At 71.6% G+C, this 225,534-nt stretch carries 212 protein-coding genes (2 of these 212 only partly in view); 134 read left to right on the top strand and 78 right to left on the bottom strand.

Annotated features, from left to right (window positions below):
- The 3 genes in view from ACWEN0_RS16280 to ACWEN0_RS16270 are tightly spaced (at most 2 nt apart) and all read left to right on the top strand, a layout consistent with a single transcriptional unit that may run on beyond the window.
- Positions 1-670 carry the 3' portion of an acetoin utilization protein AcuC gene (locus ACWEN0_RS16280; protein ID WP_451973803.1) on the top strand. Its footprint begins 500 nt before the window's first position, so 670 of the gene's 1,170 nt are visible here — the last part of the coding sequence; the start codon falls outside the window, past its left edge; the stop codon is at positions 668-670.
- Positions 671-672: 2 nt separating this feature from the next.
- Positions 673-3,351, top strand: a complete 2,679-nt coding sequence (locus tag ACWEN0_RS16275) for a bifunctional acetate--CoA ligase family protein/GNAT family N-acetyltransferase (RefSeq protein ID WP_451973801.1) — start codon at positions 673-675, stop codon at positions 3,349-3,351.
- Between the two features lie 2 nt (positions 3,352-3,353).
- Positions 3,354-4,487 carry a serine hydrolase domain-containing protein gene (locus ACWEN0_RS16270; RefSeq protein ID WP_451973799.1) on the top strand — a complete coding sequence of 378 codons (1,134 nt, stop codon included), beginning with the start codon at positions 3,354-3,356 and terminating at the stop codon, positions 4,485-4,487.
- Here ACWEN0_RS16270 and ACWEN0_RS16265 read toward each other — a convergent pair whose 3' ends face one another.
- Positions 4,488-5,507 (bottom strand): acyl-CoA dehydrogenase family protein, encoded by a 1,020-nt coding sequence (locus ACWEN0_RS16265; RefSeq protein WP_451973797.1) that lies wholly within the window; start codon positions 5,505-5,507, stop codon positions 4,488-4,490.
- A gap of 9 nt (positions 5,508-5,516) precedes the next feature.
- A complete protein-coding gene (locus ACWEN0_RS16260; RefSeq protein WP_451973795.1) occupies positions 5,517-6,680 on the bottom strand; it encodes an acyl-CoA dehydrogenase family protein in 1,164 nt (387 codons plus the stop codon).
- A gap of 70 nt (positions 6,681-6,750) precedes the next feature.
- Here ACWEN0_RS16260 and ACWEN0_RS16255 point away from each other — a divergent pair, with 70 nt between their 5' ends.
- From ACWEN0_RS16255 to ACWEN0_RS16190, 14 genes are all read left to right on the top strand, one after another.
- Entirely contained in the window at positions 6,751-6,942 is a 192-nt protein-coding gene (locus ACWEN0_RS16255) for a ferredoxin (RefSeq protein WP_451973793.1), read from the top strand.
- Between the two features lie 82 nt (positions 6,943-7,024).
- Positions 7,025-7,882, top strand: a complete 858-nt coding sequence (locus ACWEN0_RS16250) for a 3-oxoacyl-ACP reductase (RefSeq protein ID WP_451973791.1) — start codon at positions 7,025-7,027, stop codon at positions 7,880-7,882.
- Positions 7,879-8,643 (top strand): glucose 1-dehydrogenase, encoded by a 765-nt coding sequence (locus ACWEN0_RS16245; protein WP_451973789.1) that lies wholly within the window; start codon positions 7,879-7,881, stop codon positions 8,641-8,643. Before ACWEN0_RS16250 ends, ACWEN0_RS16245 begins: the two co-directional genes overlap by 4 nt.
- Positions 8,644-8,730: 87 nt before the next feature.
- A complete protein-coding gene (locus ACWEN0_RS16240) occupies positions 8,731-9,519 on the top strand; it encodes an MlaE family ABC transporter permease (RefSeq protein ID WP_451973787.1) in 789 nt (262 codons plus the stop codon).
- The gene (locus ACWEN0_RS16235) at positions 9,519-10,370 is read left to right on the top strand and encodes an MlaE family ABC transporter permease (protein ID WP_451973785.1); all 852 of its coding nucleotides are present in this window, start codon (positions 9,519-9,521) and stop codon (positions 10,368-10,370) included. The genes ACWEN0_RS16240 and ACWEN0_RS16235 overlap by 1 nt, the downstream gene beginning before the upstream one ends.
- A complete protein-coding gene (locus tag ACWEN0_RS16230; protein WP_451973783.1) occupies positions 10,367-11,692 on the top strand; it encodes an MCE family protein in 1,326 nt (441 codons plus the stop codon). Before ACWEN0_RS16235 ends, ACWEN0_RS16230 begins: the two co-directional genes overlap by 4 nt.
- Positions 11,689-12,726, top strand: coding sequence for an MCE family protein (locus ACWEN0_RS16225; RefSeq protein WP_451973781.1), 1,038 nt, complete (start codon positions 11,689-11,691; stop codon positions 12,724-12,726). Before ACWEN0_RS16230 ends, ACWEN0_RS16225 begins: the two co-directional genes overlap by 4 nt.
- Positions 12,723-13,754, top strand: a complete 1,032-nt coding sequence (locus tag ACWEN0_RS16220) for an MlaD family protein (protein WP_451973779.1) — start codon at positions 12,723-12,725, stop codon at positions 13,752-13,754. The genes ACWEN0_RS16225 and ACWEN0_RS16220 overlap by 4 nt, the downstream gene beginning before the upstream one ends.
- A complete protein-coding gene (locus ACWEN0_RS16215) occupies positions 13,751-14,944 on the top strand; it encodes an MCE family protein (protein WP_451973777.1) in 1,194 nt (397 codons plus the stop codon). Before ACWEN0_RS16220 ends, ACWEN0_RS16215 begins: the two co-directional genes overlap by 4 nt.
- Complete coding sequence (locus ACWEN0_RS16210) at positions 14,941-16,095, top strand: MCE family protein (protein WP_451973775.1); 1,155 nt, start codon at positions 14,941-14,943, stop codon at positions 16,093-16,095. The genes ACWEN0_RS16215 and ACWEN0_RS16210 overlap by 4 nt, the downstream gene beginning before the upstream one ends.
- Complete coding sequence (locus ACWEN0_RS16205; protein ID WP_451973773.1) at positions 16,092-17,330, top strand: MCE family protein; 1,239 nt, start codon at positions 16,092-16,094, stop codon at positions 17,328-17,330. The genes ACWEN0_RS16210 and ACWEN0_RS16205 overlap by 4 nt, the downstream gene beginning before the upstream one ends.
- A complete protein-coding gene (locus ACWEN0_RS16200; protein WP_451973771.1) occupies positions 17,327-17,803 on the top strand; it encodes a hypothetical protein in 477 nt (158 codons plus the stop codon). Before ACWEN0_RS16205 ends, ACWEN0_RS16200 begins: the two co-directional genes overlap by 4 nt.
- Entirely contained in the window at positions 17,800-18,282 is a 483-nt protein-coding gene (locus ACWEN0_RS16195; RefSeq protein WP_451973769.1) for a hypothetical protein, read from the top strand. The genes ACWEN0_RS16200 and ACWEN0_RS16195 overlap by 4 nt, the downstream gene beginning before the upstream one ends.
- A 126-nt stretch (positions 18,283-18,408) precedes the next feature.
- The gene (locus tag ACWEN0_RS16190) at positions 18,409-18,723 is read left to right on the top strand and encodes a hypothetical protein (protein WP_451973767.1); all 315 of its coding nucleotides are present in this window, start codon (positions 18,409-18,411) and stop codon (positions 18,721-18,723) included.
- 7 nt (positions 18,724-18,730) lie between these two features.
- Here the strand turns inward: ACWEN0_RS16190 and ACWEN0_RS16185 are convergent, their stop codons facing one another.
- Positions 18,731-19,210: a hypothetical protein gene (locus ACWEN0_RS16185; protein ID WP_451973765.1), complete on the bottom strand. Its 480-nt coding sequence runs from the start codon at positions 19,208-19,210 to the stop codon at positions 18,731-18,733.
- 63 nt (positions 19,211-19,273) lie between these two features.
- On the opposite strand from ACWEN0_RS16185, the gene ACWEN0_RS16180 reads away from it, so the two are divergent.
- The 4 genes from ACWEN0_RS16180 (at position 19,274) to ACWEN0_RS16165 (ending at position 23,646) form a co-directional block, all read left to right on the top strand.
- Entirely contained in the window at positions 19,274-20,515 is a 1,242-nt protein-coding gene (locus tag ACWEN0_RS16180; RefSeq protein WP_451973763.1) for an aminotransferase class I/II-fold pyridoxal phosphate-dependent enzyme, read from the top strand.
- A 116-nt stretch (positions 20,516-20,631) separates the two neighbouring features.
- Positions 20,632-21,603 (top strand): ferritin-like domain-containing protein, encoded by a 972-nt coding sequence (locus tag ACWEN0_RS16175; RefSeq protein ID WP_451973761.1) that lies wholly within the window; start codon positions 20,632-20,634, stop codon positions 21,601-21,603.
- A gap of 67 nt (positions 21,604-21,670) precedes the next feature.
- Positions 21,671-22,777 (top strand): FAD-dependent oxidoreductase, encoded by a 1,107-nt coding sequence (locus tag ACWEN0_RS16170; protein ID WP_451973759.1) that lies wholly within the window; start codon positions 21,671-21,673, stop codon positions 22,775-22,777.
- Complete coding sequence (locus tag ACWEN0_RS16165) at positions 22,774-23,646, top strand: aminoglycoside phosphotransferase family protein (protein WP_451973757.1); 873 nt, start codon at positions 22,774-22,776, stop codon at positions 23,644-23,646. The genes ACWEN0_RS16170 and ACWEN0_RS16165 overlap by 4 nt, the downstream gene beginning before the upstream one ends.
- Here ACWEN0_RS16165 and ACWEN0_RS16160 read toward each other — a convergent pair.
- Positions 23,643-24,692: a LacI family DNA-binding transcriptional regulator gene (locus ACWEN0_RS16160; protein WP_451973755.1), complete on the bottom strand. Its 1,050-nt coding sequence runs from the start codon at positions 24,690-24,692 to the stop codon at positions 23,643-23,645. The genes ACWEN0_RS16165 and ACWEN0_RS16160 overlap by 4 nt on opposite strands.
- Positions 24,693-24,915: 223 nt before the next feature.
- Here ACWEN0_RS16160 and ACWEN0_RS16155 point away from each other — a divergent pair, with 223 nt between their 5' ends.
- From ACWEN0_RS16155 to ACWEN0_RS16140, 4 genes are read left to right on the top strand one after another with little or no spacing between them, the layout of a single operon-like run.
- On the top strand, positions 24,916-26,184 hold the full coding sequence (locus ACWEN0_RS16155; RefSeq protein WP_451973753.1) for an ABC transporter substrate-binding protein: 1,269 nt from the start codon (positions 24,916-24,918) through the stop codon (positions 26,182-26,184).
- On the top strand, positions 26,184-27,104 hold the full coding sequence (locus ACWEN0_RS16150) for a carbohydrate ABC transporter permease (RefSeq protein WP_451973751.1): 921 nt from the start codon (positions 26,184-26,186) through the stop codon (positions 27,102-27,104). The genes ACWEN0_RS16155 and ACWEN0_RS16150 overlap by 1 nt, the downstream gene beginning before the upstream one ends.
- Before the next feature lie 8 nt (positions 27,105-27,112).
- Positions 27,113-27,997 (top strand): carbohydrate ABC transporter permease, encoded by an 885-nt coding sequence (locus ACWEN0_RS16145; RefSeq protein ID WP_451973749.1) that lies wholly within the window; start codon positions 27,113-27,115, stop codon positions 27,995-27,997.
- A gap of 17 nt (positions 27,998-28,014) precedes the next feature.
- The gene (locus tag ACWEN0_RS16140; RefSeq protein WP_451973747.1) at positions 28,015-29,370 is read left to right on the top strand and encodes a GH1 family beta-glucosidase; all 1,356 of its coding nucleotides are present in this window, start codon (positions 28,015-28,017) and stop codon (positions 29,368-29,370) included.
- A gap of 4 nt (positions 29,371-29,374) precedes the next feature.
- On the opposite strand, the gene ACWEN0_RS16135 is transcribed toward ACWEN0_RS16140, so the two are convergent.
- On the bottom strand, positions 29,375-31,171 hold the full coding sequence (locus tag ACWEN0_RS16135; RefSeq protein ID WP_451973745.1) for an AMP-dependent synthetase/ligase: 1,797 nt from the start codon (positions 31,169-31,171) through the stop codon (positions 29,375-29,377).
- Positions 31,172-31,298: 127 nt separating this feature from the next.
- Between ACWEN0_RS16135 and ACWEN0_RS16130 the strand changes: the two genes are divergently transcribed.
- The 7 genes from ACWEN0_RS16130 (at position 31,299) to ACWEN0_RS16100 (ending at position 36,451) form a co-directional block, all read left to right on the top strand.
- Positions 31,299-31,709: a polyketide cyclase / dehydrase and lipid transport gene (locus ACWEN0_RS16130; protein WP_451973744.1), complete on the top strand. Its 411-nt coding sequence runs from the start codon at positions 31,299-31,301 to the stop codon at positions 31,707-31,709.
- 10 nt (positions 31,710-31,719) lie between these two features.
- Positions 31,720-32,514: a metallophosphoesterase family protein gene (locus ACWEN0_RS16125; protein ID WP_451973742.1), complete on the top strand. Its 795-nt coding sequence runs from the start codon at positions 31,720-31,722 to the stop codon at positions 32,512-32,514.
- Between the two features lie 27 nt (positions 32,515-32,541).
- The gene (locus ACWEN0_RS16120) at positions 32,542-32,976 is read left to right on the top strand and encodes an SRPBCC family protein (RefSeq protein WP_451973740.1); all 435 of its coding nucleotides are present in this window, start codon (positions 32,542-32,544) and stop codon (positions 32,974-32,976) included.
- A 4-nt stretch (positions 32,977-32,980) separates the two neighbouring features.
- Positions 32,981-34,108 (top strand): ArsA family ATPase, encoded by a 1,128-nt coding sequence (locus tag ACWEN0_RS16115; protein ID WP_451973738.1) that lies wholly within the window; start codon positions 32,981-32,983, stop codon positions 34,106-34,108.
- The gene (locus ACWEN0_RS16110) at positions 34,105-34,515 is read left to right on the top strand and encodes a hypothetical protein (protein WP_451973736.1); all 411 of its coding nucleotides are present in this window, start codon (positions 34,105-34,107) and stop codon (positions 34,513-34,515) included. The genes ACWEN0_RS16115 and ACWEN0_RS16110 overlap by 4 nt, the downstream gene beginning before the upstream one ends.
- Positions 34,516-34,529: 14 nt before the next feature.
- The gene (locus ACWEN0_RS16105; protein WP_451974297.1) at positions 34,530-35,471 is read left to right on the top strand and encodes an ROK family protein; all 942 of its coding nucleotides are present in this window, start codon (positions 34,530-34,532) and stop codon (positions 35,469-35,471) included.
- A 137-nt stretch (positions 35,472-35,608) separates the two neighbouring features.
- Positions 35,609-36,451 carry an NUDIX domain-containing protein gene (locus ACWEN0_RS16100; protein WP_451973734.1) on the top strand — a complete coding sequence of 281 codons (843 nt, stop codon included), beginning with the start codon at positions 35,609-35,611 and terminating at the stop codon, positions 36,449-36,451.
- Here the strand turns inward: ACWEN0_RS16100 and ACWEN0_RS16095 are convergent.
- From ACWEN0_RS16095 to ACWEN0_RS16085, 3 genes are read right to left on the bottom strand one after another with little or no spacing between them, the layout of a single operon-like run.
- Complete coding sequence (locus ACWEN0_RS16095) at positions 36,448-37,587, bottom strand: glutamate--cysteine ligase (RefSeq protein WP_451973732.1); 1,140 nt, start codon at positions 37,585-37,587, stop codon at positions 36,448-36,450. The genes ACWEN0_RS16100 and ACWEN0_RS16095 overlap by 4 nt on opposite strands.
- Before the next feature lie 11 nt (positions 37,588-37,598).
- Positions 37,599-38,108, bottom strand: a complete 510-nt coding sequence (locus ACWEN0_RS16090) for a hypothetical protein (RefSeq protein ID WP_451973730.1) — start codon at positions 38,106-38,108, stop codon at positions 37,599-37,601.
- The gene (locus tag ACWEN0_RS16085; RefSeq protein ID WP_451973728.1) at positions 38,105-38,872 is read right to left on the bottom strand and encodes an alpha/beta hydrolase; all 768 of its coding nucleotides are present in this window, start codon (positions 38,870-38,872) and stop codon (positions 38,105-38,107) included. The genes ACWEN0_RS16090 and ACWEN0_RS16085 overlap by 4 nt, the downstream gene beginning before the upstream one ends.
- Before the next feature lie 209 nt (positions 38,873-39,081).
- Between ACWEN0_RS16085 and ACWEN0_RS16080 the strand changes: the two genes are divergently transcribed.
- The gene (locus ACWEN0_RS16080; RefSeq protein WP_451973726.1) at positions 39,082-39,843 is read left to right on the top strand and encodes a lysophospholipid acyltransferase family protein; all 762 of its coding nucleotides are present in this window, start codon (positions 39,082-39,084) and stop codon (positions 39,841-39,843) included.
- Positions 39,844-39,860: 17 nt separating this feature from the next.
- The gene (locus ACWEN0_RS16075) at positions 39,861-40,349 is read left to right on the top strand and encodes a polyadenylate-specific 3'-exoribonuclease AS (RefSeq protein WP_451973724.1); all 489 of its coding nucleotides are present in this window, start codon (positions 39,861-39,863) and stop codon (positions 40,347-40,349) included.
- Positions 40,350-40,366: 17 nt separating this feature from the next.
- Here the strand turns inward: ACWEN0_RS16075 and ACWEN0_RS16070 are convergent, their stop codons facing one another.
- Complete coding sequence (locus ACWEN0_RS16070; protein ID WP_451973722.1) at positions 40,367-41,449, bottom strand: 3-deoxy-7-phosphoheptulonate synthase; 1,083 nt, start codon at positions 41,447-41,449, stop codon at positions 40,367-40,369.
- A gap of 283 nt (positions 41,450-41,732) precedes the next feature.
- On the opposite strand from ACWEN0_RS16070, the gene ACWEN0_RS16065 reads away from it, so the two are divergent.
- Positions 41,733-42,758, top strand: a complete 1,026-nt coding sequence (locus ACWEN0_RS16065; RefSeq protein ID WP_451973720.1) for a 6-phosphofructokinase — start codon at positions 41,733-41,735, stop codon at positions 42,756-42,758.
- Between the two features lie 23 nt (positions 42,759-42,781).
- Here ACWEN0_RS16065 and ACWEN0_RS16060 read toward each other — a convergent pair whose 3' ends face one another.
- Together ACWEN0_RS16060 and ACWEN0_RS16055 are read right to left on the bottom strand one after the other, a co-directional pair.
- Positions 42,782-44,218 carry an aromatic amino acid ammonia-lyase gene (locus ACWEN0_RS16060; RefSeq protein WP_451973718.1) on the bottom strand — a complete coding sequence of 479 codons (1,437 nt, stop codon included), beginning with the start codon at positions 44,216-44,218 and terminating at the stop codon, positions 42,782-42,784.
- Between the two features lie 36 nt (positions 44,219-44,254).
- Positions 44,255-44,728, bottom strand: a complete 474-nt coding sequence (locus ACWEN0_RS16055) for a group II truncated hemoglobin (protein WP_451973716.1) — start codon at positions 44,726-44,728, stop codon at positions 44,255-44,257.
- 67 nt (positions 44,729-44,795) lie between these two features.
- On the opposite strand from ACWEN0_RS16055, the gene ACWEN0_RS16050 reads away from it, so the two are divergent.
- Both ACWEN0_RS16050 and ACWEN0_RS16045 read left to right on the top strand, forming a co-directional pair.
- Positions 44,796-45,137, top strand: coding sequence for a winged helix-turn-helix transcriptional regulator (locus ACWEN0_RS16050; protein ID WP_451973714.1), 342 nt, complete (start codon positions 44,796-44,798; stop codon positions 45,135-45,137).
- A gap of 137 nt (positions 45,138-45,274) precedes the next feature.
- Complete coding sequence (locus ACWEN0_RS16045) at positions 45,275-46,270, top strand: hypothetical protein (protein WP_451973712.1); 996 nt, start codon at positions 45,275-45,277, stop codon at positions 46,268-46,270.
- A 13-nt stretch (positions 46,271-46,283) separates the two neighbouring features.
- Here ACWEN0_RS16045 and ACWEN0_RS16040 read toward each other — a convergent pair whose 3' ends face one another.
- Entirely contained in the window at positions 46,284-46,592 is a 309-nt protein-coding gene (locus tag ACWEN0_RS16040) for an ArsR/SmtB family transcription factor (protein ID WP_451974295.1), read from the bottom strand.
- Positions 46,593-46,749: 157 nt separating this feature from the next.
- Between ACWEN0_RS16040 and ACWEN0_RS16035 the strand changes: the two genes are divergently transcribed.
- The 8 genes from ACWEN0_RS16035 (at position 46,750) to ACWEN0_RS16000 (ending at position 56,095) form a co-directional block, all read left to right on the top strand.
- Positions 46,750-47,973 carry a glycoside hydrolase family 18 protein gene (locus ACWEN0_RS16035; RefSeq protein WP_451973710.1) on the top strand — a complete coding sequence of 408 codons (1,224 nt, stop codon included), beginning with the start codon at positions 46,750-46,752 and terminating at the stop codon, positions 47,971-47,973.
- A gap of 55 nt (positions 47,974-48,028) precedes the next feature.
- A complete protein-coding gene (locus ACWEN0_RS16030) occupies positions 48,029-48,694 on the top strand; it encodes a DUF2461 domain-containing protein (protein ID WP_451973708.1) in 666 nt (221 codons plus the stop codon).
- A gap of 92 nt (positions 48,695-48,786) precedes the next feature.
- A complete protein-coding gene (gene pyk / locus ACWEN0_RS16025; RefSeq protein ID WP_451973706.1) occupies positions 48,787-50,211 on the top strand; it encodes a pyruvate kinase in 1,425 nt (474 codons plus the stop codon).
- Positions 50,212-50,247: 36 nt separating this feature from the next.
- Complete coding sequence (gene tesB / locus ACWEN0_RS16020; protein ID WP_451973704.1) at positions 50,248-51,144, top strand: acyl-CoA thioesterase II; 897 nt, start codon at positions 50,248-50,250, stop codon at positions 51,142-51,144.
- A 380-nt stretch (positions 51,145-51,524) separates the two neighbouring features.
- On the top strand, positions 51,525-52,427 hold the full coding sequence (locus tag ACWEN0_RS16015; RefSeq protein WP_451973702.1) for a helix-turn-helix domain-containing protein: 903 nt from the start codon (positions 51,525-51,527) through the stop codon (positions 52,425-52,427).
- 12 nt (positions 52,428-52,439) lie between these two features.
- On the top strand, positions 52,440-52,640 hold the full coding sequence (locus tag ACWEN0_RS16010) for a DUF397 domain-containing protein (RefSeq protein WP_451973700.1): 201 nt from the start codon (positions 52,440-52,442) through the stop codon (positions 52,638-52,640).
- Positions 52,641-52,800: 160 nt separating this feature from the next.
- Complete coding sequence (locus ACWEN0_RS16005) at positions 52,801-53,010, top strand: hypothetical protein (protein ID WP_451973698.1); 210 nt, start codon at positions 52,801-52,803, stop codon at positions 53,008-53,010.
- A gap of 61 nt (positions 53,011-53,071) precedes the next feature.
- Positions 53,072-56,095, top strand: coding sequence for a helix-turn-helix transcriptional regulator (locus ACWEN0_RS16000; protein WP_451973696.1), 3,024 nt, complete (start codon positions 53,072-53,074; stop codon positions 56,093-56,095).
- Between the two features lie 120 nt (positions 56,096-56,215).
- Here ACWEN0_RS16000 and ACWEN0_RS15995 read toward each other — a convergent pair whose 3' ends face one another.
- The 3 genes from ACWEN0_RS15995 to ACWEN0_RS15985 all read right to left on the bottom strand — a co-directional run bounded on the left by ACWEN0_RS15995 (position 56,216) and on the right by ACWEN0_RS15985 (position 59,642).
- Positions 56,216-57,826: a succinic semialdehyde dehydrogenase gene (locus ACWEN0_RS15995; RefSeq protein ID WP_451973694.1), complete on the bottom strand. Its 1,611-nt coding sequence runs from the start codon at positions 57,824-57,826 to the stop codon at positions 56,216-56,218.
- A 102-nt stretch (positions 57,827-57,928) separates the two neighbouring features.
- Positions 57,929-58,930, bottom strand: a complete 1,002-nt coding sequence (locus ACWEN0_RS15990; protein ID WP_451973692.1) for a hypothetical protein — start codon at positions 58,928-58,930, stop codon at positions 57,929-57,931.
- Positions 58,931-59,024: 94 nt separating this feature from the next.
- Positions 59,025-59,642 carry a TetR/AcrR family transcriptional regulator gene (locus ACWEN0_RS15985; RefSeq protein ID WP_451973690.1) on the bottom strand — a complete coding sequence of 206 codons (618 nt, stop codon included), beginning with the start codon at positions 59,640-59,642 and terminating at the stop codon, positions 59,025-59,027.
- A 97-nt stretch (positions 59,643-59,739) separates the two neighbouring features.
- Here ACWEN0_RS15985 and ACWEN0_RS15980 point away from each other — a divergent pair, with 97 nt between their 5' ends.
- Entirely contained in the window at positions 59,740-60,891 is a 1,152-nt protein-coding gene (locus ACWEN0_RS15980) for an acyl-CoA dehydrogenase family protein (RefSeq protein ID WP_451973688.1), read from the top strand.
- Positions 60,892-60,902: 11 nt separating this feature from the next.
- Positions 60,903-62,039 carry a CaiB/BaiF CoA transferase family protein gene (locus ACWEN0_RS15975; RefSeq protein ID WP_451973686.1) on the top strand — a complete coding sequence of 379 codons (1,137 nt, stop codon included), beginning with the start codon at positions 60,903-60,905 and terminating at the stop codon, positions 62,037-62,039.
- Here the strand turns inward: ACWEN0_RS15975 and ACWEN0_RS15970 are convergent.
- On the bottom strand, positions 62,036-62,566 hold the full coding sequence (locus ACWEN0_RS15970) for a GNAT family N-acetyltransferase (RefSeq protein ID WP_451973684.1): 531 nt from the start codon (positions 62,564-62,566) through the stop codon (positions 62,036-62,038). The two genes, ACWEN0_RS15975 and ACWEN0_RS15970, sit on opposite strands and share 4 nt — an antisense overlap.
- Before the next feature lie 233 nt (positions 62,567-62,799).
- Positions 62,800-63,573 (bottom strand): crotonase/enoyl-CoA hydratase family protein, encoded by a 774-nt coding sequence (locus tag ACWEN0_RS15965; RefSeq protein ID WP_451973682.1) that lies wholly within the window; start codon positions 63,571-63,573, stop codon positions 62,800-62,802.
- A gap of 102 nt (positions 63,574-63,675) precedes the next feature.
- On the opposite strand from ACWEN0_RS15965, the gene ACWEN0_RS15960 reads away from it, so the two are divergent.
- The 5 genes from ACWEN0_RS15960 (at position 63,676) to ACWEN0_RS15940 (ending at position 66,634) form a co-directional block, all read left to right on the top strand.
- On the top strand, positions 63,676-63,843 hold the full coding sequence (locus ACWEN0_RS15960) for a hypothetical protein (RefSeq protein ID WP_451973680.1): 168 nt from the start codon (positions 63,676-63,678) through the stop codon (positions 63,841-63,843).
- 360 nt (positions 63,844-64,203) lie between these two features.
- A complete protein-coding gene (locus ACWEN0_RS15955; protein ID WP_451973678.1) occupies positions 64,204-64,686 on the top strand; it encodes a helix-turn-helix transcriptional regulator in 483 nt (160 codons plus the stop codon).
- Positions 64,687-64,810: 124 nt separating this feature from the next.
- Positions 64,811-65,725, top strand: coding sequence for a lytic transglycosylase domain-containing protein (locus ACWEN0_RS15950; RefSeq protein ID WP_451973676.1), 915 nt, complete (start codon positions 64,811-64,813; stop codon positions 65,723-65,725).
- Between the two features lie 164 nt (positions 65,726-65,889).
- Complete coding sequence (locus ACWEN0_RS15945) at positions 65,890-66,279, top strand: hypothetical protein (protein ID WP_451973674.1); 390 nt, start codon at positions 65,890-65,892, stop codon at positions 66,277-66,279.
- A 10-nt stretch (positions 66,280-66,289) separates the two neighbouring features.
- Entirely contained in the window at positions 66,290-66,634 is a 345-nt protein-coding gene (locus tag ACWEN0_RS15940; protein ID WP_451973672.1) for a DUF3817 domain-containing protein, read from the top strand.
- On the opposite strand, the gene ACWEN0_RS15935 is transcribed toward ACWEN0_RS15940, so the two are convergent.
- Complete coding sequence (locus ACWEN0_RS15935; RefSeq protein WP_451973670.1) at positions 66,612-68,033, bottom strand: MFS transporter; 1,422 nt, start codon at positions 68,031-68,033, stop codon at positions 66,612-66,614. The genes ACWEN0_RS15940 and ACWEN0_RS15935 overlap by 23 nt on opposite strands.
- A 132-nt stretch (positions 68,034-68,165) precedes the next feature.
- Between ACWEN0_RS15935 and ACWEN0_RS15930 the strand changes: the two genes are divergently transcribed.
- A complete protein-coding gene (locus ACWEN0_RS15930) occupies positions 68,166-68,726 on the top strand; it encodes a TetR/AcrR family transcriptional regulator (protein ID WP_451973668.1) in 561 nt (186 codons plus the stop codon).
- 18 nt (positions 68,727-68,744) lie between these two features.
- On the opposite strand, the gene ACWEN0_RS15925 is transcribed toward ACWEN0_RS15930, so the two are convergent.
- Positions 68,745-70,337, bottom strand: a complete 1,593-nt coding sequence (locus tag ACWEN0_RS15925; RefSeq protein ID WP_451973666.1) for a solute symporter family protein — start codon at positions 70,335-70,337, stop codon at positions 68,745-68,747.
- On the bottom strand, positions 70,334-70,771 hold the full coding sequence (locus ACWEN0_RS15920; RefSeq protein WP_451973664.1) for a DUF485 domain-containing protein: 438 nt from the start codon (positions 70,769-70,771) through the stop codon (positions 70,334-70,336). Before ACWEN0_RS15920 ends, ACWEN0_RS15925 begins: the two co-directional genes overlap by 4 nt.
- A gap of 1,007 nt (positions 70,772-71,778) precedes the next feature.
- Here ACWEN0_RS15920 and ACWEN0_RS15915 point away from each other — a divergent pair.
- Genes ACWEN0_RS15915 through ACWEN0_RS15900 form a run of 4 tightly spaced genes read left to right on the top strand, consistent with a single transcriptional unit; the run spans position 71,779 to position 77,632 of the window.
- Positions 71,779-75,864, top strand: coding sequence for a nitrate- and nitrite sensing domain-containing protein (locus ACWEN0_RS15915; protein ID WP_451974293.1), 4,086 nt, complete (start codon positions 71,779-71,781; stop codon positions 75,862-75,864).
- Positions 75,861-76,313 (top strand): roadblock/LC7 domain-containing protein, encoded by a 453-nt coding sequence (locus ACWEN0_RS15910; RefSeq protein WP_004561253.1) that lies wholly within the window; start codon positions 75,861-75,863, stop codon positions 76,311-76,313. Before ACWEN0_RS15915 ends, ACWEN0_RS15910 begins: the two co-directional genes overlap by 4 nt.
- A gap of 7 nt (positions 76,314-76,320) precedes the next feature.
- The gene (locus ACWEN0_RS15905) at positions 76,321-77,040 is read left to right on the top strand and encodes a DUF742 domain-containing protein (protein ID WP_451973662.1); all 720 of its coding nucleotides are present in this window, start codon (positions 76,321-76,323) and stop codon (positions 77,038-77,040) included.
- 28 nt (positions 77,041-77,068) lie between these two features.
- Positions 77,069-77,632: a GTP-binding protein gene (locus ACWEN0_RS15900; RefSeq protein WP_285454006.1), complete on the top strand. Its 564-nt coding sequence runs from the start codon at positions 77,069-77,071 to the stop codon at positions 77,630-77,632.
- 43 nt (positions 77,633-77,675) lie between these two features.
- Here ACWEN0_RS15900 and ACWEN0_RS15895 read toward each other — a convergent pair whose 3' ends face one another.
- Genes ACWEN0_RS15895 through ACWEN0_RS15885 form a run of 3 tightly spaced genes read right to left on the bottom strand, consistent with a single transcriptional unit; the run spans position 77,676 to position 79,073 of the window.
- Positions 77,676-78,323, bottom strand: coding sequence for a DUF899 domain-containing protein (locus ACWEN0_RS15895; protein ID WP_451973660.1), 648 nt, complete (start codon positions 78,321-78,323; stop codon positions 77,676-77,678).
- Positions 78,320-78,751 (bottom strand): SRPBCC family protein, encoded by a 432-nt coding sequence (locus tag ACWEN0_RS15890; protein WP_451973658.1) that lies wholly within the window; start codon positions 78,749-78,751, stop codon positions 78,320-78,322. Before ACWEN0_RS15890 ends, ACWEN0_RS15895 begins: the two co-directional genes overlap by 4 nt.
- On the bottom strand, positions 78,744-79,073 hold the full coding sequence (locus ACWEN0_RS15885; RefSeq protein ID WP_451973656.1) for an ArsR/SmtB family transcription factor: 330 nt from the start codon (positions 79,071-79,073) through the stop codon (positions 78,744-78,746). Before ACWEN0_RS15885 ends, ACWEN0_RS15890 begins: the two co-directional genes overlap by 8 nt.
- A gap of 138 nt (positions 79,074-79,211) precedes the next feature.
- Between ACWEN0_RS15885 and icmF the strand changes: the two genes are divergently transcribed.
- The gene (icmF, locus tag ACWEN0_RS15880; RefSeq protein WP_451973654.1) at positions 79,212-82,445 is read left to right on the top strand and encodes a fused isobutyryl-CoA mutase/GTPase IcmF; all 3,234 of its coding nucleotides are present in this window, start codon (positions 79,212-79,214) and stop codon (positions 82,443-82,445) included.
- Here icmF and ACWEN0_RS15875 read toward each other — a convergent pair.
- Positions 82,442-83,125, bottom strand: a complete 684-nt coding sequence (locus ACWEN0_RS15875; RefSeq protein WP_451973652.1) for a class I SAM-dependent methyltransferase — start codon at positions 83,123-83,125, stop codon at positions 82,442-82,444. The two genes, icmF and ACWEN0_RS15875, sit on opposite strands and share 4 nt — an antisense overlap.
- A gap of 77 nt (positions 83,126-83,202) precedes the next feature.
- Between ACWEN0_RS15875 and ACWEN0_RS15870 the strand changes: the two genes are divergently transcribed.
- Positions 83,203-84,033, top strand: a complete 831-nt coding sequence (locus tag ACWEN0_RS15870; RefSeq protein ID WP_451973650.1) for an LLM class F420-dependent oxidoreductase — start codon at positions 83,203-83,205, stop codon at positions 84,031-84,033.
- A 1-nt stretch (position 84,034) separates the two neighbouring features.
- Here the strand turns inward: ACWEN0_RS15870 and kstR are convergent, their stop codons facing one another.
- Positions 84,035-84,673: a cholesterol catabolism transcriptional regulator KstR gene (gene kstR, locus ACWEN0_RS15865; RefSeq protein ID WP_451973648.1), complete on the bottom strand. Its 639-nt coding sequence runs from the start codon at positions 84,671-84,673 to the stop codon at positions 84,035-84,037.
- A gap of 141 nt (positions 84,674-84,814) precedes the next feature.
- Between kstR and ACWEN0_RS15860 the strand changes: the two genes are divergently transcribed.
- From ACWEN0_RS15860 to ACWEN0_RS15850, 3 genes are all read left to right on the top strand, one after another.
- A complete protein-coding gene (locus ACWEN0_RS15860; protein ID WP_451973646.1) occupies positions 84,815-86,863 on the top strand; it encodes an acyl-CoA dehydrogenase family protein in 2,049 nt (682 codons plus the stop codon).
- A 186-nt stretch (positions 86,864-87,049) separates the two neighbouring features.
- On the top strand, positions 87,050-90,034 hold the full coding sequence (locus ACWEN0_RS15855) for a DEAD/DEAH box helicase (RefSeq protein ID WP_451973644.1): 2,985 nt from the start codon (positions 87,050-87,052) through the stop codon (positions 90,032-90,034).
- Entirely contained in the window at positions 90,034-91,194 is a 1,161-nt protein-coding gene (locus tag ACWEN0_RS15850) for an SWIM zinc finger family protein (RefSeq protein ID WP_451973642.1), read from the top strand. Before ACWEN0_RS15855 ends, ACWEN0_RS15850 begins: the two co-directional genes overlap by 1 nt.
- On the opposite strand, the gene ACWEN0_RS15845 is transcribed toward ACWEN0_RS15850, so the two are convergent.
- Entirely contained in the window at positions 91,188-92,423 is a 1,236-nt protein-coding gene (locus ACWEN0_RS15845) for an alpha/beta hydrolase (RefSeq protein ID WP_451973640.1), read from the bottom strand. The genes ACWEN0_RS15850 and ACWEN0_RS15845 overlap by 7 nt on opposite strands.
- Positions 92,424-92,546: 123 nt before the next feature.
- Between ACWEN0_RS15845 and ACWEN0_RS15840 the strand changes: the two genes are divergently transcribed.
- Positions 92,547-93,932, top strand: a complete 1,386-nt coding sequence (locus tag ACWEN0_RS15840) for a WS/DGAT/MGAT family O-acyltransferase (RefSeq protein WP_451973638.1) — start codon at positions 92,547-92,549, stop codon at positions 93,930-93,932.
- Here ACWEN0_RS15840 and ACWEN0_RS15835 read toward each other — a convergent pair.
- Positions 93,916-94,413 (bottom strand): nitroreductase family deazaflavin-dependent oxidoreductase, encoded by a 498-nt coding sequence (locus ACWEN0_RS15835; RefSeq protein WP_451973636.1) that lies wholly within the window; start codon positions 94,411-94,413, stop codon positions 93,916-93,918. The two genes, ACWEN0_RS15840 and ACWEN0_RS15835, sit on opposite strands and share 17 nt — an antisense overlap.
- 14 nt (positions 94,414-94,427) lie before the next feature.
- Positions 94,428-95,285: an alpha/beta fold hydrolase gene (locus ACWEN0_RS15830; RefSeq protein ID WP_451973634.1), complete on the bottom strand. Its 858-nt coding sequence runs from the start codon at positions 95,283-95,285 to the stop codon at positions 94,428-94,430.
- A gap of 87 nt (positions 95,286-95,372) precedes the next feature.
- Here ACWEN0_RS15830 and ACWEN0_RS15825 point away from each other — a divergent pair, with 87 nt between their 5' ends.
- From ACWEN0_RS15825 to ACWEN0_RS15800, 6 genes are all read left to right on the top strand, one after another.
- Positions 95,373-96,422: an acyl-CoA dehydrogenase family protein gene (locus ACWEN0_RS15825; RefSeq protein ID WP_451973632.1), complete on the top strand. Its 1,050-nt coding sequence runs from the start codon at positions 95,373-95,375 to the stop codon at positions 96,420-96,422.
- Positions 96,423-96,427: 5 nt separating this feature from the next.
- Complete coding sequence (locus tag ACWEN0_RS15820; protein ID WP_451973630.1) at positions 96,428-97,582, top strand: acyl-CoA dehydrogenase family protein; 1,155 nt, start codon at positions 96,428-96,430, stop codon at positions 97,580-97,582.
- A complete protein-coding gene (locus tag ACWEN0_RS15815; RefSeq protein WP_451973628.1) occupies positions 97,579-98,487 on the top strand; it encodes a bifunctional MaoC family dehydratase N-terminal/OB-fold nucleic acid binding domain-containing protein in 909 nt (302 codons plus the stop codon). Before ACWEN0_RS15820 ends, ACWEN0_RS15815 begins: the two co-directional genes overlap by 4 nt.
- Positions 98,484-98,870 (top strand): MaoC family dehydratase, encoded by a 387-nt coding sequence (locus tag ACWEN0_RS15810; protein WP_451973626.1) that lies wholly within the window; start codon positions 98,484-98,486, stop codon positions 98,868-98,870. Before ACWEN0_RS15815 ends, ACWEN0_RS15810 begins: the two co-directional genes overlap by 4 nt.
- Positions 98,867-100,054, top strand: coding sequence for a lipid-transfer protein (locus tag ACWEN0_RS15805; protein WP_451973624.1), 1,188 nt, complete (start codon positions 98,867-98,869; stop codon positions 100,052-100,054). The genes ACWEN0_RS15810 and ACWEN0_RS15805 overlap by 4 nt, the downstream gene beginning before the upstream one ends.
- Before the next feature lie 75 nt (positions 100,055-100,129).
- A complete protein-coding gene (locus ACWEN0_RS15800) occupies positions 100,130-100,675 on the top strand; it encodes a DUF5134 domain-containing protein (protein ID WP_451973622.1) in 546 nt (181 codons plus the stop codon).
- 14 nt (positions 100,676-100,689) lie between these two features.
- Here ACWEN0_RS15800 and ACWEN0_RS15795 read toward each other — a convergent pair whose 3' ends face one another.
- From ACWEN0_RS15795 to kstD, 6 genes are read right to left on the bottom strand one after another with little or no spacing between them, the layout of a single operon-like run.
- The gene (locus tag ACWEN0_RS15795) at positions 100,690-101,145 is read right to left on the bottom strand and encodes a riboflavin kinase (RefSeq protein WP_451973620.1); all 456 of its coding nucleotides are present in this window, start codon (positions 101,143-101,145) and stop codon (positions 100,690-100,692) included.
- Between the two features lie 34 nt (positions 101,146-101,179).
- Positions 101,180-102,028, bottom strand: coding sequence for a MaoC/PaaZ C-terminal domain-containing protein (locus tag ACWEN0_RS15790; protein ID WP_451973618.1), 849 nt, complete (start codon positions 102,026-102,028; stop codon positions 101,180-101,182).
- A 10-nt stretch (positions 102,029-102,038) separates the two neighbouring features.
- Complete coding sequence (locus tag ACWEN0_RS15785; RefSeq protein WP_451973616.1) at positions 102,039-103,070, bottom strand: 2Fe-2S iron-sulfur cluster-binding protein; 1,032 nt, start codon at positions 103,068-103,070, stop codon at positions 102,039-102,041.
- Positions 103,063-103,338: a hypothetical protein gene (locus ACWEN0_RS15780; RefSeq protein WP_451973614.1), complete on the bottom strand. Its 276-nt coding sequence runs from the start codon at positions 103,336-103,338 to the stop codon at positions 103,063-103,065. Before ACWEN0_RS15780 ends, ACWEN0_RS15785 begins: the two co-directional genes overlap by 8 nt.
- The gene (locus ACWEN0_RS15775) at positions 103,335-104,471 is read right to left on the bottom strand and encodes a Rieske 2Fe-2S domain-containing protein (RefSeq protein WP_451973612.1); all 1,137 of its coding nucleotides are present in this window, start codon (positions 104,469-104,471) and stop codon (positions 103,335-103,337) included. Before ACWEN0_RS15775 ends, ACWEN0_RS15780 begins: the two co-directional genes overlap by 4 nt.
- Positions 104,468-106,132 (bottom strand): 3-oxosteroid 1-dehydrogenase, encoded by a 1,665-nt coding sequence (gene kstD / locus ACWEN0_RS15770; protein ID WP_451973610.1) that lies wholly within the window; start codon positions 106,130-106,132, stop codon positions 104,468-104,470. Before kstD ends, ACWEN0_RS15775 begins: the two co-directional genes overlap by 4 nt.
- Positions 106,133-106,331: 199 nt before the next feature.
- Here kstD and ACWEN0_RS15765 point away from each other — a divergent pair, with 199 nt between their 5' ends.
- From ACWEN0_RS15765 to ACWEN0_RS15735, 7 genes are all read left to right on the top strand, one after another.
- Positions 106,332-107,930 (top strand): FAD-binding protein, encoded by a 1,599-nt coding sequence (locus ACWEN0_RS15765; RefSeq protein WP_451973608.1) that lies wholly within the window; start codon positions 106,332-106,334, stop codon positions 107,928-107,930.
- Between the two features lie 33 nt (positions 107,931-107,963).
- Positions 107,964-109,127, top strand: coding sequence for a 3-hydroxy-9,10-secoandrosta-1,3,5(10)-triene-9,17-dione monooxygenase oxygenase subunit (gene hsaA, locus ACWEN0_RS15760; RefSeq protein WP_451973606.1), 1,164 nt, complete (start codon positions 107,964-107,966; stop codon positions 109,125-109,127).
- Complete coding sequence (hsaD, locus tag ACWEN0_RS15755) at positions 109,127-109,972, top strand: 4,5:9,10-diseco-3-hydroxy-5,9,17-trioxoandrosta-1(10),2-diene-4-oate hydrolase (RefSeq protein ID WP_451973604.1); 846 nt, start codon at positions 109,127-109,129, stop codon at positions 109,970-109,972. The genes hsaA and hsaD overlap by 1 nt, the downstream gene beginning before the upstream one ends.
- The gene (gene hsaC / locus ACWEN0_RS15750; RefSeq protein ID WP_451973602.1) at positions 109,972-110,883 is read left to right on the top strand and encodes an iron-dependent extradiol dioxygenase HsaC; all 912 of its coding nucleotides are present in this window, start codon (positions 109,972-109,974) and stop codon (positions 110,881-110,883) included. The genes hsaD and hsaC overlap by 1 nt, the downstream gene beginning before the upstream one ends.
- A complete protein-coding gene (gene hsaB / locus ACWEN0_RS15745) occupies positions 110,880-111,419 on the top strand; it encodes a 3-hydroxy-9,10-secoandrosta-1,3,5(10)-triene-9,17-dione monooxygenase reductase subunit (RefSeq protein ID WP_451973600.1) in 540 nt (179 codons plus the stop codon). Before hsaC ends, hsaB begins: the two co-directional genes overlap by 4 nt.
- Before the next feature lie 62 nt (positions 111,420-111,481).
- On the top strand, positions 111,482-112,618 hold the full coding sequence (locus tag ACWEN0_RS15740; protein WP_451973598.1) for a hypothetical protein: 1,137 nt from the start codon (positions 111,482-111,484) through the stop codon (positions 112,616-112,618).
- A 121-nt stretch (positions 112,619-112,739) separates the two neighbouring features.
- Complete coding sequence (locus ACWEN0_RS15735) at positions 112,740-113,339, top strand: Rv1733c family protein (protein ID WP_451973596.1); 600 nt, start codon at positions 112,740-112,742, stop codon at positions 113,337-113,339.
- Between the two features lie 2 nt (positions 113,340-113,341).
- On the opposite strand, the gene ACWEN0_RS15730 is transcribed toward ACWEN0_RS15735, so the two are convergent.
- The 9 genes from ACWEN0_RS15730 to ACWEN0_RS15690 all read right to left on the bottom strand — a co-directional run bounded on the left by ACWEN0_RS15730 (position 113,342) and on the right by ACWEN0_RS15690 (position 121,705).
- Positions 113,342-113,608: a Smr/MutS family protein gene (locus tag ACWEN0_RS15730; protein ID WP_451973594.1), complete on the bottom strand. Its 267-nt coding sequence runs from the start codon at positions 113,606-113,608 to the stop codon at positions 113,342-113,344.
- Complete coding sequence (locus ACWEN0_RS15725) at positions 113,593-114,654, bottom strand: MBL fold metallo-hydrolase (protein ID WP_451973593.1); 1,062 nt, start codon at positions 114,652-114,654, stop codon at positions 113,593-113,595. The genes ACWEN0_RS15730 and ACWEN0_RS15725 overlap by 16 nt, the downstream gene beginning before the upstream one ends.
- Positions 114,655-114,664: 10 nt before the next feature.
- Positions 114,665-115,681: a fatty acid desaturase family protein gene (locus ACWEN0_RS15720; protein ID WP_451973591.1), complete on the bottom strand. Its 1,017-nt coding sequence runs from the start codon at positions 115,679-115,681 to the stop codon at positions 114,665-114,667.
- A 105-nt stretch (positions 115,682-115,786) separates the two neighbouring features.
- A complete protein-coding gene (locus ACWEN0_RS15715; protein WP_451973589.1) occupies positions 115,787-118,144 on the bottom strand; it encodes an ATP-binding cassette domain-containing protein in 2,358 nt (785 codons plus the stop codon).
- Positions 118,141-118,380: an AraC family transcriptional regulator gene (locus ACWEN0_RS15710; protein ID WP_451973587.1), complete on the bottom strand. Its 240-nt coding sequence runs from the start codon at positions 118,378-118,380 to the stop codon at positions 118,141-118,143. The genes ACWEN0_RS15715 and ACWEN0_RS15710 overlap by 4 nt, the downstream gene beginning before the upstream one ends.
- Complete coding sequence (locus tag ACWEN0_RS15705) at positions 118,371-119,558, bottom strand: MFS transporter (protein WP_451973585.1); 1,188 nt, start codon at positions 119,556-119,558, stop codon at positions 118,371-118,373. The genes ACWEN0_RS15710 and ACWEN0_RS15705 overlap by 10 nt, the downstream gene beginning before the upstream one ends.
- A 47-nt stretch (positions 119,559-119,605) precedes the next feature.
- Positions 119,606-120,016, bottom strand: a complete 411-nt coding sequence (locus ACWEN0_RS15700) for a VOC family protein (protein WP_451973583.1) — start codon at positions 120,014-120,016, stop codon at positions 119,606-119,608.
- Between the two features lie 10 nt (positions 120,017-120,026).
- Positions 120,027-120,470 (bottom strand): helix-turn-helix transcriptional regulator, encoded by a 444-nt coding sequence (locus tag ACWEN0_RS15695; protein WP_451973581.1) that lies wholly within the window; start codon positions 120,468-120,470, stop codon positions 120,027-120,029.
- Between the two features lie 344 nt (positions 120,471-120,814).
- The gene (locus ACWEN0_RS15690) at positions 120,815-121,705 is read right to left on the bottom strand and encodes a LysR family transcriptional regulator (protein ID WP_451973579.1); all 891 of its coding nucleotides are present in this window, start codon (positions 121,703-121,705) and stop codon (positions 120,815-120,817) included.
- Between the two features lie 114 nt (positions 121,706-121,819).
- On the opposite strand from ACWEN0_RS15690, the gene ACWEN0_RS15685 reads away from it, so the two are divergent.
- Entirely contained in the window at positions 121,820-123,226 is a 1,407-nt protein-coding gene (locus tag ACWEN0_RS15685; protein WP_451974291.1) for an MFS transporter, read from the top strand.
- Positions 123,227-123,608: 382 nt separating this feature from the next.
- Here ACWEN0_RS15685 and ACWEN0_RS15680 read toward each other — a convergent pair whose 3' ends face one another.
- The 5 genes from ACWEN0_RS15680 to ACWEN0_RS15660 are packed head-to-tail and all read right to left on the bottom strand — an operon-like array spanning position 123,609 to position 127,212.
- Positions 123,609-125,042 (bottom strand): NAD(P)/FAD-dependent oxidoreductase, encoded by a 1,434-nt coding sequence (locus tag ACWEN0_RS15680; protein WP_451973577.1) that lies wholly within the window; start codon positions 125,040-125,042, stop codon positions 123,609-123,611.
- Complete coding sequence (locus ACWEN0_RS15675; protein ID WP_451973575.1) at positions 125,035-125,262, bottom strand: ferredoxin; 228 nt, start codon at positions 125,260-125,262, stop codon at positions 125,035-125,037. Before ACWEN0_RS15675 ends, ACWEN0_RS15680 begins: the two co-directional genes overlap by 8 nt.
- A gap of 1 nt (position 125,263) precedes the next feature.
- Positions 125,264-125,881 (bottom strand): ferric reductase-like transmembrane domain-containing protein, encoded by a 618-nt coding sequence (locus ACWEN0_RS15670; protein ID WP_451973573.1) that lies wholly within the window; start codon positions 125,879-125,881, stop codon positions 125,264-125,266.
- The gene (locus ACWEN0_RS15665; protein WP_451973571.1) at positions 125,874-126,665 is read right to left on the bottom strand and encodes a DUF4142 domain-containing protein; all 792 of its coding nucleotides are present in this window, start codon (positions 126,663-126,665) and stop codon (positions 125,874-125,876) included. The genes ACWEN0_RS15670 and ACWEN0_RS15665 overlap by 8 nt, the downstream gene beginning before the upstream one ends.
- Positions 126,649-127,212 carry a hypothetical protein gene (locus tag ACWEN0_RS15660; protein WP_451973569.1) on the bottom strand — a complete coding sequence of 188 codons (564 nt, stop codon included), beginning with the start codon at positions 127,210-127,212 and terminating at the stop codon, positions 126,649-126,651. Before ACWEN0_RS15660 ends, ACWEN0_RS15665 begins: the two co-directional genes overlap by 17 nt.
- Before the next feature lie 249 nt (positions 127,213-127,461).
- Here ACWEN0_RS15660 and ACWEN0_RS15655 point away from each other — a divergent pair, with 249 nt between their 5' ends.
- From ACWEN0_RS15655 to ACWEN0_RS15640, 4 genes are all read left to right on the top strand, one after another.
- Positions 127,462-128,022 carry a sigma-70 family RNA polymerase sigma factor gene (locus tag ACWEN0_RS15655; RefSeq protein ID WP_451973567.1) on the top strand — a complete coding sequence of 187 codons (561 nt, stop codon included), beginning with the start codon at positions 127,462-127,464 and terminating at the stop codon, positions 128,020-128,022.
- A gap of 7 nt (positions 128,023-128,029) precedes the next feature.
- A complete protein-coding gene (locus tag ACWEN0_RS15650; RefSeq protein ID WP_451973565.1) occupies positions 128,030-128,821 on the top strand; it encodes a zf-HC2 domain-containing protein in 792 nt (263 codons plus the stop codon).
- Between the two features lie 339 nt (positions 128,822-129,160).
- Complete coding sequence (locus ACWEN0_RS15645) at positions 129,161-130,624, top strand: DUF1996 domain-containing protein (RefSeq protein ID WP_451973563.1); 1,464 nt, start codon at positions 129,161-129,163, stop codon at positions 130,622-130,624.
- A 44-nt stretch (positions 130,625-130,668) separates the two neighbouring features.
- Positions 130,669-131,613, top strand: coding sequence for an SCO0930 family lipoprotein (locus ACWEN0_RS15640; protein WP_451973561.1), 945 nt, complete (start codon positions 130,669-130,671; stop codon positions 131,611-131,613).
- Positions 131,614-132,162: 549 nt separating this feature from the next.
- On the opposite strand, the gene ACWEN0_RS15635 is transcribed toward ACWEN0_RS15640, so the two are convergent.
- Entirely contained in the window at positions 132,163-133,344 is a 1,182-nt protein-coding gene (locus ACWEN0_RS15635; protein ID WP_451973559.1) for an Lrp/AsnC family transcriptional regulator, read from the bottom strand.
- 86 nt (positions 133,345-133,430) lie between these two features.
- Between ACWEN0_RS15635 and ACWEN0_RS15630 the strand changes: the two genes are divergently transcribed.
- The 4 genes from ACWEN0_RS15630 to ACWEN0_RS15615 are packed head-to-tail and all read left to right on the top strand — an operon-like array spanning position 133,431 to position 137,434.
- Entirely contained in the window at positions 133,431-134,624 is a 1,194-nt protein-coding gene (locus ACWEN0_RS15630) for a M20 metallopeptidase family protein (protein ID WP_451973557.1), read from the top strand.
- A 4-nt stretch (positions 134,625-134,628) separates the two neighbouring features.
- Entirely contained in the window at positions 134,629-134,826 is a 198-nt protein-coding gene (locus tag ACWEN0_RS15625) for a hypothetical protein (RefSeq protein ID WP_451973555.1), read from the top strand.
- Positions 134,823-136,235 (top strand): sodium:solute symporter family protein, encoded by a 1,413-nt coding sequence (locus tag ACWEN0_RS15620; RefSeq protein WP_451973553.1) that lies wholly within the window; start codon positions 134,823-134,825, stop codon positions 136,233-136,235. Before ACWEN0_RS15625 ends, ACWEN0_RS15620 begins: the two co-directional genes overlap by 4 nt.
- A complete protein-coding gene (locus ACWEN0_RS15615; protein ID WP_451973551.1) occupies positions 136,232-137,434 on the top strand; it encodes an amidohydrolase family protein in 1,203 nt (400 codons plus the stop codon). Before ACWEN0_RS15620 ends, ACWEN0_RS15615 begins: the two co-directional genes overlap by 4 nt.
- A 59-nt stretch (positions 137,435-137,493) precedes the next feature.
- Here the strand turns inward: ACWEN0_RS15615 and ACWEN0_RS15610 are convergent, their stop codons facing one another.
- Both ACWEN0_RS15610 and ACWEN0_RS15605 read right to left on the bottom strand, forming a co-directional pair.
- Complete coding sequence (locus tag ACWEN0_RS15610) at positions 137,494-138,291, bottom strand: alpha/beta fold hydrolase (protein WP_451973549.1); 798 nt, start codon at positions 138,289-138,291, stop codon at positions 137,494-137,496.
- 72 nt (positions 138,292-138,363) lie between these two features.
- Positions 138,364-139,521: a steroid 3-ketoacyl-CoA thiolase gene (locus tag ACWEN0_RS15605; RefSeq protein ID WP_451973547.1), complete on the bottom strand. Its 1,158-nt coding sequence runs from the start codon at positions 139,519-139,521 to the stop codon at positions 138,364-138,366.
- A 232-nt stretch (positions 139,522-139,753) separates the two neighbouring features.
- Here ACWEN0_RS15605 and ACWEN0_RS15600 point away from each other — a divergent pair, with 232 nt between their 5' ends.
- Positions 139,754-140,980, top strand: a complete 1,227-nt coding sequence (locus ACWEN0_RS15600; RefSeq protein ID WP_451973545.1) for a cytochrome P450 — start codon at positions 139,754-139,756, stop codon at positions 140,978-140,980.
- Here ACWEN0_RS15600 and ACWEN0_RS15595 read toward each other — a convergent pair.
- On the bottom strand, positions 140,952-141,533 hold the full coding sequence (locus ACWEN0_RS15595; RefSeq protein WP_451973543.1) for a dienelactone hydrolase family protein: 582 nt from the start codon (positions 141,531-141,533) through the stop codon (positions 140,952-140,954). The two genes, ACWEN0_RS15600 and ACWEN0_RS15595, sit on opposite strands and share 29 nt — an antisense overlap.
- 35 nt (positions 141,534-141,568) lie before the next feature.
- Here ACWEN0_RS15595 and ACWEN0_RS15590 point away from each other — a divergent pair, with 35 nt between their 5' ends.
- The gene (locus tag ACWEN0_RS15590; RefSeq protein WP_451973541.1) at positions 141,569-142,360 is read left to right on the top strand and encodes a transglutaminase-like domain-containing protein; all 792 of its coding nucleotides are present in this window, start codon (positions 141,569-141,571) and stop codon (positions 142,358-142,360) included.
- 55 nt (positions 142,361-142,415) lie between these two features.
- Positions 142,416-143,435: a YhjD/YihY/BrkB family envelope integrity protein gene (locus ACWEN0_RS15585; RefSeq protein ID WP_451973539.1), complete on the top strand. Its 1,020-nt coding sequence runs from the start codon at positions 142,416-142,418 to the stop codon at positions 143,433-143,435.
- Between the two features lie 30 nt (positions 143,436-143,465).
- Here the strand turns inward: ACWEN0_RS15585 and ACWEN0_RS15580 are convergent, their stop codons facing one another.
- The 5 genes from ACWEN0_RS15580 to ACWEN0_RS15560 form a co-directional block, all read right to left on the bottom strand.
- Positions 143,466-144,122: a TetR/AcrR family transcriptional regulator gene (locus ACWEN0_RS15580; RefSeq protein ID WP_451973537.1), complete on the bottom strand. Its 657-nt coding sequence runs from the start codon at positions 144,120-144,122 to the stop codon at positions 143,466-143,468.
- Between the two features lie 15 nt (positions 144,123-144,137).
- Entirely contained in the window at positions 144,138-145,301 is a 1,164-nt protein-coding gene (locus ACWEN0_RS15575) for a thiolase domain-containing protein (RefSeq protein WP_451973535.1), read from the bottom strand.
- Positions 145,298-146,311, bottom strand: coding sequence for a thiolase domain-containing protein (locus ACWEN0_RS15570; RefSeq protein ID WP_451973533.1), 1,014 nt, complete (start codon positions 146,309-146,311; stop codon positions 145,298-145,300). The genes ACWEN0_RS15575 and ACWEN0_RS15570 overlap by 4 nt, the downstream gene beginning before the upstream one ends.
- Positions 146,312-146,318: 7 nt before the next feature.
- Entirely contained in the window at positions 146,319-147,296 is a 978-nt protein-coding gene (locus tag ACWEN0_RS15565) for a Zn-ribbon domain-containing OB-fold protein (RefSeq protein WP_451973532.1), read from the bottom strand.
- A gap of 212 nt (positions 147,297-147,508) precedes the next feature.
- Complete coding sequence (locus ACWEN0_RS15560; protein ID WP_451973530.1) at positions 147,509-148,297, bottom strand: crotonase/enoyl-CoA hydratase family protein; 789 nt, start codon at positions 148,295-148,297, stop codon at positions 147,509-147,511.
- A 62-nt stretch (positions 148,298-148,359) separates the two neighbouring features.
- On the opposite strand from ACWEN0_RS15560, the gene ACWEN0_RS15555 reads away from it, so the two are divergent.
- Complete coding sequence (locus ACWEN0_RS15555) at positions 148,360-149,976, top strand: acyl-CoA synthetase (protein ID WP_451973528.1); 1,617 nt, start codon at positions 148,360-148,362, stop codon at positions 149,974-149,976.
- 13 nt (positions 149,977-149,989) lie between these two features.
- On the top strand, positions 149,990-151,090 hold the full coding sequence (locus ACWEN0_RS15550; protein WP_451973526.1) for an NAD(P)H-dependent flavin oxidoreductase: 1,101 nt from the start codon (positions 149,990-149,992) through the stop codon (positions 151,088-151,090).
- A 41-nt stretch (positions 151,091-151,131) separates the two neighbouring features.
- Here the strand turns inward: ACWEN0_RS15550 and ACWEN0_RS15545 are convergent, their stop codons facing one another.
- On the bottom strand, positions 151,132-151,938 hold the full coding sequence (locus ACWEN0_RS15545; RefSeq protein WP_451973524.1) for a S1 family peptidase: 807 nt from the start codon (positions 151,936-151,938) through the stop codon (positions 151,132-151,134).
- Positions 151,939-152,233: 295 nt separating this feature from the next.
- On the opposite strand from ACWEN0_RS15545, the gene ACWEN0_RS15540 reads away from it, so the two are divergent.
- The 13 genes from ACWEN0_RS15540 to ACWEN0_RS15480 all read left to right on the top strand — a co-directional run bounded on the left by ACWEN0_RS15540 (position 152,234) and on the right by ACWEN0_RS15480 (position 162,886).
- Entirely contained in the window at positions 152,234-153,013 is a 780-nt protein-coding gene (locus tag ACWEN0_RS15540) for a GntR family transcriptional regulator (protein ID WP_451973522.1), read from the top strand.
- 58 nt (positions 153,014-153,071) lie between these two features.
- Positions 153,072-153,452: a DoxX family protein gene (locus ACWEN0_RS15535; RefSeq protein WP_451973520.1), complete on the top strand. Its 381-nt coding sequence runs from the start codon at positions 153,072-153,074 to the stop codon at positions 153,450-153,452.
- A gap of 108 nt (positions 153,453-153,560) precedes the next feature.
- Positions 153,561-154,679, top strand: coding sequence for a TIGR03364 family FAD-dependent oxidoreductase (locus ACWEN0_RS15530; protein WP_451973518.1), 1,119 nt, complete (start codon positions 153,561-153,563; stop codon positions 154,677-154,679).
- Complete coding sequence (locus ACWEN0_RS15525; RefSeq protein WP_451973516.1) at positions 154,676-155,335, top strand: phosphonatase-like hydrolase; 660 nt, start codon at positions 154,676-154,678, stop codon at positions 155,333-155,335. Before ACWEN0_RS15530 ends, ACWEN0_RS15525 begins: the two co-directional genes overlap by 4 nt.
- Complete coding sequence (locus ACWEN0_RS15520; RefSeq protein WP_451973514.1) at positions 155,332-156,339, top strand: 2-aminoethylphosphonate ABC transporter substrate-binding protein; 1,008 nt, start codon at positions 155,332-155,334, stop codon at positions 156,337-156,339. The genes ACWEN0_RS15525 and ACWEN0_RS15520 overlap by 4 nt, the downstream gene beginning before the upstream one ends.
- Complete coding sequence (locus ACWEN0_RS15515) at positions 156,336-157,385, top strand: ABC transporter ATP-binding protein (RefSeq protein WP_451973513.1); 1,050 nt, start codon at positions 156,336-156,338, stop codon at positions 157,383-157,385. Before ACWEN0_RS15520 ends, ACWEN0_RS15515 begins: the two co-directional genes overlap by 4 nt.
- Positions 157,382-158,236 (top strand): 2-aminoethylphosphonate ABC transporter permease subunit, encoded by an 855-nt coding sequence (locus tag ACWEN0_RS15510; RefSeq protein ID WP_451973511.1) that lies wholly within the window; start codon positions 157,382-157,384, stop codon positions 158,234-158,236. The genes ACWEN0_RS15515 and ACWEN0_RS15510 overlap by 4 nt, the downstream gene beginning before the upstream one ends.
- Positions 158,214-159,011: an ABC transporter permease gene (locus ACWEN0_RS15505; protein WP_451973509.1), complete on the top strand. Its 798-nt coding sequence runs from the start codon at positions 158,214-158,216 to the stop codon at positions 159,009-159,011. Before ACWEN0_RS15510 ends, ACWEN0_RS15505 begins: the two co-directional genes overlap by 23 nt.
- Before the next feature lie 40 nt (positions 159,012-159,051).
- A complete protein-coding gene (locus ACWEN0_RS15500; RefSeq protein ID WP_451973507.1) occupies positions 159,052-159,555 on the top strand; it encodes a hypothetical protein in 504 nt (167 codons plus the stop codon).
- 163 nt (positions 159,556-159,718) lie between these two features.
- Positions 159,719-160,216, top strand: a complete 498-nt coding sequence (locus ACWEN0_RS15495; RefSeq protein ID WP_451974289.1) for a hypothetical protein — start codon at positions 159,719-159,721, stop codon at positions 160,214-160,216.
- 23 nt (positions 160,217-160,239) lie between these two features.
- Positions 160,240-160,677, top strand: coding sequence for an SRPBCC family protein (locus ACWEN0_RS15490; protein ID WP_451973505.1), 438 nt, complete (start codon positions 160,240-160,242; stop codon positions 160,675-160,677).
- Positions 160,678-160,744: 67 nt separating this feature from the next.
- On the top strand, positions 160,745-162,142 hold the full coding sequence (locus tag ACWEN0_RS15485; protein ID WP_451973503.1) for an MFS transporter: 1,398 nt from the start codon (positions 160,745-160,747) through the stop codon (positions 162,140-162,142).
- 84 nt (positions 162,143-162,226) lie between these two features.
- On the top strand, positions 162,227-162,886 hold the full coding sequence (locus ACWEN0_RS15480; protein ID WP_451973502.1) for a hypothetical protein: 660 nt from the start codon (positions 162,227-162,229) through the stop codon (positions 162,884-162,886).
- 57 nt (positions 162,887-162,943) lie between these two features.
- On the opposite strand, the gene ACWEN0_RS15475 is transcribed toward ACWEN0_RS15480, so the two are convergent.
- The 4 genes from ACWEN0_RS15475 to ACWEN0_RS15460 form a co-directional block, all read right to left on the bottom strand.
- Positions 162,944-164,599 carry a fumarate hydratase gene (locus ACWEN0_RS15475; RefSeq protein ID WP_451973500.1) on the bottom strand — a complete coding sequence of 552 codons (1,656 nt, stop codon included), beginning with the start codon at positions 164,597-164,599 and terminating at the stop codon, positions 162,944-162,946.
- 722 nt (positions 164,600-165,321) lie between these two features.
- Positions 165,322-166,353 carry a sigma-70 family RNA polymerase sigma factor gene (locus tag ACWEN0_RS15470; protein WP_451973498.1) on the bottom strand — a complete coding sequence of 344 codons (1,032 nt, stop codon included), beginning with the start codon at positions 166,351-166,353 and terminating at the stop codon, positions 165,322-165,324.
- Positions 166,354-166,641: 288 nt separating this feature from the next.
- Complete coding sequence (gene dtd, locus ACWEN0_RS15465; RefSeq protein ID WP_451973496.1) at positions 166,642-167,067, bottom strand: D-aminoacyl-tRNA deacylase; 426 nt, start codon at positions 167,065-167,067, stop codon at positions 166,642-166,644.
- Positions 167,064-168,566, bottom strand: coding sequence for a DUF7782 domain-containing protein (locus ACWEN0_RS15460; RefSeq protein ID WP_451973494.1), 1,503 nt, complete (start codon positions 168,564-168,566; stop codon positions 167,064-167,066). The genes dtd and ACWEN0_RS15460 overlap by 4 nt, the downstream gene beginning before the upstream one ends.
- Before the next feature lie 28 nt (positions 168,567-168,594).
- Between ACWEN0_RS15460 and ACWEN0_RS15455 the strand changes: the two genes are divergently transcribed.
- Both ACWEN0_RS15455 and ACWEN0_RS15450 read left to right on the top strand, forming a co-directional pair.
- Positions 168,595-169,860 carry an amidohydrolase gene (locus tag ACWEN0_RS15455; RefSeq protein ID WP_451973492.1) on the top strand — a complete coding sequence of 422 codons (1,266 nt, stop codon included), beginning with the start codon at positions 168,595-168,597 and terminating at the stop codon, positions 169,858-169,860.
- A 17-nt stretch (positions 169,861-169,877) separates the two neighbouring features.
- Complete coding sequence (locus ACWEN0_RS15450) at positions 169,878-170,213, top strand: DUF3099 domain-containing protein (RefSeq protein WP_451974287.1); 336 nt, start codon at positions 169,878-169,880, stop codon at positions 170,211-170,213.
- On the opposite strand, the gene ACWEN0_RS15445 is transcribed toward ACWEN0_RS15450, so the two are convergent.
- From ACWEN0_RS15445 to ACWEN0_RS15425, 5 genes are all read right to left on the bottom strand, one after another.
- Complete coding sequence (locus tag ACWEN0_RS15445) at positions 170,210-171,082, bottom strand: carbohydrate kinase family protein (protein WP_451973490.1); 873 nt, start codon at positions 171,080-171,082, stop codon at positions 170,210-170,212. The two genes, ACWEN0_RS15450 and ACWEN0_RS15445, sit on opposite strands and share 4 nt — an antisense overlap.
- A 73-nt stretch (positions 171,083-171,155) precedes the next feature.
- Positions 171,156-172,061 (bottom strand): pseudouridine-5'-phosphate glycosidase, encoded by a 906-nt coding sequence (locus ACWEN0_RS15440; protein WP_451973488.1) that lies wholly within the window; start codon positions 172,059-172,061, stop codon positions 171,156-171,158.
- A gap of 9 nt (positions 172,062-172,070) precedes the next feature.
- On the bottom strand, positions 172,071-172,682 hold the full coding sequence (locus ACWEN0_RS15435) for an HD domain-containing protein (protein WP_451973486.1): 612 nt from the start codon (positions 172,680-172,682) through the stop codon (positions 172,071-172,073).
- Positions 172,679-173,170, bottom strand: coding sequence for a pyridoxamine 5'-phosphate oxidase family protein (locus ACWEN0_RS15430; RefSeq protein ID WP_451973484.1), 492 nt, complete (start codon positions 173,168-173,170; stop codon positions 172,679-172,681). Before ACWEN0_RS15430 ends, ACWEN0_RS15435 begins: the two co-directional genes overlap by 4 nt.
- Entirely contained in the window at positions 173,170-173,958 is a 789-nt protein-coding gene (locus ACWEN0_RS15425; RefSeq protein WP_451973482.1) for a sporulation protein, read from the bottom strand. The genes ACWEN0_RS15430 and ACWEN0_RS15425 overlap by 1 nt, the downstream gene beginning before the upstream one ends.
- Before the next feature lie 67 nt (positions 173,959-174,025).
- On the opposite strand from ACWEN0_RS15425, the gene ACWEN0_RS15420 reads away from it, so the two are divergent.
- Both ACWEN0_RS15420 and ACWEN0_RS15415 read left to right on the top strand, forming a co-directional pair.
- Positions 174,026-174,268: a DUF3039 domain-containing protein gene (locus ACWEN0_RS15420; protein ID WP_163046767.1), complete on the top strand. Its 243-nt coding sequence runs from the start codon at positions 174,026-174,028 to the stop codon at positions 174,266-174,268.
- Between the two features lie 166 nt (positions 174,269-174,434).
- Positions 174,435-175,271, top strand: coding sequence for a hypothetical protein (locus ACWEN0_RS15415; RefSeq protein WP_451973480.1), 837 nt, complete (start codon positions 174,435-174,437; stop codon positions 175,269-175,271).
- 169 nt (positions 175,272-175,440) lie between these two features.
- On the opposite strand, the gene ACWEN0_RS15410 is transcribed toward ACWEN0_RS15415, so the two are convergent.
- Entirely contained in the window at positions 175,441-178,581 is a 3,141-nt protein-coding gene (locus ACWEN0_RS15410; RefSeq protein ID WP_451973478.1) for an efflux RND transporter permease subunit, read from the bottom strand.
- Positions 178,582-178,669: 88 nt separating this feature from the next.
- A complete protein-coding gene (locus tag ACWEN0_RS15405) occupies positions 178,670-179,818 on the bottom strand; it encodes a YihY/virulence factor BrkB family protein (RefSeq protein WP_451974285.1) in 1,149 nt (382 codons plus the stop codon).
- A gap of 250 nt (positions 179,819-180,068) precedes the next feature.
- Here ACWEN0_RS15405 and ACWEN0_RS15400 point away from each other — a divergent pair, with 250 nt between their 5' ends.
- The 5 genes from ACWEN0_RS15400 to ACWEN0_RS15380 all read left to right on the top strand — a co-directional run bounded on the left by ACWEN0_RS15400 (position 180,069) and on the right by ACWEN0_RS15380 (position 187,247).
- Positions 180,069-181,808: a DEAD/DEAH box helicase gene (locus ACWEN0_RS15400; RefSeq protein WP_451973476.1), complete on the top strand. Its 1,740-nt coding sequence runs from the start codon at positions 180,069-180,071 to the stop codon at positions 181,806-181,808.
- 756 nt (positions 181,809-182,564) lie between these two features.
- On the top strand, positions 182,565-183,704 hold the full coding sequence (locus ACWEN0_RS15395; RefSeq protein ID WP_451973474.1) for a sugar ABC transporter substrate-binding protein: 1,140 nt from the start codon (positions 182,565-182,567) through the stop codon (positions 183,702-183,704).
- 89 nt (positions 183,705-183,793) lie between these two features.
- The gene (locus tag ACWEN0_RS15390; protein WP_451973472.1) at positions 183,794-184,567 is read left to right on the top strand and encodes an ATP-binding cassette domain-containing protein; all 774 of its coding nucleotides are present in this window, start codon (positions 183,794-183,796) and stop codon (positions 184,565-184,567) included.
- Between the two features lie 20 nt (positions 184,568-184,587).
- A complete protein-coding gene (locus ACWEN0_RS15385; protein ID WP_451973470.1) occupies positions 184,588-186,054 on the top strand; it encodes a sugar ABC transporter permease in 1,467 nt (488 codons plus the stop codon).
- 11 nt (positions 186,055-186,065) lie between these two features.
- Positions 186,066-187,247 (top strand): ROK family protein, encoded by a 1,182-nt coding sequence (locus ACWEN0_RS15380; RefSeq protein WP_451973468.1) that lies wholly within the window; start codon positions 186,066-186,068, stop codon positions 187,245-187,247.
- A 130-nt stretch (positions 187,248-187,377) separates the two neighbouring features.
- Here ACWEN0_RS15380 and ACWEN0_RS15375 read toward each other — a convergent pair whose 3' ends face one another.
- On the bottom strand, positions 187,378-187,557 hold the full coding sequence (locus ACWEN0_RS15375; RefSeq protein ID WP_451973466.1) for a DUF7455 domain-containing protein: 180 nt from the start codon (positions 187,555-187,557) through the stop codon (positions 187,378-187,380).
- Positions 187,558-187,899: 342 nt separating this feature from the next.
- Here ACWEN0_RS15375 and ACWEN0_RS15370 point away from each other — a divergent pair, with 342 nt between their 5' ends.
- The 3 genes from ACWEN0_RS15370 to ACWEN0_RS15360 all read left to right on the top strand — a co-directional run bounded on the left by ACWEN0_RS15370 (position 187,900) and on the right by ACWEN0_RS15360 (position 191,280).
- On the top strand, positions 187,900-188,703 hold the full coding sequence (locus ACWEN0_RS15370) for an EamA family transporter (RefSeq protein ID WP_451973464.1): 804 nt from the start codon (positions 187,900-187,902) through the stop codon (positions 188,701-188,703).
- Positions 188,704-189,092: 389 nt separating this feature from the next.
- Positions 189,093-190,448 (top strand): glutamine synthetase, encoded by a 1,356-nt coding sequence (locus ACWEN0_RS15365; RefSeq protein WP_451973462.1) that lies wholly within the window; start codon positions 189,093-189,095, stop codon positions 190,446-190,448.
- Between the two features lie 49 nt (positions 190,449-190,497).
- The gene (locus ACWEN0_RS15360) at positions 190,498-191,280 is read left to right on the top strand and encodes a DUF6885 family protein (protein WP_451973461.1); all 783 of its coding nucleotides are present in this window, start codon (positions 190,498-190,500) and stop codon (positions 191,278-191,280) included.
- On the opposite strand, the gene ACWEN0_RS15355 is transcribed toward ACWEN0_RS15360, so the two are convergent.
- Entirely contained in the window at positions 191,258-192,706 is a 1,449-nt protein-coding gene (locus tag ACWEN0_RS15355) for an APC family permease (RefSeq protein WP_451974283.1), read from the bottom strand. The two genes, ACWEN0_RS15360 and ACWEN0_RS15355, sit on opposite strands and share 23 nt — an antisense overlap.
- A 126-nt stretch (positions 192,707-192,832) precedes the next feature.
- On the opposite strand from ACWEN0_RS15355, the gene malQ reads away from it, so the two are divergent.
- The 10 genes from malQ (at position 192,833) to ACWEN0_RS15305 (ending at position 211,383) form a co-directional block, all read left to right on the top strand.
- On the top strand, positions 192,833-194,785 hold the full coding sequence (malQ, locus tag ACWEN0_RS15350) for a 4-alpha-glucanotransferase (RefSeq protein ID WP_451973459.1): 1,953 nt from the start codon (positions 192,833-192,835) through the stop codon (positions 194,783-194,785).
- Between the two features lie 76 nt (positions 194,786-194,861).
- Positions 194,862-196,988, top strand: a complete 2,127-nt coding sequence (gene glgX, locus ACWEN0_RS15345; RefSeq protein WP_451973458.1) for a glycogen debranching protein GlgX — start codon at positions 194,862-194,864, stop codon at positions 196,986-196,988.
- Entirely contained in the window at positions 196,985-199,261 is a 2,277-nt protein-coding gene (treY, locus tag ACWEN0_RS15340; protein ID WP_451973456.1) for a malto-oligosyltrehalose synthase, read from the top strand. Before glgX (ACWEN0_RS15345) ends, treY begins: the two co-directional genes overlap by 4 nt.
- On the top strand, positions 199,258-200,946 hold the full coding sequence (gene treZ, locus ACWEN0_RS15335; protein ID WP_451973455.1) for a malto-oligosyltrehalose trehalohydrolase: 1,689 nt from the start codon (positions 199,258-199,260) through the stop codon (positions 200,944-200,946). Before treY ends, treZ begins: the two co-directional genes overlap by 4 nt.
- A gap of 50 nt (positions 200,947-200,996) precedes the next feature.
- A complete protein-coding gene (gene glgX, locus ACWEN0_RS15330) occupies positions 200,997-203,144 on the top strand; it encodes a glycogen debranching protein GlgX (protein ID WP_451973453.1) in 2,148 nt (715 codons plus the stop codon).
- Between the two features lie 258 nt (positions 203,145-203,402).
- Complete coding sequence (locus ACWEN0_RS15325) at positions 203,403-205,385, top strand: maltotransferase domain-containing protein (RefSeq protein WP_451973452.1); 1,983 nt, start codon at positions 203,403-203,405, stop codon at positions 205,383-205,385.
- 37 nt (positions 205,386-205,422) lie between these two features.
- Entirely contained in the window at positions 205,423-207,231 is a 1,809-nt protein-coding gene (gene treS, locus ACWEN0_RS15320; protein WP_451973450.1) for a maltose alpha-D-glucosyltransferase, read from the top strand.
- A gap of 5 nt (positions 207,232-207,236) precedes the next feature.
- Positions 207,237-208,610: a maltokinase N-terminal cap-like domain-containing protein gene (locus ACWEN0_RS15315; protein WP_451973449.1), complete on the top strand. Its 1,374-nt coding sequence runs from the start codon at positions 207,237-207,239 to the stop codon at positions 208,608-208,610.
- A gap of 4 nt (positions 208,611-208,614) precedes the next feature.
- Positions 208,615-210,822: a 1,4-alpha-glucan branching protein GlgB gene (gene glgB, locus ACWEN0_RS15310; protein WP_451973448.1), complete on the top strand. Its 2,208-nt coding sequence runs from the start codon at positions 208,615-208,617 to the stop codon at positions 210,820-210,822.
- Between the two features lie 168 nt (positions 210,823-210,990).
- On the top strand, positions 210,991-211,383 hold the full coding sequence (locus ACWEN0_RS15305) for a hypothetical protein (protein WP_451973446.1): 393 nt from the start codon (positions 210,991-210,993) through the stop codon (positions 211,381-211,383).
- 61 nt (positions 211,384-211,444) lie between these two features.
- Here ACWEN0_RS15305 and ACWEN0_RS15300 read toward each other — a convergent pair whose 3' ends face one another.
- The gene (locus tag ACWEN0_RS15300; protein WP_451973445.1) at positions 211,445-212,845 is read right to left on the bottom strand and encodes an RNA polymerase sigma factor; all 1,401 of its coding nucleotides are present in this window, start codon (positions 212,843-212,845) and stop codon (positions 211,445-211,447) included.
- 197 nt (positions 212,846-213,042) lie between these two features.
- Complete coding sequence (gene ppgK, locus ACWEN0_RS15295) at positions 213,043-213,810, bottom strand: polyphosphate--glucose phosphotransferase (protein WP_451974281.1); 768 nt, start codon at positions 213,808-213,810, stop codon at positions 213,043-213,045.
- 64 nt (positions 213,811-213,874) lie between these two features.
- On the opposite strand from ppgK, the gene ACWEN0_RS15290 reads away from it, so the two are divergent.
- On the top strand, positions 213,875-214,693 hold the full coding sequence (locus tag ACWEN0_RS15290; RefSeq protein ID WP_451973443.1) for an inositol monophosphatase family protein: 819 nt from the start codon (positions 213,875-213,877) through the stop codon (positions 214,691-214,693).
- 468 nt (positions 214,694-215,161) lie between these two features.
- On the opposite strand, the gene cei is transcribed toward ACWEN0_RS15290, so the two are convergent.
- The gene (gene cei / locus ACWEN0_RS15285; RefSeq protein ID WP_451973441.1) at positions 215,162-215,845 is read right to left on the bottom strand and encodes an envelope integrity protein Cei; all 684 of its coding nucleotides are present in this window, start codon (positions 215,843-215,845) and stop codon (positions 215,162-215,164) included.
- Positions 215,846-216,360: 515 nt separating this feature from the next.
- Between cei and ACWEN0_RS15280 the strand changes: the two genes are divergently transcribed.
- The gene (locus ACWEN0_RS15280; protein ID WP_013224476.1) at positions 216,361-216,669 is read left to right on the top strand and encodes a DUF4193 domain-containing protein; all 309 of its coding nucleotides are present in this window, start codon (positions 216,361-216,363) and stop codon (positions 216,667-216,669) included.
- 136 nt (positions 216,670-216,805) lie between these two features.
- Here ACWEN0_RS15280 and ACWEN0_RS15275 read toward each other — a convergent pair whose 3' ends face one another.
- Entirely contained in the window at positions 216,806-217,288 is a 483-nt protein-coding gene (locus tag ACWEN0_RS15275; protein WP_451973439.1) for a DUF3093 domain-containing protein, read from the bottom strand.
- Between the two features lie 24 nt (positions 217,289-217,312).
- On the opposite strand from ACWEN0_RS15275, the gene dut reads away from it, so the two are divergent.
- Positions 217,313-217,807 (top strand): dUTP diphosphatase, encoded by a 495-nt coding sequence (gene dut / locus ACWEN0_RS15270; RefSeq protein ID WP_451973438.1) that lies wholly within the window; start codon positions 217,313-217,315, stop codon positions 217,805-217,807.
- The gene (locus tag ACWEN0_RS15265; protein ID WP_451973436.1) at positions 217,807-218,472 is read left to right on the top strand and encodes a DUF3710 domain-containing protein; all 666 of its coding nucleotides are present in this window, start codon (positions 217,807-217,809) and stop codon (positions 218,470-218,472) included. The genes dut and ACWEN0_RS15265 overlap by 1 nt, the downstream gene beginning before the upstream one ends.
- A gap of 54 nt (positions 218,473-218,526) precedes the next feature.
- Here ACWEN0_RS15265 and ACWEN0_RS15260 read toward each other — a convergent pair whose 3' ends face one another.
- Complete coding sequence (locus ACWEN0_RS15260; protein ID WP_451974279.1) at positions 218,527-219,210, bottom strand: alpha/beta fold hydrolase; 684 nt, start codon at positions 219,208-219,210, stop codon at positions 218,527-218,529.
- A 134-nt stretch (positions 219,211-219,344) separates the two neighbouring features.
- On the opposite strand from ACWEN0_RS15260, the gene ACWEN0_RS15255 reads away from it, so the two are divergent.
- Together ACWEN0_RS15255 and ACWEN0_RS15250 are read left to right on the top strand one after the other, a co-directional pair.
- Positions 219,345-219,725 carry an OB-fold nucleic acid binding domain-containing protein gene (locus ACWEN0_RS15255; RefSeq protein ID WP_013224481.1) on the top strand — a complete coding sequence of 127 codons (381 nt, stop codon included), beginning with the start codon at positions 219,345-219,347 and terminating at the stop codon, positions 219,723-219,725.
- A 9-nt stretch (positions 219,726-219,734) separates the two neighbouring features.
- Positions 219,735-220,457, top strand: a complete 723-nt coding sequence (locus tag ACWEN0_RS15250) for a DUF3159 domain-containing protein (protein ID WP_451973435.1) — start codon at positions 219,735-219,737, stop codon at positions 220,455-220,457.
- 363 nt (positions 220,458-220,820) lie between these two features.
- Here the strand turns inward: ACWEN0_RS15250 and ACWEN0_RS15245 are convergent, their stop codons facing one another.
- Positions 220,821-221,477, bottom strand: a complete 657-nt coding sequence (locus tag ACWEN0_RS15245) for a potassium channel family protein (RefSeq protein ID WP_451973433.1) — start codon at positions 221,475-221,477, stop codon at positions 220,821-220,823.
- The gene (locus ACWEN0_RS15240) at positions 221,474-222,139 is read right to left on the bottom strand and encodes a potassium channel family protein (protein ID WP_451973431.1); all 666 of its coding nucleotides are present in this window, start codon (positions 222,137-222,139) and stop codon (positions 221,474-221,476) included. The genes ACWEN0_RS15245 and ACWEN0_RS15240 overlap by 4 nt, the downstream gene beginning before the upstream one ends.
- 93 nt (positions 222,140-222,232) lie before the next feature.
- Here ACWEN0_RS15240 and ACWEN0_RS15235 point away from each other — a divergent pair, with 93 nt between their 5' ends.
- The 3 genes in view from ACWEN0_RS15235 to ACWEN0_RS15225 are tightly spaced (at most 34 nt apart) and all read left to right on the top strand, a layout consistent with a single transcriptional unit that may run on beyond the window.
- Positions 222,233-224,272 (top strand): APC family permease, encoded by a 2,040-nt coding sequence (locus ACWEN0_RS15235; protein ID WP_451973429.1) that lies wholly within the window; start codon positions 222,233-222,235, stop codon positions 224,270-224,272.
- Positions 224,269-225,456: a class I SAM-dependent RNA methyltransferase gene (locus tag ACWEN0_RS15230; protein WP_451973427.1), complete on the top strand. Its 1,188-nt coding sequence runs from the start codon at positions 224,269-224,271 to the stop codon at positions 225,454-225,456. The genes ACWEN0_RS15235 and ACWEN0_RS15230 overlap by 4 nt, the downstream gene beginning before the upstream one ends.
- Positions 225,457-225,490: 34 nt before the next feature.
- Positions 225,491-225,534, top strand: partial view of a TIGR03086 family metal-binding protein gene (locus ACWEN0_RS15225; RefSeq protein WP_451973425.1) — the 5' end (the start) only. 520 nt of this gene lie beyond the right edge of the window; only the first 44 of its 564 coding nucleotides appear in the window; it begins with the start codon at positions 225,491-225,493; its stop codon lies off the right edge, out of view.

Below are 225,534 nucleotides of genomic sequence, written 5' to 3'. Positions count from 1 at the left end.
CGGCGACGGCGTCCAGGCCGCCTTCTACGACGACCCGCGCGTCCTCACGATCTCGATGCACCAGCATCCCTTCACGCTCTGGCCGGGCACCGGCTACTCCGCCGAGACCGGCCGCGGCAAGGCCGACGGCACCGCCGTCAACGTGCCGCTGCCGCCGCGCACGCAGGACCCGGGCTGGCTGCGTGCCTTCAACGCCGTCGTCCCGTCGCTCCTCGCCGACTTCGAGCCGCAGCTGCTGTTCACGCAGTGCGGGGTCGATTCGCACGAGGAGGACCCGCTCGCCGACCTCTCGCTGAGCGTCGACGGGCACCGGACCATCTACCGCACCCTCCGCGACCTCGCCGAGACCTACGCCGGCGGCAAGTGGATCGCCGTCGGCGGGGGCGGGTACCAGCTGATCCGGGTCGTGCCGCGGTCGTGGACGCACCTGATCGCCACCGTCCTCGACCGGGACGTCGACCCGGCGACGCCGCTGCCGCCCGGCTGGGTTTCGACCGTCACGAACGCCGCGCCGCACGCCGAACTGCCGCGCGCGATGACCGACGAGCGCGAGACCGGGTTCAAGCCGTGGGGCGACGGCGAGGACGACCCGGTCGACATCGCCATCCGGGACACCCGCCGCGCCGTCTTCCCGCTGCACGGCCTCGACCCGGACGACCCCAGGGACTGACCATGGCCGGCCGCGACCCCTTCGACTACCCCCGCGACTGGGAGGCCGACGTCGTGCTGTCCGACGGCGGCACCGTCCACCTGCGCCCGGTCGTGCCCACCGACGCCGACGGCCTGGTCGCGTTCCACGGCAAGCTCTCCGAACGCACGCGCTACTTCCGCTACTTCGGCGCCTACCCGCGGATCCCCGAAAAGGACCTGAAGCGCTTCTCGACGGTCGACCACCACGACCGGGTCGCGTTCGCCGCCTTCCTGGGCGACGACATCGTCGCGGTCGGCCGGTACGAGCGGCTCGACGGCGGGCCGTCGGCCGAGGTGGCGTTCGTCGTCAGCGACGCGCACCAGGGCCGCGGGCTCGGCTCGATCCTGCTCGAGCACCTCGCCGCGGCCGCGTCGGAATGCGGGCTGCGGCGGTTCGTCGCCGAGGTGCTGGCCGAGAACGCCGCCATGGTGCGGGTCTTCCGCGACGCCGGCTACCAGGTCAGCCGCGAGATCGAGGAAGGCGTGCTGCACCTGGAGTTCGACATCGATCCGACCGAGGAGTCGCTCGCCGTCGCGCGCTCCCGCGAACAGGCCGCCGAGGCGCGCAGCGTGCACAACCTGCTGCACCCGGCGTCGGTCGCGGTGATCGGCGCGTCGGCCGAGCCGGGCAAGGTCGGGCACGCCGCGTTCGCGAACCTGCTGGTCGCCTCGTTCACCGGCACCGTCTACCCGGTCAACCCGGAGCACCGCTCGGTCCGCGGCGTCCGCGCGTACCCGTCGGTGCTGGACATCCCGGACCCGGTCGACCTGGCCGTCGTCGCGGTGCCCGCCGAGGCCGTCGAGTCCGTTTTGGACGCTTGCCTCGCGAAGGGCGTCAAGACGCTGCTGATCCTCTCCAGCGGCTTCGCCGAGGCCGGGCCGCACGGCCTGCACGCCGAGCTGCGGCTCGTCGGGGAGGCGCGGGCGCACGGCATGCGTGTCGTCGGCCCGAACGCGCTGGGCGTGCTGAACACCGCGCCGAGCATCCGGCTCAACGCCACCCTCGCGCCGCGGCTGCCCGGGCGCGGGCGCACCGGGTTCTTCTGCCAGTCCGGTGCGCTGGGCACCGCGATCCTCGCCGACGCCGAGTCGCGCGGCCTCGGCCTGTCGACGTTCGTCTCGGCGGGCAACCGCGCCGACGTCTCCGGCAACGACCTGCTGCAGTACTGGGAAACCGACCCGGACACCGACCTCGTCCTGCTGTACCTGGAGTCCTTCGGCAATCCGAGGAAGTTCGCGCGCCTGGCCAGAAGGCTGGCGAGGACCAAGCCGATCGTCGCCGTGAAGTCCGGGCGGCACGCCGTCCGCCCGCAGCTGGCGGCGACGTCGACGGAGATCGACGAAGCCAGCGTCCAGGCGCTGTTCGAGCAGGCCGGCGTCGTGCGCGTGGAGTCGCTGGCGCAGCTGTTCGACACCGCGCTCGTGTTCGCCCACCAGCCGCTGCCCGCCGGGCCGCGGGTCGCCATCGTCGGCAACTCCAGCGCGATCGGCCTGCTCGCCGCCGACACCGCGCGGATGCAGGGCCTGCGCCTGGCCTTCGACCCGGTCGACGTCGGCCCGCAGGCCGGGCCGGACGACTTCGCCAAGGCGGTCGGCGAGGCGCTCGCCTCGCCGGACACCGACGCGCTGGTCGTCGTGTTCGCGCCGCCGGTGGCGATCCCGGGCACCGCGTACGCCCGCGCTCTCCGCGAAACCGTCGAACTGGGGGAGCGCAAGCCGATCGTCTCGACGTTCCTCGCCGCCGAAGGCGTGCCCGACGAACTCGCCGAGCTGTCGGACGACGGCGTGCCGGCGCGCGGCTCGATCCCGTCGTACCCGAGCCCGGAACGCGCCGTGAACTCCCTTGCCCGGGTCGTCCGGTACGCGGCCTGGCGGCAGCGCCCGCAGGGCACGCTGGTGCGCCCGGCCGGCATGCACACCGAGCAGGCGCAGGGCATCGTGCGCGAACTGCTGGAGTCCGAAAGCGGCAGGACGACGCTGCTGTCGGACACCGACGTCGTGCGCTTGCTGGGCTGCTACGGCATCGACGTCGTCCCGTTCCGCGTCGCGTCCACTGTGGACGAAGCGGTGACGGCGGCGGCCGAGCTGGGCTACCCGGTGACGCTCAAGGCGGTCGACGAGCGGCTGCGCGGCCGGCCCGACCTGGCCGGGGTGCGGCTCGACCTGGCGTCCGAAGACTCGGTGCGCACGGCTTACGAAACGCTGCGCGAGATCTCCGGCGACGACGACGTGTACGTCCAGCGGATGGCGCCGAAGGGCCTGTCGTGCGTGATCGGGCTGCAGGACGACCCGTCGTTCGGAACGCTGGTGTCGTTCGGGCTGTCCGGGCTGGTCAGCACGCTGCTGGGCGACCGCGCCTACCGCGCCGTGCCGCTCACCGACGTCGACGCGGCGACGCTGCTGCGCGAGCCGCGGACCGCGCCGCTGCTCACCGGCTACCGCGGCGACGAGCCCGCCGACCTCGCCGCGCTGCAGGACATGGTGCTGCGCGTGGCCGCGCTGGCCGAGGACAACCCGGAGGTGCGGTCGCTCGTGCTGGACCCGATCCTGGCCTCGCCGGACGGCGCCTTCGTCGCCAACGCGCGGCTCGTGCTGGGGCCGCCGCCGTCCCGTCCCGACACCGGCCCGCGGCGCCTGCGCGCCATCAACCCCCTGGACTGACCATGGGCACGCTGACCGAGGTGCTGACCCGGCACGCCGCGGACGTGCCGGGTGCGGTGGCGCTGGTGGCGCACGGCGGGCAGGCCGAGGTCGCGGCCGTGGGGGCGGCCGACGCCGAGGGCATCGTGCCGATGGCGCCGGACTCGCTGTTCCGCGTCGGGGCGCTGACCGGGCCGGTCGTGGCCGCGGCGCTGCTGCTCCTGGTCGACGACGGCGAGCTGGCGCTGGACGACCCGGTGGCGCGGTGGCTGCCGGAGCTGGCGTCGCCGGTGGTGGTCCGGACGCCGGCCGGGCCGGTCGACGACGTCGTGCCCGCCGTCCGGCCGATCACGGTGGCCGACGTGCTGGGTTCCCGCTGCGGGTACGGCCTCGCGGCGGACACGACGCTGCCGGCCGTCGACCTGCTGCTCCAGGTGCTGGGCCATCCGGCCGCGGCGCCGCGCGGGCTGTCGCCGGACGAGTGGCTGGCGGCGCTGGCCCAGGTGCCGCTGCTGCACCAGCCGGGCGAGGCGTGGCTCTACGCCACCGGCTCGGACCTGCAGGGCGTGCTGATCGCGCGGGTGACGGGCCGGCCGCTGCCGGAGTTCCTGGCGGAGCGGCTGTTCGAGCCGCTGGGCATGGCCGACACCGGCTTCGCCGTGCCGACGGCGGCGCTGGGCCGGTTCACCAGCGCCTACCGCCGCCGTGACCACGGCCTGCAGCTGGTCGACTCGCCGGAGGGCCGGTGGTGTGCCCCGCCGAAGTTCCCGTCCGGGGCGGCCGGGCTGGTTTCGACGGCGGGCGACCTCCTCGCGTTCGCCCGGTTCGTGCTGGCCGAGGGCACGGTCGGCGACCACCGGCTGCTGCGGCCGGAGTCCGTGCGCCGGCTGACGGCCGACCACCTGACGCCGGCCCAGCGCGCGGCGGCGCGGCCGTTCCTGCACGGCCAGGGCTGGGGCTACGGCGGTGCGGTCGACGTCGAGCCGAAGCACCCCTGGGAGGTGGCGGGCCGCTACGGCCGGGTCGGCGGGGCGGGCACGGCGGCGCACCTGGTCCCGGCGACGGGTACCGTCACGGTCCTGCTCACGCAGGTGGAGCTGACCAGTCCGGAGCCGACCCCGCTGATGCGCGAGTTCTGGACGTACGCGGCGAAGTAGCTACCGGCCCGCCAGCTCGTCGCCCAGGGCCAGGAGCTGGGGAGTCGCCGAGCCGAGCAGGAACTCCAGGCGCTTCGCGGCCGTGAAGTAGCGGTGCACCTCGTGGTCGACGTCGATGCCGACGCCGCCGTGCAGGTGGACGGTCGTGTGCGCGACCCGGTGGCCGGCCTCCGCCGCCCAGAACTTCGCCGTCGCCACGGCCTCGGCCGGCGGGAGGTCCGACGCCAGCCGCCACGCGGCCTGCAGCGACGTCAGGCGCACCGCTTCGACGTCCACGTACGCGTCCGCGATGCGCTGGCGGACCGCCTGGAACCCGCCGAGGACGTGGTCGAACTGCTTGCGCTCGCCCGCGTACGCCGCCGTCAGCTCCAGCGAGCGCTCGACCACGCCGAGCTGCTGCGCGCAGACGCCCACCGTCCCGCGCAGGCGCAGCCATTCGCCGATGTCGCCCAGCGAAGTCCCGGGAACTTCGGACAGCTCGAGCAGGCAAGCGTCGGCGTGGTCGGTCGTCTGCTGCGGCCGCACGGTGACGCCCGGGGCCGCCGCGTCGACCAGGAAGACCTCGCCGGACGCGGCCACGAGGAAGCCGTGGGCGAACGCGCCGAAGTGCACCGCGGACTGCGAGCCCGAAAGGACCCCCTCCGAGGCGGTGAAGCCGGTCAGCGCCACCGCCAGAACGCGTTCTCCCCGCAGCACCGGCAGCACCCAGCGGTCCACCAGCTCCGGCGTGCCGAACTCGGCCAGCGCCGACGCCGCCATCGTGATCGACGGCAGGTAGGGGACCGCGGCCACCGCCCGGCCGATCTCGGTCAGCACCGCGCACTGCTCCAGCAGGCCGAACCCGCCGCCGCCCAGCGACGAGGGCAGCGCCGCGTCGAGCACGCCCGCCTGGCCCAGCGCCGTCCACAGGGGAGCGTCGAAACCGCCGGTGCCGTGCGGGTCGTGGGTGGCCCTGTCGGCGAGGATCCGCCGGGTCAGCGCGGCCAGGTCGGCCGACGCCTCGGAAGGGGTGAAGTCCATGCGACGCTCCTAGCGCGTGACGGGCAGGCCGAGGGCGGTGGCGGCGATCATGTCCCGCTGGATTTCGTTGGTGCCGCCGCCGAAGGTGAGGATCAGCGCCGAGCGGTGCAACCGCTCGATCCGCCCGGCCAGCAGCGCGCCGGGCGAGCCGTCGCGGACGACGGCGGCCGCGCCCAGCACCTCCATCAGCAGCCGGTAGGCCTCGATCGCGAACTCCGTGCCGTACACCTTGGTCGCCGACGCCTCGGCCGGGCCGAGCTCGCTCGCCGCGGCCGCCCAGGCGATCCGCCAGTTCCGCAGCTTCAGGTACTCCGCGCCGGCGTGCACCCGCGCGAGGTGCAGCCGCACCCATTCCTGGTCGATGGCGCCGGTTTCCTTCGCCCACGCCAGCACGTCGGCGAGGGCCTTGCGGACCGGCGCCGCCGACGTCAGCGCGACGCGCTCGTGGTTGAGCTGGTTGGTGATCAGCGGCCAGCCCGCGTTCTCCTCCGCGACGCGCGCCGACACCGGCACGCGCACCTCGTCGTAGTACGTCGCGCTCGTGCCGGCGCCCGCGACCGTGTGCACCTTCGTCCACGAAAACCCGGGAGACGACGTCGGCACGATCAGCATCGACAGGCCGCGGTGCTTCTTCGCGTCCGGGTCGGTCCGGACGGCGAGCCAGACGTAGTCGGCGTACTCGATCAGGCTCGTCCACATCTTCTGCCCGGTGACGACGTATTCGTCGCCGTCGCGGACCGCGCGCGTGCGCAGCGACGCGAGGTCGGTGCCGGCCTCCGGTTCGGAGTAGCCGATCGAGAAGTGCAGCTCGCCGGCGGCGATCTTCGGCAGGTAGAACGCCTTCTGCTCGTCGGTGCCGTAGCGCATGATCGTCGGCCCGACGGTGTTCACCGTGAGGAAGGGGACCGGCACGCCGGCGACGGCCGCTTCGTCGGTGAAGATGAGCTGGTCGAGCATCGGCCGGCCCTGGCCGCCGTACTCCTTCGGCCAGCCGAGCGCGAGCCAGCCGTCCTTGCCCAGCTGCCGGACGATTTCCTTGTACGCCAAGCCGTCGCCGTACTCGCCGCCGCCCGCGCGGAGGCTGTCCCGCCGCTCGGGCGTCATCAGCTCGGCGAAGTACGCCCGCAGCTCCTCGGCCAGTGCGCGCTGCTCCGGCGTGTAGTCGATCCGCACCCGTCACCTCGATCCGGCGTTATAGTAGAACCTGTTCTAGTTGTACCAGGACTCACGCGGCGGAGGAAGTATGGAGATCGGCGTCGATCGTTCGCTCTGCGAGGCGAACGCGGTGTGCGTGGGGTTCGCGCCGGAGGTCTTCGACCTGGACGATGACGAAGAACTCGTCATCCAGCCGGGACCGGTTCCGGACAACCAGATAGAACATGTTACAGATGCGGTGAAAAGTTGCCCGAAGAACGCCCTGTTCATCGCTGGTTAGCGGTGTTCACTCAGGGGGTTGCCCTCGACGAGAACAGATTCTAATGTAGGCCCGATCACAGGACTCGACGAGGAGGCCGTGCGTGAGCCTGACCGGTAGGACAGCGATCGTAACCGGAGCGGCCGCGGGGCTGGGACGGGCCGAAGCGCTCGCGCTCGCCGCGCGGGGCGCGACGGTCGTGGTCAACGACATCACCGAGGCGAAGGACGTCGTCGACGAGATCGAAGCGGCGGGCGGCAAGGCCGTGGCGGTCGCCGGTGACATCGGCGAGCGGGCCACCGCGGACGCGCTCGTCGCCGCCGCCCTCGACCTCGGCGGGCTCGACGTCGTCGTGAACAACGCGGGCGTGCTGCGCGACAAGATGCTCTTCTCGATGTCCGACGACGACTGGGACACCGTGCTGCGCGTCCACCTGCGCGGGCACTTCCTGTTGTCCCGCAACGCCGCGAAGCACTGGCGTGACAAGTCCAAAGAGGACGGTAAGCCGGTGTACGGGCGCCTGGTCAACACCGCGTCCGAAGCCTTCCTCATCGGCTCGCCCGGCCAGCCCAACTACGCCGCGGCGAAGGCGGGCATCACCGCGCTCACCATGTCGGCCGCCCGCGGCCTGGCCAAGTACGGCGTCCGCGCCAACGCGATCTGCCCGCGCGCGCGGACGGCGATGACCGAGGGCGTGTTCGGGGCTCCTCCCGCCGAGGGTGCCGACCCGCTCTCGGTCGAGCACGTCGCCCCCTTCGTCGCCTACCTCGCTTCGCCCGCGGCCGAGCACGTCAACGGGCAGGTGTTCATCGTCCACGGCGGCACGGTGTCCCTGGTCGCGGCGCCGAGGATCGAGCAGCGCTGGTCCCTCGGCGAGCTCGAGACGTCGGTCAGCGCCTTCTTCGCCGACCGCGACCCCGGCCGGATGTTCGCCGCCACCGAGATCCTGGGAGAGTCATGAGGCTGGACGGGAAGATCGCCCTGATCACCGGCGCGGCGCGCGGCCAGGGCGCGGCCGCCGCCCGCGCGTTCGTCGCCGAGGGTGCCGAGGTGCTGATCGCCGACATCCTCGACGACGAGGGCAAGCAGCTCGCCGCCGAGCTCGGGGAGCAGGCCGTCTACCAGCACCTCGACGTCGGCGACGAGGACGGCTGGGCGGCCGCGGTCGACCGGGTGACCACCGAGTTCGGCGCCCCGAACGTGCTGGTCAACAACGCGGGCATCCTGCATTTCTCGGAACTGGGCAAGACGAAGCTGGCCGACTACGAACGCGTGATCCGGGTGAACCAGATCGGGGCGTTTCTCGGGATGCGCTCGGTCGTTGAACCGATGACCGCCGCCGGCGGTGGCTCCATCGTCAACGTGTCCTCTGTGGAGGGGCTGGCCGGGATGCCCTACCTCGTCGCCTACACCGCGAGCAAGTTCGCCATCCGCGGGATGACCAAGGTCGCGGCCATGGAGCTCGGGAAGAAGCACATCCGGGTCAACTCGGTGCACCCCGGCGCGATCGACACGCAGATGGTCGAGACCGCCGCCGGCGGCCAGAAAGTCGACATGTCGTACGTCGGGAAGAAGGTCGCGCTCGGGCGGGTCGGGCAGCCCGAAGACGTGGCGAAGCTGGTGCTGTTCCTGGCCAGCGACGAAAGCGCGTACTGCACGGGCGCGGAATTCATCGCGGACGGCGGCGCCACGGCGTCGCACGCCCTCAACCTGAGCTTCTGAAGAACGATCAGTAAACACCGCTAACGAAAATCGGGCACCGGGTATGGAGAACACTCGGAGGTCAGCGACGACCTACTGGGAGGTGTGGTGAGCGAGAGCACGGGCACGCTCCCGGGAACCGCGGCCCTGACCCAGGTCGGCCGGCTCGCGACGCTCTCGTGGGAGGTCCTGCGCGCGATCTTCAAGCGCCCGTTCCAGGCCCGCGAGTGGATCCAGCAGTGCTGGTTCTTCGCGAGCGTCACGATCCTGCCGACCGCGCTGGTGGCCATCCCGTTCGGCGCGGTGATCGCGCTGCAGCTCGGCTCGCTGACCGCGCAGATCGGCGCGCAGTCGTTCACCGGCGCGGCCAGCGCGCTGGCCATCGTGCAGCAGGCCAGCCCGCTGATCACCGCGCTGCTCGTCGCGGGCGCCGGCGGGAGCGCGGTCTGCGCGGACATCGGCGCGCGCAAGATCCGCGAAGAGATCGACGCGATGCAGGTGCTGGGCGTCAACCCGATCCAGCGCCTGATCGTGCCGCGCGTGCTCGCCGCGATGGTCGTTTCGGTGCTGCTGAACGGCTTGGTGAGCGTCGTCGGCGTGCTCGGCGGCTACTTCTTCAACGTCGTCCTGCAGGGCGGCACGCCCGGCGCGTACCTGGCCAGCTTCAACGCGCTCGCCCAGGTGCCGGACCTGTGGATCAGCGAGATCAAGGCGCTGCTGTACGGCTTCGTGGCCGGGGTCGTCGCGGCGTTCCGCGGGCTGAACCCGGCGGGCGGGCCGAAGGGCGTCGGCGACGCCGTCAACCAGGCCGTCGTGATCACGTTCCTGCTGCTGTTCCTCATCAACGTCGTGCTCACCGCCATCTACCTGCGGATCGTCCCGCCGAAGGCCATGTGATGACGGCGGAACCGCTCGACGCCACCGACCGGACGCTCGAGTACATCGCGCGTCCCGGCCAGAGCCTGGAAGGCCTCGGCAAGCAGCTCGCGTTCGCCGCCAAGGCGCTGGCGTGGTCGCCGCGCACGATCCGCCGCTACGGCCGCGAAACACTGCGCCTGCTGACCGAGGTCTGCTTCGGCACCGGCGGGCTCGCCGTCATCGGCGGGACGCTCGGTGTGATGATCGGGATGACCCTGTTCACCGGCCTCATCGTCGGCCTCCAGGGCTATTCCGCGCTCAACCAGCTCGGCACGGCCGCGCTCACCGGGTTCATCTCCGCCTACTTCAACACCCGCGAGGTCGCGCCGCTCTCGGCCGGGCTCGCCCTGAGCGCGACGGTCGGCTGCGGCTTCACCGCGCAGCTCGGCGCGATGCGGATCTCCGAGGAGATCGACGCGCTCGAAGTCATGGGCGTGCCGAGCATGCCGTACCTGGTCACCACGCGCGTGCTCGCCGGCGTCGCCGCGGTGATCCCGCTGTACGCGGTCGGCCTGCTCTCGAGCTACCTCGCGTCACGGCAGATCACCATCTGGCTCTACGGCCAGTCCGCGGGCACCTACGACCACTACTTCACGCTGTTCCTGCCACCCGGGGACGTCCTCTGGTCGTTCGGGAAGGTGATCGTGTTCAGCGTGCTCGTGATCCTTTCCCACTGCTACTACGGCTTCAACGCCAGTGGCGGCCCGGCCGGGGTCGGCGTCGCGGTGGGCCGCGCGGTGCGGACGTCGATCGTGCTCATCTCGGTGCTGGACTTCTTCCTGTCCCTGGCGATCTGGGGCGCCAACACGACGGTGAGGATCTCCGGATGAGGCGCGAGCTGTGGCAGCGGCTCCGGTACCAGGTGCTGGGGCTGGCGTTCCTGCTCGTCGCCGCGTTGTTCATCGCGTTCACGCTCGCCGTCTACAACAAGGCGTTCACGCCGGTGACGCTCGTGAAGCTGGAGACCGACCGCGTCGGCAGCCAGCTGCGCACCGGCGGCGACGTCAAGGTCCGCGGCGTGCTCGTCGGCGAGGTCCGCTCGGTGACGGCGAAGGGCGACCACGCCGAGCTCGAGCTGGCCCTGCAGCCGGACAAGACGAAGGTCATCCCCAGGAACGTCGCCGCGCGGCTGCTGCCGAAGACCCTCTTCGGCGAGCGGTACGTCGCCCTGCAGCTCCCCGAGACCGCACAGGGCCCGATCAAGGCGGGCGACGTCATCCCGCAGGACCGCAGCAGCGCGGCGATCGAGCTGCAGAAGGTCCTCGACGACGTGATGCCGCTGCTGCAGGCCGTCCAGCCGGAGAAGCTGTCGAGCACGCTCACCGCCGTGTCGACCGCGCTCGAGGGCCGCGGCAAGCAGCTCGGCCAGACGCTCGTCCAGCTGTCGGACTACCTGGGCAAGCTCAACCCGTCGCTGCCGGACGTCAAGGCCGACATCACCGGGCTCGCGAACGTCGCGGACACCTACGACAAGGCCGCGCCCGACGTGCTGCAGGCGCTGTCGGACCTGACGACGACGAGCCGGACGATCGTCGACCAGCGCGCCCAGCTGAGCGACCTCTACGCCACCGTCACCGCGGCTTCGGTGGATCTCACGAGCTTCCTCCAGGTCAACAAGGACAACCTGATCCGGCTCACCACGGCGGTGCAGCCGACGCTGGACGTCCTCGCCAAGTACGCGCCCGAGTACCCGTGCCTGCTCGAGCAGCTCGCCGGCGAGGTCGGGCCGGCCGAGCTGGCGTTCGGCAAGGGCACCGCGCACCCCGAGGTCAGCCGGGTCACCATCGAGTTCGCCGCCAGCCGCGGCAAGTACCTGCCCGGCGTCGACGAGCCGAAGTACGACGACAAGCGCGGCCCGCGCTGCTACCCGCAGGTCCCGAAGCCGGGCGTCTGGCCGCAGTACCCGCCCGACGGCGCGATCAAGGACGGCTCGACCAAGCCCGCGCCGCCGAAGAACCCGCCCGAGAAGCTGCCCGCCGGTGGTGGCGCCGTCGGCGGGTCGCCCGGCTCGATCGTCGGCTCGGCCTACGAAACCGACCTGATCGGCCTGCTCGCGTCCCCCGCGCTCGGGACGTCGCCGGGGGACGTGCCCGGCTGGGCGGGGCTGCTCGTGGGGCCGCTCTACCGCGGGGCGGAGGTGGAGCTCAAGTGAGGAGCTTCCTCCCGTCGCTGATCAAGCTGGGCGTCTTCGCCGTCGTCACGGTGCTGCTCACCGGCGTCCTCGCGGCCACCATCGCCAACACCAACTTCGGCGTGACGTCGGGGTACCTGGCGAAGTTCACCGACGCGTCCGGGCTCAAGGAAGGCGACGACGTCCGCATCGCCGGGGTCAAGGTCGGCCAGGTCGACTCCATCGGCGTCGTCGAAGGGGAGCAGAACTTCGCCGAGGTGCGGTTCGACGTCGAGCACACCTACCGGCTGCCGGAGACGGTGACCGCGACGATCAAGTACCGCAACCTCGTCGGCCAGCGCTACCTCGCGCTCGGCACCGACGTCCCGGGCGAGAAGACGCTGGCCGACGGCGGCACGATCCCGCCCGAGCGCACCAAACCCGCGTTGAACCTCACCGTGCTGTTCAACGGGTTCAAGCCGCTGTTCAAGGCGCTGAGCCCCAAGGACGTCAACCAGCTTTCGGCCGAGATCATCAGCGTCTTCCAGGGCGAGGGCGGCACGATCACCAGCCTGCTGCAGCACACCGCGTCGCTGACGACGGCGATCGCGAGCAAGGACCAGGTGATCGGGCAGGTCATCGCGAACCTCAACACCGTGCTGGGCACGGTGAACCAGCACGGGCCGCAGCTCGGCGACCTCATCGAGCAGACGCAGAAGCTCGTCAGCGGCCTGGCCGAACAGCGCAAGCCGATCGGCGACGCGGTCAGCGCGCTCGGCGACCTCGCCGTGTCGACGACGGGCCTGCTCGCCGACGCGCGCCCGGCGCTCAAGGACGACGTCGCGCAGCTCGGCGTGCTCTCGCAGAACCTCGGCGATTCCGGCGTGCTGCTCAACCACCTGCTCGAGGTGCTGCCGGGCAACCTCGAGAAGTTCACGCGGACCCTGAGCTACGGCAGCTGGTTCAACTACTACCTGTGCGGGATCACCGGCACCATCGGCATTTCTTCGCTCGACATCACCCTGCCGATCATCCCGATCCCGGGCACCCAGCGCGCGGAGAGGTGTGGTCCGTGAAGCCGCTGAAGGAACGCAACCAGGCCGCGGTCGGCGCGGTCGCGCTCGTGCTGATCGTGCTCGTCACGGCCACGACGTACTTCTCCGACCAGCTCCCGTTCTTCGGCAACGGCACGACGTATTCGGCGTACTTCGGCGAGTCCGCCGGGCTGGCGCCGGACAACGAGGTCGAGGTCGCCGGCGTGAAGGTCGGCACGGTCTCGTCGGTGAAGCTGCAGGGCAAGCAGGTGCTGGTGCGCTTCCGCGTCAAGGACGTCCGGGTGGGCGACGCGACGACGGCGTCCATCGAGATCAAGACGCTGCTGGGGGAGAAGTACCTCGCGCTCGACCCGAAGGGCGGCGGCGCCCAGGAGCCGGACGCGACGATCCCGCAGGCCCGCACGCGCACGCCGTTCCAGCTGCAGGACGCGTTCGAGCAGCTCTCGACGACGGTCGGCGACATCGACACGAAACAGCTCGCGGACAGCTTCACCGCGTTGTCCGACAGCCTCAAGGACAGCCCGCAGTACCTGAAGGACACGCTCACCGGGCTGTCCTCGCTGGCCAAGACGGTCTCCTCCCGCGACAACGACCTGCACACCCTGCTGGCGAACACGAGCCAGGTGTCGAAGACGCTGTCGGACCGCACCACCCAGCTGCAGCGCGTGATCAGCGACGGCAACCTGCTGCTGGGCGAGCTGCAGAACCGCAAGAAGGCGATCAACGCGCTGCTCACCGGCACCCAGCAGCTCTCGCAGCAGCTCACCGGGCTCGTCCAGGACAACCGTGCGCAGCTGAAGCCGACGCTGGACAAGCTGAGCAAGGTGACCGACATCCTGCAGCGCAACCAGGGCAACCTCGACAAGAGCCTGCAGCTGATGGCGCCGTTCGCCCGCGTCGGCGCGAACGCCACCGGCAACGGCCGCTGGTTCGAGGGCTACCTGTGCGGGCTGCTGCCGCCGACGATCACCGCGGGCGGGCTCTCGATCAACCCCGAGGGCTGCACGCCGCCGATCGCGGCGCCGAACCAGGGGGTGGGCGGCCGATGACCATCCGGACCTACCGCGGCCGCAGCCTCGTGACGTGGCTGGCGTTCGCGTGTGTGCTCGCGCTCGTCGTCACCGCCGGGTTGTGGCTGGTGTTCCGGGAATCCACCGGCACCAAGCTGTCGGCCTACTTCGGCAAGACCGTCGGGCTCTACGCGGGCTCGTCGGTGCGGGTGCTCGGCGTGGCGGTCGGGCAGGTCACCGACGTCACGCCGCAGGGCGACGCCGTGCGCGTGGACATGCGCGTCGACGACGTGCCGCTGCCCGCGAACGTCGGCGCGGTCGTCGTCGCGCCCAGCCTGGTCAGCGACCGGTACGTCCAGCTCACCCCGGCCTACGACAGCGGCCCGACGCTGGCGACGGGCACGGTCCTGCCGCGCGACCGCACGGCGACGCCGGTGGAACTGGACGACCTGTACTCGAGCCTGGACAAGCTCTCCACGGCGCTGGGCCCGAACGGCGCCAACAAGGACGGCGCGTTGTCGAGCGTCCTGGACACCGCCGCGAACACGTTGAAGGGCAACGGTTCTTCGCTCAATTCGACGGTCGGGCAGCTCGCCGGCCTGGCCAAGACGCTGGACGGCTCGAAGGACGACCTGTTCTCGACCGTGCAGAACCTCAACTCCTTCACCGGCGCGCTGGCCCAGAGCGACCAGCAGCTCAACGAGTTCTACGGCCGTGTCGCCGACGTCAGCCAGTTCCTCGCCGCCGACTCGTCCGACGTCGGCGCGGCCCTGCAGTCCCTCGGCGGGGCACTCGGGGACGTCCAGCAGTTCGTCAACGACAACAAAGGCGCTCTGGAGTCCAATGTGGACAAACTGGCGTCGCTGTCGAAGGTGCTCGTCGACCAGCGCGCGTCGCTGGCCGAGGTGCTCGACATCGCGCCGACCGGCGCCACCAACTTCATCAACTCCTACGACGCCGCGTCCGGCACCATCGCCGTCCGAGACAACCTCAACGAGCTCACCAACCCGCCGATCCTGACGGTGTGCCGGCTGATCAGCGCGGGCACGCCCAAGCAGGTCCCGGACACGCTGGGGAACATCTGCAAGCAGCTCGCGCCGGTCCTCGACGGAGCGCTGAAGCTGCCGACGATCCCGCAGGTGCTCAACTCGCTGCAGAACGGGACGCTCCCGCCGTTGCCGCTCCCGCTCGTCGACGTGATGGAGCAGCTTTCGGGGGGTGCGAAGTGAAGCGGCTCGCGGGAGTGCTCGCCGGGGTGCTCGTGCTGGCGGCCTGCAGCGACGGCGGGTTCAACGGCCTGTACGGCACGCCGCTGCCCGGCGGCGCCGACGTCGGCGACCACCCGTACCACGTCACCGCGCTGTTCACCGACGTCCTCGACCTGGTTCCGCAGTCCAGCGTCAAGGTCAACGACGTCGCGGTCGGGCGCGTCGACAAGATCACCCTGACGCCGGACACGCGGTCCGCGCTCGTGGCGATGACCGTCAACAGCGACATCGCGCTGCCCGCCAACGCCCGCGCCGAGCTGAAGCAGTCCTCGCTGCTGGGCGAGAAGTTCGTCGAACTGAGCGTGCCGACGGCCGAGCCGGCCACCGGTCACCTGGGTGACGGCGCGCAGATCCCGCTCGGGCGCACCAACCGCAACCCCGAGGTCGAGGAGGTGCTCGGCGCGCTTTCCCTGCTGCTCAACGGCGGCGGCGTCGAGCAGATCCAGAAGATCAGCCACGAACTCAACGACGCGCTGTCCGGCAACGAGCCGGAGATCCGGGTGCTGCTGTCCCGGGTGGACGAGCTCGCTACCCAGCTCGACGGGCACCGGACCGAGATCCTCCGCGCGATCGACGGGCTCGGGAAGCTGTCGAAGACGTTGACGGGCCAGACGCAGAACCTGACCAACGCGCTCGACAACCTCGCGCCGGGCCTGAAGATCGTCACCGACCAGCGTGACCAGCTCGTCGGCATGCTCAACGCGCTCAACTCGCTTTCCGGGGTCGCGGTGGACACCGTGACGAAGAGCCGCGACCAGCTCGTCGCGAACCTCAAGGCCCTGCAGCCGACGCTGACCAAGCTCGGCGAGGCCGGTGCCAACCTGCCGAACGCGCTGCAGATCCTGCTGACCTACCCGTTCCCGGACTACGCGGGCAACGTGATCAAGGGCGACTACGCGAACGTCGAAGCGAACGTGAACCTCGACCTGGACACGCTGATCCAGAACTTCACGAACTCGTCGCAGCCGCCGTTCGCGCTGCCCGACTCGATCGGCGGGCAGCCGTCCGCGGCCAGGCCTCCGCTGCCGCTGCCGGACCTCGGGTCGCCCGGGCAGACCGGCGGCACCGGGCTGCTGGGCGGTCTCCTCGGCCTGGCCGGGGGTGGCAAGTGACCACGCGCAAGATCCGCGTCCAGCTGTTCGCGTTCGTCGTGATCGCGGTCGTCTCGGTCGTCTACGCCGGCGGCCACTACGCCGGGCTGGACCGGCTCTTCGGCAACCGCGGCTACGTCGTCACCGCGCAGCTGACCGATTCCGGCGGGATCTTCGTCAACTCCGAAGTCGCCTACCGCGGCGTCACGGTCGGCCGGGTGACCGGGATGACGCTGACCGAGCACGGCGTCGACCTCGCGCTCGACATCGACGCGGGCGCCCCGGACATCCCGGCGGACGCGCACGCCCAGGTGGCGAACCGGTCGGCGGTGGGGGAGCAGTTCGTCGACCTGCTCCCCCAGCACGAGGGCGGTCCGTTCTTGACGGACGGCTCGGTGATCACCCGCGACAAGACGTCGCTGCCGCCGTCGCCGGACACGGTGCTCAGCCACCTCGACGACCTCGTCGCGAGCGTCCACCCGGATTCACTGCGGACGGTCGTCGACGAGACGTACAACGCGTTCGCCGGGGCGGGCCCGGAACTGCAGCAGCTGCTCGACAGCACGGGATCCCTGACGGCGACGGCCGCGCAGTACGTGCCGCAGACGCAGGGCCTGCTGAGCAACTCCCGCGTCGTGCTGGACACGCAGGAGCGGCAGGCGGCGAACATCACCGACTTCGCGTCCGGGCTGAAGAAGATCGCGGGGCAGCTGAAGGCGTCCGACCCCGACCTGCGGCGCGTGATCGCGGAGGCACCGCGGCTGAGCCGGCAGATCAGCGACGTCCTCGCGGCTTCGGGCACGGACCTGGGCGTGCTGTTCGCCAATCTGCTGACCACCGCGCAGATCACGACGTCCCGCAAGGACTCGATCGAGGAACTGCTGGTGGCGTACCCGATCATCTCGGCGTTCTCACCGTCGACGTCCCCGGACGGCACGGGCCACCTCGGCGTCGTGTTCAACTTCTTCGACCCGGCTTCGTGCACGAAGGGCTACGAAGGGACGAAGCAGCGTCCGGCGAACGACGAGTCCGAAGCACCGGTGAACATGAACGCGTACTGCGCCGAGCCGCCGGGCAGCCCGACCGGGGTGCGCGGGGCGCAGAACGCGCCGTACGGGGGCAAGCCGCCGGCGATTCCGGCCGCGCCCTCGCAGAGCGCGTCTTCCACGCCTGCGCAGGCGCAGTTGCCGGGGATGCTGAGCCTGCTGACCGGGCCGTCGGCGGGCGGGCTGGGCAAGCTGCTGGGCGCGCCGTGAAACTCCTGGTCGTGGGGGCGGTGCTCGCGGTGCTGGCCGCCTTGGGCACGGGCTTTTCGTGGTGGCGGGCGGCTTCGGACGACTCGGCGGCGCGCGGCCGGGACCGGGACGCGGTCCTGGCGGCGGCGGGCCCTGAGCTGGTCACGCTGAACACGATCGACTACCGCTCGGCGGCCGCCGACGTGGACCGCTGGATCGCGGCGACGACGGGCCAGTACGGCAAGGACCTCGCCGGCGATCGTCAGCTGCAGATCGACCGGGCGTCCTCGTCCAAGACGGTGTCGTCGGCCACGCTGGTCCAGGCGGCGGTGACGGAGGTTTCCGACGGCACCGCGCGTCTGCTGGCGGTGCTGGACGTCCGGGTCTCGACGGGCGGCGGCGCGGCGGCCCCGCGCCTGAACCGGTTGACCGTGGACGCCACCCGGTCGCCGTCGGGCTGGAAGATCTCGGGCGTCCAGGCGGCGGGCTCATGAGGCGCGTCCTGCTGGCGATCGTGGTGCTCGCCGTGGGCTGCTCGGTGTGGTTCGGCATCGAGGCGGCTTCGCTGTCCCCCGGTGAGAACGCGGCTTTGGTCGATTCGGCCGGGACTTCCGCGGTGGCGTCCGAGGTGAGTGATGCGGTGAAGTCGGTGTTTTCCTACGACTACGCGAACTTGGCGCGCACCGAGCGCGCGGCTTCGGAGGTCTTGGTCGGTGACGCGGTGCGCCAGTACCGCGACCAGTTCGCTTCGGCCCGGACTCGGGCCACTGCGGAGAAGCTGGTCCGCACCACCACGGTCCGGGCGGTCGGGGTGCAGTCGTTGCGAGGGGACGACGCTTCGCTGCTGCTGTTCCTCGACCAGCAAACGGTGGCCCAGGGCGGCGGAGCACCGTCGTCGTCGGTGGCCCAGCTGGCGGTGACGGCCAAGCGAGTGGACGGCCACTGGAAACTCGCGACGCTCACGGCTCTCTGATCCGTAACAAAGGTTGGGCTCCAGACGTTCTTGTGCGCGCACACTGAACGGACCGGAGCGTGTGATGAAACCTCGTACCTTTGTGGTCTGGGCTTCGCTGGCCGTCGCCGTGGGGGCCTGATCCTCTTGCTCGTCACAGTCAAGGCTACGGCGGCGGGCGGCCAGACGGTGTCCTGCGGGACCGGCTTCAAAACCGACATGAGCCAAGCGGCGCACGAATCGAACGTCAACGCCCTCGCCAACGCGATGCGGGCCGACAGCGGCCTCGGCTACCTCCCCGCCGACGACGCCACGGAAGGTTACGCAGCCGCTTGCGACGGCGCGCTGTCGACTCGGCGTGGCTGGGGTTTCGGCTTGCTCGCCGCGAGTGCGCTCGTGTTCGTCGGCTCGGTCGTCGTGCGCAGGAACGAGCAAACCGCGCCACCGGCGGCCGCCGCATAGTTTCCCGCTAGCCGTCCCAGACGGTTGCGCCCTGCTTCAGCACCTCGACCCCCGCCGGTGACGTCGACGGCCACATCTCCACGACGTACCGGTAGTGCTCCCCGAACTCGTGGTCGTTCCAGTCCACCGACGGCGGTCCCGCCGGCACGTACGAAACCCGGGCCCGGTACAACCCCGGCAGGACCGAGAAGAATTTTTCCTGCGAAGGGTAGTCGGCAGGCCCGGAAATCACGAGTTTCCCGCTCGGCACGGGAAGATCCGCTTCCACCACGTGCTCGGCGGCAGGTGCCAGCACCGGTGGCCCGGGGAGCAACTCCACCGAAGACTCCACCAGGTCCGAGCGTGCCGTCGCGATGGCGATGCCGCCCGGCTCTGCCCCGATCCGGTGAAGTTCGACCGCCGATGCGGTCCAGCCGCTGCCGTCCAGGCGGGAACCCGAGTCGCGCACCGAGAACTGGCGCTGGTCGGCGTGGACTACGAGGTGCACACGAACCACCCTAGCCAGGACCCGCCCCGAAATGGTATCGACGCCGGGTTTAGCGTTGACGCCATGACCACTGCTTCCGTCGACGTCGACACTGCCCGCCGAGACTACGCGGCCCTGGTCGACCGAGGCCTCTCCCTCGACATCACCCGCGGCAAGCCTTCCCCGAAGCAGCTCGACCTGGCCAACGGCCTGCTCGACCTCCCGGGCGACGGCACCTTCAAGGCCGAGGACGGCACCGACGTGCGCAACTACGGCGGCCTCAAGGGCCTGCCCGAGCTGCGCCGCATCTTCGCCGGCGCGCTGCAGGTCCCGGCCGGGCAGCTGCTCGCCGCCGGCAACTCCAGCCTGGAGCTGATGCACGACGCCGTCGTCCAGGCGCTGCTGAGCCCGCTGCCCGGCGCCGAGCGCCGCTGGGCCGACGAGCCGGTCGTGAAGTTCCTCGCGCCCGTGCCGGGCTACGACCGGCACTTCGCGCTCACCGAGCGCTTCGGCATCGAGCTCGTTCCGGTCGCGATGACCGCCGAGGGCCCGGACATGGACGCCGTCGAGACGCTCGTCGCCGAGGACCCGGCCGTCAAGGGCATCTGGTGCGTGCCGAAGTACAGCAACCCCACCGGCGTCACGTTCAGTGACGACGTCGTGCGGCGGCTCGCGACCATGACCACCGCGGCGTCCGACTTCCGGATCTTCTGGGACAACGCCTACGCCGTGCACCACCTGACCGACGACGAGCCGGCCCTGGCCGACGTCCTCGCGCTGGCCACCGAGGCCGGCAACGCCGACCGCGTGTTCGTCTTCGGCTCGACCTCGAAGATCACCTACGCCGGCGCAGGCGTGGGCTTCTTCGGCGCCTCCGAGGCCAACCTCGACTGGTGGGTCGCCAAGATCGGCAAGCGGACCATCGGCCCGGACAAGGTCAACCAGCTGCGCCACGCCCTCTTCCTCAAGGACGAGGACGGCGTCCGCGCCCACATGCGCAAGCACGCCGAGATCATCGGCCCGAAGTTCGCGGCCGTCGACCGCATCCTCACCGAGGAGCTGTCCGACCTGGCGTCCTGGACCAAGCCGACCGGCGGGTACTTCGTGTCGCTGACCGTGCCCGAGGGCACCGCGAAGGAGGTCGTGCGGCTGGCGAAGGAGGCCGGTGTCGCGCTGACCCCCGCCGGGGCGACGCACCCGCACGGGAACGACCCGGCCGACGCCGTCATCCGGATCGCGCCGACGTTCCCGGAGCTCGCCGACGTCGAAGAGGCGGTGCGCGCGCTCGCCGTGTGCGTCCGGCTCGCCGCCGCCGAGCGCGCCTGACCTGCGGAGACGGAATCGGGAAGAACTTTTTCCCGATTTGACCGAGCCGGGGGCCGTCCAGGTACGTATCACCGGTGGGTGAGGTGGACGAACTCGTCACGAGAGGACGTCCCCCGGTGTTCGGAAAACGCTACACACAGCAGCTCATCGAGCGCAGCGCGGAGAACGCGACCGACCGCCGCCGCTTCCTCAAGGCTGCGGGAGCGGCGGGGCTCGGGGTCGCGGGCGCCGGCGCGCTCGGTGGCGCGCTGTCGCTGGGTCTCGGCTCGGCCGGTGCCACGCAGCAGTACCCGCAGCAGAAGGCCGCGGACGCCGCCGCCAGCGACGCCGCGGTGCTGAACTTCGCGCTCAACCTCGAGTACCTCGAGGCGAACCTGTACTCGTTCGCTGTCTACGGCTACGGGCTCAACGAGAAGTACGTCAACGGCATCGGCAACCTCGGCAAGGTCTCCGGCGGCCACGCCGTGAAGTTCAAGAGCGAGCAAGTCAAGCAGATCGCCCAGGAGATCGCCGGCGACGAGGTCGCGCACGTGACCTTCCTGCGCAAGGCGCTCGACAAAGCGGCCGTCGCGCAGCCCGAGATCGACTTCCAGAACAGCTTCACCGCCGCCATGCAGGCCGCGGGGCTGATCAAGCAGGGCCAGACGTTCGACCCGTTCGCGAGCGAGAACAACTTCTTGCTCGCCGCGTTCCTGTTCGAGGACGTCGGCGTGTCCGCCTACAAGGGCGCGGCGCCGCTGGTGAACAACAAGACGTTCCTCGACGCGGCCGCGGGCATCCTCGCGGTCGAGGCCTACCACGCGGGCATCGTGCGCGCGCAGCTGTTCGAACGCGGCCTGGGCGACGTCACGAACAAGATCTCCGACGCCCGCGACAGCCTCGACGGCAAGGCGGACGACGACGAAGGCGTGCTCAAGGACGGCAAGGCGAACCTCGTCCCCGCGGACGCCAACGGCGTCGCGTTCGGGCGTTCGGCCGAGCGCGTGCTCAACATCGCCTACCTCAACCCGGACAAGGTGAACTCGGGCGGCTTCTTCCCGCGCGGTCTCAACGGCGACATCGCCGCCAGTGGCGCCAAGGAGAAGTGAGCGCCGCGTGCCGCCGTCGCGGTAGGGTCGCCAGCGGCGGCACGCGGAGTTCACAGGGGGGCGCGGAGTGCGGGTACTGGTCGCGGGTGGCGGGATTTCCGGCACGGTCACGGCGATGGCGCTGAAGCTGGCGGGGCACGACCCGGTGGTCTTCGAGGCCTATCCGGCGGGCGGGGACGACATCGGCGCGTTCCTCACGATCATGCACAACGGCATGGACGCCCTGCGCGCGATCGGCGCCGACCGGCCGGTGATCGACGCGTCCTTCGCCGCGTACGGGGTCGAGCTCGTCACCCCGGCCGGGGAAACCGTGGGACGCCGGGAGTTCGACACCGAAGGCCTCGACGGGCCGCGCACGCTCACCCGCGCGACGCTCTACCGCGTCCTGCAGGACGAAGCCGCGCGCCGCGGTGTCCCGCTCGAACGCGGCAAACGGCTGGTGGGCGCGAAGCCCGGCCCGGACGGGATCACGGCCGAATTCGCCGACGGCCGCACCGAAACCGGTGCCGTCCTGGTCGGGGCCGACGGCTTGCGCTCGGTCGTCCGGCGGCTGATCGACCCGGCGGCGGACGACCCGCGCTACACCGGGCTGACCGTCGTCTACGGCTACACGCGCGCGTCCGGTCTGCCGGAAGCGCCCGGGATCTACCGGATGGTCCGCGGCAGCAAGGCGGCGTTCGGCTTCACGACCGACCCGGACGGCGCCACGTTCTGGTTCGCCCGCATCCCGGACGCCGAGCGGCCGCGCGAGGAGATCGCCGCGGTCACCCCGGCCGGCTGGCGCGAGTTCGCGCACGCCGCGTTCGCCGACGACGAAGCGTTGCCCTGCAAGGACATCGTCGCGGCGACGGGCGACGAGGTGTTCGGCGGCCACTCCTACGACGTCCCCGAGACGCGCGTCTGGTCGACCCCCGAGATGGTCCTGGCCGGTGACGCCGCCCACGCCGCGTCCCCGGCCGCGGGCCAGGGCGCGTCGATGGCCTTGGAAGACAGCGTGATCCTCGCGCAGTGCCTGCGCGACCGGCCGGACCCGGCGTCGGCTTTCGCGGCGTACGAAGGACTTCGGCGCGAGCGCGTGGAGAAACTGGTGAAGGCGAGCGCGGGCGGCGACGTCGGCGAAGAGCGCGGCTGGCTGTACTCGCACCACATCGACTGGGACGCGAAGATCCGGTGAGCCTCGGCCCGCTGCCCCAGCGCATCACCGTCGACGCGGACCAGGTCCGGAGCCTTGTCGCCGACCAGTTCCCGCGGTGGGCGGATCTCGCGGTGCGCCCGGTGGCACGCGGGGGCTGGGACAACCACACCTTCCACCTCGGCGACGAGATGTCGGTGCGCTTGCCGAGCGCGGCCGAGTACGCGCTGGCGGTCGAGAAGGAACAACGCTGGCTTCCGGTGCTCGCGCCCCGGCTGCCGTTGCCCGTGCCCGTCCCGCTGGCGGAAGGCAAGCCGGGCGCGGACTACCCCTTCGCCTGGTCCGTCTACCCGTGGCTCGCGGGCGAGCCCGCGAACGCGGACCGCATCGCCGACCCCGTCCGGTTCGCGCTCGACCTGGCCGGGTTCTTGACGGCTCTGCAGTCGATCGACACCGCCGACGGTCCCCGGCCCGGGAAGCACAGCTGGTTCCGGGGCGGCGACCTGCGCACCTACGACGAGCAAACCCGGCGCGCCCTCGAGGGTGACGAGCGGGCGCGCGAGATCTGGGAAGCCGCGCTCGACGCTCGCTGGGACGGCGTCGAGCGCTGGTTCCACGGCGACGTCGCGGAGGGAAACCTTCTGCTGGACAAGGGAAAGCTGACCGCGGTCATCGACTTCGGGACGTGCGGCGTCGGCGACCCGGCCTGCGACGTGGCGATCGCGTGGACGCTGCTGACCGCCGGCGGCCGTCGCGCGTTCCGCGAACGGCTGGCCGTCGACGACGCGACCTGGGCGCGTGGCCGCGGCTGGGCCCTCTGGAAGGCGCTGATCACCCGCGCCCGCGGCGGCCCCGAAGCCGCCCGGGCCCGCCGGACGCTCGCCGGGATCCACGAGGAGTACGCGGCCTAGCGGGTCTGCCGGGAGCCGCACGATTCGCGGATCACCAGGCGCGTCGGCAGCCGCACCGGTTCCGGGGGTGCCGCGTTCTCGATCATCGCCAGCAGCGCGCCCGCCGCGGCCGTGCCGAAACCCGGCTTGTCCTGGGCGACCGTCGTGAGCGCCGGGTCCACCAGGGACGCGACCTCGATGTCGTCGAACCCGATCACGGCCAGGTCGTCCGGCACCCGCAACCCGGCCGCGCGGGCCGCCAGCAGGGCGCCGACGGCCATCTCGTCGCTGGCCGCGAACACCGCCGTCGGCGGGTCCTTGCGGGCCAGCAGCCGCCGCATCCCGACGAACCCGCTCTCCCGGTAGAAGTCCCCGGTGACGACGAAGTCGTCGCGCGCCGGCAGGCCGGCTTCGGCCAGTCCGCGCAGGTAGCCGTCGGTGCGGGCGGCGGCGGGCGCGTTGCCGCGGGGGCCGGTGATCGTCGCGATCCGCCGGTGCCCGAGCGCGGCCAGGTGCCGGACCGCGTCCGCCGCACCGCCGGCGTTGTCCGACGTCACGTAGGTCGCGCGCGGCCCGGACAGCGCCACGTCCAGCGCGACGCACGGCAGCCCGGACTGGGCGAACGTGGTGAACGCGTCGGCGTCCGTGCCGCTGTCGATCAGCACGAGCCCGGCCAGGTGGTGGCGCCGGGTCATGCTCACGTACGCGATCGGGTCGGCCAGTGACACACCCGGGTTGCGGTCGTGGGTGTCGTCGCTCGTGGCGAGCAGCAGCAGGTGGTAGCCGTGCGAGCTGAGCGCGGATTTGAGGCCCAGCAACAGGTCCTGCAGGAACGGGTGCCGCCAGCCGGGCCGCCGGTGGTCGGTGTCCCAGACCAGCCCGACCATCGCCGAGCGCTGCCGTGACAGCGCCCGCGCCGACTCGTTCGGCGAGAAGTCGAGCTCCCGGGCGACGCGCTCGACGCGTTCGCGGGTCGTCGCGCTGACCGTGGCCGGGCGGTTGAACACCCGCGACACGGTCGCGACCGAGACCCCGCAGAGCTGCGCGACTTCGCGGGCGGTGACCATGGCGACCTCCAGATGGTGCTTTCCGGGGGCTTCGGGTGACGGAGCCCCCGACCCGAGGCGAAGCCTCGGATTTCATACTGAAACCGGTTACATCTGTAGCACATGATCTCTGACTGCGTAAATGCCGACGTACGTTATGAGTTCGTAACTTGACGAACCACGGCTGGGAGCGCTCTCATAGGTCCCGCGTTTTCCGTCCGGCCCGTAGAACAACGGAGATCTCATGCGCCCGAAAACGACAAGCCGCCTCGTCCTGGCGGCCGTCTGCGCCGCCGTCACCGTCCTGAGTGCCTGCGGCAGCAGCGACGCCGGTGGTGGCGGGAAGGTCAAGCTCAGCCTCGGCCTGTTCGGCAACTTCGGCTACACCGACCTGATCAAGGAGTACCAGGCCGCCCACCCCGGCATCGAGATCACCGAGCGGACCGCGTCCTACTCCGACCACCACAAGAACCTCGCCGCGCACCTGGCGACCGGCGGCGGCGCCGCGGACATCGAAGCCATCGACACCGGGTACGTCGCCCAGTTCAAGGCGAACCCGGACAAGTTCGTCGACCTCACCACGGTCGGCGGCGACAAGCTCAAGGACCGCTGGCTGGGCTGGAAGTGGTCGGCGTCGCTGGCCAAGGGCGGGCAGCAGATCGGCTACGGCACCGACGTCGGCGGCCTGGCCATCTGCTACCGCCGGGACCTGTTCCAGCAGGCCGGGCTGCCCGCCGACCGCGACGCCGTGTCCGCGCTCTGGCCCACCTGGCAGGCCTTCTTCGAAACCGGCAAGCGCTTCCAGGCCAAGGCGCCGAACGGCGTCAAGTTCATGGACGGCGGCCCGACCGTGCTCAACGCGATCTTCGGCCAGGCGCCCGTCGGGTACTACGACCAGAGCGACCAGCTGGTCGTCGACCGCAACCCGGCGCTGCGCACGGGCTGGGACCAGGTCGTCGACGCCGTCAAGGCGAACCTGAGCGCCGGCCTGCTCTACAGCACGCCGACCTGGAACACCGGCTTCACCCAGAGCCAGTTCGCCACCGTCACCTGCCCGGCCTGGATGATGACCAAGATCAAGGACCAGGCGCCGGACACCGCCGGCAAGTGGGACGTGGCGACCGTGCCCGGCGGGGGCGGCAACTGGGGCGGCTCGTACCTGACCGTGCCCAAGCAGGGCAAGCACACCAAGGAAGCCGCCGACCTCGCCGCCTGGCTGACCGCGCCCGAGCAGCAGGCGAAGGTGTTCACCAGCCAGGGCCTGCTCCCGTCGACGCCGTCGCTCTACGACGACCCGAAGATCACCGGCTACACCAACCCGTTCTTCACCAACGCGCCGGTCGGCAAGCTCTTCACCGACGCCGCGAAGAAGCTGAACCCGCAGTACCAGGGCCCGAAGGCGGGCGACGTCCAGACGGAGTTCGGCAACGCGATGCAGCGCGTCGAGCAGGGCAAGCAGGACGGCGCGGCGGCGTGGCAGCAGCTCGTCGGTGACGTCGCGAAGCTGAAGTGATGGCACTCACCTGGGCCGACCGGCGGCACAAGTGGGACGTCAAGCTGTCGCCGTTCGGCTTCGTCAGCCCGTACTTCGTAATCTTCGGCGTCTTCGGGTTGTTCCCGTTGCTGTACACGGCGTTCGTGTCGCTGCAGAAGCGGAACCTGCTCGACGCCGAGGGCGCGACGTTCATCGGGTTCGGCAACTACGAGCAGCTGCTGTTCCACGACCCGTACTTCTGGAACGCGATGGGGAACACGGTCAGCCTGTGGCTGCTGACCACGATCCCGCAGATCCTGTTCGCGCTCGGCGTCGCGCACCTGCTCAACCGGCGCCTGCGCGGCCGGACGCTGTTCCGGATGGGCATGATCCTGCCGAACATCACCTCGGTGGCGGCGGTGACGATCATCTTCGCGCAGCTGTTCGGCCGGGACTTCGGCCTGGTCAACTGGGTGCTGAGCTGGTTCGGCGCCGGGCACGTCGACTGGCAGGCGGGCACGGCCAGCTCGCACACGGCCATCGCGGCGATGGTCGTCTGGCGCTGGACCGGCTACCACGCGCTGATCTTCCTGGCGTCGATGCAGGCGATCCCGTCGAGCATGTACGAAGCCGCGACGCTCGACGGCGCCCGCGGGTGGCAGCAGTTCTGGCGGATCACCGTGCCGCTGCTGCGGCCGCAGATCATCTTCTCGACGGTGATCGCGACGACCGGGAACATGCGGCTGCTCGCCGAGCCGCTGCTGTTCAACCCCGGCACGGCGGCCGCGACCGGCGGTTCGGACCGGCAGTTCCAGACCGCCGCGCTCTACCTCTACGAGCAGGGCTTCACCAAGTACGACTTCGGCTACAGCTCGGCGATCGCGCTGATCCTGGCGGTCGCGACGATGCTCGTCGCGGGCCTGTCGTACCTGGTCACCCGGCGCATCCAAACGGACTGAGGAGCGACATGACCACCGTGCTGACCCCGGCGCCCGCCGCGGCACCGAGCCCGCCCGGCCGGGCGCGGCGGCTGGTCCGGCGGGCCACGAGCCCGTGGACCTACGCCGCGCTGATCGCGATCCTGGCCGGCTCGGCGTTCCCGGTGTACTGGTCGTTCGTCGTCTCCTCGCAGACGACGGAGGCCGTCGGCAGCGTGCCGCCGGTGCTCGTGCCCGGCGGGCACCTGTTCGAGAACATCGCCCGCGTCTTCGACGAGACGGACTTCGCGCTGGCGCTGGGGAACTCGCTGATCGTCGCGGGCACGATCACCGTGTCCGTGGTGCTGTTCTCGACGCTGGCCGGGTTCGCCTTCGCCAAGCTGCGCTTCCGCGGGCGGACCGTGCTGCTGCTGGTCGTGGTCGCCACCCAGGCGATCCCGACCGAGCTGGGCGTGGTCCCGCTGTACATGATGATGGCCGACTTCGGCTGGGCCGGGCAGCTGCAGGCGGTCATCGTGCCCGGCCTGGTCACCGCGTTCGGCGTGTTCTTCATGCGCCAGTACTTCGAACGCGCGCTGCCGCTGGAACTGCTCGAAGCCGGGCGGATGGACGGCTGCGGCTCGCTGCGGCTGTTCTGGCACGTCGCGCTGCCGGCGGCCCGCCCGGCCGCGGCCGTGCTCGGGCTGTTCACGTTCATGCAGGCGTGGAACGACTTCTTCTGGCCGCTGGTGGTGCTGGTGCCGGAGAACCCGACCGTCCAAACCGCACTGTCCACTCTGGCCAGTGGTTACACCACCGACTACACGCTCGTGCTCACCGCCGCGACCATCGGCACCGTCCCCGTCCTGCTCGTGTTCCTGCTGTTCGGCCGCCAGATCGTCGGCGGCATCATGCAGGGCGCCCTCAAGGGCTGACCCCCCCGGAGCTCACCGTGACTTCCAGTCTTCCGCCCGGCTTCCGCTGGGGCGTCGCCACCTCGGCGTTCCAGATCGAGGGCGCCACCACCGCGGACGGCCGCGGAGCGTCCATCTGGGACACCTTCGCCGCGGTGCCGGGCGCGGTCGCCGGCGGCGACACCGGCGAACCGGCGGCCGACCACTACCACCGCTGGCGCGACGACCTCGCCCTGCTCGGCGAGCTGGGCGTCGACTCCTACCGGTTCTCGGTGTCCTGGCCGCGGGTCCAGCCGGACGGGCGCCGCTTCGAGCGGCGCGGCCTCGGCTTCTACCGGCGGCTGGCGGAAGCGTTGCGGGAGCTGGGGATCGAGCCGTTCCTGACGCTCTACCACTGGGACCTGCCGCAGGCGCTGGAGGACGAAGGGGGCTGGCGGTCCCGGGACACGGCGCACCGGTTCGCCGAGTACGCGTCGCTGGTGCACGAGGAGCTGGGCGACGTCGTCGACCACTGGACGACGCTGAACGAGCCGTACCCGTGCGCGGTCGCGGGGTACGGCGAAGGCCGGCACGCACCGGGCGCACGCGAAGGGCACGGCGCTTTGGCGGCCGCGCACCACCTGCTGCTCGGCCACGGCTTGGCCGTCGAGGCGATGCGGGGGCAGGCGACCCCGCAGCACCAGTTCGGGATCGTGCTCAACCAGTCGCCCGCGGTCCCGGTGACGGAGTCGGCGGCCGACGCCGCGGCGGCCGCGCGGCAGGACACACTGCTCCGGCGCCAGTTCACCGACCCCCTGTTCGGCGGCCGGTACGCGCCGGGGCTGGCGGTGATGTTCGACGGCGTCTCGGACTTCTCGTTCCGCCTCGACGGCGACCTCGAGACGATCGGCGTGCCGCTGGACTACCTGGGCGTCAACTACTACTACCGCCTGCACGTCGCGGACGCGCCGCACCGCGAGCCGGACCCGGCCCTGCGCACAATCGCCGACATCGGGGTGGACACGACGCGCCTGCCGGACGTCCCGCGCACGGGGATGGGCTGGCCGGTCGAGCCGGAGGGCCTGACGGAAGCGTTGGTGGGCCTGCACAACCGCTATCCCGCGTTGCCGCCGATGTACGTGACGGAGAACGGCTGCGTGTACGCGGATCGAAGCGACTTCGCCGACTACGAGCGCATCACGTTCCTGAACGAGCACATCGAGGCGGCCCGCACCGCCGCAGCGGCGGGCGTCGACCTGCGGGGGTACTTCTGCTGGTCGTTGCTGGACAACTTCGAGTGGGCCCACGGCTACAAGCACCGGTTCGGCCTGGTGCACGTCGACTACGCGACGCAGGCCCGCACACCCAGGGCGAGCTACCGCTGGTACCGCGACTACATCGCGGCCCAGCGGTGACCGCTCACTTCTTGTAGAGGCTCTCGATGTCGTTGGCGTAGTTCTTCGTGACCACGTTGCGCTTGAGCTTCAGGCTCGGCGTGATCTCGCCGCCGGCTTCGGTGAAGTCGTTCGCCAGCACCGTGAACTTCTTGATCGCCTCCGCCTTGGACACCGACTTGTTGGCCTCGTCCACCGCTGCCTGGATCTCGGCCAGCAGGTCGGCGTCCGTGGCCAGGTCCGCCACCGATGCCGCGGCGGGCTTGTTGTGCTGGGACTTCCAGGACGGGAAGTACTCCTCGTCCACCGTCACCAGGGCCGCGATGAACGGGCGCTGGTCGCCGACCACCATGGCCTGGCTGACCAGCGGGGCCGCCTTGATCGTGTCCTCGAGGCCGGACGGGGCGACGTTCTTGCCGCCCGCCGTCACGATGATCTCCTTCTTGCGGCCGGTGATCTTCAGGAACCCGTCGGAGTCCAGCTCGCCCAGGTCGCCCGTGTGGAACCAGCCGTCGGTCAGCGCCTCGGAGGTCGCCTGCGGGTTGTTGTAGTACGCCCGGAACACGACGTCGCCCTTGAGCATGACCTCGCCGTCGTCGGCGATGCGGACCGACGTGCCGTTGACCGGCTTGCCGACCGTGCCGACGCGGAACGCCGTCTGGGTGTTGACGTTCGCCGCCGCGGACGTCTCGGTGAGGCCGTAGCCCTCGAACACCGGGACGCCGATGCCGCGGAAGAAGTGCGCCAGCCGCGCACCCAGCGGCGCGCCGCCCGACACCGCCGCGACGCACCGGCCGCCGAGGGCCGCGCGCAGCTTGCCGTAGACCAGCTTGTCGAACACCAGGTGCTTGAGCTTCAACGCGACCCCGGCGCCGCCGGTGTCCTGGGCCTGGCTGTATTCGACCGCGACCGCCTCGGCGGCGTCGAAGATCTTGCCCTTGCCGTCGCCGTGGGCCTTCTGCTTCGCCGAGTTGTAGACCTTCTCGAACACGCGCGGCACCGCGACGACGAACGTCGGGCGGAACGTGCCCAGGTCGGCGACCAGGTTCTTGACGTCCGGGGTGTGCCCGAGCGTGACGCGCGCGGTCAGCGCCGTGACGGCGATCGCGCGGGCCAGCACGTGCGCCAGCGGCAGGAAGCACAGCAGCGAGTTGCCCTGCTCCATCAGCTGCGGGAACGCCTCGATGTCGGCGCGGATCTCGGCCAGCAGGTTGCGGTGGGTCAGCTCGACGCCCTTGGGGCGGCCGGTCGTGCCCGAGGTGTAGACGATGGTGGCCAGCTCGTCCGCCGTGACTTCGCGACGGCGCTCGTGCAGCTCGTCGTCGGACAGCGAGGCGCCCAGCGCGGCCAGCTCTTCCACGGCGGGGGAGTCGCCCTCGATCTGCCACGTGTGGTCCAGCTCGGTGAGCCGGTCGCGGATCTCGTCGACGGCTCCGGCGTGGGCGTTCGTCTCGACGAACACGCCCTTCGCGGCCGAGTCGGAGAGGATCCAGTACACCTGTTCGGGCGAGGAGGTGTCGTAGATCGGCACCGTCACCGCACCCGCGGCCCAGATCGCGAAGTCGATCAGGGTCCACTCGTAGCGGGTCTTCGACATGATCGCGACGCGGTCGCCGCGGCCGATCCCCGCCTGGGCCATGCCCTTGGCCACCGCGAGCACCTGGCCGGCGAACTCCTTGGCGGTGACGTCCAGCCAGCTGCCCTCGACCTGGCGGCGGAAGCTCACCACGTCGGAGAACCGCTCGGCGTTCGCCCAGACGACATCGGACATGTTCTCGTCGTCGGCCACCGGCTTGCCGGCGGGAGCGCTGTATTCGCGCACGTGGACCTCCGTGTTCAACGCGTGCGGTGGGCGACACCGCTGTTACCCGCCAGTCAACTTAGCGTGGTGAGCACCTTAAGACCATGCTGATCGCCGCCGCACGGCGAGGGCGTGACATTCTTCGCACGTGAACGCACCGCCCGCCATCGACGTCGTCGACGAGACGTTCCTCGCGGTCCCGCCGTCCACCGTGGCCGCCGTCTTCGCCGACCCCCGCTCGTGGACCCGCTACTGGCCCGACCTGGTGCTGGAGGTCTACACCGACCGGGGCGACAAGGGCCTGCGCTGGACCGTGCGCGGCGCGCTCGTCGGTACGATGGAGATCTGGCTCGAGCCGGTGCTCGACGGCACCCTGCTGCACTACTTCCTGCGGGCGACGCCCGCCGACGCGGCCGGGACGCCCCGCGTGCTGGCGCCGCGCGACCTGCGCCGGGAGTTCGACCGGCGGGCCCGCGCGGCGAAGGGGATCGCACTCGGGCTCAAGGAGATCCTGGAGGACGGGCGCGAGCCCGGCGTTCCTCCGCGAACCGACAGCTAGGGGGCCAGGGGTGCGGGTACACGTCGTCTCGGACGTGCACGGCAACGTCGACGGGTTGAAGCGGGCGGGCGACGGGGCGGACGCGCTGGTCGTGCTGGGCGACCTGATCGACTTCGTCGACTACCACGACCACGAGAAGGGCATCATGGGCGCCCTGTTCGGCGCGGAGAAGGTGGCGGGGTTCGCCCGCCTGCGCCGGGAGGGCACCCGTGACGAAACCGTTGCCTACTCGCGGGAGCTCTGGGCGAGCCTCGACGACCCGGCCGGCGCCGTCGACGAGGCCATCCGCACCCAGTACGCGGCGTTGTTCGCGGCGATGACCGCGCCCACCTACGCCACGCCCGGCAACGTCGACACCCCCGCCCTGTGGCCCGAGTTCGCCGGCGAGGGCATCCGCGTGCTGGACGGCGAGGTCGCCGAGATCGGCGGCCTCCGGTTCGGGTTCGTCGGCGGCGCGCTGCTGCCCGACGGCGTCGTCCCGCGGCCCCGCAAGGGTGCCGCCTGGCGGCCCTACCTGCGGGTTCGCGAGGACTACGACGCGAGCGTGGCCGCGCTCACCGAGGTCGACGTGCTCTGCACGCACGGCCCGCCCGCGCTGCCGGAGCTGACCTACGACGTCGTCGCCCGCCGCAGCGAGATCGGCTCGACGGCCCTGCTGGAGCTGATCCACGCGCAGCGGCCGCGCTGGTCGGTGTTCGGGCACGTGCACCAGCCGCTGGCGCCCCGAGCCCGGGTCGGGCTGACCGAGTGCCGTAACGTGGGTCACTTCAAGGAGACCGGGCAGCCCTACGTGCTGCGCTGGTGACCAACCGCGGCGGCTACGCTTCGACCCATGGCCGAGCAGTCCACACAGTCCATCGAGGTCGACGCCGAGCCCAGCCGGGTGATGGCCGTGATCGCCGACTTCCCCGCGTACCCGGAATGGGCCAAGGCCGTCCGGGAGACCGAAGTCCTGGACACCGACTCGGGCGGGCGTGCCAAGCAGGTCAAGCTCACCCTCGACGCGGGCCCGATCAAGGACGTCTACACCCTCGAGTACGACTGGGACGGCGACGGTCTCGGCGTCAGCTGGCACCTGGTCAAGGGCCAGATGCAGAAGGCCCAGAACGGCCGGTACGCGCTCGAGGACCTCGGCGGCCGCACGCGCGTGACGTACACGCTGTCGGTCGAGCTCGCGCTGCCGATGATCGGCCTGCTGCGCCGCAAGGCCGAGAAGATGGTCATGGACACCGCGCTGAAGGAGCTCAAGAAGCGGGCCGAGGGGTAGCCGCGTGCGGATCCTGCTGTTCACCGGCAAGGGGGGTGTCGGGAAGACGACGCTGGCCGCGGCCACCGGCGCCGCACTGGCCGCCCGCGGCAGGAAGACGCTCGTCGTGTCCACCGACCCGGCGCACTCGCTGGCCGACGCCTTCGGCCACACCCTGGGCGCCGAACCGTCCGAAGTGGACGCTCTGCTCTCCGCCGTGCAGCTCGATTCCCGCACCCTGGTCGACACGACCTGGCACCGGCTGCGCGCCGAGCTGCAGACGGTGCTGGCCGGCGCGGGGCTCGACACCCTGGACGCCGAGGAGCTGACGGTCCTCCCGGGTGTCGACGAGCTGCTGGCTCTCACCGAGGTCCGCCGGCTGGCCGAAGACGGGCCGTGGGACACCATCGTCGTCGACTGCGGCCCGACCGCGGAGACGCTGCGGCTGCTTTCGCTCCCCGAAGCCTTCTCCGGCTACCTGAACCGCGTGTTCGGCCGGCGCGTCACGGAATCCGTCCGGCGCCTCGGCACCCACCTCGACGGCCTGCGCGCGCTGCTCACCGAGCCGTCGGTGACCACGGTCCGGCTGGTCCTGACCCCCGAGCGGGTCGTCGTCGCCGAAGCGCGGCGCACGCTCAGCTCGCTGGCCCTGCGCGGCATCGCCGTCGACGGCCTGATCGCCAACCGGCTGATGCCCGCGCCCGGGTTCTGGCGCGGCGGCGCCGCGTCGTGGCTGCGCACCCGCCGGACGCAGCAGGACGCCGTGCTGGGCGAGCTCGGGAAAGCCGGGTTCACCGCGGTGTCGCGCGTCGAGCACCGGGCCGTCGAACCGGTCGGCCTGCCCGCCCTGCTGGAGATCGCCGCCGAACTGTACGGCGCCGGCGACCCGCTCGAAGGGGACGGGACGCCGGTCACTCCGTTGCTGCGCGTGCGGCGGGGCCCGGACGGGTACACGTTGCGCATCGCGATCCCGCTCGGGCGGGACGCCGAGGTCGACCTCGCCCGCGTCGACGACGACCTGGCGATCACCGTGGACGGCTTCCGCAGGCTCATCGCCCTGCCGGAGTCGCTGCGGCCGTGCCGGATCACCGGTGCGGAATCCGATGCCGACGGCCTGGTCGTGAGCCTGGCCGGGAACCGGGGACGCGGGTGAGCGAAGAGGAGCCCACGGACGGGCCGCGGCTGGCGGAGGAGATCCGCCTGCTCGCCGAGATGGTCGTGGAGAAGGCGGCGCCGTGGCTGCAGGACGTCGTCGCCGCCGGGCACGGCACCCCTGAGGAGGGGAACGCCGGTGCTTCGGCGTGCGGCTGGTGCCCGCTGTGTGCGATCGTCGCCGTTGTGCGAGGTGAGCGCCCCGAACTGGTGGCCAGGGTGGCCGAACAGCTCGCGCAGCTGGTCGCCCTGCTGCGCGCCGTGCTGGCCGACCGCTGGGAGCCGGACGAGGGCGTGCACATGCCCGGGTTCCGGCCCGCGCCGCGGCCGCCGGCGGACGCTTCGGCGGCATCGCCGCGGGTGCAGCACATCGCCGTCCGCAGGCGCGACGAGTGGGAGAACCGATAGTGCGGACGATCGGGGTGGACGTCGGCGGGACGAGCGTCCGGGCCGGCGTGGTGGACGAGCGCGGCTCCCTGCTCGACACGGCTCGCGTCGCGACGCCGAGCGAGGAAGGCGCCCTCGAGGACGCCATCGCCGGAGTGGTCGAGGACCTGCGGAACCGGCACGAAGTCGCGGGCGTCGGCCTGGCCGTCGCCGGGTTCGTGGCGCGCGACCGCCGGTCGGTGATGTTCGCGCCGCACCTGGCCTGGCGCGGCGCGCCGGTCGCGGACCGGATCGAGAAGCGCGTCGGCCTGCCGGTGCTGCTGGAGCACGACGTCAACGCGGCGATGGTCGGCGAGCACCGCTTCGGCGCGGCCCGCGGTGCCCACGTGGCGGCGCTGGTGGCGCTGGGCACGGGCATCGGCGCGGGCCTGCTCCTGGAGGGCAAGCTGTTCCGCGGTGCGTACGGCGTCGCGCCCGAGCTGGGCCACCTGACGGTGGTCCGCGGCGGCCGGCCGTGTCCATGTGGCAAGTACGGCTGCTGGGAGCGCTACTGCAGCGGGACGGCCTTGGCCGCGACAGCGGTGGAGCTGCTCGCGCGGCACCCGGGCCGGTCGACGGTGCTGGCCCCGCAGGTCGCGGGCGACCCGGGCTCGGTGACGGGCCGCCGGGTGGCCGGCGCGGCCCGCGACGGCGACCCGATCGCCCAGCTGGCGATGGCCGAGCTGGCCAAGTGGCTCGGCGAGGGCCTGGCGCTGGTGGCGGACGTGTTCGACCCGGAGATCATCGTGATCGGCGGGGGTGTGTCGGAGTCGGCGCCGCTGTTCCTCGACGAAGCCCGCGAGCACTACGCGGGCGCGATCACCGGGGCCCGCCACCGCCCGCTGGCCCGGATCCGCACGGCCCACCTCGGCGACGACACGGCGATCGTCGGCGCGGCGGCGCTGGCCCTGGAAGCGGCGGCCAAGACCCCGGTCTGACTCCTCCTCCGGGAAGCTCGCCGACGACAGCAGGTCTTCGGCGGACGCCCAGCTCACGACCGGTCAGGCCGCACGGTCCCGGCCCGGCTCGAGCTGGTCGAACCGGGTCGTGCCCGCGAGTGTGACAGGCTGGGCCGGTGAGTCCCGCCTCCGCCAGCGTCTTCGTCCGGTGTTCCCGCGGGCACGTGCACTGGGGCCGCTACGGCGCGGCGGGCCTGTTGCTCGTCGACCCCGCACGGGGCGTCCTGCTGCAGCGCCGCGCCTGGTGGGTGCACCACGGCCGCACCTGGGCGCTGCCCGGCGGCGCCATCGAGGCGGGGGAGACCGCCGTGACCGCGGCCGCGCGCGAAGCACTCGAAGAGGCGTCCGTCCCCGCCGAGGCGTTCCGGGCGGTCTCCGCGTCCGTGGTGGACCATGGGGAGTGGAGCTACACGACCGTCCTCGCCCTGGCCGACGGGGCCGAGGCGCGGGTCGCCAACACCGAAAGTGCGGAGGTGCGCTGGGTGGACCCCGACGACGTACCCGGGTACCGGCTGCACCGCGACTTCGCCGCCGCCTGGCCGGACCTGCGCGACCGCGTAGGGCAGGAGCTGGTCCTGGTGGTGGACGCGGCCAACGTCGTCGGCTCGCGGCCGGACGGCTGGTGGCGCGACCGGCACGGCGCCGCCGAGCGCCTGCGCGACCAGCTCGCGAAGCTCGCGGAAGCGGGCGTGCCGGACCCGGACGACCCGGCGATCACGTGGTGGCCGCGGATCGTCCTGGTCGTCGAGGGCCAGGCCAAGCACGTCACCGGCGTGCCGGGCGTCGAGGTCGTCGCGGCCGACACCGACGGCGACTCGAAGATCGTCGAAGTCGTGGCGCAGGAGAAGGCCCGCGTCCTCGTGGCGACGGCCGACCGCGAACTGCGCGGCCGTGTCCAGGCCCTCGGCGCGTCGATCCTCGGCCCGGGCACGCTCCGCAGCCAGCTGGACGAGCTCTAATCCTTCGGGATGCCGTCGCGCATCTCGGCGACCAGCGACGCCATCACGGCCTTCAGGCTGCCCTTGTGCTGTTCGGCGACCGCGCGCTGCCGCCGGTAGCTCGGCCCGTACCGCAGGATCGTCTCGACGTCGCGCAGCTCGCTCACGCAGTCCAGCCGCCGCGCCACCGGCTCCAGGCGGTCCAGCAGGTCGGCGACGTCGTCGGTGACCAGCCGCTCGCGCCCGGCCGCGTCCAGGATGATGATCGCGTCGGTGCCGTAGCGGGCCGCGCGCCACTTGTTCTCCTGGACGTGCCACGGCGGCAGCGTCGGCAGGATCTCGCCGTCGTCGAGACGCTCGCTGAAGTCGTCGACCAGGCACTGCGTCAGCGCCGAGATCGCGCCGACCTCCTCCAGCGTCGGCAGGCCGTCGCAGACGCGCATCTCGATCGTGCCCAGGTGCGGCGCCGGCCGGATGTCCCAGCGGATCTCCGAGAAGTGGTCGATCACGCCGGTGGTGAACATGTCCTCGACGTAGCTCTCCAGCTCGGCCCACTTCCGGAACTGGAACGGCAGCCCGGCCGTCGGCAGCTGCTGGAACATCAGCGCCCGGTTCGACGCGTACCCGGTGTCCTCGGCGCCCCAGTACGGCGAGGAAGCCGAAAGTGCCTGGAGGTGCGGCGCGTAGTTGAGCAGCGCGTCGAGGATCGGCAGCACCTTGTCGCGGTGGTCGACGCCGACGTGGACGTGCACGCCGTAGATCAGCATCTGCCGGCCCCACCACTGGGTCCGGTCGATCAGCTTGGCGTAGCGCTCCTTGTCGGTGACCTTCTGCTGGTACCAGTTGGAAAACGGGTGCGTCCCGGCGGAGAACATCTCGACGCCGAGCGGGTCGGCGACGCCGTGCAGCACGTCGAGCGACCCGGCCAGGTCGGCCTTCACCTCGGCGATGGTGTCGCAGACGCCGGTGATCACCTCGACGGTGTTGAGCAGCAGTTCCTGCTTGATCTTCGGGTGCTCGGCCGCGCCGTCCGGGCGCACGGCTTCGAGGATCTGCCCGGCCGCGGACGACAGCTCGCCGCTGCGCCGGTCGACCAGCCCGAGCTCCCATTCCGCGCCGACGGTGGAGCGCCGTGAAGGGCTGAACTCGATGTGCATCGGCGCCGGCGTCAGACCTGGGCGCCGTTGCTGGGGTCGGCGCCGGGCGGCGGCCCCTGGCGCACGCGGAGCAGCAGCAGCGCGATCGACGTCGCGAGCGCGAGGATGCCCAGCGGCGTCGCCACCGTCGGGCCGACGCCGATGGCGTTCGGCAGGATCAGCAGGAACAGCCCGGCCAGGAACAGCAGCAGGATGAGGAACGCGCCCATCTTCGGCCGCGGCAGCGGCGGCGGCTCCGGCGGGACGTAGTGCTCGTCGTCGCCCGCCGGGTCGTCGGAGAACATCGTGGTGTCCCACGTCGTGCCCCCGGAGCGCCAGCCGGTGTCCGGCGGCGAGTCCACGGCGGGTGGCTCGGCGGGCCGTTCCGGTGCCTTGCGCGAGTCTCCTTCCGCGCTCAGCGCGGTCCCGGCGGTGTCCGCGGTGTCCTCTTCGGGCAGCCCGAACCCCCCGGCCCGCAGGTCGGCGACGATCTCGGCGAACGTCGCGTCGACGTCCTCCGGCCCGTCCTTCCCCCGGCTCATGCGGTCTCCTCCGGCTGGGCGGCGTGCGCCTTCGCGAACTCGACGCTGCGGGTGAAGATCACTTCGGCGTCATTGTCCTGCGTCGCCACGTGGTAGCTGTTCTCCAGCACCACTTCGGTGACGTCGGTGCTGGCCACCCCCTGCAGCACCAGCTGCGAGTTCACCGGCTCGACGACGTGGTCGACCGACGAGTGCAGCAGCAGCACCGGCTGCGTCACCTTCGCCAGGTCCGCGCGCACGACCGCCCACAGCTTCGCCAGGCTCGCCGCGGCCCGCACCGGCGTCCGCGGGTAGGCCAGCTCCGTCTCGCCCGGCTTCTTGATGTCGTTCGCGATCGCCGGCACCGACGGCACGATCCGGCCCAGCACCGGCAGCAGCTTCGTGTCCCACTTCAGCCGCGTCACCGACGGGTTGACCAGGACGATCCCGGCGATCCGGTCGCCGAACTCCTCGGCGAGGCGCAGCGTGAGGGTGCCGCCCATCGACAGGCCGCCGACGAACACGGTCTTGCACGTCGAGAGCAGCTCGAGGAGCGCTTCGCGGACCGTGCCGTACCAGTCTTCCCACGTCGTGCGGTTGAGGTCCGGCCAGCGGGTCCCGTGGCCCGGCAGCAGCGGGCAGCGCACCGTGAACCCGGCTCCGGCCAGGTGGTCACCCCAGGCCCGCATGCTCGCCGGGGTACCGGTGAACCCGTGGCAGAGCAGGAACCCGGTCTCGGCCGAACCGGTGTGGCCGAACGGTTCCGCGCCGGCGAGCACGCCCATGCGATCGCCTTCCGTGTGAGCGGTGGATTCGTCCATGCTCTCACGGCTCGCGGGCGTTGTGGGGCTCCGGCCGGGCCCGGAATTCCCTGTGAGATCGATCGCTGCCGTCGGGTAACCGGGTGGTCTCCGTTGTGCGGCGGCCGCCGGGGTTCGTAGGCTGTCCCGCGCGGGTGACAGGGGCTGAGCTGCGATGGAGGACTGAGGCACCGGTGCTGTACTGGCTCATGAAGTGGGTATTCATCGGACCGCTGCTCAAGACGCTGTGGCCGACCAAGGTCGTCGGCGCGGAGAACATCCCCGAGAGCGGCGGCGCGATCCTGGCGGGCAACCACCTGGCGGTCGCGGACTCCTTCTTCATGCCTCTGCGGGTCAAGCGCAAGGTGACCTTCCCGGCCAAGTCCGAGTACTTCACCGAGCCGGGCTTCAAGGGCCTGCTCAAGAAGTGGTTCTTCACCGGCGTCGGCCAGTTCCCGATCGACCGCTCCGGCGGCAACGCCGCCCAGGCCGCGCTCGACACGGCGACCCGCCTGGTCAAGGCCGGTCACCTGCTCGGCATCTACCCCGAGGGCACCCGCTCGCCGGACGGCCGGCTGTACAAGGGCAAGACCGGCGTCGCCCGGATCGCCCTGGAGTCCGGCGGCGTCGTCGTCCCGGTGGCGATGATCGGCACCGACAAGGTCAACCCGATCGGCTCCAAGATGTGGTGGCCGCGCCGCCTCGAGGTCCGCTTCGGCAAGCCGCTGGACTTCTCGCGCTACGAGGGCCTGGCCGGCGACCGGTTCATCGAGCGGTCGATCACCGACGAGATCATGTACGCGCTGATGGAGCTTTCGGGTCAGGAGTACGTCGACATCTACGCGGCGAAGGCCAAGGAACTGCTGGCCGCGGAGGCCGCCGGGGTCAAGCCGAAGGTGCCGGCCCAGCCGTCCGCCTCCGACGCGGCCCGGGTGCCTGAGTCCAAGGTCGGCTGACCGACTACGGTTCACCGGTGCGTTTTTTCTACGACACCGAATTCATCGAAGACGGCGTGACCATCGACCTGGTGTCCATCGGTGTCGTTGACGAGCGGGGCCGCGAGTTCTACGCGGTCTCGACGGAGTTCGACCCGGCGCGCGCGGGCGCGTGGGTGCGCGACAACGTCCTGGACAAGCTGCCGTCCCCGGCGGACCCGGCGTGGCGCAGCCGCGAAAAGATCCGCGCCGACCTGCTGGAGTTCTTCGGCAAGCCCCCGGGCGGCATCGAGCTGTGGGCCTGGTTCGCGGCGTACGACCACGTCGCGCTGGCCCAGCTGTGGGGCCCGATGCCGGCCCTGCCGCGCCAGCTGCCGCGCTTCACGCGCGACCTGCGCCAGCGGTGGGAGGACGCCGGGAAGCCGAAGCTCCCGGCCGCCCCCACCGACCAGCACGACGCCCTGGCGGACGCGAAGCACAACCTGGCCCGCTGGGAAGTCATCGAGGAGCACTTCCACGGGCGCTGACGCCGCGGCGCACGGCGTCAGCGGCGCGCCCGCACCGCCGCGGCCAGCTCGTCCAGCAGCGGCGCCGTGTCGTCCCAAGCCAGGCACGCGTCGGTGATCGACTGCCCGTACGTCAGCTTCTCCGGGTGGCCCAGCGACAGGTCCTGCCGCCCGCCGGCCAGGAAGCTCTCCATCATGAGGCCCGAAATCCCGCGCTCACCGGCCGCGATCCGCGCCGCCAGCTCGCGCACCACGGAAGCCTGCCGGACGTGGTCCTTGCCGCTGTTGCCGTGCGAGGCGTCGATGATCACGCGTTCCGGCAGGCCCGACTTCGCCAGCCGCGCGAGGGTGTCCGCCACCGTGGCCGCGTCGTAGTTCGGGCCGCCGTTGTGGCCGCGCAGGATCACGTGGCAGTCCGGGTTGCCCGCCGTCGTCAGCAGGGCCGCCAGGCCGTCGGTGCTGATGCCCGGGAACACGTGGCTCGCCGCGGCCGCGCGGGTCGCGTCGACCGCCACCTGGACGTCGCCCTCGGTCGAGTTCTTGATGCCCACCGGCATCGACAGCGCGCTGCACATCTGGCGGTGCACCTGGCTGGCGGCGGTCCGGGCGCCGATCGAGCCCCACGTGACGATGTCCGAGATGAACTGCGGCGTGATCGGGTCGAGGAACTCGCAGCCGACCGGCAGGCCCAGCGCGGAGACGTCGAGCAGCAGCTTGCGCGCCATCCGCAGGCCCTTGTTGACGGCGAAGGTGCCGTCGAGGTCAGGGTCGTTGATCAGGCCCTTCCAGCCCAGCGTGGTGCGCGGCTTTTCGAAGTACACGCGCATCACGACGTGCAGTTCGCTGTGCAGTTCCTCGGCCTTCGCGGCCAGCCGGCGGGCGTAGTCGAGGCCGGCTTCCGGGTCGTGCACCGAGCACGGGCCGACCACGACGAGCAGCCGGTCGTCGCGGCCCTCGAGGATGTCGATCGTGTCGGCGCGGCCCTGGTGCACGACCTTGGCGACCGCGGCGTCGACCGGATGGTCTTCGCGCAGCAGCGCGGGCGAAATGAGCGGGCTGATCGACGTGGTGCGCGCGGCGTCGAGGTCGCCCATGACGGCGGGGCCTGCTGAGGGGGTCATCGCGGGAGTGGTCCTTCCTGGTGGACACCGACCCGCGGAAAGTTCGCCGAGCCGGTTTCGAAATCCGGCTCGGGGGTGGAAGTCAGCGCAGGTTCACGCCGCCGAGCCCACCCGGGGCCGGCTTCGTAAACCAGAAATAGCGCCGCACGCAGTCAACGTAGCACACAGCGGAGCCGGACCGATTCGGCAGGTGGTACGGGCTGCACCGATCCAGACGATTGCCGCTACGCTGGCGCTTGACGAAATGTGACTGTCATCTCCAGAGAACAGACGGAGGCTTCTCATGCGTGTCGGTGTGCTGACCGGCGGCGGCGACTGCCCGGGGCTCAACGCGGTGATCCGCGCGGTGGTGCGTAAGGGCATCGAGGTGCACGGCTGGGACTTCGTGGGCTTCCGCAACGGCTGGAACGGCCCGCTGACCGGCGACAGCCGCCCGCTCGGCCTCAACGACGTCGAGGACATCCTGACCCGCGGCGGCACGATCCTGCGGTCCTCGCGCACCAACCCGTACAAGGTCGACGGCGGCGTCGAGAAGATCAAGCAGGTGCTCGCCGACCAGGGCGTCGACGCGCTGATCGCGATCGGCGGCGAAGACACCCTCGGCGTCGCGAAGCGGCTGACCGACGACGGCGTCGGCGTCGTGGGCGTGCCCAAGACGATCGACAACGACCTGGGCGCCACCGACTACACCTTCGGCTTCGACACCGCGGTCTCCATCGCGACCGAGGCGATCGACCGGCTGCACACCACGGCCGAGTCGCACCACCGCGCGCTGGTCGTCGAGGTCATGGGCCGCCACGCCGGCTGGATCGCGCTGCACTCCGGCCTGGCCGGCGGCGCGAGCGTGATCCTGGTGCCGGAGCGGCACTTCAACGTCGACCAGGTCGTCTCCTGGGTCGAGCGCCGCTTCGAGAAGGAGTTCGCGCCGATCATCGTCGTCGCCGAGGGCGCGCTGCCCGAGGGCGGCGAGGAGAAGCTGCTCACCGGCGAGAAGGACGCCTTCGGGCACGTCCGCCTCGGCGGCATCGGCACCTGGCTGGCCGACGAGATCGCCCACCGCACCGGCAAGGAGTCCCGCGCGGTCGTGCTGGGCCACGTCCAGCGCGGCGGCACCCCGACGGCGTACGACCGCGTGCTGGCGACGCGCTTCGGCCTCAACGCGGTCGACGCGGTGGCCGACGGCGACTTCGGCGTGATGGTCGCCCTCAAGGGCACGGACATCGTCCGCGTGAAGCTGTCCGAGGCGACGGCCGAGCTGAAGACGGTCCCGGCCGAGCGCTACCAGGAAGCCGAAGTCTTCTTCGGCTGAGTCCTCGCCCGCCGCGGTCGGCGTCAGATCCGGGCCAGTGAGTCCAGGACGCCGACCGCGGCGGCGATGTCGTCGGTGAGGGGCCGGTCGTCGACGCTCTCGTCGAGCACCGCGGCCGCCGCGTCGTAGGCGTCCCGCACCGGCAGGTCGACCAGGTCGGCGTCGCGCATCCGCAGCGCGCGGACCGCCGCGACCAGTTCGCACGCCAGCACCTGCTGGTAGGCCGCGCAGGCGGCCGTCGCGGCGCGGGCGGCCTGCGTCGAGAAGCTCGCGTGGTCCTCGATCCCGCGTGAGACGACGGCCGTGCCGAGCGTCGCCGGCAGCGCCGCCTGCCGCAGTTCCGTGAGCGCGTCGTGCGCCACGTACTCCAGGATCATCACGCCGGAGCTGCCCGCCGGGCCCGCCGCGAGGAACGGCCGCAGCCCGGTGAACTCCGGCTCCACCAGGTCGCCCAGCCGCGCCACCGACAGCTCCGCCACCTGGTGGACGGTCGCCCGCGCCTGGTCCAGCGCCGTCGAGACGTACGCCGTGTGGAAGTGCGCGTGGTGGTAGGCGTCGCCGTGCACCGTCGAGATCATCGGGTTCTCGGTGCTCGCGTTGATCTCGACGGCCAGGACGTCCCGCAGGTAGTGGATGGCGTCCAGTGCCGGGCCCTGGACCTGCGGGAACGCCCGCAGGCCGAACGGGTCCTGGATCCGCCGTCCCGGCTTCGGCGTCTGGTGCATGCCCAGCAGCCGCCGCATCTCCGCGGCGCAGGCGACCTGCCCCGCGTGCGGACGAGCTTCGTGCACCGGCGTCGCGTACGCCTCGGGGTTGCCGTCGAGCGCGACGTAGGTCAGCGCGGCGACGGCGTGGCTGGCGCGCGTGAGCGTGTCGAGCCGCATCGCGGCGAGGGTCGCCTCGGCGAGGGTGGCGGCGTTGCTGCTCATGAACGCCAGCGCGTCACCCGCGAGCACCGGCACCGGCGGCACGGTCCCGGTGACCCACGGCCGTTCGCCGGTGAGGGCCAGCGCGGTCTCCGCGAGCGGCGCGAGGTCGCCGGTGCCGATCGCGCCGAGCCGGTGGACCAGCGGCAGCGCGCCGGAGCGGACGGCCTCGGCCAGCGCGCCGATCAGCTCGGGACTGATCCCCGACCGCCCGGCCAGCAGCTGGTTCAGGCGGATCAGCATCATCGCGCGCACCTGCGCGGCGGGCATCTCGTCGCCGCTGCCGCCCGCGTGGCTGCGCAGCAGCCGCAGCCCGTGTTCCTGTGAGCTCTCGACGGTGTCGTCCTTGTTGGCGCCGACGCCGGTGGTGCGGCCGTAGACGAGCCGCCGCGTGCTCAGCTCGTCGGCGAGCTTCCAGGCGTGCTCGGCCGCGCGCAGGGCGGCGATCGAGACGTCGATGCCCAGCGGACCCCCGGTGCGCGCCGCGGTCACCACGTCCGCGCAGCGCAGGGTCCGGCCGTCGACCCGGATCACGGGCGGCCTCCTTTCCGGCTGCCCTTCACTATGCGGCTAGGACGCCGGTGGCTGCCAGGGCGGCATCGGCCAGTCCCAGTGCGGCACCGGTTCGTGCGGGTCCGGCTCGGCGCCGGGCGCGGAGAAGAGCACGGCCAGGCGGCTGCCCCACTCGAGGTAGCCGGCGAGCGCGGCCCGGAACTCGGGGTCGCCGGGCAGGCCCGCTTCGTCGGCGGCGTCGAGCAGCAGCGACACCCAGCGGCGGCGCTGCTGCTCGGTGATCCCGCGGCCGAGGTGCCTGCCGACCATGTGCGCGTGGCCGCCGTGGCTCGCGGAGTAGCCGGCCGGCCCGCCGAAGACCTCGCCGAGCCACACCGCGACGTGCTTCGGGTGGTCCGGGTCCATGCCGCGGAAGACGTCCTCGAGCAGCGGGTCCTCGAGGACGTGGCCGTAGAAGATCGTCAGCAGCTTGACGAGGGCCTCGTGGCCGCCGGCCCAATCAGAGAGGCTCGGGGTTTCTGGCACGATCACGGGACCAGGCAACCAGTGGTGCCCCGGCCGGGCAACCACGTACTTTCCGGTGCGTAGGGAGGGCGGGATGAAGCGCTACCACTGCGCGGTGGAGCTGGCGGTCGACCTGATCGGCGGCAAGTGGAAGCCGGTGATCCTGGCGCACCTCAAGGAAGGCGCGCACCGCTACGGCGAACTCCGGCGGCGGATGCCGGGGGTGAGCGAGAAGATGCTGACCCAGCAGTTGCGCGAGCTGGCGGCGGACGGGATAGTCCGCCGCGTCGAGCTCGACGGCCGGGTCCCGCGCGTCGAGTACCACCTGACGGAGGTGGGGGAGGAGCTCCGCCCGGCGTTGACGGCGCTGTACGAGTGGGGCGAGCGCCGCGCGGCCGAGGCGGGCATCGCCTTCGAGCCGGCCGAGCGCGGATGACTGTTCGCCCGATTGCGGGGCCCAGTCGTGAATTCCGGTTACCGGTCCGTCCATCCGGTGAACGCCGCTTCCTGCCGTAACGGAGACGATCCGGCTCGCGAGTCTGTGAGGTAATCGAGCAGGCAGGGTGAAGTCAAGTGGGCAGCGAACACCGAAATCCGCGTTCTCCTCGTCGACCGCACGTCATCTTGCTGGTTGGTTGGCTGATCGTCGCGCTGGCGATCGGCCTCCTGCCGCTCGCGCTCCATTCGGCCGGTTCCGGGCCGGCCGTCAGTGGAGCACCGCAGGTCGGAGCGCCGGCAACCGAGTCGCCGACAGGGGAAACGCCGCCGCCCGCGACCGTGTACGCCCCTCAACCGACCGCACCCGGTTCGAGTCCGCCCGCTGATCCACAGCCGCTGCAAGAGTTCGTCGAAGAATGCCGCCTCAGCGCCGAGCATTGGCGGATCGCGCAGATCGACTATCCGCAGAAGCTCGACCTGGAGAAAAGTGTTCCCGGGGTTTACCTCGCCGCCGTCGACGTCAGGGATCATCCGTTGCCGCCGGAGCAGGTGATTCCCGGTCTCGATCTCATGGGGTCGTCCCTGGATGTCAAATGCGTGCTCAGCGCGCGGCTGGTCGGGGACGATTCGATGTCGGTCGATCCCCCGGCTTGGACTTCACGCTCCTTCAACCCGGCCGGCCTGCTGAACTGGAGCTGGTCCGTCACCGGAAACACGGCCGGCTCGCGCCGGCTGCGCCTGGAGCTCCAACCGGCTGTCGTCGGTGCCGAGAGTGCCTCGGGTGCCACCGCTGGAGACGGTGCCGCGCAAACTTTGACCTACCTGTCGGTCGTCGAAGTCAGCGAGCCGAGCCTGTCCGCCACGGCGGCTGAACCCGCCTCGCCGGGGCCGGCCGCGTCGGCAGGTTCCGGTGCTGCCGCTTCCGGGTGGGACGTGGGGGAAACCGGGAAGAAGATCATCTGGCTCGCCGGTGGTCTGGGTGTCGTGGTGCTCGCGGTCCTGGGCTGGCTGGCCAAGGTCGGGCGTGGTGTGCGCGGTGTCCGGAAAGCGTGGCGGAAGCCTGCACGAAAAACGGGCGGGAAAGCGGAAACCGGGCGCAAGGGGGCCACGGGCAAGAGCGCGAAGCGGTAGCGAACCGGCCCTGTCAGCGGGGGTCGGTTTCGTCCAGGCGGCGCTCCAAGGCGTCCAGGCGGTCCGACCAGAACTGCCGGTAGGGCGCCAGCCAGGCGTCGACCTCCGCCAAGGGGGCGGGGCGCAGTGCGTAGCACCGCCGCTGGGCCGCCACCCGGACCGTCACGAGCCCGGCCTCCCGCAGCACCCGCAGGTGCTTGGACACCGCGGGCTGGCTGAGCGAAAGCTCGTCGACCAGCTCGCCCACCGAACGCTCGCCGTCGCGCAGCAGGTCCAGGATCGTGCGGCGGCGCGGCTCGGCCAGCACCTCGAAGGTCTGCATCACCCCTGAAATGTGCTCCGCGCGGCATATTCCTGTCAAGGCATGCGCACTGCCACTTGGTCTGAACCATTGACCTAGTGGTCTAGTCCACTTACGGTGGTGTGGTCCCCACCACTCCGGCACCGTGGCCGTGAGTAATTCTCCGGAGGGAGAAGGCATGTCCCGTTTCCGCAGGAAGAGCTTCTCGGCGCTGCTCACCGCGGCGGTCGCCGCCGGGCTCGTGGCGGGCGGGTTCACCGCCGTCGCCGCGACCGGTGCTCCCGCGAGAACCGAAGCCTCCGTCGGCAAGGTCGTCGGCTACTTCACCGAATGGGGGGTCTACGACCGGAACTACCACGTCAAGAACATCGAGACGTCGGGTTCCGCGGACAAGCTGACGCACATCAACTACGCCTTCGGCAACGTGACGAACGGCGGCTGCGCGATCGGCGACGCCTACGCCGACTACCAGAAGACCTACGACGCCGCCGGCAGCGTCGACGGCGTCGCCGACACCTGGGACCAGCCGCTCGCCGGCAGCTTCAACCAGCTCAAGAAGCTCAAGGCCAAGCACCCCGGCCTGAAGGTCCTCTGGTCCTTCGGCGGCTGGACCTGGTCGGGCGGCTTCGGGCAGGCCGCGCAGAACCCCGCCGCCTTCGCCGACTCCTGCTACAACCTCGTCAACGACCCGCGCTGGGCCGGCGTCTTCGACGGCATCGACATCGACTGGGAGTACCCCAACGCGTGCGGGCTCTCCTGCGACACCAGCGGCGCCGCGGCCTACAAGAACGTGATGTCCGCGCTGCGCGCCAAGTTCGGCTCCCAGCTGGTCACCGCGGCGATCACCGCCGACGGCACCGACGGCGGCAAGATCGACGCGGCCGACTACGGCGGCGCCGCGCAGGACGTCGACTGGTACAACGTGATGACCTACGACTACTTCGGCGCCTGGGCCGCGCAGGGCCCGACCGCCCCGCACTCGCCGCTGAGCAGCTACGACGGCATCCCGACCGCGGGCTTCTATTCCGACGCCGCGATCCAGAAGCTCAAGAGCAAGGGCGTCCCGGCGAGCAAGCTGCTGCTGGGCATCGGCTTCTACGGCCGCGGCTGGACCGGTGTCACACAGGACGCCCCGGGCGGCACCGCGACCGGCCCCGCACCCGGCAAGTACGAGCAGGGCATCGAGGACTACAAGGTGCTCAAGAGCTCGTGCCCCTCGACCGGCACGGTCGCCGGGACCGCCTACGCCAAGTGCGGCGGCAACTGGTGGAGCTACGACACCCCGTCGACCATCGCCGGCAAGCTCGGCTACGCCAAGCAGCAGGGCCTCGGCGGCGCGATGTTCTGGGAGCTTTCGGGCGACACCACGGACGGCGAGCTGATCACGGCCGTCGCGAAGTGACGCCCTCGGGGGCGCCGGCGAAACTTGTCGGTGCCCCCGATTATCGTTCTGCACCGTGACGTTCAGCGGATTCGGCGAGTACGCCGTCGACTTCTACGACGGCCTCGTGCAGGACAACTCGAAGCCCTACTGGGACGACCACGTCGAGACGTACAAGACCGACGTCCGCGCCCCGATGGAGGCGCTGCTCGCCGAGCTCGCGCCCGAGTTCTCCGACGGCTTCGGCGAACCCAAGGTGTTCCGCCCCTACCGCGACGTCCGGTTCGCGAAGGACAAGACGCCGTACAAGACCCACTGCGGCGCGGTGATCGAGCAGGGCCGCGGCGGCGGCGCGTACTACGTCGAGGTCGGCCCGGAAGGCCTGCGCGTCGGCGGCGGCTGCTTCCACCTGCAGTCCGACCAGATCGCCCGGTTCCGCACGGCCGTCGACACGGAGTTGCACGGCCAAGCGCTGGAGAAGATCCTCGCCAAGCTCCGGAAGGCCGGCTGGGAGGTCCGCGGCGACCGCCTGAAGTCCAAGCCCCGCGGCTTCGACGCCGACCACCCCCGCCTCGACCTGCTGCGGTACCGCTCGGTGTACGCGGTCCGCGTCTGGGAACCGGACGACGTCCTGCACGAACGGGGTGCCCTCGATCGGGTGAAGAAGGCGTGGCGGCAGGTGCGCGAGTTCAACGAGTGGGCCCGCGACCGCGTCGGGCCCAGTGAACTGCCCCGGCGCTGACCAGCTGGACAGGACAGGTTTCTGAACAGTTTTTCTGAACTTTTCGGGATCGGTACAGACGAACGCGCGGCGAGGGACTACGCTGTGCGAACGTGAGCCGACGAGCGAAGATCGTTTGTACCCTGGGCCCCGCGACGGCGACGCCGGAGAAGATGCGGGCCCTCGTCGACGCGGGCATGGACGTGGCCAGGATGAACTTCAGCCACGGCAGCCACAGCGACCACAAGGAGGTCTACGACCTCATCCGGGCCGCGGCCGCCGAGAGCGGCCGGGCGGTCGGCATCCTCGCCGACCTCCAGGGCCCGAAGATCCGCCTCGGCACCTTCGCCGGCGGACCGGTCGAGTGGCACAACGGCGACATCGTCCGGATCACGGTCGAAGACGTCGCCGGCACCCACGACCGCGTCTCCACCACCTACAAGGGCCTGGCGAAGGACGCCAAGCCCGGTGACCGCCTGCTGGTCGACGACGGCAAGGTCGGCCTGGTGGTCAAGGGCGTCGAAGGTCCGGACGTGGTCTGCGAGGTGACCGAAGGCGGCCCCGTCAGCAACAACAAGGGCGTCTCGCTGCCCGGCATGGACGTCTCGGTGCCCGCGCTGTCCGAGAAGGACATCGAGGACCTCGAGTTCGCGCTCGAGCTGGGCGTCGACTTCATCGCCCTGTCCTTCGTGCGCTCGCCCGCCGACATCGACCTGGTCCACCAGGTGATGGACCGGGTCGGCAAGGGCCGGCTGCCGGTCGTGGCCAAGATCGAGAAGCCCGAGGCCGTCTACAACCTCGAGGCCATCGTGCTGGCCTTCGACGCGGTGATGGTCGCCCGCGGCGACCTGGGCGTCGAGCTGCCGCTGGAGCAGGTCCCGCTGGTGCAGAAGCGCGCCATCCAGATCTGCCGCGAGAACGCGAAGCCGGTCATCGTCGCGACGCAGATGCTCGAGTCGATGATCAACAACTCCCGGCCGACCCGCGCCGAGGCCTCCGACGTCGCGAACGCGGTCCTCGACGGCACCGACGCGGTGATGCTGTCCGGCGAGACCAGCGTCGGGCGCTACCCGATCGAGACCGTGCAGACCATGGGCCGGATCGTCGAGGCGGTCGAGACCGACTCGCCGGTGGTCCCGCCGCTGACGCACGTCCCGCGCACCAAGCGCGGCGTGATCTCCTACGCCGCCCGCGACATCGGCGAGCGGCTGAACGCCAAGGCCCTGGTCGCCTTCACGCAGTCCGGCGACACCGTGCGCCGCCTGGCCCGGCTGCACACGCGGCTGCCGCTGCTGGCGTTCACGCCGGAGGACTGCGTGCGCAGCCAGCTGTCGATGACCTGGGGCACCAACACCCACATCGTGCCGCGGGTGGACTCGACCGACCAGATGATCCAGCAGGTCGACCACGCGATGCTCGAAATGGGCAAGTACCAGAAGGGCGACCTGGTCGTCATCGTCGCCGGTTCCCCGCCGGGCACCGTCGGCTCGACCAACCTGATCCACGTGCACCGCCTCGGTGAAGACGACCACGCATAAGGGACGTCCCACCCCCGCAGCACATAGGGTCTGGCCATGACTGAAATGGCCAGGACGGCCGCCACCGAACTGGAGATCCCGGGTGGCGGCCAGCCGGTGCTGGACCGCCTGATCGCGCTGCTGGACCTGGAGAAGATCGAAGAGAACATCTTCCGCGGCGTCTCGCCCGCCCACTCGCCGGTGCGGGTGTTCGGCGGGCAGGTCGCCGGCCAGGCCCTGGTCGCGGCCGGGCGCACGGTCCCCGACGAACGCCGGGTCCACTCGCTGCACGCGTACTTCATCCGCGGCGGCGACCCGAGCGTGCCGATCATCTACGAGGTCGACCGGATCCGGGACGGCCGCTCGTTCACCACCCGCCGGGTCATCGCGATCCAGCACGGCAAGGCGATCTTCTCGCTGTCGGCGTCGTTTCAGAAGGACGAGCCGGGCATCGAGCACGCCGAAGAGATGCCCGAGGGCGTCCCGGCGCCCGAAACGCTGCCGACGCTGATGGAGCGCGCCGAGGGCTACGCGATCGGCGCGCACAGCCGGCCGCGCCCGATCGACGTGCGCTACGTCAACGAGCCGCCGTGGATCACCCGCGAGACGGGGGAGCGCCCCGCGCGCAACCAGGTCTGGATGCGCGCCGACGGCAAGCTGCCCGACCAGCAGCTGCTGCACGTCTGCGTGCTGACCTACGCCTCGGACATGACGCTGCTGGACTCGGTGCTCGCGCGCCACGGCGTCTACTGGGACACCGACAAGGTGCTCGGCGCGAGCCTCGACCACGCGCTCTGGTTCCACCGGCCCTTCCGCGCCGACGAGTGGTTCCTCTACGACAGCGCCTCGCCGACCGCGTCCGGCGCCCGCGGCCTCGCCACGGGCCGGTTCTTCGCCCAGGACGGCACGCTCATCGCGACGGTCGTCCAAGAAGGACTCCTGCGCGTCCTCTGAAGACTGCCGGGAAATCACCCTTACGGGCGACTAATAGCCAGAATATTCACCGCCGGAATGGGGCACCAAGGCCGGGGAAGGGGGCCGGGACCGATCGGGGGACGGCCCCGGACCCCTTCGTCAAATGATCGTGCGGCACGCCGTACGATCATCGTCTACCCTGCTCAGAGGCCGGTCGTGGCCACGGCGGGTGGACCACCCGGCGTGTTGCCCCCTCCGGTCGCAGTGCAGGGTGCGAGGATACAAGAGCATTCTGCAAATTGCAGTTCCGGCACCGGGAATCGACCCGGTGTTAATGCTCCACCAGGTCCGCGCACGGCTGGTTAGATACAGGAAGCAAGCGAACGGCGAAGACGCCGTCGACACCCGGAGGTGCCGCGATGGCAAGGGGACAGAGCCCCACGGTTCGCCGCCGGAGGCTCGCGGGCGAGCTGCGCCGCCTGCGCGAAGCCGCGGACCTCACGATCGACGAGGTGGGCGAGAAGCTCGAGTGCTCCGCCTCCAAGGTCAGCCGCATCGAAACCGGCCACGTCGGGGTCACCCCGCGCGACGCCCGGGACATGCTCGCCCTCTACGGCATCACCGGTGACGAGCAGGAAGCCCTGGTCCAGCTGGCCAGAGAAGCCCGCAAGCGCGGCTGGTGGCACGCCTACAACGAGGTCTTCACCGGCACGTTCGTCGGGCTCGAGGCCGACGCCAGCTCGCTGCGCGCGTTCCAGGCCCTGCTCGTGCCGGGCCTGCTGCAGACCGAGCGGTACGCCCGCGCCGTGATCCGGGCGCTGCGGCCGGACGCCGAAGACGCCGAGATCCGCCGCCGCGTCGCCGCCCGGATGGCGCGCCAGGAGCTCCTGTCCGACACCCCGCCGCCGGAGTACTGGGCCGTGATGGACGAGGCTGTGCTGCGCCGGGTGGTCGACAGTCCCGAAGTGATGGCCGAGCAGCTCTACCGCATGCTCGCCGTCGCCGAGAAGCCGAACGTGACCATCCAGGTCGTCCCGTTCGGGGCCGGTGCGCACCCGGGCATGGAAGGTCCCTTCCTGATCATGGGCTTCCCCGAGCAGGCCGACCCGGACGTCGTCTACGTCGACGACAGCACGTCCAGCGGCCTGTACCTGGAGGAACCCACAGACGTGCGGCGCTACGGGCTGATGTTCGACCATCTGCGCGCGGCCGCACTGAAACCGGACGACTCGGTGGAGCTGATCGCCGAGGCGGCCGGACGGTTCGCCGAACAGGCCGCCGTTCCGGCTCCGGTGCACCATCTGGAACCGAGGACACAGTAAGGAGTGGGGACCATGGAAGATCTGTCCGGGGCGCGGTGGCGCAAGAGCAGCCACAGCGGCGGCGGCAACGACTGCGTCGAGGTCGCGTTCGTCGACGGCGGTGCCGCGGTGCGCGACTCGAAAGACCCCGAAGGTGGTGCGTTCCGCCTGCCCGCGTCGGGCTGGCGGGGGCTGCTGGCCGCGGTGCGGCCCGGCGGCCCGGCACACGACTGAGGCACCCTGGAAAAGACCCCTTACCCCCGTCGAGCTGGGCTCGGCCGGGAGTAAGGGGTCTTTTCACGGCCAGGCCTGCGTGATCACCCGATGCCTGAGGAACCCCCTCAGGACGAACCTGAGTGCTACCAACCGGAGAACTCGGGAACAGGGGAACACGATGCACAGCGATCTGATGCTCGACGCGGTCCGCGCCGAAGCGGCGTACCGGGCCGAGGAACTGCGGAAGGCCGGGCGCAGCGCCTGGGCCGGCCGCGCCCGCCGCGCGATCCGCCACCTGCGGGCCGCGCGCGCCGACGTCGAGGTCCCGGCGCAGGAGCGCCGCGAGACCGCGCGGGAGACCGCGGGCGCCGGCAAGACCGCCCGGTGAGGGCCGGGTCATGGTGTCGATGGCGATAAGCGGTCGGAAACTGTCGGTGGGGTAGGCAACAATGCTCATCGTGCCCCGACTCGGCTCCGGAATCCCGCTCGTCGCCCGTACCCACGAGATGCGGCGGCTCCGCGCCGCCTTCGCCCGGGCAGAACGGGGCGAGGCCGGCGCGGTGCTGCTCTCGGGGGACGCCGGGGTCGGCAAGACCCGGCTGCTGACCGCGCTGGGCGAGCACGTCGGCGCGTGTGGTGGGCTGGTGCTCACCGGCCGCTGCATCGACGTCCGCGAAGGCGGTCTTCCTTATCTTCCGTTCGCCGAAGCGCTCGCCCCGCTGGGCAGCTCGGCGGACCCGGCGGTGGCCGCCGCGGTGCGGCTCCGGCCCGCGCTCGGGCGGCTGCTGCCGCAGGGCCAGGGGCTCGAGGAGCCCCGCCCGGCCGAACACCCGCCGATGACCTCGAACGACCGGGAGACGATGGTCCGTCCCCGGCCCGAGCAGGATCTCGGTCAGCTGCAGCTGTTCGACGCGGTACTGGGGGTGCTGACCGAGGTCGCGGAGTCGCGCCCGGTGGTGATCCTGCTCGAGGATCTCCACTGGGCCGACGCGTCGACCCGCAACCTGCTGTCCTTCCTGCTCAGCCGGCTGCGGGCGCAGCGGCTGCTCGTCGTGGGCAGCTACCGCGAGGAGGACGTGCACCGGCGCCACCCGCTGCGCGGGCTCCTGTCCGAGCTGGTCCGGCTGGCCACCGTCGAGCGCGTCGACCTGCACCCCTTCGGAGCCGCCGACGCCCGCAAGTTCGTCGAAGCCCTGGCCGACGAGCCGCTGCCGGCCGACGTCGTGTCCGACATCGTCAGCCGCTCCGAGGGCAACCCGTTCTTCGCCGAGGAACTGCTCGCCACCAAGACCGAGTGCAACGACCTGCCCGCCGGGCTGGCCGAAGTGCTGCTGTCCCGGCTCGAGCGGCTGTCCCCGGACACCCGGCGGGTCGCGCGCGCCATCTCGGTGGCCAACGAGCCGGTGATGCACGCCGCGCTCGCCGAGGTCTCCGGGCTGGGGGAACTGGAGCTCGACGAGGCACTGCGCGAAGCCGTCCAGCACCACGTGCTCGTCGTGCTTTCGGACGGCTCGTACACGTTCCGGCACGCGTTGCTGCAGGAAGCGGTGTACGGCGACCTGCTGCCGGGCGAGCGGTCGCGCACGCACGCGGCGTACGCCGCCCGCATCCAGGCTCGGCCGCAGGGCCGCGGCCACGACGCGAAGCTGGCCTACCACTCGATGCAGAGCAGCGACCTCGTCACGGCGCTGCCGGCGTTGCTGCGCGCGATGGACGAGGCCGAGAAGCTCGGCGCGCCCGGGTCGGCGCTGCGGCACGTCGAGCAGGCACTGTCCATCTGGGACGCCGTCCCGCCGGCCGAGCGCCCGGACGGCTTCGACGAGCTGCGCCTGCTGCACGAGGCGTCGTACTTCGCGGGCACGTCCGGCGAGCCCGAGCGCGCCGCCGCGTTCGCCCGGTCGGCCACGCAGTCGCTGACACCGGAGGTGCCGAGCGACCGCGCGGCGAAGACGTGGCGCCGGCTGGCGGAAGCGTTGCTGGCCCTGGAAGGCACCCTCGACGAGGCGACCGCGGCCATCGACCGCGCCTGGGACCTGGTGAAGGACACCGAGCCGAGCAACACGCGCGCGTGGGTGCTGGCCAGCCGGGCCGGGTTCCTGCGGCTGCTCGACCTGCCGGAGGCGGCGCTGGAGAGCGCCCGCTCGGCGGTCGCCGACGCGCAGGTCGTCGGCGCGGCGAACGCGGAGGCGTCGGCGCTGGTCACCCTGGGCACGCTGGCCGACTCGGCGGGCAACGCCGAGGAGGCGCGGGAATGGCTGCGCAAGGCCAAGCGGAAAGCGCGGGAGGCCGGGGGACCGAACACCGAGATCCGCGCGACCTACTTCCTGGCGCTGAGCTACGACGACCAGGCCGAGTTCGCCGAGGCGCTGGAGCACGTCGCGAGCGGCGTCGCCCGGGCCGAGGAAGCCGGGCTGAGCTGGAGCTCGTTCGGGATCGAGCTGCGCGCGCGGCAGCTGATGCTGCGCTACCTCATGGGCGACTGGCCGGACGAGAGCGCCGGGCGTGCCGGGCGCGGGGTGTCCAGCGCGGTCGCCGCGCGGATCCAGGCGATCTGGTCGCTGTTCGTCGTCGCGCGCGGCCGGTTCGACGAGGCCGCGAAGCTGATCGCCGGGCTGCGGCAGCACTGGACGGCGGACATGCAGATCCCGCTGTCGGCCGGGCACGCGGGGATCGAGCTGGCCCACTGGCGCGGCGAGCACGCCGAGGCCGTGCGGCGCGCCGAAGACCTCATCGGCTGGCTGGAGCGGATCGAACCCGGCCTGCTGGCGGGCATCCGGGTGGCCGCGCTCGGCGTGTCGGCCGCGGCCGCGCTGGCCGCCGACGCCCGGGTCCGCGGTGACCAGGCCGCCGTCGACGCGGCCGTGGCGGCCGGCGAGCGGATGCTGTCGCACGGCCGGATGTGCTCGGTCGTCGGGCAGCCGCGCTCGGGCGAGCTGGGGCCCGAGGGCCGGGCCTGGCTGGCCCGGCTGGAGGCCGCGGCGTCCTGCCTGTCCGGCCGGGGCGACGCGGCGAAGTGGGCGGCCGCGGCCGAGGCGTTCGGCTACGGCGCCGTGTACGAGCAGGCGATCTGCCGCTGGCACGAGGCCGAAGCCCTGCTGGGCGCGGACGCCGACGCCGGCGCCGCCCTGGAGGCGGCGCACGCGGTGGCGGTCCGGCTCGGCGCGGTCCCCCTGCGCGACGCCGTCCGGGACCTGGCGCACCGCGCCCGGATCGAGCTGGCCGGCGCCGAGCCACTGGCTCCGGTCCGCGCGGTCGCCGACCCGCTGACCGACCGCGAGCGCGACGTCCTCGAGCGCGTGGCCCTGGGCCGCACGAACCGCCAGGTCGGCGAAGAGCTGTACATCAGCGAAAAAACGGTGAGCGTCCACCTGTCCCGCGTGATGGCGAAACTCGGCGCGAGCCGCCGCGCGGAAGCAGTGGCCATCGCCTACGACCGCGGCCTGCTGACCACCCCGACCGCCGAACACGCGTGATCAGAAGGTCGACACGCGTGACGCGGGAGTCGACACGCGTGATTGAAGGGTCGACACGGCCGGCCCGTCGGCATCCGCCGTATCGACCCTCAAATCACGCGTGCCGACCCTTCAGTCACGTCAGCGAGGGAGGCGACGGAGGGCCTTGAGGCCCAGCGTCATGCCTCGGGACCACAACGAGCCCGGGACACGGCGAGGCGGACGCAAAGCCAGCCCGCGCTGCAAAGCGATCGACTGGGACTCCGTGTACTTCAGCAGGCCTTCGGCGCCGTTGCGGCGGCCGACGCCGGAGTCCTTCATGCCGCCCATCGGGACGCCGACGCTGCCGAACGTCGCCGCGTAGCCCTCGTTGACGTTGACCGTCCCGGCCTTCAGCCGCGCCGCGACCTCCCAGCCCGCGCGACCGTTGCGCGACCAGACGCTGGCGTTGAGCCCGAACGGCGTGTCGTTGGCGCGGTCGATCGCCTCGGTGACGTCGGTGTAACCGTAGATCGAGACGACCGGCCCGAACGTCTCCTCCGCGAACGGCGCCATGTCCGGGGTGACGTCCGAAAGCACCGTCGGCTCGTAGAACAGCGGGCCGAGGTCGGGCCGGGCCCGGCCGCCGGTGAGCACCGACGCGCCCTTCGCCCGCGCGTCCTCGACGTGCGCGGACACCGCGGCGAGCTGCTCTTCGGACGTCAGCGACCCCATCTGCGCGTCGTAGTCCAGCGCGCCGCCGAGCTTCAATGCGGCAGTTCGGGCGACGAACGCGCGGGTGAACTCCTCGCGGATGTCCTCGTGGACGTAGATCCGCTCGACCGACACGCACAGCTGGCCCGCGGAGGAGAAGCACGCGGTCACCGCGCCCGTCGCGGCCTTCGCGACGTCGGCGTCGGGGAGCACGATCATCGGGTTCTTGCCGCCGAGCTCCAGCGAGTACGACGTCAGCCGCTTCGCCACCTGCCCGGCCAGCTCCTTGCCGGTCGGCGTCGAACCCGTGAAGCACAGGTAGTCCGACTCCTCGACCAGCGCGGTGCCGATCTTCGAGCCGCGGCCGAGCACGATCTGCCAGGTCCCGGCGGGCAGCCCGGCTTCCTCGGCGAGCTCGTGCAGCCACAGTGCCGAAAGCGCGGTCTGGTTGTCCGGCTTCTGCACCACGGCGTTCCCGGCCGCCAGCGCGGGCAGGACGTCCATCGCGGTCAGGGCCAGCGGGTAGTTCCACGGCGAGATGATCCCGACGACGCCCTTGGGGTGCCGGACCTCGCCGGCGCGGGTCAGGCCCGGGATGACGCCCGCGGTGCGGCGCGGGGCGAGGAGCTTCGCGGCGTGCTTGCCGTAATAGGCCGCGACCAGCGCGGTCGCGCTGACCTCGTCGAACGCGTCGAGCCGGGCCTTGCCGGCCTCGACCTGGACCAGGTCGAGCACCTCGTCCTGCCGGGCGAGCACGAGGTCGTGCAGGCGGGTGAGGACGCGGGCGCGTTCGGCGGGGGAGTGGTCGGCCCAGGCGCGCTGGGCGGTGCGGGCGTCGGCGAAGACCGCGCGGACGTCGGCGTCGGTGGCCTGGGGCAGGGTCGCGATCGGCTGCCCGGTGAAGGGCGCGTGCATCCGGATCGGCGCCGAGTCGGCGCCGCCGGCCACGCGGGCGACGAGCTGGGCCGCCCGCGCCGAGCCCGGGGCTCCGGCGACGCCTCCGACGGTCGCCGGCAGGGGCGTGGCTTCGACCGCGTTCGCGGGGGTCGTGCTGGTCATGACGTCTCCGTTCCGCGGAGTCCGCGCGACGGCGCGCAGAGGTTACCGACGAGTACACCATACCGTCGGTACGTCAGATGTCCAGCCGGATGTGAATCGGTTTCACGTATTGGGTGGGTTCAACGGCGGGAGCTGGTAGTTCGGCTCCGTCGGCGACGGCGGATCCTGCCGGCTGGGCGGCGGATGGGCCTGGGTCGCGCCGCCGTACGGGTCATCGAGCCGCGAGGACAGCCCACCGGGCTGCGACGGCTCGGGCACCTCACCGGACTGCGCCGGGAAGGGCTGCGACGACGGCCCGCCCGACTGCGCCGGGAACGGCTGTGACGGCGGCCCCGCCGGATACGGCTGCGCGGGGAACGGTTGGGACGTCGGGTAAGCCGGTGCGCCCGGCCGGGGCGGTCCGCCCGGATGGGGCTGCGGTGGCCCCGCGAACTGCGGCGGCGGCACCGGGTAGGGCCGCGACTGCTGCTGGTAGGGCCCCGGTGGCGGCCCGGCCGGTGCCGCCGCGGGCGCCCGCCGTCCGGCCAGCGCCGCGAAGACCAGCGTCAGCACCGCGAGCACGCCGCCGCCGAGCAGCACCCAGAAGCCCGTGCCGGTCGCGTAGACCGACTTGATCGACCCTTCGTCGGACTGGTAGCTCAAGGTCGCCGAGACGTCCATGCCGAGCATCCACACCGCCGCGGCCGCACCGGCGCCGCCGGCCACCAGGGCCGTCCGGGCGACCGAGCGCACGCCGGGGCCCGCCGAACGCCGCGCGCCCGCGAACGCCAGCCCGGACCCGGCGAGCAGCACGGCCGCGGCGGCCGACAGCGGGATCCCGTAGCGCGCGACGTGCGTGCTCTCGTAGAACTGCTTCGCCTCGGCGCTGGGTTCGACGTCGAACGAGCGCGTCCAGGCGCTGATCGTCTGCTTGCTTTCGGTCTTGCCGCTCACGACCTGCTCGAACGACGTCTCGGGCAGGAACGATCCGGTGACCACCAGCGCCGCCGCGACGAGGCCGAGGATGCCGGCCAGCAACCGGAAGAGCGCGCCGGGATCGGCGGCGGGCGGGCGCGGCTGCGCCGGGGGAGGACCGTACGGGTACTGGTACGGGCTGGCGGTCATCGAGACTCCCCTCTTCCGGGGGGATTGGACCACGAAACCGCCTGGGGGATAAGGGGCAGCGCGGCTCTGGTGCGCGGGACGCGCGCTGTGCTACTCAGGTCGGCCCAGCGGCGGCGTCCTGATAGAGCAGGACGGCGATCCGCTTCCACTCCTCGAGAAGCTGCCGCCGCCGGTTCGGGTCGCCGCCGAGCTCGGCGTCCAGCGCGAGCCCGCGGGTCAGGTTCACGGTGAGCCAGAACAGCATTTCCGCGCGTTCGGGCGGCAGGTCGCCGGCGACCTGGGTGACGTGCTCGAGCGTGGCGCGGCCCAGCGCGCGGTCGACGGGGCGGATGGCCGCGCGCAGTTCGGGGTCGGTGCGGGCGGCGACCCACAGCTCGGTGACGGCGGTGGAAAGCGTGCCGGAGTAGCCGGTCCACAGCAGGTCGATGGCCGCGGCAACGCCCGAGCCGCCGCCGGGCAGCTCGTCGAGCGACTTCGCGAGCTCGCGGCGCAGCTTCGTCGTCAGGTGCTCGACGGCGGCCGCCATCAGCTCGGCCTTCGTGGTGAAGTGGTGCTGCACCGCGCCCTTCGACACGCCCGCCCGCGCGCAGATCTCCTGCACCGACGTGCGCGCGTAGCCGACGTCCACCAGGCAGTCGATGGTGGCGTCGAGCAGCGCGGTGCGGGTTTGTTCGCGCCGCTGCGCCTGGGTCCGGTGCGCCGTCTCGGTCACCACGGCCTCCCTGCTTTACCTACAGGCCGGTACGGATGTACATTCCGGAGAGAACTTACATGCTGATCGTCATGTTTTCCAGCAGGAGGGTTGTCCCGTGCCGCTGCAACTGCCGAAGAGCTCGTGGAGCACGACCGAGCTCGAAGACCTTCGCGAGCTGTCGCGGTCCTTCATGCAGAAGGAGCTCGTGCCGCACCAGGAGCGCTGGGCGGCCGAGAAGAAGGTCGACCGCGAGCTGTGGAACAAGGCCGGCGAGGTCGGGCTGCTCTGCCTGTCCATCCCGGAGGAGTACGGCGGGGGCGGCGGCACCTTCGCGCACGAGGCCGTCCTCTACGAGGAGCAGGCCCGCTCCGGCGACAGCGCGTGGGGCGTGACCGTCCACAACGGAATCGTCGCGCACTACCTCAGCGCGTACGCCTCCGAAGAGAAGAAGCGCGAGTGGCTGCCCAAGATGGCCTCCGGCGAAATGGTCGGCGCGATCGCGATGACCGAGCCGGGCACCGGTTCGGACCTGCAGGGCATCAAGACGCGGGCGGTCCGCGACGGCGACCACTACGTCATCAACGGCGCGAAGACGTTCATCACCAACGGTTTCCACGCCGACCTCGTCGTCGTCGCGGTGAAGACCGACCCGGACGCGGGCGCCCAGGGCGTCTCGTTGGTCGTGGTCGAGACGGACACACCGGGCTTCCGCCGCGGCCGCGTGCTCGACAAGGTCGGCCTCAAGGGCCAGGACACCGCCGAGCTGTTCTTCGACGACGTCCGCGTGCCCGCCGCCAACCTGCTCGGCGACGCCGAAGGCCAGGGCTTCTTCCAGTTGATGCTGCAGCTGCCCCAGGAACGGCTGATCATCGCCGTCACCGCGGTGGCCGGGCTCGAGGCGGCCGTCGACCTCACACTCGAGTACACGAAGGAGCGCACGGCGTTCGGCCGGCCGCTCTTCGGCTTCCAGAACACCAAGTTCACCCTCGCCGAGGCCGCCACCGAAGCCGCGGTGTCGCGCGCGTTCCTCGACCAGTGCATCGAACGCCACCTCAAGGGCGAGCTCGACGTCCAGGGCGCGGCCATGGCGAAACTGTGGACCACCGAGCGCGTCAACAAGGTCATCGACGACTGCGTGCAGCTCTTCGGCGGCTACGGCTACATGACCGAGTACCCGATCGCGCGCGCCTGGGCCGACGTCCGGATCTCCCGGATCTTCGGCGGCACCAGCGAGATCATGAAGGAAATCATCGCCCGCTCGCTCTGAAGGGACCGAACATGAAGGCAGGTCCGCTCAGCGGCCTGAAGGTGGTGGAGCTCGCCGGTCTCGCGCCGGGGCCGTTCGCCACGATGATCCTCGGGGACCTCGGCGCCGACGTCGTCCGCGTCGACCGCGCGACGCCGGGGGAGGACGTGCTCGGCATCCCGACGGACCCGCTCGCCCGCGGCCGCCGGTCGGTCGGCATCAACACCAAGACACCCGAAGGCGTCGAGCTGGTGTTGAAGCTGTGCGACACCGCCGACGTCCTCATCGAGCCGTTCCGCCCCGGCGTCGCCGAGCGGATCGGGCTCGGCCCCGACGTCGTGCACGCCCGCAACCCGCGGCTGGTCTACGGCCGGATGACCGGCTGGGGCCAGGACGGCCCGCTCGCGACGGCGGCCGGGCACGACATCAACTACATCGGCATCGCCGGCGCGCTCGAGCCGATCGGGCGCGCGGGCGAGCGGCCGGTGCCGCCGCTCAACCTCGTCGGCGACTTCGGCGGCGGCGGGCTGCTGCTCGCGATGGGCATCCTGGCCGCGCTGTACGAACGGAACGCGTCGGGACGCGGCCAGGTCGTCGACGCGTCGATGGTCGACGGCGCGGCGCTGCTCACCACGAGCCTGCACGGCATGGCCGCCGCCGGGCTCTGGGGCGGGGAGCGCGGCGACAACATGCTCGACGGCGGCGCGCCCTTCTACGACACCTACGAAACCGCGGACGGCAAGTACGTCGCCGTCGGCGCGATCGAGATGCGGTTCTGGGGCGACCTGGTCAAGGTCCTGGAGCTGGACCCGGAGTCGCTGCCGCTGCACGTGGACAAGACGCAGTGGCCCCGCCTTCGCGAAATCCTCGCGGCGGCGATCGGCAAACACACGCGGGACGACCTCGTCGCGCGCGCGTCGGGGACGGACGCGTGCCTGACGCCCGTGCTGGCGCCGGGCGAAGCCGCGTCACACCCGCACAACGCGGCGCGCGGGACGTTCGTCGAGATCGGCGGCATGGTCCAGCCGGCCCCGGCGCCGCGGTTCGACCGCACCCCGCCGGCGACGCCGGAAGCCCCGCGCGTCAAGGGATCCGACACCGAAGCCGTGCTCGCCGAACTGGGCGTCACGGACCTGGGCGCCCTGCGTGCGGCGGGGGCGATCGTCTAGTTCTCCGCCAGGTCGGAGCGCACGACCGAGTAGAGGACGTGGTCGCGCCACTCGCCGTCTCGGAAGTCGAAGCCGCGAAGGACGCCTTCGCGGGTGAAGCCGGCTTTCTCGAGCGAGCGCTGTTCGGCGCGGTTGCCGACTTCGGTCGTCGCTTCGACCCGGTTGAGCTGGGTGTGGGCGAAGAGGTACTCGACGAGCAGGCGCTGGGCCTCGGTGCCGTGGCCGTGACCGCGTGCCTCGGGGGCCAGCACGAGGCCCATGTTCCAGCAGAAGGACGCCGGCCCGGTACGGCTGCGGTGCCACGACACGAGACCGAGGACGCGGCCGTCGAGGGTCGGCACGAGCATGCCGGTCTCGGTGGTGAGCATGCCGGTTTCGTGCCACCGGCGGCGCAGGTAGCCGGGATCGTGCCAGCCGAACCACTGGTGCTCCCCGGCGGCGACGGGATCGTTGGTCAGCTGTTCCAGGAGGTCGAGATCGGTCTCGGCCACCGGCCGGAGCACGACTCTGGGAACATCGTCGTCCATCCGCCGACCTTATCGGCCGCTTGCCCGAAACCCGCCCGCCGCCACCCGATCCACTCACTAGAGGCATCACCGGTGACTGAGCGGGCATGACGCGTGATTGGGCGGGCATCAAGCGTGATTCGGCGGGCATCAAGCGTGATTGAGCGGGCATCAGCGCGATGCCTCTCCCATCACGAGTGATGCCCCGCTGATCACGAGTGATGCCTTCTTGATCACGCGCGATGCCTCTTTGATCACGTGAAGGTGCCGTGGCGGCCTTCGCCGCCGGCGAAGCGGGCCGCGCCGTCGGCAGCTTCGGCCGCCAGGACTCCGGTTTCCATCGCCGCGGCGAACTCCGCCGTCAGCGCGTCCGGTTCGGAGCGGCCCCACTGGCCGAGCGCCGAGAGCCGGTCGCCGCGCATGCAGACCTGCGGGAACGCCGCGATCTGCCGCGCCAGCTCCTGCGCCGCCGAGACGGCTTCGCCGGCCGGGACGAGCCGGTTCGCCAAGCCGATGTCGAAAGCTTCCGCGGCTTCGACCGGCCGTCCGGTCAGGATCAGGTCCATCGCCCGCGACTGGCCGATCAGCCGCGGCAGCCGCACCGTCCCGCCGTCGATCAGCGGCACGCCCCAGCGGCGGCAGAACACGCCGAACACCGCCGTGGCGTCCGCGACGCGCAGGTCGCACCACAGCGCCAGCTCCAGCCCGCCCGCGACGGCGTGCCCGTGGACCGCCGCGATCACCGGCTTGCCGAGCCGCATCCGGGTCGGGCCCATCGGGCCGTCCCCGTCCGGGTGAGTCCGGTTCATCCGGTCTGTGCCGATGGCCTTGAGGTCGGCGCCCGCGCAGAAGGCGCCACCCGATCCGGTGAGCACCGCGACCGCGGCTTCGGGATCGGCGTCGAACGCGCGGAACGCGTCGGCCAGCTCAGCCGCGGTCGGCCCGTCGACGGCGTTGCGGGCGTCCGGCCGGTCGATGGTGACCGTCGTCACGACGCCGTCCCGCTGGACCAGCACGTTCCGGTTCATGGTGCTCCTCGGGGGTTGGTCGGGGTGTCTTCCGGGCACTGGTTCCCTAGAGTATTGGCGTGGCCACTCCCAGGACGGGACGGCGGACCGGGGAGGAAGCGCATGTCGAGCGGGATGAAGAAAGTGCTCATCGTGGGCGTGGTCGCGCTCGTGCTGTTCTTCCTGATCACCCAGCCCCACCAGTCCGCCGACTTCGTGCACCGCGTCCTGGGCTGGCTCAAGGACGGCGCCGAAGCGATCGTCACGTTCTTCCGGTCGCTCTTCTCCTGACCCGAAAGCCCCGCTCACCGGCACCGTATCGGGTGGTGCCGGTGGTAACCCTGCGTGTTAGCGGACGGTAAATCACCGAGCGTCACGAATCTCGGAATTCGGACCGAACACTCGACCATCCGGGTGGATTGCCGCCGAAAACGCGCAGGTCGGCGAATTCGTGGCAGCCGGGGTCTGGCGAAGGGGACCACCCCGGCCCTACGGTGCTCACATTGCGTGATCGGGTGGTTCGCCATCCCCCTCGGAGAGCCCCGGTACGCAGGCAGTTTCCACTCAGCAAGGTGCAGGTGGGTGCGTGCGGCACCACCGCGTGGGACAGGCGTCAGGGCCTGTCCGTCGGGGACCTACAAGGAGGCAGGGATGACCGGAGATCCCGGAGTGGACGCGCTGATCCGGCAGTGGGCCGCCGAGCGCGAGCAGACCCCCGAAGAGCAGGAGGTCGACCGGATCGCGTCCGCGTGGCTGGCCGACGCGCCCGCCCAGACGCCGGGCATCCCGGGCCAGCGCGCCCGGTCCGGACAGTCCCGGTTCGTCCCCGTCGAGTCGGCCGACCCCGGCTACCTCGCCGCGATGCGCAGCCGCCTGCCGGAAGTGCCCGAAGAGCTGCTCACGGCCGCCGCGGGCTGGTGGCAGATGGTCGGCGGCGTCGCCGAAGCCGAAGAGTGGTGGGACGCCGGCATCAGCCCGCTCGACCAGCGGGCCCTCGACTACCGGGCGGCCGGGCTCGCGCCGTCCGACCTGAGCCGCCGGCTCGGCCCGATGACCGTCCTGCAGCACCTGCGCCGCGGCAGCGCGCCGGCCTGGTGCGTGGCGCGGCTCGCCCGGCAGCAGAAGTCCGCCTGACGAGACGTGCTCCACACGGCCGGGTGAACCGGCGTGGTGAGACGTTCTGGACGGCCCGCGTAACGCTAACCTGCGCGGGCTCGTTGACAGATCGTCGGCAACCACGCTGGAGGACCGGAGTTTCGTGCGCACGAGTACCGGAAAGACCGAGGACGACCCGGTCGGCGACGACGCCGGCGAAGCCGCCCCCGCCGTACCGGCACCGGCGGCGCGCGCCGCGAGTGCCGCGGTGCTCACCCGGCTGATCGTGGTCGTCGCCGTGCTGGCCGTGGCCGGCGGCGGTGTCTGGCTCGTCACCCGCGCGTCGACGCCGGAGGCGAGCCCGACCACCACCGAGATCCCCGCCCTGCAGGTCAAGGCGGCCGACGTCCGCCCGGGGTCGGTGGCCCCGGCCGGCGGCGTCGTCGCGGGTGGCGCCGAGCAGCAGACGTCTCCGCAGCAGGCCCGCAGCACCGGCCCGGCGACGCTCTCGCAGTGGGCGGCCCAGGTCGCCGCGGCCAGCGGCGTCCCGGCGCGGGCGCTGCAGGCGTACGGCAACGCCGAGCTGGCGATGCGCGCGGACCAGCCGGGGTGCAAGATCTCGTGGGCGACGCTGGCCGGCATCGGCCGCATCGAGTCGAACCACGGCCAGTACGCGGGCGCGGTCCTCGGCGCGGACGGCCGCCCGTCCAAGCCGATCATCGGCGTCCCGCTCGACGGTTCGTCCGGGGTCCAGGCGATCGGCGACACCGACGGCGGCCGCTACGACGGCGACCCGACCGTCGACCGCGCGGTCGGCCCGATGCAGTTCATCCCGAGCACGTGGCGCAAGTGGGCCTCGGACGGCAACGGCGACGGCCTCGGCGACCCCCAGCAGATCGACGACGCGGCCCTGGCGGCCGCCCGCTACCTGTGCGCGGGCGGCCGCGACATGGCGAGCCCGGCGGGGTGGTGGGCCGGGATCCTGTCGTACAACAACTCGACGGAGTACGCGCAGAAGGTGTTCGGCCTGGCGGACGGGTACGCGAAGGCCGCGCAGTCGGTGCGCAAGCAAGGCTGACGAGCCCGGCTGGTCCACAGGCCGGGCCGAATGTGGACAACTCGCGCCGGATCGCCCGCGAACCTGAGGATCGTCGGCAGCCGCCGATAGACTGGACTGGGGACGCCCCCCGAGGAGAGGGCGGGGCCGGGGCCTCTCAGGCGGTCAGTGCTAGCGTCGAAGCCGTGCCAGCTTCCCCGCCGCCGGCCGCCTCCCCCTGGGGACGGCGGCTCGTGATCGTCGCGACCAGCCTGGTGAGCCTGCTCGTCTGCTGCGGGCTCGCCTGGTGGCAGTGGGACCGCTTCATGTCGGCCAGCGGCACCTTCCAGAACCTCGGCTACGTGCTGCAGTGGCCGCTGTTCGGGCTCTTCCCCGCGTTCATGTTCTGGCGGATCCGCAAGCTGAACCAGAAGGCGCGAACCGAAGAGCCGGCGCCCGAACCGGCCGTGAAGCCCGAGGTGCCCGCTCCCCGTCCCCGCCCCGACGTGGTGCACGCCGACGAGGACGAGGAACTGGCCGCGTACAACCGTTACCTGCGCGAGCTGAACGCCCGCGACCAGCAGGCCGCAGAGTGAGGACGACCCGATGACCACCAGCACCGAAGGTGCCGCCCAGACGGCGGTGCCGCTCACCGGCCCCCTGGTCCGGTTCCGCACCGCCGCCTACGTCACCGGTGTCGGCCTGCTCGGCCTCTGCTTCGTGATGGTGCTGCGCTACGGCTTCGGCAACCCGACGCCGTCGGCGGTCTACTCGCCGATCCACGGCGTGCTGTACATGATCTACCTGGTGCTGACCATCGACCTGGCGATCAAGGCCCGCTGGTCGATCAAGGGCACCGTGCTGGTGCTGCTGGCCGGCTGCGTCCCGTTCGTCTCGTTCCTCGTCGAGCGCCGGGTGACGCACCGGGTCAAGGCCGGGCAGAAGCTGTAACCCGGCGGAACGTCAGCGCCACCAGGACCGTGCCCGCCGCGAACACCGCGGCCGTGGCGAACGCCGAGGTCATGCCGTCGACGACGAGCCCGGCCCCGGTCGCGCTCGACGAGCGGGTCGTCGCGCCGAACACCGTGATCAGCACGCCCAGCCCGAGGGTGCTGCCGACCTGCTGCATCGTCTGCAGCACGCCGCCCGCGGCGCCCGCGTCGTCGGACGGCACGGTGGCCATCACGATCACGTTGAGCGGCGCGAACGCGAGCCCGCCGCCGAGTCCCATCAGCACCAGCGGCCCCAGCAGTGCGGGGAAGTACGCGCTGTCCGCGGTGAGCTGGGCGAGCCAGCCGACGCCGGCGAGCATCAGCAGCGTCCCGGTGACGGCGAGCGGCTTCGGCCCGTAGCGGGGGAGCAGCCGCGGCACGAGCCGGCTCATTGTGAAGATCAGCGCCGCCATCGGCAGGAACGCGAACCCGGTGGCCAGCGCGGCGAAGTGCCGGATGTCCTGCATGAACTGCGTCAGGAAGAAGAACATCGACATCATCGCCATCGGGCCGAGGAAGAAGTTGACGTAGGCCGCGCTGCGGTTGCGGTCCGCGAACAGCCGCAGCGGGACCAGCGGCATCGCGGTGCGGGCCTCGATCGCGACGAACGCGGCCAGCAGCGCCAGGCCGCCGGCGAGCGAGCCGAGCGTCACGGCGTTGCCCCAGCCGTCGGACGCGGCGTGGGTGAAGGCGAACACGAGCGAGCCGACGCCGAGGGTGCCGGTGATCGCGCCGGGCAGGTCGAGCCGCGCGGGGCGGCGTGCGGGCTCGGGCACGAACCGCGGTGCGAGCAGCACGATCGCGAGACCGAACGGGACGTTGATGAACAGCGCCGCGCGCCACGAGATCCACTCGGTGAGCAGGCCGCCGACGATCAGGCCGATCGCGAAGCCGCCGCTGGACATCGCGGAGAACAGCGCCAGCGCTCGGACGCGGGCCCTGGCCTCGGAGAACGTGGTCGTGACCAGGGCCAGGGTGCTCGGACCGGCCATCGCGGCGCCGACGCCCTGCAGGACGCGGGCGGCGATGAGCAGGGCGGCCGAGTCGGCGAGGCCGCCGGCCAATGAGGCGAGGGTGAACAGGGCGGTGCCCGCGACGAACATCCGGCGCCGCCCGAACAGGTCGCCCGCGCGGCCGCCGAGCAGCAGCAGGCCGCCGAAGACCAGGCTGTAGGCCGTCATCACCCAGGACAGGCCGGTGGGGGAGAACCCCAGGTCGGCCTGGATGCGCGGGAGCGCGACGTTCATGACCGTCGCGTCGAGGATGAGCATGAGCTGGCAGGTGAGGATGATCGCGAGGACCAGCCCGCTGCGACGGGCCGGTGCCGCGGGCTCGTCGAGGACCGTTTGCTGGGTCAAGGGATACTCCCCCAAGGAGCAACGAGAAGTGGAGAGATTCTCCACTTGGGGACGATCCGATAATATGGAGATCGTCTCCGGATGCGCAAGCGAATTCGGAGAATCTCTCCGGTTAAAGGCGAGGAGGCCGGGATGCCGGGTGCGGACTCGGAGCGTCCGATGCGCGCGGACGCGCGGCGCAACTACGAGCGCATCGTCGCGACGGCGAAGGACCTCTTCACCGCGCAGGGCGCCGACGTGCCGCTGGACGACATCGCGAAGAAGGCCGGGGTGGGAGCGGGCACGCTGTACCGGCACTTCCCGACGCGCGAGAAGCTGTTCGAGGCGGTCTACCGCGACGAGATCGAGGTGCTCGCCGACCGCGCGTACGTGCTGCACGACGAGCTGCCGCCGTGGGAGGCCCTCGAGGCCTGGCTGGGGGAGCAGGTCACCTGGGTCGTGGAGCGGCACAAGCTCGCCACGATCCTCAAGGAGTCGATCGACTCGGGCTCCGAAACCTTCCAGTACTGCCAGGTCCGGCTGCGCGAGGCGGTCGGGGTGCTGGTCGACGCGGCCGAGGGGCTGATCCGCCCCGACGTCGCGGGGCCGGACGTGCTGCGGCTGGGCCACGGCGCCGGGATGGCGGTGCGCAACTGCAGCCCGGAGGACGGGAAGCGCGTGCTGGACGTGATCCTGGACGGCCTGCGCGCGTGACGCAGGCCGCCCAGGGCCTCAGCTGCCGATCCCGGTGAGGGACCGGACCTCCATCTCGGCGTGCTTGTCCGCGTCCGCCTTCGGCTTGCCCACCAGGGTGCCGACGAACCCGCAGAGGAACGAGAACGGGATCGAGACCAGGCCCGGGTTCTTCAGCGGGAACCAGGCGAAGTCGACGCTCTTGAAGATCGCGTCCGGGGCGCCCGACACGACCGGCGAGAAGAGCACCAGGATCAGGCTCGCGGCGAGGCCGCCGTAGATGCCCCACAGCGTGCCGGTCGTGTTGAACCGCTTCCAGAACAGGGAGTACAGCAGCGTCGACAGGTTCGCCGACGCCGCCACGGCGAACGCGAGGGCCACCAGGAACGCGATGTTCTGCCCGTTCGCGAGCACGCCGCCGATGATGGCCAGCGCCCCGACCGCGATCGCGGTCAGCCGCGCCACCCGGACCTCGTCGGCCGGTTCCGCCTTGCCGCGCTTGAAGATGTTCGCGTAGACGTCGTGGGCGAAGGAGGCCGACGCGGTGATCGTCAGCCCGGCCACCACGGCGAGGATCGTCGCGAACGCCACCGCGGCGATGATGCCCAGCAGCAGCGTGCCGCCGACGTGCAGGGCCAGCAGCGGGGCCGCCGAGTTCTCGCCGCCGGGCGCGGCCTTGATCTCGTCCGCGCCGACCAGCGCGGCCGCGCCGAAGCCGATTACCAGCGTGCACAGGTAGAAGAGGAACATGCACGCCGTCGCCCAGACGACGCTTCGCCGCGCTTCGCGGGAGTTCGGCACCGTGTAGAAGCGCATCAGCACGTGCGGCAGCGCGGCCGCGCCGAGCACCAGCGCCAGGGCCAGCGACACGAAGTCGAGCTTGGTGGTGCCGTTCTTGCCGTAGGAGCCGCCCGGCTCGAGCAGCTTGTCGCCGAGCGGGCTGTTCTCCGCGGCCGAGGAGAGCAGGTTCGAGAACGAGAAGCCGAACTTGCCGAACAGGAACACCGTCAGCAGCGCGCCGCACAGCAGCAGGATGGTCGCCTTGATGATCTGCACCCACGTGGTGCCCTTCATCCCGCCGACCAGCACGTACAGCACCATGACCAGGCCGACGACGCCGATCACCAGCGCCTGGCCGAGCTTGGAGTGCACGTTCAGCAGCAGCGCGACCAGGCCGCCGGCGCCCGCCATCTGCGCCAGCATGTAGAAGAAGGAGATCACCAGCGTCGACGTCGCCGCCGCCGCGCGGACCGGGCGCTGCTTCATCCGGAAGCTGAGCACGTCGCCCATCGTGAACCGGCCGGTGTTGCGCAGCAGTTCGGCGATCAGCAGCAGGTCGACCAGCCAGGCGACGAGGAAGCCGATCGAGTAGAGGAAGCCGTCGTAGCCGTGCATCGCGATGGCGCCCGCGATGCCGAGGAACGACGCCGCCGACAGGAAGTCGCCCGACAGCGCGATGCCGTTCTGGCGGCCGGTGAACGCGCTGCCCGCGGCGTAGTAGTCCGACGTCGAGGAGTTCCGGGAGCTGGCCCGGTAGACGACGTAGAGCGTGATCGCCACGAACAGGGCGAACACGGCGGTGTTGACGAGCGGGTTGCTGGCGGGCGCCCCTTCGGCGGCGAGGGCGGTCATCGGCGGGTCCCTTCCGTCAGGCCGGCGCGGGCCCGCAGTTCGGCGACCCGGGGGTCGACCTGGCGGCGCGCGTAGCGCAGGTAGAGCCAGGTGACCAGCGCGGTGCTGGCGAACTGGCCGATGCCGAGCACGATGCCGACGTTGACCTGCCCGAACACCTTGGCGCTCATGAAGTCGTGCGCGTACGCGGCGAGCAGCACGTAGGTCATGTACCAGGCGAAGAAGGCGAAGCTCATCGGGAAGACGAACGACCGGAACCGCCGCCGCAGCGAGACGAACTCGCGGCTGGCCTGGATCGCGGCGTAGTCGGGACCCGTGCGGGGAGCGGGCCGTCGGTGCTGGGCGCCCGGCGGGCGGTCCCCGGTGAACAGCGCCGGCATCCGGCCGGTCTCTTCGAGCGGGTTGCCCGCCGCGGGACGCGCGACGTCGTACATGGGTGCCTCCGGCAGATGTGCCTGGCGTGGCGGCGGGGCCCCGGGCGCCTGCGGACAGGGCGCCGGGCCGCCCTTGCGGACTGCGAGTCGACATCGTAACTACGCCGTCCGGCGGAGCGGGCAGGCGGCCGGGTGGTTCAACGGCGGGAGAACGGTCGGTATTCGGTTTCCCGTCGAAAACGTCGAATGGCTGTTCGCTACAAGATCACGCGCAGATCACCCGTAATGATGAGAAAAATTGTGACGCGACGTTGTCGCGTTCGGCCCAGCCTGCGGCGAACGAGCTAATCCGGCCGGATGCGGGTGACCAACTGTCACTCAGAGTGGTCAAAGTAGGGTTCGGTAGCGCAGTGGAGGGTCCTCCGGCTGCGGGCGTGGCGGGGAAGATCCACAGGTCGGCGCGGGGTCCCGAAAGAAATCACCAGGTCGGGTCACGCCACTGCGCAACGCCACAACATCGGGCACATCTTGAGACTTGACCCACCCGATGGGGGTACGGAGTGTAGATCGTCCGAGGTACGCTGCTGCCCCGCCTGGGCTAATCGGGTGACGGCCGAACGCCTGGGTGAGACGCGTCCGGTAACCGGAATTCCCTCTTCGGGGACGCCGAGGCGTAATGTCGTCGCCCGAGCCCGCCTCCGAAAGCGCTTTTCGCAGGTCAGCGACCGAACGGGGAACACAATTGACCGACCGGGCTCCGGGGGTACGATTCTTTGGCCCAGCTGACTCAGCGATCGATTGGCACCGATAAAGTTGATCTCCACGACCGTGCAGAACGCAAGTTGCGCCGTGCACGTGCACTGTCCCTTGCACGGGAAGCGGTGCCGGCCCGGTGACGGGCGCACGGTCGGCGGGGCAGCCGGGGACGAGCGAAGGCGCCGGCGAGGCGGCCGGGCGCGGACGGCACGACCGTCCGACGGCCCGCCGCCCGCCGGGACGCCGCGCCGACTCGGATCCATGACGCCGGACAGGGAGTCACTTACGTGACCGTTGCAGGAGAAGGTCAGGTGCCCGTGGGGGAGCTGCTCGGCCGGGCGCCCCGGCGGTCGAAGGGGAAGGAACTGTGGCGCGCCCTCGTGCGATGGCGCGACTGGAGCCTCCCCGTGAAGCTCTCGGCCGTCACGGTGGTGCCGATCGTCCTCGCGCTGGTGCTCGGCATCACGACGATCGCCGCCCAGGTCGGCCGCTCGGACGACTACCAGCGGCTCGACCGGCTGGTCGCCCTCGGCGGCCAGACGCGCGCGCTCACCGGTGCGCTGCAACAGGAGCGCACGGTCACGGCGGCGATGCTGACCGAGGGGACCGTCGGCGGCACGCCCGAGCTCGCCGCGGCCCGCAAGGCCACGGACGCGGCGGTCGGCCCGTTCACCGACGCGCAGTCCCGCGCGTCCGGCGTCGAGCCCGGCGTGGCCGGGGCGGCCGGCGCGGCCACCGCGCAGGTCAACAACCTCGGCTTCCTGCGCCGCCAGGTCGACGGCGGCCAGCTCGACCCGGCCCAGGCCGTCAACTCCTACTCCGGGATCACCGGGTCCCTGATCGGCCTCGACACCGCAGCCACCGCGGGCGCCGGCGACGGCACGCTCGGCGGCACCCCGGCCGGGCTGCACGAACTGCTGGTCGCGGGCGAGCAGGTGTCGGTCAGCCAGGCACTGGTCTCCTACGGCATCGCCCGCTCGGCGCTGTCGCCGAGCGAGCTGGCCACGCTGCGCGCCGCCGAGCTGCGGCTGGCCGACCGGCTCGTCGACTTCCGCTCCGCGGCGGGCGACACGCTGCAGCGCGACTTCGCGGCGATCGCCGAAGGCGCCCAGGCGCAGAGCCGGGCCCGGATGGTCGAATCGGTGCTGAACGCGCAGGGCACCACGGTCGACAACGCGTTCCGCGCCCTTTCGGCGGCCGAGTGGAACTCCGCGTCCTCGGCGATGCGGACGCAGATCAGCCAGGTCGCCGACCGGCTCGGCGCGTCGGCGTCGGCCACCTCGACCCAGCTGGTCGACGAGGCCAGCAGCGGCGCGGGCCTGCTCGCGGTGGTGCTGTTCGCGACCATGGTGCTCGCCGTCGCGGTCGTCTTCCTCATCACCCGCCAGCTGCTGCGTTCGCTGAAGGCGTTGCGGCGCAGCGCTTTGGACGTCGCCGAGACCGCGCTGCCCGAGGCGGTCCGCAACATCCAGGAAGGCCGCGCGCAGAGCACGGACGTCGTGCCGGTGCCGGTGCGGACCGAGGACGAGGTCGGCGAGGTCGCCCGGGCCTTCGACAAGGTGCACCACCAAGCGCTGCGGCTCGCGACCGAGCAGGCCGCGATGCGCACCGGCTTCGGCAGCGTGTTCGTCAACCTGTCCCGGCGCAGCCAGAGCCTGGTGCAGCGGCAGCTGCAGCTGATCGAGCAGCTCGAGCGGGACGAGGAGGACGCCGACCAGCTGGCGACCCTGTTCCAGCTCGACCACCTCGCCACCCGGATGCGGCGCAACAACGAGAACCTGATGGTGCTGTCGGGCGCCGAGCCCGGCCGCCGGTCCGGCAAGCCGGTCGGCACCACCGACATGCTCCGCGCCGCCGTCTCGGAAATCGAGCAGTACCAGCGGGTGCAGGTGCAGCCGCCGCCCCCGGCCCGGATCGTCGGCTACGCCGCGAGCGACCTGATGCGCCTGGTCGCCGAGCTGCTGGACAACGCGACGGCGTTCTCGGCGCCGGAGACGTCGGTGACTGTGGCGTCGCGGCTGGGCGAGGACGGCTCGCTCCACGTCGACATCCTCGACAAGGGCATCGGCATGAACGAGGCCGAGGTCGCCGAGGCGAACACCCGGCTGACCGAGGCCGGGTCGGTCGACCTGGCGACGTCGCGCCGGATGGGCCTGTTCGTGGTCGGCCGGCTGGCCAGCCGCCACCACATCGGGGTTTCGCTGCACGGCGGCAAGGACATCGTCGGCGTCCGCGCCACGGTCGTCGTCCCGGCGGAGCTGGTGATGCCGGTGACGGACGGCCCGCGGACGGGCCCGATCGGCTCCCTGCAGCAGCACCCGACGAGCCCCGCGGCGGGCAACCAGCTGCCGCGCCGCCAGGTCAACGGCACCTCCCGGCCGCGGCCGCTGGTCCCGCAGCAGCCGGCGATGGGGGAGGAGCGCTGGCCGTCGGCGAGCGACCTCGCCGGCCTGGCGAACGGGCACGGCCCGGCCGTCCGCCCGCCGTCGGACCTCGAGATCTCCGGGACGGCGCTGTTCGCGCCCCTCCCGAAGGACGACGACGTCCCGCCGCCGCGCCCGACGCTGCCCGCGGTGCTGCCGGTGCCGCAGCCGCCCCGCGCGGACGACCTCCCGGCGGGCAAGGACCTGTTCTCCGCCAACGAAACCACGCTCAGCGACTGGTGGAACCAGGCGACGGCGAAGCCCGAACCGGCGCCCGCGGCCCCGGCCCCGGACCGCTCGGAGACGACGCCGATCTTCGACGAGATGCTGTCGGCGTGGTTCCGCGAGGAGAAGCCCGCTCCGGCCGCTCCTTCGACTCCGGCTGCTCCCGAGGCGAAGCCCGCCGCGGCGGAGCCCGAGGGCCTGCGCAGCTGGGACTTCGCGAGCGACGAGAACTTCCGCACGGTCCAGGCGATCACGAAGTCGGAGCCGACGGCGTTCACGGAGAAGGGCCTCCCCCGCCGTCGCCGCGGCGAGCAGCTCCTCCCGGGCAGCGCGACGCCGACCTCGCCGGCCCCGGCCACCCCGGCCCCGCCGCGATCGGACCTCCCGGTCCGCGACCCGGCGGACGTCCGCGGCCGGCTGAGCAGCTTCCAGCAGGGCGTCACGAGGGGCCGCCAGCAGGCCCGCCAGGCAGCGGTGAACCCGACGGCGGCCTCCGCTTCGGCCGACGCGGGACAGCGTGGACCTGCGGCAACGCAGCCGCGCGGCCCGGTGGCGGGCATGCAGGCCGATCCGGCGAAGCCCGCAAGCCCGCAGGGCGACCCGGCCCAGAGCGGACCTGCTGGAACGTCGGCGGGACCCGTGGCCGGAACGCAGGCTGACACTCCGCAAGGAGCTGCGGCCGGGACGCAAGCCGAGGCTTCGCCGGGCCTGCCGCAGCCTGCGGCCGGGACGCGGGCGGATGCCGCGCAGGGGCTGGCGGCCGGCGCTTCGCCTCAGCCGGGTCCGCGGCAGCCTGCGGCCGGCACGCAAGCCGATGGACCGGCAGCTCAGCCGGGTGGCGACGGGCGACGCCCCGCGGCCGGAACGCAAGGTGATGGGTCAGCGGTTCAGCCGGGTGGCGCCTTGCCGCAGCCGAGTCCGCGGCAGCCTGCGGCCGGGGCCCACACGGATGCCGCGCAGGGGCAGGCGGGTGACGCTTCGCCTCAGGCAGGTCCGCGGCAGCCCGCGGCCGGGACGCAAGCCGATCGGCCTGCGGCGCAGCCGGGTGGCGCTCTGCCGCAGCCGGGCCCGGGGCAGCCCGCGGCCGGGTCTCAGGATGCCGCTCAGGGGCCGACGGGTAACGCAACCGCCTCGCCGCAGCCGGGCCCGCGGCAGCCCGCGGCCGGAGACTCAGGGCAGCACCCTGCGGCCGCGTTCCCGCAGCCGGGACAGCAAGCGCCCGGCAGCGAAGCCCAACAGAACGGCCTGCCCAAGCCTCGAACGGCCCCCGGGCAACAAGGCGGCCTCCCCCAGCGGGGCGGCCCACAGCCCGGTGCGGCCCAGCCGGAGGAGCCACTGCCGCAGCGGGCGGCGTTCGAAGAGCCCGGCCGGCCGGCCGCCCCGCCGTCTTCACTGCCGTCTCGGCGGCCCGCCGGTGGTCAGGCCGAGGCTCCGCGCCGGGAAGAGGCTGCTGTCGAGGCCACCGCCGAGTGGAACTTCGGGACCGACGAAGGCTGGCGGACCGTGCAAGCGGTGTCCCAGTCGGCGCCCGCCACCTTCACTTCGGCAGGATTGCCCCGGCGCCGTCGCGGGGAGCAGCTGCTGCCCGGCAGCGCCGGACCGCCCACCGGGGCCACGGCCCCCCGACCACAACGGGACGCACACGACGTGCGCGGCCGCCTGCGAAGCTTCCAGCAGGGCATCGAGCGCGGGCGCCACCGCACCGCTCGGGCGACCGAGACCAACCACGAGACACTGGAGGGTGAATGACCTCGCCGAGTAGCGCTCAGCCGACGCAGAATCAGTTCGGCTGGCTGGTGAACGACTTCGCGGAGCGGGTGCCCGGCGTGGCGCACGCCGTGGTCGTCTCGGCGGACGGCCTGCTGCTGACCGCGTCGAACCGGCTGCCCCTCGACCGGGCCGACCAGCTCGCCGCGGTCGCCTCGGGCCTGGTCAGCCTCACCCAGGGCGCCGCCCGGTGCTTCGAGGCCGGCGCGGTCAACGAGACGGTCGTCGAGATGGAACTGGGGATCATGGTGCTGATGTCGATCAGCGACGGGTCCTGCCTGGCCGTGCTCGCCGCCCCCAACTGCGACATCGGCCAGGTCGCCTACGAGATGACGATGCTCGTCGACCGGGTCGGCCAGATCCTGACCCCGGAGCTGCGCGCCCAGCTCCAGGGCTCGGGTGGGTCGCTGATCGGCGAACCGGTGGGATGATGGCGCGATGAGCACGGGGTCCGGATTCGGCGGCGAACCACCCGAGGGGCAGCGGCCCCCCGGGCGCGAGGACGACGGCACCTTCGCCGACGTCCTCAACGGCTTCACCCTGGATTCCGGCCGTGCCCGCCGGAAGCGCAAGAAGAGCAAGGAGTCCCCGCCACCCCCGGCCGCCGGTGCGCACGCGGCCGCGGAACCGCCGGCGCCACCCGCGCCGCCGGCCGACCAAGGAGATCGAGTGACCTCTTTAGTCTCTCCCCCCGGCAGTACCGACGGGGACAGCCCCAGACCAGGGGGCTTGTTCGACCCGGGCCCGCCCAGCGGCGAGTTCGTCATGCCCAGGGTGTTCGAACAGGCACCCCCGCCCGAAGACCAGACCGCGATCGTGCGGCCGTACGCTCTCACCGGCGGCCGAACCCGGGCCAATTACGCGCTGGAGCTGGAGACACTGATCTCCACGAAGGACTACGCTGCCACCGGTGGCTTCCCCGAGGTGGCCGCGGAGCAGATCGAGTGCCTCTCGATCATGGAAGAGTGCCGGACCCCCCGTTCGGTCGCCGAGATCGTTTCGGCCCTGCGGGTGCCCTTGGGCGTGGCCCGGGTGCTGATCAGCGACGCGGCGGACGCTGGGCTGGTCACGGTGCACAAGACGATAACGGGCAATGACGGCGCCGAGGCACATCTGGTGTTGATGGAAAGGGTTTTGAGTGGACTCCGTCGGCTTTAAGGCACCGCGGGACACCGCGCCCCCGACCATGACATCCGCCAAGATCGTGGTGGCTGGCGGTTTCGGTGCGGGGAAGACGACCTTCGTCGGGTCGGTGTCGGAGATCGTGCCGCTCACCACCGAGGCGATGATGACCGACGCCAGCGTCGGCGTCGACAACCTCGACCACACGCCGGGCAAGTCGACGACCACGGTCGCGATGGACTTCGGCCGGGTGTCGCTGGACGCCGACCTGATCCTCTACCTGTTCGGCACGCCCGGGCAGCAGCGGTTCTGGTTCATGTGGGACGACCTGGTCCGCGGCGCGATCGGCGCGGTGGTGCTGGCCGACACGCGCCGGCTGGCCGACTCGTTCGCCCCGATCGACTTCTTCGAAGACCGCGGTCTGCCGTACATCGTCGGCATCAACACGTTCGACGGCGTGCTGGAGCACGACATCAACGACGTCCGCGAAGCCCTGTCGATCGACCCGAACATCCCGATCGTCCGCTGCGACGCCCGGGACCGCGAGTCGACGAAGCAGACGCTGATCACGCTGGTCGAGTACGCCATGCGCCAGTGGATCGCGCTCCGGGCGGCCAAGGCCCGCTGACGCCGTCAGGGCCCGGGGGAGCACCCCGGGCCCCGGCGCGTTCTCAGTACTCGTCGTGGCGGCGCCACCACGAGCTCGGCGCGTCGTCGCCGTGGCTTTCCTCTTCCCACGCCTCCTGACGCCCCAGCGGCGTCACGTCCAGGTAGCGGTGCGAGGCGAGGAACATCTCGCCGCCCCGGCCGGACGTGAAGTACGTCCGGAAGACGTCGTCGCCGTCGCGGAGGAAGACGCTCACGCCGAAGCCCCTCCCGACGCCGCAGTCCTCGGTGAAGGTGCTGCCGTGCGCCGACACCCACGGCACGTCCCAGCCCATCCGCTTCTTGTACCGCTCGATCTCGGCGAGCGTCGCGGGCGCGACGACCTTGAGCGTGACGTCCCGGGCGTGCAGGTGGGCCAGGTGCGGCAGGTTGTCGACGACCAGGGAACAGCCGGGGCAGCCCGCTTCGTCGCCGGGGTGCAGCATGAAGTGGTAGACGACCAGCTGACGGCGGCCGTCGAAGAGGTCGAGCAGGCTGACCGGTCCGCCGGCGCTCTCGAACCGGTACTCCGCGTCGAACCGGACCATCGGCAGCCGGCGGCGCTCGGCGGCCAGCCGGTCGGCCGCCTTCATGTGCGCCTTCTCCTTGACCAGCAGCGCGTCCCGCGCGGCCTGCCATTCCGCCGGCGTGACGATCTCGGGCAGAGCGGTCATCGGTCGTCCTTTCCTCGGAGGTGGCCGGCCAGGTCGTCGAAGCTGGACGTCCAGCCGTCGTGGTGGCCGTCGCGCTCGGCGGCGGCCGGGAAGCCGGTCTGGGTGAAGGTCATTTCGGTCTTGCCGCCGAGGTCGGTGAAGTCGATCGCCACCAGCGTCTCGCCGCCCTCGGCCTCCCACGCGAACGTGAACACCAGCCGCCGCGGCGTGCTGATCTCGCGGTAGACGCCGTGCATCCAGTGCTCGTCGCCTTCGGGGGAGCGGATGCAGGCCCGCCAGCGGCCGCCGGGCCGCGGGTCGACGGTGACGGCCGGGCAGGTGAAACCCCGGGGACCGAACCAGTGCGCCAGGTGGTCCGGCTCGGTCCAGGCGGAGAACACGAGCTCGCGCGGGGCGTCGAAGACGCGGGTGATCTCCAGGTCAGGCATCGCCGGTCAGGCTCCTCAGGTGCTCCTCGAGGCGGTCGAACCCGTCGTCCCAGAACCGGCGGTAGGTCGCGACCCAGTCGGCGACGTCTTCCAGCGGTTTCGCCTCCAGCCGGCAGGGCCGCCACTGGCGCGTGCGGCCTCGGGTGATCAGCCCCGCCTGTTCCAGCACCTTCAGGTGCCGCGAAACCGCGGGCAGGCTCATCGTGAACGGTTCGGCGAGCTCGTTCACGGTCGCTTCGCCGGCCGACAGCCGCGCGAGGATGGCCCGCCGGGTCGGATCGGCGAGCGCGGAGAACGTCCGGCTCAACGGGTCAGCAGTCATTTCAGCACCTTGTTAATTAACGGACTCGTTAAACATAGTGCCGAGCTGGACGTTGTCAAGTTCTCCTGGTGGGCCGCTGAGATCCGCGTCACGGGTCTTCGGGTTTCCAATAGTAGGAAGTCAAAGTATTTTGGAGGGATGAGCAGTGAGCTGTACCGCCCCGCGCACCCCGTCCGGTTCGTCACGGCCTCGAGCCTCTTCGACGGCCACGACGCGTCGATCAACATCATGCGGCGGATCCTGCAGTCGCAGGGCGCGGAGGTCGTGCACCTCGGCCACAACCGGTCGGTCGACGAGGTGGCCACCGCGGCCATCGCCGAGGACGTCCAGGGTGTGGCCATCTCTGCTTACCAGGGCGGGCACGTCGAGTACTTCTCCTACCTGGTCGAGCTGCTGCGCGAGCGCGGCGCCGGGCACATCAAGGTCTTCGGCGGCGGGGGCGGGGTGATCGTGCGCGAGGAGATCGAGCTGCTGCACTCCCGCGGCGTCGCCCGCATCTTCTCTCCCGAGGACGGCTACGAGATGGGCCTCCCGGGCATGATCAACTCGATGATCGAGGCCTGCGACGTCGACCTCGCCGCCCAGGCCCCGGCGCTGGACAAGGTCCTTTCCGGCGACGTCGCCTCGCTCTCCCGCGTCATCACCCAGCTGCAGGCCGAGAAGCTCCCCGGTGAGCTGCTCACCGGCATCACCGAAGCCACGGGCAAGCGTGAGGTACCCGTCCTGGGCATCACCGGCACCGGTGGTTCGGGCAAGTCCTCGCTCACCGACGAGCTGATCCGCCGCTTCCGCCTCGACCAGGAGGACAAGCTGCGGATCGCGGTGCTCGCCGTCGACCCGTCGCGGCGCAAGGGCGGCGGCGCGCTGCTCGGCGACCGCATCCGGATGAACTGCCTCGACGGCTCCCCGGTGTACTTCCGGTCCCTGGCCACGCGCACGACGTCCGGCGAGATCCCGGCCGGGCTCAGCGAGGCGATCCTGGCCTGCAAGGCCGCCGGGTTCGACCTGGTGATCGTCGAGACGCCGGGTATCGGCCAGGGCGACGCCGGCATCGTCGACTACGTGGACAACTCGCTGTACGTGATGACGCCGGAGTTCGGCGCCGCGTCGCAGCTGGAGAAGATCGACATGCTCGACTTCGCCGACGTCGTCGCGATCAACAAGTTCGAGCGCCGCGGCGCCGAGGACGCCCGCCGCGACGTCGCGCGCCAGCTGGTGCGCAACCGCGAGGCCTTCGACTCCGGCCCGGAAGACATGCCGGTGTACGGCACGAGCGCGGCGAAGTTCAACGACGACGGCGTCACCGCGCTGTACCAGCACCTGCGCGGCATGCTCGCCGAGCGCGGGCTGACCGTCTCGGCCGGCACGCTGCCGCAGGTCGAGGGCAAGGTCTCGACCGACGCGTCGACGGTCATCCCCGGCACCCGGGCCCGCTACCTCGCCGACATCGCCGAGACCGTGCGCGGCTACCACGCCAAGACGCAAGCGCAGGTCGCCGCGGTCCGCAAGCGCGAAGCCCTGGCGCTGGCCCGTGAAGAACTGGGCAAGGTGGACGCCTCGACCGACGCGCTGGACGGGCTGCTCGCCGCGGCCGAGTCCGATGTGGACGGCGAGGCGACGAAGCTCCTCGAGCGCTTCAAGGCGCTTTCGGAGGAGTACCGCCAGGACGAGCTCGTCGTCAAGATCCGCGACAAGGAGCTGCGCACGCAGCTGTGGCGCGACACGTTGTCCGGCAACCGGATCCCGCGCGTCGCCCTGCCGCGCTACGCCGAGTCCGGCGAGCTGCTGTCGTTCCTGCGCCGCGAGAACCTGCCGGGCTACTTCCCCTACACCGCGGGCGTTTTCCCGTTCAAGCGCGAGGGCGAGGACCCGGCGCGGATGTTCGCCGGCGAGGGCGACGCGTTCCGCACCAACCGCCGGTTCAAGCTGCTTTCCGAGGACTCGGAGGCGAAGCGGCTCTCGACGGCGTTCGACTCCGTGACCCTCTACGGCCACGACCCCGACACGCGCCCGGACATCTACGGCAAGGTCGGCACGTCCGGCGTGTCCATCGCCTCGCTCGAGGACATGAAGGTCCTTTACGACGGCTTCGACCTGACCGCGCCGAACACGTCGGTCTCGATGACGATCAACGGCCCGGCGCCGACGATCCTCGCGTTCTTCCTCAACACCGCGATCGACCAGAAGCTCGACGAGTTCAAGGCGGAGCACGGGCGCGAGCCGTCCGACGCCGAAGCCGCCGAGCTGCGCGAGTGGGCGCTGAAGAACGTGCGCGGCACGGTGCAGGCCGACATCCTCAAGGAGGACCAGGGCCAGAACACCTGCATCTTCTCCACCGAGTTCAGCCTCCGGATGATGGCCGACATCCAGGAGTGGTTCATCGCCCACGGCGTCCGCAACTTCTACTCGGTGTCCATTTCCGGTTACCACATCGCCGAAGCCGGGGCGAACCCGATCTCGCAGCTGGCGTTCACGCTGTCCAACGGCTTCACCTACGTCGAGTCGTACCTCGCGCGCGGCATGGACATCGACGACTTCGCGCCGAACCTGTCGTTCTTCTTCTCCAATGGCATGGACGCGGAGTACTCGGTGCTCGGCCGGGTGGCGCGGCGGATCTGGGCCGTGGCCATGCGCGAGCGCTACGGCGCGAACGAGCGGTCGCAGAAGCTCAAGTACCACGTGCAGACGTCCGGGCGGTCGCTGCACGCGCAGGAGATGAGCTTCAACGACATCCGCACCACGCTGCAGGCGCTCTGCGCGCTGTACGACAACGCGAACTCCCTGCACACCAACGCGTTCGACGAGGCGATCACGACGCCGTCGGAGTCGTCGGTGCGCCGCGCGATGGCCATCCAGATGATCATCAACAAGGAGTGGGGCCTGTCGAAGAACGAGAACCCGCTGCAGGGCTCGTTCGTCATCGACGAGCTGACCGACCTGGTCGAAGAGGCAGTACTGCTGGAGTTCGACCGGATCTCCGAGCGCGGCGGCGTGCTCGGTGCGATGGAGACCGGTTACCAGCGCGGCAAGATCCAGGACGAGTCGATCCTGTACGAGCGCAAGAAGCACGACGGCTCGCTGCCGATCATCGGCGTCAACACGTTCCGCAACCCGCGTGCGGGCGAGGACGACATCGAGGTCGAGCTCGCCCGCGCGACGGAGGACGAGAAGAAGTCCCAGCTGGACCGGCTCGCCGACTTCCAGCACCGCCACCACGAGGAGGCCCAGCAGGCGCTGAAGGCGCTGCGTGAGGCGGCCACCCGTGGCGGCAACCTGTTCGGGGTGCTGATGGATGCCGCGCGGGTGTGCTCGCTGGGTCAGATCACGGAGGCGTTCTTCGAGGTCGGCGGCCAGTACCGGCGCAACGTCTAGCGGCGGACCGCTTTCAGCTGCCAGACCGGGACCAGGACCCGGCCGCCGGCGTCGGTGTCCATGCCGGCGAGGCCGGCCGGGTCCGCGTCCAGCATGACCCGGACGCTCTGCCGCAGCTCGTCCGGGTTCATCGACGTCGTGTAGACGGCCGGTTCGAGCTTCTCGATCGTCCAGTCCTTGCCGACGGTCTCGCGCAGGTTGGCTTCGCTGATCAGGTAGGGCGCCGGGAAGGCGTCCGGTACCTGCGGGGAGAACGCGAACAGGTGCAGCCGCGCGCCCGGCCGCGTCGCGCGGGTCAGGGCGGCCAGGTACCGATGCCGCTCGTCCTCGGACAGGCAGTGGTAGAGCGCGCTGTCGAGGACCGTGTCGAAGCGGCCTTCGTAGCCCTCGAGCGTCGTCGCGTCGGCGACCGCGAAGGTGACGTCCTTCGTGCGGGCGCGGGCCTGCTCGATCGCCGACGGCGCGCCGTCCAGACCGGTGACGCTCAGGCCGCGCGAGGCGAGGAACGCCGAGTTGTCGCCGAGGCCGCAGCCGATGTCGAGCACCTCGCCGGTGAACTCGCCGGCGTCGGCCAGTGCGACGACCGCGGGCTGCGGCGCGCCGATGTCCCACGGCATCTTCCGGCCCACCGGGGTGGCGCCCTGGTAGAGCTCTTCGAAGTCGATGTCCTGTACGTCCATGACTACCCCCTTATTCAACGGATGATGAGATCACTCCATCCTGCACCTCCTGTCAACCGGGTGGTAGTCGTAGAAGTATGAAATTCGGGATCTCGACGTTCGTGACCGACGAAGGCATCCGGCCGGACGTGCTGGGCGCGGCCCTGGAGGAACGCGGCTTCGACTCGTTGTGGCTGGCCGAGCACTCGCACATCCCGGTGAACCGCGAGAGCCCGTACCCGGGCGGCGGCGACCTGCCGGAGAAGTACAAGCGCACGCTCGACCCGTTCGTGGCGCTCACCGCCGCGGCCACCGCGACGTCGGAGCTGCTGCTCGGCACCGGGATCGCGCTACTGATCCAGCGCGACCTGATCCACGTCGCGAAGGAGGTCGCCTCGCTCGACCTGATCTCCGACGGGCGCGCGCTGTTCGGCGTCGGGGTCGGCTGGAACCGCGAGGAGATGCGCAACCACGGCACCGACCCGAAGACCCGCGGCGCGCTGATGGACGAGCAGCTGGCCGCGCTCAAGGAGATCTGGACGAAGGACCAGGCCGAGTTCCACGGCACCCACGTCGACTTCGACCCGATCTACGCCTGGCCGAAGCCGGTGCGCAAGCCGCACCCGCCGATCTACATCGGCGGCGAGAGCGAAGCCGCCCTGAACCGTCTCGCCCGTTACGGCGACGGCTGGCTGCTTCGCGGTCACACGCACTTCGACGAGGCGAAGCGTGTCCGCGGCTGGCTGGCCGACCAGGGCCGGTCAGACGTGGAGTTCGCCGTCTTCGGCGGCGACGAGCGCCCGAAGATCATCGACGGCTTCCGCGAGGCGGGCGTCGAGCGCTACACGTTCCTGCTGGAGACGATGCCGGAAGCCGAGACGCTCAAAGCCCTGGACGAACTGGCGGCCCTGGCGGCCACGCACCACTGAGTCACTTGTCCAGCAGCAGGTGCACCGACAGCTCGAGGCGGTTGGCGACGTCGGCCGCCGAGGCGCGGCGGGTCACCCAGGCCACCAGGTTCGCCATCCAGACGTCCGCGACGACGTGGAAGATGTCGCGGTCGGCCTCGGTCGGGTCGTCGATGCCCATGGCCTGGGCGAACATGTTCTCCATCAGCCGCCCGACCTGCTCGACCTCGGCGGCCGCGGACGTGTCGGCGAACATGAACGCCCGGACCATCGCCTCGGTCAGGTGCGGGTCGCGCTGCATCAGCCGGGTGTTGCGGCCGAGCACGAACATCAGCCGCTCGGCCGGGGTCTCGCCGGGGATGGCCTGGCGCTCGAGCTTCTCCTGCGCTCGCTCGAACTCGCGCGCCAGGCCGGAGACGAGCAGGTGGATCTTCGAGGGGAAGTAGCGGTACAGCGTGCCGAGCGCGACGTCCGCCTTCTCGGCGACCGCCCGCATCTGCACGGCGTCGTACCCGCCCTTCGCGGCCAGCGCGAGGGTGGCGTCGATGATCCGGCGGCGGCGGTCGCGCTGGGCGGCCGAGCCGAGTTCGTCGGCCCCGATCGCGCTCAGGCCGTTGCCGCGTGCCTTCGCCGGCGCTTTGGCTTTGCCGGGCATCGGCATTCCCCCGTCCTTCGGAACTTGTTCCAGTTCACGACGTAGAGTACCTGTCCTGGCGAAACGTTCAACAACTGACCCACTGGCCGAAAAACTGTAACACGTTCTACACTCGCGAGTAGTGTCCGTCACCCGCGAGGAGGGCCCATGCCGGTTGCGCTCACCGAGGAACAGGTCGCGCTGGCCGAGGCGATCCACGCCTGGTCCGCCGCGCACCACCCGCGAGAGGCGGTTCGAGCGGCGGAAACCGGGTCCGCGGCGGGTGTTCCCGCGGGCTTCGCCGAGCTCGGCCTCTTCGGCGTCGCGCTGCCCGCGGCGGCCGGCGGAGCCGACGGAACCGTCGCCGATCTCGCGGCCGGGCTGGCCGCCGCGGCCGAAGAACTCGTTCCCGGTCCGGTGCTCGGCACGGCGCTGGGCGGCCTCCTGCTCGCGGAGGTCCCCGAAGCGAAGGAGCTGCTCGCGGCCCTCGCCGAGGGCGAGGCCACGGTCGCGGTGTTGCTGGACCGGCTCATCGACGGCGTCTCGGGGCCGGTGCCGGGAGCCACTCCCGGGTCCTGGCTGCTCGTGCCGGTCGAGGGCGGTCACGTGTTGCTCGCGCCGGGGACGCCGGGGGTGACCGTCGAGCCGCTGACGCCGTTCGACTTCTCGCGTCCGCTGGGGCGCGTCCGGTTCTCCGGTGTCCCGGCCGAGGTCCTGACCCTGCCGCCGGTCGAGCCGCTGGCGGCGACCCTGGCCGCGGCCGAGGCGGCGGGCGTGGCGCGGCGGTGCCTGCGCGTCGCCGTCGAGTACGCCAAGGTCCGGGAGCAGTTCGGCAAGCCGATCGGCGCGTTCCAGGCGATCAAGCACCTGTGCGCCGAGATGCTCAGCCGCGCCGAAGCCGCCGAGGCGCTGGCCTGGGACGCGGCGGCCGGGCAGCACCCGCTCTCCGTGGCGAGCGCGGCCGTCGTCGCCCTCGACGCGGCCGTCGCCAACGCGAAGGACTGCGTCCAGGTGCTCGGCGGCATCGGGTTCACCTGGGAGCACGACGCGCACCTCTACCTGCGCCGGGCGGTGGCGTTGCGCCAGTGGCTCGGCGGGGCGTGGCGGCGCCGGGCGGCTTCGCTGGCGCTGGCCGGGACCGAGCGCACGCTGGGGGTCGACGTCGGGGACGACCCCGCCTTGCACGAGGAGGTGGCGCGGATCGCCGCGCTTTCCGGCTCCGGCCAGCGAGTCGCCCTGGCCGACGCGGGGTTGCTGACCCCGCACTGGCCGGCGCCCTACGGCCGGGGCGCCGATGCGGCCGAGCAGCTGCGGATCGACGGGGCTTTGGCGGCCGCCGGCGTCCGCCGTCCGGACCTGGTGATCGGCGCGTGGGCGGTGCCGACGATCCTCGAGCACGGTTCCGACGAACAGCGCTCGCGGTTCGCGCGGCCGACGCTGCGCGGGGAAATCACGTGGTGCCAGTTGTTCAGCGAACCGGGCGCGGGGTCGGACCTGGCGGCGTTGCGGACGGCGGCCCGGCGCGTGGACGGCGGCTGGCGGCTGTCCGGGCAGAAGGTGTGGACGTCGCTGGCCCGCGAAGCCGACTGGGGGATCTGCCTGGCGCGCACCGACCCGGACGTGCCCAAGCACAAGGGCATCACGTACTTCCTGGTCGACATGCGCGCCGAGGGCATCACGACGCGGCCGTTGCGCGAGATCACCGGCGACGCCGTGTTCAACGAGGTGTTCCTCGACGACGTGTTCGTGCCGGACGCCGACGTCGTCGGCTCGCCGGGCGGCGGCTGGCGGCTGGCGCGCACGACCCTGGCCAACGAGCGGGTGGCCCTCGGGAGCGGCTCGGCGGTGGGGGAGAGCGTGCAGGCGCTCGTGTCCACTGTGGACGCCGCGGCGCTGGACGACGTCGCGCTGGACCGGCTCGGCGGGCTCGTCGCCTTCGGGGTGGCGGGCTCGGTGCTGGACCTGCGGGCGGCGCTGCGGCGGCTCGGCGGGCAGGACCCGGGCGCGGAGTCGAGCGTGCGGAAGCTGCTCGGCGTGCAGCACCGCCAGGACGTCGCGGAGTTCGCGCTGGAGCTGGCGGGGACGGGAGCGCTGGTCGCGGGCGGCGAAGTCCAGCACGAGTTCCTCCTGACGCGCTGCCTGTCGATCGCGGGCGGCACCACGCAGGTCCTGCGGTCCCTGACCGCGGAACGGTTGCTGGGCCTGCCCCGCGGCTGATGCCCCGCCAGTCACGTGTGATGCCCTTCTGATCACGCGTGATGCCTGTCCGATCACGCGTGATGCCTGTCCGATCACGTGTGATGCCTCTTCGAGCACGGGCGGGGCGGGGGTGCGGGCGGCGCGAAAGGACCGTTCGCGCCCTCCGGGCCGAAACTGTCGGGGTCGTGTTCTAGCGTTGCCTTCGTGGAGTTCGGAGCAGACACCCAAGCCACCTACCTTCCCGGGGATCCCCCGCGGGACGGCGTGCTGGCCTTGTGGGGCGAGGACGTGGTCGGCGGGACCACGATCGAGCTCGTGCTGCCCCGGGGCGCCAAGTTCGCGCGGACGAAGGTCGAGGCGGAGCTCGTCCCGCTGGAGCGCGCGCTGCCGCGGCTGCTGGCCGTGGGGGAGGAGGCCAGTCCGGCGGTCGCGGCGTGGTCGGCGGCGGTCAACGCCGGGGTCAACCTGGTGGCGCGCGGACGGCTGCGTCCGGCGGCCTCGCCGGCCGGGGCGGCGGCCTGGCGGATCGGACCGTTGGACGCCGCCGACGAAGAGCTGCTGCGCGGCCTGGCCGGCGCACTGCCACCCGAGGCGTACGCACTGCCGTTGACCGGGCTGAAGCGCATCCGCCTGCACTCACCGGACTCGCTGGTCCGCGCGCTCTGGGACGCGACGGCGGACCTGCTGGCGCGCAGCCCGGCGGCACCCGTCGGCGCGGGCGACCCGGCGTTCGCCGCGCGCGAACCCGCCCTGCTGGGCCCGGACGGCGCGGCGTGGCTGGCCGAGCTGGCGGCCCGTGAACCCCGCGGGGTGCAGGTGCTCCTGCGCGTCGAGGGGCGTGACGACGACACGTTCGCCGGGGTGCTGGCGGTGCGCAGCCTGGCGGAGCCGAGCCTGGTGGTGGAGGCGTCGACGCTGTGGGACGCGCCGGACGCGGTCCTGGACCGCCTCGGCGACCAGGTCGAAACGCAGCTGCTGCTCGGCCTGCGCCGTGGGGCGCGGGCGTGGCCACCGCTCGGCCGGGTGCTGGCGCAGCCGGCGCCCGCTTCGCTGGCTTTGTCCGACGACGACGTCGTGGACCTGCTCACCGACGGCAGCCACGACCTCGGCGGCGCCGGGATCGAGGTGCTCTGGTCGAAGGGGCTCTTCGCGGGCGAGGTGAAGGCGAAGGCGAGCGCGACGCAGGCGCCGGCGAGCGTCACGGAGGCGGAGTTCGCGCTGCGGAGCCTCCTGGAGTTCCGCTGGCAGCTGAGCCTCGGCGGCGAGCAGCTGACGGAGGCCGAGGTGGCAGCACTGGCCGAAGCGAAGCGGCCCTTGGTGCGCCTGCGGGGGCAGTGGGTGCGCGTCGACCCGGCCCTGCTGGCGCGGGTCCGGAGCCGCACCCGCAGGCTGGAGGCGGGCGAGGCCCTGGCGGCGGCGCTGACGGGCGAGCTGGAACTGGACGGCGAACGCGTCGAGTTCGCGGCCCCGCCGGCGTTGGGCGGGCTGGCCACGCGGCTCCGCGACCGGGCGTCCGCCGAGATCGCGCCCCCGGCGGGCTTGAAGGCGACGTTGCGGCCGTACCAGCAGGCCGGCCTGGCCTGGCTGGCCACGATGACGGGCCTCGGCTTGGGCGCTTGCCTGGCCGACGACATGGGGCTGGGGAAGACGATCCAGCTGATCGCCCTGCACCTGCACCGCCGGTCCCTGGCACCCCTCGGTGGTTCCGGGGCCGAGCTGCCCGCCGGCCCCGGCGCCGAGCCTGGGTTGCCGGGCGGGTCCGAGTTGCGCGCTGGTCTCGCCGAGTCTGGGTTGCCGGGTGGGGCGGAGTTGCCCGCTGGTCTCGCCGAGTCTGGGTTACCGGGCGGGTCCGAGTTGCCCGCTGGTCTCGCCAAGTCCGGGTTGCCGGGCGAGCCCCTGATCTCCCACGACCACACACCGCCCGCCGGCCCGGCCGGTGGTGGGCCGACCCTCGTTCTCTGTCCCACCTCGCTCCTCGGCAACTGGGAACGCGAGTTCGCCCGCTTCGCGCCCGACATCCCCGTCCGCCGGTTCCACGGCGGCGGGCGCCACCTCGACGACCTGGCTCCCGACGAAGTCGTCCTGGCCACCTACGGTGTCCTCCGGCGCGACCGCGAGACACTGTCCGAAGTGGACTGGGGGCTGGTCGCCGCGGACGAGGCGCAGCACGTCAAGAACCCGCTGTCCGCCACCGCCAAGGAGCTGCGCAAGATTCCCGCGCGGGCCAAGGTTGCCCTCACCGGGACCCCGGTCGAGAACCGGCTCACCGAACTGTGGTCCATTGTGGACTGGACGACGCCCGGGCTGCTCGGTCCGCTCGACCGGTTCCGGCGCACCGTGGCGCGGCCGATCGAACGCGATCGCGACAAGGCCGTCACCGAACGGCTCGCCGCCACCGTGCGGCCGTTCCTGCTGCGGCGGCGCAAGTCCGACCCGGACATCGCCCCGGAGCTGCCGCCCAAGACCGAGACCGACCGGTTCGTCCCGCTCACCGCCGAGCAGACCACGCTCTACGAGGCCGTCGTGCGGGAGAACCTGGCCGAGATCCGCGAGACGCAGGGCATCAAGCGGCGCGGGCAAGTCCTGCAGCTGCTCACCGAGCTCAAGCAGATCTGCAACCACCCCGCGCAGTTCCTCAAGGAGCCGCACGGCGCGCTCACCGGCCGGTCGGGCAAGCTCGCGGCGTTCGAGGAACTGGTGGACGTCATCCTCGACGAAGGCGAGAGCGTCCTCGTCTTCAGCCAGTACGTCCAGCTCTGCCGGCTGCTCGAGCGACGTCTCCGGGAGCGTGGCCTGCCCACCGAGCTGCTTTCCGGCGACAGCTCGCCGGCGAAGCGCCAGGACATGGTCGACCGGTTCCAGGCCGGCGAGATCCCGGTGTTCCTGCTGTCGCTCAAGGCGGGCGGCGTCGGGCTCAACCTGACCCGGGCCACCCACGTGATCCACTACGACCGCTGGTGGAACCCGGCGGTCGAGGACCAGGCCACCGACCGCGCGTACCGCATCGGGCAGGACCGGCCGGTCCAGGTCCACCGGCTGATCGCCGAGGGCACCCTCGAAGAGCGGATCGCGCAGGTGCTCGAGAAGAAGCGCGGGCTGGCGGAGTCGATCGTCGGCGCGGGGGAGGACTGGATCACCGAGCTCTCCGACGACGAGCTCGCCGACCTGGTCCGGCTCGGGAGCGGCTGATGCCCCCGAGGCGGAACTTCGGCACGACCTGGTGGGGCCGCGCCTGGGTGGACGCGCTGGAGCAACGCGCGAAGCTCGACCCGAACCGGCTGCCCCGCGGGCGGACGTACGCGCGCAAGGGCACGGTCAGCGAGCTGCGCTTCGGCGCCGGGGCGATGACGGCGCGGGTGCGCGGCAGCCGTCCGACGCCGTACAAGGTCACCATCACCATGCGCACCTTCACCGACGACGAGTGGGACACCCTGCTCGGCGTGGTCGGCACGCAGCTCGGGCACGCGGCCGCGCTGCTCGACGGCGAGCTGCCGGGCGCGCTCGCCGAGCAGGCCCGCGAGGCCGGGGCCGACCTGCTGCCCGGGCCCGGCGACCTGCGGCCGCGGTGCTCGTGCCCCGACTCGGCGAACCCGTGCAAGCACGTCGCGGCGGTGTACTACCTGGTCGCCGACGAGGTGGACCGCGACCCGTTCACCCTGTTCCTGCTGCGCGGACGCCCGCGGGCGGACGTCCTGGCCGAGCTGCGGGCCCGCCGGTCGCCGTCGCGCGGCGAGAAACCGAAGCTGCGCAAACGGGATGACGAGGGGCTGTCCCCGCGAGCGGCGTACGCCCGGCGGCCGGGGGCGATCCCGGCCCTGCCCCCGACGCCGCGGGTGGCGGGCCCGCCGGCGGTCCTGGACCTCGACCCGCCCCCGGGCACCGGCTGGACGGCGGCCGCGCTGTCCGCACTGGCCGCCGACGCGGCCGCCCTTGCCCGCGACCTCCTGGTCGGTGGTCTGGCGGCGGCGGAGCTGACGTTCGAGGAAGACCTGGCCCGCCGCGCGGCCGGCCGGTCCGGCACGGAGGTCACGGCGCTGGCCACCGCGGCCGACGTCCCGCCGCGCGACCTGGCCCGCTGGGCGGAGGCCTGGCGTGAAGCCGGCCGCGGCGGCTTGGCGGTGCTGCGGGAGCCCTGGCAGCCGGGGCCGGGCCCGCTGAACGAGGCCCAGCTGGTCATGGCCGACGCCGGACTCCCGGGCACCCCGAAGATCTGGCGCAACCGCCTGACGCAGGGCGGCTTGCAGCTGCGCTACGGCCGCGACGCCCGCTGGTACCGCTTCGTGAAGTCGGGCACGGAGTGGCGCCTGGACGGCCCACCGTCGGCGAGCCCGGTGGACCTGGCCTACTGAGCCCCGGCCTTCCAGGCGTTGTAGGTGTAGTCCAGGAACCGCGCCACGCCGCGAACGACGTGCGCACTGCGCACCGACGTGAACACGTCGAACGCGTGCTGGGCCCCGGCCAGCTCGGCGTAGGCCACCGGCTGCCGCGACTTCTCCTTCAACCGCCGCACGAACTCGCGCGCCTCGCGCACCGGCACCAGCGAATCGTCCCGGCCGTGGATCACGAAGAACGGCGGTGCCTCCGAAGAAATCCGGTCCAGCGGGGACGCCGCTATGTAGTCGTCGAGGTGCCGGACCGGGTCCCGGTCGGCCGCGAACACCCGCCGCGCGATCAGGCTCTCCAGCCGGTACTGGCTCGCCCGCGAACCCGACGTGGCCGCGAAGTCGTACACCCCGTAGTGCGGCACGCACGCCTGGACGCTCGTGTCGACGTCCTCGAACTCCGGCTGCAGCGCCGGGTCGTTCTGCGACAACGCCAGCAACGCCGACAAGTGGCCGCCCGCCGAGCCACCCGTCACCGCGACGAACCGGGGATCGCCGCCGTACGACGCGATCGAGGAACGGATCCACGCCAGCGCCTGCTTCGCCGCCACGATGTGCGCCGGCCAGCGGTGCGTCGGCGAGAGCGGGTAGTTGATCGCGACGCACACCCAGCCGCGGCGGGCCAGGTAGCGCATCAGCGGCCGGCCCTGCTCCTCCTTGTTGCCGATCACCCACGCGCCGCCGTGGACCTGCAGCAGCACCGGCGCACCCGACACGGGCGAAGACGGCCGGTACACGTCCAGGAGAAACCGCTTGCCACCCGGGGCGTAGGCGATGTCGCGGTCGACCCGGACGTCCGGCGCGCCCATCCGGAACGGCAGCGCCAGCTCGCCCCACGGCAGCCCGAGGTCCGAGCGGCCCAGCTCGGCCGCGTAGTCCTCGCCCAGCGCCGACTTGAGCGCGTGCTCGATCTCCTCGCGGGCGCCGTGGCCGGTGCGGATCAGCGTGCCCAGCCCGGCGGCCGACGCGCCGGCCATCGCCAGCCCCGCCTGCGTGGAGCGGTCGCGCACGCCGTGGCGCGCCACGTGCACCGCGGTGTCGGCCAGGGTCAGCGCCAGGAACTGCGGGGCCAGCTCACCGGTCAGCCAGCCGGCGAAGAACGCCGGGATCGTCGTGGAGCGGGCCTTCAACGGGCGGAGCGCGTTCGCGGTGAGGCCGAGTTGGACCGCACGGCGGATCAGGAAGTTCGGCTGCACCACCGCGATGGTACCGGCGAGTAGGGTGACGCGCCGCCGCAGCGACCGGGGCGTTGCCCCGGGCCGGGGGCTCCGCCACCCGGACCCCCGAAATCCTCTGGGAAGTGGCTTACCCTAAGTGTCATGCAGAGACTGAGCGGCCTCGACGCGAGCTTTCTCTACCTCGAGACGTCGGCGCAGGTCCTGCACGTCTGCGGGCTGCTCACCCTCGACGGGTCGACCGTCCCCGGCGGCTACAGCTTCGCGAAGCTCGAAGAAAAGCTCGAGGAACGCGTCCGGGTGATCCCGGCGTTCCGCCGCAAACTGCACAATCCACTCTGGAACGTCGGTCATCCGGTCTGGGTCGAGGACGAGGACTTCGACCTCGACCACCACGTGCACCGCATCGGCGTGCCGGCCCCCGGCGACCGCGCCGAGCTGGCCGAGCTGTGCGCGCACATCGCCGGGCAGCAGCTCGACCGCGCCCGGCCGCTGTGGCAGCTCTACGTCATCGAAGGCCTGGCCGACGGCCAGATCGCCGTGCTGCTGAAGATGCACCACGCGAGCGTCGACGGTGTGAGCGGTGCCAGCCTGATCACCTACCTCGCCGGCCTGGAGCCCGACGCGCCGCCGCCGGAGATCGAGGACCAGGACAACCCTCCGGTGCCGTCGCCGCTGAACCTGCTCCGCTCGGGCGTCGAGAGCTTCGCGAAGCGTCCCGCCGAGGTCGCCCGGCTGCTTCCCGACCTGCTGGGCCTGGTGCCGAGGTGGCTCGGGAAAGCGTTGCGCGGCAAGGGGATGCCGGTCCCGTTCACCGCGCCCAGGACGTCCCTGAACGGCACCATCACCGGCCACCGCAGCGTCGCGTTCGCCCAGCTCGACCTCGACGAGGTCAAGGAGGTCAAGAACGCCTTCGGGGTCACGGTGAACGACGTCGTGCTCGCGCTCGTCGCCGGCGCGCTGCGGGAGTTCCTCGAGGCACGGGGCGAGCTGCCGGAAGACCCGCTGGTGGCGACGGTCCCGGTTTCGGTGCACGACCGGACCGAACGCGACCACGGCAGCAACAAGGTCTCCGCGTTCTTCGCCTCCCTCCCGACGCACCTGGCCGACCCAGCCGCGAGGGTGTTCTTCCTCGCCGAGGCCAACCGGCTCTCGAAGGACCACCACTACGACATCGACGCGGACATGCTGCAGGACTGGGCGCAGTTCTCCGCGGCGACGATGTTCGGCCTCGCCGTGCGCGCGTACTCGGCGCTGCGCCTGGCCGAGAAGCACCCGGTGGTGCACAACCTGGTCGTCTCCAACGTGCCCGGCCCGCCGATGCCGCTGTTCTTCCTCGGCGCGCGGATCACCGGCCTCTACCCGCTCGGCCCCGTCTTCCACGGCGCCGGGCTCAACGTCACGGTGCTGTCCAACGCGGGCAAGGTGCACGTCGGCCTGCTCGGCGCGCGCGAGCTGGTCAAGGACCTGTGGCCGCTGGCCGACGCGCTCCCGGAGGCCCTCGCCGAACTGCTCAAGGCCGCGGGCTGAGCACCACCACCGGGATCTCGCGGTCGGTCCAGGCCTGGTACTTCGCGAAGTCGGCGTAGAGCTCGACCAGCCGCGGCCACAGCTCGGCGCGTTCGTCCGGCCCGGCGACCCGTGCCACCACCGGCACGTCGCGCCGCCCCTTGAGCTGGATGCGGGTCTCGGGGTGTGCCAGCAGGTTGAAGTACCACTGGGGGTGCCGGGGCAGGCCGCCCTGGGAGCCGACGACGACGACGTCCTCGCCGCAGCTCAGGTAGAGCAGGGGCGTGGTGAACAGCCGGCCGGACCTGCGACCGCGGTGCTCCAGCAGCAGCGTCGGCACCGGGTTGCGGAACCCGGCTCCGATCCGCCACGTGCCGCCGACGCGGCCGCCGGTCAGCCGGAAGACCGACACCTGCGCCTTCGCCGCGTACTTCATGACTTTCGCCGTGACGGGCGAGTCCAGGCCGTCGGGTTTCTGCTCGGGCAGGCTGAAACGTCCCATCGGGGGCTCCGTTCTCAGAGGGAGTGGACGGCGGCGAGCAGGGCGGGCACCCAGCGGTCCGCGGCGAGCACGCAGGCGGCGTGCCCGGCCGCGACTTCGCAGGTCGCCGCGCCCGGGATCCGGCGGGCGAGGGAGCGCTGGTGGTCGGGGGCGATGAACCGGTCCTTTGTGGTGACGACGACGGCCGCGGGCAGCCGCAGCGAGGAGAGCCACGGCGTCGAGTCGAACCGGCCGATCTCGTCGACGGCGACCGCGATCTCCCACGGCGTCGTCGAGCGGAACTCCCGCAGCCCCCAGCGGTAGTCCTCGACGCGCTGCCGCGGCACGGCGATGGGCACGGCCGGCAGCCTCACGCGTTCGCGCAGCTGCCGCAGCGTCCGGCCGAACACGTCGAGCGCGACCCGCTGGCGCAGCCCGCGGCGGAAGTTGCTCGCGGTCGAGCACAGCACCAGTCCGGTAACACGTTCTGGTTCGGCGTGAGCGACGAGCTGGGCGACCATGCCGCCCATCGAGTACCCGGCGAGCGCGAACCGGTCGATGCCCAGCGCGTCGGCCACCGCGGTGACGTCCCCGGCGCAGTCGGCGAGCCGGAACTCCGGCGAGCGGATGCCCCGGCCGTGCCACCGCTGGTCGAACACGACGACGCGGTGGTCGCGCGCCAGCCGGTCGAGGGCCGGGTACCAGGTCAGCAAGCCCGTGCAGGCCACCGAATGCAGCAGGACGAGCGCGGGTGCGTCCCGCGGGCCGACGTCGGTGACGACCGTCCGCCCGCGGCCGGGCAGGTCGAGCGGGACCGGGTCGGGCACCCCGGCGGTCGGCGGCACGGTGATCAGCCGGCGACGGCCCGCGCCGCCCGGTTCGGTCACCGCCATCCCGCTCCTCCGCAGGGGTTGCCGTGCAGGGTGTTTCCGGTTAAGACTAGAACAGGTTTCAGTATTGCGCCGATCCGGAGGACAGGCGTGGATTTCAGCCTTGACGATACGCAGACGGAGATCGCCGCCCTCGCCGCGAAGGTGCTGGGCGCCGAAGACGACCCGTGGCGCGCCCTCGCGTCTTCGGGCCTGCTGGCGCTCGCCCTGCCCCCGGACCTGGAGGGCGACGGCCTGGGCGTCGCCGAGGTCGCGCAGGTTCTCACCGAGGTCGGCCGGGCCGCCGCGCCGGTGCCCGCCTACGCGGCCCTCGCCCTCGGCGTCCTGCCGCTCGAGACGCTGGGCACGCCCGGGCAGCGTGCCGAGCTGTTGCCGCCGGTCGCGGCGGGGGAGGCACTGCTCACCGCGGCCCTGCACGAGCCGTCCTCGCCCCTGACCTCGCGGCCCGCCACCACCGCCCGGGTCCGAGACGGGAAGTGGCTGCTCAACGGCGTCAAGACCGCCGTGCCCTACGCCGCCGAGGCCACCCGGATCCTGACGCCGGTGTCCACCCCGCACGGCACCGCCGTCTACCTCGTCGACCCGCGCGCCGACGGCGTCACGCTGGTCCGGACGCCGAATTCCGCGGGGAGCCCGGAGTGCACGGTGCGGCTCGACGACGTCGCCGCCGAGGAGGCCGACCTGCTGGCCGACCGGGGCGCCGTCGCGGTCCTGCACCGGTTCGCCCTGGCCGGGGCCCTCGCGCTCGGCGACGGCCTGGTCGCCGGGGCACTCGCGCTGACCGTGAAGCACGTCGGCGAGCGCACGCAGTTCGGCCGCCCGCTCGCGACGTTCCAGGCGGTGGCGGGCCAGATCGCCGACGTCTACGTGGCCGCGCGGACCGTCCACCTGGCCGTGACGTCCGCGGTGTGGCGGCTCTCGGCCGGCCTCGACGCGGACGCCGAACTGGACATCGCCGCCTACTGGCTCGCCTCGCGGGCACCGGAGGCCCTGGCGACGTGCCACCACCTGCACGGCGGCGTCGGCGTGGACGAAACCTATCCGCTGCACCGGTATTCGTCGGCGGTGAAGGACCTCGGCCGGGCGCTCGGGGGCGCCGCGCACCGGCTCGGCAGGCTCGGCGAACGAGTGGCGGGGTGAGCGGGATGCACGTCGAACTGACCGCGGCGCAGAAGGACCTGCGCGCCGAGCTGCGCGAGTACTTCGCCGGGCTGATCAGTCCCGAAGAACGACAGGCCATGCGGCGCGAGCGGCACGGGCCGATCTTCCGCGAGATCGTCCGCCGGATGGGCCGCGACGGCCGGCTCGGCGTCGGCTGGCCCGTCGAGTACGGCGGGCAGGGCTTCGGCGAGATCGAACAGCACCTGTTCGTCGACGAGGCCGCGCGCGCCGACGTCCAGCTGCCGTCGGTGACGCTGCAGACCGTCGGGCCGACGCTGCAGCAGTTCGGCACCGACGAGCAGAAGTCCTTCTTCCTGCCGAAAATCCTGGCCGGCGAGATCCACTTCGCGATCGGGTACACCGAGCCGGAGGCGGGCACCGACCTCGCGGCGTTGCGGACGACGGCCGTGCGCGACGGCGACGAGTACGTCGTCAACGGCCAGAAGATCTTCACCACCGGCGGCCACGACGCCGACTACGTCTGGCTCGCGGTGCGGACCGCGCCGGACGCGCCGCGGCACAAGGGCATCTCGATCCTCATCACGGACACGAGCGACCCCGGCTACTCGTGGACGCCGATCATCACCTGCGACGGCGCCCACCACGTCAACGCGACGTACTATTCGGACGTTCGCGTGCCGGTGAACCGTCTGGTGGGCAGGGAAAACGAGGGCTGGCGGCTGATCACGACGCAGCTCAACCACGAGCGCGTCATGCTCGGCCCGGCCGGGCGGATCGGCGGGCTCCACGACCGCGTGCGCGCCTGGGCCTCGGCGCACGGACTGCTGGACCTCGCCGACGTCCGGGCCGTGCTGGCCGAGGCGATGGCGGTGACGCGGGTGAACGAGCTGCTGAACTGGCAGGTCGCGGTGTCCTCGGCGACCGCGCCGGTCGGGGTCGGGGACGCGTCGGCGACCAAGGTGTTCAGCTCGGAGGTCATCCAGCGGATCGGCCGGGACCTCGAGGAGCTCGTCGCGCGGCACGGCGACCTGTCCGATCCGGACACCGCCGAGCTGGCCGAATGGCTGGACGTCTCGGCCAAGCGCAACATCGTGCTGACGTTCGGCGGGGGCGTCAGCGAAATCCAACGGGAGCTGATCGCGTCGATCGGCCTGGGTCTGCCGAGGGTGCCGCGATGACCATCGAAGAAGCCGCCGCCGAGATCGCCGCGCGCGGCGAATGCGCGCCACGCCTGGCGCGTGACCCGGTGAACCAGGCCATGGTGAACAACTGGGTCGAGGCGATCGGGGACGACAACCCGGTCTACACCGACCCGGAGTTCGCCGCGAACAGCGTCCACAAGGGACTGGTCGCGCCGCCCGCGATGGCGCAGGTGTGGACGATGGGCGGCCTGAACGTCCCGCGCGGCAGCGACGACCCGCTCGGCCTGATGATGGAACTGCTCGACGAGGCCGGGTTCACCTCCGTCGTCGCGACGAACTCCGAGCAGACCTACCACCGGTACCTGCGTCCGGGCGAACAGGTCGAAGCGCGGACGGCGCTCGAGAGCGTCGCCGGTCCGAAGAGGACGGCGCTGGGCGAGGGCTGGTTCGTCACCACCCGGATGACCTGGTACGTCGAGGACGAAGCCGTCGCGGAGATGATGTTCCGCGTCCTCAAGTTCCGGCCGCCCGCACCGGAGCCGCCACCGGCGCCGGTGCTGCGGCCGGTGATCAGCAAGGACACCGAGTTCTTCTGGGACGGCCTCAAGGCGGGGGAGCTGCGCATCCAGCGGTGGGGTGAGACGGTGCGGCACCCGCCCGGGCCGATGCCGCCGGACGGCGCGCTCGACACCAAGCCGGACTACGTCGTCGCCAGTGGCCGCGGCACCGTGTTCTCGTACGTCGTGCACCACCACCCGCCCGTGCCGGGCAAGGAGCTGCCGTTCGTGGTGGCGCTGGTGGAGCTGGAAGAAGGGGTCCGCGTGCTGGCCGAACTGCTGGACGCGTCACCGGACGAAGTCCACATCGGACTTCCGGTGGTGGCGGCGTTCGTCCGGGTCGACGACGACCTGACGCTGCCCGCGTGGAAGGTGGCCCGATGACCGTCACCGCCGGGGCCGAGCTGCCGCCGCTGACCATCGACGTGACGCCGACGTTCGTGGTCAGCACGGCGCTGGCCACCCGGGACTTCCAGGACGTCCACCACGACCGCGATTCGGCCGTGGCGCGCGGCTCGAAGGACATCTTCCTCAACATCCTCACCGACACCGGCCTGGTGCAGCGGTTCGTCTCGGCGTGGGCCGGGCCGGAGGCGCTGATCCGGTCGATCAAGATCCGGCTCGGTGTGCCGTGCTACGCCTACGAAACCCTGACGTTCACCGGCCGGGTCGTGGCTGTCGACGGCGACGACCTCGTGGTGGAAGTGTCCGCTGTGGACAGTCTCGGCGAGCACGTCGCCGGGACCGTGGAGGTGACCCTGCCGTGACGCTCTCGGGCAAGGCGGCCATCGCCGGCATCGGCGCGACGGAGTTCTCGAAGGACTCCGGGCGCAGCGAACTGCGGCTGGCGGCCGAATGCATCTCTCACGCGCTAGCGGACGCGGGGCTCACGGCGTCCGATGTGGACGGGCTCGTGTCGTTCACCATGGACGGCAACGCCGAGATCGCGGTGGCGCGGGAACTGGGCATCCCCGAACTGAAGTTCTTCAGCCGCATCCACTACGGCGGCGGCGCCGCGGCGGCGACCGTGCAGCAGGCCGCGATGGCGGTGGCGACCGGCGTCGCGGACGTCGTCGTCGCGTACCGCGCGTTCAACGAACGGTCGGGGATGCGGTTCGGCCAGGTGTCGTCCGCCGCGGCCGGGCAGGTCAACTCGTCCGGCGTGGACAACGCGTTCCACTACCCGATGGGCATCGCGACCCCGGCGGCGACCGTGGCCATGGTCGCCCAGCGGTACCTGCACGACTACGGCGCGACGAGCGAGGACTTCGGCCGCGTCGCCGTGATCGACCGCAAGCACGCGGCGACCAACCCGAACGCGTGGTTCCACGACCGGCCGATCACCCTCGAGGAGCACCAGTCGTCACGGTGGGTGGCCGAGCCCCTGCACCTGCTCGACTGCTGCCAGGAGAGCGACGGCGGCGTGGCACTGGTCGTCACCAGCGTCGAACGGGCCCGTGATCTCGCGCAGCCGCCGGCGGTGATCGCGGCGGCGGCGCAGGGGAGCGGGCCGGACCAGTACGTGATGACCAGCTACTACCGCGACGACCTGGCCGCACTGCCGGAGATGGGCGTCGTCGGGCGGCAGCTGTGGGGGCAGTCCGGGCTCGGACCGTCCGATGTGGACGTCGCGGTGCTGTATGACCACTTCACGCCGTATGTCCTGATGCAGCTCGAGGAGCTGGGCTTCTGCGGGCGCGGCGAGGCGAAGGACTTCATCGCCGACGGCGCGCTGGAGCTCGACGGCAGGCTGCCGCTGAACCCGCACGGCGGCCAGCTCGGCGAGGCCTACATCCACGGCATGAACGGCATCGCGGAGGCCGTCCGGCAGGTGCGCGGGACGGCGGTCAACCAGGTCGCGGGAGCGGCGAAGGTGCTGGTCACGGCGGGCACCGGGGTGCCGACGAGCGGGCTCGTCCTGACGGGTGACCGGCGCGCGTCACCTCATTGACGGCTGGTGCTCGGTCGTCGCGGATGTCACGGTGGAAGGACCTGTCCGCGACGCAGAGTGAGGTCCTCGCTGAGGATGGTCGACTGGGTGCTCACCGCGGTGTTCGCGGCGCTGGCGCTGCCGTGCGTGCTGCGCCTGGTGCGGCTCGACTACACGCGCCTGGGCCACGGCGTCCGGCACGGCGACCTGGCGGAGCTGCTGCTGGTGGTGGCGATGGTGGCGATGCTGTCGCCGGTCGGCGGCCCGATCCCGGCGGCGGGCTGGCAGGCGGTGCTGGCGCTGACGGCGGGCTGGTTCGCGGCGGCCTGGTGGCGGGGCGGCGCGGGCTGCGCCCACCACGCGCTCTCGGCGGCGGCGATGCTGTACATGGTCACGGCGATGCCCCACGCCGGCATGGACCACGGCCCGTGGCTGACGATGTCCACAATGGACGATCGGCTGGCGCTGCCGCTGGTCGCCGTCCTGGCGGCGGGCTACTTCGTGGTGGACGCGGCGTGGACGGGCGTCGTCGTGGTCCGCGGCGCGGCCGTGCCGTCGGGTTCCGGCCAGACGTCCCGCGCGGCCTGCCGGGTGGTGATGGGCGCCGGAATGGGCTACCTGCTCCTGGCCTCGGCCCTCTGACGTCGTGAGACCGCTCAGGCCGTGACCTTGCGGACCTCGCCCAGCGGGCTTTCCCCCGCCTCCGGGAGGGCCGAGGGCGGGTGCTCCGCCGCCCACTGCGTGGCCGCGGTGATGTCGTTCTTCAGTGCCGTGATCAGGTCCTCCGCCGAGGCGTACTTCTGCTGCTCACGCAGGTGGGAGCCGAGCCAGACCACCAGGGTCTCGTCGTACAGGTCGCCCGTGAAGTCCAGCAGGTGGGCCTCCAGCAGGCGGTAGCCGTCCGCTCCGTAGTACGTCGGGCGGCGCCCGACCGAGATGGCCGCCGGGACGTCCGTGCCGTCCGCGCGGCGGACCCAGCCCGCCCAGACGCCGTCGCCGAGGGACCCGGCCTGGTCGCGCAACGCGATGTTCGCCGTGGGAAAGCCCAGTTCACGGCCGCGCTCGTCGCCGTGCTCGACGGTGCCCCGCACCACGAAGTATTCCGAAGTCACCCCTCCACGGTAGCGGGCGACGGCCGGGACGTTCTCACGAAGTGGACACCAGCACGGTGTCCGCCAGCACCGGCGCGTCGTCGCGCTCCACCGCCGAGGTCGTCACGAGCAACCGGTCGGGCGAGCGCCACACCCGCACACGCAGCGTCTCGCCGGGGAACACCACGCCCGCGAACTTCGTCGCGAACGACGCCACCCGCGCCGGGTCGCCGCCCAGGAACTCGTTGACCAGCACCCGCGCGACGATCCCGTACGTGCACAGCCCGTGCAGGATCGGCTGGTCGAACCCCGCCGCGCGGGCGAACGCCGGGTCCGCGTGCAGCGGGTTCCGGTCGCCGCACAGCCGGTACAGCAGCGCCTGCTGCGGCAGCGTCGGCACGTCCAAAACCACATCGGGAGCGCGGGTGGGCCACTCGATGCGGTCCGACGGCCCGCGCGAACCGCCGAAACCACCCTCGCCGCGGGCGAAGATGCTCGACCGGGCCGTCCACAGTGGATCGCCGGACGACGACGTCACCGCGACCTCCTGGACCACGACCGCGGCTTTGCCCTTGTCGAAGACGTCCGCGATCCGTGACCGGGCGACCGCCTTGCCCGACGTCGGGATCGGCCGGTGCAGGGTGATCTCCTGCTTGCCGTGCAGCACCTTCGCGAGGTCGATCTCGACGCCGGGGAACGACACCGCGGGCGGGTCGAACACGCGCAGGTTCGCCGCCACCGTCGCGAACGTCGGCAGCACCACCAGGTCCTGCTCGTAGGTGTACCGCAGCTCGTCCGGACCGGCGCCCAGGGTCAGGTGGTAGAGCAGCACGTCCGACGACGTCCAGGCGAAGTTCACCTCGCCGATCTCGGCACCGATCGCGACGTCCGGGTCGATGGGCACGCGGGGACTCCTATTCGTAGCTGATCGAGACGTCGTCGGTGACCGGCAGCGACTGGCAGGCCAGCACGATCCCGTCGGCGATGTCCTCGGCGTCCAGGACCTCGTTGTGCAGCATCTTCACCTCACCCGACACGATCCGGCACGCGCACGCGCTGCATTGTCCCTCGCGGCACGAGTACGGCGCGTCCATCCCCGCGTCCAGCAGGTGGTCCAGCAGTTTCCGTTGCCGTGGCCAGGCCATGGACCGCGTCTCGCCGTCCAGCTCCACCGTCAGCGACGCGGGTGCCTCGTCCGACTCCGGCTCGGGTTCCGGCTCCGAAGACTCGAACGGGTTGCCGGTCAACGATGTGAACTTCTCGACGTGCACCCGGTCCCGGGGCACCCCGAGCTGCCCGAGCGCCTCGCGCGCGGCGGCCATGAACGGCGCTGGTCCGCACAGAAACGCCTCGTGCGACGTGTACGCCGACGCCAGCCCGCGCAGCTGGGCAACCTCCGGCAACCCCTGGACGCTTTCCAGCCAGTGCACGACGACCAGCCGATCCCCGTAGCGCTTCGCGAGCGACGCCAGCTCGCCCGCGAAGATCACCGAGTTCTCGTCACGGTTCGCGTAGACCAGCACCACCCGGCCGGACCCGGTCTCGAGGGCCGTCTTCAGGATCGCCATCACCGGCGTGATCCCGCTGCCGCCGGCGAAGAGCAGGAAGTCCTCGTCGACCGACGCCGGGCAGAACACCCCGGCGGGCGCGAGCACGTCGACCTGCATGCCCGGCTTCAAAGACGAGCACACCCAGCTCGAGCCGTACCCGCCGTCGGTGCGCTTGACCGTCACCTGGACGCGGTTCTCGTGCGGCGCGCTCGACAGCGAGTAGCAGCGCGCCACCGAGCCCGTCCGGTCGCTGGGGATCTTCAACGTCAGGAACTGCCCGGCCGTGTAGGAGAACGCCGAAGCGTGCTCGGGCGGGATCTCGAAGACCACCGACCGCGCGTCCGGCGTCTCGACGACGACGTCGGCGACCGTCAGCGTGTAGACCCGCTCAGCCATCGGCCACCGCCAGCGAGCCGTCGCGGACCGCGTCGCCGATGCTGTCGGCCAGCTTCGGGCAGGTGTCGAGCAGCGCCGACGGGCCGTCCGCGTCGGCGAACACCGGGCAGGTGTCGGCCGGCCGGGACGTCCACTGGATGCTCGTGTGCTGGATGCTGTTCTTCTTCACCAGCACGCAGGTCCCGCAGCTGCGGCACTCGTGCGGCCGCAGCCCGCCCGAGAGGAACTCCGCCGCATCCGAGGACGCAGCCTGCTCGGCGGTCGTCACACTTCCGCCTCGGTCTTTTGCCGGGCGAGGTTTTCGGCCACCTCCGCCGCCCACGCCTCGTTCGCCTTCGAAGTGTCCACTTCGAACTCGAACCGCCGGGTCATGTCGTCGGTGACGTCGGCGGCGTCGACGTAGAACTGCTGGTACCACCGGCGAAGCTGGTAGACCGGACCGTCCTCTTCGCACAGCAGCGGGTTGTCGATCTGGGTCTTGTGCTTCCAGATCTCGACGTCCTGCAGGAAGCCGGCGCCGATGCCCTTGGCGAGCTTCGCGGCGATCTTGTCCGCGTGCTCGTCGGTGAGGCCGTGCTGCTTCTTGACCTTCATGCCGTACTGCAGCACGAACGACGTCGGCGTCACGGGGTAGTGGCAGTTGATGAGCACGCTCTCGATTTCGTAGCCCTGGAACGAGTTCACCAGCTTGTTGATCATGTAGGACGGCCCGAAGTACGACGCCTCCGACCGCAGCAGGTTGTCCTCGCCGCCGTAGTTGGACGCCATGCCCATGTCGGGGCGGCCCTTGGTGTTGAGGTACTGCGTCGCGATGTGGCCCTCGAAGACGTTCTTGAAGTACGTCGGGTAGGCGTAGTGGATGTAGAAGAAGTGGGCCATGTCGACGACGTTGTCGATGATCTCCCGGCAGTTCGAGCCGTCGATGAAGATCTCGTCCCAGGTCCAGTTGCTCCACTCGTCGCTGTGGGCCGCCTCGATCCGCGGGATGGCCAGCTCCTCCGGCGGCGGGTTGCCCTCCGGGTCGTGCCAGACCATCAGCTGGCCGTTCTGCTCGGACGCCGTCCACGACCGCGTCCGCGCGCGCAGCGGAACCCGCTTGGCGTAGGGGATCGAGACGCACTTGCCCTTGCCGTTCCAGCGCCAGTCGTGGAACGGGCACGCGACCTCGTCGCCCTTGACGCTGCCCTGGGTGAGGTCGCCACCCATGTGCCGGCAGTAGCCGTCGAGGACGTTCAGCTCGCCCTTCGAGTCGGCGAACACGACCAGCTTCGTGCCGAACGCCGTGACGGCGTGGGGTTTGCCGTCGCGGAACCGCTCGGCCAGGCCGAGGCAGTGCCAGCCGCGCGCGAACCGGGTCGGTGGCTCACCGGCGTAGATCGTGCGTACGGACTCCTGCGTCATCGCTCGCCTCCCGTGGTCCCTTGATCTTCGTGCGCCAGCCGCGTCGCCGCAAGGTAGCCGAACACCATGGCGGGGCCGATGGTCGCGCCCGGCCCGGCGTAGGTGCGGCCCATCACGGCCGCGCTGACGTTGCCCGCGGCGGACAGGCCCGGCACGACCGAGCCGTCCTCCCGCAGGACTCGCGCTTGTTCGTCGGTGCGCAGCCCGCCCTTGGTGCCCAGGTCGCCCGGGACGATCTTCACCGCGTAGTACGGCGCCTTGTCCAGGGGGCCGAGGCTGGGGTTGGGCTTGTTGCGCGGGTCGCCGTAGTAGTGGTCGTACTTGCTGACGCCGCGCTGGAAGTCTTCGTCGACGCCCTTGCGCGCGAAGCCGTTGAACCGCTCGACCGTCGCCTCGAAGCTCTCCGGCGGGACGTCCATCTTCTCGGCCAGGCCGGCCAGGGAACCCGACTTCACCGCGATCCCGGCCTTGAACCAGCGGCCGGGCAGCGGCTGGCGCGGCCCGACGCCGGTGAACATGTACCGGTCCTTGTAGCGCTGGTCGAACACCAGCCAGGTCGGGATGTGCTCACCAGGGCCGTCTCCGGGGCCGTACATCGCGTGCACGGCCTCGACGTACGGCGCGGACTCGTTGACGAACCGCTCGCCGCGGGCGTCGACCATGATCGAGCGCGGCCGCGACCGCTCGGCCAGCGCGAACCACGGGCCGCCGGTGAGCGGCAGCGACGGGCCCCACCAGGCGTCGTCCATCAGGTCGAGGGCGGCGCCGAGCTTGAGGCCCGCGGTGATGCCGTCGCCGGTGTTGGCCTCGGCGCCGACGGTCCAGTCGGTGCCGATCGGCGCGCGCTGGTACTTCTCGCGCATCTCGAGGTTCTGCTCGAAGCCGCCGCTGGCGAGGATCACGCCCCGCCGGGCCTCGACGACGCCGTCGGAGGTGACGACGCCGGTGACGCGGTCGCCTTCGACCTGCAGATCGACCAGGGGAGTGTTCAGCCGGACCTCGACGCCCGCCCTGGCCAGGCCCACCCGAAGCCCGGCCGCAAGCGCTTGCCCCATGCTCAGCAGCCGCTGTCCGCGCAGCTTCCCGGCCAGCCACTGGACGCCCAGGGACAGCAGCCGGACGCTGCCGCGCGGGTGCCGCGCGAGGAGGCTCAGCCAGCGGTAGTCGGCCTGGGTGATCGGCACGCCGAGCGGGGGCGCGCTGTAGGGCGGTTCGAGGCGGGCCAGCTCGTCGCCGAGCAGCTTGCCGTCGAAGGCCATCGGCTCGACCGAGCGGCCGCCGGGCCGTCCGCCAGGGGCTTCGGGGTGGTAGTCGCTGTAGTCGCGGACCCACCGGAACTTCAGCGGCGTGTGGTCGCAGACGAACTTCAGCACCTCGGGGCCGTGGTCGAGGAAGGTGTCCCGCCGGACGGCCGGGACGACGTCGCCGACGATCGAGGCCAGGTACTCGTGGGCCCGCTCGGGCGGCTCGTCGATCCCGGCGGCGCGCAGCGCGTGGTTGCCGGGCAGCCAGACCCCGCCGCCGGAGCGCGCGGTCGAGCCGCCGAAGCAGGCGGCCTTTTCGAGGACGACGACGCTGAGGCCGTGGTAAGCCGCGGCCAGTGCGGCGGTCATCCCCGCGGCGCCGCTACCTACGACGACGACGTCGAACTGCTCCGTCATGCCACCTCACCTGCTGCGTCAATGGTTGTCGATGAGACCGGCAGCCACGGCGGAAACCGTCGCGACGAGCGGATCGCTGCGGTCCGTCTCCGCCTTCTTTCGGCCATATCGATAACGTGTTCCACAAGAAGAGTATCCAGTTGGGAGCCGCTTTCGCTCACCATAGACGAGAACGTGTTTCAGTTCTAGGGTATCGACCATGGACGAACTCGTCGCGGACGTCATCATCGTGGGGTTCGGGGCGGCCGGCGCCTGCGCCGCCCTCGAAGCGGCCGACGCGGGCGCCGAGGTCATCATCGTCGAGCGCTTCGCGGGCGGTGGGGCCAGTGCGGTCAGCGGGGGCGTGGTCTACGCGGGCGGCGGCACCGCCCAGCAGCTCGACGCGGGCGTCGACGACTCCGTCGACGCGATGTACGCCTACCTTCGGCTCGAAGCCGGGGACGTCGTCACGGAGAAGACGTTGAAGCGGTTCTGCGAGGGCAGCCGCGAGATGATCACCTGGCTGGAGGGCAACGGCGTGCCCTTCGAAGGCAGCCTCTGCCCGTACAAGACGTCGTATCCGAGCGACGCCCACTACCTGTACTACTCCGGCAGCGAAGCCGCGGGCGGCTTCCGCGACGCGGCGAAGCCCGCCCCACGCGGTCACCGGGTAAAAGGGCCCGGGACCTCGGGAAAGACGCTCATGACGCGCCTCGAGGAGGCCGTGCGCAAGCGGGGCATCCGGGTGCTGAGCCAGACGAACGCGCGGAGCCTGATCACCGAGGACGGCCGCGTCACCGGGCTGGTCGCCGGCACGCTGCGTGGCGCCCCGGCGGGCGTGCGCGCCCGGCACCGGCGGCTCGCGCGGTACGCCGCGAAGCCGGGGATCTACGTGCCCTCGCTGCGCAAGTCCCTGCACCGCCGCGTCGAGCGCCTCGAGCGTGCGCACGGCCGTGAGCTGCGGATCACCGCCCGGCGCGGGGTCGTCCTCGCCGCGGGCGGGTTCATCGCCAACCGGGAGCTGGTGCGTGAGCACGCTCCGAAGTACCGCGGCGGGCTCGCGCTCGGCACGTCCGCCGACGACGGTTCGGGCCTGCGGCTCGGCGTCGAGGCCGGTGGCGCGACCGGCGAACTCGGCCGGATCTCGGCGTGGCGGTTCATCACGCCGCCCAGCGCGTTCCTCGGCGGGATCATCGTCGACGTCGAGGGGCGCCGCGTCATCGACGAGTCCCGCTACGGCGCCGCCGTCGGCGAGAAGCTCATCGAGGACCACGGGAGCAAGGGCTGGCTGCTCGTCGACGCGCCGATCGTCACCGAAGCCCGGCGCGACACGAAGGCGCAAAGCCAGTGGTTCCAGGGACTCCAGCTGAAATACCTGCTGCGCCGCGGCCGCGTGACCGGCGCGAGCGTCGAAGAGGTGGCGCGCAAGGCCGGCGTCGATCCCCAGGGCCTGCGCGCGAGCGTCGAGGCGTACCACGGCGCCGAGGACCCGATGGGCAAGCCCGCCGAGTTCGCGCGGCGGCTGGACCACCCGCCGTACTCGCTGATCGACATCTCCGTGCGGCCCAACCTGGGCTACCCGACGCCGATGCTCACCCTCGGCGGCCTGGTCGTCGACGAGGACACGGGCGCGGTGCGGAACGACGCGGGTGAGCCGATCGCCGGGCTGTACGCCGCCGGCCGCACCGCGGTGGGAATCTGTTCCAGGTCCTACGTGAGCGGTCTCTCCCTGGCCGACTGCGTGTTTTCCGGCCGCAGGGCAGGGATCAACAGCGCCCTGGCGCAGGGCGTTCTCGACAAAAACGAGAACGTGTTCTAGTCTCTGTGCAGTGACACGAGAGAGGAACTGCGCATGAGCGAGCAGGTGATCGCCGGGGTCCGGGACCTCCTGCCGGTCCTGCGGGAGCGGGCCCAGGACACCGAGGACGCGCGGAACGTGCCCGAGGAGTCCGTCAAGGCCCTGCAGGAGACCGGGTTCTTCAAGATGCTGCAGCCGAAACCGTTCGGCGGCCTCGAAACGGACCCGGTGAGCTTCTACACCGCGGTCAAGCTGATCGCCGGCGCGTGCGGGTCCACCGGCTGGGTCGCCTCCATCCTCGGCGTCCACCCGTGGCACGTGGCGCTGTTCGACCAGCAGGCGCAGCAGGAGGTCTGGGGCGAGGACGAGGACGTGCGGATCTCGTCGTCGTACGCGCCGATGGGCAAGGCGGAGGTCGTCGACGGCGGCTACCGGCTGTCCGGCCGCTGGAGCTTCTCCTCCGGCTCCGGCCACTGCACGTGGGTGCTGCTCGGCGGGCCGGCGTTCAAGGACGGCAAGCCGGTCGACTTCTGCACCTACCTGCTGCCGATCGCGGACTACACGATCGTCGACGTCTGGGACACCGTGGGCCTGCGCGGCACCGGGTCGAACGACATCGTCGTCGAGGACGTCTTCGTGCCGCAGCACCGGGCGCTGAGCTTCATCGCGACGTCGAAGTGCAAGGTGCCCGGCCAGGCCGTCAACCCCGGGCCGCTGTACCGGCTGCCCTACGGCTCGGTGCACCCGTCCACGATCACCGCACCGATCATCGGCATGGCCCAGGGCGCCTACGACGCGCACGTCGAGCACCAGCGCAAGCGCGTGCGGGCCGCCTACGCCGGTGAACAGTCCAAAGAGGACCCGTTCGCCAAGGTGCGGATCGCCGAAGCCGCCAGCGAGATCGACGCCGCGTGGCTGCAGCTGACCCGCAACATCGAGGACCTGTACGAGCTGGCCAAGCGCGAAGAACGGCTGCCCAGCGACCTCCGGCTGCGTGTCCGGCGCGACCAGGTCCGCGGCACCGAGCGCGCGATCGCCGCGATCGACCGGCTCTTCGAGAACTCCGGTGGCCGCGCGATCCAGCGGGGCACGCCGATCCAGCGCTTCTGGCGCGACGCGCACGCGGGCCGCGTCCACGCCGCCAACGACGCCGAGCGCGCGTACGTCATGTTCGGCACCGGCGCCTTCGGGCTCCCCGTCGAGAACGCGATGTACTGATGGCCGCTCCCGAAGGCAAGTACGTCCAGGCGGGTTCGCTGAAGCTGCACTACCACGAAGCCGGCGCGGAACACGCCGAGACGGTGATCCTGCTGCACGGCGGCGGGCCCGGCGCGTCGGCGTGGAGCAACTTCGGGCGCAACCTGCCGGAGTTCGCCAAGCACTACCGGACGATCGCCGTCGACCAGCCCGGCTTCGGCCGCTCGGACAAGCCGGCCGAGCACCCGCAGTACTTCCGACACAGCGCGGACGCCGTCGTGGGCCTGATGGACGCGCTCGGCATCGAGCGCGCCCACTTCGTCGGCAACTCCCTCGGCGGCGGCGCGGCGGTCCGGCTGGCGCTGAACCACGGCAAGCGCGCCGGGCGCCTGGTGCTGATGGGGCCGGGCGGGCTGAGCGTCAACCTGTTCGCGCCCGACCCGACCGAGGGCGTCAAGAACCTCGGCAAGTTCGGCGCCAAGCCGAGCCGGGAGCGGATGGAAGCGTTCCTGCGGATCATGGTCCACGACCAGGCGCTGATCACCGACGAGCTGATCGACGAGCGCTTCGCCGCGGCGAACACGCCCGAGTCGCTCGCCGCGATGCGGGCGATGGGGATGTCGTTCGCCCACCCCGAAACCTACGAAGAGGGCATGCTCTGGCGCGAGGCCCACCGGCTGCGTCAGCGCGTGCTCCTGATCTGGGGCCGCGAAGACCGCGTCAACCCCTTGGACGGCGCGCTCGTGGCGCTGAAGACCATCCCGCGCGCGCAGCTGCACGTGTTCGGCGGCTGCGGACACTGGGCCCAGCTGGAGAAGTTCGACGAATTCAACCGGCTGGCCCTCGACTTCCTCGGGAGTTCCTGATGGGCATCCGGTCACTGGGCTATCTCCGCGTCGAAGCCACCGACATGGCCGCGTGGCGCGAGTACGGGCTCAAGGTGCTCGGCATGGTCGAAGGCAGCGGCACCAACCCGGATGCGCTTTACCTGCGCATGGACGACTTCCCGGCGCGCCTGGTCGTCTCGCCCGGCGACGCCGACCGGCTCGCCGTCACGGGCTGGGAGGTCGCTCACGCGGGGGAGCTGGCCGAGCTGCGGTCCCGGTTGGACAGTGCGTCGGTGCCCTACAAGGAGGGCACGCCCGACGAGCTGGCCGACCGCCGCGTCGACGAGCTGATCAGCTTCGACGACCCGTCCGGCAACACGCAAGAGGTGTTCCACGGCGTCGCGTTGCAGCACCGGCGTGTCGTGAGCCCGTACGGCCACAAGTTCGTCACCGGCGAGCAGGGCCTCGGCCACGTCGTTTTGTCTACAAAGGACGACGAGGCGTCGCTGCGGTTCTACCGCGACGTCCTCGGCTTCCGGCTGCGCGACTCGATGCGGCTGCCCCCGCAGCTGGTCGGCCGGCCCGCCGACGGGCCACCCGCGTGGCTGCGGTTCTTCGGCTGCAACCCGCGCCACCACAGCCTGGCGTTCCTGCCGATGCCGACGCCGTCCGGGATCGTGCACCTGATGGTCGAGGTGGAGAACACCGACGACGTCGGGCTGTGCCTCGACCGCGCGATCCGGCGCAAGGTGCCGATGTCGGCCACGCTCGGCCGGCACGTCAACGACCTGATGCTGTCGTTCTACATGAAGACCCCCGGCGGCTTCGACGTCGAGTTCGGCTGCGAAGGCCGTCAGGTCGACGACGACAACTGGATCGCCCGCGAAAGCACCGCGGTTTCGTTGTGGGGGCACGACTTCTCGGTCGGCGCGCGACCGCCCGGCGCATGACCGCGGTGGCGGTCGACCAGACCGAATTCCGCAGCGTGCTCGGGCACTTCTGCACGGGCGTCACGGTGGTCACCGGCCGCGACGGCGACACCCTCGCCGGGTTCGCCTGCCAGTCGTTCGCCGCGCTGTCGCTCGACCCGCCGCTGGTGCTGTTCTGCCCGGCGAAGACGTCGCGGACGTGGCCGGTGCTCGCCGCGGCCGGCCGGTTCGCCGTCAACGTGCTGGCCGAGGACCAGCAGGAGGTCAGCGCGGTCTTCGGCGCCCGCGGCGAGGACAAGTTCAGCCGGTTCGGCTGGACGCCCGCGCCGTCCGGGGCCCCGCTGCTCGACGGCGCGCTCACCTGGATCGACTGCTCCCTGGAGGCGGTGCACGAGGCCGGCGACCACTACGTCGTGATCGGCCGGGTCACCGCGCTCGGCACGCCGTCGGACGCGCGGCCGCTGCTCTTCCACCGCGGCCGGTACTCGGTCACCGAGCCCGCGCGGGACGCGCTCGCGGCGCTGATGCCGTGGCCGCGGCCGGACGACTGGCTCTGAGCCGGGTAACGGCGGCCGGGGTTCGGGCGACTTCCGGGGAGTCGTCGCCCGAGGAGGACCCCGTGGAGCTGTCCGGGTTCCCGGCCGCCGAAGTCGAATTCGACCAGGCGGGCAAGCTCGTCGGCGACCGGGGCGCGGCCGTGCGCGAGCTCGCGGCCGACGCCGCGGTCACCGACCTCGTCGTGCTGAGCCACGGCTGGACCAACGACCACCTGACCGCGCGGCTGCTCTACGCGTCCCTCGCGGAGTCGCTGCGCGCGGTCGCGGGCCCCGGGCGCCGGATCGCGCTGGCCTGCGTGCTGTGGCCGTCGCGGAAGCTCGCCGGGCTGGAACCGGGAGCGGGCCTGGCCGAGCGGCTCGACCAGCTGCGGGACCTCGTGCCCGGCCAGCGGCTCACCATCGACGCCGCGGCCGACCTGGTGCCGGCCCTGACCGCCCGCGCGACCGCGCGCACGGCGTTCGCCGCGGCCCTGCTCTCGGTGGCCGCCCGCGGCGCGGACGACCGGGAAGACGCGTCGACCCAGCTGTTCACGCTGCCCGGCGGCACGGTGATGGACCGGCTCGGCGGCACGGGCTCCGCCGACGCGGCGAAGCACCTCCTCGACTTCCTCGCCTACTACGAGATGAAGGCCCGCGCGGACGACGTGGGGGAGCGCGGCCTGGCCCCGCTGCTGGCCACGTTCCCCCGGCCGGGCCCGCGGGTCCACCTCGTCGGCCACAGCTTCGGCGGGCGGCTGGTGACGGCGGCCGCGAACGCCCGCCCGGCCGGGTCGCTGGCCACGCTGACGCTGCTGCAGGCGGCGTTTTCGCACCACGGCTTCGCCGCGGACTGGGACGACGGCGAAGCGGGGCCGCGGCCCGGCGCGTTCCGCGAGGTCGTGGCCGGACGGGTCGTCACCGGGCCGATCCTCGTCACGCACACCGCGAACGACCTGGCCGTCGGCGTCGCCTACGCGATCGCGTCGCGGATCGCGGGCCGGAAGGCGTCCGCGGCGAGCCCGTACGGCGGCCTCGGCCGCAACGGCGCGCAGGGCACGGCCGAGGCCGTCACCGCGGAGCTGTTGCCGGTGGGCGGGACCTACCGCTGGCGCCCGGGCGTCCCGCACAACCTCCTCGCGGACCGGTTCGTGCACGGCCACTCGGACGTCTGCGGACCCGAAATCACTTACGCCCTGTGGTCGGCGATCGCGGCCAGTTAGCGCGACCGGGTGGTGTGGAAGGATTCACAGGTGGGCCGCATCCCATTTCCATGAGAAAGTCGAGCCCCCGCGCGCACACTGTTATGGAGTTGGTGTTTTTTCTGGGAGGAGTGAGTCGCGCATGCGTGGGCCCAGCGGACGGATCGCCCGGTTCCGGCGCCGGTTGCACCCCGGGCGCAACCCGCTGACCAGGTTCGGCGACCGCGTCGAAGCCGCGTTGCTGATCTTGGTCTTCGCGGGTGCGCTGCTGGCCCTGCCCTTCGCGGCGGCCTTCGGCTCCGACACCTACGCCTCCCAGACCACACGCGCCGAGCAGGAGCGCACCACGCGGCACCCGGCCACGGCCGTCTCGCTCGCCGCGGCGCCCAACCAGACGTACAGCACCGACGGCGCCGGCGCCCCGGCCGACCAGACGACGGTCCAGGCCGCCTGGTTCGACGCCCGCGGCACCCGCCACACCGGCGATGTCCTGGCGGACGCGGGCAGCCCGGCGGGCACGCACGTGCCGGTGTGGCTGGACCAGCGCGGCGAGCTGACGACCGAGCCGCTGTCCCCGTCGACGTCGGCGGCGGACGGCGTCTTCGCGGCGATCCTGCTGTGGGTGGCCATCACGGGGTCCCTGACGGGCCTGTACGGCATCGGCCGCTTCGCGGTGGGCCGCCTCCACTCGGCGGCGTGGGACCGCGCCTGGGCCGAAGCGCGGCACGACAGCCGGTTCTGAGGTCACTTCCAGCGGAAGTGCACGAACACCCGGCCGAAGTTGTCCTTGTCCTTCTCGACCCGGTGGTAGAGCGCCTTGACGTCCTTGCGCTCGAGGAACCGCAGGACGTGCTTCTTCAGCTGGCCCGAACCCTTGCCGGGGATGATCTCGACCAGCGGCGCCTTCTTGGCGACGGCCTCGTCGATGATCGCCTTGAGCGCCCGGTCGATTTCGCCGCCGCGGTTGTAGATGTCATGGAGGTCCAGCTTCAGCTTCACAGCGCCTGCCACCAGCCGTCCACCGGCGGGGGCCCGGTCACGTCGATCCGCTCGCCCGGGCGGGGGATGGCCAGCGGCAGGTCCGCCGCCTTGGCCTCACGCCAGACCCGGTCCGCCGGCTCGCCCCACGGGTGCATCGCCAGCTGGAACGTCGCCCAGTGCACCGGGACCAGCAGCTTCGCCCGGACGTCGAGGCCCGCCGCGACGCCTTCCTCCGGTGTCATGTGGATGTCCGGCCAGTGCGGGGCGTACGCGCCGATCTGGATGAGGGCGGCGTCGAACGGGCCGTGCTCCTGGCCGATCTTCGCGAAACCATCGAAATACCCCGTGTCGCCGCTGTAGAACACGCGGTGCGCCGGGCCCAGGAGCGCCCAGGACGTCCACAGCGTGTCGTCGTTCGTGATGCCCCGGCCCGAGAAGTGCTGGGCCGGCGTCGCGACGAAGCGGACGCCCGCGACCGTGGCCTCTTCGTGCCAGTCGAGTTCGATGATGCGCGACGCCGGGACGTGCCAGCGCTCCAGGTGCGCGCCGACGCCGAGCGGGACCAGGAACGGTGCCTCGGTCGACGTCACCAGCGCGCGGACGGTCGCGAGGTCCAGGTGGTCGTAGTGGTCGTGCGAGATGACGACCGCGTCGACCCGGCCGAGGCCCGACAGCGCGACCGGCGGCTCGTGCAGCCGCCGCGGGCCGGCGAAGGCCGCGGGCGACACCCGCTCGCTCCAGACCGGGTCGAGCAGCACGCGGGCGCCGTCCAGCTCGACCAGCGCCGACGCGTGGCCGTACCAGGTCAGGTACGCGCCCTCGGCCGTCTCGACGGGCTCGTCCGCGACCAGCGGCACCGCGCCGCCCGGTTTGCGCAGTTCGCGGTGCTCGCCGAAGAACATCTCCCGGAAGATGGTCCGCATCGACGCCGCGGTCATCGGGTGCCGCGGCGCCGCGTTGCGGAACACCCTGCCGTCGAACTGCGGCGACGAGCGGACCCGCTCGGCTCGCGCGCCCGTGGCCTTCGCCCCGAACGCGGCCGGCAGGTCCCGCAACGCCGCGATCGTCTTCCTCATGGACCCGAGTCTACGAACGGTTCCTGAGAGGCGCCCCAGCTTCATGCAGGTGGGTGAGCGCCTGCCGGTAGGACTCGACCAGGCTCGTCTGCAGGTAGGGGATGCCCAGCTCGGCGCAGTAGGCCTGGACGATCGGCTGGGCGCGGCGCAGGTGCGGCGACGGCATGCTCGGGAACAGGTGGTGCTCGATCTGGTAGTTGAGCCCGCCGAGGGCGACGTCGGTCACGACGCCGCCGCGCACGTTGCGCGACGTCAGCACCTGCTTGCGGAGGAAGTCGAGCTCCGGCCGGCCGGTCAGCGTCGGCATGCCCTTGTGGTTGGGCGCGAAGATCGATCCCATGTAGACACCCCAGAGTCCTTGGTGGACGGCGAAGAACGCGAGCGCCATGCCAGGGGAGAGGACGGTCAGCAGCACGCCGAAGTACAGCCCGTAGTGCGCGGCCAGCAACGCGGCTTCCACCCCGCGGCGGCGCAGGCCGGGCTTGCGCACGGCGCGGATGCCGGACCAGTGCAGGTTCAGGCCTTCGAGCGTCAGCAGCGGGAAGAACAGGAAAGCCTGGTACCGCCCGACGAACCGGGCGACGCCGTTCGCCGCGCGGGCCTGGTCCTTCGACCACACGAGGATGTCCGGGTCGACGTCGGGGTCGAGCTCCTCGTGGTTGGGGTTGGCGTGGTGGCGGGTGTGCTTGTCCATCCACCAGCCGTAGCTCATGCCGATGCCGAGGTTGCCCGCGAGCATCCCGGCGATCTCGGTCGGCCGGCGGCGGCGGAACACCTGCCTGTGCGCGAGATCGTGGGACAGCAAGGCGATCTGGCCGAACAGGACGGCCTGGAACGCGGCGATGGCCAGCTGCCACCACGAATTCCCGAGCAGCGCGAAGGCCACCCAGCCGGCGGCGAACAACCCGCCGACGACGGCGAACCGCACGGTGTAGTAGCCGGGGCGGCGCACCATCAGCCCGGCGGCGGAGATGCGGTGGCCGAGCCGGGCGAAGTCGCTGCCGGTGCTGATCTCTGTGGTGGTCACCCACCCGAGTCTTCGCGGTAGGGGCGCCTCCCGGAACCCGGAGCGCCCCAGGCCATTTCGGGGGGCCCGCCCTACCCCGCACTCTGGTATACGCTCCCCGGGGCGTCAGCCGACGTACTCCGCGAGGTGCTCACCGGTCAGGGTCTTCTTGCGCGCCTTCACCAGCTGCTCCGGCGTCCCCTCGAACACGATCCGGCCGCCGTCGTGGCCCGCGCCCGGGCCGAGGTCGACGATCCAGTCCGCGTGGGCCATCACCGCCTGGTGGTGCTCGATGACGATCACCGACTTGCCCGCGTCCACCAGCCGGTCCAGCAGGCCCAGCAGCTGCTCGACGTCGGCCAGGTGCAGGCCCGCCGTTGGCTCGTCGAGGACGTACACCCCGCCCTGCTCCGCCATGTGCGTCGCCAGCTTGATGCGCTGCCGCTCGCCGCCGGACAGCGTCGTCAACGGCTGGCCCAGGGTCAGGTACCCCAGGCCGACGTCCGACAGGTGGGTCAGGATCTTGTGCGCCGCCGGGAGCTTCGCGTCGCCGTCGGCGAAGAACTCCTGCGCCGCGGCCACGGACATCCCGAGCACCTCGCTGATGTCGCGCCCGCCGAACTCGTAGTCCAGCACCTCGGCCAGGAACCGCTTGCCCTCGCAGACCTCGCACGGCGTCGCGGTGCCGGCCATGATCCCGAGGTCCGTGTAGACGACACCGTTGCCGTTGCAGTTCGGGCACGCGCCTTCGGAGTTCGCGCTGAACAGCGCCGGCTTCACGCCGTTGGCCTTGGCGAACGCCTTGCGGATCGGCTCGAGCAACCCCGTGTACGTCGCCGGGTTGCTCCGGCGCGAGCCGCGGATGCCGGTCTGGTCCACCGTCACGACGCCCTCGCCGCCGGACACCGAGCCGTGGATCAGCGAGCTCTTGCCCGAGCCCGCCACGCCCGTCACGACGGTCAGCACGCCGAGCGGGATGTCGACGTCGACGTCCTGCAGGTTGTGCGTCGAAGCGCCGCGCACCTCCAGGAAACCCGACGGCGTCCGCACCGACGGCTTCAGCGTCGTGCGGTCGTCGAGGTGACGCCCGGTCAGCGTCCCGCTCTTGCGCAGCCCGGCCACCGTGCCCTCGAAGACGACCTCGCCGCCGTCGGACCCGGCGTGCGGGCCGAGGTCGACGACGTGGTCGGCGATCGCGATCGCCTCCGGCTTGTGCTCGACGACCAGCACCGTGTTGCCCTTGTCCCGCAGCTGCAGCAGCAGGTCGTTCATCCGCCGGATGTCGTGCGGGTGCAGCCCGATCGTCGGCTCGTCGAAAACGTAGGTGACGTCGGTGAGCGACGACCCCAGGTGCCGGATCATCTTGGTGCGCTGGGCTTCCCCGCCGGAGAGCGTCCCGGAGGGACGGTCGAGCGAGAGGTAGCCGAGGCCGATCTCGACGAAGGAGTCCAAAGTGCGCTTGAGCGCGTCCAGCAGCGGCGCGACCGACGGCTCGGCCAGCTTCGCCACCCACGCGGCGAGGTCGCTGATCTGCATCGCGCACGCGTCGGCGATGCTGATCCCGTCGATCTTCGACGACCGGGCCTCTGCGGACAGCCGCGTGCCGGCGCAGTCCGGGCACGTCGTGAAGGTGACCGCCCGCTCGACGAACGCGCGGATGTGCGGCTGCATCGAGTCGACGTCCTTGGCCAGCATCGACTTCTGGATCGCCGGGACGAGCCCCGAGAACGTCAGGTTGATGCCCTCGACCTTGATCTTGGTCGGTTCCTTGTAGACCAGGTCGTTGAACTGCTTCTTGGTGAACTTCTTGATCGGCTTGTCCGGGTCGAAGAGGCCGGAGCCGCGGAAGATGCGGCCGAACCAGCCCTCCATGCTGTAGCCCGGGATGGTGATCGCGCCTTCGTTGAGCGACTTGTTCTCGTCGAAGAGCGCAGTCAGGTCGATGTCGTTGACCTTGCCGCGGCCTTCGCAGCGCGGGCACATGCCGCCGGTGATGCTGAAGCTGCGGCGTTCCTTGATCTGCCGTCCGGCCTTCTCGATGGTGACCGCGCCCGCGCCGCTAATCGACGCGACGTTGAACGAAAACGCCTGGGGCGAGCCGATGTGCGGCTGCCCGAGTCTGCTGAAGAGGATGCGCAGCATCGCGTTCGCGTCGGTCGCGGTGCCGACGGTGGAGTGCGGGTTGGCGCCCATCCGCTCCTGGTCGACGATGATCGCGGTGGTGATCCCGTCGAGGACGTCGACGTCCGGCCGCGCCAGCGTCGGCATGAACCCCTGCACGAAGGTGCTGTAGGTCTCGTTGATCAGCCGCTGCGACTCGGCGGCGATCGTGCTGAACACCAGCGAGCTCTTGCCGGAGCCGGAGACGCCGGTGAACACCGTCAGGCGCCGCTTCGGCAGCTCGACGCTGACGTCCTTGAGGTTGTTCACGCGCGCGCCGTGGACGCGGATCAGGTCGTGGCTGTCGGCGACGTGCTTGGTCATCGGGGCTCCAGGACTCGGTCGAAGGGGAAGGGGCGGACGGCCCGCCGGTAGTCGTGCGGCGACTGCCCGTAGGCGTCCCGGAACCGGCGGACGAACTCCGCCGCGGTCAGGCCGGCGTCGCCGGCGAGCGCCTCGACGTCGAGGGTCGGTTCGCGGTCGATGCGGTCGCGGATCCGGCGCAGCAGGGCCAGGTCACGCAGGTGCTGGTGCGCGGCGATCTGGAGGCTCAGGCACATCGGGCGGTCCTTTCCGGGGTGCGCCCCAGCACCGCGCGGGCGGCGATCGGGAGCAGGGCGAGGGTCAAGACGCCGGACAGCACCAGCCCGCCGGTGGTGCCGGACAGTTCGATCAGGGGCCCGCCCAGCGCCAGGCCGAGCGGCGCGGCGACGGTGGCGCCGGTCGTCCAGAGCGTGACGACCTGCTGCTGTTCCCCGGGTTCGAGGCCCGACTGCAGGAAGCTGTAGGCGACCGGCGTGAACGGCGCGTAGACCAGGCCGCCGAGGCCGAAGACGACCAGCGCGGCGGTGAGGTCGCCGACGGCCGCGAGCGCGATCGGGCACAGCGCCCACAGCCCGATGATCGCGACCAGCAGCGGCCGCTGCGGCAGGTTCCGCAGCTGGTTGACCAGCGCGGAGCCGAGGAACGCGCCGACCCCGAGCGCGCCCCACAGCAGGCCGAGGCCGGACGCGCCGGCGTGCAGCGTCCCGCTCACGTACAGCGGGAGCGCGACCTCGATGGGCATGTAGAGGAAGTTGAAGAAGAACTCGACCACCAGGAGCCGGGCGGCGACCGGGCGGCGGCGCAGGATCCGCCAGCCGGACGTCCTCGGTTCGCGCAGCGCGTCGCGGTCTTCGGTTGTTTTGGGCACGAAGAGCAGCGTGGCCGCCAGCAGGATCAGCGCGCCGAAGGCGTCGAAGAAGAGCGCGTACCCCGCCCCGGTGGTCGCGACGACCAGGCCGCCCAGCACCGGCCCGGCGATGTACAGCGCGAACGTGGTGTTGAGCCCGAGCAGGCCGTTGACCGAGAACCGCCCGGCCTCGCCCGCGGCCGACGTCGCCAGCAGACGGCGGCTGCTCGACCCGGCGAGCTTCCCCGTCGCGCCGAACAGGAGCCCGGCGACCAGCACCGGCAGGGTCAGCCGTCCGGTCACCGACAGCACCCCGAGGACGGTGAAGGTCGCCGACCGCAGCACGCAGTCGGCGAGCAGCAGCGTCCGCGGCGGCACGCGCACCCGGCCCAGGCCGATCGCGAGCGCGAGGACGGTGGAGAGCACGAACGGCGCGGCCTCCACCAGCCCGATCGCGATCGCCTTCGGCACGTTTCCGTGCAGCGACAGCGTCTGCACCGGCATCGCGACGATGATCATGCCCGTGCCGACGTTGGCCAGCAGGTCCCCCAGCAGCAGCCCGGCCACCCGGCGGTCACGCAGGACCTCGCGGTACGACCGGGCCGCGACCTCGGTCAGCGGAGCTCCTGGATGCGCAGGAGGTTGCCGGCGGGGTCGCGGAACGAGCAGTCGCGGACGCCGTAGGGCTGGTCGACCGGCTCCTGGACGACCTCGGCGTTGCCCGCTTCGAGCTTCGCGAAGAGGGCGTCGAGGTCCTTGGTGGCCAGGTTGATCGAGGCGTAGGTGCCCTTGGCCATCATCTCGGCGATCATCCGGCGCTCGTCGTCGGTCAAGCCCGGCGTCGCGGCCACCGGCGAGAGCACGATCGCCGTGTCCGGCTGGTTCGGCGGGCCGACGGTGATCCAGTTCAGGTCGCCGTACTTGACGTTCTGGCGGACCTCGAAGCCGAGCAGGTCGCGGTAGAAGGCGAGCGAGGCCTCGGCGTCGGTGTGCGGGAGGAAACTCGCGTGAATGGTGACGTCCATGACGGTCACACTATGTGGCCGCCGAAGGCCGCGCTTCTCGATTCCTGATCGGTCTGGTGACCTGCTTGGCCACGCACGGCGGCATGCCGACGGTGGCCTCGGCCTGCTGCTCCCGGTAGACGCTCGGCGGCATCCCGACCAGCTCGGCGAACCGCGTGCTGAAGGTGCCGAGCGACGAGAAGCCGACGGTGAAGCACACCTCCGTGACGCTCAGCTCGCCCTTGCGCAGCAACGCCATGGCCCGCTCGATCCGCCGCGTCATCAGGTACGAATACGGTGACTCTCCGTAGGCCCGCCGGAACTGCCGGCTGAGGTGCCCGCCGGACATGTTCACGCCCCGCGCAAGCGCCTCGACGTCGAGCGGCTGCGCGTACTCCCGGTCGATCCGGTCGCGCACCCGGCGCAGCAAGGCAAGGTCACGCAGGTACTGCTCGGAGGCGGACGTGCTGCTCACCGCACGATCGTGCCACACCGGAGGGCTCCGGCGGAGCCCCTCGTGTCGACCCCCAATCACGCGTGTCGACCTTCCGATCACGCGTGTCGACCTTCCGATCACGCGTGTCGACCTTCCGATCACGCGTGTCGACTCCAGGATCACGTGTCGACCTCCGGATCACGCGTGTCGCCCCTCCGAGCACGCGCGCCGAGCCCGGGAACCTGCGTGCCGACCCCCTCCCGTACCGCACCCGCCCCGCGCTCGGAGCGGCCGCAGCCGTGATTGGAGGGGCATCACACGTGATTGAGGGGGCATCTCGCGTGATTGAAGGGGCATCTCGCGTGATTGGGGGGTCGACACGGTCAGCCGAGGGCGGCGCGGAGCGTGTCGCGGAGCCAGCGCTGGGCCGGGTCGGCGTCGAGGCGGGCGTGCCAGCTCAGCCGGACCTCCACCTGCGGCAGGTCGGCCGGGATCGGGAAGCGGCGCAGGCCCAGAGCCGGGCCGTGCTGGTCCGCCAGGCGCTCCGGGACCAGGCCGACGTGGCCGCTCGACGCCACCAGCAGCAGGGCCAGCGCGGACGTCGGCACCACCGCCGCGACGTGGCGGCGCAGGCCCGCCGCCGCCAGGACGTCGTCCAGCGGGCCTCGCGCGCGGCCGCGCCGGGACGCCGAGACGTGCGGGTGGCGGCACAGCTGCGCGAGCGTCGGACGGCGGGCGCGGCCTAGGGGACTGTCCTCGCGGACGATGCCGACCAGTCGCTCGCGGTAGAGCACGGCCGTCCGGATGTCCGGGGCCGAGGCGTCGCCGGCGCCGATGTCCAGGTCGACCGAGCCGTCGCGCAGGGCTTCCGCGCTTTCGGTGCCCTCCGCGACGAACCGCAGCGTGACGCCCGGGGCGGCCGCCGCCGCGGCCTCGACCGCCACCGTCGCCAAGGTCGCCGCGACGCCGTCGTTGATGCGGATCGTGAACGTCCGCTCGAGCGAGGCGAGCGAGAACTCGGTGTTGACCAGGGACGCCGCCTCCTCCAGCAGCGATCGCACCCGCGGTGCCGTGCGCAGCGCGAACGGCGTGGGCGCCATCCCGCGGCCGGCGCGCACCAGGATCGGGTCGTCCATCGCCCGCCGCAGCCGCCCCAGCGCGCGGCTCGCCGCCGGGATGGACAGGTGGAGACGCTCGGCCGCGGCCGTGACGCTCCCTTCGCGCAGCAGTGCGTCGAACACGCGCAACAGGTTCAGGTCGAGCTGGTCGGACATGGTTGCATCGTACGCAAGGGAACATTGCCGAAGTTGCGTGGCACGACACAGACCGTGTTCCTTAGCTTCGAAAGCATGTTCCTCAAGAGTTCGCGCGGCGGCCTGCTCCCGCTGATGTGCGCCTGCGTCGTGCTGGTGGTCGGCATGGTCGCGGCGGTCAACCTCGCCGTCCCGCTGCTCGCCGCGAGCCCGCTGCACCCGTCCGCGCCGGCGCTCGTCTGGATCGTCGACACCTACGTGATCGTGTTCGCCTGCCTGGTGATCCCGGGCGGTGCGGCGGGCGACCGGTTCGGTCGCAAGGGCGTCCTGCTGGCCGGGCTCGGGCTGTTCGCCGCCGGCGCGCTGCTCTCGGCGGTCGCGCCGGACGTCGTCCTCCTGCTCGCCGGCCGGGCGCTCACCGGCGTCGGCGCCGCCGCGGTGCTGCCCAACTCGCTCGCCGTCCTGCTCCACGCGGTGCCCGCGGAACGCCAACCCGCGACCATCGCGACCTGGGCGTCGATGACCGGCATCGGCGGCGTCGCCGGCAACGTCGGCGGCGGGCTGGTCCTGACGGCCGGGTCGTGGCGCTGGCTCTTCGCCGCCGCGGTGCCGGCCGCCCTCGTCGCGGCCGCGCTGGTGGCCCGGGTCGCGCCCGTTTCGTCGCGCCACGACCGGCGTCTCGACCCGCTGGCCGCGGTGCTCCTCGTCGGCGCGTCGGTCGCCCTGCTGGCCGGGATCGTCCAGGGCCCGGAGGCGGGCTGGGGGAGCACGGTCGTCCTGACCGCGTTCGCCTGCGCCGCCGTGCTCTTCACGGCCTGGGTGCTCGCCGAGCTGCGCGCCGAACACCCGCTGCTGGACCCGCGGCTGTTCCGGATCGCCCGCCTGCGCAGCGCGTGCCTCGGCATGACGACGGTCTTCTTCGGCATGTTCGCGCTGTTCTACGTCAACGCGTCGTTCCTCCAGTACGCCAAGGGGTTCGGCGTGCTGGGCACCGGGCTCGGGATCATCCCGCTGACCGTGCCGATGATCCTCGGCGGCCGGCACGTCGGCCTGCTGACGCGGCGCATCGGCCTCGACGCCACCGTCGCGCTCGCCTTCGCGTTCGTCGGCGGCGGCCTGCTCGGACTGTCCACAAGCGACACGCAGACGTCGTACGCGGCCTACGCCGCGTGGCTCCTGGTGACCGGCATCGGCGTGACGCTGGCGCTGCCCACGTTGTCGGGCGTCATCGCGGGGTCACTCCCGCCGGAACAGGCCGGGGTCGGCACCGGGCTGCAGGCCACCACGCGGGAGTTCGGCAGCGCGCTCGGCGTCGCCGTGATCGGCACGGTCCTGACCGGCCGGTTCGCCGCCGTACTGCCGCCGGACGTCCGCGGCGCGCACACGGTGGCCGAAGCCCTCGCGCGGACCGGCCGGGCGCACGAAGTCGTCGCGGCCTTCGTCAGCGGCGCGGACGCGGGGCTGCGGGTGGTCGGCGTGGCGGTCCTGGTCCTCGGCGGGCTCGTCGTGGGGGAGTCGCGGCTTTCCCGCCGCACGAGGTGAAGGCCGTTCCGAGGGCTCCCGTTTCCCTCGGAACGGCCTTCACCGGTGCAACCCCGACCCGACTGGCGACCGTGGCGGCCTTCCCGGCGGCATACCCTTCCCCCGGAAAGGCCGTCACGGACGTGCACGCCGCACCGGTCGAAGACCGCCGCGACGCTCGACCCCGGGCCCCCGCCCGGTGTGCCGGAAGAAGGCCATCCCGGAGGCGTCGGGTTCCTTCGGGATGGCCCTCTCCTGGCCCGCCGGGCGCTCGATCCGTCACCGGACGCGAGGCGGGCAGGGGGACGCTGGGGGCCGGCCACCACACCGCCCAGCCGCGGAGGGGGCGTGGTGACCGGCGAGGGGACGCGGCCGCCGCGCGCAGCCGGGTCCCGGTCCTTCTCTACCTCCCCATCGGAATGGCCATGGTCGGCAGCGCCGCTCCGGGCTGCGCGGCGAACGCCGTGGTGGGCGGGGCCTGCGCCGGGAACGCCGTGGTGGGGATGTCGTTGGCGAACTCGCTCTCGAACTCGCGCTCGAAGGCCTGGTGGTCGAAGCCGCTGTCGAACTCCGCCGGCACGTCGGCCGCCAGGGCGGCGAGCGACGGCTCGACCGTGGGGACCTCGGCGACCTCCGGGGCGGGAGCGGGCTCCGGCTCGGGCACGTAGTCGGGGGCGGGCAGCCGGCGGTCGAGCTCGGCCATCCAGTCCAGCATCGCCCTCGGCTTGTCCCACGCGGAGATGCCGACGAGCCTGCCGTCGCGGATGAAGCCGGTGATGCCGTCGGCCAGGGTCACGGTGTCCTCGGCCAGCGACGGCATCCCGCACATCTGCAGCCGCGTGTCGTAGAGCGTCGACCACGCGCGGGGAAGCGGGGTGAACGGCTTCGCGCTCGAGTGCCCCATCAGCAGGTTCTCCGCCGCGTGCCGGGCCGACTCGACGGCGTTGATCCAGTGCTCGACCCGCCGCGGGGTCTCGTCGAAACGCAGGTTCGGCCAGCGCGCGATGTCACCGGCGATGACGACGTCGGAGGCGCCCTCGGCGAACAGCTTCGAGTCGCAGAGCACGCCGTCGCTGATGTCGAGGCCGGAGCCGCGCATCCAGTCGACCGACGGGACGCTGCCGATGGCGAGCACGACGACGCTGGCGACCAGCAGCTGGTTGTTCGTCAGGTGCAGCCCGACGGTGTCCTTCGTGCTGATCCAGTGCCGCACTTCGCTCTTCATCGCCAGTTTCGCGCGGTGCTCGTGGTGCGCCTCGACGATGCCGCTGGAGACGCGGTCGCCGAAGCGGTGCAGCGGCGCCTTCGCGTGGCCGACGAGCGTGACGTCGCGGCCGATGTGCCGCATGCTCGCCGCGAACTCGTTGCCGATCAGGCCGGCACCGATCACGACGGCCGGCTTCTTGCTGGCGTGCAGGCAGCGCCGCACCGCCATCGAGTCCTCGACCGTGCGCAGGATCCGCACGCGCGGGTCGTGCCGCGGCGCGCCGGGCAGGTGCCGCGGGTAGACGCCGGTCGCGGCGATCAGGCCGTCGTACCAGAGGGATTCGCCGCCGGGCAGGTGCACGACCCGCTCGGTGGTGTCCAGGTGCGTGACGCGCGCGCCGAGGCGCCAGTGCACGTCGAGGTCCGGCAGGTAGTGCGAAAGGCCCACGTCGCTGGGCCGTTCGGTCCCCATCACCAGCGCCTTGGAGATCATCGGCCGGTGGTAGGGGCGCCGCGCCTCGTCGCCGATGAGCACGATCTCGCCGTCGAAGTTCAGTTCCCGCAGTCGTTCCGCGGCGCGCAACCCTGCGACACCCGCGCCGACGATGACGATCCGGTCGCCGTCAGCCATCCAGGTCCCCTCTCATCACGACCGCCTGCATCGGGCAGCAGCGGGCGGCCATCTTCGCCTGTTCCAAGGTGGTTTCGTCCAGCAGCCGCGTGTGGAAGCGCAGCCTGCCGTCCTGGCCGAGGTCGAACACGTCCGGCGCCTCCATGGCGCAGATGCCGTAGAGCTCGCACCGGTCGTTGTCGACGCTGATCCGGGGGCCACCCCCGAAGCGGAGCGGCATGTCAGACCACCTGCTCTTCGACGAGACCGATCCGCTCCAGCGTGCGGGCCGGCATGAACCGCAGCAGCGACACCGTGACCGCCGGGACGAGCAGCGTGATGCCGCCCAGCCAGGTCACCGAGAGGTGGCCGTTGGCGATGGCGCCGAACCAGGAGTGGATCGCGATGAGCGCCACCGCCGGGTACGCGCAGCGGTGCAGCCACAGCCAGCGCCGGTAGGAGGTGAAGCGCTGGAGGCCCGCGGTGACGAAGATGGCCACCATCACCTCGAAGCCGACGATGCCCGCGATGTGCCGGGCCTCCTGGCCGGAGCTGAACGGGATGAACATGTAGGAGAAGCTGTACGGGGCGATCGTCAGGTAGGTGAAGCCGAGGGCGTGCACCGCGCCGAAGATCAGCGTCGCGGTCGCGAGCACCATGTGTGTGCTGCGCAGGCCCTTCCGGCCGGTGACCGACCGGATCCACCCCGTCGCGGTGAGCACGCCCCAGGTGAGCGTCAGCATCGTCGCGGCGTAGGACGTCCGGGCGGCGAACGCGGCGAGGCCGCGGGCCGCCGGGTCGGTCTTCGGCTGGAACTGCTGGGTGAGGAAGAGCGTCGCGTCGTGCCAGGTCTCAACCATGGCTGCCCCCCGGTCTGACGGTGGCCGGCCGGCGCGTGGCGCGGCCGCGGTTGCCCTTGATCTGGCGCAGCACGTAGAACAGCCCGCCGCCGACCAGCAGGAACAGCGCGCCCACCACGGCGATCTGGGACGTGTCGAGGCCGAGCGCGGCACCGGCCGGCGCCGCGGTGGTGGAGACGACCGGCGTGGGCAGCGCGTCGAAGTCGACGACTCCGGTGCTTTCGAGCATGGTCATGTGCCGCATGACGGCCTGGTTGCCGACCGTGGCGAACGCCCGCACGTCGTCGTTGCGGGTGCCGGCGCGCAGCTGCGCGAGGATGGCGAACACCTGGCCGTGCGCCGCGCGCAGCCGGTTGGCGAAGACGCGGTCGAAGGCCGGGCCGGGGGCCGCGTTCATCTCTTCGAGCAGCCAGCCGCGCTGCTCGTCGGAGGGCTGGTCGGGGACCGGCGAGTTGAGCTTCTGCGACAGCGCGCGCGTCGCGACGTCCAGCCGGCCGTGGTCCATCATGATCGCGAAGCCGACCGCCTGGACCTTCGGGCTGCCCTTCTCCATCGCCATCATGCCCGAGGGCATCTCCCAGAGCCCGGCTTGGCGGACCTTGGTCAGCAGCACGGCGTCTTCGGGGGAGACGGCGGTGGTCTGGGCGATCGAGGCCGGGGACACCGCCGCGAGCAGCGTCAGCACCGCGACCAGCACGAACAGGATCCGGACCAGCGGGCGGGAGCGCTCGAGCGGGGACGGTGGGGTGAGCTCCAGCCCCGCGAGCTCAGAGGCCGAAAGCATTTTCCCTCCACTGGTCCTGGGTCAGGGTGATCTTCTTGCCGTCCGGCGCGATGGGGTACCAGGCCTGGTCGGCGCCCTGGCCGGAGGTGTCGGCCGGTTCGCTGTCGCCGGTGAAGTGGTACAGCGGCCAGCCCGCCAGGGTGACCTGCTGGGTGCCGTCGTCGCGGGTGATCTGGCCGAGCAGCGACCGGTCGACGTCGATCGGCGCGGGACCGCCGGCCTTGACCGGGATCCACTTCGCGGCGCAGGCGTCGGTGCAGTTCGAGCGGGACGGGTCGGTCGTGTCGCGGTCGTAGCGGTAGATCGTGTACCCGGTGCCGTCGACGAGCATGAGCCCGAGGTCGAACGTCTTCGCGGCCCTGAGCTGGCTCTTCGCCGGATCGTTCGGGTTGGCGGTGATCGGCTGCGGCATCGCGAGGGTCATCGGGGCCTGCATCCCGGGCATCTGCATACCGGCGCCGGCGTACCCGCCACCGGTGGTGGCCGCGCCGGCGGTACAGGCGGTGAGCAGGGCGAGTGCGGTGAGGCACACGGCGGCGGGGACCACCGTTCGGGGAATGCGTATCACTGCTCCTCCGTGGGCATGACTACGCGCAGTTGCCTGGGGTGAGGCGGAAATGCGCGCGAAGGATCCACAGTGGACATTCGGTCCGGAGTGGATGCGGAGCGTTGCGGGGGACAACGCCTTGTCGGGGTCTTCGGTAGGGGATACGGACACGGTCCGGAAACGGTTCAAAAAAGTTTCGGGACCGTTTGGTACTGGACGTAGGCCCTTCGGAGCACCAGGATGTCCCGCGTGGGACGGCACACTCGAGCGCTGAGACCCGTTCAAGATCAGGAAGTCGTTGTCGAGCCCAACGACGCCCATGACGATCTGGCGAAGGCGCTGTACCAGGAGTTCGGCGGGTCCCTCATGGCGTTCGCGCTGCGGCTGACCGGCCACGACCGGCAGTGGGCCGAAGACGTCGTGCAGGAGACCCTGATCAAGGCGTGGCGGAACGCGGACAAGCTCGACCGCCAGCCGGAGATGCTGCGCGCGTGGCTGTTCACGGTCGCCCGGCGCATCGTGATCGACGGCTGGCGCAGCCGGAGTGTGCGGCCCCAGGAGCTCGAAGAGATCGAATCCGACGCGATCGCGGTGTCCGACGAATCGGACCGGACGCTCGCCGCGATGATCGTTTACGAGGCGCTGCAGGGCCTTTCGCCCGAGCAGCGGGAGGCCATCCAGCAGACCTACCTGCGCGATCGCACCGTGAACGAGGTCGCGGCGACGCTCGGCGTGCCCCCGGGCACGATCAAGTCCCGCATCCACCACGCCGTCCGCGCGCTGCGCCGCGCGTTGCGTGAGCGGGGGTGAACCGAGGGTGGCCGGGTCCGCACACACCGATGTAGCCGCGTACGTGCTCGGCGTCCTCAGCGAGGCCGAGAACACCCAGTTCGAAGCCCACCTCATGAACTGCCCGCACTGCCAGCTCGACCTGATCGAGCTCTACCAGCTGCCGGACGTGCTCGACCTCGTGAAGCGCAGCTGGCCGGAGCCCCCGATGCCCGCGCCGAGCCCGCGCACCCTCGCCCCCGGGCCCCGGGTGCTGCGCGGCCTGATGGAAGAGGCCGCGGTGAAGCGGCGCCGCCGCAAGCGCCTCGGCCTGCTCGCCGGCGCCGCGGCCGCCGCCCTCGTCGTGGCCGGCCCGCTGGTGACCCTCGCGGTCCGGCCGGCCGACGCCGTCCCGCCCGCCTCCCTCGCCGCGCCGAGCAGCAAGCAGGCGCCGCCGGCGACGAGCGTCCTGGCGACGTCCGTCCCGCCGCCGTCTTCGGGCACGCCGAGCCAGCCCGGCGGCGGGCAGACCTACGGCCGCGGCAGCGGCGGGTCCGCCGTCAGCGCGGTCGTCTCGGTGTCCTCCGTGGAGTGGGGCAGCCGCGTCGACCTCGAGCTGCGCGGCATCGTCGGGCCGATGAAGTGCCAGCTGGTCGCCGTCTCGACGACTGGCGACGACCGCGTGGTGTCCGGCTGGTCGGTGCCGCCCAAGGGGTTCGGCATCCCGGGCTCGCCGGAGCCGTTGCGGCTGCAGGGATCGGTGTCCCTGGCCGTGGACCAGATCGGCCGCTTCGAAGTCCGCGGCGACGACGGCACGGTCCTCGTCGTCGTGCAGCGCTGAGCGTTCTGCCGCAGCTTCTCGTGAGTGGTTAGGGCGGTTCGCGACCGTCTTTTGCGGCGGCCTGGTTGAACCTTTTTCCGGGGCAGAACCGTGTGACCTGCATGAACCAGATCCGGTTGCGTTCCGCCAGATAACGAAAAGATAACGGGCCGGTCGCTTTTGAACCTCGCCGCGCTCGCGTCCGTATCCCCCAATGCATCCCCCGATGCGTCCCGACAAGCCGGAACCGCAGCATCCCCCGAGGGTTCCGTGCGATCTCGACCTCAACCAACGGTAGTTCTTGCCCGGGCCGCCGCGCTGTTCGGCGTGCCCGGAAAAACGAACGAGGTGAACTAGTCTATGGCCCGGAACCATTCTCGGTCCCCCGTGACGGGCAAGCATCGCGTGGCCCGTCGTACCAAGATCGCGATGGGCGCGATCGGCCTGGCGATCGCCGTCGGCGCACTCGCCGTCGCGGTCACCACGGGCCGCACGGGCGAGGCCAGCGCGGACCCCGCGGACCCGTCGTTCTTCATCGACATCACCAAGGTTCCCGCGGGCAACAACGTCAACGCGGCCTTGAAGAAGAAGGGCGCGCAGGGTTCCTTCACCGTCGACTGTGGAACGAACGCGGACGGCGCGCACCACAACCCGGACAACTTCATCGCGCAGCCCGGGATCAAGAACGGCGCCCAGCACCTGCACGACTACGTCGGCAACGTGACCACGGACGCCGATTCGAGCCTCAAGAGCCTCCTGGCCGGCGGCACCACCTGCAAGAACGGTGACCAGTCGGCCTACTTCTGGCCCGTCATCCGCATCGACCGCGCGGACAACGCGGCCGCGGCGAGCAAGAACCAGCAGGCCCAGCAGGCTCAGCAGGGCAAGACCGGCGACGTCCAGCAGGACCAGAGCGCCAAGGACGCGCAGGCCGCGCAGGACGCCGGTCAGGGCCAGGACCAGAACGCGCAGAACCAGGACCAGAACGCGCAGGACCAGAACGCGCAGGGCCAGAACGCGCAGGACCAGAACGCGCAGGATCAGAACGGCCAGCAGCAGCGGCGCCGGAACACCGGGGGCGGCGCGGGCCGCGGCGGTGACCAGAACGCGCAGCAGCAGGACCAGCAGAACCAGCAGCAGGGCCAGGACCGCCGCCGGGGCGGGCAGAACGGCGGCCAGAACAACGGCGGCCAGAACAACAACAACGGCGGCAACCAGAACCAGAGCAGCAGCGCGGCGGCCGGCGGCGAGCTCGGCGGCGCGCAGGGTGCGAACGAAGAAGTCGGCGACAACGACGGCCAGATCGTCGAGCCGGAGTCCGCGACGCTGAAGTTCATCGGCGGTGGCGCGCAGAACGTCACCGCGATGCCGCTCGGGCTGAAGATCCTCTACGGTGACGCCAAGCAGAGCACCAACGGCCCGGCCAACGCCCGGCCCAGCTGGACCTGCACCGGGTTCGAGGACCGGCTGACCGACCTGTACCCGATCTGCCCGCAGGGCAGCAAGGTCGAGCGCATCCACGCCTTCCCGAACTGCTGGGACGGCAAGAACACCGACAGTGCCAACCACCGCACGCACATCGTGTTCGCGAACCAGCAGGGCAAGTGCCCGCAGGGCTTCAAGAACGTGCCGCAGCTTCAGGTGACGCTGGTCTACGACATCCCGCAGGACGTCCAGCAAAAGGGTCAGTACAAAGTGGACGCCTTCGCCCAGGAGAAGCACAACCCGCGGTCCGACCACGACGACTTCGCGAACGTGATGAGCCGGAAGATCATGGGCCGCGTGGTCAACTGCATCAACTCCGGCAAGGCCTGCGCGGAATAACGCCTTTCGCCCCGGTCACTCCACGCCAGGAGGGAGAACGTCCGATGAACCGTGCTCGTCCGATCGCCGCCGCGGTGCCCGCCGTCGCCGGTCTCGCGCTGGTCGCGGCCTGCGGGACCAACCCGTACGCCACGCCCGGTGCGGTCCAGCCGCTGGGTGCTCGGCAGGAGGAGCTTTCGGCGAGCACGGTTCCGGCGTCCTCCGGGGCCGGCCGGGACCGGCTGGTGACGTCCACAGTGGAGGGTCTCGGCGCCGTCCTCGCCGACGCGGCCGGCCACACGCTCTACCGCTACGCCGACGACTCCGCGAACCCCTCGAAGACGTCCTGTGTGGACGCCTGCGCGGAGGCGTGGCCGCCGCTGATCTCCGGCTCGCCGGCGCTCGCCGCCGGGGTGGACCAGCGGCTCGTCGGCCTCGTCACCCGGCCCGACGGGAGCAAGCAGGTGACCGTTGCCGGCTGGCCGGTCTACCGGTACGCCAAGGACACCGGCTCCGGCGTCGCGCTCGGCCAGAACGTCGGCGCGAAGTGGGCGGCCATCACACCGGCGGGGGAGAAGGCGGGGCAGAGCGCGGACTCCGCCAAGACCATCGGCACCGCCGAGATCGGCGGCCTCGGCCCGGTGCTCACCGACCGCGCCGGCCGGACGCTCTACCTGTTCACCAAGGACGGCAAGGGTTCCGGAACGTCCACTTGCGACGGCGCCTGCGCGAAGACGTGGCCGCCGCTGCTCGTCGACGGCCGGATCACCGTCGCCCAGGACGTCGACACCGCCCTGATCGGACAGCTCACCCGCGCGGACGGCCGCAAGCAGGTCACCGTCGGCGGCTGGCCGGTCTACACCTACGCCGAGGACGGCGCGCCCGGCGAGGCGAACGGCCACGGCGTCGGGAACACCTGGTACGCCGTGGAACCCAACGGCTGCAAGGTCGACCCGTCACGCCGGCCCGGCAACGCCGTCGCGACGGCTTCGGCACCCGGCGGGTACTGACCCGCCCCACGAACCCCGGCCCGGCGGACACTTCCCTCCACCTCACCCCCCGAGTCCGCCGGGCCGGTTGCACCACCCGAAGAACCGCGGGACCCCCGTCCCGCGCCCCGAGCCCCGGCCCGGTGGACGTTTCCCTCCACCTCACCCCCAGTCCCCGGGCCGGGAGTCCTCACCCCACACCGATCCGGCGAAGCCGGGTCAGCGAAGGAGGAGACAGGCGGGAACCCCTTCCCGCCCGCGAGTTCCGGCCGGTGGACGTTCTTCCCTCCACCTCACCCCCTGAAGTCCACCGCGCCGGAACTCCTCCCTCCAATCACACGTGATGCCCCTCCAGACACGCGAGATGCCTCTCCGATCACGCGTGATGCCCCTCAGATCACGCGAGAAGCCCGCCCGGGCGAGCAAGGTCCGACCCCCAAGAGTCGAGAGCCGGCCTCTGACCATGCGAGCCCGCCGCCGAACACACGGATCCGCTTCGGACAACGCGGAGCCACCCGTGGTCACGCGAGTCCCACCGCCGATCACGTGGATCCGCTCGAGATCGCCGGATCACACAGCGCCACCGCGGTCACGCGAGATCCGCCCCGAACCTTCCCGGCCCGGCGGCCGCCCCTCGGTCACCGGGCCGGGCTGCTCCTCCCCGAAGACCCCGGTCCGGTGGATGCTTCCCTCCACCTCACCCCCCTCATCCCCCGGACCGGCCACGCCGCGGTCCCCGTGCTCCGGCACGGGGACCGCGGCCCAGAAGTCCAGCGGCACGCGGCCCGTGCCGCGCCCGGCGGCGTCGAGCAGGCGGCCCATCAGCTTGACGCTCCGCAGCGTCACCGCGCGGCCGGTGATCTCCAGCCACGGCAGCTTCGCCGCCAGCAGCGCCTCCACCGCCACCGTGTCGTGCTGCGAAGGCAGCCACAGCACCAGCATCAGGTTCGCCGCCCCGGTCAGCGCCGCGCACATGCGGACCTCCGGCAGCATCGCCAGCGACCGCGCGGTCGTCTCCAGCTTGTCGGGCGGCACGCGCAGCCAGAGCGTCACGGTCACCGGCGCGGGCGACACCGACCGCGCGATCTCGCACCGGACGCGGATCGCGCCGCGGGCCAGCAGCGCGTCCAGCCGGCGCCGGACGGTCGTCGCGCCGACGCCGAGCTCGAGCGCCAACGCCGCCGCCGACGCCCGCGCGTCCGCCCCGAGGGCCAGGATCAGCGCCCGGTCCGCGTCGTCGAACCGCAGCGGCGCACGGTTCTTCGCCGGCTTCACCGAAAGCGCCTCGCGCTGGCCCGGCGAGATCGCCCGGACCCGCCACCGGCTGCCCTCGGTGAACATCCGGGGCGAAAGGACCGTTCGCGCGCGCGTCACGCCGGGCACGGCAGCGACCCGGTCCAGGACGTGCGCGCCCAGCTCGCGCAGGGTCGGCGCGACGACGTGGGCGAGCAGGTCGCACGGCCCGGCCACGTACTCGACCGTGACCACGTGCGGGTCCGCGGCCAGCTCCTCCGCGACGCCCAAAGCCGAGCCCGGCTCGCAGTCGATCTCGACGAACGCCAGGGCCAGCTGCCCGGTCAGCTCGCCGCCGACGTACGCGGTCAGCCAGGCGTCCCCGCGCGCAACGAGCGTGTCCCACCGCCGGGCGGCGGTCACCGCGCTCAACCCGAGCGCGCGGCCGAGCGTCGACCACGACGCCCGCGGCGCCGCTTGCAGCGCGTCGACCAGTTTGAGGTCCTGCTCGGCCAACATGGTGGATTCTTCGCCCATCGGCCCTCGCAACGGTGGTTTCCGAACCTTTTCCCGGCCATTGTGCTCGACACTTGCATGATCTGCGGATGACCCTGCGATCCGACGCCGCCGCCCTGCTCGACGACCTGGTCGCCCTCCGCCGCGACCTGCACCGCATCCCGGAGATCGGCCTCCACCTGCCGCGCACCCAGGAGCGGGTCCTCGCGGCACTGGACGGCCTCGACCTCGAAGTCAGCCTCGGCAAGAACCTCTCGTCGATCACCGCCGTCCTGCGCGGCGGCAAGCCGGGCGGCACCGTGCTGCTGCGCGGCGACATGGACGCGCTCCCGGTGACCGAGGCGACCGGCGAGGAGTTCAGCTCGACGATCGACGGTGCCATGCACGCCTGCGGCCACGACCTGCACACCGCGGGGCTGGTCGGCGCGGCCCGGCTGCTCACCGCGCGCAAGGACGAGCTGCCCGGCGACGTCGTCTTCATGTTCCAGCCCGGCGAAGAAGGCTGCGACGGCGCGGGCCGCATGATCGAGGAGGGCGTGCTGACGGCGTCCGGCAAGCACGTCGACGCCGCCTACGGCCTGCACGTTTCCGCCGCGAGCTACGCGAAGGGCCAGTTCGTCGCGCGACCCGGGACGCTGATGGCGGCGTCGGGCGCGCTGGCCGTGCGGGTGCTGGGGGCGGGCGGCCACGGCTCGTCGCCGCACGACGCGCGCGACCCGATCCCGGCCGCCTGCGAGATGGTCACCGCGCTGCAGACGATGGTGACGCGCACCTTCGACGTCTTCGACCCGGTCGTCGTCACCGTCGGCATGTTCCACGCCGGCACGCGGCGCAACATCATCCCGGACGACGCGGCGTTCGAGGCGACGCTCCGCTCGTTCTCGCCGGAGGTCGCGGCCCGCGTCGGCGAGCGCGCGGTGCAGGTGTGCCAGGGCATCGCGGCCGCGCACGGCCTCGACGTCGAGGTCACCTACGAACCCGAGTACCCGGCGACGGTCAACGACGCCGGCGCGTACGAGTTCGTCGCCGACACCATCCGTGAGGTCTTCGGCGAGGAGCGGTTCACCGAGATGGCCGATCCGATCACCGGCTCGGAGGACTTTTCCCGGGTCCTGGACCGGGTTCCCGGCGCGTACCTCTTCCTCGGCGCGTGCCCGGCGGACCCGGACACCGCGGCCGACAACCACTCGCCGCGCGCCCGCTTCGACGACGGCGTGCTCGCCGACGGCGCGGCGCTGCTGGCCGAGCTCGCCGTCCGCCGCCTCGGGATCCTGGCGGGGTGACGCCGTGCGCAGCTACCACTGGCCGCCGCTGCTCCCCGTGCTCGCGCTGGTCCTGATGCCGTTCCTGCCGTTCGTCAACACGACCGGGCTGTGGCTCGGGCTGCCGCGGATGGTCGTCTGGGGTGCCTTCTGGTGCCTCATGTTCACCCCGGCGCTGCTGCTGTCCGAACGGCTCATGCGCGGGCAGGAGGACGACTCGTGATCCTCACCTTCACCCTCGCCGGCATCGTGCTGATCGGCGTGCTCGGCGTCGTCGGGCGCCGCAAGCCGGCCGCGGACCTGGCCGAGTGGACCGTCGGCGGCCGCCGCTTCGGCGCGCTGACCATGTGGTTCCTGCAGGCGGGGGAGGTGTTCACCACCTTCACCTTCCTCGGCATGGCGGGCCTCGCGTTCTCCGGCGGCGTCGCGGCGATGTACGCGCTGCCGTACGTGCCGATCGCCTACGTCGTGCTGTTCTTCCTCGCCAAGCGCCTCTGGACGATGGGCAAGGAGCGCGGCTACCTCACCCAGGGCGACTTCCTCGAGGACCGCTACTCCAGCCGGGCGCTCGGGACGTTGTCCGCGGTGCTCGGCGTCGTGTTCGTGCTGCCGTACCTGCAGCTGCAGATCACCGGGCTCGGGCTGATCGTCCGGCTCGTCACCGGCGACTCGGCGTCCGGGACGCTGAGCATGATCACCGGCAGCGTGCTCGTGGTCGCGTTCGTGCTGTGGGCCGGGCTGCGCGGCGTCGCGGCGACGTCCTACTTCAAGGACGGGATCATGCTGGTCGCGCTGGTGGTGCTGATCATCGCCGTGCCGACGCACTTCGCCGGCGGCATCGGGGGTGTGTTCCACAAGATCGAGCAGCTGCACCCGGAGAAGCTGATCGTCCACAGTGGAGCGAACGACCACGTCTGGTTCGTGACGAGCATGCTGGTCAGCGCGATCGGCGTCGGCCTGATGACGCTGCCGCACTCGTGGCCGGCGCTGATGTCCGCGCGCGACCCGAAGGTGCTGCGGCGCAACTACACCTGGATGCCGGTGTACGAGCTGTGCCTGCTGCTGCCGATGCTGATCGGCTTCGCGGCGATCATCGTGGTCCCCAAGGGAAGTGACCCGAACGGCGTATTGCTGACGCTGTCGAAGGACGCTTTGCCGCAGTGGGTGACGGGCGTCGTCGTGGTCGCCGCGACGGCCACCGCGATGGTCCCGGCGGCCGGGATCCTGATCGGCATCTCGTCACTGGTGGCGCGCAACATAGTCCGCGTCCGCAGTGGCCGCAAGCAGTTCTGGATCAACCACGGCACGGTTGTGCTCGCGAGTACCCTTGCCCTCGTGCTCGGCATCTTCCGGCCGGACCTGCTGGCCAACCTGCTGCTGCTCACCTATTCGGGCTCGGTCCAGTTGGCCCCGGCGAACCTGCTGGGCTTCCTGCGGCGCGTCCCGGTGGGCAAGGGCCCGGTGTTCGCCGGGCTGATCGCCGGCGAGCTCGTGGTCATCTGGCTGACCTTTGTGGACACCCACCTCGTCGGCACGGTCAACGTGGGACTGGTCGGGCTCGGCGTCAACGTCGTCGTGCTCGCGCTGGCCGCTTTGCTGCACCGGCGCACTTCTCTCGTGGAGGCGGCGTGACGCGCACGGTTTTCACCGGCGGCTCGGTGTTCGACGGCACCGGCTCGGAGCCGGCGGCGGCCGACGTCGTCGTCGAGCACGGCCGGATCGTCGACGTCGGCACCGGTCTGGACGGCGACGAGGGCGTCGACTGCGGCGGCACGGTGCTGCTGCCCGGGTTGTTCGACTGCCACGTGCACGTCACGGTCTCCGACATCGGGTTGCTGGCGCGCGTGCAGAAGCCGTTCTCCTACCAGTTCTACGAAGCCGCGCGGAACCTGTGGGCGACGCTCGGGCTGGGCATCACGACGGTGCGCGACGCGTCGGGCGCGGACCTCGGCATCAAGCAGGCGGTGGACGACGGGCTGATCCCGGGGCCGCGGTTGCAGATCTCGATCGGGCTGATCAGCCAGACCGGCGGCCACGGCGACGCGTGGAACCCGTCCGGCCTGTGCGTGCCGCTGCTGGTGCCGCACCCGGGCCGGCCGGACGCGACGGTCGACGGGCCGGACGAGATGCGCCGGGTGGCGAGGACGCTGCTGCGCGCGGGCGCGGACGTCCTGAAGGTGTGCACGACCGGGGGAGTGCTGTCGCCGCGCGACGACCCGCGGCACTCGCAGTTCACGCCGGAGGAGCTGGAGGTCCTGGTCACCGAGGCGGCGATGCAGGGGCGTCCGGTGATGGCGCACGCGCAGGGCTCGGCGGGCGTCAAGAACGCGGTCCGGGCGGGTGTCCGTTCGATCGAGCACGGCATCTACCTCGACGACGAGGCGATCGAGCTGATGCTGGGCCACGGGACGTGGCTGGTCCCGACGCTGATCGCCCCGGTGAACGTGGTGCGGGCGGCCGATGCCGGGGTGGATCTGCCGTCCGCGGTCGTCGCGAAGGCGCGGGAAGTGGTGGAGGTGCACCGGGACTCGGTGCGCCGCGCGTACGCGGCCGGGGTCCGGATCGCGATGGGCACGGACAGCGGCGTCGGCCCGCACGGGACCAACCTGGAGGAGCTGGCCCTGATGGCGGCGTGCGGCATGACCCAGGCGGACGTCCTGGAGGCGACGACGTCCTCGGCGGCGCGGCTGATGGGCCTGGACGGCGAGCTGGGCCGCATCGAGCCCGGGTTGCGGGCGGACCTCGTCGTGGTGGACGGGGACCCGTACGACTTCCCGGCCTTGGCGTCGAACATCCGGGAGGTGTGGAAGGACGGGGTCCGGGTGGTCTGACACCGTGCCGCGCGCGCGTGATCAGGAGGTCGACACGCGTGATCGGGGGGTCGACACGGTCAGAGGTCGGGGTTCAGCAGGTCTTTCAGGGCGGCCGCGAACTTGGCCGGGTTTCGTTGCGGGGCCAGGTGTGCGCCCGGCATCTCGGTGAACGGCAAGCCCAGCTCCAGGGCCAGGATCTTCGCCGGCTGGTAGTGGTAGCGGCCGCGGCTGCCCTCGCCCGCCACCGGGAAGATCTCCGTGCTCGCCCTGCGCAGCGCGCGCAGGTCCGGGAGGTAGTCGAAGAACTCCGTCAGCTCGCGGTCGAACAGGCGGATCCAGTCGGCTTCGTGCGGCAGCCGGAGGTTCGGCAGGTCGGGCAGGGCCGCGCCCGCGATCGCGTCGGCGAAGCGCGTCACCGCCGTCATCAGCTCGCCCGACCGGGCCAGCCGCACCTGCTCGGCGGCGGCTTCGAGCCAGCCGCCCGCGTCCGGCATCAGGTGCACCGCCGGGGGTTCGTGCGCGACGAGCGTGCGCACCCGGTCCGGGTACCGGGCGACGAGGTCGAGGCCGATCAGCGCGCCCGCGCTCGAGCCGAACACCAGGGCCGGGCCGTCGGTGGCGTGCTCGAGGACCGCCCGCGCGTCGTCCGCCTGGCGGGCGACCGTCACCGGGCCCGTGGTCGTGTCCGTGCTGCCGAAGTGGCCGCGGCGGTCGTACGTGACGACCGTGTAGCCGTCGTACAACTGCTTCGCCAGGGCGCGGTAGGAGTCACCCGACCCGGTGCCGCCCGCGATGAGCAGCAGCGCCGGCCCTTCGCCGCCGCGGCGGACGAGGAGCTCACCGTCCTCCACCGGGCAACGGCTTTCCGAGATCATGCCCCGAAGTCAAGCACAGCGGCCCGGAGCGGACGTGCGCGGGCGTCGCGGAACGCTGTCCGCACAAGGCTTTCAGACGCGCTCGATGATCGACGCCGTGGCGAGGGCGCCGCCCGCGCACATCGTCACCAGGGCCGTCGCGGCGTCGCGGCGTTCCAGCTCGTGCAACGCCGTCGTCAGCAGCCGGGCTCCGGTGCTGCCCACCGGGTGGCCCAGCGCGATCGCGCCGCCGTTGACGTTCACCCGCGATTCGTCCGGCGAAAGCGTCCGCTGCCAGGACAAAGCGACCGAAGCGAAGGCCTCGTTCACCTCGAACAGGTCCGGGTCGCCGATCGTCATGCCGGCCCGGGTGAGGACGCGCTCGGTCGCGCGGATCGGGCCGTCGAGGTGGTAGTACGGCTCCGCGCCGACCAGCGCCTGTGCCACGATCCGGGCCCGGGGACGCAGGCCGAGCGCCGCGGCCCGCTCGGCGTCCATCAGCAGCAGGGCCGCCGCGCCGTCGGAGATCTGGGACGACGTTCCCGCCGTGTGGATGCCGTCCTCGACCACCGGCTTCAGCCGTGCCAGGCCTTCGACCGTCGTCTCGCGGAGGCCCTGGTCGCGGCCGACCAGGCGGGTCTCGCCGGTCGGCGAGCCGTCTTCGGCGAGGACCGGGGCCTTCACCGGCACCACTTCGCGGTCGAAATGTCCCGCTTCCCACGCGGCCGCGGCCTTCTGCTGGGACCGGGCGCCGAACGCGTCGACGTCCGCGCGCGTCAGGCCCCGCCGGGCGGCGATCCGCTCGGCCGCGCCGTACTGGTTGGGCAGGTCGATCGACCACGACGACGGCCGCGGCGAGCCGGCGCCGCGGTTCGTCCCCAGCGGCACCCGGGTCATCGCCTCGACCCCGCACGCGACGCCGACCTCGATCGCGTCCGCCGCGATCAGGCCGGCGATCAGGTGGGTCGCCTGCTGCGCCGAGCCGCACTGGGCGTCGATCGTCGTCGCCCCGGCCGTCTCCGGGAGGCCCGCGTGCAGCCACGCCGTGCGCGTGACGTTGTTGGACTGCTCGCCCGCCTGCGTGACGCAGCCGCCGATCAGCTGCTCGACCAGCTCGGGGTCGACGCCGGCGCGGTCGAGCAGGGCGACCTGCGCGGCACCCAGCAGTTCGGCCGCGTGCAGGCCGGCGAGCAGCCCGCCCCGCTTGCCGATCGGGGTCCGCACGGCTTCGACGATGACCGGCACGCCCATGTCGTCCCTTTCGTCGGGAAGTACTGTCCAGTGACCCAAAAACTAGAACAAGTTATCGTTTGAAGCAAGCGGCCGCAGGATCGGCGCGATCTTGATCTTCTGCGAGTGAGCGCTCGCTCACCTGGCCTCATCGGTCAAGTTAACGGGTTTCACTAAACGGTCTTCCGCAAGTTAACACCGTATGCTCTAATCGGGTTAGAACGTGTTTCAAAGGCGAACCGTGGGAGGCAACGTGGCCGCTCCGCTCATCCCCGCCGGGTTCGACTTCACGGACCCGGACCTCTACGCCCAACGCCTGCCGGTCGACGAGTTCGCCGAGCTCCGGCGGACGGCCCCCGTGTGGTGGAACCCCCAGAAGCACAACACCGCGGGGTTCCGCGACGACGGCTACTGGGTCGTCTCGCGCCACGCGGACGTCAAGGAGGTGTCGCGCGACAGCACGCTGTACTCGTCCAGCGAGAAGACCGCCATCATCCGCTTCGACGAGAGCATGACCGAGGACAACCTCAACGCGAACCGGCTCGTCCTGCTCAACATGGACGCCCCGCAGCACACGAAGCTGCGGCGGATCGTGTCGAAGGGCTTCACCCCGCGGTCGATCGCGCGGCTCGAGGACACCCTGCGCGACCGCGCGGAGCGGATCGTCCACGAGGCCCGCAAGAAGGGTTCCGGCGACTTCGTCACCGACGTCGCCTGCGAGCTGCCGCTGCAGGCGATCGCCGAGCTGATCGGCATCCCGCAGGAGGACCGGCTCAAGATCTTCGACTGGTCCAACCAGATGGTCGCCTACGACGACCCGGAGTACGAAGTCGAGCCCCTCGAGGCGTCGACGCAGCTCATCGGCTACGCCTGGAACATGGCCGAAGACCGGCGCAAGTGCCCGATGGACGACATCGTCACGAAGCTGATCCAGGCCGACGTCGACGGCGAAGCGCTCGGCTCCGACGAGTTCGGCTTCTTCGTCATCCTCCTCGCCGTCGCCGGCAACGAGACCACGCGCAACGCCATCACCCACGGCATGAAGGCGTTCCTCGACCACCCGGGCGAGTGGGAGCTCTACAAGGACCAGCGGCCCAAGACCGCGCCCGACGAGATCGTCCGCTGGGCCACCCCGGTCGTCGCCTTCCAGCGCACCGCCACCCGCGACACCGAACTGGGCGGCGCGCACATCCGCAAGGGCGACCGGGTCGGGATGTTCTACAGCTCCGCCAACTTCGACCACGAGGTGTTCGAGGACCCGGAGAAGTTCGACATCCTCCGCGAGGACAACCCGCACGTGGGCTTCGGCGGCACCGGTTCGCACTACTGCATCGGCGCGAACCTGGCCCGCCTGGAGATCGACCTGATCTTCAACGCGATCGCCGACGTGATGCCCGGCATCACCGAAGCCGCGTCGCCGGTGCGGCTGCGGTCCAGCTGGCTCAACGGCATCAAGCACTACCCGGTGCGGTACGCCTGAGGAAGTCCAGGACGCGCCGCTCCGTGAGCCCGGCGGCCGCCTCGTCGAAGTCGGGGCCGGCCGGGTCGGTGAAGAAGTGGCCGGTGCCCGGGTAGGTGAAGACCCGGGCATCGGCGCCCAGCCGGGCCGCGGCTTCGCGCCACGCCGCGACCTGCGCCGGAGGCGCGATCGGGTCGGGGTCCGCGACGTGCACCTCGACCGGCAGGCCCGCGCGGGCCGTGGCGGGCAGCGCGCCCACGGCGTGCAGCAGCAGGACGCCCGCGGTGCTCGGACGCCCGGGCAGCACCTCCTGGACCACGCCCGTCCCCATCGACACGCCGGCGAGCACCGTCTCCGCGGGCAGTGCGCGCACGGCTTCTTCGGCGCGCCGCACGATCGTGGCCCAGCCGACGCGGTCCTTCAGCGCGAAGCCTTCTTCCAGCGTCGACGCCGTCCGGCCGGCGTAGAGGTCCGGGGTGGTGACGCGGTGCCCGGCGGCCCGCAGCCGGCCGGCGAGACCGTGTTCGACGGGCCGCAGCCCGAGCACGGAGTGGAACACCACGACATCGGTCATCCGGCGATTCTGCCCGAGGGTGACATCATGAGGCGATGGCCCCGCGAGCGACCGTCGACGTCGAGTTCTCCGTGCACGTCACCGAACCCGGGCGTGCCGCGATTTCCGTCGCCGCGGCCCACGCCGACACCGAAGAGCTGACGGTTTCCTGGCACGGCGAGAGCGAGCCCGTCGAGTTCGAGCACGGGACGCGCGCCGAGGTCTTCCGGCTGCCGAAGGGCGAACACCGCGTCACCTACCACGCCGAACGCGCGCTGACCGACGCCGAACCCGAGCCCGTCACGCTCGCCGAGGCCGCCGTGTTCACCCGGCCGAGCCGGTACTGCCCGGCCGACCGGATCGCCGGCCTGGTGCCACCGCAGCTGTTCAAGCTGAAGGACACCAGGGCGCGGGTGGAGGCGATCGTCCGGCACGTCCACGAGCGACTGTCCTATGTGGTCGGTGCGAGCCGGCCGGCCGACGACGCGATCGACACCTTGCTGGCCGGGGAGGGCGTCTGCCGCGACTTCGCGCACGTCTGCATCACGTTGTGCCGGTTCCTCGACATCCCCGCGCGCTACGTCGGCGTCTACGCGCCCGGACTGTCCCCGATGGACTTCCACGCCGTCTTCGAGGCCGGCGTCGACGGCCACTGGTACGTCTTCGACGCGACGCGCCTGGCGCCGCGCCAGACGATGCTCCGCATCTCCACCGGCCGCGACGCCGCGGACACCGCGTTCCTCTCCACCCTGGGCTGCGAGCTCGACTTCCTGGGCAGCACGGTGTTCGCGACGACGGACGCCGCCCTTCCGGCGGACGACGGCACCGGGCTCGTCGTCCTCGGCTGAGGGCCGACCGCGTGTTGCCTGCGCGAAGTGGCCTCCGGCTGGGTAAACAGAGTCCGTGAAGAGTTCCCCCAAGGCCCCGGGCCCCTGGGCCCGGGCGCGCGCCCGGTACCGGTGGCTGGACCACATCGCCCGCGCCGCCGACCGCTACATCGAGGCCGGCGGCTACCACTACATCGCCTCCATCACCTACTTCAGCCTGCTCTCGCTGGTGCCGCTGCTGATGGTCGCGTCGTCGGTCGCGGGGTTCGTGCTGGCCAGCCAGCCGCACCTGCTCGACACGCTCGTGCACGCGATCGTGTCCACGCTGCCCGGCGGGCTCGGCGGCAAGGCCACCGACCTGCTCACCGGGTTCGTCAAGCAGCGCACGAGTGTCGGGGCGTTCGGGCTGGTCATCGGCCTCTACTCGGGCTGGAACTGGATGAACGCGCTGCGGGACTCGCTGACGGCGATGTGGGGCCAGAACCGCTCCGACCAGCCCCTGCTGCGGCTCATCGCCGTCGACCTGCTCGCCTTGGTCGGGCTCACGGCGGCGCTGCTGGTGTCCTTCACGCTCACCATCTCCGGCACCGCGCTCGGCAGCTACCTGCTGCGGCTCGCGGGCCTCGACGACACGAGCTGGGGGCACCAGCTCGTCTCGGCGTCGTCGGTGCCGCTGTCGCTGGCCGCCGACTGGCTGGTGTTCCTGTGGGTGCTGACGCGGCTGCCGCGGCAGAAGGTGGGCGTGCGCAGCGCGGTGCGCGGCGCGATCGCCCTGGCCGTCGGGTTCGAGGTGCTCAAGCTCGCCGGTGGCTTCTACCTGCGGCTGATCGGCGACTCGCCGACCGGCATCGCGTTCGGCTCGGTCATCGGCCTGATCTTCTTCATCTCGCTGGTGGCGCGGCTGCTCGTCTACGTCACGGCGTGGACGGCGACGGGCTCGGACGCGCCGCCGAGGCCGGTCCAGCCGCCGGCGCCGGTCGTGCTCAAGCCCGTGGTCGTCGTGGACCCGCCGGTCGCGGTGCCGGCCACGGTCGGCGTCCTGACCGGCGTGCTGGGGACGCTGCTCGCGCTCAAGTGGCGACGTTCGCGAGACTGACTGTGCTGTCCGTTCCCCCTCCGGCGGCAGTCACGGCGGAAAGGGGCGGCTTGCGCTGATCGCTTGCGGCTCGTGTCCGCCTGCTTCCGGCCGGCTGGGGAACAGCCGGTCCAGCTGGTGGTCGATGAGGGCGATCGCAGCCTCCGGCGTGCGCTGGCCCAGGATGATGCTCGTCTGCAGGCCGTCGACGCTCGAGAGCAGCAGCTCGGCCTCCGGCATCAGCTCGAGGTCGTGGGGGACTTCGCCGCGTTCGCGGCCCCAGGCCAGCAGGTCCGCGGTCAGGCGTTCCAGCTCCGGCGGCGCGGCCTTGAACGCCGACGCCAGCCCGGCGTCCGAAAGGGACCGGACGAAGTAGGCCAGGTGCACGAGGTAGCGCGTGCGGCGCTCGTCGTCCACCGGCAGCATCCCGACGAGCATCGCGCGCAGGATCTCCCGCGGGGTCGCGTCCTCCTCCGGGCCGAGGCCCGTGCGGATGCTCTCCCCGGCGTCGGCGTTGAGGATCTCGAGCGCGCCGAGCAGCAGGTCGTCACGCGTGCCGAAGTAGTACTGGACGAGCCGCAGCGACACGCCCGCCTCGGCCGCGACCTTGCGCAGCGAGACGTCTTCCAGCCCGCGCGCGCTCGCGATCCGCCAGACCGCTTCGGCGATCTGGCGGCGGCGCTGCTCGTGGTCGGCGAGTCTCGGCATGGTGGGTCGAGCGTATCAACGCGGCTTGTGCGCGCCGACCACCCACATCGAGAAGTACTGCGACCCGCCGCCGTAGGCGTGCCCGACCGCGATCCGCGCGCCGTCGACCTGGTAGTCCCCGGCGCGGCCCATGACCTGCTTCGCCGCTTCGGAGAAGCGGAGCATGCCGGACGCGCCGATCGGGTTGGACGAGAGCACCCCGCCGGACGGGTTGACCGGCAGCTGCCCGCCGATCGCCGTCTCACCGGCTTCGGTGACCTTCCAGCCTTCGCCTTCGGGCGCGAAGCCCAGGTTCTCCAGCCACATCGGCTCGAACCACGAGAACGGCACGTAGATCTCGGCGACGTCCACTTCGGACAACGGGTCCTCGATCCCGGCCTCGGCCCACAGCGCGGCCGCGGCGTCGCGCCCGGCCTGCGGGTTGACCTGGTCGCGGCCCGCGAACGTCGTCGGCTCGGTGCGCATGGCCGTCGCGTGGATCCAGGCGGCGCCGCCCTCGACGGCGTCCCCGGCGGCCTCGTCGCCGAGCACCATCGCGCACGCGCCGTCGGACGACGGGCACGTCTCGTCGTAGCGGATCGGGTCCCACAGCATCTGCGACTTCTGCACCGACTCGACGGTGATGTCGGCCTGCTGCAGGTGCGCGAACGGGTTCAGGGCGCCGTTGCGGCGGTCCTTCGCCGCGACGATCGCGCCGACGTGCTCGGGCGCGCCCGAGCGGCGGATGTAGGAACGCACGTGCGGCGCGAAATAGCCGCCGGCGCCCGCGCCGACCGGCATCTGGAACGGCGGCAGGATCGACAGGCCCCACATCGCGTTCGACTCGGACTGCTTTTCGTAGGCCACGGTGAGCACGCGGCGGTGCACGCCGGACTGGATCAACGACGCGGCGACCAGCGCCGTCGAGCCGCCGACCGAACCGGCGGTGTGCACGCGCAGCAACGGCTTCCCGTTCGCGCCCAAGGAGTCGGCGAGGAACAGCTCGGGCATCATCACGCCCTCGAACAGGTCCGGCGCCTTGCCGAGCACGACGGCGTCGATGTCGGCCCAGCCGACCTGGGCGTCGGCCATCGCGCGGTCGATCGCCTCGCGCAGCAGGCCCGGCATCGAGACGTCCTGCCGCTTGGCGCGGTGGTGCGTCTGGCCGGTGCCGAGCACGGCGGTGAGCTGCTTGGTCATCGGGCCTCCAGCACGGTCACCAGGTTCTGTTGCAGGGCCGGGCCGCTCGTCGCGTGCGCCACGGCCTTGCGGGATTCGCCGCTGTGGATCCGGGCCGCCGCTTCGCCGATGCGGGCGAGACCGGCGGAGAACATCGGGTTCGCGGCCAGCGCACCGCCCGACGGGTTGATCTTGACGTCGTCGTCGAGCTTCAGGGCCGTGCGCAGGATCAGCTCCTGGTGCGTGAACGGCGCGTGCAGCTCGGCGAGGTCGGCGCCGTCGAGGTCGAGGGACCGCGCGGCGATTTCGGTGGACGGGCTGCGGGTCAGGTCGCGGGCGCCGAGCACGGGGGAGTCGACGCGGTGCTCGATGCCGCCGATCACCGCCGGGTGGTCCACGATGTCCTTCGCGCGTTCCACAGTGGACAGGACGATGACCGCGGCGCCGTCGGTGATCGGCGCGATGTCGTGCCGGCGCAGTGGGTCCGCGTAGTACGGCGCGTCGAGGAGTTCGGCGACGTCCTGGCCGGTGCCGCGCGCGGCCACCTCGGCCAGGTCCTTTTCGGACCAGAGCCCGGCTTCGAGCCCCATGCGTGCCTGGATCCCGGCGATCGACACCGAGTCGGGCCACAGCGGCGTGACGACGTACGGGTCGAGTTGCAGGGCGAGCACCCGGCGCAGCTGGCCGGCGCTGGACTTGCCGAAGCCGTAGACGAGCGCGGTCTCGACCTCGCCCATCTTGATCTTCAGCCAGGCCTCGTAGAGCGCCCAGGCGGCGTCCATCTCGACGTGCGACTCGTGGATCGGCGGGAACGCGCCGATCGCGTCGACGGCGGCGATGAAGGAGAACGCGCGCCCGGCGAGGTAGTCCGACGAGCCGGAGCACCAGAAGCCGATGTCCTGTTTGGACAGACCGGTCTTTTCGAAGACTTCGGCGAAGATCGGGACGAGCATCTCCACGCCGTTGGTGGTGCCCTCGGTCTCCCGGACGTTGGGCGCCTTGGCGAAGCCCGCGATGGCGACGTCTGGCATCAGGACCTCACAGGTGGTGGGCGAAGGTTTCGTAGGCCGCGTCCGGCTCGCCGGTCGGCTCGAAGTGGCTGATGTTCTCCAGCGACGTCCACCACTCGTCGCGGGGTTTCCAGGCGGCGCGCACGCGCATGCCCATCTTGACGTCCTGGGCGTCGCAGCCGAGGACGAGGTGGAGGAAGGCGATGTCGGCGCCGTCGAGCAGGATGTACGCGGCCACGTACGGCGGCTTGAGGCGCTGGCCGAGGAACGGGACGTTGACGATGCAGAACGTCGTCACGATCCCGGTGTCGGGGAGTTCGACCTCGTCGGTCGTGGGAACGCCGTCGGTCGGGCACGCGCCGCGCGGCGGGATGTAGACCTTCTCGCACTTCGGGCACCGCTGGCCGATGAGCTTGCCTTCGGCGAGCCCGCGCAGGTAGCGGCTCTCCTCGGGGGAGGCGGAGTGCATGTACTTCAGGTGCACGGGCGTGATGACGACGCTGACCGGAGCACCCTCTTCGCGCTCGGCGACCGGGGGAGCGGGCTCGGTCGGCGTGGTGTCCCCGGCGTCGGCGGGGAGGAAGTAGGCGATGTCGCGGATGTGCCCGACGGCCTCGTCGGCCCACTTCACGCGGACCCGCTGTCCACTGTGGATCTTGTCGGGACGGCCGGCGTCGACGGCGTGCAGCATGGCGGTGTCGGCGCCGTCGAGCTTGACCAGCGCCCAGGCGAAGGGCCGGTTCAACGGCTGGCCGTCGAGCGGCTCCGGGCACCACGACCACGAGACGACCGTGCCCTCGTCGGCCACCGGCACGAACTCGCTGAGCTGTTCGGCGGTCACGGGGTCGTACTCGACCGGCGGGACGTGCACCCGCCCGTCACTGCCGCGGATGCCTTCGATGCGGTGCTCCCGCAGCGCGTTCACGAACCGCCCCAGAACGGGCCCGGTGGAGCGCGTGTAGTCGAAGCCGACGTTGAGCGGTGCCGCCAGTGGTGTCTCGGTCACGCCCTTGAGTGAAACATGTTCTCGTTCTGGCGGCAAGATCCAGCCTCGGCCCCCTGAAACACGTTCTAAATTTGATCGTGCGCAAAGGGGCATCACGCGTGATTGGGCGGGCATCACGCGTGATTGGCGGGGCATCGCCCTAATGCCCCGCCAGTCACACGTGATGCCCCTCCAGTCACGCGTGATGCCTCTCGGGTCACGCGTGATGCCGGTCAGCGGCCGCGGAACTCCGGCTTGCGCTTCTCGCTGAACGCGCGGGGGCCTTCCTTCGCGTCTTCCGAGGCGAAGACTTCGATGCCGTACTGCGAGTCCAGCTTGAAGGCTTCCTCCTCGTGGAGGCCTTCGGTGTCGCGGATCGTGCGGAGGATGGCGCGGACGGCGACCGGGCCGTTCGCGTTCACCAGCTCGGCCAGCTCGAGCGCGCGGGAGAGGGCCTGGCCGTCCGGGACGACGTGGCCGATCAGGCCGATGGCCAGGGCTTCGTCGGCCGAGAGGTGACGGCCGGTGAGCAGGATGTCCGCCGCGATCGTGTACGGGATCTGACGCGGCAGCCGTACGGCCGAACCGCCCATCGGGAACAATCCCCACCGGGCCTCCGACACGCCGAAGCGGGCCGACGTGCCCGCCACCCGGATGTCCGTGCCCTGCAGGATCTCCGTCCCGCCCGCGATCGCCGGGCCCTCGACCGCCGCGATCAACGGCTTCGTCAGGCGACGTCCCTTCAGCAGTCCCGGGATGTGCGAAGGGTCGAACTTCCCGGCGTCGAAGGCCGCCGACGGCGAGTTCCGCGACATCGACTTCAGGTCCGCGCCCGCGCAGAACGCGCCGCCGGCCCCGGTGAGGACGCAGCTGCGGATCGAGTCGTCCGAGTCCACCCGGTCCCACGCCGAGACCATGATCGACATCATCTCGCCGGTGATCGCGTTGCGGGCCTCGGGCCGGTTCATCGTGACGACGAGGGTCTGCCCCTCCTGCGAAACCAGCGCGTGCGGTTCACCCACGTCAGTCCTCCTGAAGCAGCAGTGCCATTGCCCAGAACGATAACATGTTCTACTTTGAGGGCGTGGCACTCAACATCGCGGATCTTCTGGAGCACGCCGTCGACGCCGTGCCGGAGCGCGTCGCGGTCGTGTGCGGCGACCGGCGAGTCACCTTCGCCGAACTGGAGGCGCGGGCCAACCGGCTCGCCCACCACCTCGCCGCGCACGGCGTGGGACGCGGGTCCCACATCGGGGTCTATTCCCGCAACTCGATCGAGGCCCTGGAGGCGATGATCGCGGCGTACAAGCTGCGCGCGATCGCCGTCAACGTCAACTACCGCTACGTGCACGGGGAGCTCGTCTACCTCTTCAACGACGCGGACCTCGTCGCGCTGGTGCACGAGAGAAGCTACGCCGACAAGGTGAAAGCCGCCCTGCCGGAGTCGCCGAAACTGAAACACGTTGTCGTGATCGACGACGAGAGCGACGGCGACTTCTCGAGCTACGGCGGCGTCGACTACGAAACCGCCCTCGAGGCCCAGAGCCCCGAACGCGACTTCGAAGAGCGCAGCAACGACGACCTCTACATCCTCTACACCGGCGGCACCACCGGCTACCCGAAGGGCGTCCTCTGGCGCCACGAGGACATCTGGCGCGCGCTCGGCGGCGGCATCAACTTCGTCACCGGCGAGTACGTCCCGGACGAATGGACGCTCGCCGAGCAGGGCAAGTCCGGCAGCCTGACGCGCCTGCCCGCCGCGCCTCTCATCCACGGCGCCGCGCAGTGGGCCGCGTTCGGGGCGCTGTTCACCGGCAGCCCGGTGGTGTTCGTGCCGCGCTTCGACGCCCACGAGATCTGGAAGGCCGTGCAGGAGCACAAGGTCCAGGTCCTCACGATCGTCGGCGACGCGATGGCGCGGCCGCTGATCGAGGCGTTCCGCGAGGGCGATTACGACGCTTCGTCGGTCGTGGCGGTGTCGAGCCACGCCGCGCTGTTCTCGCAGTCGGTGAAGCAGGAGTTCGTCGAGCTCGTGCCGAACGCCGTGATCACGGACGCGATCGGCTCGTCGGAAAGCGGCTTCACCGGCATCGGCATGGTGGCGAAGGGCTCCGACCACAGCGCCGGCCCGCGGGTGAACTTCGGCAAGGACGCCATCCTGCTCGACGACGACGGCAACCTCGTCGAGCAGAAGCCCGGCGCGGTCGGGCTCATCGGGCGACGCGGGCACGTCCCGCTCGGCTACTACGGCGACCCCGAGAAGAGCAAGACGATCTTCGTCGAGGTCGACGGCGTCCGGTACGTCGTCCCGGGCGACTACGCCCGCTACGAAGAGGACGGCACGGTCACGCTGCTCGGCCGCGGCTCCCAGTGCGTCAACACCGGCGGCGAGAAGGTCTACCCGGAGGAGGTCGAGGGCGCGCTGAAGTCGCACCCCGACGTCTTCGACGCGCTCGTCATCGGCGTCCCGGACGACCGGCTCGGCCAGCGCGTCGCCGCCGTCGTCCAGTTGCGCGAAGGCGCCGCGCTCGATCTCGCCGCGCTCGAGGAGCACGTCCGGGGCGAGATCGCCGGGTACAAGGTGCCGCGCACCGTCTGGCTGGCCGACGAGATCGGCCGCTCGCCCAGCGGCAAGCCCGACTACCCGTGGGCCCAGCGCTACGCCGCCGACCACGAGCCCGCCACGGCCCAGCCCGTCTAGGAGGACACCACCAGTGCGGACATCCCTGTGCGACCGGCTCGGCATCGACCTGCCGATCATCGGGTTCACGCCCTCGGAGCACGTCGCCGCGGCGCTCAGCCGCGCCGGCGGGCTCGGCGTGCTCGGCTGCGTCCGGTTCAACGACGCCGCGGAGCTCGACCGGGTGCTCACCTGGATGGACGAGAACACCGGCGGCAAGCCGTACGGCGTCGACATCGTGATGCCGGCGAAGGTGCCCGCCGAGGGCACCCAGGTCGACCTGGCCAAGATGATCCCGGACGGCCACCGCGAGTTCGTCGACCGCGTCCTGAAGGAGCTGTCGGTGCCGCCGCTGCCGGACGACACCGACGAGCGCGCGGGCGTGCTCGGCTGGCTGCACTCGGTCGCCCGGTCGCACGTCGAGGTCGCGCTCAACCACCCGATCAAGCTGATCGCCAACGCGCTCGGCTCGCCGCCGCCCGACGTGATCGGCCAGTGTCACGACCGGGGCGTCCCGGTCGCGGCGCTCGCCGGGAAGGCCGAGCACGCGGTCCGGCACGTCGAAAACGGCGTCGACTTCGTGGTCGCGCAGGGCTACGAAGCCGGCGGGCACACCGGCGAGATCGCGTCGATGGTGCTGGTGCCGGAGATCGTCGACGCCGTCGACGTGCCGGTGCTCGCCGCCGGCGGGATCGGCTCCGGGCGGCAGATGGCCGCGGCGCTGGCGCTCGGCGCGTCCGGCGTCTGGATGGGCTCGATGTGGCTGGCCACGCGGGAGTACCTGCAGACGATGGCCGAGTCGGTGGCGATGCAGCAGGCGCTCGTCGCGGCGACGTCGTCGGACACCGTCCGGACGCGGATCTACACCGGCAAGCCGGCCCGGCTGCTCAAGACGCGCTGGACGGAGGCGTGGGCCGCGGCCGACGCGCCCGAGCCGTTGCCGATGCCGCTGCAGAACCTGCTGGTTTCCCACGCCCACAACCGGATCCACGCGGCCAACGACCCGAGCGTGGTGTCGATGCCGGTCGGCCAGATCGTCGGGCGGATGAACGAGGTGCGCCCGGTCGCCGACGTCGTCGCGGACCTGGTGCACGGCTACGAAGAAGCACTGTCCCGTTTGGACAAGACGCGCTGAGAGGGGGCCCGCCGCGGCGGGCCCCCTCGGCGTGGAAGCGGCTAAAGACCGGAGGCGGCCGCGGCGATCTTCGACGCGAACGTGCTCACCTCGGTGTAGACGCCGGGGGCGTGCGCGCGGGCGCAGCCGTCACCCCAGCTGACGATGCCGACCTGGATCCACGCGCCGGCGTTGTCGCGGCGGAACATCGGGCCGCCGGAGTCGCCCTGGCAGGTGTCGACGCCGCCGGAGGCGAGGTTGCCCGCGCAGATCTCGGCGCTCGGGATCAGGTCGGGGTAGCTGCCGCCCTGGGCCTGGCAGGTGGCGTCGTCGACGAACGGGACCGTCGCCTTGAGCAGGTACCGCTGCTGCGCGCCGCCTTCGCGGGCCGCGCCCCAGCCGGCCACGGTGAACGTGCCGGTGTTGTATGTCGCCGTCGTCGCGATCGGCAGCGTCGCCTGGCCGCTCACCGGGCTGGCCAGCTTGATCAGCGCCCAGTCGCCGCCGGTCGAGGTGCCGTAGGTGGGGGACTGGTAGACGTAGGTCGACTTGATCTTCTGCGCGCTGGTGCTGTTGAGGTCGACCACGCCGATCGTGGCCGTGATCGAGGTGTTCGCCCCCGTCCGGCTGACGCAGTGCGCGGCGGTGAGGACGATCTGCTTGGTGTAGAGCGCGCCGCCGCAGCCCATGGACAACCGCACCATGAACGGGAATTCGCCCTGGGCGGCCCGGGTCCCGCCGACGACGTCGGTGGACGGCGGCTGGGCGGCGGTTGCGATCGCCGGGGTGGCCAGCGCCGCGGCCGCGGCGACCGCGGCCAGTGCGGTGGTGGCGTTTCTGAGCAGGGTGAACCAGCGCTTGGGAGCCAAGGGGATCAGTCCTTCCAGTGTCCACAGTGGAGGCCGAACTCGAGAGTGGCCCCTTGACTACACCAGGTGCTCACATACCGGGACAACCGACTTTCTTCGGATGTTTCGGGCGGTTGGGTGATTTCCGACCACCGGAACCGATTACGGCCGCCACCCGGCGTTCACCTGGGGTTTCCCGGACGTGAACACACGTCCGCCGGGGACGCAGAGCGCATCCGGGTGATCCTCTGCGTGACGGCCGTGTTACGCGCCACAGCGAACCACCGGGCATCCGGAAACCAATAGGGTCGGGTGCGTGCCCGCCCCTTCACGCCATTCCCGCCTGTCCGCCGACGGTCCCGTCCTCGACGGGATTCCCGAGCACGGCCGCGTCCCGCGCTACTACGCGGTGAAGGTCGAACTGCTGGCGGTGATCGCGGAACTCGGCGAAGGAGCGGTGCTGCCCACCGAGCGGGAACTGTGCGAGCGCTTCGAGGTGTCGCGGGCGACCGTGCGGCAGGCGGTCGCGGAGCTGGTGCTCGAGGGCAAGCTCAGCCGGCGCCAGGGGAGCGGCACGTACGTCGCGGGCCCGAAGCTCGTCCAGCCGCTGGCGCTGGTGAGCTACACCGAGGGGCTGCGCCGCCAGGGCATCCGGCCGGGCCGGAACGTGATCACGCTGGAGCGGCGCCTGGCCGGCAGTGCCCTGGCCGCCGACCTCCAGGTCACCTCGGACGCCGAGGTCATCCACATCGAGCGGGTGCTGCTGGCCGACGAGGAGCGCGTCGGCCTGGAGTCGACATATCTCCTGGCCGAGCGGTTCCCGACGCTGCTCGAAGTGTTCAACCCGGAGCAGTCGCTGTACGCCTGCCTGAGCGAGAAGCTCGGCGTGGTCTTCGACGGCGCCGAGGAGCGCGTCGAGACGGTGCTGGCCACCCCGCGCGAGGCCCTGCTGATCGGCACCAACCCGGCCCTGCCGATGCTGCTGATGCACCGGATCTCCTGGGGCCCGGACGGCGCGCCGTTCGAGCGGGTCCGGTCGCTGTACCGCGGCGACCGCCTCAGCTTCGTGACCCGGCTCGGGCGCCCGGCCGACTGACTGTCACGTTCTCCCCGGCGGTTTCGTTCCTCCCGCACCACCGAAAAGGGAGGACGTCATGAACGCCGCGTTGTGGGCCGGCCAAGTGCTGCTGGCCGCGATCTTCGCCCTGTCGGGCGCGCTGAAGTCGACGATGTCCCGGCAGCGGATGCTCGAAACGGGCCAGACCGGGGCGGCGGCGTACCCGCTGCCGGTGGTCCGGTTCACGGCGATCTGCGAACTGGTCGCCGTGGTGGGGCTGATCCTTCCGGTCTTGCTGGGCGTGGCCCCGGTGCTCACCGGCTGGGCGGCCGTCGGACTGGCCGTGGTGATGGTGGGCGCGATGGCGATGCACGGCCGGCTGGCCGTGGTGGAGGAGAGGCCGGCCGAGTGGCGCAACGTGGGGGTGAACGCGCTGATCTTCGCGGTCTGCGTCTTCGTCGCCGTCGGAAGGCTCTGATCGAGGTAACGGAACGGTAACTCGTCCGGTCCAATATTCGGTGCCCCTTCACCTGGCGTTCGCCGAGGGGCCAGCGGCCGTGCACGCGCTCCGGAGAGCGTGTGCGGCGTGCGAATCCTCATCGTGGGCGGCGGCGTGCTCGGCACGGCGCACGCCTGGCAGGCCGTCGAACGCGGTCACGAAGTCGTCCAGCTCGAACGCGAGCCCGAAGCGCGCGGAGCGTCCGTGCGGAACTTCGGGCTGGTCTGGGTCGGCGGCCGCGCGTCCGGCGTCGAGCTCGAGACGGCCCAGCGGGCGCGGCTCCTGTGGGAACGGATCGGCGAGCGCGTCCCGGCTCTCGGGTTCCGCGCCAACGGCTCGCTGATCGTCGTCCGGACCGAAGCCGAACTCGCCGTCGCGCGCGAAGTGGCGGAAGGTGCCGAAGCCGCCGAGCGTGGTTACAAGCTCCTCGACGCCGCCGAAGCGAGGGCGCTCAACCCGGCCCTTCGCGGCGACTTCGAAGCCGCGCTGTGGTGCGAGCGCGACGGCGCCGTCGAACCCCGCACCGCCCAGCCCGCCCTCCGCGCCGAACTCGCCAGGTCCGGCCGGTACACCTGGCTGCCGGGCCGGGAAGTCCGGCACCTGACCGGCACCGGCGTCGTCGACGACCGCGGTGAGCGGCACGACGGCGACGTCGTCCTCTTCTGCACCGGCGCCTGGCTCGGCGGGCTCGTCCGCGAACTCGCGGGCGAAACGCCCGTCCGGCGCGTCCGGCTGCAGATGGCCCAGACCGAGCCCCTCGGCGAGCCGCTCACCACCAGCGTCGCCGACGGCGACAGCTTCCGCTACTACCCGGCCTACCGCGGCGAAGCCCTCGACAGCCTCGAAGCCCGGCAACCCCAGGCCGAAGTCGCCCGGGCGAACCGCATGCAGCTCCTGCTCGTGCAGCGCCTCGACGGCTCGCTCACCATCGGCGACACCCACGAGTACGACGAGCCGTTCGGCTTCGACGTCACCGAAGACCCCTACGAGCACCTCGAAACCGTCGCCGGTGCGCTGCTCGGCCGGCCGCTGCCGCGCATCCGCCGCCGCTGGGCCGGGGTGTACGCGCAGACGGTCGACCCCGGCCGGATCGTGCACCGCGCCCGCGTCGCCGACCACGCCTACCTGGTCACCGGGCCGGGTGGCCGGGGCATGACCTGTTCCCCCGCCATCGCCGAAGACACCGCCGAGGAGCTGGGCCTGTGACCCCCGAACTCGTCGTCCTGGACATGGCCGGCACGACCGTCGCCGACGACGGCCTCGTCGTGAAGGCCTTCACCGATGCCATCGAAACCCTCGGCGTGCCTGACGAGCAGCACGCCGAGATGCTGAAGTACGTCGTCGACACCATGGGCCAGTCGAAGATCACCGTCTTCCGCGCCCTCATGCGCGACGAAACCGAGGCGCAGCAAGCCAATTCCGCGTTCGAAGCCGCCTACGGGAACCTGGTGGCGGAGAGCAGGCCGGTCCCCGGTGCCGAGGACGTCATCCGCGGCCTGCGCGCAAACGGCGTCAAGGTCGCCTTCACCACCGGCTTCGCGCCCGTCACCCAGCAGGCCATCCTCGACGCCCTCGGCTGGCGCGACCTCGCCGACCTGGCACTCGCGCCCGGCGACGGCGTGCGCGGCCGTCCCTTCCCCGACCTCGTCCTCACCGCCGCGCTGCGGCTCGAAGTCACCGACGTGCGGCAGGTCGCCGTCGTCGGCGACACCGCGTCCGACGTCCGGTGCGGCCGCCGCGCCGGCGCGTCCGTCGTCGCGGGCGTCCTCACCGGCGCGGGCCGCCGCGAAGACCTCCTCGAAGCCACCCACATCCTCGACTCCGTGCGTGACCTCCCCAGCCTGCTCGAAGGAGCGAAATGAAGAAGACCCTGGCCGTCGTGCTCGCGACGGCGCTGACCGTCCTGCTGTCCGCCTGCGGCGGCACCGGCGCCGCGACCGCCGGCGGCAAGACCGTCACCGTGTACACAGTGGACGGACTGGAAGACTGGTACACCGCTAGGTTCGCCGAGTTCAAGCAGCAGACCGGCATCACCGTCGAGGCCGTCACGGCCGGCTCCGGTGAGGTCGCCTCGCGCGTCGAGAAGGAGAAGGCCAACACGAAGGCCGACGTCCTCGTCACGCTGCCGCCGTTCATCCAGCGCGTCGCCGGCCTGCTCCAGCCGTCCACCCCGCAGGGTGCGGACAAGGTGGCGGACAAGGACCCGCAGGGCCGCTTCTACGCGATGATGAACAACTACCTCAGCTTCATCCACAACCCGCAGGCCACGCCGAAGACCTGGGACGACCTGCTCGACCCGAAGCTCAAAGGCAAGGTCCAGTACTCGACGCCCGGCGAGGCCGGCGACGGAACCGCCGTGCTCCTGCAACTGCAGCACGTCCTCGGCGAGCAGGGCGCGCTCGACTACCTCGGCAAGCTGGAGGCCAACAACGCCGGGCCGTCGTCGTCCACCGGGAAGCTGCAGCCCAAGGTCGCCAAGGGTGAGCTGCTGGTGGCCAACGGCGACGTCCAGATGAACCTCGCCGAGATCGCCAAGAGCGGCGGCTTCGACGTCTTCTTCCCGGCCGACGCCCAGGGCAAGCGGTCGACCTTCGCGCTGCCGTACTACGCCGGGCTCGTGACGAACGCGCCGCACCCGGACGAGGGCAAGAAGCTCCTCGACTTCCTGTTCTCGCCCGAGGTCCAGGCCAAGACGGCCGACGCGTTCGGCATCCCGGCCCGCTCCGACATCACCGCCACCGGCGCGAACGCCGGCAAGATCAAGGCCGCGCTGCAGGGCGTCGACATCTGGACCCCGGACTGGACCGCCGTGCTCGGCAAGCTGGACGCCGACCTGGCCGCGTACAAGAAGGCCGTCGGCCGGTGACCCCGGCCGTCGAGTTCCGCGGCGTGTCCGTCCACTTCGGACGCACGACGGCGCTGGACTCCCTCGACCTGACGGTCGCCCGCGGCGAGACCCTGGCGGTGCTCGGGCCGTCCGGCTCCGGGAAGTCGACGGCGCTCAAGGCGCTCGCCGGGTTCGTCCGGCCGGGCGCCGGGCGGGTGTTCCTCAACGGCGAGGACGTCACCGACCTGCCACCGCACCGGCGCGGGCTCGGTGTCGTCGTGCAGAGCTACGCGCTGTTCCCGCACCTGCGCGTCGACGCCAACGTCGCGTTCGGGCTCAAGGCCCGGCGTGCCCCGCGCGGCGAGGTCACCCGGCGGGTCGCCGAGGTCCTCGACCTCGTCGGCATGGGCGGCTACGCCCGCCGGTTCCCGCGGGAGCTGTCGGGCGGGCAGCAGCAGCGCGTCGCGCTCGCCCGGGCGCTGGCGATCCGACCCGACGTGCTGCTGCTCGACGAGCCACTGTCCGCTTTGGACGCCGCCCTGCGCGAGGACATGATCGCCGAACTGCTGCGGCTGCGGGCCGAGCTGCCGGACACCACGCTCGTCTACGTCACCCACGACCAGGGCGAGGCCCTGGCGCTGGCCGACCGGATCGCCGTCATGCGCGACGCGCGGCTGGTCGAAACCGGACCGTGCGAGCAGCTCTACCGGCGCCCGGCCACCGAATTCACCGCGAGCTTCCTCGGCGCGGCCAACCTCATCCCGGTCGACCTGGTCAGCGAGGGCCGGCCCGCCAAGGTCCGGCTCGGCGACCGCGTGCTGACCGCCGAACCGACCGGCGCGCTCGGCACCGGGCCGGTCGCGCTCGGGGTGCGCCCGCACCGCGTCGGCGTCGGCGAACCCGGCGGCGACGCGCTCCCGGCGCTGGTGCGCGCGGTGCAGTGGCGCGGCACCGGCTACCGCCTGGACCTGGAACTGACCGGCGGCGCCACGATCCGGGCCGAGGTGCCCGACGCCTTCGCCGTCGGCGCGTCGGTGGGCGTGTCGATCCCGGACGGCTGCCCCCTGGTCGGAGTCGCGCCATGACCGCTGTCCCGGTGACGGTCGTGGGGGAGAAACGGCGTTCTGACACCGTTTCTCCCTCACGAGGCGTGGTCTGGCTGCTGCCGCCGCTGGTGGTCGTCGTGGTGTTCTTCGGGTATCCGCTGGTGCTGGTGGCCGGGCAGTCCCTGACCACGGACGCCGGGTTCGGCCTGGGCGTCTGGGCCGAGGTGCTCGGCTCGGCGGAGTTCCGCGACGCGGCCGGGCAGACGGTGCTGCTCGCGCTGGGCGCCACCGCCGGCTGCGTGCTGCTCGGCACGTTCCTCGCCCTGGTCATCGCGTTCGTCCCGTTCCCGGGCGCGCGGACGCTGTCCCGGCTGGTCGACACCGTGCTCGCGTTCCCGTCGTTCCTCATCGCGCTGGCCTTCACGTTCCTCTACGGCAACGCGGGCGTGTTCGGCGCCGGCGAGTTCCTGTACTCGCCGTGGGGCGTGCTGCTGGCCGAGATCACGTTCTACACGCCGTTCGTGATGCGGCCGGCGCTCGCGGCGTTCGGGCAGGTCCCCGGCGTGCACCTGGACGTCGCCGCGTCGCTGGGCGCGCGTCCCGGGCGGGTGCTGCGGCAGGTCGTGCTGCCCGCCGCGCTGCCGTCGCTCGCGTCGGGCGCGTGCCTGACGCTGCTGCTCGCGCTGAACGAGTTCGGCATCGTCCTGTTCCTCGGCGCCAAGGGCGTCACGACGTTGCCGATGCTGGTTTACGGCAAGGGGATCGTCACGTTCGACTTCCCGGCGGCGAGCGTCGTCGCCCTGGTCGACGTCGCGATTTCGCTGCTGCTGTACGGGAGTTACCGGGTCCTGTCGGGAAGGGGGCGCGATGCTGCTGTGGACGCGGCGTAGCAAGGTGCTGCTGTGGCTGGTGTTCGGCGTGGCGTTCGCCGTCGTGGTCGCGGCCCCGCTCGTGATGATCGTGCTCGCGTCGTTCGCCGGGCACTGGACCGGCGTGCTTCCCGGCGGCTTCGGCCTCGGGCACTACACCGACGCGTTGTCGGGGGAGACGTTCGCGAGCCTCTCGGTGAGCATCCAGACCGGCGTCGTCGCGGGCGCGGCGGCCGTCCTGCTCGGCACGTGGGCGGCCCTGGCGGCCGAGACCGCGCCGAAGCGGGTCCGGCAGCTCGCCGACACGCTCTTCCACCTGCCGATCGCGGTGCCGTCGGTGGTGCTCGGCCTGGCGCTGCTGGTGGCGTTCAGCCGGCCGCCGCTGGCGTTCAACGGGACGCGCTGGATCGTGCTGCTCGGGCACCTGCTGATCCTGCTGCCGTTCGCCTACAGCACGGTCTCGGCGGCGCTGGCCCGCGTCGACCCGCTGCTCGCGCAGGCCGCGGCGTCGCTCGGGGCCTCCCCCGTGCGGGTGCTGCTGCGGGTGCGCGTGCCGGTGCTGCTCCCGGCGATGACGGCGTCGGCGAGCCTCGCGCTGGCGATGTCGATGGGCGAGCTGGGCGCGACGATGATGCTGTATCCGCCGGACTGGCGCACGCTCCCGGCCGGCATCTTCGCCCTCACCGACCGCGGCCAGGTGTTCCTCGCCTCGGCGGCGACGGTCGTGCTGCTCGCGGTCACCCTCGCGGGGGTGGTTCTGCTCGGTCTGGTCCGCGGCCGGGCGGCTCATCGCTGAGGTGATGCAACCCGACGGGCGTCCGCTCCGTCCTGCAGGTATGCGCACATTGCTGGGTACGGGCCTGCTGCTGCTCACGCTGACCGCCTGCGGGGCCGGTTCCGCGGGCGCGCCGGCCGCGCCGGGCAGCACCGGGCCGGGAACACCGACGACGTCGGCCTCGGCGGCGCCGGGATCACCGGGGTCGCCGACGGCCGCGCCGCCGCCGTCGCAGACGGTCGGCCGCCCGACGCAGGGCATCGCCCCGGGCGACGACGTCATCGCGGAGTCGCAGGTCGACGCGCGCGGGCTGCCGGAGGGCTTCCCGCGCAGCCTGGTCCGCAGCACCGACGGCAGGACGCTGACGCTGCAGGCCGAGGAGGGCGGGTGCCGCAAGGTCTCGGCCCACGTCGGCGACCAGACGGCGCAGCAGGTCGTCGTGCTGGTCGCGATGACGACGGCGAAGAAGGGCCAGATGTGCCCGGACTACATCAAGGACGTCAGCATCCCGCTGCCCCTGACCGCGCCCCTCGGGTCGCGGACGGTCGTGCTCCGGCAGGGCTGAGGACCACCACCGACGCTGGGAGGGCGTCCCCGGGTTGCCCGGGGCCGCCCTCCCAGACCACGTCCGCGCCCGTTTCACGGAAAAGTGGCGGGGCGAATCGATCTTCGGTGCAACCGCGCGGCACCCGCGTTCCGTCTTCGGGGACATGAGGTACTTAGCGAAGGTGGCCGGGACAGGCGCGATCCTGCTGATGGCGACGGCCTGCGCCGGCCAGGAGATGTCCACCAGCCAACCTGCCGCCGGGGGAACCTCCGCGGCACCGGGCACCGGCCCGTCGGCGCCGCCGAGCGAGTCGGTGCTGCCGACCTCGCCGTCGGCGAACCCGCCGGGCAAACCCCGGCTGACCGTGCCCGAGGGCAGCGTCCCGGTGCCGCCGGACAAGATCGACGCCGCCGCGCTGCCGAAGAACTACCCGCACGAGGTGTGGACGGCCAACGGCGGCACGGTCCTCAACATCCGCGCCCAGGAGGGCGGCTGCGGTCACGCGCTCGGCGAAGCGGCCGAGCAGGCCGGCGACCACGTCGTCGTCAACCTGAGCGAGACCAAGGCGCAGACCGGCCAGATGTGCACCATGGACATCCGGTACCCGGTGATCTCGGTCGCGCTGGCCGCGCCGCTGGACCAGCGCACGGTCGTGCTGAAGACCACGCCGCCGAAGTGATCACCCTGCCCTAGGCTCGGGTGATGGGAAGCCGCCAGGTCTCACGCACCGCGATCGTCGCCACGACCCCGGAGAAGATCTTCGGGCTCCTCGCCGATCCGGCCCAGCACCCGCTCATCGACGGATCCGGAACGGTCCGGGCCGCCCAGCCGGGCGGCCCGGACCGGCTCGTGCTCGGCGCCAAGTTCGGCATGGACATGAAGCTGGGCGCGTCGTACAAGATCCTCAACACCGTGGTCGAGTTCGAGGAAGGCCGCCTGATCGCCTGGCGGCACTTCAACGGGCACCGGTGGCGCTGGCGCCTCGAGCCCCTCGACGACGGCCGCACCGAGGTCACCGAGACCTTCGACTGGTCGACGGCGAAGTTCCCGCTGGCCATCAGCCTCAGCCCGTTCCCGCGCAAGAACGCCGAAGGCATCGAGAAGACCCTGGCACGGCTCACGGAGCTGTTCCCGGCCTGACGCGGGGCCACCCGAAATTAGTTGTACAGTGCTTAATATTGTCCGTGCAACTAATAGTGGGGATGCGGTGCCGCAGCCGGTGCGGCGGCGGGTGGTCCTGGCCATCTGCTGCCTGAGCCTGTTCATCGTCGGGCTCGACAACACGATCGTGAACCTCGCCCTGCCGTCGATCCGGCACGAGTTCGGCGCGTCGGTCTCGAGTCTGCAGTGGACGATCGACGCGTACACGCTCGTGCTGGCGAGCCTGCTCATGCTCTCCGGCTCGACGGCCGACCGGATCGGCAGGCGCCGGACGTTCCAGACCGGGCTCGCCCTGTTCAGCCTCGGCTCGCTGCTGTGCGGGGTCGCGCCGAACGTCGGGCTGCTCGTCGCGTTCCGCGCGCTGCAGGCGATCGGCGGGTCGATGCTCAACCCGGTCGCACTGTCGATCGTCGCGAACGTCTTCACCGAGCCCCGCGAGCGCAGCCGCGCGATCGGCGTCTGGGCGGGGGTGAACGGCCTGAGCCTGGCCGTGGGGCCGGTGCTCGGCGGCGTGCTCGTCGACTGGGCCGGCTGGCGCTCGATCTTCTGGATCAACGTCCCGGTCGGCGTGGCCGCGATCGTGCTGACGGCCCTGTTCGTCCCGGAGTCCCGCGCCCCGCACCCGCGCCGGCCCGACGCGGTGGGGCAGCTGCTGGTGATCGTCCTGCTCGCTTCGCTGACGTACGGGATCATCGAAGGCCGCGGTTCGGGCGCGCCGGTGATGGTCGGCTGCTTCGCGATCGCCGCGGTGGCGCTGGCGGTCCTGCTGCGCTACGAACGCCGGCGCCGGGATCCGTTGCTGGAACTGAGGTTCTTCCGCAGTGTGCCGTTCTCGGGGGCGACGCTCACCGCGGTCGCCGGGTTCGCGGCGCTGTCGGGGTTCCTGTTCCTCACCACGTTGTACCTGCAGGAGACACGCGGGTTTTCCGTGCTGCACGCCGGGTTGCTGACGCTGCCGATGGCCGTGCTGACCGCGGTGGGCGCGCCGCTGTCGGGCCGCATGGTCGGCTCGCGCGGGCCCCGGCTGCCGTTGCTGGTGGCCGGCGCGGGGATCGCGGCGGCCGGGTTCGTGCTCGCGGGGATCGGCCCGGAAACGCCGCTTTCGCTGGTGGTGACGGGTTACGTGTGCTTCGGCGTCGGTTACGGCCTGCTCAACGCGCCGATCACGAACGCGGCGGTGTCCGGGATGCCGCGTGAGCGCGCGGGCCTCGCGGCGGCGGTCGCCTCGACCAGCCGCCAGGTGGGGACGTCGCTGGGGGTGGCGGTGATCGGCGCGGTCGTCGCGGCGTCCCCGGGGACACCGCCGGGCACCGGCCAGGCGGTGTGGGTGATCGTCGCGGGCTGTGGCGTCCTGGTGTTCCTCCTCGGGCTCGCCACCACGACGCGCTGGGCCCTGGCGACCGCCGAGCGGGTGAATGGTCCGGACCACGCCCGGTCGAACTAGTCGAAACTGCTCCGAATCCCGGTGAACCGCCGCAGTTACCGAGCCGTATCCATGGTTGAGGTGGTGATCAGAGAGGAGGGGCACATGCCCCGGTTGAGCAGTGGCCGGCACCGCAAGCAGGCGACCGTCGGTCTGGCGGCGTTGCTGGGTGTTTCCGGCATCACCGCGACCGCCATCGCGCTGAGCAGTCCCGCGGGCAACGCGGCCGAAGCGCCCAAGGAGAACTGCGGCGGGCTCGACACCGCCCTGCAGAACAACCTGAACTTCATCGCCGGCCAGCAGGCGAACCCGGACGCGCAGTCGGCCGCGAGGATCGCCAACCGGCAGGCGGTGGTCAACCTGATCCAGCAGCGGCGGCAGGTCGCGGGCTGCACGGCGAACGTCGTCGCGAACAACGGCCAGGCCGCGCAGGCCCCGGCCCAGCAAGCTCCGGCCCAGCAGGCCCCGGCGCAGCAGGCGCCCGCGCAGCAGAACCAGGCGAACGCCGGCCAGACCGGCGATGTCGTGTGCAACGGTTCGACCGTGACACTCTCGGGCGAAGGTGGCGCGCCGGCCGCGTCGAGCAACCAGTTCCCGGCCGGGACCAAGCTGAAGGTGACCAACCTGGACAACTCGAAGTCCACCACGGTGGCGGTGACGTCGGTGTCGGGCAGCTGCGTGCTGCTCAACAACGCGGCCTTCGAACAGGTCCGGGAGCCCGGAAAGTTCCTCATCCGGCGGGCACGGATCGAGCGCGTCGGCTGAGGGAGCAGGGAAGGTGGGGGACACCGGTGGCGGGCCGGTGTCCCCTTCCCTTGCGGGCTAACGGAAGCTGATCTGCAGGACCGGGTCGCCGGTGCTGGCGAAGAAGTCGTTGCCCTTGTCGTCGATGACGATGAACGCCGGGAAGTCCTCGACCTCGATCTTCCAGACGGCTTCCATGCCGAGTTCGGCGTACTCGAGGACGTCGACCTTCTTGATGCAGTCCTGCGCCAGGCGTGCGGCCGGGCCGCCGATCGAGCCGAGGTAGAACCCGCCGTGCGCCTGGCAGGCGTTGGTGACCTGCTTCGAGCGGTTCCCCTTGGCCAGCATGACGAGTGAGCCGCCGGCGGCCTGGAACTGCTCGACGTAGGAGTCCATCCGCCCGGCCGTCGTCGGCCCGAACGAGCCGGACGCGTAGCCCTCCGGCGTCTTCGCCGGCCCGGCGTAGTACACCGGGTGGTTCTTCAGGTAGTCCGGCATCTCCTCGCCGGCGTCGAGGCGCTCGGCGATCTTCGCGTGCGCGATGTCGCGGGCGACGACCAGCGGCCCGGTGAGCGAAAGCCGGGTCTTGACCGGCAGCTGCGAGAGCTGCGCGCGGATCTCGGCCATCGGCCGGTTGAGGTCGACGTTCACGACGTCGTCGGAGAGGTCCTCCTCGGTGACGTCGGGGAGGAAGCGGGCCGGGTCGCGCTCGAGCTGCTCGATGAACACGCCGTCGGCGGTGATCTTGGCCTTGGCCTGGCGGTCGGCGGAGCAGCTCACGGCGATGCCGACCGGGCAGGACGCGCCGTGGCGGGGGAGCCGGATGACGCGGACGTCGTGGCAGAAGTACTTGCCGCCGAACTGCGCGCCGATGCCGAACTGCCGGGTCATCTCCAGCACCTGCTGCTCGAGGTCCTGGTCGCGGAAGGCGTGGCCGAGCTCGGAGCCTTCGGCGGGGAGGTTGTCGAGGTAGCGCGCGGAGGCCAGCTTCGCGACCTTGAGGTTGAACTCGGCCGACATCCCGCCGACGACGATCGCCAGGTGGTACGGCGGGCAGGCCGCGGTGCCGAGGCTGCGCAGCTTCTCGTCGAGGAACCGGGCGAGCCGCTTCGGGTTCAGGACCGCCTTGGTCTCCTGGTAGAGGAACGTCTTGTTGGCGCTGCCGCCGCCCTTGGCCATGAACAGGAACTCGTAGGACGGGTCGCCCTCTTTGTGGTACAGCTCGATCTGCGCCGGGAGATTGGTGCCGGTGTTGCGCTCGTCCCAGAAGTTCACCGGCGCCATCTGCGAGTACCGCAGGTTCAGCTGCTGGTAGGCGTCGAAGATGCCCTGCGAGAGCGCGCGCTCGTCGTCACCGCCGGTGAGGACGCCTTCGCCGCGCTTGCCGATGACGATGGCGGTCCCGGTGTCCTGGCACATGGGGAGGACGCCCCCGGCGGAGATGGCGGCGTTGCGCAGGAGGTCCATGGCGACGAACCGGTCGTTGCCGGACGCCTCGGGGTCGTCGACGATCGCCCGCAGCTGCTGCAGGTGTGACGTGCGCAACAGGTGCTGGATGTCGGTGATGGCGGTGCGCGCGAGGGTGGTGAGCGCTTCCGGCTCGATCTTCAGGAAGGTCCGCCCGGCGGCTTCGACGGTCTCGACGCCCTCGGCGGTGACCAGCCGGTACTCGGTGGTGGTGTCCTTGCCCAGCGGGAGGACTTCGGTGTGCTGAAACGTGGTGGTGGACGGCACTGCCAGGCTCCTTTGCCAGCTCCGGGATCGGTCCACCCTACGCACGCTGTCCTGGTACCGGGCAGAGGCGTCCGGTCACTGTGGGCCACCCCACGTGGGCGCTGTGTTCGGCCGGTGGCCCGGTGGGTCCCGGCAACCCCGAAGTCTGATTGTGACTACGGCCGGCGGTACCGCGTCAAGGCGGGAAAGCGTGCCTTGACCCGGCACCGCCGGCCGTGTTCTGGCTTCGGATCGGGGTTGCGGGGAGGGCTGGCTTGGCGGGTGCGCGGTGGGGCGCTGCGGCTTGGCGGTGCGCGGTGGTGCGCTGCCGCTTGGCGGGGTGTGCGGTGGGTTGCTGCCGGTTGGCGGGGTGTGCGGTGGGTTGCTGCCGCTTGGCGGGTGCGCGGGTGGGTCGCTGCCGCCTGGCGTGCGTCGCGGAGTTTGGTCGGGAGGCCGGGTCCACCCCGACGGACCCGACCTCCCGGGGAAAGCTTCCGGATGCGTGCACATCCGGTTGCGAGGCCTGCGCCGGCACTGGGGGCCGCGTGACGCAGGTCATGGGTCGACGTCGCCGGGCGGGTGCTGGCGAGGGGTTGCTACCCGCGTCGGGCTGCGGTGAAACGCCTTCTTCGTGGAAAATTTTCGACCTCTGCGTAAGCCCAGGTCGTCGCTCTGCGCACACGGGCGCGCGCAAAAACGAGGGCGGGTGCGCCCATGCGCACCCGCCCTCGTTTCGTCTCTGGCTAGCTGGCGTAGGCGCGGAGACGGTCCGCGCGCTCGCCCTGGCGGAGCTTCGACATGACCTCGCGCTCGATCTGGCGGACGCGCTCGCGGGAGAGCCCGAAGTGCTTGCCGATCTGGTCGAGCGTGCGGGGCTGGCCGTCGTCGAGGCCGTAGCGCAGGCGGATCACGTGCTGCTCGCGGTCGTCCAGCGTCGCGAGGACGCGGCGCAGGTCGTCCTGGAGCAGGCCCGAGATCACGGCGCTCTCGGCGTCGGTCGCCTCCGAGTCCTCGATGAAGTCACCGAGCGGGGCGTCCTCCTCCGTGCCGACCGGCATGTCGAGGCTTACCGGGTCGCGCGAGTGGTCGAGCAGGTCCGAGATCTTGTGGGCCGGGATGCCCGACTCGGCCGCCAGCTCCTCGTGCGTCGCGTCGCGCCCGAGCTGCTGGTGCAGGTCGCGCTTGATGCGGGCCAGCTTGTTGACCTGTTCCACCAGGTGGACCGGGAGCCGGATGGTGCGGCCCTGGTCGGCCATCCCCCGGGTGATGGCCTGGCGGATCCACCAGGTCGCGTAGGTCGAGAACTTGAACCCCTTGGAGTAGTCGAACTTCTCCACCGCGCGGATCAGGCCCAGGTTCCCCTCCTGGATCAGGTCGAGCAGCGGCATCCCCCGGCCGGTGTAGCGCTTGGCGAGCGAGACCACCAGGCGGAGGTTGGCCTCCAGCAGGTGGTTCTTGGCCACGTGGCCGTCGCGGACCAGGGCGGACAGCTCCTTGCGGCGCTTCGGGGTGAGGTTCTCCCCGGTGTCTAGCATGTGCTGGGCGAAGACGCCGGCTTCGATGCGCTTGGCGAGCTCGACCTCGTCGGCCGCGGACAGCAGGGCCGTCTTGCCGATGCCGTTGAGGTAGACACGCACGAGGTCGGCGGCGGGGCTCTGGGCGTCGAGGTCGGCGTCGGTGAGCGCCCCCACGCTCACGGGCGGCTCCTCGGACGTCTGAGCCGGGATGCGCTCGCGAATCCCGCGCGACTCGCGTTCGAGAGTCTGGACTGACATTCTGCCTCCCCGGTCACGGGCTGAACGTGCTGCTGCGGTTCGTCCACCGGGTGCGTACCCGCGACCGGGGCCTGTGGAACCCGGTACGCCGGTCCGGCCGGCTTGGCTGGACATCTGGCACAACGCTCCGGGTTTCCAAAACGTTCCCGGCTCGCCTGAAAAGGAGACGGCTGCCGGGGCGCTCCGGTTGCTCGACCATTGCTGAGCTTTTGCTGAGAACCTCCGGGGGCCGGGAAACCTGAGAATCCGATGTGAATCGGGTCAAGGCGTGAACCGGGACGCGGTGGTCTAGACCTCTACGAGAACGGTGAACGGACCGTCGTTGACGCTCGAGACCGCCATCATCGCCCCGAAACGGCCCGTCGCGACGGTGGCGCCGCGGCCGCGCAGCTCGGCCACGACGGCGTCCACCAACGGCTCGGCGAGCTCCGGCCGGGCGGCCTGCGTCCACGACGGCCGGCGCCCTTTCTTCGTGTCTCCGTAGAGGGTGAACTGGCTCACCACGAGCAGTGGCGCATTCGCCGTGGCGCATGATTCCTCGTCACGCAGCACGCGCAGCTCGTGCAATTTGCGCGCCATCGTCACGGCCTTCGCCGCGTCGTCGTCCGCGTGGATTCCCAGCAGCACAAGCAAACCCGGCTCGTCGATCGCCCCGACGACCTCACCCGCGACGGTGACGTCCGCCCGGGTGACGCGGGCCGCGACGGCCCTCACCGGCCCGCCGGGACGAGCATGCCGTGCCGGACGAGCTCGCGGACGACGGGCAGCGCGGTGGCGGCCAGCTCCGCGGCATCGAGCCCTTGGGAGAACGCGAGGAGCTCGATCAGGTCCTCCAGCGGCAGTGCGCCACGACACCCCGCGAGCAGGCGCGCGGCGAGGTCGTCGACCTCGTGCTGCCAGCCCGGCCCGTCGGTGCGGTGCAGCCGCCGGATCTGCGTGGTCCAGCCTTCGTCGCCGGGTTCCTCGACGCTTTCCAGCAGAACCGTGTCCGGCACCACAAAACGGACATCCAGGAGGGAATCGCCGGATTCGCGCAGCCATTCGACGCGGTCGAGCCAGTTCGCCGCCTCCGGGCCCAGCGGGTCGTCGTAGGCCTGGCGCAGGTCTTCGCACACCACCGTCGGGGTCCGCCCGGCGGCCCGGCGGAGGGTGACGAAGCCGAAGCCGATGCCCCGGACGTCGTTCGCCGCGAACCAGTCGAGCCACGCCGCCGCCTTCGCCCGGCCCTCCGGCGAGCGCGGGTCGAGACCCGCGTCACGCAGCCAGGTGCCGACGTAGAGCGCAGGGTCGGCGACGTCGCGCTGGACGAACCAGGCGTCGGTCTCGGCGGGCAGCCAGCGGCTCACCCGGTCGGCCCAGTCCTCGGTGCCGGTGTGCAGCCAGGAGGCCAGCAGCTGGCCGACGCCGCCGTCGTTGAGGAACCCCGGCAGCTGCCGCACGACCAGCGCGCTCGCGTCGTCGCCGGCCAGGCCGGAGTCGCGGTAGGTGTAGTCCACCCGGGCCGGGCCGACCACGAACGGCGGGTTGCAGACGACCTGGTCGAACTTCCGGCGCGCGACCGGGCCGAACCACTCTCCGCGCACCAGCTCGACGTCGAGCTCGTTCAGCCGGAACGTCGCCGCGGCCAGCGCGAGCGCCCGTTCCGAGACGTCGGTCGCGGTCACGCGCTGGGCGTGCCGGGTCGCGTGCAGCGCCTGGACGCCGTTGCCGGTGCCCAGGTCGAGCAGGGTGCCCACGGGCCGGCGGCTGGTCGCGCGGATCAGCGACAGCGACGCGTGCCCGACGCCGAGCACGTGGTCTTCGGGCACGGTCCGGCCCAGCACGTCGGCGTCGAGGTCGGACACGACCCACCAGGAACCCTCGTCGTCGCCGTGCGGCCGGATGTCGAGCGCCGCGCGGTAGCCGTCCGGGACCTCCGAGAGCACTCCCGCGGCAACGGCGTCCTCGGGGGAAAGGGGCGCGAAGGCGGCCTTGACCGCCGTCTCCGGCTCGGTCCCGCCGAGCAGGAACAGCCGGATCAGCGTGCCGAGGTCGCCCGCGTCCCGGCTCGCGCGCTCGGCGGGCACCGGCTCACCGCGGCCGAGCGCCGCGTGCGCGGCCCCGCCGAGGGCGGCCACCACGCCGTCGGCGTCGTAGGAGGTGCGCCGGAAGGCCTCGCGCAGCCGCGCGCAGACGTCTTCGGACAGGTCGGGCAGTACGCTTCGCGTGCTCACGGTGGGTAATGCTGCCACGATGGCCCCTGTGACCCTTGACGACGTCCTCGCCCCGCTCGACGCGGCGCTGCCCGAGCTCGAAGCGCTGTACATCGACCTGCACCGCCACCCCGAGCTGTCGTTCGCCGAAACGCGGACGGCCGCCGAGCTGGCCCGGCGGCTCGAGCAGGACGGCTACGAGGTGCACACCGGCATCGCCGGCACCGGGGTGCTGGGCGTGCTGCGCAACGGCGAGGGCCCGGTGGTGCAGCTGCGCGCCGACATCGACGCGCTGCCGGTCGAGGAGAAGACCGGGCTGTCCTACGCCAGCACCGCCCGCGGCACGGACGCCCAGGGGAACGACGTCCCGGTGATGCACGCCTGCGGGCACGACATGCACGCCACGTGGCTCTCCGGCGCGGCCGCGCTGCTCGCGAAGGGGCGCGACACCTGGTCCGGGACGCTGCTCGTGGTGTTCCAGCCCGGCGAGGAGAGCGCGGGCGGCGCGGCGCGGATGGTCCGGGACGGGCTGTTCGACGTCGCGGGCAAACCGGACGTCGTGTTCGGCCAGCACCTGGTGCCCGGCCCGGCCGGCTGGGTGCTCACCCGGCCCGGCGTGATCATGGCCGCGACCGACACGCTGCGCATCACCCTCCACGGCCGCGGCGGGCACGGCTCGCGCCCGGAGACGACGGTCGACCCGGCCGTGCTGGCCGCGTCGGTGGTGCTCAAGCTGCAGACGATCGTCTCGCGCGAGATCGCCGCGACCGACTCGGCCGTGGTCACCGTCGGCTCCCTGCACGTCGGCACGGCGAGCAACGTGATCGCCGACGACGCCGTGCTCGAGGTCAACATCCGGTCCTTCGACCAGGCCGTCCGCGAACGCGTGCTGGCCGCGGTCGAGCGGATCGTGAACGGCGAAGCGGCCACGGCCGGCGCGCCGAAGCCGCCGGAGATCGTCCGCTCGTGCGCCTACCCGGTCACGGAGAACGACGAAGCGGCGAACGACGCGCTCACCGAGGTCTTCCGCGGCCACTTCGGCGCCGACGTCGTGCTGCCGGCCCCGCTGGTCACCGGCAGCGAGGACTTCAGCGAGTTCGGCCGCGCCGCCGGCGTCCCGTCGGTGTTCTGGCTGGTCGGCGGCTTCGACCCGGAGACGGTCATCACGGCGATGACCGAAGGCCGGTTCGAGCGCGACATCCCGTCCAACCACTCGCCGCGCTTCGCCCCGATCCTGCACCCGACCCTGCGCACCGGCATCGAAACCCTGGTCGCCGCCGCGGTGAGCCGATTCGCTCACCCAGGTGACGCGTGAGCCGTGCCGGTGGGACGATGGACGGCGGAGGTGGTGCAGTGACCACGCCCGCCAAGGACTCGGACCCGGTGCTGATCACCGGGGCGGCCCCGTCGTACGAAGAGCAGTTCGCCGCCCGCAAGCGCAAGTACGTGATCATGATGGCCTGCCGGATCCCGTGCCTGATCCTCGCCGGGCTGACCTACCACACCTGGTGGCTGGCGCTGGGTTTCCTCGCGATCTCGGTGCCGCTGCCGTGGATCGCGGTGCTGATCGCCAACGACCGCCCGCCCCGCAAGTCCGAGAACGTCTCGCGGTACCAGCGCGAGGCGAAGGCGATCGAAGGCGGCAACCACCACGTCATCGACGGTTAGCCGGGCTGCGGGCCCACCTTCCCGACGGCCAGCGCGCCCAGCCGGGTGCCGTGCCGCAGAACGTCCACAGTGGACTCCCCGGCCAGCCAGCCGGTGAGCACGCCGGCGTCGAACGCGTCCCCCGCGCCGGTCGAGTCGAGGCACTCCGCCTCGACGGCGGGCACGCTCGTCACGCCGCCCTGATCGACCCAGCTGGCGCCCTCCAGACCGGCCGTCACGACCACCGCGCCGACCGTGCCGAGCAGTTCCTTGGCCGACGCCGGGTCCGCGGAGCCGGTCAGGGCCACCAGCTCCTCGGTGTTCGGCATCAGCAGGTCGGTCCCGCGGACGTCGTCGAGGAACGCGGCCGGGTCGGTGATGTGCGCCGCGGCCTGCGGGTCGACCGACGTCGTCAACCCCAGCTCGCGAGCCACGGCCAGCGCGGCCAGCCCGGCCGCCCGCGACGGCGGGTCGAGCAGGACGTACCCGGACAGGTGCAGGTGGCGCGCGCCGGACAGGGCTTCCGGGGTGACGTCTTCGGGCGAGAAGCGCTGGTTCGCGCCGCGGTCGGCGAGCATGCTGCGCTGCCCGGAGGCGTCGACCATCACCACGACGCAGCACGTCGGCGCCTCGGCGTCGACCGCGAACGCGCAGCGCACGCCCGCCGCCTCCAGCTCCGCCCGGATCAGCCGGCCGCCCGGGTCGTCGCCGATCCGCGCGACCAGCGTCGTCTCCGCGCCGAGCGAACGCAGCCACAGCGCGGTGTTCGCACCCGAGCCGCCGCCGGTGAACCGGATCTTCGCCCGGGCGTCACCGCCGTGCGGCAACGGCTTGTCGTGCCGGGCGATCACGTCCAGGGCCGCGTCCCCGACCACCACGATCCCGTTCATGCGCCGACCTCGCTGACGCTCGGCGCGGCCTGACCGGCGAGCGCTGTGTTGGATGATTCGTTCGCAGGCTCACTCATGCCAACGCCACCGCCACTTCGGCAGCCAGCTTCGCGTTGTTCAGCACCAGAGCCTCGTTCGCGTCGATGCTCACGCCGTCGCTCGCCGTGTGGAAGTGCTCCAGCAGGACCGGCGTCACGTCGGCGCCGTGCACGCCCTGCTCCGCCACCAGGGCGAGGCCCTCGGCGAGCAGCCGGTCGTGCAGTGCCCTGTCCATTTCGGACGCTTCGGGGATCGGGTTCGCCAGCAGGACACCGGAATCCGCGTACGCGCGGTGCGCGGCGACCACCGCGGCGGCCTGCTTCGGGTCGTCGACCCGCCAGCCGACGGCGTGCCCGGACGAGCGCAGGTAGAACGCCGGGAAGTCGTCGGTGCGGTAGCCCAGCACCGGCACCGAGTTCGTCTCCAGCACCTCGAGGGTCGCCGGGATGTCGAGCACCGACTTCACACCGGAGCAGACGACCACGGTCGGCACCTTCGCCAGCACGCCGAGGTCCGCGCTGACGTCCCAGCTCTGCGCCGCGCCGACGTGCACCCCGCCGAGCCCGCCGGTGGCGAACATCCCGATCCCCGCGGCGGCGGCCAGCGCCGACGTGCTCGCCACGGTCGTCGCGCCCGAGCGGCCGAGGCCGACGGCCGGGCCCAGGTCGCGCAGCGACAGCTTGTCCAGCCCGGCGTCCGGCGCGCAGACGCGCTCGAGCTCGGCGGGGGAGAGGCCGACGACGACGCGGCCGTCGAGCACCGCGAGGGTGGCCGGGACGGCACCGCCGTCGCGCACGACGCGCTCGAGGCGGCGGGCGACGTCGAGGTTGCGGCCCGGCGGCAGGCCGTGGGACAGGATGGTGCTCTCCAGCGCGACGACGGGGTGCCCGTCACGCAGCGCCGAGGCGATCTCTTCGTGCAGGTGGAGTGGGGTGGTCACGAGGGACCATCATCGGTGATCGTCCCGCTCGCGCCGCCAGTGGGTCAGCTCGGCGGTCAGGTTCTTTTCCGCGGTGCTCGCCCAGCGTGTCCGCGCGGCTTCGCTGCGGTAGAGCGTCCGGGTCAGCATGCCTTCGAGGACGGCGATGCGGCCTTCGCGCCACACGTCGTCGGGGTACTTCGCGTACTCCTCGCGCACGGCCTTGGCGTACGTCGCGTAGCGATCCTCGGACGCGCCGAGGATCGCGAGGTCGGCGTCGAGGAGCGCGGTGGCGAGGCGGTCGTCCGCGGGGGCGTCGTGCTTGATCGTGGCGAGGATCAGGCCTTCGACGCGCTTGACGTGGGTTTCGGCGACGCCGTCCAGTGCGTCGCGAGCCCAGGCGGCGCTGGCGCGTTCGTCTTCGCCGGGCTTCGCGTCGTACACGACGTCGTGCGCCCAGGCGGCGACGGCGACGATCGCGCGGTCGGCGTCGCCGAGGTCCGCGGCCAGCCAGGCGGAGTCCCGCGCGACGGCCGCCGCGTGGTCCAGGGTGTGGTAGCGGCGGTGGGGCTCGGCGTAGCGGGCTTCGAGGCCCGCCCGGGGCGCGCCGCCCAGCGCGGTGACCGCGTCGGCCCACTTCACGGGAACGTCCAGCGCGTCGGCGTGCCGGTGAAGTCCTTTTCCCGCAGGCCGAACGCCTTCTCCGGGCGCAGTCGCAGCGACGCGTTGACCGCCGGGTCGAGGAAGCCGACGTCGTAGGTGGTCGCGTACTTCGCGTTCATCGCGTCGAGGAAGCCGCGCAGCGCGTCCGGGTCGGTGACGATCTCGGCGGTCCCTTCGACGACGACGGGCTCGTACGGGTCCTCGGTGGCGATCGAGACCGAAGAGCCCGCGGCGATGTTCCGGGCCTTCACCGACCGCAGCGACGACGAGAACCACAGCACCTCGCCGGTCCACACCGCCCAGACCGGCATCAGGTGCGGGCGCCCCGCCGGCGTGACGGTCGCCAGCCAGAAGTCGTGCGACGCCCGGAGCCGCTCGTCCGCCCACGACCAGGGCAGCAACCCGGCGCGACCGGCCGTGATCCCGTAGCCGGGCATGTGCGGGCGTTCGGCGCGGGGCGCGTCCATCAGTCGAAGATGCCGCGCGGCCGGGCCACCTCGTGCAGCCAGTCTTCGAGCTGCTTCTCCCAGTTCACGTCCGGCTTCATCGTGAACATCCCGAGGAAGTCCTGGCCGCGGCCGCCGAAGCCGCCCGTCTTGCTCACCCGCACGCGCTTGGTCACCTCGAGCACGACGTCCGTGCGGTCCGACGACGTCAGGAACGTCACCGCGACCTGGGAGAAGATGCTCGCGAAGCGGGGCGAAGGCGCGAAGCGGATCTCCTGGAAGAACGGCAGCTGCTGCGGGGCGCCGTTGATCCGGCCCTGCTCGAGGATCGCCTCGCGGAAGGTGAAGCCGATCCGGCTCAGCGCGTCGAGGACCCGCTTCTGCGCCGGGAGCGGCTCGATGGCGACGGCGTCGGCGTCGAACGGGTCCGACACCGCGGCGGCCAGGTCGAGCTCGGCCCGCACGCCGACGGCCATGCCGGTCAGCGGTTTGGCGTAGACGCTGGTCACGGGCGTCTCCCAGGGCAGCGGCACCTCGAACGGCACCCGGACCTGCTGGCCCGCGCGGATCGTCTCGCGGCCGGCGAGCTGCTGGGTGCCGAAGGGGAGGTCTTCGGTCTTGTCGGTGCCGGGGACCTGGACGCGGGCCAGGAGCGTGACGGCGAGCCCCTTGATCTCCTGGTCGACCTCGCCGCCGGCCAGCAGCACCTCGCCGTGCAGCGGGCGGCCGGGGGTGGCGGCCCGGTCGAGCAGGCGGGCGTCGATCTTGGCCCCGCCCGAGCCGAACGTCGCGAGCACCTTCTGGAACATGCCGCAGATCCTGCCAGGTCGAGGGGCTTTCGCACGAGGTTCGACGGGACTCGGGCACAATGGCCGGGTGAGCACCGAGACGCTGACGAAGCCGGAAACCACGCCCGAGGGCACGGACACCACCGACGACGACTCGCCGAAGATGTTCCACTACGTGAAGAAGAACAAGATCGCCGAGAGCGCGGTCATGGGAAACCACGTGGTGGCGCTGTGCGGCGAGGTCTTCCCGGTGACCAAGTCGCCGAAGCCCGGGTCGCCGGTCTGCCCGGCCTGCAAGGAGATCTTCGACGGGCTGCGCCCCGGCGAGTGACGTCCTGAGCACCGACCCCGGCGGGTGACCCCGCCGGGTCTTCGGCGTGTCAGGAAGCGCACAGATCCCCGAACAAACGTGAAAACCATTCATTAGTCGGGTGCGCCCGGTGCGGGACGCCTGGTAGATCCAATCAGCCAGGTTCCCTCACCCACCGGAGTCGCACATGCGCAGAACCGGGATCGTCCTCGCCGTCGCCGCCCTGCTGACCGCCGTCGTGGTCACCCCCGCGGAGGCTGTCACGGGCTGGACGGAGGTCGGTTCGGACCACGCCAGAGCCCTCGACGAGAGCCAGGGCCTCGCCACCATCGTCCGGCCGTCCGGCACCACCATCCGCTACACCGGGGTCGCCACGATCCCGGCGGACCTGAACTCCCAGGGCTGGAACCACGTCGGCGACCCCGGCTCGGCCCAGGGCTGGTACGTCGAGCCCTACCAGCGCGACGACCGCGGCGCGAAGCTCTTCCGCGTCCAGGCGCCGGACGGCTCGTGGGCCGACTACAAGCACAACCTCGAGTCGTGGGAAGCGAACAACAACTCCTTCGCCGCGGTCTCGCCCGACGCCCGCTGGCTGGTGGCGGGGGAGTGGGGCACCATGGACCGCCTCCTGGTCCACCCGATGCCCGGCGTGGCGGCCACGGACCCGTCGGCCAACCTGCCGCTGGCCGGCACGATCCGGCTGGACCACCAGGTCCGCGACGTCCAGGGCTGCGACTTCCAGACGGCGACCCGCCTGCTCTGCGCGTCCGACGACCCGGACGGCAGCCTCTTCGGCACCACCAAGCCGCTGCTGCAGGTGGACCTCGCCGGCCCGCTGACCGGGTCGGACGTCGCCGGGCACGTGACGTCGCTGGGCCAGCTGCCGCTGCGCAGCGGCTGCAGCGGCAACTTCGAAGTCGAGGGCATCGACTTCGACGAGCGGGACAACACGCTGCGCGTGATCGTCATGTCGCCGAGCATCTGCATCGTCTTCGACAGCATGACTTACCGCTTCAAGCAGTGACACGCGCGTGACGGAAGGGTCGGCTCTCGTGATCGGGGCGACGACACGCCGAAACCGCGGTGACCTCGTCGTGTCGACCCTCGGATCGCGCGTGTCGGCGTTCTGAGCACGCCGGACACGCCGAAGGCCCGCCACTTTCCCGGGAAAGGGGCGGGCCTTCGTGCTGCGGTCAGGCGGCCGGGGTGGGGTCCAGGGACTCCGACTCCGGGGCCTTCGCCGGGTTCCGCTTCGCTTCGCGGCGAACTCGACGGCGTTCCTTGCGGGTCTCGACCATCGTGTAGAGGGTCGGGACCAGCACCAGGGTCAGCAGCGTCGAGCTGACCAGGCCGCCGATCACCACGATCGCCAGGGGCTGGCCGATGAAGCCGCCCTGGCCGGTGATGCCCAGCGCCATCGGGATGAGCGCGAAGATCGTCGCCGCCGCGGTCATCAGGATCGGGCGCAGCCGGCGCCGGCCGCCCTCGGTGACGGCGTCCGCGACGCTCATCCCCTCCGCCCGGTACTGGTTGACCAGGTCGATCAGCACGATCGCGTTCGTCACCACGATGCCGACGAGCATCAGCATGCCGATCAGTGCCGGCAGGCCGAGCGCGGTGCCCGTCGCCAGCAGTAGCCCGATCGCGCCGGTCGCCGCGAACGGGATCGACACCAGCAGGATCAGCGGCTGGACCAGGCTGCGGAACGTCGCCACCATGATCAGGAACACGATCGCGATCGCCGCCAGCAGCGCCAGGAACAGGTTCGAGAACGCCTCCTGCTGGTCCTGGCTCACCCCGCCGAGCGAGTACGACGCGCCGCCGGTGAACGTCAGACCGTCCAGTTTGGACTTGATGTCCGCGGTCGTCTTGCTCAGGTTGTCGCCGGTGTTCTTGGCGGTCACCGTGGTGCTCAGGTCGCCGCCGGTGCGGTGCACCGACGCCGGGCCGTCCACAGTGGACACCTTCGCGACCTCGTCGAGCCGGACGACGCCGGTGGGACCCGGGATCTGCAGGCCCTTCACCTGGTCGACCGTCGCCGGCGCGGAGCCGGCCCGCAGCACGATGTCCGTGCGCTGGCCGTCGACCGGCAGCTGCGTCACCGTGCGCCCGGCGATCGCCTGGTTGGCGACCTGGCCGATGGTGCTCGCCGACAGCCCGTGCGCGGCGGCCGCGGCGTCGTCCACCTCGACCTGCACCCGCGGCGAGCCGACGCTCAGGTCGCTCGACACCTCGGTCAGCCCGGACACCCCGCCCAGCGCCGCCACGACCTGGTCGGACGCCGGCTTGAGCGCGGCCTCCGACGGCGCGGTCACCGTCACCGAGACCTGGTCGGAGTTGAAGCCGGACGCGTCCGCGCCGATCTTGATCTCGCCCAGCTCGGGCCGGGACGTCAGCTTCGAGCGCAGCCGGTCCGACAGCGCGTCGAGGTCGGTGTCCTTCGCGACGGTGACCGAGATGCTGGTGTTCGTCCCGCCCCCGAAGCCGAACGTGCCCCCGCCGCCGATGCTCACCTGGTACGTCTGCACCGCGGGCTCGGCCGCCAGCGCCTGCTCGACCGCCGTCGCGGCCTTCTCCTTCGCCTCGACGCTCGTGCCCGCGGGCAGCTTCTGCGTCATGTTCAGCGTGGTGCCGCCGGACTGGTCGAGGAAGTTGGTGTTGAGCCGCGTCGCGAGCCCCACCGTGCCGGCGAAGATCAGCAGCGCCAGCAGCACGACGGTCAGCCGCCGCTTCGTCGCGAACCGGATCACCGGCAGGTACGCCCGCTGCAGGAAGCTGCGGCGCTCCTTCTCGACGGCCGCTTCGCGCGCCCGCTCGGCCTCGACGGCGTCGGTGGGCACCTTCGGCTGCTTCAGGAACCAGTACGCCAGCACCGGAACCACGGTCAGCGAGACGAGCAGCGAAGCCAGCAGCGCCACCGTGACGGTGATCGCGAACGGCGAGAACAGCTCGCCGACGAACCCGCCGACGAACGCGATCGGCAGGAACACCGCGACGGTCGTCAGCGTGGACGACGTCACCGCGCCGGCCACCTCGCGGACGCCGTCGAGCACCGCCCGCTGCTTCTCTTCGCCGTACCCCAGGTGCCGTTTGATGTTTTCCAGCACGACGATCGAGTCGTCGACCACCCGGCCGATCGCGATCGTCAGCGCGCCCAGGGTGAGCAGGTTGAGCGACAGGTCGCCGGTCCACAGCGCCAGCAGCGCGACCACCACCGACAGCGGGATCGACACCGCCGTCACCAGCGTCGAGCGCACCGACAGCAGGAACAGCAGGATGACGACCACGGCGAACGCCAGGCCCAGCAGGCCTTCCGTGGTCAGGCCGCTGATCGCGTCCTTGACCGGCGTGCCCTGGTCGAACACGACGCTCATCTCGGCGCCGGTCTTCTTCGCCAGGTCCGGCAGCTTGCCGCGCACGGCGTCGGAGATCGCGACGGCGTTCCCGTTGTCCACCATGGTGATCGACAGGCCGAGGCTCGGCTTGCCGTTGGTGCGCGTGATCGACGTCGGCGGCGCGAAGCCGGTCTGGACGTCGGCGACGTCACCCAGCTTCACCGGGGCGCGGGCGGGCCCGCGCGCCGCTCCGGCCGCGCTCGGCGTGAGGTACAGGTTGCGGATCGAGTCCACAGTGGTCTGCCCGCCGCCGACTTGGACGGACAGCGTCTTGTCGCCTTCGGTCAACGTCCCGGCGGGCACCGCGGCCCCCGCCGTCTGCAGCGTGGTCGCGATCGACGCCGGGTCGACGCCCGCGGCGGCCAGCTTCGCGTAGTCGAGCGCGATGGTGACGCGCGGCTGCTGCACGCCGGTGACGGTCACCGTGCGGACGCCGTCGATCTTCCGCAGCTCCGGCGCGACCTGGTCGGTCAGCGCGGGCGCGAGCTGCTGCGGGTCCCCGCTGGTGCCCGCCGCGACCAGCACGACCGGCAGGTCGTCGGTGCTGCCCGCGGACACCGACGGCTCGGAGTTCTGCGGCAGCCGCGGCCGGACCTGGTTCACGACCTGCTGGATCTGCTGCACGGCGGCGTCGAGGTCGGTGCCGAACGCGAACTGCGTCACCACGCGCGACACGCCGTCGGACGACGTCGAGGTGACGTCCTCGAGGCCCTTGAGCCCCTGCAGGGCGCCCTCGAGGGGCTCGCTGACCTGCTTGTCGACCGCGTCCGGCGACGCCCCCGCGTACGCCGTGACGATCTGGGCCTGCGGGAACTGCAGGGACGGGAACAGCTGCTGCTTGATCTGCGGCAGCGCGAAGGCGCCGAAGCCGACGACGACGAGCGCGAGCAGGCCGATCAGACTTCGGTTGCGCAGGCTCAATCTGGCCAGCACGGACATGACTTGGGAACCCCCTCGGGAGTGACGCGGCGACCGACGCCGACGTCAGTGACGGGAGAAGCGTGCCATGCCCGACCTGAGGACCGACTCAGTCTGCGGGTTGATTTCCGGTCGTCCCCGGGGAGGACTCACGACCCTGAGCCGCGCTGGGTGCCGGTTCCGGCGCGCTGCGTGACGGTTCGTCCTCATCGGACGGTTCGCCGTCGCCGTTGGGGGAGACGTCCTCGGCTCGCGGGCGCCGCACCGGCGTCGTGGTGCGCTCCCAGAGCTTGCGGCCCTCTTCGGTGCGCAGCCGCTCGGACGCGCGTTCCATCTCCAGCCGCCGCCACTTGCGCCGCTGCCGCCGGGTCGCCTTGGCCGGCCACAGCTCCTGGATCGCGCTGTTGAAGTAGGCGCCGCCGACCACGGCCAGCCCGATGAAGAACATCAGGAGCAGGAACGCGATCGGGGCGGCCAGCGCGCCGTAGGTGTAGCCGGTCTTGGTGATCCAGTTCAGGTAGATGCGCAGGCCGACCGAGGAGAGCAGGAACACGACCATGGCGAGCACCGCGCCAGGCAGCCCGCGGTGCCACGGCAGCTTCCGCGGCAGGGCGAGCTTGTACAGCGTGGTCAGCGCGAGGGTGATCATCGCTCCGAGGGTCGGGAAGTACAGGGCGCTCACCCACGACGTCACGGTCGGGCGCCAGTCCGCCGGGAAGAACTCCGGCAGCAGGTCCGGGCCGATCGCCAGCAGCGGCAGCCCGACCACCAGGACGACCAGCCCGGCCAGGTAGAGCAACAGGGCGAAGATCCGCTGCCAGACGTCGTTGCGGACGCCGTACTGGTCGTGGGCGACGGTGATGGCGTCGACGAACGACGACATCGCCGACGAGCCGGCCCACAGCGAGATCAGGAAGCCGACCGAGACGATCTCGCCCTTGCCGACGGTCAGGATGCTGTTGACCGTCGGCTCGATGATGTCGTGGACGGCGTTCTGGCTGAACACCGTCCGGCAGAAGCCGATGATCTTGTCGTGCGCGGCCGCGACGACGTCCTGGCCGAACCACTCGCCGACGAAGCCCAGGCTGCCGAGCAGCCCCAGCAGCAGGGGCGGCAGCGAGAGCGTCTGCCAGAAGGCCGCTTCGGCGGCCTCGGAGAAGATGTTGCCGTCCCAGGCCTTGGCGAGCGTGCGCGTGAAGAGGCGCCACGGCCCCCTGCGGGCCACCTTCGTCGCTGCGGACGGCTGCACCTCACCCATGACGGGTTCCAGCATGGTCCATCCGTGCTGATTTGGCTCGTCACCACCCCTGCGGCCGGGCGTGTCGGGTGACATCACCCGTGCCGGTGCCCGGAACTGTCGGACCCGGCCGGTAGACTCGCTCCAGTGCCCTCACCGCAGTCGCCGACGCCGAAGTCGGTACCACAGTGAGGGTTTTTCAACGTCACGGTGAGGGTTTTTCGACGTCAAAGGCCACGTCACAGCGCTTGAGCGAGGGGGAGGACCGGGGATGACGGAGACGCAGCTCGGCGCGCCTCCCGCGGAGCAGGACTCGACCGCGCGCCCGCTGCGGGCGTGGCAGCGGCGGGCGCTCACGAAGTACCTGACGCGGAAGCCGAAGGACTTCCTCGCGGTGGCGACGCCCGGCGCCGGCAAGACGGTGTTCGGCCTGCGGATCGCCGCGGAGCTGCTGAGCGACCGCACGATCGAGGCGGTCACCATCGTCACCCCGACCGAGCACCTGAAGCACCAGTGGGCCGCGTCGGCGGCCGCGGCCGGGATCCAGATCGACTCGAACTTCCGCAACACCACGGGCGTGACGTCGTCGGACTACAACGGCGTCGCGCTGACGTACGCGCAGGTCGCGGCGCACCCGACGCTGCACCGCGTGCGCACCGAGAACCGCAAGACGCTGGTGATCCTCGACGAGATCCACCACGGCGGCGACGCGAAGTCCTGGGGTGACGCGATCCGCGAGGCGTTCACCCCGGCGGTGCGGCGCCTGTCGCTGACCGGGACGCCGTTCCGGTCCGACGACTCGGCCATCCCGTTCGTCACGTACGAGCCGGACGCGGGCGGCTTCCAGCGCAGCAAGGCCGACCACTCGTACGGCTACGCGGACGCGCTGGCCGACGGCGTGGTCCGGCCGGTGGTCTTCCTGGCGTACTCGGGCGAGGCGTCCTGGCGCACGAGCGCGGGGGAGGAGTTCACCGCGCGCCTCGGCGAGCCGCTGACGGCGGAGCAGAACGCCCGCGCGTGGCGCACGGCCCTCGACCCGGCGGGCGAGTGGATCCCGGCGGTGCTGCAGGCGGCGGACACGCGGTTGTCGCAGGTCCGCCAGCACGTCCCGGACGCCGGCGGCCTGGTCATCGCGACCGACCAGGAGTCGGCGCGCGCGTACGCGAAGATCCTGGAGCGCATCTCGGGCGAGATGCCGACCCTGGTGCTCTCGGACGACCCGAAGGCGTCGGGCCGGATCAAGGAGTTCTCCGAGACGAACGAGCGCTGGATCGTCGCGGTCCGCATGGTCTCGGAAGGCGTCGACGTGCCGAGGCTGGCGGTGGGCGTGTACGCGACGAGCGCGTCGACCCCGCTGTTCTTCGCCCAGGCGATCGGCCGCTACGTGCGAGCGCGCAAGAAGGGCGAGACGGCGAGCGTGTTCCTGCCGTCGGTGCCGGTGCTGCTGGAGCTCGCGAGCGAGCTGGAAGCGCAGCGGGACCACGTGCTGGGCAAGCCGCACCGCGAGCAGGAGGGCTGGGAGGACGAGCTCCTCGCCCAGGCCAACCGCACCGAGGACGAGCCGGGCGAGGAGGAGAAGGCGTTCACCTCGTTGGGTGCCTCGGCCGAGCTGGACCAGGTCATCTACGACGGCAACTCCTTCGGCACGGCGGTCTTCTCGGGCTCGGACGAGGAGCAGGAGTACCTCGGCCTGCCGGGCCTGCTGGAGCCGGACCAGGTCCGCGCCCTGCTGCGGAAGCGGCAGGAAGAGCAGATCGCGGACGAGAAGCGCCGCAAGCCGGCCAAGGAGGAAGCCCCGCCCCCGGCGGCGGCCCGTCCGGCATCGGTGAGCGAGCGGCTCGGGGCGTTGCGCAAGGAGCTGAACGCGCTGGTGGGCATGTACCACCACCGCACGAAGAAGCCCCACGGCGCGATCCACAACGAGCTGCGCCGCGTGTGTGGCGGGCCCCCGACCGCGATGGCGACCGTCGAGCAGCTCGAGGAACGGATCGTGACCCTGCGGTCCTGGTGAGGCTGGTTGCTCCCGGGGCAGGGTGACCTGCTGGCCCGGGAGGCGGCCGGTTCCTCCTGGGACGCGCCGCCAAGCCGAACTGAGCCCGCGTGCCCGGCGAGCCTGGCGCCGAGGTGCGGAACGCCAAGCTCGGCTCGCGTCGAGGCGGACCGGCGGGTTCGGCCACGCGGCACCGTGAGCCCGCGTCCGCGGCGGGCCGGGCACCCGAGAGGCGGGCCGCCGAGCCCTTCCTGTCGCCCGGGCGGCTGAACTTCCGCCGTCACAATCCGTTCTCACCATGCGCGAAACCCGCCGGTGACGCTCCGTCCGCGCCGGTCACCTCGCCGAGTGCCCGGGCGTCCCCGGCCGCGTGGCGGAGCGGGCACCCTTGCGCCGCAAGTCCGCAAGTGGGCGACCAATCGGGCGCGTCTTTCGTGGGTTCGCCACCGAGGTGCGGATGGTGGCCGCGCGCTACCGGGTCGGAGTAGCTTCGGCTCGTCAAGAAACCTGGATGTAACACACCGTAAGTGCTGGCGATCACATCGTCAGCGGATCTACTCTTTCCGGGCGACGTTCAGCCCGTGTTGCCGAACCGTGTCCAATTGGTGTCATTTAATCGATCCAGCTATCTTCCCCGCAGCCGCTCAGCGGCATATGTTGTCGCCCACAACATATGCGCGTCGGTGCGCCGGGACCCTCCGGATCACCGTCCCGCAGGGCCCGAGACGACGTCGACGGCCCACTCGTCACCAATGCTTGGATCCGGAAGGAACGAGGATGCGCAGCAGAACCCTTACCCTCCTCGCCGTCACGGTGAGCACCGGCCTGGTGCTGACCGCTTGCGGTGCCAACAGTTCGAACAGCGGGGGCTCGGGGAGCAACTCCGCCTCCTCGTCCGCGCCGGCCGCCGGTGGCGGTGCCAACGGCAAGGTCGGCGTCATCCTCCCGGAGACCGCCACCTCCGCGCGCTGGGAAGCCTTCGACAAGCCGATGCTGACGGCCGCGCTGACGGCCCAGGGCTTCGAGGTCGACGTCCAGAACGCCCAGGGCGACAACCAGAAGTTCTCCACCCTGGCCGACGGCTTCATCAGCTCCGGCGTCAAGGTCCTGGTCATCGCCCCCGGTGACCCGGCCGTCGGTGCCGCGGTCGAGGCCAAGGCGAAGACCGCGGGCATCCCGGTCATCGACTACGACCGCCCGAGCCTCGGCGGGTCCGCCGACTACTACGTCTCGTTCGACAACGAGAAGGTCGGCCAGCTGCAGGGCCAGGCCATGGCCGACGCGCTGAAGAGCAAGCCGGGCGCGGGTTTCGTCCAGATCGAGGGCGCCCCGACCGACAACAACGCCACGCTGTTCACCAAGGGCCAGGACTCCGTCCTCGACCCGCTGGCCTCGGCGGGCACGCTCAAGCGGATCCAGAAGCAGCCGATCAACGACTGGGACAACCAGCTCGGCGGCACGACGTTCGAGCAGATCTTCACCGCCAACGGCGGCAAGGTCGACGGCGTCGTCGCGGCGAACGACGGCCTGGCCGGCGCGGTCATCACCATCCTCAAGAAGAACGGCCTCAACGGGAAGGTCCCGGTCACCGGCCAGGACGCGACCGCCGACGGCCTGATGGCGGTCATGCGCGGCGACCAGTACATGACGGTCTTCAAGCCGATCAAGGAAGAGGCCGAGGCCACCGCCAAGCTGGCTGCCGCCCTGGCCAAGGGTGACACCGCGGGTGCCGACGCCATCGCGACGGGCAAGCTGCACGACCCGAAGAACAACCGCGACATCAAGTCCGTGCTGCTGACCCCGACGACGATCCTGGCGAAGGACGTCAAGACCGTGGTGACCCAGGGTTACGTGAAGGCGACCGAGATCTGCGGTGGCGACCTCGCCGCCAAGTGCAGCTCGCTCGGCATCTCCTGAGCCGTCCGCACCACCCAGAACAGCCGGGCCGGGACGCGCACCCCGACGGCGCGTCCCGGCCCGGTCCCCACCCAGGAGAAAAGCCATCCATGAGTGAGCCCATTCTCGAGATCAAGGGCCTGAACAAGAGCTTCGGCCCCGTCCACGTCCTCCACGACGTGGACTTCGACGTGCGTGCGGGCGAAGTGACCGCACTGGTCGGCGACAACGGCGCCGGCAAGTCGACCCTCGTCAAGTGCATCGCCGGCATCCACCCGTACGACTCGGGGGCCGTGCGGTTCAACGGGCAGGACGCCCACATCCGCGGTCCGAAGGACGCGGCCGAGCTCGGCATCGAGGTCGTCTACCAGGACCTCGCGCTCGCCGACAACCTCGACATCGTCCAGAACATGTTCCTCGGCCGCGAGCGCGGCAGCGCGTGGAAGCTGGACGAGGCCAGCATGGAAAAGGCCGCCCGCGAGACGCTGGCCTCCCTGTCGGTCCGGACCGTCAAGTCGGTCCGCACGCCCGTCTCCTCGCTGTCCGGTGGTCAGCGCCAGACCGTCGCGATCGCGAAGTCGGTGCTGTGGAACAGCAAGGTCGTCGTGCTGGACGAGCCGACCGCGGCCCTCGGCGTCGCGCAGACCCGGCAGGTCCTCGACCTCGTCCGCCGGCTGGCCGAGCAGGGCCTGGGGGTCGTGCTGATCAGCCACAACATGGCCGACGTGTTCGAGGTCGCCGACCGCATCGCCGTGCTCTACCTCGGCCGGCTCGTCTCCGAGGTGCACACGAAGGACGTCACCCACGGCCAGGTCGTGGAGCTGATCACCGCCGGTCGCTCCGGTGACCTCGGCCTGGCCCGGCCCGAAGCCGTGGTCCTGTGAGCGGGAAGAAAGAACCGGAAATGACTGAGACCCCTGCGAAGAACGAGGTCGGCACGCCGGCCGCGGAAGCGCTTGCGCAGACCCACAACCCCACCGCGGCGATCACCGACTTCGGCATCGACACGACATCGATGTCAACCGGCGAAGCGATCCGCGACTACTTCGCCCGCCTGCGGGCCGGCGAGCTCGGTTCGCTGCCGTCGCTGTTCGGCCTCCTCGTGCTGGTCCTGCTGTTCAGCGCGCTGTCGGACAACTTCTTCACGCTGGCCAACATCGCCAACGTGTTCCCGCAGGGCGCGGGCGTGATCATCATCGCGATGGGCATCGTCTTCGTCCTGCTGCTCGGCGAGATCGACCTGGCCGCCGGTGTGGCCTCCGGCACCGCCGCGTCCGTGATGGCCCTGCACTACGTCCACGCGGGCAACCTGCTGGGCTCCATGGGGTCCGGCGTGTTCATCACGTTCATCGCGGTCCTCGCCGCGGCCATGCTGCTGTCGGCCTACCAGCGGATCTGGGCCGGCGCCGCGCTGTCGCTGGTCGGCCTGCTGATCGTCGCGATCGGCGTCCCGGCCAACGCCTGGCTGGAGATCCTGCTGGCCATCTGCGTCGGCACCGCGATCGGCTGCATCACCGGCTTCCTGGTGTCGAAGATCGGCATGCCGTCCTTCGTCGTGACGCTGGCGCTGTTCATCGTCTGGCAGGGCGTCCTGCTGCAGTTCATCGGTGAGGGCGGCACGATCGGCATCACCAACTCCGACATCCTCTACAAGATCGCCAACGGCAACCTGAACGTCCTCGGCAGCTGGATCTTCTTCCTCGTCGCCGCGGGCGGGTTCGCGGTGATCACGCTGCTCAGCCACTTCCGGCGGCTCCAGCGCGGCCTGGTCGTCCAGCCGACCGCGCTGGTGATGATCAAGGTCGGCGCGCTCGTCGTGCTGTCGGCGCTGGGCACCTGGCTGCTGACGGTCAACCGCTCGCCGAACAAGTCGGTCGTCACGATCGAGGGCGTCCCGTACGTCATCCCGATCATGCTGGTGCTGCTGGTGGCCGGCACCTACGTGCTCAACCGGACCAAGTACGGCCGGTACGTGTACGCGGTCGGCGGCAACAAGGAAGCCGCCCGCCGCGCCGGTATCGACGTGCCGAAGATCCGGGCGAGCGTGTTCGTCATCGGCTCGGCGGTCGCGGCCATCGGCGGCATCGTCGCCGCGTCGAAGGTCGGCTCGGTCAGCCCGCAGTCCGGTGGCCTCAACACGCTGCTGTACTCGGTCGGTGCGGCCGTCATCGGCGGTACGTCGCTGTTCGGCGGCAAGGGCCGGGTGGCCGACGCGGTCGTCGGTGGCCTGGTGATCGCCGTGGTCATCAACGGCCTGGGCCTGCTCAAGCAGCCGGCCGCGGTGGTCAACATCGTCACCGGTCTGGTCCTGCTGCTCGCCGCCACGGTCGACGCGCTGTCCCGGCGCCGCGCGGCTGCGTCGTCGCGCTGAACCAGCATGGAATGATCAAGCCCGTGTCCAGTTCACCCGTTGCACGACCTGACGAGGTGCGCCGGCACAACCGCACGACCCTGCTCCGCCTGCTGCACGTCGGCGGGCCGAGCACCCGGGCGACCCTGGCTTCCGAGCTGGGGCTCAACCGGAGCACGATCAAGACCCTCGTCGACGGGCTCGCCGAAGCCGGTGTCGTCGAGGAGAAGGTGCCGAGGCCGGGACGAGGGGCGGGCCGCCCCTCGCTCCTGGTCCTGCCCCAGCCGCACGCGGCGGTCGTGCTCGCGGTCGACCTGCAGGTCGAGCACGTCGCGATCGCCCTGGTCGGGCTGGGCGGCCAGATCCTGGGCCGCAACAGCTGGAACCTGCGCGGCCGGATGGGCCAGCCCGACGAGGTCATCACGCACGTCATCGAGTCGACGACCATCCTGGCCGGCGACCTCGACGTGACCCCGGTGGCGGCCGGGGTGTCGGTGCCGGGCGTCGTCCGGCGGGCCGACGGGCACGTGCACGAGGCCCCGAACCTGCGCTGGACCGACGTCGCGCTCGGCGAGCGGCTAGGCGGGGTGCTGCAGATCCCGATCCTGGTGGGCAACGACGCCGAGTTCGGCGCCGTGGCCGAGCACCTGCGCGGGGCGGCCCGCGGCGCGTCCGACGTGGTCTACATCTCGGCGGACGTCGGGGTCGGCGGCGGTGTCATCGCCGAGGGGTCCGCGCTGCGCGGCGGCGCGGGCTACGTCGGCGAGATCGGGCACATGGTGATCCGCCCGGACGGCCGGCCCTGCTACTGCGGCAGCAGCGGCTGCTGGGAGACCGAGGTCGGCGAACGGGCGTTGTGCCGGGCACTCGAGCTGCCGGAAGACACCCCGCGCGGGGCGATCCTGTTCGAGCTGCGCGAGCTGGGTCGCGACCCGGAAGCGGCGCTGTCCCGGCTCGCGGAGTTCGCCGAGTGGCTGACGCTGGGGCTGATCAACGTCGTCAACCTGCTCGGGCCGCAGCTGGTGATCCTCGGCGACCTGCTGACCGTGCTGCCGGAGGCGGTGCTGCGGCACGTCGGGGCCGAGGTCCGCCGCCGCAGCCTGGTGAGCCGGGCGGTCGGCGGCACCCGGATCGTCAGCTCCGCGCTGGGGGCCGACGTGAAGCTGCTGGGGGCCGCGGAAGTGGCGTTCGAAGTCGTGCTGGATTCTGTCTGATTTCCTGTCCGGTTTCGTGTCCGGAATCACTGTCTTTCGCGGCCGTACCGTGATATCCGGCACGCGTTTTGCAAGATGCAGAAAGGCGGCCGGCGCCTGTGCGCACCGGCCGCCTTTCGCGTCTGGGTGGTTACCGCTGGATGTCGGCGGACATTTCCTTGAGCTTGGCCTCGTGCTCACGGGCGTGGTGCCCGCAGAAGAGCAGTTCGCCACCTCCCGAGAGGATGGCTCGTACCTGAGCTGCAGCTCCGCACCGGTCACAGCGGTCGGCGGCGGTCAGTTCGGGGCGGGTGAGCGTCGGCGATGTCATGGGGGTCTCCCTCCGTCCCGGCACCGGTCGCCCGGTGCCATCGATCCAGCTACGCCCACTTCGGGACTGATGCCGGGGGCTACGATCGCTCCCGGCTCCGCGGTGTTCGTGCTTCCACTCTTGCAGACGTTTCGCGGCCCGCAAGTGTTCCCGCGCCGGTGGGACCTGAGTCACGCCGATTTACCCCGGATGTCGTAGCCGGATCCCGCAATGCAGGAGACGAATACCCGGAGAGTTACGTTTTCCGTGGTCAGGCACCATGGGATCGTGAGCACGCTGACTTCGCCGCGACGGGTTTCCGCGGTACCCGCTCCGCTCTTGTTCGTTCTCAGCGGAATTTCCATGTACGCCGGAGCGGCGATCGCGGTCGACCTTTTCGGCCACGCGACGCCGGCGGGCGTGGCCTGGCTGCGCTGCCTGGGCGCGGCGGTGGTCCTGCTGGCCTGGCGCCGCCCCGGCCGGGCCGCCTGGCGCGGCCGCCGGCTGGCGCTGGCGATCGTGTTCGGCGTCGTCACGGCGGGCATGAACGTGCTCTTCTACGAGGCGATCGCCCGCCTGCCGCTGGGCACGGTGGTGGCGCTGGAGTTCGCCGGCCCGGTCCTGGTGGCGGCGGTCGGCTCCCGGTCGCTGCGCGACGTGCTGGCGGTGGTCCTGGTGGCGTGCGGCGTGGTGGCGATCGCCGACGTCCGCCTGTCCGGCGCGTTCCTCGGGGTCCTGTTCGCCCTGGGCGCGGCGGCGGCCTGGGCGGGCTACATCCTGCTGGGCAAGCGAGTGGCCACGGACGGCGACGGCATCGACAGCCTGGCAATCGGCTTCGCGGCGGCGACGGTGGTGCTCTCACCCTTGGCCTTCGGAACGGGCGAGGTGTGGTCTTCGCCACGCATGCTGCTGCTCGGGGTGGGCGTAGGGGTGCTGTCGACGGTGGTCCCGTACGCGCTGGACCAGGTGGTGCTGCGGCGGCTCGGGCAGGCGCGGTTCGCGGTGTTGCTGGCGCTGCTGCCGGTGACGGCCGGGGTGATGGGGTTCGTGCTGCTCGGGCAGGTGCCTTCGGTGGTTGAGGCGCTGGGGACGTTCGCCGTGGTGGCCGGGGTGGCGTTGCGGAGCCGAGAGGGATCCGCGCGGCCGGTGCCGGAGCCGCCGGGCTGAGCCGTGCCGGGGCGCGTGGTGCGCGGGCTGGGTGCCGGGGCCGCCGGGCCGCGTCTCGTGCGCCGGGCTTCGGGAGGACCACGCTGGGCGTGGGGCGTGGTCGGGAGAGGTGGCTGGGTGCCGGAGCCGCGGTGCTGGGCTGGACGTGGGGCGTGGTCGGGAGAGGTGGCTGGGTGCCGGAGCCGCGGTGCTGGGCTGGACGTGGGGCGCGGCTGGGAGCGGTGCGGCTGGGGTACCGGAGCCGCCGGGTTGGGGCGTGCGTGGTGCGGGGCCGGGCGGCCGCGGCTCGCTCCGGAGCCGCCGCGGCCGGACCTCGCGCGCCGGTTTGTGATGGCTCTCACCTCGCTCTACCGGGATACTGGCCCGGGGCGGCTGGGAAGCGGGTGGCCATGACCAAGGCGGCGTCGGCGGCGGCGAAGGACTTCGCGGCCGCCGGAGTGGGTGGTGTCCACCTCGCCTGGGCGGACAACAACGGCATTCCGCGCTCGCGCATCGTGCCCATCGCCGGCCTTGCCGAGGCCGCCACCCGGGGGGTCGGGGCGACTTCGCTCTTCGCCGTCTTCGACAGCCATGACGCCATCACCTACGGGCACGCCGGGCTCGCCACGCCGTCCGGGGACGTGCGGCTCGTGCCCGTCGTCGACCGGCTGCGGCGGCTCGCCGGGCAGCCCGCGCTCGCCTGGGCACCCGTGCGGCAGCTCACCCGGGACGGGGAACCGTGGCCGTACTGCCAGCGCGCCGTCCTCGAGCGGCAGGTCGCCGAAGGCGCGCGGCGGGGGCTGGAGTTCCGGGCGGGCTACGAGCTCGAGTTCGCCGTCGCGCCCGCGGGCAGTGCCGGGGTCGTCGCCACGCCCGGGCACCCCGGGCCCGCCTACAGCCCGCACGCGCTCGTCGGCCTCGACGGGTTCGTCGCCGCCCTCCTGCACGACTTCGCCGCCAACGGCCTGCGGATCGGGCAGCTGCACGCCGAGTACGGCGTCGCCCAGATCGAGCTGTCGCTCGCCGCCACCGATCCCGTCTCCGCCGCCGACGACCAGTTGCTGGCCCGCCAGACCATCCACGCCGCCGCGCACGCGCACGGCCTCGTCGTCAGCTTCGCGCCGCTCGTCGGGCTCGACGCCGCCGGCAACGGCTGGCACCTGCACACCTCCGTCCGCCGCAAGGGCCGCAACCTCCTCGACGGCGACGACGGCCGGCCCGGCGACGACGGCGCCGGCTACCTCGCCGGGCTCCTGCGCGACCTGCCGGCGCTGACCGCGATCACCGCGCCGAGCGTCCCCTCGACGCTGCGGCTGCGCCCCGGCTACTTCGCGGGCGCGTACGCCTTCTGGGGCGTCGAAAACCGCGAAGCGCCGCTGCGGTACGTCCCCGGCTCGACGCTGCTGGGCGCCGACCACGCGAACGTCGAGCTCAAGACGTCCGACGCCTCGGCCAACCCGTACCTGGCGCTCGCGGTGGTGCTGGCCGCCGGGATGGCCGGTCTCGCGGACCCCGCGGCGCTGCCCGAGCCGATCGCCGAGGACCCGGGTGGCTGGACCGAAGGCGAACGCGAGACGCGCGGCGTGCGCCGGCTGCCCGCGGACACCGCCGAGCAGGACGCCGCGCTGGTGGCCTCACCGCGGATCGCCGGCGTGCTCGGCGACGACCTGCTGGGGGCCTTCCGCGCGGTCCGGGCGTCCGACGCGGCGTGGGCCGCCGAGCGCGCGGCCGACGAGATCGTGGCCGCCCACCTGTGGCGTTATTGAGAGCTGGGAGAATGGTTCCGACGTACCAGCGAAACCGCTGAGGGGACCGATGTCTTCGGGGATCGACGGCGGGCAGCTCGACCTGTCCGGGGTGCGGTGGCTGCCGGGTGGCGCCCGGCTGGCCGCCGTGGCCCAGGCGGAGCTGCCCCAGAAGGACGGCTTGGCCGCCGCGTTCTGCGGCCTGGCGGCGTTGCGCGCGGCCGGGCTCGACGTGCCCGACCAGGACGCCGTCGCGCTGGCCGCGGGCACCGTGCGCGGGCCGGTCTTCCGGCCGCCGGGCGAGGCGGGGCGGCCGGAGTTCCGGCTGCCGCTCCCGCACGTCGACGACCCGGCCGCGGCGGGCACCCGCGTCTCCGGCCTGGCGACGGCCATCGGCGCGCTTTCGCACGACACTCTCACCGCCGTTCCGGTGACGGGGGAGTGGACCACCGAGACGCTCTTCGACCTCCTGGTCGGCCTGTGGGACGTGCCGCGCGTCGCGGTGATCGCCCGCGTCGACGGCGCCGAGCTCGGTGCCTACGACACCCCGGAACGCGCGCTGCTCGACTACCTCGACACCGGCGTCCCGCCCCTGTGGACGTCCCTCTGGCGCCCGCCCGGCGGTCACTTCGTGCTCCTGGCGGGCATCCGGATCGGCGCCGAGGGCACCCTGCTGTCCGTTGTGGACACTTACGCGTCGTTCGGGGACAACGGGATCCACGACCAGCCGGTCGAATGGGTGACGGCCGCGCTGGCCGGGCTGGGCGTGCTGGTCGTCGTCGACGCCGGCCAGGCGGCCGTGACGCGCGAGGCGGCGCGCGTCGCCGGCCTCACTCCGTCCTATTGGGACTGACTTCGGCGTCCGCGTCCGCGACCGCGAAGCGCGAGTGACGGCGGCCGTAGGCGAAGTAGATCACGAGGCCGATCACGAGCCACGCCGCGAACCGGATCCACGTCAGCACGTTGAGGTTCAGCGTCAGGTAGAAGCACGCCAGCGCCGCGAGGACCGGGACCACCGGGGAGAACGGCACCTTGAACGGCCGCTCCAGGTCGGGACGGCGGCGGCGCAGCACCGGGACCGCCACGGCCACGATGATCATCGCCGACAGCGCGCCGATGCTGACCATGTCGGCCAGCTCGGAGATCGGGATGAACGCCGCCAGCACGGCGATCAGCACCGCGCCGCCGATGGTCATCCGGTGCGGGGTGCCCCACTTCGGGTGCGCGGTCCCGAGCGCCTTCGGCAGCAGGCCGTCGCGGCCCATGGCGAAGCCGATCCGCCCGATCGTCACCAGCTCGACCATCATCACCGACGTCAGGCCGGTCACCGCGCCGAGCGAGATGAGCGCGCCGACCCAGTGCTGGCCGACCCGGTCGAACGCGTCGGCCAGCGGCGCGCCGGTGTCGATGTCGGTGAACGGGATCATGCCGGTCAGCACGATCGAGACGCCGATGTAGAGCAGGGCGCACACGCCGAGCGCGCCGAGGATGCCGACGCGGAGGTCCTTGCGCGGGTTCAGCGTCTCCTCGCCGAGGTTCGCGAGCGCCTCGAACCCGGTGTAGGCGAAGAACACGATGGCGGCGGCGGTGACCATGCCGGCCACGCCGTACACCGACTGCTCCAGCCCGAGCCCCGCCTGCACGAGCGGTTGCTCCAGCACCGTCGACCCGGCCGCCGGGGCCTGCGACGGCGGGATGAACGGCGTCAGGTTCGCGCCCTTCACGAAGAAGAGGCCGACCGCGAGCACCAGCACGCAGACCGCGACCTTCACGCACACCAGCAGGTTGGTCAGCCAGGCCGACTCCTTGATGCCGAGCACGGCGACCACGGTCAGGACGGCGATGATGAGCACCGCGCCGACGTTGACCTTCGCGTCCTCGCCGAACCAGTCCGGCGACAGCCCGAGCAGGTTCGCGAGGTAGCCGGACCAGCCGCGCGAAACCACCGCCGCGCCGAGCGCGAACTCCAGCAGCAGGTCCCAGCCGATGATCCAGGCGAACACCTCGCCGAGGGTGGCGAACGCGTAGGTGTAGGCGCTCCCGGCGGTCGGGACGCTGGACGCGAGCTCGGCGTAGCACAGGGCCGCGAGCCCGGCGACGACCGCGCCGAGCACGAACGACAGCGTCACCGACGGGCCGGCGTGCGTCTTCGCCTCGACGCCGGCGAGGGTGAAGATGCCGGTGCCGATGATGATCCCGATGCCGAAGCCGATCAGGTCGCGCCCGCGCAGGCGCCGCTTGAGCTCCCCGGATTCCTGGCGCTTCAGGACCTCGTCCACGTTCAACGTTCTCCGCACACCCATGAGGAGAAGTTAGAAGGTCACGCAGGTTTCCGCAGAACGGCTCCGGAGTGACGTCAAGCCCCGCAGATGGCGCGAACGGCCGCGCCCCGGAATGCTGGGCGCGTGCCCGACGAAATCCCCGCCCGCAGTGCCCTGCACCGCCTCGCCGACCGCTACGGCGTCTCCACCCGGTACGAGAACGCCGACCAGGTCTGGGTCGACGTCGAAGACGACGTCGTCGTCGCCGTCCTGGGCCAGTTCGGGGTCGACGCCACCAGCGACGCGGCCATCGCCCGGGCGCTCGACGTGCGCGAGACCCCCGGCAAGCTGCCGCCGACCATCGTCGTCACGGAAGGCGCCACCCGGCCGCTGCCCGGCGACGCCGAGGTCTTCCTGGAAGACGGGAGCCGGCGGCCGGTGCGGGACGAGCTGCCCGGCGACCTGCCGCTCGGCTGGCACCGGGTGGTCACCGCCGACCAGGACGTCGTGCTCGCCGTCGTCCCCGCGAAGCTGCCCGACGTCCCGCCCGCCTGGGGCTGGATGCTGCAGCTCTACGCCCTGCACTCGGCCGGTTCCTGGGGCATCGGTGACTACGCCGACCTGCGGACCTTCGCCGCGCGGTCGGCTTCGGAGCTCGACGCGGGTGTGGTGCTCGTCAACCCCGTGCAGGCCTTCAGCCCCGCCCACCCGGTCGAACGGTCGCCCTACTCGCCGGCGAGCCGCCGCTTCGCGAACCCCCTCTACCTGCGGGTCTCCGACACCGAGACGTTCGCGAACGCCGACGCCGCGACGCGGGAGGCCGTCGAATCCCTGGCCCCGGACCGGGACGGCGAGCTGATCGACTACGACGCCGTCTGGACGGCGAAGCGCGCGGCCCTCGAACTGCTGTGGCCGCACCGCGTGGAAGAGGTGCCCGAGGAACCGGACCTGCGGGACTTCGCCCTGTTCTGCGCGCTCGCCGAGCAGCACGGTGCCGACTGGCGCGAGTGGCCGGAGCCGCTGCGGGACCCCGCCGGACCCGAGGTCGAGAAGGCGCGCGAAGAGCTCGCGGAGCGCATCGGCTTCCACGCCTGGCTGCAGCACCTCTGCCGGGAGCAGCTGGAAGCGGCCCGCACCGCCGCGCGCGAGGCCGGGATGAGCGTCGGGATCGTGCACGACCTGCCCGTCGGCGTGCACCCCGGCGGGGCCGACACCTGGGCCGTGCGGGACGTCTTCGCCGCCGACGTGCGGGTCGGCGCGCCGCCGGACGCCTTCAACCAGCAGGGCCAGGACTGGAACCTGCCGCCGTGGCGGCCGGACAAGCTCGCCGAGGCCGGGTACGCGCCCTTCCGGGACGTGATCCGCGGCGTCCTCCGCTACGCCGACGGCATCCGCGTCGACCACATCGCCGGGCTCTGGCGCCTGTGGTGGATCCCGCCGGGCGAGCCCGCCCACCGCGGCACGTACGTGCACTACGACGCCGAGGCCATGGTCGGCGTCCTCGCCCTCGAGGCGCACCGCGCGGGTGCGGTCGTCGTCGGCGAAGACCTCGGGACCGTCGAGGAGACCGTGACCGAGACCATGCACGAGCGCGGCATGCTCAGCTCGGCCGTGCTGTGGTTCGAACGCGACTGGGACGCTCCGGGCAAGCCGTTCACCCGCCCGGCCGAATGGGACCCCGAAGCCATGGCCAGTATCTCCACGCACGACCTGCCGACGGTCTCCGGCTGGCTGCGGGGCGAGCACGTCCGCGTCCGCGCCGAGCTGGGGCTGCTGGACCGCGGGGTCGACGCCGAGCGGGAGGCGGCCGCCGCCGAACGTGAAGCTTTGTTCGAACTCGTTGCGCGCGAAGGGATTCCGGACGACGACCCGGTCGTCGCCCTGCACACGCTGCTCGCGGAGGCCGCGTCGCGGCTGGTCCTGACGTCGCCCGCGGACGTGGCGGGCCAAGTGCGGCAGCCGAATCTGCCCGGAACCGTCGACCAGTACCCTAACTGGCGGATTCCCCTTCCCGTCAGCGTCGACGGCTTCTTCACCGCGAAGGGGGTGCGCGCCGCGGTGGCGCCGCTCGCGGCGGCGCGTCCGCTGCCCGGGTAACGGGTACTCCGGCGCACACGACTCTCGTCCGTCAGCACGGACGACCGGCACGACCCGAAAGCTCGAGGAGACCCCAGTGCGGCCCTGGCCCGGAACGCCCTATCCGCTCGGCGCCACCTACGACGGAGTCGGGACGAACTTCGCCCTGTTCTCCGAGGTGGCCGAGCGCGTCGAGCTGTGCCTGTTCGACGCCGAGGGCAAGGAAACGCGGTACGCGCTCGAAGAGGTGGACGGCTTCGTCCACCACGGCTACCTGCTCAACGTCGGGCCCGGGCAGCGGTACGGCTTCCGCGTCCACGGCCCGTACGAGCCCGAGCGCGGACTGCGCTGCAACCCGAACAAGCTGCTCATCGACCCCTACGCGAAGGCCGTCTCGCACGGCGTGAAGTGGGACGAATCGCTGTTCGGCTACAAGTTCGCCAACCCGGAGGAGCGCAACGACGCCGACTCCGCGGGCCGCGTGCCGTATTCGCTGGTGGCGAACCCGTTCTTCGACTGGGGCAACGACCGTCAGCCGAAGCGGCCGTACAACGAGACGGTCATCTACGAGGCGCACGTCAAGGGCATGACCGTGAATCACCCGTTCGTGCCCGAGCAGCTGCGGGGCACGTACGCCGGCATGGCGCACCCCGCCGTCGTCGAGCACCTGCAGAAGCTCGGCGTGACGGCGGTGGAGCTGCTGCCGGTGCACCAGTTCGTCAGCGACCACGGCCTGGAGGAGAAGGGCCTGACGAACTACTGGGGGTACAACACGATCGGCTACTTCGCGCCGCACGACTCCTACGCCGCGATGCCCGGCGAGGGCGGGCAGGTCCAGGAGTTCAAGGGCATGGTCAAGGCCCTCCACGAAGCCGGCATCGAAGTGATCCTCGACGTGGTTTACAACCACACCGCCGAGGGCAACCACCTCGGGCCGACGCTGTCGATGCGGGGCATCGACAACGAGGCCTACTACCGGCTGGTGGAGGGGGAGCCCGAGTACTACATGGACTACACCGGCACCGGGAACTCCCTCAACGTCCGCAACCCGCACACCCTGCAGCTGATCATGGACTCGCTGCGGTACTGGGTGACGGAGATGCACGTCGACGGCTTCCGCTTCGACCTCGCCTCGGCGCTGGCGCGCGAGTTCTACGACGTCGACCGGCTGTCCACCTTCTTCGACCTGGTGCAGCAGGACCCGATCGTCAGCCAGGTGAAGCTGATCGCCGAGCCGTGGGACGTCGGTCCCGGTGGCTACCAGGTCGGCAACTTCCCGCCGCTGTGGACGGAGTGGAACGGGCAGTACCGCGACACCGTCCGCGACTTCTGGCGCGGCGAGCCCTCGACGCTCGGCGAGTTCGCCTCCCGCATCACCGGCTCCTCGGACCTCTACCAGGACGACGGCCGGCGCCCGTTCGCGTCGATCAACTTCGTCACCGCGCACGACGGCTTCACGCTGCGGGACCTGGTGTCCTACAACGAAAAGCACAACGAGGCCAACGGCGAGGGCGGCCGCGACGGCGCCGACGACAACCGGTCGTGGAACTGCGGGGTCGAGGGCGAGACCGACGACCCGGAGGTCAACGAGCTGCGCGCCCGCCAGCAGCGCAACATGCTGGCCACGCTGATGCTGTCCCAGGGCGTGCCGATGATCCTGCACGGGGACGAGTTCGGCCGGACCCAGCAGGGCAACAACAACGTCTACTGCCAGGACTCGAAACTGTCCTGGATGGACTGGGAACTGGCCAAGGACAACGCGGACCTGGTCAAGTTCACCGGCGGGCTCGGCGCGTTCCGGCACCGGCACCCGGTGTTCCGCCGCCGCCGGTTCTTCCAGGGCGGCCCGGTCGGCAAGGGCGACAAGCTCGGCGACATCGCCTGGTTCACCCCGGCCGGCGAGGAGATGACCGAGCAGAACTGGGACGACGGCTTCGGCAAGGCGGTCGTCGTCTTCCTCAACGGCCAGGCGATCCCCGACCTCGACCCGCGCGGCATGCACGTCGAGGACGACTCGTTCCTGCTCGCCTTCAACGCCCACTACGAGGACATCGACGCCAAGCTCCCGGGCAACGGCTACGGCCAGGCCTGGACCGTCGTCGTCGACACCGCGACGGGTGAGGTGGAGCAGGCCGACGCGAAGCCCATCGAAGGCGGCGGCCAGTTCACCCTGCCCGCCCGGTCCCTGATCGTCCTGCAGCGAACGGAGACGGAGCCCGCATGACGGTGCCGGAGTCGACCTACCGGGTACAGCTGCGCCCGGAGTTCTCCTTCAGCGACGCGGCGGAGATCGTCGCCTACCTGCGTGACCTGGGCGTCGGCGCGCTCTACGCGTCGCCGGTGCTGGACGCGACGCCGGGCTCGACGCACGGCTACGACGTCGTCGACCCGACGCGCGCCCGGCCCGAGCTGGGCGGCGAAGACGCCCGGAAAACGCTGAGCGCGAGGCTGAAGGAGGCCGGGCTCGGCCTGGTCGTCGACATCGTGCCGAACCACATGTCGGTCGAGGTCCCGAAGGTGAACCGCTGGTGGTGGGACGTGCTCAAGCACGGCCGCGACTCCGAGTTCGCGGCGTTCTTCGACGTCGACTGGGCGCGCGCGCCGATCCTGCTGCCGATGCTCGGCGAGGACGACGCGGTCGCCGAACTGACCGTCGAGGGCGACGAACTGGTCTACTACGACCACCGCTTCCCGCTCGCGCCCGGCACGGAAACCGGGACACCGCAGGAGGTGCACGAGCGCCAGCACTACCGGCTGATCGGCTGGCGCCGCGGCAACGCCGAACTGAACTACCGCCGGTTCTTCGACATCACGAACCTGGCCGCGGTCCGCGTCGAGGACCCGACGGTGTTCGCCGAGACGCACGGGGAAGTCCTGCGCTGGGTCGCCGACGGCGACGTCACCGGCCTGCGCGTCGACCACCCGGACGGCCTGGCCGACCCGGGCGGCTACTTCCGGCGGCTGCGCGAGAACGCGCCGAACGCGTGGATCGTCGCCGAGAAGATCCTGCACCCGGGCGAGCCGCTGGCGCAGAGCTGGCCGGTCCACGGCACCACCGGCTACGACGCGCTGCGCGAGGTCGCGGGCGTGTTCGTCGACCCGGCCGCCGAGCCCGGCTACACCGCGCTGGCCACCGAACTGGGTGTCAAGACGGGCTACCACCGCGTCGAGGCCGAGGCCCGGCGGCTGGTCACCGACCACATCCTGGTCGCCGAGGTCCGGCGGATCGCGGCGCTGCTGCCCGACGTCGACCCGGAGCAGGCCCGCCAGGCCGTCGCCGAGACCATGATCGCCTTCCCCGTCTACCGCTCCTACCTGCCCGAAGGCGCGGCGCACTGGGCGGCCGCGATCGCCGGGGCCCGCCAGGCCCGGCCGGACCTCGCCGACGCGCTGATCCTCCTCGACGCCCACGTGACCAAGAACCCGGAAAGCGAGCTGGCCACCCGGATCCAGCAGACGTCCGGCATGGTCGTGGCCAAGGGCACCGAGGACACGACGTTCTACCGCTACACCCGCTTCGCCGCGCTGAACGAGGTGGGCGGCAACCCGGACCGGTTCGGCCTCGGCGTCGAGGAGTTCCACCGCTTGGCGGCCGAGCGGGAAGCCGGATACCCGGCGTCGATGACGACGCTGACCACGCACGACACCAAGCGCTCCGAGGACACCCGCGCGCGGATGGCCGTGCTCGCGGAGGTGCCCGGCGAGTTCGCCGACGCCGTCCGCCGCTGGACCGCGCGCCGCGGGATCGACGAGCCCTCGCTGAACCTCCTGGCCTGGCAGACGCTGGTGTCGACCTGGCCGATCGAGCCCGCCCGGCTGCGGGACTACCTCGACAAGGCCGCCAAGGAGGCCAAGCTCCGGACCAGCTGGACCAGCCACGACGAGGCGTTCGAAGCCGACGTCGCCGCCTGGCCCGGGGACGTCATGGGCGACGCCGAACTGGCGGGTGAGATCGAGGCGTTCGTCGCGCGCATCGAGCAGCCCGGCTACGCGAACTCCCTCGGCCAGAAGCTCGTCCAGCTCACCGCGCCCGGCGTCCCGGACGTCTACCAGGGCACCGAGTTGTGGGACTTCTCGCTGGTCGACCCGGACAACCGCCGTCCGGTGGACTACGCGGTCCGCCGCGAACAGCTGGCCCGGATCGCCGACGGCGAGCTGCCCGACGTCGACGCGTCGGGCGCGGCGAAGCTGCTGGTCGTCCACAAGGCCCTGCGCCTGCGGCGCGAACACCCGGCGCTGTTCCACGGCTACCGGCCGCTGCGCGCCGAAGGGGTCGCGGCGGAGCACTGCCTCGCCTACACGCGCGGCGCGGACCTGGCCGTCGCGGTGACGCGGCTGCCGATCGGCCTCGAAGCCGCCGGCGGCTGGCGCGACACGGTGCTGCCGCTGCCCGCCGGCGTCTGGACCGACGTCCTGACCGGCCGCGAGGTCACCGGCGACCTGGCGGCCCTGTTCGAGCGGTACCCCGTGGCGTTGCTGGTGCGAGGAGACGCATGAGGTTCGGCGTGTGGGCCCCGGCGGCCCAGCGGGTCCGGGTGAGCGTCGACGCGGGCGTGCACGAGATGACCGCCGGGGACGGCGGCTGGTGGCACGCCGACGCCGACGGCGTCAACTACGCCTTCCTGCTCGACGACTCCGGCGACCGCCTGCCCGATCCCCGGTCGAAGTGGCAGCCGCACGGCGTGCACCAGGCGTCGCGCGTCTACGACCACGCCGAGTTCGAGTGGACCGACGACGCCTGGCACGGCCGCCAGCTGCCCGGCGGGGTCGTCTACGAGCTGCACATCGGCACCTTCACCGAGGGCGGCACGTTCGACGCCGCGATCGAGCGGCTCGAGCACCTGGTGGACCTCGGCATCACGCACGTCGAGGTGCTGCCGGTCAACTCCTTCGACGGCACCGCGGGCTGGGGCTACGACGGCGTCCTGTGGGGCGCCGTCCACGAGCCCTACGGCGGGCCGGACGGCTTCAAGCGGTTCGTCGACGCGGCCCACGCGCGGGGCCTGGCCGTGGTGCTGGACGTCGTCTACAACCACCTCGGGCCCTCGGGCGCGTACCTCGACCGGTTCGGGCCGTACTTCGCCGGGCAGAACGACTGGGGTCCCGGCCTCAACCTCGACGGCCCCGGCTCGGACGAGGTCCGCCGGTACGTCGTGGACAACGCGCTGAGCTGGTTTCGCGACTTCCACGTCGACGCCCTGCGCCTCGACGCCGTGCACGCGCTGCTCGACCGGCGCGCGACGCACCTGCTCGAACAGCTGGCCGTCGAGGTCGAGACGCTGTCGGCCGCGCTGAACCGGCCGCTGACGCTGATCGCCGAGTCCGACCTCAACGACCCCCGGCTGGTGACGCCGCGCGAGCGTGGCGGCTACGGCCTGCACGCCCAGTGGTCGGACGACTTCCACCACGCCCTGCACGTCAAGCTCACCGGCGAGACGGAGGGCTACTACACGGACTTCGCCGCGCCCGACGCGATCGAGCGGGTGCTGCACGGGGTGTTCTTCCACGCCGGGACCTGGTCGTCGTTCCGGGAGCGGGCGCACGGCCGGCCCGTCGACACCCGGACCGTGCCCGGCCACCGGTTCCTCGCCTACCTGCAGGACCACGACCAGATCGGCAACCGCGCCACCGGGGACAGGCTGTCCGCGACGGTGTCGCCGGGACGGCTGGCCTGCGGCGCGGCGCTGCTGTTCTGCTCGCCGTTCACGCCGATGGTGTTCATGGGGGAGGAGTGGGCGGCGAGCACGCCGTGGCAGTTCTTCGCGTCCTTCCCGGACCCGGAGCTGGCCGAGGCCGTCCGCACGGGCCGCCGTCGCGAGTTCGCGCGGCACGGCTGGGGCGAGGCCGACGTGCCCGACCCGATGGACCCGGCGACCGTCGAGCGCTCCCGGCTCGACTGGGCCGAGGTCGAGCGCCCCGGTCACCGGGAGGTGCTGGAGCTGTACCGGGCGTTGATCCGGCTGCGCCGCGAACACCCGGAGCTGGCCGACCCGTGGCTCCCGGACCTGGGCGTCCGGACCGACGGTGACCTGCTGGTCCTCGACCGCGGCCGGCTCCGGCTGGCCGTCAACTTCGGCCCCGGGGCGGCGAGCACCGAGGCCGGGACCGTGCTGCTGGCCTGGGGCGGCGCGACGCCCGAGCTGCTGCCCCCGGAGAGTTTCGTTCTGGTCGAAACCCGATAACCGGACGGCACATCGCGCGCGAAACGACCGTTGTCTGGGACGATTCAGGAATGGCCACGCGACCCTCCACCCAGCACGTCCTCGCCGGACGCCCGTTTCCGCTCGGCGCCCACCCCGAGGCGGGCGGGGTGCGGTTCGCGATCACCTCGGCCGTCGCGGACGGCGTCGACCTGTGCCTGATCGACGCGGACGGGTCCGAGCGGCGGATCGCGCTCACCGAGCGCACCTTCGGCGTCTGGCACGGCCTGGTGCCCGGGGTGACGCCGGGGCAGCGGTACGGCTACCGGATCCACGGCCCGTACGACCCGGGCCGCGGGCTGCGCTGCAACCCGCACAAGCTGCTCGTCGACCCGTACGCGCGGCAGATCACCGGCGGGCTCACCGACCTGCGCGCGGCCCAGGGCTTCACCGGCGACCCCGAGCGCGGGCCGATGTCCACAGTGGACTCCCTGGGCAGCGTGCCGCTGTCGGTGGTGTCCTCGCCGGGCGGGCCGGACACCGGGACCAAGCCGGAGGTGCCGTTCGAGGAGGCGGTGATCTACGAGCTGCACGTCAAGGGGTTCACGAAGCGGCACCCGTTCATCCCCGAGGCGCTGCGCGGCACCTACCTCGGCCTGGCGCACCCGGTGGCGATCGAGTACCTGACCCGGCTCGGCGTCACGTCGGTGGAGCTGCTGCCGGTGCACTCGTTCCTCGACGAGCCGTCGCTGGTCCGGGCCGGGCGGCACAACTACTGGGGGTACTCGCCGCTCGGCTTCTTCGCGCCGCACGCGGCCTACGCCAGCGAGCCCGGCCACGAGGTCGAGGAGTTCCGGCTGATGGTGGCGGCCCTGCACGCGGCCGGCATCGAGGTGATCCTCGACGTCGTGTTCAACCACACCTGCGAGGGCGGGCCGGACGGGCCGACGCTGAGCTTCCGCGGGCTGAACGCGCCGGTGTACTACCTGCACACCGACCGCGGGCACATGGCCGACATCACCGGCTGCGGCAACACCCTGGAGGCCGGCTCGCCGACGGTGGTCCGGCTGGTCACCGACTCGCTGCGGTACTGGACGCAGGAGATGGGCGTCGACGGCTTCCGGTTCGACCTGGCCAGCACGCTCGGCCGGCCGCGCGGGGGAGCGTTCGACGACGCCTCGACGCTGCTCACCGCCATCACGACCGACCCGGTGCTCTCGCGGTGCAAGCTGATCGCCGAGCCGTGGGACGCCACCGGCGAGGGCTACCGCGTCGGCGGCTTCGGCGCCCAGTGGGCGGAGTGGAACGGCCGCTACCGCGACACGGTCCGTGACTTCTGGCGCGGCGCGACCGGCGTCCGGGACCTCGCCTACCGGCTGTCCGGCTCGTCGGACCTCTACGACCACAACCTGCGCCGGCCGTGGCAGTCGATCAACTTCGTCACCGCGCACGACGGCTTCACGCTGCGGGACCTGGTGTCCTACAACGAAAAGCACAACGAGGCCAACGGCGAGGACAACCGCGACGGCGGCAACGACAACCGCTCGTGGAACCACGGCGTCGAAGGCGAGACCGACGACCCGGCGATCCGCGAGCTGCGCGCGCGGCAGGTGCGGAACCTGTTCGCGACGCTGCTGCTGTCCACCGGCACCCCGATGGTCACCGCGGGTGACGAGTTCTGGCGGACCCAGGGCGGCAACAACAACGCCTACTGCCTCGACGACGAGACGTCCTGGCTGGACTGGACGCCGTCCGATGCCGAGGCCGAGGCGATGCTGACCTTCGCCCGCCGCGTCGTCCGGCTGCGGGCGAACAGCCCGGCGCTGCGGCAGCCGGAGTTCTTCGAAGGCCGGACGACCCCGACCGGCAAGCCCGACCTCGTCTGGTTCCGCCCGGACGGCGAGGAGTTCGGCGAGACCGACTGGTTCGAGGACCGGCACACGCTCGGCATGTGGATCGACGGGTCGAACAGCCAGGCCCGCAACCGCGACGGCGAGCTGGTGCCCGACCACTCGTGGCTGCTGTGGCTGCACGCGGGCGACGCGCCGGCCGAGGTCGTCCTGCCCGGCCGCGAGTACGGCGAGACGTTCAAGCCGACCCTCGACACGAGCACCGCCGACGGCAGCCCGGCCAACCCGGGCGTGCTGGAGGCCAAGAGCCGGGTGACGCTGCAGTCGCGGTCGCTCCTCCTGCTCCGCGCCCCCCGCCTGGCCGCGGACCCCGCACCCGAGCCCTACTGACGCGTACCCGTCCCTTTCCCGGGAAGCGACGGGCCCGTGTGTCGTCCATTCGGGTACGGCTGTTCAGCGGCCGGGCCGCGCGCGAGGCTTCGCGCGGTCGTAACCCGCCGGACATCCGCCCGAAATTCGTTGCGGTGAAAGCGTTTCGCCCCCGCCGTCGTGGGTACCCGGGAAAAGAACCCTGCCTCGTAGGCGCTTGATCGAGTCAGGCAGACTGGCGCTGCCTGCGTCCAACCGACACACCGAGGGGCGTTGCCCATGACCGGCCGGCTCGGCATCGACGACGTCTCCCCCAGCGTGAGCTGCGGCCGGTATCCGGCCAAAGCCGTTGTGGGGGAACACATCCCGGTCACCGCGACCGTCTGGCGGGAGGGTCACGACGCCGTCGCGGCGACCGTCGCGTGGCGCGGCCCCGGCGACCGCCTGACCCGCCAGACGCGGATGGTGCCACGCGGTCCCGACCACCCCGACGAGTTCGCCGCGGTGATCGTCCCGGACGCCACCGGCCTGTGGACCTACCGGATCGACGCGTGGGGCGACCCGTGGTCGACGTGGGAGCACGCCGTCGAGGTGAAGGTCGCCGCCGGGCAGGGGCCCGAAGACCTCGCCAACGACCTCGAGAACGGCGCCCGGCTGCTGGAGCGCGTCGCCCGCCGTCCCGACCGCCGGGCGGAGAAGGCCCAGCTGATGGGCGCGGTGACCGCGTTGCGCGACGAGACGCTCGGTCTCGCCGAGCGCGTCGGCCCGGCCCTCGCGCCCGAGATCCGCCGGCTCATGCACGAGTTCCCGGTGCGGGACCTGATCACCAAGGGCAAGCCGCACAAGGTGTGGGTCGACCGCCGGCGCGCCGCGTTCGGGTCGTGGTACGAGCTGTTCCCCCGCTCCACCGGCGGGGTCGACGCCGAGGGCAAGGCCGTCCACGGCACCTTCACCACCGCCGCGGCCGCGCTCGACCGCGTCGCGAAGATGGGCTTCGACGTCGTCTACCTCCCGCCGATCCACCCGATCGGCCGGGTGAACCGCAAGGGCCCCAACAACACCCTCGACGCGCAGCCGCACGACGTCGGCTCGCCGTGGGCCATCGGCGCCGACGAGGGCGGGCACGACGCGATCCACCCCGACCTCGGCACCTTCGAGGACTTCGACGCCTTCGTCGCCCGCTCGGAAGAGCTGGGCATGGAGGTGGCGCTGGACTTCGCGTTGCAGGCCGCGCCCGACCACCCCTGGGTCCTGAAGAACCCGGAGTTCTTCACCACCCGACCGGACGGCTCGATCGCCTACGCCGAAAACCCGCCGAAGAAGTACCAGGACATCTACCCGATCAACTTCGACAACGACCCCAAGGCCGTCTACGAAGAGATGCTGCGGGTCCTGACGGTGTGGATCGAGCACGGGGTCAAGATCTTCCGGGTCGACAACCCGCACACCAAGCCGCCGGACTTCTGGGCCTGGCTGATCCAGTCGGTGAAGGACGCCCACCCGGACGTCCTCTTCCTGGCCGAGGCGTTCACCCGCCCGGCGCGGCTGTGGGGGCTGGCCCGGCTCGGCTTCACCCAGAGCTACACCTACTTCACCTGGCGCACCGGCAAGCAGGAGCTGATCGACTTCGCCGTCGACCTGCGCGAGCACTGGAACGAAGGCCGGCCGAACCTGTTCGTCAACACCCCGGACATCCTCCACGAGTCGCTGCAGCGCGGCGGTCCCGGCATGTTCGCGCTGCGGGCCGCGCTCGCCGCGACGATCTCGCCGACGTGGGGCGTCTACTCCGGCTACGAGCTGTTCGAGCACGTCCCGGTCCGCGAAGGCAGCGAGGAGTACCTCGACTCCGAGAAGTACCAGCTGCGCCCGCGCGACTTCGAGCGCGCGCTCGCCGAGGGCCGTTCGCTGGAGCCGTGGATCGCGAAGCTGAACGCCGTCCGCCGCGCGCACCCGGCGCTGCAGCAGATGCGCACCCTGCACTTCCACCACGTCGACAACGACGCGCTGCTGGCCTACTCCAAACAGGACCCGGCCACCGGCGACACGGTCGTCACCGTCGTGACCCTCGACCCGTACGGACCGCAGGAGGGCACGCTGTGGCTCGACACGGCGGCGCTCGGGTTCGAGGCGCACGAACGGCTGATCGCGCACGACGAGGTCACCGGCGACACGTGGGACTGGGGCCAGGCGAACTACGTCCGGCTCGAACCGTGGCGCGCGGTGGCGCACGTGGTGTCGGTCCGGCGGCGGCTGGCCGGCTAGCAGGGAAGGAACGGATCGAGGGACTGAGGTGGAACAGATGGCGGAGGAAGCCCGCCCCGACGCGGCGCTCGGGCTGGACGGCGTGCCGCACACCGGTGAGGCGATGACGGCCGACGGGATGCTCGTCGAACCCCAGGCCGAGGACTTCCGCTCGGCGCAGCAGGCGCCCAGCAACCCGGAGTGGTTCAAGGGCGCGGTGTTCTACGAGGTGCTGGTGCGCGCGTTCGCCGACTCCAACGGCGACGGCACCGGCGACCTGCGCGGCCTGGCCGGCCGGCTCGACTACCTGGCCTGGCTCGGCGTCGACTGCCTGTGGCTGCCGCCGTTCTACGCGTCGCCGCTGCGCGACGGCGGCTACGACATCAGCGACTTCCGCGCGGTGCTGCCGGAGTTCGGCAGCGTCGAGGACTTCGTGTTCCTGCTGAACGAGGCGCACCGGCGGGGCATCCGGGTGATCACCGACCTGGTGCTCAACCACACCTCGGACGCGCACCCGTGGTTCCAGCAGTCCCGCAACGACCCCGACGGCCCGTACGGCGACTACTACGTGTGGAGCGACGACGACTCCCGCTACGCCGACGCGCGGATCATCTTCGTCGACACCGAGACGTCGAACTGGACCTACGACCCGGTGCGCGGCCAGTTCTACTGGCACCGGTTCTTCTCCCACCAGCCCGACCTGAACTTCGAGAACCCCGACGTCCAGAACGCGATGATCGACACCCTGCGGTTCTGGCTCGACCTGGGCATCGACGGGTTCCGCCTCGACGCCGTGCCGTACCTGTTCGAGCAGGAGGGCACCAACTGCGAGAACCTGCCGCGCACGCACGAGTTCCTCAAGCGCTGCCGCAAGGTCGTCGACGACGAGTACCCGGGACGCATTCTCCTCGCCGAGGCGAACCAGTGGCCGTCCGACGTCGTCGAGTACTTCGGCGACCCGGCGGTCGGCGGCGACGAGTGCCACATGGCGTTCCACTTCCCGCTGATGCCGCGGATCTTCATGGCGGTGCGCCGCGAGTCGCGGTTCCCGATCTCGGAGATCCTCACCCAGACCCCGGAGATCCCCAGCGGCACCCAGTGGGGCATCTTCCTGCGCAACCACGACGAGCTGACCCTCGAGATGGTCACCGACGAAGAGCGCGACTACATGTACACCGAGTACGCCAAAGACCCGCGGATGAAGGCGAACATCGGCATCCGCCGCCGGCTGGCGCCGCTGCTGGACAACGACCGCAACCAGCAGGAGCTCTTCACCGCGATGCTGCTGTCCCTGCCGGGCTCGCCCGTTCTGTACTACGGTGACGAGATCGGCATGGGAGACAACATCTGGCTCGGCGACCGCGACGCGGTGCGCACCCCCATGCAGTGGACCCCGGACCGCAACGCCGGGTTCTCCAGCTGCGACCCGGGCCGGATCTACCTGCCGGTGATCATGGACCCGGTCTACGGCTACCAGGGCCTGAACGTCGAGGCGCAGTCCAACAACGCTTCTTCCCTCCTCAACTGGACCCGGCGGATGATCGAGGTGCGCAAGCAGCACCACGCGTTCGCCGAGGGCGAGTTCGTCGACCTCGGCGGGTCCAACCCGAGCGTGCTGGCCTACAAGCGCCAGTGGCGGCGCCCGGACGGCGGCGAAGACGTCGTGCTCTGCGTCAACAACCTCTCCCGGTTCCCGCAGCCGGTGGAGCTGGACCTGTCCGCGCACCGCGGGTGCACGCCGGTGGAGCTCACCGGCGGCGTGCGGTTCCCCAGCATCGGGGACCTGTCGTACCTGCTGACGCTGCCGGGGCACGGCTTCTACTGGTTCCAGCTGACGAGCCCGGGAGACGAAGGCGAAACGAGGTGAGTCCCTTGTCCGACCCGCGTGAGCTGGTCGACGACCTGGCCGAGGACCTGAAGCGCTGGCTGCCGGAGCAGCGCTGGTTCGCCGGCAAGGACCGGCCGGTGACCGGCGTCCGGCCGCTCGGGGTGACGGAGCTGGTCTCCGGTGATCCGCAGCTGCTGCACGTCGTCATCGAGGTCGCGCAGGACGACCGGCGCGAGCCCTACCAGCTGCTCGTGGGCCGGCGGACGCACCCGCCGGAGATCGCCTCGACCAGCTGGATCGGCGCCGTCGGCGACCTCAACGCGTACGAGGCGTCCGGGGACCTGGACCTCACCGGGGTGCTGCTGGACCTGGTGGCCCGCGAAGAAACCGTCGGCTCGCTCGTCTTCGAGCACGAGCCCGGCGTGGAGCTCGAGACCGGCCTGCGGGCGCGGCCGATCACGTCCGAGCAGAGCAACACCTCCCTGGTCTACAGCGGGCAGTACATCCTCAAGCTGTTCCGGAAGCTGACGCCGGGCAAGAACAAGGACCTGCTGCTGCACCGCGCGCTGCAGGGCGTCGGGTCCAAACACATCGCGCAGGTGCTCGGCTCGATCACCGGCGACCTCGACGGCGAGCCGACCACGGTCGGCATGCTCCAGCAGTTCGTCGCGGACGCGGTCGACGGCTGGGCGATGGCCACCACCAGCGTCCGCGACCTGATGGCCGCGCCGGAACTGCACGCCGAGGAGGTCGGCGGCGACTTCGCCGGCGAGGCCGAACGGCTCGGGCGCGCCGTCGCCGAGGTGCACGCCGACCTGGCCGAGGCGCTCGGCACGGAAACCGTCGACGCCGAGGAGCTGGAGCGCACGACGAAGGCGATGGTCGCCCGGCTCGACGCGACCGCCGCCCGGGTGCCGGAGCTGGCCGCGCACGCCCCGGCGCTGCGGGCGGCGTTCGACCGGCTGCGCGCGCTGCCCGCGGGCGCGGTGACCATGCAGTACATCCACGGCGACCTGCACCTCGGCCAGGTGCTGCGGACGGTCACCGGCTGGCTGCTGATCGACTTCGAGGGCGAGCCCGCGGCCCCGGTCGAGGAACGCCACGCGCTGCGGTCGCCGTTGCGCGACGTGGCGGGCATGCTGAGGTCGTTCGACTACGCGGCCCAGCAGATGCTGGTCGGCCAGCCGGACGAGCCGGCGCTGGCCGAGCGGGCCCTGGAGTGGTCGCACCGCAACCGGGCGGCGTTCTGCGAGGGCTACGCGGCGGTCGCGGCGGACCCGCGCGAACAGGGCGAGCTGCTGCGCGCCTTCGAACTGGACAAGGCGGTCTACGAGGTGGGCTACGAACACGCGAACCGGCCCGACTGGCTGGGCATCCCGCTCGCCTCGATCGCCCGGATCACCGACGGAGAGGGATGACGCCGTGAACGCGGTTCCGGAAGGCCTCCCGGCCGCGGCCCCGCCGGCGGCCGACATCGACCGGCTGCTCGCCGGGTCGCACCACGACCCGCACTCGGTGCTGGGCGTGCACGCGGCCGGCAAGGGTTTCGTCGCGCGGGCGCTGCTGCCCGGCGCCAAGGCCGTCACGCTGCTCGCGGGCGAGCACCGCTACCCGATGGAGCCGGTGATCGACGCGCTGTTCGCCGTCGCGGTGCCCGAGCACCCCGGCGACTACCGGCTGGAAGTCGACTACGACGGGCACACCGTCACCACCGACGACCCGTACCGCTGGCTGCCCACGGTCGGCGAGCTGGACCTGCACCTGATCGGCGAAGGCCGGCACGAGCGCCTCTGGGAAGCGCTGGGCGCGCACGTCCGGTCCTACGAGACGCCCGGCGGCGTCGTCGCGGGGACGTCGTTCGCCGTGTGGGCGCCCAACGCGCGGGGCATCCGCGTGATCGGCGACTTCAACGGCTGGGACGGGCGCGGCCACGCGATGCGCTCGCTCGGCTCGTCCGGCATCTGGGAGCTGTTCGTACCCGGCGTCGGCGTCGGCACCTGCTACAAGTTCCGGATCCTCGGCGCCGACGGAAACTGGCACGAGAAGGCGGACCCGATGGCGTTCGCCACCGAGCAGCCGCCGGCGACGGCTTCGGTCGTCACCGCCTCGGGGCACCTGTGGGACGACGGCGTGTGGGTCGCCCAGCGCGAAGCGACCGACTGGTCCGCGGCGCCGATGAGCGTCTACGAGGTGCACCTCGGCTCGTGGCGGCCGGGGCTGGACTACCGCGAGCTGGCCGAGCAGCTCGGCGACTACCTGCTCGAGACGGGCTTCACGCACGTCGAGCTGCTGCCGGTGTCGGAGCACCCGTTCGGCGGCTCGTGGGGCTACCAGGTGACGTCGTACTACGCGCCGACGTCGCGGTTCGGCTCACCGGACGACTTCCGCTACTTCGTCGACCGTCTGCACCAGCGGGGGATCGGCGTGCTCGTCGACTGGGTGCCCGCGCACTTCCCGAAGGACAGCTGGGCGCTGGCCAGGTTCGACGGCACCGCGCTGTACGAGCACGCGGACCCGCGCCGCGGCGAGCAGCCCGACTGGGGCACGCTCGTGTTCGACTTCGGCCGCAACGAGGTCCGCAACTTCCTCGTCGCCAACGCGCTGTACTGGATCGAGGAGTTCCACCTCGACGGCCTGCGCGTCGACGCCGTCGCTTCGATGCTGTACCTGGACTACTCCCGCAACGAAGGGGAGTGGCTGCCGAACCAGTACGGCGGCCGGGAAAACCTGGACGCGGTGAAGTTCCTGCAGGAGCTGAACGCGACCGTCTACAAGCGACACCCGGGCATCGTGATGGTGGCCGAGGAGTCGACGGCCTGGCCGGGCGTCACGCGCCCGACGCACCTGGGCGGCCTCGGGTTCGGCTTCAAGTGGAACATGGGCTGGATGCACGACACGCTCCGGTACCTGTCGCACGAGCCGATCCACCGCGCGTACCACCACAACGAGATGACGTTCTCGTTGGTGTACGCGTGGAGCGAGAACTTCGTGCTGCCGCTTTCGCACGACGAAGTGGTGCACGGCAAGGGATCCCTGTGGGGCCGGATGCCGGGCGACGCCTGGAACAAGGCGGCCGGGCTGCGGTCGTTGCTGGCGTTCATGTGGGCGCACCCGGGCAAGCAGCTGCTGTTCATGGGCGGCGAGTTCGGTCAGGAGGGGGAGTGGTCGGAGCAGCGCTCGCTCGACTGGCACCTGCTGGAGGAGCCGTTGCACCGCGGCGTCCAAGACCTGCTGCGCTCGCTGAACGCGGTCTACCGCGCATCGCCCGCGTTGTTCAGCCAGGACACGTCCCCGGACGGCTTCCGCTGGATCGACGCGAACGACTCGAGCGGCAACGTGCTGAGCTTCCTGCGCATCGGCGCCGACGGCTCCCGGCTGGCGTGCGTGGCGAACTTCGCGGGCGTCCCGCACCACGACTACCGGGTCGGCCTGCCGTCAGCGGGCCGCTGGCTCGAGGTGGTCAACACGGACGCGGAGATCTACGGCGGCTCGGGCGTCGGCAACCTGGGCGCGGTGGAAGCGACGGAGGAGCCGTGGCACGGCCAGCCGGCCTCGGCGGTCCTCCAGCTCCCACCGGCAGGCGTCCTCTGGCTGGTCGAAGAGACCCCGGAGCCCCTCGACCTCCCGTAACGAACGGGGCATCTCGCGTGTCCCGAGAGGCATCACGCGTGATGGGGCGGGCATCAGGCGAGATGCCTCTCCAATCACGCGAGGTGCCCGCGCAATCACGCGAGATGCCCCGGCAATCACGCGAAAAGCCCTCCGCATAGTGGGGGCCGCGGGCTTACGATTGTCGGCATGGACGGCGCCGGAGGCGTCCTCGCGAACCTGATCCTCTTCGCCGTGGTCTGCATCGCGCCCACGGTGCTGTTCTGGTGCGCGCTGCGCGTCCCGAAGCTGGTCCGCTGGATCGGCGAGAAGCGCGCGAAGCCCCTCCCGGAAGGCCCGCCGATCGAGCGCGTCGCCGCGGACCTGCGGCGAGTGCACCGGCTGCTGGCGGGCTACCCGTCGGGCACCCCGGCCGCGCGGCGCCTCGGCACGCGCCAGGCCTACGACGAGCTGCTCACCCAGGCGTGCCGCCAGATGGACGTCCAGCACCGGCTCGCCGAACTGCCCGAGGGCATGGACCGCGAAATCGAACGCCTGCGCGTCGAGGAATCGTTGCGGGAGCGCGGTCTCGCCGTTCCGTGACGTCCGAAGTGGACACAAGAAAACCCCGCCACCGGAGTGACGGGGTTTCCCTGGAACGAACTCAGTCGAGGTAGTCGCGCAGGACCTGCGACCGCGACGGGTGGCGCAGCTTCGACATCGTCTTCGACTCGATCTGCCGGATGCGCTCACGGGTGACCCCGTACACCTGGCCGATCTCGTCGAGCGTGCGCGGCTGGCCGTCCGTGAGGCCGAAGCGCAGCCGGACCACGCCCGCCTCGCGCTCGGACAGTGTCTGCAGCACCGACTGGAGCTGGTCCTGCAGCAGCGTGAACGACACCGCGTCCACCGCGACGACCGCTTCGGAGTCCTCGATGAAGTCACCGAGCTGCGAGTCGCCCTCGTCACCGATCGTCTGGTCGAGCGAGATCGGCTCACGCGCGTACTGCTGGATCTCCAGGACCTTCTCCGGGGAGATGTCCATTTCCTTGGCGAGCTCCTCGGGCGTCGGCTCGCGGCCGAGGTCCTGCAGGAGTTCGCGCTGTATGCGGCCGAGCTTGTTGATGACCTCGACCATGTGCACCGGGATGCGGATGGTGCGGGCCTGGTCGGCCATCGCGCGGGTGATCGCCTGGCGGATCCACCACGTGGCGTACGTCGAGAACTTGTAGCCCTTGGTGTAGTCGAACTTCTCCACCGCGCGGATCAGGCCGAGGTTGCCCTCCTGGATCAGGTCCAGGAACGCCATGCCGCGGCCGGTGTAGCGCTTGGCCAGCGACACCACGAGCCGGAGGTTCGCCTCCAGAAGGTGGTTCTTGGCGCGCTCGCCGTCACGCACGATCCACTTGAGATCGCGGCGCATCTGGGTGACGAGCTTCTCGCCCTCCTCCTCGGCGGTGCGCACGCGCTCGGCGGCGTAGAGCCCGGCCTCGATCCGCTTGGCGAGCTCCACCTCCTCCTCGGCGTTCAGCAGCGCGACCTTGCCGATCTGCTTGAGGTAGGCGCGGACGGAGTCGGCCGACGCGGTGAGCTCGGCGTCCTTGCGCGCCTGGCGCAGGGCCTCGGACTCCTCCTCGTCCCAGACGAAGTCCGGGTTGTCGGAGCCGCTCTTGGCCTTGTCGGCCGCCGCGCCGCGGCGGCGCTGCGCCGGCGTCTCCTCGTCGGAGTCGTCGTCGTCATCGTCGTCGTCGGCCGAGTCGGTGTCCGGCTCGTCGTTGACCGTCTCGTCGACGACGTCGACCTCGACCTCTTCCAGGTCCGACAGGTCGGGCGAGTCGAGTTCCGGCTCGTCGAGCTCGCCGGGACCGTCCGGCTCGCCGTCTTCGGTCTTCGCGCCCTTGGTCGCGGCCTTCTTCGCCGGGGCCTTCTTGGCCGGGGCCTTCTTGGCGGTGGTGGTCTTGCGGGCCGCTGGCTTCGCCGTCCCGGTGGCTGCCTCTTCGGCCGGCTCGCCGGCTGCGGTCGCGGTCTTCGTCCCGCCTCGGGTTGCGGTTCTTGCGGCTGCCACTTACGCCCTTTCGCAGCGGTCGATCATGACGAGCAACGGCACGGGTGCCACTGCTGCCTCACATTCGGGGATCACGCCTCGGCCTGCGGTTTTGGCCTCCGCAGCCGTGGGCCGTGTTCCATTGTAACGACGGTACGCGCATGCGTCGCGAAGCGATCACCCTCCGGCCCGCTTCGGCGCCCTGATCGGGACCTGATCTAGTGCTCGATGCCCTCCGCCGCGGCCGCCGCGGCACCGACGATCCCGGCGTTGTTCTGGAGCGTCGCGACCAGCACCGGAGTGCGGATGTCCAGCAGCGGCACCCATTTCTCGGCCTTCTTGCTGACCCCGCCGCCGACGATGAACAGATCCGGCCAGATCAGGTTTTCGAGCACGGTCAGATAACGGTGGACCCGCTTGGCCCATTCGGGGTAGGAGAGGCCTTCGTTGTCCTTCACCGAGGCGGCCGCGCGCTTCTCCGCGTCGTGGCCGTCGATCTCCAGGTGCCCGAACTCGGTGTTCGGGACGAGCTTGCCGTCCTGGAACACCGCGCTGCCGATGCCGGTGCCGAAGGTCAGCAGCGCGGTGACGCCCTTGCGCGCGACCGGGTCGCCGAAGCGGATCTCCGCCATGCCCGCGGCGTCCGCGTCGTTGAGCATCGCGATCTGCTCGATGTCACGGCCGAGGCGCTTGGCGAAGAGCGCGTCGGCGTCCGTGCCGATCCACTGCTTGTCGATGTTGGCCGCCGTGTGCGCGACGCCCTTCTTCACGACGGCCGGCAGCGTCACGCCGACCGGGCCGTCCCAGCCCGCCTGCGTCACGACGTCGTGCACGACGTCCGCCACCGCCGACGGAGTCGACGGCTTCGGCGTCTCGATCCGGATCCGGTCGCCGATGAGCTGCCCCTTGTCCAGGTCGACCAAGGCGCCCTTGATCCCGCTGCCGCCGATGTCGATGCCGAAACCTCGGCGGGTCGCCTCCACCACGGACGTGGTCCCTTCTCGCACGATTCAGAAGCCTGCCTCGGAGACTTTAACCGGATGTGGTGACATGTCGGACGTGGGAGTTGACGAGTCGTTGCTGAAAAGCGTCGCGACGCAGGTCGCGACGGAAGCCGCCGAGCTGGTCCGGGAGGCCTGGGCGGGGATGGCCGCGGGCCGTTCGGTGGCCGTGGGCACCAAGTCCGGGGACACCGACGTGGTGACCGCGGTCGACCACGAGTCCGAGCGGCTCGTGCGCGCCCGGCTCGCGGAGCTGCGCCCGGGCGAGCCGGTGCTGGGCGAGGAGGGCGGCGGCGCGGCGGGCGACGGCGTGACGTGGGTCGTCGACCCGATCGACGGGACGGTCAACTTCCTCTACGGCCTGCCGTGGTTCGCCGTCTCGGTGGCGGCCCAGGTCGCCGGCGAGTCGGTGGCCGGCGCGGTGGTGGAGCCGGCGAGCGGCCGCGTCTGGTCGGCGGCTCGCGGGCAGGGCGCGTTCCTGGACGGCCGCCGGCTGGCGGTGTCGGCCCCCGACCGGCTGGACCTGACGCTCGTCGGGACCGGTTTCGCGTACTCGGCCGAGCGGCGGGTGCGCCAGGCGCGCTTCGGTGCGGAGCTGGTGGGCCGGGTCCGCGACATCCGGCGCAACGGCGCGGCGTCGCTGGACCTGTGCGCGGTGGCCGCGGGCTGGCTGGACGCGTACGTGGAGCACGGGCTCCACCGCTGGGACTGGGCCGCGGGCGCGCTGATCGCGGCGGAGGCGGGCGCTGAGGTCCACCTGCCGGGCTCGGCACCGGAGCTGGGCGCGGACGCGACGTACGCGGCGGCGGCCTCGATCGCGGGCCCGCTGCGCGAGGTCCTGGCGGACTGCGGCGCGGCGGACGTCTGAGCGAGCTGGGCAGCCGAAACTGTCGGTGGTTGCCGGTAGCGTGGAAAACGGGGGGCGCCCCTGCGGCGACCGGTTCTGGTGACGGTCAGCCGGGTTCGGCTCAGGCGGCGACGATCGGCCGGGCGACGGCTCTGGGCCGGTCAGCGGCCGCCGGTCCGCACGCTTCGGTTCAGCGCGAGGGGCAGCCGTCGGTCAACGCGGGCCGTTCGGCAGGCCCGTTCGGCAGGCGCTGCCCGGGAGCCGCCGGTCCGCACGCTCTGGCTCAGTAGGCGAGGGTCGACCGCCGGTTAGGGCGGGCCGTTCGGCAGGCATCGGCTCGGCATGCGCGGGTAGGCGCGGGCCGTTCGGCAGGCACCCGGCTCGGCAGGCGCCGGTCAGCGCGGCCCGTTCAGGCGACGGTCAGCAGGCGCCGGTCCGCGCGCTCTGGCTCAGCAGGCGAGGGCCAGCCGCCGGTCAACACGGGCGTGCTCAGCAGGCGACGTCGCGGGCCGAGGCCAGCAGCGTCTGGTCGATCACCGGGGCCTTCGCGCCCGCCGACTGCTCGTTCGTGCCGCCGCCCTGGTGGGCCTTCGACCAGTCCGCGAGCTGCGTCAGGATCTGGCGGGCCTCCGGTCGGGGCCGGAGGTCGCCGAAGAGGGTGCCCGTGACCAGGTCGACGCTCGCGTCCTTGCGGTTGTCCTGGACCAGCTCGGCGCACGGCACCACCAGGCTGAGCGTGCGGGCCGCCGTGACGCCGTTCTCGCCGAAGCGGATCTGGCCGCGGCACTTGGCTTCGCGGCCTTCGTAAGCCGGGTCGTTGGCCGGTTCGCCCGCGCCGGAGAAACCCAGCTCCTTCAACGCGGTCGTGGTGATGCCGCCCTGGCCGCGGGTGCTGGAGGCGTTGAGGACCTTGACCGCGACCTTGTCCGGCGGCACCGGCGCGCGGTCGTCGAGGGCGTTGTGGGGGAGCGTGCTGTACGTGACACCCGGCGGCGGGCTCGCGGCCGGGTCGCACTTGACGGCGGCGTCGACGTCACCCTTGCCGACGGCGGCGTTGATCCAGACGACGATCGCGCCGACGGCCAGCACGCCGATCACGATCAGCGCCGGCAGCGGCTTGTGCTTGCGATACGGCCGCGCGCCACGGTCCCCGATGCCGTTCCCCGACGCCACCTGCCCGTCCCTTCCCGAACACCGAACCCGGCCGGTGCGAACCCGGCACCGTCGTGGCCGTCCAGCCTAGGCGCAGCGCCCGGCGCGCACCGTTCCGGGGCACCCCGCGGTTCCCGTTCTTCGCCTGTCGTCGCGGACCCCGCCCGCGACCGATCCCCGTGCGGCGATCGCACCACGGCGGGGTCGGGCGGGGCAAGCGGACACGGGCCGCCGGTGAGGTTCTCCACCCGGGGGCAACCCGAATGGACGACAACGCGTCTTACCTGCGGGTTCCCCCTGTCGGGTGACGATTGCCGGGCAATGTCTGACTCGTTGCAGAACCGTCGCGGGCGTGAGCTACCCTTCCCGGGCTCCGGCCGCAGGAAGAGGCCCATAAAGAAGAGACCTCGGTCACTTCGGCCGTCGGGCACAAACGAGGGCCCTGGAACGTTGACCAGCGGCACGGCGGACTCACGGGCGCACCCGGGGGTCCGGGAAAACGACTACACAAGCTGATCGCAGGGGTGAGGGACAACATGGCTACCGACTACGACGCTCCGCGCCGCAGCGAAGCCGACGAGCTGGCCGAAGACTCGTTGGAGGAGCTCAAGGCCCGGCGGAACGAGAACCAGTCCGGCGTCGTCGACGTCGACGAGGACGCGACCGCCGAGAACTTCGAGCTGCCGGGTGCCGACCTCTCCGGGCTTTCCGGTGAGGACATGACCGTGAAGGTGGTGCCGAAGCAGGCGGACGAGTTCACCTGCTCCGTGTGCTTCCTGGTGCACCACCGCAGCCGGCTGGCCGAGGACAACGGCGGACGCCTGATCTGCCGCGACTGCGCCTGACACACGCAGGGGTTCTCGGACACAGGGGACGAACAGACGCGACGGAGAGCCTCTCGGGCAATGAGGGGTGAGGCTCGAAGCGCGCTGGGGACAAGGGGGCCGGCCGGCAGGCCGGCCCCCTTCCACATGTCCGGGACTAGCCGTTCTTGAGCAGCTCCGCGACCTTTTCCGGGTGGCGCGTGCTGAACAGCCAGTACGGCGTCGGGTCGGCCGGGTCGGTGAGCCGGACCCGCACGACGGGGCCGACCCAGCCGCGGTGCAGGACGAACGCGGCGGGGTCGCCGTCGCGGCCCAGCGCCTTGCGCTTGGCTTCCTTGTCGAAGATCTCCACCTCGCCCGCGAACCGCAGCGGCAGGTGCGCGTCGCCGACCCACAGCTCCGGCTCGGCACCCCCGGTGACCCGGACCTTCGACCGGCCCAGCGACAGCATCAGCGCCACGACGACCGGCAGCGCGATCACGTACGGCAGCCACGCCCGGACGCCCGGGTAGCCGAGGTCGACCTCGGCCGCGAGCAGGATCGCGCCCAGCACCGGCAGCGGCCAGCCCCACCACGGGACGTACAGCCGTTCGGAGTGCCGGACCGCGGCACTCGCGGCCGTCTTCGCAGATTCACCCACGGGTAGAGAGTAATCTCGCCGCCCGTGTCCAGCGTTCAGGTACTCCTCTCCCGGCTCGACCCGGATGTCCCGCCGCCCGCCTACGCCCGGCCGGGCGACGCGGGCGCCGATCTCGTCACGACCTCGGATATCGTGCTGAAACCCGGGGAACGCGGCGTCGTCGGCACCGGCGTGGCGATCGCGCTCCCGCCCGGGTATGCCGGGTTCGTCCACCCGCGGTCGGGCCTCGCCGCCCGGGTCGGCCTGTCGGTGGTGAACACCCCGGGCACGATCGACGCGGGCTACCGCGGGGAGATCAAGGTCTGCCTGATCAACCACGATCCGGTGCACCCGGTGAAGCTCGCGCGCGGCGACCGCATCGCCCAGCTGGTCGTGCAGCGGGTCGAACACGCCGAGTTCGTCGAGGTCGACGCGCTCGACGACACCGAACGGGGTGCCGGCGGCTACGGATCCACCGGCGGACACGCCACACTGGGAGCGGACGCGACTGCCGCGGCTGGGGAAGGAACGGAGAAGTAGTGGGGATTTTCGGACGCAAGCGGCGGACCGAGGGCGGGTCCGCCGGACGGCACGCCGCGCCCGAGGCCGACGACACGATCGAGGACGAGCCGTACGAGGACGAGGAGGCGGAGCTGTCGGACGTCTCCGACGGCCCGTTCGACGTCGCGGACTTCGACGACGACGGCGTCCCGCGGATCGACCTCGGCTCGGTCAAGGTGCCGGTGCCCGACGGGTCCCAGGTGCAGGTCGAGATGGACCCGGAGACCGGGGGCGTGCGTGCCGTGCACGTCGTCACCGAGCAGGGCCAGATCACCGTCAGCGCCTACGCCGCGCCGCGCTCGGGCGGCCTGTGGCGCGAGGTGAGCACGGAGCTCGCCGAGCAGCTGCGCGCCGACGGCGCCAAGGTCAACATCGGCCGCGGCAAGTGGGGCCTGGAGATCTCGGCCATCGTCGGCGACGTCGCGCTGCGGTTCGTCGGCGTCGACCGGCCGCGCTGGATGCTGCGCGGCGTGATCGCCGGGCCGCAGTCCGAGGCCGCCGGCGCGGTCGAGGTGCTGCGGGAGATCGTGCGGCGCACGATCGTCGACCGCGGCGACGCGCCGATGCCGGTCCGCACCCCGCTCACCATCACGCTGCCCGAAGCGGTCGCCGAGCACATCGCGGCCCAGCAGCAGCAGGGCTGACGCGACGCCCCTGGAGGGGCACCTTGACGGCTTTTGCGGCCGCGAAGGTGCCCCTCAGGGCGTCGTAAGGGCTTTCAGGAAGGCGAGGACGGTCGCCCGGCCGAGGGACTCGCGGTCGGCGCCCAGCGCCGTGAGCGTCGTTTCGCCGAGGGCGGCTCGGGGGAGTGCGTCCGCCCACTCCGATGCGACTTTCGTCGGGTGTACCGGGTCGTCGGTGCAGGTCCCGATCCCGGCCGGGACGGCAAGGCGCGCGAGGTCGTCCAGCGTCGGGGACGGGCGGCTCGCGGCGGCGCGCAGGCCGGCCGCGAGCCCGTCGCCGTGGCGGCGCCACGCCCGGTCGAGCTCCGCGCGCAGCCAGTCCGGGCTGCCCGCGGTCTGGGCCAGCGCGGCGCCGACCCCGGATTCGGCCACCAGATCGGCGGACAGCGTCGCGGCCAGCGATGCGGGTGCCGGGCCCGGACGGCCGTTCCAGGCCGGGAGCGCGGCCAGCAGGCCCCCGCAACGGCCCGGATTGGCCACGGCCCACTCGGCGGCGAGGTGGGCGCCGAACGAAATGCCGCCTACGAGCAGTTCGCCGTGTTCGTCCGCGAGCGCGTCGAGGGTGGCGAGGTAGCCGTCCGCCAGCGCCGCGCCCGGGGGCGGCGGGGGCGCGATGAGCGGGACACCGATCGCGCGCAGGGGGCCGGCGAAGACGGCCCGGACGAACACCTCGTCGGAGCCGGTGCCGGGCAGCAGCACCGCGGCGGGAACTTCGATTGCGGACGTCACGTTGCGATCTTTGCGCAAAGGCGTTTCCCTGGCGGGGACCGCAGTACGCTGGAATCGCACGGGCCGCAAGCAGTTTGTCGGGGCCCCGGAGCACAGGAGCACCTATGTCCGCCAAAGACGGCGGCTACTTCAGCCGGCTGGTACGCAAGCTGACCAGCGACGTCGAGGAACTCGACGCCGACGAGATGTCCATGAGGTCCGGCGCCGAAGGGGCGCAGCGGGCCTGTGACTGCCGTTCCGGCGAAGAGGTCACCGTGATGGGGAGACTCCGCAGCGTGGAGCTCTGCCCGACGAACGAGGCCGCCACCCTGGAGGCGGAGCTGTTCGACGGGACACAGGGAGTGACGCTAATCTGGCTCGGCCGCCGCCGGATCCCGGGCATCGAGCCTGGCCGGACGATCAAGGTGCGTGGTCGGATGGCCGAGCGTGACGGCCAGAAGGTGCTGTACAACCCCTATTACGAGCTCCAGAGCCCAGTGAGTTGATCACCCATCGTGACTGAACCCGCCCCGAGCGAGAAGAAGACCGACGGCGAAGAGCCGCAGCCGACCCTGCTCGAGCAGATGGGCGGCGTGTCCGGCCTGATCTACTCCTCGCTGCCGGTGATCGTGTTCGTGCTGGCCAACTCGTTCTTCGGGTTGACCGCGGCCATCTGGACGTCGGTCGGCAGCGCGGTGGCGATCACCGTGCTGCGGCTGGTCCGCAAGGAGCCGCTGCAGCCGGCGATCTCCGGCTTCTTCGGCGTCGCGATCGCGGCGTTCATCGCCTACCGGACGGGCTCGGCGAAGGGGTTCTTCCTCTTCGGGATCTACGCCAGCCTGGTCTACTGCGGCATCTTCGTGCTGTCGGTGGTGGTGCGCTGGCCGATCGCGGGCGTCGTCTGGAACATGCTGAACGGCACCGGCCAGGCGTGGCGCAAGGACAAGCCGTCCCGCTACGGCTACGACATCGCGACGCTGGCGCTGGCCCTGGTGTTCGCCGCCCGGTTCGTCGTGCAGCGGTGGCTCTACCAGGAGGACTACACCGGCTGGCTGGCCTTCGCGAAGATCGCCATGGGCTACCCGCTCTACGCGCTGGGCCTGCTGGTGGTGGTCTGGGCGGTGCGCCGGTCGGACAAGCGCCTCAAGGCCCAGGAAGAAGACACACCGAAGCCGGAGACCGACGCCGAGGTCGAAGCCCGGCTGCGCGAGAAGTACGCCCAGGCGCCCGAAGCCTGACCCCGCGCGCCGGCCGTGTCGGCTCCCCAATCACGCGTGATGCCCCTCCAATCACGCGTGATGCCTCCCGGATCACGCGAGATGCGCGCCGGATCACGCGAGATGCGCACCTGGTCACATGAGATGCGCGCCGGATCACGTGAGTCACGCGCCCGAGCCCGTGAGTCACGGCGCCCGAGCACGCGAGTCCCGTCCCCGACCCCGCGCCCGGTCTCGCCGGTCGGCTGCGGCGCATCCTTGCGAAGCGTGACAACCCGCGCGCGTGGGGGGACCCCCGGACTTCACGTTACCGGCGAGCACCGACAGTTTCGGACCCACGGGAAAGGCCCCCGGCACGCTCGCCGGGGGCCTTCCTCGGGGAACTCAGTAGCCGAGCGCGGTCCGGATCTCCGGCTCGACGTCCGCCGTGGCCACGAACAGCAGCTCGTCGCCCGGCTCCAGCGGGTCCTCCGGCTGCGGCACGATCACCCGGTCGCCGCGGAGGATCGTCACCAGCGCGGCGTCGCGCGGCAGGGTCAGCTCGCTCACCGGCTTCCCGGCCAGCGGGGTCTCCTCCGGCAGCGTCAGCTCGACGAGGTTCGCGTTGCTCTGCCGGAACGTCATCAGCCGCACCAGGTCGCCGACGCTGACCGCCTCCTCGACCATCGCCGCCAGCATCCGGGGGGTCGAGACCGCCACGTCGACGCCCCAGGCGTCGGTGAACAGCCACTCGTTGGCCGGGTTGTTCACCCGGGCCACGACGCGCCGCACCGCGAACTCCGTCTTCGCCAGCAGCGAGACGACCAGGTTGGCCTTGTCGTCGCCGGTGGCGGCGATCACGACGTCGCACTGCTCGATCCCGGACTCCTCCAGGATCGACACCTCGCAGGCGTCGCCGAGCACCCAGTCGGCCTGCTCGACGGTGTGCGGCTCGAACTGGTCGGCCTCCCGCTCGATGAGCATCACCTGGTGCCTGCCGTCGATCAGCTCGTTGGCGATGGAGCGCCCCACCGCGCCCGCGCCGGCAATGGCGACCCTCATGCCTCGTCCTCCGGTTCGCGGTGAGCCACGCTCGTCACGTCGCTGACGGTGCCCGAGCGCGCGGCGACCCACACGTCGTCGCCGTCCTGCACGACGGTCTTGTTGTCCGGCAGCACCGGCGTGCCAAAGCGCATGATGAACGCCACCCGCGCGCCGGAGGCCTCCTGCAGGGACTTCACGGAGTGCCCGACCCAGCCCTCGTGCAGCGGCAGCTGCAGCAGCGCGACGTTGCCCGACGGGTCCCGCCACGCCGACGCCACGCCGTCCGGCAGCAGCGTCCGCAGGAACCGGTCGGTGGTCCACGGCACGGTCGCCACGGTCGGGATGCCCAGCCGCTCGTACACGGCCGCGCGCTTGTGGTCGTAGATGCGCGCGACGACGTGCTCGATGCCGAAGTTCTCCCGCGCGACGCGCGCGGAGATGATGTTCGAGTTGTCGCCGCTGGACACCGCGGCGAACGCGCCGGCCCGCTCGATACCCGCTTCGATCAGCACCTGGCGGTCGAACCCGACGCCGACGACCTGCTGGCCGTGGAAGTCGCTGCCCAGCCGGCGGAAGGCCTGCTGGTTCTTGTCGATGACGGCCACCTCGTGGCCGAGCCGCTCCAGCGCAGCGGCCAGGGACGCGCCGACCCGGCCGCATCCCATGATCACCACGTGCACGCCCTGCCTCCTCGTTCGGCGGTTACCCGTCCGTTGCTACCCCGACATGCCAGCGCCGAACCTACCGTGTGCCCGGAACGTTAGGCTTCCGTGGTGTCGAAGTTCCCGACCGTGCTGAAACGCCTGGTCCTCGGACGTCCGTTCCGCAGTGACCGGCTGTCCCACACGCTGCTGCCCAAGCGCATCGCGCTGCCGATCTTCGCGTCCGACGCGCTCTCGAGCGTGGCGTACGCGCCGGAAGAGATCTTCCTGACGCTGAGCGTGGCGGGCCTGTCCGCCTACGCCCTGGCGCCGTGGATCGGCATCATGGTCGCCGTCGTCATGCTGGTCGTCGTCGCGTCCTACCGGCAGAACGTCCACGCCTACCCGAGCGGCGGCGGCGACTACGAGGTCGCCACCACCAACCTGGGCGGGAAGTTCGGGCTGACCGTGGCGAGCGCGCTGCTCGTCGACTACGTGCTGACCGTCGCGGTGTCCACTTCGTCCGGTGTGGCCAACATCGGGTCCGCCGTGCCGTGGGTGGCCCAGCACAAGGTGCTGGCCTCGGTCGTCATCGTCGTCGTGCTGACGTCGCTGAACCTGCGCGGCATCCGGGAGTCGGGGAAGGCCTTCGCGATCCCGACTTACGGGTTCATCCTGGGCATTCTGGTCATGGTCGTGTGGGGCCTGGTGCAGGCGGCGACCGGCACCGAGATGAAGGCCGAGAGCGCCGGGTTCACGCTGAACGCCGAGGGGACCTTCGCAGGCGTCGCGTACGCGTTCCTGGTGCTGCGGGCGTTCTCCTCCGGCGCCGCCGCGCTGACCGGGGTCGAGGCGATCAGCAACGGCGTCCCGGCGTTCCAGAAGCCGAAGTCCAAGAACGCGGCCACCACGCTGCTGATGATGGGCCTGCTCGCGGTCACGATGCTGGTCGGCATCATCACCCTGGCCTCGATCACCGACGTCAAGTTCGCCGAGGACCCGGCGCGGCAGCTCGCCGGCGCGCCCGCGGGCTACGAGCAGAAGACGATCGTCGCGCAGATCGCGCACGCGGTGTTCGCCGACTTCCCGCCGGCGTTCTACTACATCTCCTTCTCCACCGGCATCATCCTGCTGCTGGCCGCGAACACCGCGTTCAACGGCTTCCCGGTGCTGGGCTCGATCCTCGCGCAGGACCGCTACCTGCCGCGGCAGCTGCACACCCGCGGCGACCGGCTCGCGTTCTCCAACGGGATCCTGTTCCTGGCGGCGTTCGCGCTGGTCCTGATCATCGCGTTCGACGCCGAGGTCACCCGGCTCATCCAGCTCTACATCGTGGGCGTGTTCGTGTCGTTCACGGTCAGCCAGGCCGGCATGATCCGGCACTGGAACCGGTTGCTGGCCAAGGAAACCGACCCGGCCGTGCGGCGGCGGATGCGGCGCTCCCAGACCGTCAACGCGGTCGGCCTCACCTGCACCGGCGTCGTGCTGGTGATCGTGCTCATCACCAAGTTCCTGCTCGGGGCGTGGATCGCGATCGCGGCGATGGTGGCGATCTTCGCGCTGATGACGGCGATCCGGAAGCACTACGACCGCGTCGCCGACGAACTGAAGGAGCTCGGCGACACCCCGACCGTGCTGCCTTCGCGCAACCACGCGATCGTCCTGGTGTCCAAACTGCACCGGCCGACGCTGCGGGCGCTGGCCTACGCCAAGGCGATGCGCCCGGACGTCCTCGAAGCCGTGACGGTCAATGTGGACGACGCGGACACGCGCCGGCTCACCGCCGAGTGGGACGCGCACAACTTCAAGGTGCCGCTGAAGGTCGTCGAGTCGCCCTACCGCGAGATCACGAAGCCGGTCCTCGACTACGTGAAGCGCGTGCGCGGCGACAACCCGCGGAACGTGGTCACGGTGTTCATCCCGGAGTACGTCGTCGGGCACTGGTGGGAGCAGGTGCTGCACAACCAGAGCGCGCTGCGGCTCAAGGGCCGGCTGCTGTTCCAGTCCGGCGTGATCGTGGCGAGCGTGCCGTGGCAGCTGCAGTCGTCGGCGAAGGCGGCCGCGCGCGTCCGGAACGAACGGCCGGCCGCCGGCGACGTCCGGCGCGGGTTCTCGCCCAACGGGAAGCCGGCCGGCGCCCCCGCGCCGAAGCCCAAGGAGCCCGCCGAATGACGAGCTGGCTGGGCCGGGTCCTGGAGGTCGAGGTCGGGCCGGTGGCCCACGGCGGGCACTGCGTGGCGCGCGCCGACGGCCGCGTCGTGTTCGTCCGGCACGCGCTGCCGGGCGAGCAGGTCCGCGTCGAGGTCACCGAGGACAACGGCGGCTCGTTCTGCCGCGGCGACGCCGTCGAGGTGCTCTCGCCGTCCGAGCACCGGGTCACGCCGCCGTGCCCGCTCGCGGTGCCGGGCGGGTGCGGGGGCTGCGACTGGCAGCACGCTTCGCCTGCGTACCAACGTGACTTGAAGGCGTCGGTCGTGGCGGAACAGCTCCAGCGGCTGGCCGGAATCGAGCGCGAAGTCGTCGTGGAGGCCCTCGACGGCGGTCCGCTGGACTGGCGCAGCCGCGTCCGGCTCGTCGCCGACCGCGAAGGGCGCGCGGGTCTGCGCGCCCACCACAGCCACCGGGTCGTGCCGCTGGACGACTGCCCGATCGCGGTCCCGGGCGAGCTCGACGACGTCCTGGCGCGGCGCTGGCGGCCGGGCAGCGAGCTGGAGGTCACCAGCGACGGCGACGGCCGCACCCACGTCCGCGAGCTGGCGACGGTGCGGGGCAAGGTCCGCGCCAAGCAGCTGTCCGGCGGGGTCGCGGTCCAGCACGCGGCGGGGCGCGACTGGCGCCTCGACGCGCACGGCTTCTGGCAGGTCCACCCGGCGGCGGCCTCGACGTTCGCCAAGGTCGTGGGGGAGTGGGCGGAGGCGCCGGCGGGCGGCTCGGCCTGGGACCTCTACGCCGGGGTCGGGCTGTTCGCGTCGGTGCTGGCCGGCCAGGTCGGCTCGTCGGGCCGGGTGCTGGCGATCGAGTCCGGCCGGCGCGCGGTCGCCGACGGCGAACGCAACCTGGCGGACCTGCCGCAGGTGTCCTGGCAGGCCGGGCGGGTGGAGCACGTGCTGGCGTCGGCGGAGAAGCCGGTCGACGTGGTGGTGCTGGACCCGCCCCGCAAGGGCGCCGGCCGGCCGGTGGTGGAGTCGATCGTGGCGGGCTCGCCGGACCGGATCGTGTACGTCGCGTGCGATCCGGCCGCGCTGGCCCGGGACGTGGCGATCTTCGCGTCGCACGGGTACTCGCTGACGGATCTGCGGGCGTTCGACGCCTTCCCGATGACCCACCACGTGGAGTGCGTGGCGCTGCTGTCGTGAGTTTTTTGTCGGTGGTGGCCGTCACACTGTCCCGGTGACTGCACTCGACGACTTCGATCTCGCGGCCTCGACGGTGAC

This window comes from Amycolatopsis sp. NPDC004378 (genome assembly GCF_053602455.1).
Note: the sequence above shows the minus strand (reverse complement) of the source record. Positions and strands in the feature narration are given on the sequence as shown.

Bases quoted from the DNA above. Each gene is read 5' to 3' on its own strand.
- ACWEN0_RS16275 (WP_451973801.1), top strand. From the start codon at position 673: ATGGCCGGCCGCGACCCCTTCGACTACCCCCGCGACTGGGAGGCCGAC.
- ACWEN0_RS16270 (WP_451973799.1), top strand. From the start codon at position 3,354: ATGGGCACGCTGACCGAGGTGCTGACCCGGCACGCCGCGGACGTGCCG.
- ACWEN0_RS16265 (WP_451973797.1), bottom strand. From the start codon at position 5,507: ATGGACTTCACCCCTTCCGAGGCGTCGGCCGACCTGGCCGCGCTGACC.
- ACWEN0_RS16255 (WP_451973793.1), top strand. From the start codon at position 6,751: ATGGAGATCGGCGTCGATCGTTCGCTCTGCGAGGCGAACGCGGTGTGC.
- ACWEN0_RS16245 (WP_451973789.1), top strand. From the start codon at position 7,879: ATGAGGCTGGACGGGAAGATCGCCCTGATCACCGGCGCGGCGCGCGGC.
- ACWEN0_RS16235 (WP_451973785.1), top strand. From the start codon at position 9,519: ATGACGGCGGAACCGCTCGACGCCACCGACCGGACGCTCGAGTACATC.
- ACWEN0_RS16230 (WP_451973783.1), top strand. From the start codon at position 10,367: ATGAGGCGCGAGCTGTGGCAGCGGCTCCGGTACCAGGTGCTGGGGCTG.
- ACWEN0_RS16215 (WP_451973777.1), top strand. From the start codon at position 13,751: ATGACCATCCGGACCTACCGCGGCCGCAGCCTCGTGACGTGGCTGGCG.
- ACWEN0_RS16195 (WP_451973769.1), top strand. From the start codon at position 17,800: ATGAGGCGCGTCCTGCTGGCGATCGTGGTGCTCGCCGTGGGCTGCTCG.
- ACWEN0_RS16180 (WP_451973763.1), top strand. From the start codon at position 19,274: ATGACCACTGCTTCCGTCGACGTCGACACTGCCCGCCGAGACTACGCG.
- ACWEN0_RS16160 (WP_451973755.1), bottom strand. From the start codon at position 24,692: ATGGTCACCGCCCGCGAAGTCGCGCAGCTCTGCGGGGTCTCGGTCGCG.
- ACWEN0_RS16155 (WP_451973753.1), top strand. From the start codon at position 24,916: ATGCGCCCGAAAACGACAAGCCGCCTCGTCCTGGCGGCCGTCTGCGCC.
- ACWEN0_RS16150 (WP_451973751.1), top strand. From the start codon at position 26,184: ATGGCACTCACCTGGGCCGACCGGCGGCACAAGTGGGACGTCAAGCTG.
- ACWEN0_RS16145 (WP_451973749.1), top strand. From the start codon at position 27,113: ATGACCACCGTGCTGACCCCGGCGCCCGCCGCGGCACCGAGCCCGCCC.
- ACWEN0_RS16120 (WP_451973740.1), top strand. From the start codon at position 32,542: ATGGCCGAGCAGTCCACACAGTCCATCGAGGTCGACGCCGAGCCCAGC.
- ACWEN0_RS16095 (WP_451973732.1), bottom strand. From the start codon at position 37,587: ATGCACATCGAGTTCAGCCCTTCACGGCGCTCCACCGTCGGCGCGGAA.
- ACWEN0_RS16090 (WP_451973730.1), bottom strand. From the start codon at position 38,108: ATGAGCCGGGGGAAGGACGGGCCGGAGGACGTCGACGCGACGTTCGCC.
- ACWEN0_RS16085 (WP_451973728.1), bottom strand. From the start codon at position 38,872: ATGGGCGTGCTCGCCGGCGCGGAACCGTTCGGCCACACCGGTTCGGCC.
- ACWEN0_RS16070 (WP_451973722.1), bottom strand. From the start codon at position 41,449: ATGACCCCCTCAGCAGGCCCCGCCGTCATGGGCGACCTCGACGCCGCG.
- ACWEN0_RS16065 (WP_451973720.1), top strand. From the start codon at position 41,733: ATGCGTGTCGGTGTGCTGACCGGCGGCGGCGACTGCCCGGGGCTCAAC.
- ACWEN0_RS16050 (WP_451973714.1), top strand. From the start codon at position 44,796: ATGAAGCGCTACCACTGCGCGGTGGAGCTGGCGGTCGACCTGATCGGC.
- ACWEN0_RS16040 (WP_451974295.1), bottom strand. From the start codon at position 46,592: ATGCAGACCTTCGAGGTGCTGGCCGAGCCGCGCCGCCGCACGATCCTG.
- ACWEN0_RS16035 (WP_451973710.1), top strand. From the start codon at position 46,750: ATGTCCCGTTTCCGCAGGAAGAGCTTCTCGGCGCTGCTCACCGCGGCG.
- tesB (WP_451973704.1), top strand. From the start codon at position 50,248: ATGACTGAAATGGCCAGGACGGCCGCCACCGAACTGGAGATCCCGGGT.
- ACWEN0_RS16015 (WP_451973702.1), top strand. From the start codon at position 51,525: ATGGCAAGGGGACAGAGCCCCACGGTTCGCCGCCGGAGGCTCGCGGGC.
- ACWEN0_RS16010 (WP_451973700.1), top strand. From the start codon at position 52,440: ATGGAAGATCTGTCCGGGGCGCGGTGGCGCAAGAGCAGCCACAGCGGC.
- ACWEN0_RS16005 (WP_451973698.1), top strand. From the start codon at position 52,801: ATGCACAGCGATCTGATGCTCGACGCGGTCCGCGCCGAAGCGGCGTAC.
- ACWEN0_RS16000 (WP_451973696.1), top strand. From the start codon at position 53,072: ATGCTCATCGTGCCCCGACTCGGCTCCGGAATCCCGCTCGTCGCCCGT.
- ACWEN0_RS15995 (WP_451973694.1), bottom strand. From the start codon at position 57,826: ATGACCAGCACGACCCCCGCGAACGCGGTCGAAGCCACGCCCCTGCCG.
- ACWEN0_RS15990 (WP_451973692.1), bottom strand. From the start codon at position 58,930: ATGACCGCCAGCCCGTACCAGTACCCGTACGGTCCTCCCCCGGCGCAG.
- ACWEN0_RS15975 (WP_451973686.1), top strand. From the start codon at position 60,903: ATGAAGGCAGGTCCGCTCAGCGGCCTGAAGGTGGTGGAGCTCGCCGGT.
- ACWEN0_RS15970 (WP_451973684.1), bottom strand. From the start codon at position 62,566: ATGGACGACGATGTTCCCAGAGTCGTGCTCCGGCCGGTGGCCGAGACC.
- ACWEN0_RS15965 (WP_451973682.1), bottom strand. From the start codon at position 63,573: ATGAACCGGAACGTGCTGGTCCAGCGGGACGGCGTCGTGACGACGGTC.
- ACWEN0_RS15960 (WP_451973680.1), top strand. From the start codon at position 63,676: ATGTCGAGCGGGATGAAGAAAGTGCTCATCGTGGGCGTGGTCGCGCTC.
- ACWEN0_RS15955 (WP_451973678.1), top strand. From the start codon at position 64,204: ATGACCGGAGATCCCGGAGTGGACGCGCTGATCCGGCAGTGGGCCGCC.
- ACWEN0_RS15940 (WP_451973672.1), top strand. From the start codon at position 66,290: ATGACCACCAGCACCGAAGGTGCCGCCCAGACGGCGGTGCCGCTCACC.
- ACWEN0_RS15930 (WP_451973668.1), top strand. From the start codon at position 68,166: ATGCCGGGTGCGGACTCGGAGCGTCCGATGCGCGCGGACGCGCGGCGC.
- ACWEN0_RS15925 (WP_451973666.1), bottom strand. From the start codon at position 70,337: ATGACCGCCCTCGCCGCCGAAGGGGCGCCCGCCAGCAACCCGCTCGTC.
- ACWEN0_RS15920 (WP_451973664.1), bottom strand. From the start codon at position 70,771: ATGTACGACGTCGCGCGTCCCGCGGCGGGCAACCCGCTCGAAGAGACC.
- ACWEN0_RS15910 (WP_004561253.1), top strand. From the start codon at position 75,861: ATGACCTCGCCGAGTAGCGCTCAGCCGACGCAGAATCAGTTCGGCTGG.
- ACWEN0_RS15905 (WP_451973662.1), top strand. From the start codon at position 76,321: ATGAGCACGGGGTCCGGATTCGGCGGCGAACCACCCGAGGGGCAGCGG.
- ACWEN0_RS15900 (WP_285454006.1), top strand. From the start codon at position 77,069: ATGACATCCGCCAAGATCGTGGTGGCTGGCGGTTTCGGTGCGGGGAAG.
- ACWEN0_RS15895 (WP_451973660.1), bottom strand. From the start codon at position 78,323: ATGACCGCTCTGCCCGAGATCGTCACGCCGGCGGAATGGCAGGCCGCG.
- ACWEN0_RS15890 (WP_451973658.1), bottom strand. From the start codon at position 78,751: ATGCCTGACCTGGAGATCACCCGCGTCTTCGACGCCCCGCGCGAGCTC.
- ACWEN0_RS15885 (WP_451973656.1), bottom strand. From the start codon at position 79,073: ATGACTGCTGACCCGTTGAGCCGGACGTTCTCCGCGCTCGCCGATCCG.
- icmF (WP_451973654.1), top strand. From the start codon at position 79,212: ATGAGCAGTGAGCTGTACCGCCCCGCGCACCCCGTCCGGTTCGTCACG.
- ACWEN0_RS15875 (WP_451973652.1), bottom strand. From the start codon at position 83,125: ATGGACGTACAGGACATCGACTTCGAAGAGCTCTACCAGGGCGCCACC.
- ACWEN0_RS15870 (WP_451973650.1), top strand. From the start codon at position 83,203: ATGAAATTCGGGATCTCGACGTTCGTGACCGACGAAGGCATCCGGCCG.
- kstR (WP_451973648.1), bottom strand. From the start codon at position 84,673: ATGCCGATGCCCGGCAAAGCCAAAGCGCCGGCGAAGGCACGCGGCAAC.
- ACWEN0_RS15860 (WP_451973646.1), top strand. From the start codon at position 84,815: ATGCCGGTTGCGCTCACCGAGGAACAGGTCGCGCTGGCCGAGGCGATC.
- ACWEN0_RS15850 (WP_451973642.1), top strand. From the start codon at position 90,034: ATGCCCCCGAGGCGGAACTTCGGCACGACCTGGTGGGGCCGCGCCTGG.
- ACWEN0_RS15840 (WP_451973638.1), top strand. From the start codon at position 92,547: ATGCAGAGACTGAGCGGCCTCGACGCGAGCTTTCTCTACCTCGAGACG.
- ACWEN0_RS15835 (WP_451973636.1), bottom strand. From the start codon at position 94,413: ATGGGACGTTTCAGCCTGCCCGAGCAGAAACCCGACGGCCTGGACTCG.
- ACWEN0_RS15830 (WP_451973634.1), bottom strand. From the start codon at position 95,285: ATGGCGGTGACCGAACCGGGCGGCGCGGGCCGTCGCCGGCTGATCACC.
- ACWEN0_RS15820 (WP_451973630.1), top strand. From the start codon at position 96,428: ATGCACGTCGAACTGACCGCGGCGCAGAAGGACCTGCGCGCCGAGCTG.
- ACWEN0_RS15815 (WP_451973628.1), top strand. From the start codon at position 97,579: ATGACCATCGAAGAAGCCGCCGCCGAGATCGCCGCGCGCGGCGAATGC.
- ACWEN0_RS15810 (WP_451973626.1), top strand. From the start codon at position 98,484: ATGACCGTCACCGCCGGGGCCGAGCTGCCGCCGCTGACCATCGACGTG.
- ACWEN0_RS15800 (WP_451973622.1), top strand. From the start codon at position 100,130: ATGGTCGACTGGGTGCTCACCGCGGTGTTCGCGGCGCTGGCGCTGCCG.
- ACWEN0_RS15785 (WP_451973616.1), bottom strand. From the start codon at position 103,070: ATGGCTGAGCGGGTCTACACGCTGACGGTCGCCGACGTCGTCGTCGAG.
- ACWEN0_RS15775 (WP_451973612.1), bottom strand. From the start codon at position 104,471: ATGACGCAGGAGTCCGTACGCACGATCTACGCCGGTGAGCCACCGACC.
- kstD (WP_451973610.1), bottom strand. From the start codon at position 106,132: ATGACGGAGCAGTTCGACGTCGTCGTCGTAGGTAGCGGCGCCGCGGGG.
- ACWEN0_RS15765 (WP_451973608.1), top strand. From the start codon at position 106,332: ATGGACGAACTCGTCGCGGACGTCATCATCGTGGGGTTCGGGGCGGCC.
- hsaA (WP_451973606.1), top strand. From the start codon at position 107,964: ATGAGCGAGCAGGTGATCGCCGGGGTCCGGGACCTCCTGCCGGTCCTG.
- hsaD (WP_451973604.1), top strand. From the start codon at position 109,127: ATGGCCGCTCCCGAAGGCAAGTACGTCCAGGCGGGTTCGCTGAAGCTG.
- hsaC (WP_451973602.1), top strand. From the start codon at position 109,972: ATGGGCATCCGGTCACTGGGCTATCTCCGCGTCGAAGCCACCGACATG.
- hsaB (WP_451973600.1), top strand. From the start codon at position 110,880: ATGACCGCGGTGGCGGTCGACCAGACCGAATTCCGCAGCGTGCTCGGG.
- ACWEN0_RS15735 (WP_451973596.1), top strand. From the start codon at position 112,740: ATGCGTGGGCCCAGCGGACGGATCGCCCGGTTCCGGCGCCGGTTGCAC.
- ACWEN0_RS15725 (WP_451973593.1), bottom strand. From the start codon at position 114,654: ATGAGGAAGACGATCGCGGCGTTGCGGGACCTGCCGGCCGCGTTCGGG.
- ACWEN0_RS15715 (WP_451973589.1), bottom strand. From the start codon at position 118,144: ATGACCAAGCACGTCGCCGACAGCCACGACCTGATCCGCGTCCACGGC.
- ACWEN0_RS15710 (WP_451973587.1), bottom strand. From the start codon at position 118,380: ATGTGCCTGAGCCTCCAGATCGCCGCGCACCAGCACCTGCGTGACCTG.
- ACWEN0_RS15700 (WP_451973583.1), bottom strand. From the start codon at position 120,016: ATGGACGTCACCATTCACGCGAGTTTCCTCCCGCACACCGACGCCGAG.
- ACWEN0_RS15690 (WP_451973579.1), bottom strand. From the start codon at position 121,705: ATGTCCGACCAGCTCGACCTGAACCTGTTGCGCGTGTTCGACGCACTG.
- ACWEN0_RS15685 (WP_451974291.1), top strand. From the start codon at position 121,820: ATGTGCGCCTGCGTCGTGCTGGTGGTCGGCATGGTCGCGGCGGTCAAC.
- ACWEN0_RS15680 (WP_451973577.1), bottom strand. From the start codon at position 125,042: ATGGCTGACGGCGACCGGATCGTCATCGTCGGCGCGGGTGTCGCAGGG.
- ACWEN0_RS15675 (WP_451973575.1), bottom strand. From the start codon at position 125,262: ATGCCGCTCCGCTTCGGGGGTGGCCCCCGGATCAGCGTCGACAACGAC.
- ACWEN0_RS15670 (WP_451973573.1), bottom strand. From the start codon at position 125,881: ATGGTTGAGACCTGGCACGACGCGACGCTCTTCCTCACCCAGCAGTTC.
- ACWEN0_RS15665 (WP_451973571.1), bottom strand. From the start codon at position 126,665: ATGCTTTCGGCCTCTGAGCTCGCGGGGCTGGAGCTCACCCCACCGTCC.
- ACWEN0_RS15645 (WP_451973563.1), top strand. From the start codon at position 129,161: ATGGCCCGGAACCATTCTCGGTCCCCCGTGACGGGCAAGCATCGCGTG.
- ACWEN0_RS15640 (WP_451973561.1), top strand. From the start codon at position 130,669: ATGAACCGTGCTCGTCCGATCGCCGCCGCGGTGCCCGCCGTCGCCGGT.
- ACWEN0_RS15635 (WP_451973559.1), bottom strand. From the start codon at position 133,344: ATGTTGGCCGAGCAGGACCTCAAACTGGTCGACGCGCTGCAAGCGGCG.
- ACWEN0_RS15630 (WP_451973557.1), top strand. From the start codon at position 133,431: ATGACCCTGCGATCCGACGCCGCCGCCCTGCTCGACGACCTGGTCGCC.
- ACWEN0_RS15610 (WP_451973549.1), bottom strand. From the start codon at position 138,291: ATGATCTCGGAAAGCCGTTGCCCGGTGGAGGACGGTGAGCTCCTCGTC.
- ACWEN0_RS15605 (WP_451973547.1), bottom strand. From the start codon at position 139,521: ATGGGCGTGCCGGTCATCGTCGAAGCCGTGCGGACCCCGATCGGCAAG.
- ACWEN0_RS15595 (WP_451973543.1), bottom strand. From the start codon at position 141,533: ATGACCGATGTCGTGGTGTTCCACTCCGTGCTCGGGCTGCGGCCCGTC.
- ACWEN0_RS15590 (WP_451973541.1), top strand. From the start codon at position 141,569: ATGGCCCCGCGAGCGACCGTCGACGTCGAGTTCTCCGTGCACGTCACC.
- ACWEN0_RS15580 (WP_451973537.1), bottom strand. From the start codon at position 144,122: ATGCCGAGACTCGCCGACCACGAGCAGCGCCGCCGCCAGATCGCCGAA.
- ACWEN0_RS15575 (WP_451973535.1), bottom strand. From the start codon at position 145,301: ATGACCAAGCAGCTCACCGCCGTGCTCGGCACCGGCCAGACGCACCAC.
- ACWEN0_RS15570 (WP_451973533.1), bottom strand. From the start codon at position 146,311: ATGCCAGACGTCGCCATCGCGGGCTTCGCCAAGGCGCCCAACGTCCGG.
- ACWEN0_RS15535 (WP_451973520.1), top strand. From the start codon at position 153,072: ATGAACGCCGCGTTGTGGGCCGGCCAAGTGCTGCTGGCCGCGATCTTC.
- ACWEN0_RS15520 (WP_451973514.1), top strand. From the start codon at position 155,332: ATGAAGAAGACCCTGGCCGTCGTGCTCGCGACGGCGCTGACCGTCCTG.
- ACWEN0_RS15510 (WP_451973511.1), top strand. From the start codon at position 157,382: ATGACCGCTGTCCCGGTGACGGTCGTGGGGGAGAAACGGCGTTCTGAC.
- ACWEN0_RS15505 (WP_451973509.1), top strand. From the start codon at position 158,214: ATGCTGCTGTGGACGCGGCGTAGCAAGGTGCTGCTGTGGCTGGTGTTC.
- ACWEN0_RS15500 (WP_451973507.1), top strand. From the start codon at position 159,052: ATGCGCACATTGCTGGGTACGGGCCTGCTGCTGCTCACGCTGACCGCC.
- ACWEN0_RS15490 (WP_451973505.1), top strand. From the start codon at position 160,240: ATGGGAAGCCGCCAGGTCTCACGCACCGCGATCGTCGCCACGACCCCG.
- ACWEN0_RS15480 (WP_451973502.1), top strand. From the start codon at position 162,227: ATGCCCCGGTTGAGCAGTGGCCGGCACCGCAAGCAGGCGACCGTCGGT.
- ACWEN0_RS15470 (WP_451973498.1), bottom strand. From the start codon at position 166,353: ATGTCAGTCCAGACTCTCGAACGCGAGTCGCGCGGGATTCGCGAGCGC.
- ACWEN0_RS15450 (WP_451974287.1), top strand. From the start codon at position 169,878: ATGGACGGCGGAGGTGGTGCAGTGACCACGCCCGCCAAGGACTCGGAC.
- ACWEN0_RS15445 (WP_451973490.1), bottom strand. From the start codon at position 171,082: ATGAACGGGATCGTGGTGGTCGGGGACGCGGCCCTGGACGTGATCGCC.
- ACWEN0_RS15430 (WP_451973484.1), bottom strand. From the start codon at position 173,170: ATGGACGCGCCCCGCGCCGAACGCCCGCACATGCCCGGCTACGGGATC.
- ACWEN0_RS15425 (WP_451973482.1), bottom strand. From the start codon at position 173,958: ATGTTCCAGAAGGTGCTCGCGACGTTCGGCTCGGGCGGGGCCAAGATC.
- ACWEN0_RS15415 (WP_451973480.1), top strand. From the start codon at position 174,435: ATGCGCAGAACCGGGATCGTCCTCGCCGTCGCCGCCCTGCTGACCGCC.
- ACWEN0_RS15410 (WP_451973478.1), bottom strand. From the start codon at position 178,581: ATGTCCGTGCTGGCCAGATTGAGCCTGCGCAACCGAAGTCTGATCGGC.
- ACWEN0_RS15405 (WP_451974285.1), bottom strand. From the start codon at position 179,818: ATGGGTGAGGTGCAGCCGTCCGCAGCGACGAAGGTGGCCCGCAGGGGG.
- ACWEN0_RS15400 (WP_451973476.1), top strand. From the start codon at position 180,069: ATGACGGAGACGCAGCTCGGCGCGCCTCCCGCGGAGCAGGACTCGACC.
- ACWEN0_RS15395 (WP_451973474.1), top strand. From the start codon at position 182,565: ATGCGCAGCAGAACCCTTACCCTCCTCGCCGTCACGGTGAGCACCGGC.
- ACWEN0_RS15390 (WP_451973472.1), top strand. From the start codon at position 183,794: ATGAGTGAGCCCATTCTCGAGATCAAGGGCCTGAACAAGAGCTTCGGC.
- ACWEN0_RS15385 (WP_451973470.1), top strand. From the start codon at position 184,588: ATGACTGAGACCCCTGCGAAGAACGAGGTCGGCACGCCGGCCGCGGAA.
- ACWEN0_RS15380 (WP_451973468.1), top strand. From the start codon at position 186,066: ATGATCAAGCCCGTGTCCAGTTCACCCGTTGCACGACCTGACGAGGTG.
- ACWEN0_RS15375 (WP_451973466.1), bottom strand. From the start codon at position 187,557: ATGACATCGCCGACGCTCACCCGCCCCGAACTGACCGCCGCCGACCGC.
- ACWEN0_RS15370 (WP_451973464.1), top strand. From the start codon at position 187,900: ATGTACGCCGGAGCGGCGATCGCGGTCGACCTTTTCGGCCACGCGACG.
- ACWEN0_RS15365 (WP_451973462.1), top strand. From the start codon at position 189,093: ATGACCAAGGCGGCGTCGGCGGCGGCGAAGGACTTCGCGGCCGCCGGA.
- ACWEN0_RS15360 (WP_451973461.1), top strand. From the start codon at position 190,498: ATGTCTTCGGGGATCGACGGCGGGCAGCTCGACCTGTCCGGGGTGCGG.
- treY (WP_451973456.1), top strand. From the start codon at position 196,985: ATGACGGTGCCGGAGTCGACCTACCGGGTACAGCTGCGCCCGGAGTTC.
- treZ (WP_451973455.1), top strand. From the start codon at position 199,258: ATGAGGTTCGGCGTGTGGGCCCCGGCGGCCCAGCGGGTCCGGGTGAGC.
- glgX (WP_451973453.1), top strand. From the start codon at position 200,997: ATGGCCACGCGACCCTCCACCCAGCACGTCCTCGCCGGACGCCCGTTT.
- ACWEN0_RS15325 (WP_451973452.1), top strand. From the start codon at position 203,403: ATGACCGGCCGGCTCGGCATCGACGACGTCTCCCCCAGCGTGAGCTGC.
- treS (WP_451973450.1), top strand. From the start codon at position 205,423: ATGGCGGAGGAAGCCCGCCCCGACGCGGCGCTCGGGCTGGACGGCGTG.
- ACWEN0_RS15305 (WP_451973446.1), top strand. From the start codon at position 210,991: ATGGACGGCGCCGGAGGCGTCCTCGCGAACCTGATCCTCTTCGCCGTG.
- ACWEN0_RS15290 (WP_451973443.1), top strand. From the start codon at position 213,875: ATGTCGGACGTGGGAGTTGACGAGTCGTTGCTGAAAAGCGTCGCGACG.
- ACWEN0_RS15280 (WP_013224476.1), top strand. From the start codon at position 216,361: ATGGCTACCGACTACGACGCTCCGCGCCGCAGCGAAGCCGACGAGCTG.
- ACWEN0_RS15255 (WP_013224481.1), top strand. From the start codon at position 219,345: ATGTCCGCCAAAGACGGCGGCTACTTCAGCCGGCTGGTACGCAAGCTG.
- ACWEN0_RS15245 (WP_451973433.1), bottom strand. From the start codon at position 221,477: ATGAGGGTCGCCATTGCCGGCGCGGGCGCGGTGGGGCGCTCCATCGCC.
- ACWEN0_RS15230 (WP_451973427.1), top strand. From the start codon at position 224,269: ATGACGAGCTGGCTGGGCCGGGTCCTGGAGGTCGAGGTCGGGCCGGTG.